Annotated in this window: 158 protein-coding genes and 2 pseudogenes; 74 read left to right on the top strand and 86 right to left on the bottom strand. The window is 67.5% G+C overall.

The window, feature by feature from the left end; translation table 11 throughout:
* Positions 1 to 270: 270 nt before the first annotated feature.
* The 3 genes from ACFFGN_RS19820 to ACFFGN_RS19810 all read right to left on the bottom strand — a co-directional run bounded on the left by ACFFGN_RS19820 (position 271) and on the right by ACFFGN_RS19810 (position 2270).
* Entirely contained in the window at positions 271 to 1110 is an 840-nt protein-coding gene (locus ACFFGN_RS19820; RefSeq protein ID WP_380049677.1) for a YndJ family protein, read from the bottom strand.
* Positions 1111 to 1186: 76 nt separating this feature from the next.
* Positions 1187 to 1666, bottom strand: a complete 480-nt coding sequence (locus tag ACFFGN_RS19815; RefSeq protein ID WP_380049675.1) for a LysE family translocator — start codon at positions 1664 to 1666, stop codon at positions 1187 to 1189.
* 79 nt (positions 1667 to 1745) lie between these two features.
* A complete protein-coding gene (locus ACFFGN_RS19810; protein WP_380049673.1) occupies positions 1746 to 2270 on the bottom strand; it encodes a DapH/DapD/GlmU-related protein in 525 nt (174 codons plus the stop codon).
* Positions 2271 to 2517: 247 nt separating this feature from the next.
* On the opposite strand from ACFFGN_RS19810, the gene ACFFGN_RS19805 reads away from it, so the two are divergent.
* Positions 2518 to 3321 carry a GNAT family N-acetyltransferase gene (locus ACFFGN_RS19805; RefSeq protein ID WP_380049671.1) on the top strand — a complete coding sequence of 268 codons (804 nt, stop codon included), beginning with the start codon at positions 2518 to 2520 and terminating at the stop codon, positions 3319 to 3321.
* 2 nt (positions 3322 to 3323) lie between these two features.
* Positions 3324 to 3545 carry a translation initiation factor IF-1 gene (infA, locus tag ACFFGN_RS19800; RefSeq protein WP_380049669.1) on the top strand — a complete coding sequence of 74 codons (222 nt, stop codon included), beginning with the start codon at positions 3324 to 3326 and terminating at the stop codon, positions 3543 to 3545.
* Here the strand turns inward: infA and ACFFGN_RS19795 are convergent.
* Positions 3533 to 4441 carry a LysR family transcriptional regulator gene (locus ACFFGN_RS19795; protein WP_380049667.1) on the bottom strand — a complete coding sequence of 303 codons (909 nt, stop codon included), beginning with the start codon at positions 4439 to 4441 and terminating at the stop codon, positions 3533 to 3535. The two genes, infA and ACFFGN_RS19795, sit on opposite strands and share 13 nt — an antisense overlap.
* Positions 4442 to 4530: 89 nt before the next feature.
* Between ACFFGN_RS19795 and ACFFGN_RS19790 the strand changes: the two genes are divergently transcribed.
* Complete coding sequence (locus ACFFGN_RS19790) at positions 4531 to 5445, top strand: DMT family transporter (protein ID WP_380049665.1); 915 nt, start codon at positions 4531 to 4533, stop codon at positions 5443 to 5445.
* On the opposite strand, the gene ACFFGN_RS19785 is transcribed toward ACFFGN_RS19790, so the two are convergent.
* The 3 genes from ACFFGN_RS19785 to ACFFGN_RS19775 form a co-directional block, all read right to left on the bottom strand.
* A complete protein-coding gene (locus tag ACFFGN_RS19785; protein ID WP_380049663.1) occupies positions 5442 to 5768 on the bottom strand; it encodes a hypothetical protein in 327 nt (108 codons plus the stop codon). The genes ACFFGN_RS19790 and ACFFGN_RS19785 overlap by 4 nt on opposite strands.
* Before the next feature lie 104 nt (positions 5769 to 5872).
* Positions 5873 to 6238 (bottom strand): Cif family virulence factor, encoded by a 366-nt coding sequence (locus ACFFGN_RS19780; protein WP_380049661.1) that lies wholly within the window; start codon positions 6236 to 6238, stop codon positions 5873 to 5875.
* Positions 6239 to 6327: 89 nt separating this feature from the next.
* Positions 6328 to 7035 carry an SDR family NAD(P)-dependent oxidoreductase gene (locus ACFFGN_RS19775; RefSeq protein ID WP_380049659.1) on the bottom strand — a complete coding sequence of 236 codons (708 nt, stop codon included), beginning with the start codon at positions 7033 to 7035 and terminating at the stop codon, positions 6328 to 6330.
* Positions 7036 to 7161: 126 nt separating this feature from the next.
* Here ACFFGN_RS19775 and ACFFGN_RS19770 point away from each other — a divergent pair, with 126 nt between their 5' ends.
* Positions 7162 to 8073 carry a LysR family transcriptional regulator gene (locus tag ACFFGN_RS19770; protein WP_380049657.1) on the top strand — a complete coding sequence of 304 codons (912 nt, stop codon included), beginning with the start codon at positions 7162 to 7164 and terminating at the stop codon, positions 8071 to 8073.
* Positions 8074 to 8286: 213 nt separating this feature from the next.
* On the opposite strand, the gene ACFFGN_RS19765 is transcribed toward ACFFGN_RS19770, so the two are convergent.
* A complete protein-coding gene (locus ACFFGN_RS19765) occupies positions 8287 to 8868 on the bottom strand; it encodes an O-methyltransferase (protein WP_380049655.1) in 582 nt (193 codons plus the stop codon).
* A gap of 133 nt (positions 8869 to 9001) precedes the next feature.
* On the opposite strand from ACFFGN_RS19765, the gene ACFFGN_RS19760 reads away from it, so the two are divergent.
* A complete protein-coding gene (locus ACFFGN_RS19760; protein WP_380049653.1) occupies positions 9002 to 9448 on the top strand; it encodes a GNAT family N-acetyltransferase in 447 nt (148 codons plus the stop codon).
* A 70-nt stretch (positions 9449 to 9518) separates the two neighbouring features.
* Here ACFFGN_RS19760 and ACFFGN_RS19755 read toward each other — a convergent pair whose 3' ends face one another.
* The 4 genes from ACFFGN_RS19755 to ACFFGN_RS19740 all read right to left on the bottom strand — a co-directional run bounded on the left by ACFFGN_RS19755 (position 9519) and on the right by ACFFGN_RS19740 (position 12578).
* On the bottom strand, positions 9519 to 10694 hold the full coding sequence (locus tag ACFFGN_RS19755) for a hypothetical protein (protein WP_380049651.1): 1176 nt from the start codon (positions 10692 to 10694) through the stop codon (positions 9519 to 9521).
* Positions 10691 to 11194, bottom strand: coding sequence for a SigE family RNA polymerase sigma factor (locus tag ACFFGN_RS19750; RefSeq protein WP_380049649.1), 504 nt, complete (start codon positions 11192 to 11194; stop codon positions 10691 to 10693). Before ACFFGN_RS19750 ends, ACFFGN_RS19755 begins: the two co-directional genes overlap by 4 nt.
* Positions 11195 to 11325: 131 nt before the next feature.
* Positions 11326 to 11946 (bottom strand): P-loop nucleotide/nucleoside kinase family protein, encoded by a 621-nt coding sequence (locus tag ACFFGN_RS19745; protein WP_380049647.1) that lies wholly within the window; start codon positions 11944 to 11946, stop codon positions 11326 to 11328.
* 26 nt (positions 11947 to 11972) lie between these two features.
* Complete coding sequence (locus ACFFGN_RS19740) at positions 11973 to 12578, bottom strand: helix-turn-helix domain-containing protein (RefSeq protein WP_380049645.1); 606 nt, start codon at positions 12576 to 12578, stop codon at positions 11973 to 11975.
* A 61-nt stretch (positions 12579 to 12639) separates the two neighbouring features.
* Between ACFFGN_RS19740 and ACFFGN_RS19735 the strand changes: the two genes are divergently transcribed.
* The gene (locus ACFFGN_RS19735; protein ID WP_380049643.1) at positions 12640 to 12936 is read left to right on the top strand and encodes a putative antibiotic biosynthesis monooxygenase; all 297 of its coding nucleotides are present in this window, start codon (positions 12640 to 12642) and stop codon (positions 12934 to 12936) included.
* A 259-nt stretch (positions 12937 to 13195) separates the two neighbouring features.
* Here ACFFGN_RS19735 and ACFFGN_RS19730 read toward each other — a convergent pair whose 3' ends face one another.
* Together ACFFGN_RS19730 and ACFFGN_RS19725 are read right to left on the bottom strand one after the other, a co-directional pair.
* Positions 13196 to 13546: a VOC family protein gene (locus ACFFGN_RS19730; RefSeq protein ID WP_380049641.1), complete on the bottom strand. Its 351-nt coding sequence runs from the start codon at positions 13544 to 13546 to the stop codon at positions 13196 to 13198.
* A gap of 254 nt (positions 13547 to 13800) precedes the next feature.
* Positions 13801 to 14295, bottom strand: a complete 495-nt coding sequence (locus tag ACFFGN_RS19725; protein ID WP_380049639.1) for an SRPBCC family protein — start codon at positions 14293 to 14295, stop codon at positions 13801 to 13803.
* A gap of 167 nt (positions 14296 to 14462) precedes the next feature.
* On the opposite strand from ACFFGN_RS19725, the gene ACFFGN_RS19720 reads away from it, so the two are divergent.
* Both ACFFGN_RS19720 and ACFFGN_RS19715 read left to right on the top strand, forming a co-directional pair.
* Positions 14463 to 15155 (top strand): SDR family NAD(P)-dependent oxidoreductase, encoded by a 693-nt coding sequence (locus tag ACFFGN_RS19720; RefSeq protein WP_380049637.1) that lies wholly within the window; start codon positions 14463 to 14465, stop codon positions 15153 to 15155.
* 26 nt (positions 15156 to 15181) lie between these two features.
* Positions 15182 to 15805, top strand: coding sequence for a methyltransferase (locus ACFFGN_RS19715; RefSeq protein WP_380049635.1), 624 nt, complete (start codon positions 15182 to 15184; stop codon positions 15803 to 15805).
* A 58-nt stretch (positions 15806 to 15863) separates the two neighbouring features.
* Here the strand turns inward: ACFFGN_RS19715 and ACFFGN_RS19710 are convergent, their stop codons facing one another.
* A complete protein-coding gene (locus ACFFGN_RS19710; RefSeq protein ID WP_380049633.1) occupies positions 15864 to 17015 on the bottom strand; it encodes a GTP-binding protein in 1152 nt (383 codons plus the stop codon).
* A 283-nt stretch (positions 17016 to 17298) separates the two neighbouring features.
* On the opposite strand from ACFFGN_RS19710, the gene ACFFGN_RS19705 reads away from it, so the two are divergent.
* Complete coding sequence (locus tag ACFFGN_RS19705) at positions 17299 to 20283, top strand: AfsR/SARP family transcriptional regulator (protein WP_380049631.1); 2985 nt, start codon at positions 17299 to 17301, stop codon at positions 20281 to 20283.
* A 19-nt stretch (positions 20284 to 20302) separates the two neighbouring features.
* Here the strand turns inward: ACFFGN_RS19705 and ACFFGN_RS19700 are convergent, their stop codons facing one another.
* From ACFFGN_RS19700 to ACFFGN_RS19690, 3 genes are all read right to left on the bottom strand, one after another.
* A complete protein-coding gene (locus tag ACFFGN_RS19700; RefSeq protein ID WP_380049629.1) occupies positions 20303 to 26113 on the bottom strand; it encodes an RHS repeat domain-containing protein in 5811 nt (1936 codons plus the stop codon).
* Between the two features lie 2 nt (positions 26114 to 26115).
* Positions 26116 to 30120, bottom strand: coding sequence for a LamG-like jellyroll fold domain-containing protein (locus ACFFGN_RS19695; protein WP_380049627.1), 4005 nt, complete (start codon positions 30118 to 30120; stop codon positions 26116 to 26118).
* Between the two features lie 233 nt (positions 30121 to 30353).
* On the bottom strand, positions 30354 to 30731 hold the full coding sequence (locus tag ACFFGN_RS19690; RefSeq protein ID WP_380049625.1) for a DUF4267 domain-containing protein: 378 nt from the start codon (positions 30729 to 30731) through the stop codon (positions 30354 to 30356).
* A 112-nt stretch (positions 30732 to 30843) separates the two neighbouring features.
* On the opposite strand from ACFFGN_RS19690, the gene ACFFGN_RS19685 reads away from it, so the two are divergent.
* Positions 30844 to 31425 (top strand): TetR/AcrR family transcriptional regulator, encoded by a 582-nt coding sequence (locus ACFFGN_RS19685; protein ID WP_380049623.1) that lies wholly within the window; start codon positions 30844 to 30846, stop codon positions 31423 to 31425.
* 1648 nt (positions 31426 to 33073) lie between these two features.
* Here the strand turns inward: ACFFGN_RS19685 and ACFFGN_RS19680 are convergent.
* From ACFFGN_RS19680 to ACFFGN_RS19615, 14 genes are all read right to left on the bottom strand, one after another.
* Positions 33074 to 34270 carry an SGNH/GDSL hydrolase family protein gene (locus tag ACFFGN_RS19680; protein ID WP_380049621.1) on the bottom strand — a complete coding sequence of 399 codons (1197 nt, stop codon included), beginning with the start codon at positions 34268 to 34270 and terminating at the stop codon, positions 33074 to 33076.
* A gap of 54 nt (positions 34271 to 34324) precedes the next feature.
* On the bottom strand, positions 34325 to 35956 hold the full coding sequence (locus tag ACFFGN_RS19675; protein ID WP_380049619.1) for a carbohydrate-binding protein: 1632 nt from the start codon (positions 35954 to 35956) through the stop codon (positions 34325 to 34327).
* Positions 35953 to 37413 carry a GDSL-type esterase/lipase family protein gene (locus ACFFGN_RS19670; RefSeq protein WP_380049617.1) on the bottom strand — a complete coding sequence of 487 codons (1461 nt, stop codon included), beginning with the start codon at positions 37411 to 37413 and terminating at the stop codon, positions 35953 to 35955. The genes ACFFGN_RS19675 and ACFFGN_RS19670 overlap by 4 nt, the downstream gene beginning before the upstream one ends.
* A gap of 52 nt (positions 37414 to 37465) precedes the next feature.
* A complete protein-coding gene (locus ACFFGN_RS19665) occupies positions 37466 to 39364 on the bottom strand; it encodes a glycosyl hydrolase 53 family protein (RefSeq protein WP_380049615.1) in 1899 nt (632 codons plus the stop codon).
* A 40-nt stretch (positions 39365 to 39404) separates the two neighbouring features.
* Positions 39405 to 40919, bottom strand: a complete 1515-nt coding sequence (locus ACFFGN_RS19660) for an RICIN domain-containing protein (RefSeq protein ID WP_380049613.1) — start codon at positions 40917 to 40919, stop codon at positions 39405 to 39407.
* Positions 40920 to 41002: 83 nt separating this feature from the next.
* Positions 41003 to 42301, bottom strand: a complete 1299-nt coding sequence (locus ACFFGN_RS19655) for an RICIN domain-containing protein (protein WP_380049611.1) — start codon at positions 42299 to 42301, stop codon at positions 41003 to 41005.
* Positions 42302 to 42371: 70 nt separating this feature from the next.
* Positions 42372 to 43967: a glycosyl hydrolase 53 family protein gene (locus tag ACFFGN_RS19650; protein ID WP_380049609.1), complete on the bottom strand. Its 1596-nt coding sequence runs from the start codon at positions 43965 to 43967 to the stop codon at positions 42372 to 42374.
* 12 nt (positions 43968 to 43979) lie between these two features.
* Positions 43980 to 44831, bottom strand: a complete 852-nt coding sequence (locus ACFFGN_RS19645) for a carbohydrate ABC transporter permease (protein WP_380049607.1) — start codon at positions 44829 to 44831, stop codon at positions 43980 to 43982.
* On the bottom strand, positions 44818 to 45741 hold the full coding sequence (locus tag ACFFGN_RS19640; protein ID WP_380049605.1) for a carbohydrate ABC transporter permease: 924 nt from the start codon (positions 45739 to 45741) through the stop codon (positions 44818 to 44820). Before ACFFGN_RS19640 ends, ACFFGN_RS19645 begins: the two co-directional genes overlap by 14 nt.
* A complete protein-coding gene (locus ACFFGN_RS19635) occupies positions 45741 to 47090 on the bottom strand; it encodes an ABC transporter substrate-binding protein (protein WP_380049603.1) in 1350 nt (449 codons plus the stop codon). Before ACFFGN_RS19635 ends, ACFFGN_RS19640 begins: the two co-directional genes overlap by 1 nt.
* A 324-nt stretch (positions 47091 to 47414) precedes the next feature.
* The gene (locus ACFFGN_RS19630) at positions 47415 to 49289 is read right to left on the bottom strand and encodes a rhamnogalacturonan lyase (RefSeq protein ID WP_380049601.1); all 1875 of its coding nucleotides are present in this window, start codon (positions 49287 to 49289) and stop codon (positions 47415 to 47417) included.
* A gap of 83 nt (positions 49290 to 49372) precedes the next feature.
* The gene (locus ACFFGN_RS19625; RefSeq protein ID WP_380049599.1) at positions 49373 to 50422 is read right to left on the bottom strand and encodes a rhamnogalacturonan acetylesterase; all 1050 of its coding nucleotides are present in this window, start codon (positions 50420 to 50422) and stop codon (positions 49373 to 49375) included.
* A gap of 343 nt (positions 50423 to 50765) precedes the next feature.
* The gene (locus ACFFGN_RS19620) at positions 50766 to 52088 is read right to left on the bottom strand and encodes an NsdA family TPR-like regulatory protein (protein ID WP_380049597.1); all 1323 of its coding nucleotides are present in this window, start codon (positions 52086 to 52088) and stop codon (positions 50766 to 50768) included.
* A 137-nt stretch (positions 52089 to 52225) separates the two neighbouring features.
* Positions 52226 to 53272 carry a LacI family DNA-binding transcriptional regulator gene (locus ACFFGN_RS19615; RefSeq protein WP_380049595.1) on the bottom strand — a complete coding sequence of 349 codons (1047 nt, stop codon included), beginning with the start codon at positions 53270 to 53272 and terminating at the stop codon, positions 52226 to 52228.
* 561 nt (positions 53273 to 53833) lie between these two features.
* On the opposite strand from ACFFGN_RS19615, the gene ACFFGN_RS19610 reads away from it, so the two are divergent.
* The 3 genes from ACFFGN_RS19610 to ACFFGN_RS19600 all read left to right on the top strand — a co-directional run bounded on the left by ACFFGN_RS19610 (position 53834) and on the right by ACFFGN_RS19600 (position 57815).
* Positions 53834 to 55042, top strand: a complete 1209-nt coding sequence (locus tag ACFFGN_RS19610; RefSeq protein ID WP_380049593.1) for a glycoside hydrolase family 5 protein — start codon at positions 53834 to 53836, stop codon at positions 55040 to 55042.
* A gap of 252 nt (positions 55043 to 55294) precedes the next feature.
* Positions 55295 to 55597 carry a hypothetical protein gene (locus ACFFGN_RS19605; RefSeq protein WP_380049591.1) on the top strand — a complete coding sequence of 101 codons (303 nt, stop codon included), beginning with the start codon at positions 55295 to 55297 and terminating at the stop codon, positions 55595 to 55597.
* Between the two features lie 733 nt (positions 55598 to 56330).
* A complete protein-coding gene (locus tag ACFFGN_RS19600; protein WP_380049589.1) occupies positions 56331 to 57815 on the top strand; it encodes an FAD-binding oxidoreductase in 1485 nt (494 codons plus the stop codon).
* Positions 57816 to 57929: 114 nt separating this feature from the next.
* Here ACFFGN_RS19600 and ACFFGN_RS19595 read toward each other — a convergent pair whose 3' ends face one another.
* The 4 genes from ACFFGN_RS19595 to ACFFGN_RS19580 all read right to left on the bottom strand — a co-directional run bounded on the left by ACFFGN_RS19595 (position 57930) and on the right by ACFFGN_RS19580 (position 61709).
* Positions 57930 to 58796 (bottom strand): glycoside hydrolase family 16 protein, encoded by an 867-nt coding sequence (locus tag ACFFGN_RS19595; protein ID WP_380049587.1) that lies wholly within the window; start codon positions 58794 to 58796, stop codon positions 57930 to 57932.
* Between the two features lie 141 nt (positions 58797 to 58937).
* The gene (locus ACFFGN_RS19590) at positions 58938 to 60170 is read right to left on the bottom strand and encodes an MFS transporter (RefSeq protein ID WP_380049585.1); all 1233 of its coding nucleotides are present in this window, start codon (positions 60168 to 60170) and stop codon (positions 58938 to 58940) included.
* Complete coding sequence (locus ACFFGN_RS19585; protein WP_380049583.1) at positions 60170 to 60694, bottom strand: ArsR/SmtB family transcription factor; 525 nt, start codon at positions 60692 to 60694, stop codon at positions 60170 to 60172. The genes ACFFGN_RS19590 and ACFFGN_RS19585 overlap by 1 nt, the downstream gene beginning before the upstream one ends.
* A gap of 166 nt (positions 60695 to 60860) precedes the next feature.
* On the bottom strand, positions 60861 to 61709 hold the full coding sequence (locus ACFFGN_RS19580; RefSeq protein WP_380049581.1) for a polysaccharide deacetylase family protein: 849 nt from the start codon (positions 61707 to 61709) through the stop codon (positions 60861 to 60863).
* Between the two features lie 57 nt (positions 61710 to 61766).
* Between ACFFGN_RS19580 and ACFFGN_RS19575 the strand changes: the two genes are divergently transcribed.
* Positions 61767 to 62153 (top strand): MerR family transcriptional regulator, encoded by a 387-nt coding sequence (locus ACFFGN_RS19575; protein WP_380049579.1) that lies wholly within the window; start codon positions 61767 to 61769, stop codon positions 62151 to 62153.
* Here the strand turns inward: ACFFGN_RS19575 and ACFFGN_RS19570 are convergent.
* Together ACFFGN_RS19570 and ACFFGN_RS19565 are read right to left on the bottom strand one after the other, a co-directional pair.
* Positions 62142 to 62774, bottom strand: a complete 633-nt coding sequence (locus tag ACFFGN_RS19570; protein WP_380049577.1) for a DUF2461 family protein — start codon at positions 62772 to 62774, stop codon at positions 62142 to 62144. The genes ACFFGN_RS19575 and ACFFGN_RS19570 overlap by 12 nt on opposite strands.
* Before the next feature lie 315 nt (positions 62775 to 63089).
* Positions 63090 to 63521, bottom strand: a complete 432-nt coding sequence (locus tag ACFFGN_RS19565) for a VOC family protein (protein ID WP_380049575.1) — start codon at positions 63519 to 63521, stop codon at positions 63090 to 63092.
* A 204-nt stretch (positions 63522 to 63725) separates the two neighbouring features.
* On the opposite strand from ACFFGN_RS19565, the gene ACFFGN_RS19560 reads away from it, so the two are divergent.
* Positions 63726 to 64325: a hypothetical protein gene (locus tag ACFFGN_RS19560; protein ID WP_380049573.1), complete on the top strand. Its 600-nt coding sequence runs from the start codon at positions 63726 to 63728 to the stop codon at positions 64323 to 64325.
* An 89-nt stretch (positions 64326 to 64414) separates the two neighbouring features.
* Here the strand turns inward: ACFFGN_RS19560 and ACFFGN_RS19555 are convergent, their stop codons facing one another.
* Both ACFFGN_RS19555 and ACFFGN_RS19550 read right to left on the bottom strand, forming a co-directional pair.
* Positions 64415 to 66487: a cellulase family glycosylhydrolase gene (locus ACFFGN_RS19555; protein WP_380049571.1), complete on the bottom strand. Its 2073-nt coding sequence runs from the start codon at positions 66485 to 66487 to the stop codon at positions 64415 to 64417.
* Positions 66488 to 66520: 33 nt separating this feature from the next.
* Positions 66521 to 67813, bottom strand: a complete 1293-nt coding sequence (locus tag ACFFGN_RS19550; protein WP_380049569.1) for a glycoside hydrolase family 6 protein — start codon at positions 67811 to 67813, stop codon at positions 66521 to 66523.
* Positions 67814 to 68190: 377 nt separating this feature from the next.
* On the opposite strand from ACFFGN_RS19550, the gene ACFFGN_RS19545 reads away from it, so the two are divergent.
* Positions 68191 to 71121, top strand: a complete 2931-nt coding sequence (locus tag ACFFGN_RS19545; protein WP_380049567.1) for a glycoside hydrolase family 48 protein — start codon at positions 68191 to 68193, stop codon at positions 71119 to 71121.
* Positions 71122 to 71405: 284 nt separating this feature from the next.
* Positions 71406 to 71546 (top strand): annotated as a pseudogene (locus tag ACFFGN_RS19540) (DNA-binding response regulator); the annotation flags it as partial.
* On the opposite strand, the gene ACFFGN_RS19535 reads toward ACFFGN_RS19540, so the two are convergent.
* Positions 71543 to 73942: a polysaccharide lyase 8 family protein gene (locus ACFFGN_RS19535; protein WP_380049565.1), complete on the bottom strand. Its 2400-nt coding sequence runs from the start codon at positions 73940 to 73942 to the stop codon at positions 71543 to 71545. The pseudogene ACFFGN_RS19540 and the gene ACFFGN_RS19535 overlap by 4 nt on opposite strands.
* 216 nt (positions 73943 to 74158) lie before the next feature.
* Between ACFFGN_RS19535 and ACFFGN_RS19530 the strand changes: the two genes are divergently transcribed.
* The 3 genes from ACFFGN_RS19530 to ACFFGN_RS19520 all read left to right on the top strand — a co-directional run bounded on the left by ACFFGN_RS19530 (position 74159) and on the right by ACFFGN_RS19520 (position 78047).
* Positions 74159 to 75496 carry a hypothetical protein gene (locus ACFFGN_RS19530; protein WP_380049563.1) on the top strand — a complete coding sequence of 446 codons (1338 nt, stop codon included), beginning with the start codon at positions 74159 to 74161 and terminating at the stop codon, positions 75494 to 75496.
* A 72-nt stretch (positions 75497 to 75568) separates the two neighbouring features.
* Positions 75569 to 76198: a histidine phosphatase family protein gene (locus tag ACFFGN_RS19525; RefSeq protein ID WP_380049561.1), complete on the top strand. Its 630-nt coding sequence runs from the start codon at positions 75569 to 75571 to the stop codon at positions 76196 to 76198.
* Positions 76199 to 76457: 259 nt separating this feature from the next.
* Positions 76458 to 78047, top strand: coding sequence for a discoidin domain-containing protein (locus ACFFGN_RS19520; protein WP_380049560.1), 1590 nt, complete (start codon positions 76458 to 76460; stop codon positions 78045 to 78047).
* A gap of 66 nt (positions 78048 to 78113) precedes the next feature.
* Here ACFFGN_RS19520 and ACFFGN_RS19515 read toward each other — a convergent pair whose 3' ends face one another.
* The 3 genes from ACFFGN_RS19515 to ACFFGN_RS19505 form a co-directional block, all read right to left on the bottom strand.
* Complete coding sequence (locus ACFFGN_RS19515) at positions 78114 to 78446, bottom strand: hypothetical protein (protein ID WP_380049558.1); 333 nt, start codon at positions 78444 to 78446, stop codon at positions 78114 to 78116.
* A 450-nt stretch (positions 78447 to 78896) separates the two neighbouring features.
* Complete coding sequence (locus ACFFGN_RS19510; RefSeq protein ID WP_380049556.1) at positions 78897 to 80750, bottom strand: ABC transporter ATP-binding protein; 1854 nt, start codon at positions 80748 to 80750, stop codon at positions 78897 to 78899.
* Positions 80743 to 82344: an ABC transporter ATP-binding protein gene (locus ACFFGN_RS19505; protein WP_380049555.1), complete on the bottom strand. Its 1602-nt coding sequence runs from the start codon at positions 82342 to 82344 to the stop codon at positions 80743 to 80745. Before ACFFGN_RS19505 ends, ACFFGN_RS19510 begins: the two co-directional genes overlap by 8 nt.
* 1341 nt (positions 82345 to 83685) lie before the next feature.
* On the opposite strand from ACFFGN_RS19505, the gene ACFFGN_RS19500 reads away from it, so the two are divergent.
* Positions 83686 to 84405 carry an SGNH/GDSL hydrolase family protein gene (locus tag ACFFGN_RS19500; protein ID WP_380049554.1) on the top strand — a complete coding sequence of 240 codons (720 nt, stop codon included), beginning with the start codon at positions 83686 to 83688 and terminating at the stop codon, positions 84403 to 84405.
* A gap of 70 nt (positions 84406 to 84475) precedes the next feature.
* Here ACFFGN_RS19500 and ACFFGN_RS19495 read toward each other — a convergent pair whose 3' ends face one another.
* The 3 genes from ACFFGN_RS19495 to ACFFGN_RS19485 all read right to left on the bottom strand — a co-directional run bounded on the left by ACFFGN_RS19495 (position 84476) and on the right by ACFFGN_RS19485 (position 86521).
* On the bottom strand, positions 84476 to 85345 hold the full coding sequence (locus ACFFGN_RS19495) for a GNAT family N-acetyltransferase (protein WP_380049552.1): 870 nt from the start codon (positions 85343 to 85345) through the stop codon (positions 84476 to 84478).
* 82 nt (positions 85346 to 85427) lie between these two features.
* Positions 85428 to 86063 (bottom strand): transcriptional regulator, encoded by a 636-nt coding sequence (locus ACFFGN_RS19490; protein WP_380049550.1) that lies wholly within the window; start codon positions 86061 to 86063, stop codon positions 85428 to 85430.
* Positions 86063 to 86521, bottom strand: a complete 459-nt coding sequence (locus ACFFGN_RS19485) for an SANT/Myb-like DNA-binding domain-containing protein (RefSeq protein WP_380049548.1) — start codon at positions 86519 to 86521, stop codon at positions 86063 to 86065. The genes ACFFGN_RS19490 and ACFFGN_RS19485 overlap by 1 nt, the downstream gene beginning before the upstream one ends.
* Between ACFFGN_RS19485 and ACFFGN_RS19480 the strand changes: the two genes are divergently transcribed.
* The 4 genes from ACFFGN_RS19480 to ACFFGN_RS19465 all read left to right on the top strand — a co-directional run bounded on the left by ACFFGN_RS19480 (position 86520) and on the right by ACFFGN_RS19465 (position 90118).
* Positions 86520 to 87956 carry a PEP/pyruvate-binding domain-containing protein gene (locus ACFFGN_RS19480; RefSeq protein ID WP_380049546.1) on the top strand — a complete coding sequence of 479 codons (1437 nt, stop codon included), beginning with the start codon at positions 86520 to 86522 and terminating at the stop codon, positions 87954 to 87956. The genes ACFFGN_RS19485 and ACFFGN_RS19480 overlap by 2 nt on opposite strands.
* Positions 87957 to 87977: 21 nt before the next feature.
* The gene (locus ACFFGN_RS19475) at positions 87978 to 88583 is read left to right on the top strand and encodes a histidine phosphatase family protein (protein WP_380049544.1); all 606 of its coding nucleotides are present in this window, start codon (positions 87978 to 87980) and stop codon (positions 88581 to 88583) included.
* A 234-nt stretch (positions 88584 to 88817) separates the two neighbouring features.
* A complete protein-coding gene (locus ACFFGN_RS19470; RefSeq protein ID WP_380049542.1) occupies positions 88818 to 89237 on the top strand; it encodes a PRC-barrel domain-containing protein in 420 nt (139 codons plus the stop codon).
* Between the two features lie 467 nt (positions 89238 to 89704).
* On the top strand, positions 89705 to 90118 hold the full coding sequence (locus ACFFGN_RS19465) for an SRPBCC family protein (RefSeq protein ID WP_380049540.1): 414 nt from the start codon (positions 89705 to 89707) through the stop codon (positions 90116 to 90118).
* 12 nt (positions 90119 to 90130) lie between these two features.
* Here ACFFGN_RS19465 and ACFFGN_RS19460 read toward each other — a convergent pair whose 3' ends face one another.
* From ACFFGN_RS19460 to ACFFGN_RS19450, 3 genes are all read right to left on the bottom strand, one after another.
* Entirely contained in the window at positions 90131 to 92194 is a 2064-nt protein-coding gene (locus ACFFGN_RS19460) for a hypothetical protein (RefSeq protein WP_380049538.1), read from the bottom strand.
* 3 nt (positions 92195 to 92197) lie between these two features.
* On the bottom strand, positions 92198 to 92419 hold the full coding sequence (locus ACFFGN_RS19455; protein ID WP_380049536.1) for a hypothetical protein: 222 nt from the start codon (positions 92417 to 92419) through the stop codon (positions 92198 to 92200).
* 104 nt (positions 92420 to 92523) lie between these two features.
* Positions 92524 to 92727 (bottom strand): hypothetical protein, encoded by a 204-nt coding sequence (locus ACFFGN_RS19450; protein ID WP_380049534.1) that lies wholly within the window; start codon positions 92725 to 92727, stop codon positions 92524 to 92526.
* Between ACFFGN_RS19450 and ACFFGN_RS19445 the strand changes: the two genes are divergently transcribed.
* The 3 genes from ACFFGN_RS19445 to ACFFGN_RS19435 all read left to right on the top strand — a co-directional run bounded on the left by ACFFGN_RS19445 (position 92726) and on the right by ACFFGN_RS19435 (position 95233).
* Positions 92726 to 93319 carry a hypothetical protein gene (locus ACFFGN_RS19445; protein ID WP_380049532.1) on the top strand — a complete coding sequence of 198 codons (594 nt, stop codon included), beginning with the start codon at positions 92726 to 92728 and terminating at the stop codon, positions 93317 to 93319. The two genes, ACFFGN_RS19450 and ACFFGN_RS19445, sit on opposite strands and share 2 nt — an antisense overlap.
* A gap of 179 nt (positions 93320 to 93498) precedes the next feature.
* Positions 93499 to 94692 carry a cation:proton antiporter gene (locus ACFFGN_RS19440; RefSeq protein ID WP_380049530.1) on the top strand — a complete coding sequence of 398 codons (1194 nt, stop codon included), beginning with the start codon at positions 93499 to 93501 and terminating at the stop codon, positions 94690 to 94692.
* 256 nt (positions 94693 to 94948) lie between these two features.
* Positions 94949 to 95233, top strand: coding sequence for a hypothetical protein (locus ACFFGN_RS19435; protein WP_380049528.1), 285 nt, complete (start codon positions 94949 to 94951; stop codon positions 95231 to 95233).
* Positions 95234 to 95312: 79 nt separating this feature from the next.
* Here the strand turns inward: ACFFGN_RS19435 and ACFFGN_RS19430 are convergent, their stop codons facing one another.
* Entirely contained in the window at positions 95313 to 95570 is a 258-nt protein-coding gene (locus ACFFGN_RS19430) for a hypothetical protein (protein ID WP_380049526.1), read from the bottom strand.
* A 37-nt stretch (positions 95571 to 95607) separates the two neighbouring features.
* A complete protein-coding gene (locus ACFFGN_RS19425; protein ID WP_380049524.1) occupies positions 95608 to 98841 on the bottom strand; it encodes a BTAD domain-containing putative transcriptional regulator in 3234 nt (1077 codons plus the stop codon).
* A 388-nt stretch (positions 98842 to 99229) separates the two neighbouring features.
* On the opposite strand from ACFFGN_RS19425, the gene ACFFGN_RS19420 reads away from it, so the two are divergent.
* A complete protein-coding gene (locus ACFFGN_RS19420) occupies positions 99230 to 100117 on the top strand; it encodes a hypothetical protein (protein WP_380049522.1) in 888 nt (295 codons plus the stop codon).
* A gap of 236 nt (positions 100118 to 100353) precedes the next feature.
* On the opposite strand, the gene rph is transcribed toward ACFFGN_RS19420, so the two are convergent.
* Positions 100354 to 103047 (bottom strand): rifamycin-inactivating phosphotransferase, encoded by a 2694-nt coding sequence (rph, locus tag ACFFGN_RS19415; protein WP_380049520.1) that lies wholly within the window; start codon positions 103045 to 103047, stop codon positions 100354 to 100356.
* A gap of 352 nt (positions 103048 to 103399) precedes the next feature.
* On the opposite strand from rph, the gene ACFFGN_RS19410 reads away from it, so the two are divergent.
* From ACFFGN_RS19410 to ACFFGN_RS19390, 5 genes are all read left to right on the top strand, one after another.
* On the top strand, positions 103400 to 103798 hold the full coding sequence (locus ACFFGN_RS19410) for an ArsR/SmtB family transcription factor (protein WP_380049518.1): 399 nt from the start codon (positions 103400 to 103402) through the stop codon (positions 103796 to 103798).
* Entirely contained in the window at positions 103795 to 104271 is a 477-nt protein-coding gene (locus ACFFGN_RS19405; RefSeq protein ID WP_380049516.1) for an SRPBCC domain-containing protein, read from the top strand. The genes ACFFGN_RS19410 and ACFFGN_RS19405 overlap by 4 nt, the downstream gene beginning before the upstream one ends.
* On the top strand, positions 104268 to 104900 hold the full coding sequence (locus tag ACFFGN_RS19400) for a dihydrofolate reductase family protein (RefSeq protein ID WP_380049514.1): 633 nt from the start codon (positions 104268 to 104270) through the stop codon (positions 104898 to 104900). The genes ACFFGN_RS19405 and ACFFGN_RS19400 overlap by 4 nt, the downstream gene beginning before the upstream one ends.
* A 135-nt stretch (positions 104901 to 105035) precedes the next feature.
* On the top strand, positions 105036 to 105518 hold the full coding sequence (locus ACFFGN_RS19395; RefSeq protein ID WP_380049512.1) for a GNAT family N-acetyltransferase: 483 nt from the start codon (positions 105036 to 105038) through the stop codon (positions 105516 to 105518).
* A gap of 181 nt (positions 105519 to 105699) precedes the next feature.
* Complete coding sequence (locus ACFFGN_RS19390) at positions 105700 to 107382, top strand: cellulase family glycosylhydrolase (RefSeq protein ID WP_380049510.1); 1683 nt, start codon at positions 105700 to 105702, stop codon at positions 107380 to 107382.
* A 230-nt stretch (positions 107383 to 107612) separates the two neighbouring features.
* On the opposite strand, the gene ACFFGN_RS19385 is transcribed toward ACFFGN_RS19390, so the two are convergent.
* Both ACFFGN_RS19385 and ACFFGN_RS19380 read right to left on the bottom strand, forming a co-directional pair.
* Positions 107613 to 108146, bottom strand: a complete 534-nt coding sequence (locus ACFFGN_RS19385) for an EF-hand domain-containing protein (protein ID WP_380049508.1) — start codon at positions 108144 to 108146, stop codon at positions 107613 to 107615.
* A 233-nt stretch (positions 108147 to 108379) separates the two neighbouring features.
* Positions 108380 to 109723 carry a UDP-N-acetylmuramoyl-tripeptide--D-alanyl-D-alanine ligase gene (locus ACFFGN_RS19380; RefSeq protein ID WP_380049506.1) on the bottom strand — a complete coding sequence of 448 codons (1344 nt, stop codon included), beginning with the start codon at positions 109721 to 109723 and terminating at the stop codon, positions 108380 to 108382.
* 345 nt (positions 109724 to 110068) lie between these two features.
* Between ACFFGN_RS19380 and ACFFGN_RS19375 the strand changes: the two genes are divergently transcribed.
* From ACFFGN_RS19375 to ACFFGN_RS19360, 4 genes are all read left to right on the top strand, one after another.
* Complete coding sequence (locus ACFFGN_RS19375) at positions 110069 to 111031, top strand: D-isomer specific 2-hydroxyacid dehydrogenase family protein (protein ID WP_380049679.1); 963 nt, start codon at positions 110069 to 110071, stop codon at positions 111029 to 111031.
* Complete coding sequence (vanA, locus tag ACFFGN_RS19370; protein WP_380049504.1) at positions 111028 to 112059, top strand: D-alanine--(R)-lactate ligase; 1032 nt, start codon at positions 111028 to 111030, stop codon at positions 112057 to 112059. The genes ACFFGN_RS19375 and vanA overlap by 4 nt, the downstream gene beginning before the upstream one ends.
* Positions 112056 to 112664 (top strand): D-Ala-D-Ala dipeptidase VanX, encoded by a 609-nt coding sequence (gene vanX / locus ACFFGN_RS19365; protein WP_380049502.1) that lies wholly within the window; start codon positions 112056 to 112058, stop codon positions 112662 to 112664. Before vanA ends, vanX begins: the two co-directional genes overlap by 4 nt.
* Before the next feature lie 105 nt (positions 112665 to 112769).
* Entirely contained in the window at positions 112770 to 113369 is a 600-nt protein-coding gene (locus ACFFGN_RS19360) for a dihydrofolate reductase family protein (protein WP_380049500.1), read from the top strand.
* A gap of 20 nt (positions 113370 to 113389) precedes the next feature.
* On the opposite strand, the gene ACFFGN_RS19355 is transcribed toward ACFFGN_RS19360, so the two are convergent.
* Both ACFFGN_RS19355 and vanR-Sc read right to left on the bottom strand, forming a co-directional pair.
* The gene (locus tag ACFFGN_RS19355; protein ID WP_380049498.1) at positions 113390 to 114502 is read right to left on the bottom strand and encodes a sensor histidine kinase; all 1113 of its coding nucleotides are present in this window, start codon (positions 114500 to 114502) and stop codon (positions 113390 to 113392) included.
* Positions 114495 to 115178 (bottom strand): VanSc-type vancomycin resistance response regulator transcription factor VanR, encoded by a 684-nt coding sequence (gene vanR-Sc / locus ACFFGN_RS19350; RefSeq protein ID WP_380049496.1) that lies wholly within the window; start codon positions 115176 to 115178, stop codon positions 114495 to 114497. Before vanR-Sc ends, ACFFGN_RS19355 begins: the two co-directional genes overlap by 8 nt.
* Before the next feature lie 86 nt (positions 115179 to 115264).
* Between vanR-Sc and ACFFGN_RS19345 the strand changes: the two genes are divergently transcribed.
* The 3 genes from ACFFGN_RS19345 (at position 115265) to ACFFGN_RS19335 (ending at position 118908) form a co-directional block, all read left to right on the top strand.
* A complete protein-coding gene (locus tag ACFFGN_RS19345) occupies positions 115265 to 115891 on the top strand; it encodes a M15 family metallopeptidase (RefSeq protein WP_380049494.1) in 627 nt (208 codons plus the stop codon).
* A 141-nt stretch (positions 115892 to 116032) separates the two neighbouring features.
* Positions 116033 to 117508, top strand: coding sequence for a glycoside hydrolase (locus ACFFGN_RS19340; RefSeq protein WP_380049492.1), 1476 nt, complete (start codon positions 116033 to 116035; stop codon positions 117506 to 117508).
* The gene (locus tag ACFFGN_RS19335; RefSeq protein ID WP_380049490.1) at positions 117505 to 118908 is read left to right on the top strand and encodes a BNR repeat-containing protein; all 1404 of its coding nucleotides are present in this window, start codon (positions 117505 to 117507) and stop codon (positions 118906 to 118908) included. Before ACFFGN_RS19340 ends, ACFFGN_RS19335 begins: the two co-directional genes overlap by 4 nt.
* Positions 118909 to 118929: 21 nt before the next feature.
* On the opposite strand, the gene ACFFGN_RS19330 is transcribed toward ACFFGN_RS19335, so the two are convergent.
* The gene (locus ACFFGN_RS19330; protein WP_380049488.1) at positions 118930 to 119514 is read right to left on the bottom strand and encodes a hypothetical protein; all 585 of its coding nucleotides are present in this window, start codon (positions 119512 to 119514) and stop codon (positions 118930 to 118932) included.
* A 29-nt stretch (positions 119515 to 119543) separates the two neighbouring features.
* On the opposite strand from ACFFGN_RS19330, the gene ACFFGN_RS19325 reads away from it, so the two are divergent.
* Both ACFFGN_RS19325 and ACFFGN_RS19320 read left to right on the top strand, forming a co-directional pair.
* Positions 119544 to 119684: a hypothetical protein gene (locus tag ACFFGN_RS19325; RefSeq protein ID WP_380049486.1), complete on the top strand. Its 141-nt coding sequence runs from the start codon at positions 119544 to 119546 to the stop codon at positions 119682 to 119684.
* The gene (locus tag ACFFGN_RS19320; protein ID WP_380049484.1) at positions 119681 to 120496 is read left to right on the top strand and encodes an LLM class flavin-dependent oxidoreductase; all 816 of its coding nucleotides are present in this window, start codon (positions 119681 to 119683) and stop codon (positions 120494 to 120496) included. Before ACFFGN_RS19325 ends, ACFFGN_RS19320 begins: the two co-directional genes overlap by 4 nt.
* Here ACFFGN_RS19320 and ACFFGN_RS19315 read toward each other — a convergent pair.
* Entirely contained in the window at positions 120493 to 121500 is a 1008-nt protein-coding gene (locus ACFFGN_RS19315) for a LacI family DNA-binding transcriptional regulator (RefSeq protein WP_380049482.1), read from the bottom strand. The genes ACFFGN_RS19320 and ACFFGN_RS19315 overlap by 4 nt on opposite strands.
* A 166-nt stretch (positions 121501 to 121666) precedes the next feature.
* Between ACFFGN_RS19315 and ACFFGN_RS19310 the strand changes: the two genes are divergently transcribed.
* From ACFFGN_RS19310 to ACFFGN_RS19300, 3 genes are read left to right on the top strand one after another with little or no spacing between them, the layout of a single operon-like run.
* Entirely contained in the window at positions 121667 to 122968 is a 1302-nt protein-coding gene (locus ACFFGN_RS19310; protein WP_380049480.1) for an ABC transporter substrate-binding protein, read from the top strand.
* Between the two features lie 44 nt (positions 122969 to 123012).
* Positions 123013 to 124146 (top strand): Gfo/Idh/MocA family protein, encoded by a 1134-nt coding sequence (locus ACFFGN_RS19305; protein ID WP_380049478.1) that lies wholly within the window; start codon positions 123013 to 123015, stop codon positions 124144 to 124146.
* On the top strand, positions 124143 to 125051 hold the full coding sequence (locus ACFFGN_RS19300; RefSeq protein WP_380049476.1) for a DUF6807 domain-containing protein: 909 nt from the start codon (positions 124143 to 124145) through the stop codon (positions 125049 to 125051). Before ACFFGN_RS19305 ends, ACFFGN_RS19300 begins: the two co-directional genes overlap by 4 nt.
* A gap of 28 nt (positions 125052 to 125079) precedes the next feature.
* Here ACFFGN_RS19300 and ligA read toward each other — a convergent pair whose 3' ends face one another.
* Complete coding sequence (gene ligA / locus ACFFGN_RS19295; RefSeq protein WP_380049474.1) at positions 125080 to 127074, bottom strand: NAD-dependent DNA ligase LigA; 1995 nt, start codon at positions 127072 to 127074, stop codon at positions 125080 to 125082.
* A 231-nt stretch (positions 127075 to 127305) separates the two neighbouring features.
* Here ligA and ACFFGN_RS19290 point away from each other — a divergent pair, with 231 nt between their 5' ends.
* The gene (locus ACFFGN_RS19290; protein ID WP_380049472.1) at positions 127306 to 129390 is read left to right on the top strand and encodes a peptidoglycan DD-metalloendopeptidase family protein; all 2085 of its coding nucleotides are present in this window, start codon (positions 127306 to 127308) and stop codon (positions 129388 to 129390) included.
* 480 nt (positions 129391 to 129870) lie between these two features.
* Here the strand turns inward: ACFFGN_RS19290 and ACFFGN_RS19285 are convergent, their stop codons facing one another.
* From ACFFGN_RS19285 to ACFFGN_RS19260, 6 genes are read right to left on the bottom strand one after another with little or no spacing between them, the layout of a single operon-like run.
* Positions 129871 to 130704, bottom strand: a complete 834-nt coding sequence (locus tag ACFFGN_RS19285) for a bifunctional allantoicase/(S)-ureidoglycine aminohydrolase (RefSeq protein ID WP_380049470.1) — start codon at positions 130702 to 130704, stop codon at positions 129871 to 129873.
* Positions 130701 to 132044 (bottom strand): allantoinase AllB, encoded by a 1344-nt coding sequence (gene allB / locus ACFFGN_RS19280; RefSeq protein ID WP_380049468.1) that lies wholly within the window; start codon positions 132042 to 132044, stop codon positions 130701 to 130703. The genes ACFFGN_RS19285 and allB overlap by 4 nt, the downstream gene beginning before the upstream one ends.
* A 22-nt stretch (positions 132045 to 132066) precedes the next feature.
* On the bottom strand, positions 132067 to 133200 hold the full coding sequence (locus tag ACFFGN_RS19275) for a glycerate kinase (RefSeq protein WP_380049466.1): 1134 nt from the start codon (positions 133198 to 133200) through the stop codon (positions 132067 to 132069).
* Between the two features lie 4 nt (positions 133201 to 133204).
* Entirely contained in the window at positions 133205 to 134980 is a 1776-nt protein-coding gene (gcl, locus tag ACFFGN_RS19270) for a glyoxylate carboligase (protein WP_380049464.1), read from the bottom strand.
* Positions 134980 to 135864, bottom strand: a complete 885-nt coding sequence (locus tag ACFFGN_RS19265; protein WP_380049462.1) for a 2-hydroxy-3-oxopropionate reductase — start codon at positions 135862 to 135864, stop codon at positions 134980 to 134982. The genes gcl and ACFFGN_RS19265 overlap by 1 nt, the downstream gene beginning before the upstream one ends.
* A gap of 20 nt (positions 135865 to 135884) precedes the next feature.
* Positions 135885 to 136709 (bottom strand): hydroxypyruvate isomerase family protein, encoded by an 825-nt coding sequence (locus ACFFGN_RS19260; protein WP_380049460.1) that lies wholly within the window; start codon positions 136707 to 136709, stop codon positions 135885 to 135887.
* A 132-nt stretch (positions 136710 to 136841) separates the two neighbouring features.
* On the opposite strand from ACFFGN_RS19260, the gene ACFFGN_RS19255 reads away from it, so the two are divergent.
* From ACFFGN_RS19255 to ACFFGN_RS19210, 10 genes are all read left to right on the top strand, one after another.
* On the top strand, positions 136842 to 138401 hold the full coding sequence (locus ACFFGN_RS19255; RefSeq protein ID WP_380049458.1) for a PucR family transcriptional regulator: 1560 nt from the start codon (positions 136842 to 136844) through the stop codon (positions 138399 to 138401).
* A gap of 141 nt (positions 138402 to 138542) precedes the next feature.
* Entirely contained in the window at positions 138543 to 140471 is a 1929-nt protein-coding gene (uraD, locus tag ACFFGN_RS19250; RefSeq protein WP_380049456.1) for a 2-oxo-4-hydroxy-4-carboxy-5-ureidoimidazoline decarboxylase, read from the top strand.
* Entirely contained in the window at positions 140468 to 141901 is a 1434-nt protein-coding gene (locus ACFFGN_RS19245; RefSeq protein WP_380049454.1) for a xanthine dehydrogenase small subunit, read from the top strand. The genes uraD (ACFFGN_RS19250) and ACFFGN_RS19245 overlap by 4 nt, the downstream gene beginning before the upstream one ends.
* On the top strand, positions 141898 to 144288 hold the full coding sequence (gene xdhB, locus ACFFGN_RS19240) for a xanthine dehydrogenase molybdopterin binding subunit (protein WP_380049452.1): 2391 nt from the start codon (positions 141898 to 141900) through the stop codon (positions 144286 to 144288). Before ACFFGN_RS19245 ends, xdhB begins: the two co-directional genes overlap by 4 nt.
* 17 nt (positions 144289 to 144305) lie before the next feature.
* On the top strand, positions 144306 to 145133 hold the full coding sequence (gene xdhC, locus ACFFGN_RS19235; RefSeq protein ID WP_380049450.1) for a xanthine dehydrogenase accessory protein XdhC: 828 nt from the start codon (positions 144306 to 144308) through the stop codon (positions 145131 to 145133).
* Positions 145130 to 146434, top strand: a complete 1305-nt coding sequence (gene guaD / locus ACFFGN_RS19230) for a guanine deaminase (protein ID WP_380049448.1) — start codon at positions 145130 to 145132, stop codon at positions 146432 to 146434. Before xdhC ends, guaD begins: the two co-directional genes overlap by 4 nt.
* Positions 146431 to 146943, top strand: a complete 513-nt coding sequence (gene uraD / locus ACFFGN_RS19225) for a 2-oxo-4-hydroxy-4-carboxy-5-ureidoimidazoline decarboxylase (RefSeq protein WP_380049446.1) — start codon at positions 146431 to 146433, stop codon at positions 146941 to 146943. Before guaD ends, uraD (ACFFGN_RS19225) begins: the two co-directional genes overlap by 4 nt.
* A complete protein-coding gene (gene uraH, locus ACFFGN_RS19220; protein ID WP_380049444.1) occupies positions 146940 to 147260 on the top strand; it encodes a hydroxyisourate hydrolase in 321 nt (106 codons plus the stop codon). Before uraD (ACFFGN_RS19225) ends, uraH begins: the two co-directional genes overlap by 4 nt.
* Before the next feature lie 4 nt (positions 147261 to 147264).
* Positions 147265 to 148170 carry a factor-independent urate hydroxylase gene (pucL, locus tag ACFFGN_RS19215; protein ID WP_380049442.1) on the top strand — a complete coding sequence of 302 codons (906 nt, stop codon included), beginning with the start codon at positions 147265 to 147267 and terminating at the stop codon, positions 148168 to 148170.
* 11 nt (positions 148171 to 148181) lie between these two features.
* The gene (locus ACFFGN_RS19210) at positions 148182 to 149531 is read left to right on the top strand and encodes an 8-oxoguanine deaminase (protein WP_380049440.1); all 1350 of its coding nucleotides are present in this window, start codon (positions 148182 to 148184) and stop codon (positions 149529 to 149531) included.
* A 116-nt stretch (positions 149532 to 149647) separates the two neighbouring features.
* On the opposite strand, the gene ACFFGN_RS19205 is transcribed toward ACFFGN_RS19210, so the two are convergent.
* Complete coding sequence (locus ACFFGN_RS19205; protein WP_380049438.1) at positions 149648 to 150910, bottom strand: DUF6986 family protein; 1263 nt, start codon at positions 150908 to 150910, stop codon at positions 149648 to 149650.
* 111 nt (positions 150911 to 151021) lie between these two features.
* Here ACFFGN_RS19205 and ACFFGN_RS19200 point away from each other — a divergent pair, with 111 nt between their 5' ends.
* Positions 151022 to 151786 (top strand): IclR family transcriptional regulator, encoded by a 765-nt coding sequence (locus tag ACFFGN_RS19200; protein WP_380049436.1) that lies wholly within the window; start codon positions 151022 to 151024, stop codon positions 151784 to 151786.
* Between the two features lie 149 nt (positions 151787 to 151935).
* On the opposite strand, the gene ACFFGN_RS19195 is transcribed toward ACFFGN_RS19200, so the two are convergent.
* Both ACFFGN_RS19195 and ACFFGN_RS19190 read right to left on the bottom strand, forming a co-directional pair.
* Entirely contained in the window at positions 151936 to 153195 is a 1260-nt protein-coding gene (locus tag ACFFGN_RS19195; RefSeq protein ID WP_380049434.1) for an RNA polymerase sigma factor, read from the bottom strand.
* Positions 153192 to 153515: a YciI family protein gene (locus ACFFGN_RS19190; RefSeq protein ID WP_380049432.1), complete on the bottom strand. Its 324-nt coding sequence runs from the start codon at positions 153513 to 153515 to the stop codon at positions 153192 to 153194. The genes ACFFGN_RS19195 and ACFFGN_RS19190 overlap by 4 nt, the downstream gene beginning before the upstream one ends.
* A gap of 554 nt (positions 153516 to 154069) precedes the next feature.
* Here ACFFGN_RS19190 and ACFFGN_RS19185 point away from each other — a divergent pair.
* Positions 154070 to 155287 (top strand): hypothetical protein, encoded by a 1218-nt coding sequence (locus tag ACFFGN_RS19185; RefSeq protein WP_380049430.1) that lies wholly within the window; start codon positions 154070 to 154072, stop codon positions 155285 to 155287.
* A gap of 58 nt (positions 155288 to 155345) precedes the next feature.
* Here the strand turns inward: ACFFGN_RS19185 and ACFFGN_RS19180 are convergent, their stop codons facing one another.
* A complete protein-coding gene (locus ACFFGN_RS19180) occupies positions 155346 to 156710 on the bottom strand; it encodes a serine/threonine-protein kinase (protein WP_380049428.1) in 1365 nt (454 codons plus the stop codon).
* A 21-nt stretch (positions 156711 to 156731) separates the two neighbouring features.
* Between ACFFGN_RS19180 and ACFFGN_RS19175 the strand changes: the two genes are divergently transcribed.
* The 7 genes from ACFFGN_RS19175 (at position 156732) to ACFFGN_RS19145 (ending at position 162371) form a co-directional block, all read left to right on the top strand.
* On the top strand, positions 156732 to 157304 hold the full coding sequence (locus tag ACFFGN_RS19175) for an RNA polymerase sigma factor (protein ID WP_380049426.1): 573 nt from the start codon (positions 156732 to 156734) through the stop codon (positions 157302 to 157304).
* A 34-nt stretch (positions 157305 to 157338) separates the two neighbouring features.
* Positions 157339 to 157671, top strand: coding sequence for a PadR family transcriptional regulator (locus tag ACFFGN_RS19170; RefSeq protein WP_380049424.1), 333 nt, complete (start codon positions 157339 to 157341; stop codon positions 157669 to 157671).
* Positions 157672 to 157689: 18 nt separating this feature from the next.
* Positions 157690 to 158577, top strand: a complete 888-nt coding sequence (locus ACFFGN_RS19165) for a hypothetical protein (protein WP_380049422.1) — start codon at positions 157690 to 157692, stop codon at positions 158575 to 158577.
* A 241-nt stretch (positions 158578 to 158818) separates the two neighbouring features.
* Positions 158819 to 159226: a hypothetical protein gene (locus ACFFGN_RS19160; protein ID WP_380049420.1), complete on the top strand. Its 408-nt coding sequence runs from the start codon at positions 158819 to 158821 to the stop codon at positions 159224 to 159226.
* A 91-nt stretch (positions 159227 to 159317) separates the two neighbouring features.
* Entirely contained in the window at positions 159318 to 160178 is an 861-nt protein-coding gene (locus ACFFGN_RS19155; RefSeq protein WP_380049418.1) for a DUF4184 family protein, read from the top strand.
* Between the two features lie 153 nt (positions 160179 to 160331).
* Positions 160332 to 161768 carry an alkaline phosphatase PhoX gene (locus ACFFGN_RS19150; RefSeq protein ID WP_380049416.1) on the top strand — a complete coding sequence of 479 codons (1437 nt, stop codon included), beginning with the start codon at positions 160332 to 160334 and terminating at the stop codon, positions 161766 to 161768.
* A 171-nt stretch (positions 161769 to 161939) separates the two neighbouring features.
* A complete protein-coding gene (locus tag ACFFGN_RS19145) occupies positions 161940 to 162371 on the top strand; it encodes a S26 family signal peptidase (RefSeq protein WP_380049414.1) in 432 nt (143 codons plus the stop codon).
* Here the strand turns inward: ACFFGN_RS19145 and ACFFGN_RS19140 are convergent.
* The 4 genes from ACFFGN_RS19140 to ACFFGN_RS19125 are packed head-to-tail and all read right to left on the bottom strand — an operon-like array spanning position 162288 to position 165587.
* Complete coding sequence (locus ACFFGN_RS19140) at positions 162288 to 164255, bottom strand: ABC transporter ATP-binding protein (RefSeq protein WP_380049412.1); 1968 nt, start codon at positions 164253 to 164255, stop codon at positions 162288 to 162290. The genes ACFFGN_RS19145 and ACFFGN_RS19140 overlap by 84 nt on opposite strands.
* Positions 164256 to 164257: 2 nt before the next feature.
* A complete protein-coding gene (locus tag ACFFGN_RS19135) occupies positions 164258 to 164809 on the bottom strand; it encodes a TlpA family protein disulfide reductase (protein WP_380049410.1) in 552 nt (183 codons plus the stop codon).
* Positions 164810 to 164836: 27 nt separating this feature from the next.
* Positions 164837 to 165349, bottom strand: a complete 513-nt coding sequence (locus ACFFGN_RS19130; protein WP_380049408.1) for a MauE/DoxX family redox-associated membrane protein — start codon at positions 165347 to 165349, stop codon at positions 164837 to 164839.
* Positions 165350 to 165377: 28 nt separating this feature from the next.
* Positions 165378 to 165587, bottom strand: coding sequence for a hypothetical protein (locus ACFFGN_RS19125; protein ID WP_380049406.1), 210 nt, complete (start codon positions 165585 to 165587; stop codon positions 165378 to 165380).
* 246 nt (positions 165588 to 165833) lie between these two features.
* Here ACFFGN_RS19125 and ACFFGN_RS19120 point away from each other — a divergent pair, with 246 nt between their 5' ends.
* The 3 genes from ACFFGN_RS19120 to ACFFGN_RS19110 all read left to right on the top strand — a co-directional run bounded on the left by ACFFGN_RS19120 (position 165834) and on the right by ACFFGN_RS19110 (position 168234).
* Positions 165834 to 166289, top strand: coding sequence for a hypothetical protein (locus tag ACFFGN_RS19120; protein WP_380049404.1), 456 nt, complete (start codon positions 165834 to 165836; stop codon positions 166287 to 166289).
* Between the two features lie 94 nt (positions 166290 to 166383).
* Complete coding sequence (locus ACFFGN_RS19115; protein WP_380049402.1) at positions 166384 to 167289, top strand: class I SAM-dependent methyltransferase; 906 nt, start codon at positions 166384 to 166386, stop codon at positions 167287 to 167289.
* A 123-nt stretch (positions 167290 to 167412) separates the two neighbouring features.
* The gene (locus ACFFGN_RS19110) at positions 167413 to 168234 is read left to right on the top strand and encodes an SRPBCC family protein (protein ID WP_380049400.1); all 822 of its coding nucleotides are present in this window, start codon (positions 167413 to 167415) and stop codon (positions 168232 to 168234) included.
* 3 nt (positions 168235 to 168237) lie between these two features.
* Here ACFFGN_RS19110 and ACFFGN_RS19105 read toward each other — a convergent pair whose 3' ends face one another.
* From ACFFGN_RS19105 to ACFFGN_RS19080, 6 genes are all read right to left on the bottom strand, one after another.
* Positions 168238 to 169341 (bottom strand): lipid II:glycine glycyltransferase FemX, encoded by a 1104-nt coding sequence (locus ACFFGN_RS19105; RefSeq protein WP_380049398.1) that lies wholly within the window; start codon positions 169339 to 169341, stop codon positions 168238 to 168240.
* Between the two features lie 837 nt (positions 169342 to 170178).
* Complete coding sequence (locus tag ACFFGN_RS19100; RefSeq protein WP_380049396.1) at positions 170179 to 170520, bottom strand: SDR family NAD(P)-dependent oxidoreductase; 342 nt, start codon at positions 170518 to 170520, stop codon at positions 170179 to 170181.
* Positions 170521 to 170549: 29 nt separating this feature from the next.
* Complete coding sequence (locus ACFFGN_RS19095) at positions 170550 to 171347, bottom strand: MerR family transcriptional regulator (RefSeq protein WP_380049394.1); 798 nt, start codon at positions 171345 to 171347, stop codon at positions 170550 to 170552.
* Between the two features lie 15 nt (positions 171348 to 171362).
* Positions 171363 to 172124, bottom strand: coding sequence for an ABC transporter permease (locus ACFFGN_RS19090; protein ID WP_380049392.1), 762 nt, complete (start codon positions 172122 to 172124; stop codon positions 171363 to 171365).
* A 9-nt stretch (positions 172125 to 172133) separates the two neighbouring features.
* Complete coding sequence (locus ACFFGN_RS19085; RefSeq protein ID WP_380049390.1) at positions 172134 to 172925, bottom strand: ABC transporter ATP-binding protein; 792 nt, start codon at positions 172923 to 172925, stop codon at positions 172134 to 172136.
* Positions 172926 to 173103: 178 nt separating this feature from the next.
* The gene (locus ACFFGN_RS19080) at positions 173104 to 174447 is read right to left on the bottom strand and encodes an FAD-dependent oxidoreductase (RefSeq protein ID WP_380049388.1); all 1344 of its coding nucleotides are present in this window, start codon (positions 174445 to 174447) and stop codon (positions 173104 to 173106) included.
* Between the two features lie 139 nt (positions 174448 to 174586).
* Between ACFFGN_RS19080 and ACFFGN_RS19075 the strand changes: the two genes are divergently transcribed.
* Positions 174587 to 175318, top strand: coding sequence for a lipoate--protein ligase family protein (locus ACFFGN_RS19075; protein ID WP_380049386.1), 732 nt, complete (start codon positions 174587 to 174589; stop codon positions 175316 to 175318).
* A gap of 103 nt (positions 175319 to 175421) precedes the next feature.
* On the opposite strand, the gene ACFFGN_RS19070 is transcribed toward ACFFGN_RS19075, so the two are convergent.
* The 6 genes from ACFFGN_RS19070 to ACFFGN_RS19045 all read right to left on the bottom strand — a co-directional run bounded on the left by ACFFGN_RS19070 (position 175422) and on the right by ACFFGN_RS19045 (position 178091).
* Positions 175422 to 175595 (bottom strand): CsbD family protein, encoded by a 174-nt coding sequence (locus ACFFGN_RS19070; RefSeq protein WP_380049384.1) that lies wholly within the window; start codon positions 175593 to 175595, stop codon positions 175422 to 175424.
* A gap of 92 nt (positions 175596 to 175687) precedes the next feature.
* A complete protein-coding gene (locus ACFFGN_RS19065) occupies positions 175688 to 176263 on the bottom strand; it encodes a hypothetical protein (RefSeq protein ID WP_380049382.1) in 576 nt (191 codons plus the stop codon).
* A gap of 1 nt (position 176264) precedes the next feature.
* Positions 176265 to 176795 (bottom strand): DUF6286 domain-containing protein, encoded by a 531-nt coding sequence (locus ACFFGN_RS19060; protein WP_380049380.1) that lies wholly within the window; start codon positions 176793 to 176795, stop codon positions 176265 to 176267.
* Complete coding sequence (locus tag ACFFGN_RS19055) at positions 176792 to 177253, bottom strand: Asp23/Gls24 family envelope stress response protein (RefSeq protein WP_380049378.1); 462 nt, start codon at positions 177251 to 177253, stop codon at positions 176792 to 176794. Before ACFFGN_RS19055 ends, ACFFGN_RS19060 begins: the two co-directional genes overlap by 4 nt.
* Positions 177246 to 177428: a hypothetical protein gene (locus ACFFGN_RS19050; RefSeq protein WP_380049376.1), complete on the bottom strand. Its 183-nt coding sequence runs from the start codon at positions 177426 to 177428 to the stop codon at positions 177246 to 177248. The genes ACFFGN_RS19055 and ACFFGN_RS19050 overlap by 8 nt, the downstream gene beginning before the upstream one ends.
* A gap of 99 nt (positions 177429 to 177527) precedes the next feature.
* Positions 177528 to 178091 (bottom strand): Asp23/Gls24 family envelope stress response protein, encoded by a 564-nt coding sequence (locus ACFFGN_RS19045; protein WP_380049374.1) that lies wholly within the window; start codon positions 178089 to 178091, stop codon positions 177528 to 177530.
* Between the two features lie 293 nt (positions 178092 to 178384).
* Between ACFFGN_RS19045 and ACFFGN_RS19040 the strand changes: the two genes are divergently transcribed.
* The 4 genes and pseudogenes from ACFFGN_RS19040 to ACFFGN_RS19025 form a co-directional block, all read left to right on the top strand.
* On the top strand, positions 178385 to 179041 hold the full coding sequence (locus ACFFGN_RS19040) for an RNA polymerase sigma factor (protein WP_380049372.1): 657 nt from the start codon (positions 178385 to 178387) through the stop codon (positions 179039 to 179041).
* Positions 179032 to 179604: a hypothetical protein gene (locus ACFFGN_RS19035; RefSeq protein WP_380049371.1), complete on the top strand. Its 573-nt coding sequence runs from the start codon at positions 179032 to 179034 to the stop codon at positions 179602 to 179604. Before ACFFGN_RS19040 ends, ACFFGN_RS19035 begins: the two co-directional genes overlap by 10 nt.
* Positions 179601 to 180005, top strand: a complete 405-nt coding sequence (locus tag ACFFGN_RS19030; protein WP_380049369.1) for a hypothetical protein — start codon at positions 179601 to 179603, stop codon at positions 180003 to 180005. Before ACFFGN_RS19035 ends, ACFFGN_RS19030 begins: the two co-directional genes overlap by 4 nt.
* A gap of 236 nt (positions 180006 to 180241) precedes the next feature.
* A pseudogene (locus ACFFGN_RS19025) lies at positions 180242 to 180434 on the top strand (fasciclin domain-containing protein); the annotation flags it as partial.

Below are 180434 nucleotides of genomic sequence, written 5' to 3'. Positions count from 1 at the left end.
CCCGTCTCGCCGAGGCCGGTTAACACCTAACGAAGCCTCCGGACTCGCCGGGGCGGCTCATGATGCGTAGCGCGGAGGAGTTCGGGCCGCTGTCACCGGTGCTGCTCATGCTCAAGCGCTGGGGCCACGAGCACGTCCGAAAGACCGAAGACCCGGTCCAGTTCGATCACCTGTGGGCACGAATTCGTCGCCGAGGTGCACTGCACGTCCTGCGGAGACCCCCTCAGCCCAGGCCAACTGACGCCCAGGCCGTAGCGAAGCGTTCAGGCCTCAGGCTGCGACGGGGTCCGCCTTGTTGGCATCGTGAGCGAGGTCGAGGCGGCGGAAGGCGAGTAGGCCGCATAGGGCGAAGCCGAGGGCGTTCGCGATGCCGTGGGTGGCGGCCATCCACTCGATCGGCAGGTACGGCGTATCCACCACGTGCCCGAGGGCCCACGAAAGCGCGAGCACCATCGTGGCCGCGAGCACGCCACCGGACGTCGCGAGCAGCACCCGGGTCAATCGATCGGCGCCCGCGCGCAGCCGCAGCAAGCACCAACCGACGAGCCACATGCCGGCGGTGAGGATGGCCGCGCCCACGAGTTCGAGCCAATCGCCAACAAAAAACCCCAGCAGAACAACAAAAGTGCCGACGGGCACCGAGTACGACGCGAGGTCCGCGGCCTTACCCGGAACGGCGCCGGCCACCAGGAACGCGACCAGCGCCGCGGCGAATCCCGCGAAGTGGAAATGCGCCACGGTCAACGACAACACCGACAACTTGAACCCGAACAAGGGGTACGACGCACGCTCGGCGACCAGCGCTAGGGCCGCGATCGCCGGGGTCCCGAAGGCCGTCGCGATCGCCACGGCCTTACCGGTCCGCCCCTCCCCCAGCACCCGCCACGCGGCGAACAGGCCAACGATCGCGAGTACCCCGGTGCCGGCGAAGTAGATCGACGCCAGGGTGATCGAAACCGGCCCGCGCGGAAGCCAAAGGGACAGCACGCCCGGCACGGCCGCCACCCACCACCACCTGCGGAGCGTCGTACCGCTGGAAACGAGGCGCAGCCCCAGCGGTAGAACGACCAGCATGCCCAGACTGACGACGGCGTGAACGATGACGATCACCTGCGCCACCTCCTGCCGATCACGCTAGTCCGGCAACTCGTCCGACACGACGAGCCACCTCACACCGTGGCCGACATCACCCGCGCGACTCCCTACCGGATGACGGCGGCAGGGTCTTACTGGATGTCGGCGGCGAGGCGGGCGGCCAGGCCGGCGAAAATCGCGGCGCAGCGGCGGTCGAGGCGGCGGCCAAGTTGGTCAGCGTCGCCATCAGGTAGGTCTTGCGCAACGACCGCTTCGGCAACTCGATCGTCAGGTCCGGACCGGGCTGACGGCTGGACCGCCAGGTCATCACCGCGAGGTAGAGCAGGAATGCCACACCCGCGATCCGTACTCCGGTCAGCACCTCCGGCGCCGCCTGGATCATCGCGGCGAGCCCAAGCGCGGCCGCAAGCGTGTGCACCGCCAGGCCAGTGGACATGCCTGCGGCCGCGACCACTCCGGCACGGCCGCCGCCCACCATCGCGTTCGCGACGATGAACGGCATGTCGGGACCAGGAACCACGGCGATCAAGAACGCGGCCAGCACGTACGCGACCAGGATCGAAGCATCCATCTCGTCATTCTTGCCCGGCCGTTCCCAATCCTCAGGGTGATTTCCATTCTGTGGGCAACCCCTGAGCTGCCGGCGCGCGCTAGTCGAGGGGGCGGATTACGCGGGCTGGGGAGCCGCCGACCAGCGTTGCGGGTGGTACGTCGCGGGTGACTACGGCGCCCGCGGCGACTACGGCGTCATCGCCAACCGTTACGCCCTGCAGGATGATCGCCGAGGCGCCGATCCAGACGTTGCGCCCGATCCGGATCGGTGCGGCGGTGATACCCGAGCGGCGTTCCGCCGGGGAGACCGGATGGCCGGAGCTGATCAGGCTCACGCTCGGTCCGAGCATCACGTCGTCGCCGATCTCGATCCCACCGAAGTCGTTGAATCGGCAGCCCTGGTTGGCGAAAAAGTTGCGGCCGACCCGGAGGTTGGTGCCGTAGTCCGAGTACACGGGCGGAATCAGCCGGAAGGTCTCGTCGACCGGTTGCCCGCACAACTCGCTCCACGCCGCCCGGATCGCGGGCTGGTCGTCGTACGGCAGGGTGTTGAGCTGCTCGGTCAGCCGGATCGCGCGGGCGACGCGCTCTTTGAAGTCCGGCGGCACGGTCGTCGTCGTCATGTCGGCAGCCAATCAACGAACCGATCGGTCCCGCAAAGCGACCAGCCAGACCTGGCCGTAAATGGGTTGCCCGCCGCCACGACGCGGTTGATATCGTGCGCAGGTCCGTGACACCACGCCTTGGAGGTGAGACCCCCATGAACGCAGTAGCGCAGTGGGTGCTCCCTGTCTCGTGGTCACGGGCGGGCGGCTGACGTAGGTGTCGCCGGGAGCGCCACCACGTAGGCACTCCCGAAAGGCAACACCTATGAACTCTTCGCCTCACGCCGCGGGCCTTGGCGCCCCAGCGGTGACGATCTCGCGCGTCGCGGACAACCAGTGGCACGCAATCGAGAACGACCTGGTGGTCGGCCGCGGCCATGCGTCGCGCCGGCTGGACGGACGGACCTTCCTCAGCATCGATACCTGGCGCGGCGCGGTGTTCGACCTGCTCGCCGACACGATGGTGGCCGACCAGCAGGAACCGCAGTACACCGTGACCGACGAGACTGACCGTGACTTGCTGGTCAGTTGGGAACGAGTCGGGTTCGCGACCTGGCGCCGCGAGTGGGAAGTCGTCGTACCGACCGAGCCGCAGGCTGCTTTGTCAGCTCCGCCGCCAGGGGTGACGATCGCGACCGGCGACGAGCTCGCCGAGGTCGCGCTGCACGAGCTGGACCAGGCGATTCGCGCCGAGGTCGGGGCCACTGCCGGATGGCAGACGATGCCCGCCGAGGTACTGCCCTGGCAGGGTGGGACAAGGCCGCCGCTGGAGCCTTCGAAGTACACGGTCGCCGTACGAGATGGGCAGTACGTCGGTCTGGTGCGGCTGGCGACGATGACCCGGCGTCCGCGGATCGGGCTGGTCGCGGTCCTGGCCGGTCAGCGACGGCGCGGTATCGCCCGGGCGCTGCTGAGTCAGGCGCTCAGTGGATTGCACCGCGCGGGTATCGAGACGGCCTCGGCTGAGGTGGATGAGACCAACCTGGCCGCGATGGCGTTGTTCGAAGGCCTCGGTGCTCGACGTACGGGCGCCAACCTGGAACTGGTACGCCGTCAGGGCAAGGCATAACGATGGCCAGGACAACCGGCATCGAGGTCGAGGGCATCGTCGTCGAGTGCCTTCGCAACGCCCAGTTCCGGGTCGAACTCGCCAACGGGCACAGGGTTCTTGCCCACATCAGCGGGAAGATCCGGAAGAACTACATCAAGATCCTGCCCGAGGATCGGGTGCTGGTGGAGCTGAGTCCGTACGACCTCACCCGGGGGCGGATCACCTTCCGCTACCGCAACTGATCGGCACCGCCGCGAGGGAGTTGCGTCGACTCCTTCGCGGCGGCCTTCAGGGCGTCGAGCAGGGCGCGGGCGGCGGGTTGGGTGAGGGTGGATTCGCGCACGGCGGCGTGAATCGCGCGAACTGGTTCGGGGTGGCGGACCGGGCGGATCTCGACGCCCGGATGGCGGGCCTGCAGGGCGAGGCGGGGAATGAGGCTGATGCCGAGACCCGCGGCCACGAGCCCCTGCGCGGTCGCGTGATCCTCGCTCTTGGCCACGAAGTCCGGGCTGAACCCGGCCGCCGCGCACGCGTCCAGAATCGGTTGCAGGCAAGGGCCTGGCGGCTCACTGCCGATCCACGCCTCGGGCGCGAGCTCCGCCATCTCGATCACGTTCTTGGCGGCGAGCGGATGCCCACTCGGCAGTACGGCGTGGTAGCTGTCGTCGACCAGGTGAACCACGCGGATACCTGGACTCGCGGCACCGGTGCCGACCATGATGGTCAGGTCCGAGTCATCCGCCTGCATGCTGCGCAGCGGGTCCTCGAGATCGGTCAGCGTGAGGTCGAACGCGACTCCGTCGTATTCGCGGCGCAGTTCGGCGAGCGCGGGCGCCAGCAGGGTCGGCCCGACCGAGGCGAAGTACCGGATCGAGAGCCGGCCGGTACGTCCGGCCCGGAGGTCGGCCAACGCCCGCTCGGCCTCCGCGACGTTCTGGCTGAGAATGCTCGCGTGTTCGGTGAGTAGCCTGCCGGCGGCGGTCGGTTGCACGCCGCGCCCGACCCGTTCGAGCAGCGCGATACCGGCCTCGCGTTCGAGCGCCGCGATCTGCTGGCTGATCGCGGACGGCGTGTAGCCGAGGTGGGTCGCGGCCGCTGTTACCGATCCGCTCGTCACGACTGCTCGCAGAATCTGCATTCGTCGCACATCTAGCATGTAGAACAGCTTAATCCAGATTCAAAACCTTTCGCTTGTCCTTCCAAGTTGGGTCGGGCAACGTTCTTCGGGTGGATATCAGGGCAGCGGGACGGGTCGCCATTCTGGCCCTGCTATGGGGATCGACGTACCTGTGGATCGAGCTGGCGCTGGAGGCCTTGTCACCTGCGCAGGTGACCTTCAGCCGCTGCGCGATCGGCGCCGTCGCCTTGCTGGCGGTGGCTCGTGCCCTTCCGAAGGGCCGGGAGGTCTGGCGCCAGATCGTTGTGGCCGCCTTCTTCTGCAACGCGTTGCCGTACGCGCTGTTCAGCATCGGCCAGCAGACCATCGACTCCGGCCTGGCCGGCGTGCTCAACGCGACCACTCCCCTGTGGTCGCTGGTGATCGGCCTGCTGATCGGCACCGAACGCGGGATTCGCCCGGTCCGCGTGACCGGCCTGCTGCTCGGATTCGCCGGGACCGCGCTCATCCTCCAGCCCTGGCAACAAGGCGGCACGGCCGTGGGCTGGGGCGCTCTGGCGATCCTCGGGGCCGCGCTGAGCTACGCGATCTCGTTCGCCTACATGGGCCGCAAACTGGCCGGCCGGGGCATCCCGACGATCTCCCTCTCGGCCGCACAGCTCGTGGTGGCGACTGGTTTCACCGGGTTGGCGCTGCCGTTCGGCGGATTCACGCCGGTGCACCTGGATCCGTTGTCCCTCACCGCGATCGTCGTACTCGGGGTGGTCGCCACCGCCACCACCTTCCACCTGACCTACCGGATCATCGCGGCCGAAGGCGCCACCAACGCCGCGACGGTCGGCTACCTCCTGCCCGTGGTCTCGGTCGCGCTCGGCAGCGTCGTACTCGGCGAGCAACTCGGCTCGCGCGTCGTGGCCGGCATGCTCGTCGTTCTCCTCGGCGTAGCCCTCACCCGCCACGCAAAACCCACCCCATCGGCGCCCCACAACAACGAGCCCACTACACCGCTACCGCACGCCCGCTAGAACTCAACCCGGCGCTGATCGGTCTCGCTGTAGCGAATCAGGGCGTGCGCGGGCCTGAAAGGCAGTCCCCGCAACGTCGACTCAATACCGTCGAAAAGTCGGTCGGCATCGTCGGAGTAGCAGTACAGAACCGCTTCCCCTTCGCCGAGCTCATCCCCGTCGAACTCCCCGAGTCCGCCGCTCCGGATCAAGGTCTCGACGCGAGCTTGCAAGCCGCTGAACGCGTCTCGCTCTACCTCGGTGCCGAAGCGGTCCCCACTAAGCCGGTACCGAACGATAACCGCCTGCTGCGGCATCGCCTTCTTGCGCTTGAACCAGCCCATCACCACTCCGATCGTCCATCACACCGACTGCCGAATCCTCGCACGCGCGAAGCCCAGCCGGCAGCCGGCACCTTCTGGCCGGAGGTGCCATCGCGCCGTCGCTGTCAGGCGGGGAGTTTGGAGACTTGGTAGTGCGCGATTTGCCAGTCGGAGGTGTTGTTGCGGCGGGCAAGGATGGTGAGGAAGACCTCGACGGTCGGGCGGTCGATGAACGAGAAGGCGACCTTGAAGTAGCCGAGCACGAGGTTGTCCGCGAGCTCACGGGATTCGAGCAGGTCGTAGTCGGCCTTCATGCCGAGCGGCTGGGAGGCATAGTACGGCGCTACGCCCGCCGGGCCGATGCTGTACGGGCGCAGGCCCTGGAAGATCGCGTCCTGAGTGAATACTGCGGCGACCGCCTTCGGCTCGTGGGCGTCGACGCCCGCCTTCCAGCGGTCCAGGACCGCCGTGAGAATGCTGCTGGGGTTCATGGTTCAAGCTCCTTCGGAGGAACCCGGCCCGGAGATGGGCCGAGAGGATCGCGTGGCGGGCAGTTGGTACCGCCCGCCACTGGCGCGAACTAGTGACCGGCGCTCTGCCCGCCGTCGACGTGCAGGACCTCACCGGTGACGAACGGCGCGTCCTCGAGGTAGGTGACCGCCCCGACGACATCCGAGACGTCGCCGATGTGGCCGACCGGGTGCAGGCCTGCCAGCGCGGCGTGCGTCTCCTCGGCATGCATCGGCGTACGGATGATGCCGAGGGCAACGGTGTTGACGCGGATGCCGCGGGCGGCGTACTCGATCGCGAGAGACCTCGTGACCGCGTTCAGGCCGCCCTTGGTCAGCGAGGCGAGGGCCGACGGCACGTTGGTGTTGGCGTGATCGACGAGGCTGGTGGACACGTTGACGATGTGGCCGCCGTCGCCGCCGAGCATCGCCTTGATCGCGGCCTGGGTGGCCTCGAAGAAGCCGCGCAGGTTCACCCCGGTGACCAGGTCGAACTCGGCCTCGGTGTACTCGGTGAACGGCTTGGCCACGAAGACCCCGGCGTTGTTGATCAAGGTGTCGATCCGGCCGAAGGCCTGCAGCCCCTGCTCGATGATCCGGTTGCCGACGCCGGGCGAGGCGATGTCACCCGGTACGGCGAGCACGAACGGGTCGTCGGACGGCCCGATGGATCTCGAGTTCGCCACCACGGCGTACCCGAGCTTGCGGTAGGCGGTCACCAGCCCGGCGCCAATGCCCTGGGATGCTCCGGTGACGACTGCGACTTTCTGGGTGGTCATGGTTTTGCCCCTTCGGCTGATCAGTGGAGAGCGAGCGTTCTCCGTTGCTCCGATGGTGGCTCGCCGCCAGGCGGCACTCCAGGACTTGTTGTCTCCCTGCTGAGAGGCAGGGCCTACGATCAGCAGATGGAACTGCGGCAGCTCCGGTACTTCGTCGCGGTGGCCGAGGAGCTCAACTTCGGCCGTGCCGCCGCCAGCTTGCACATCGCCGGCCCCTCGCTGTCACAGCAGATCAAGGCGCTGGAACGCGATCTCGGCGTTCGCCTGTTCGACCGCGATCGTCGCTCGGTCACGTTGACCCCGTCCGGCGACGCGCTGGTCGCGCCGGCTCGCGACCTGCTGAAGCAAGCCGACGAACTGCGTCGCTCGGCAGCCGGCCTCTCGAAGGCCGAGCCGGTCCGCCTCGGATACGTCAGCTGGCATCCACCGGACCTGCTCACCCGCGTTTCCGGCATCGCGCAGCTGCGGATCGATGCCTGGGTGATGCCGTCCCACACCCAGGCCGCGCGAGTGGCCGACGGCAGCGTCGACCTGGCGATCGCCTGGATCAAGACCTCTGCTCTCGCCGAACAAGGCCTGGAGGCACGCTTCATCGGCGCCGACCGCCTGTACGCCGTATCCCCCGGCCCCGACGACTCACCGGTCCAGCCGAAGGATGTTGTCGTACTCGTCGACTCCGACATCGCGACCTGGTCCTCGTGGAACGACTATGCCGAGGAGTGGGCCCGCGCGACCGGAGCGCGCTTGGAGTACGTCGACGACGGCGGCTTGACCGGCCCCGCCTTCCACGAGCACATCCGGCGCCTCCGACGCCCGGTGCTCAACAACCCGAAACGCACGACCACACCGACTCCCCCGGACCTGACCGAACGCCCGGTGGTGGATCCGGCGCCGTACTGGACGTGGTCGCTCATCTCCCGTCGCGACGACCCTCGCGCGGCGATCCAGTCCACCATGCACGCCTTGACCGACGACGTGCCACCACTGTGCGCGGATCTCTCAACCTGCTGGCTGCCGGCCGACGACCCCTACCGCTAGCCCACGCCCTTGACCGTCGACGCCGCTGTTGGCGGCCTCGGGGCAGCGATGTCTTGCCGGTCTGGCAGCGTCTCGTCCGCCGACCGATGGACGCGCCGGCTTCGGGTCGTTCGGACGGAGTTGGCATGTTGGGTGGGCGGCGGTTGACGGGCTGGACTGGGCCCGGGTCACCGCCGCGTTCCCTGGACAAGAGCCAGCGAGCTCTACCCACGTCTAGCGGCTGGTGCGAACCGCCATCACTAGGCCGCTCGCCCAGGTGAGGCGGACGCAGCGGAAGTCGTCGCGTTGTTCCAGGTGGGCGAGAAGGCGTTGCACCGAGGCCTCGTGCGCCTCCGGCCAGCCGGGCTGAGGGGTGAGGTCGTCGATCAGGTAGGTCCCGCCGGGCGCCACGAGTTCGAGGGCCCGATCCAGGTGGGTGAACTTGCCCGGCCAGGCGTCCGCGAAGACGAGATCGAACGGTGCCCCGTCGTACTGCTCCAGCCACGCAGCACCGTCCCCGCTGACGAACGTCACTCGTGGATCAGCGCCCAACTGCTCTTGAGCGATGGCTTGCACGGACGTATCGAGTTCGACCGTGGTCAGGCTGGAGGTGAGGTCCATGCCGCTGAGCAGCCAGGCGGCGCCTTCGCCTACGCCGGTGCCGAGTTCGAGGATCCGCCCTGCGGGTTTGGCCGCAGCGAGTGCGGCCAGCAGGCTGCCGGTGCGATCCTCGCTGGACATGGTGAAGCCTGCCTCGCGCGCCTTCGCCCGTAGCGCCGACAAGATGACCGGGAAGCGACTCGGGGTATCGTCCATCCAGTCGATCATGCGCGAGTTTCCCCTTACTGGCAACGTCAATTCCCATCCTCGCAGCAACTGGCACGCTGCCGGATGCGCGCGCTGGACATCCCGAATGCACCTGTGGCAACCGCTGCTACGGTTTCGCCCTGTGTCCTTCGCACCCTGCCGCTGGGCGGGTGCCGCCGATGCGTTCTGGTCCGCTCGCCTCGCCGCCCCGGCCGGTACCGCCACCGTTCTCGCCGAGTACGGCGACCAGCTGGCCGGATTCGTACACGTCGTACTCGATCACGAACCGAAGTGGGGCAGCCTCGTCGACAACCTGCATGTCCACCACAGCCCGCAGCGGAGCGGAATCGGCACTCGACTCCTTGCCCGCGCGGCGGAGGCCGTCACCGATCACGCGACAAGCAAGGCGATGTACCTGTGGGTGCTGCGGCAGAACCTCGCGGCACAGCGGTTCTACCTTGCATCCGGAGCAACCTGCAGGGATACGGCAACGGCTCCGCCGCCGGGCGGCGATCCGGCCCGGCTCAACGGCTCGCCCGAATGCCTGCGCATGACCTGGCGGGACGCCTCGCAAGTGGGCGACCACTGACGCCCACGCGAACTGCCCCCTCCAGGCCATGCTCCCTAAGCCTTGCTCGTGGTCGGCCGGCGGGCGGCGGTCAGGGTGTGCCGAGTCCGATGGTGTACTTGCCCGATTGGCGGTGCACAACCCTGCACTTGCCGGAGCGCACATCACAGCGGTTGATGACCTGCGGCGCATTGAAGGCGTAGCTGGTCACGGCGTTGACCAGCAGGTGGTTCGAGTCCTCGTAGACGTTGTTGATCGGGTCCGGCGCCCCGCTCAGCCCGGTCAGCTTGATCTGCTTGCCGTTGTCGACGTGCAAAGCGAACCTTCTGTCCGGGTTGGCGATGAATTCGCCATTGGGTGAGGGGAAGGGATAGATCGCGGGTTTGCTGCTGGCACAGGACTCGCGCACGACCTCGAATGTCCCGGACGCTGTGAGGCTAACCACCTTTTGGCATCCTTGCCCGTTGCCAGCCACGTTCACGACCAACCTGTCACTATCGGCAGCGACCTTGAGACTGCTGAAGCCGCTCATCTCGACAACGCGTTCCTTGGAGCCGGGCTGCCAGACGCGCGGCTGCGGATTGTTGTTGCCCCGGTTGTACTCGGAATACCAGACACCGTCGCGATTCCAGCCATAGACGTGGATCTGGTCGAACGGCGCTGTCAGCGCGTCCAACTGCCGGCCGGTCGCGAGATCGATGCTGACGATGCGACTCTTTTTGCCGATGATCTGCCCGACAGCAACCTTGGAGCGGTCCGGTGACAGTGCCACCCAGTCCGCGTAGGTGGTCAGCAGGGCGAACCGCCCAGCCCGGTCCAGAATGCCAAGCTCTGAGGGTTTGCCCATGTTCGTCAGCTTGAGCAGCCACCCGTTCGCAACCCGGCCGATCAGCCGGGCGTCCTGTGTCCGCGGCAAGGTCACCCGAGTCTTTCCGTCGTACACCGCCGCGAACGGCTCGCTGATGTCCGGCGTACTGAGCAGGTACGGAACCCGGAGCGCGGACGGCTTGGCGATGGTCGACACTTTGCCGGCACCGGCCTTCCACACCAGGGTAGAGGTCATGGCCGGCTCGGGAGCCGATCGCCGGTCGTCGAAGTGCAGCGCGAGCGGTACTACAAGGGCGACCACCGCGGCCGCCGCGACCAGCACCGGCCAGTGCCGCCGCCGGTGAGCGAACTGCTGAATCGGCGCGGGCGTGTCGTCCGCCACGGTAAGAGCCTTCGCCTCGAGGTAGTCGCGCAGCCTCGCTTCGGTGTCGTTGCTCATCGCAGGTCCTTCAGCTTCTGGCCCAGGAGGGCGATCCCGCGGGAGGCTGTCGACCTCGCGGTGGACTCGCTGATCCCGAGGGTCCGGGCGATTTCGGAGTGAGGTAGATCGAGGTAGTACCGCAGCACCAGCACTTCCCGGACACGTGTCGGCAACGCGCTCACCGCGCGATGAACCTCCTGGCGGTCCTCACGCATCACGGCCGCGTGTTCCGCCGAGGCGTCTGGCGGCATCACCGGAGGTATGTAACCGCGAGCCACCCGTCGCCGCCGCAGTACGGATCGGCTGCGGTTGAGCACGGTCGACCGCAGGTACGCCAACGCGCTGCCGCGATCGTCCAGCCGGTCCCACCTGCGGTACAACTGCGCGAAGGCCTCCTGAACCACGTCCTCCGCCGACTGCCGATCGTCAACCAGCAACACCGCGAGCCGGAGCAGGCTGATCCAGTGCTCGGCGTACATCCGCGCGATCGCCGCATCAACCGACGCCTCACCACTCACCGACGGCCTGGAGCTCCCAGACATACCGGTGGGATCCCGCCCATCGGGCGACATCGCCTGCTCCTCCCGGCCCCGGCCGACCATAGATTCAGTCACACCCCTTGAGACGCCCCACCTCCCCAAACGCTGCATCACTTCCCAAACTTCTCCGCCAGGGCCTTGGCCACCTCATCAACCGCCACGAAATCCCCGGAATTGGCAACGACCAGGTGGTCCGTCGCCGGTCTGAATGCCAGGTCGAGCGAACCAATCCACGTGTTCCACCCCGCGAGCTTCGCCTCGTCGCGTGCCGCGCCGCGCTCGACTATGTGCGATCGCAGAGTATCGGCGTCGCAGTCGATCCAGGCAAAGTGCGCCGTACCGCCAAGCGCTCCGATCCTTGCCCGCGCCGACTCGCACCAAGAAGGGCTGGCGAACTCCGCGACGAAGGGTGCCGTGACGATGCACGACGTACCGCAGCGCAGATTCTCCGCCATGCCCGCCATCAGTGCCTCGTACTCCGCCGGACGAATAAGGGTCCGGTAGGCCTCGCTCTCGCGATCAGTAGCCGACAACCCCAGGGCGGCGAGAGCGGCTTCGACTACTGGGCGGGTGGTTGTGTCCTTGTCGAGCATCGGCCAACCGGTACGACGGGCCAGCGCGCGGCCTAATGTTGTCTTTCCGCAGCCCGCATATCCGCCTATCAGCAGTACGACGGGGCGAGTCGCGTGCGGCGCGGGTGGTTCGGCGACTGGTGGACGGATTGGTGCCACGGGCAACCTCCAAGGACCGAACTCGATTAGGTAGGGGCGTCGGGGTCGGCGTGGGTTCGGGATTTCATGCGTTCGCCTGGGCGGGCGAAGATGCTGAGGATTTCGGCGGGTTCGGGGCCGGGGGTGCCGAACCAGTGGGGTACGTGGGTGTCGAACTCGGCGACTTCGCCGGCGGCGAGGGTCCAGTCCCGCTCGCCGACGATGAGGCGCAAGCGGCCGGACAGGACGTAGATCCACTCGTGGCCGTCGTGGGCACGTGGTTCGGGGGTGGACTTGCCCGCCGGTACGACGATCTTCCACACCTGCATGCCTTCGGGCTGGCGGGTGAGCGGGATGACCGTACGACCCTTCACGTTGCCTGGCTTGAGCAGCAGGCGCGGGTCCCCTGTTTCGGGTGCTCCGACGAGATCGTCGAGCGGAATCCGGTAGGCCTGCGACAGCGCGAGCAGAAGTTCCAGGGTGGGACGCCGTTGGCCGGTTTCGAGCCGTGAGATCGTGCTCTTCGAGATGCCGGTCTCGGCTGCCAGCTCCGTCAGGGTGATCCGGCGCTGGGTGCGGAAGCGCTTCAGCCGCGGACCGACCTGCTCGAGTACGGCGGCGATGACCGCGGGTTTGTCGTCCACGAGGCTCATCCCACCGTGGATTCCCAGAAACGGCAACATTCGTTGGCCGAAGGTCTGTCCGGCCTCAGCCTTGGGACATGACCACGTCGAACTCCGCCACGCAGCCCAGATCCGCCATCGCAGGACGCCGAGCAAGCACCAGCTCGCGATCATGATCTGGCTGGCCGTCTTTCCGACTCTCACCGTGCTCAATCTCGTGCTGGCCAACTGGCTGGACAACCTTGCGCCCGTGCTTCGCATGTTTGTGCTCGCCACCATCGCGGTGCCGATCGTGATCTACGGCTTGATGCCACAACTGCACCGGCTCCGCGCGCGCCTCCTGACCCGGTCCGCGCGAAGTGACCACCCGGGGCAACGCGCGACGTGACCACTCGGGCACCCGGACGTGACCACTCGGGCACCGCGCAGAGTGGCGGTCACGCCGACGGCACTGCCGCACTGCCCCGGCCGGTCCCGCTGCCGCTCGATACAGCTCTCACCTGAGCCCCGCGACTTTCGCCCGACATCACAGGGCTTTCGACGCGAACGATCGGCGCCGCCTGCCTTTTTTCGCCTGGTCTTTCGAAGACGTGGGCGAATCCGGAGCAGGCGGCCTGATCACAGCTTGCCAACCGGCGGCGGGTCGTTCAGGAGTGCTTGAGCTGGATGATCTGCAGGTAGTTGCCGTCCGGGTCGGCGAACGTACCGAATCGGCCGGCCTCACGATCCGCGACCGGGAACAGCCAGTTCACCCCGGCCGAGCGCAACTGCGCCTCCACGGCGTCGAAATCGTCGACATGGAAATTGAGGATCGTCCGGCCCGGCTCGCTGTTCTTCGCGTCCACGTCGTCGCGCCCGTCGATCACCAGCAGAAAGCCACCGAAGTCGATCGCGCCATCACCTTCGTGATCCGGCGCGAGCGCCTGGCGGTACCACTCGCGCAGCTCGTCGGGCTGCTGGGTGCCGATGAGAATGCTGCCAGGCTTGATCGTCGTCATGAGAATTCCTTCGCTTTCGTTCACTGAATTGAATGGGGATTGCGCCGCAAAAACGGACCGAGGCGGCAACTTGAGCGGAGTAAGCCGCAGCTAGTGTCCTGAGTCGGAAGTTCGTGCTTCAGCTCCGGTGTCCAGGTGCGTGCATCGCAAGGCGGAGAAGCGGTCGCGATGCTCTAGCATCGTGGCCGTTTCTCCAACGCCGCGAGGTGCGTGCCTGGGCGCCGGAGATGTGCACGAACTTCCGACTCAGGACACTAGGCGACCGATTCCATCCGCGCGCCGATCACCTCGACGTCATCGGCGATCTCATTGGGCAGACCCGTACCGGTGGTGATGAGTTTGCGCAGACTGTGCCCGACGTAGAACGTCCATGATTTGTGGCAAATGTCGTAACACTCGAACTCCGGAAGAAGCCCGACATGGGTGAACCGCAGTTCGGTCCGGCCGCCGCTGGTGGTGGTGGAGATTTCGAACCGGACCTCGGTACCAGCCCATTCGTCCTGGCCCGTCTCGAAGGAGAACGTGTTCTCGAGGACCCGCCAGACCACCAGCCGCTCCGGAACGACCTCGCTGACCCGAATCCGGCTGTGATGAACCACCGGTACGTCGTACTCGAACTCGTCCCCCACCATCGCCGTACCCCCGGTGATGTTCTTCGACCACCAGCCACGAACATCGACCACGGCAGCGAACACCTCCCGCGCCGACTGGTCGAACTCCTGAACGATGCTGGCGCCCTGCTCGATCATGCTCCACCTCTCCACTCGAAGTCGCCCGGCAATCCGACCGCGCAACCATTGGTTGCACGCCAACGTACCCGCCAGCCTCGCTTCGCGCAACCATCGGTTGCGTCACTGGCGGCTACTGTGACCCGGCCGCCGGGATACTCCTGGCAAGGGACAAAGGAGGCAGCGGGATGACGAAGGTCGCCGTGGTCACGGGCGCCGCCGGAGGTATCGGCGCCGCGATCGTGGGAAGCCTGCAACGTGACGGCTGGCGCGTCGCAGGCCTGGATCTGCGGCCATCGCCGGCCGATCTCGATCTGGTCGTCGACCTGGCTGACGCCGACGCACTCCGACGGGCGCTCGACACCGTCGCCGCCGAACTGGGATCCCCGACAGGCTTGGTCAATGGCGCCGGGCTCTACCAGGCGGTGGACCTCCTGCAGACGACGCCCGAGTACGTCGACGCGGTTCTCGCCGTCAACGTCGCAGCGCCGATCTACCTGTGCCGCGGCCTCATCAAGCGCTGCCTGGACGCCGATCAGCCCGCGTCGATCGTGAACATCGCCTCGATCGTCGGTCACACCGGCAGCGACGATCCCGCGTACGGCGCGTCCAAGGGCGCTCTGTTCAGCCTGACCAAGGGCCTCGCGAAAGCCTACGGCGCAGCGGGAATCCGGGTGAACGCGGTCGCTCCCGGCGTGATCGAGCCAACGCCGATGGCGGCGACCATCCCCGAGCACAGGCGCAGGCGCCACCTCGACGCCATCCCGGAGCAGCGATTCGGACGTCCGGAGGAAGTGGCCGAGGCCGTCGCGTACTTGATGTCTTCTCGGTCGGCCTACATCAACGGCGCGATCCTCGACGTCAACGGCGGCCTGCACTGACCGAACGAGTCGGTACGGTTTGCGGCATGGACTGGTCGAACTGGCATGAGAAGTACGACGTACCTGGGTCGCCGTTGGCGCGAAGGTTACGGGCCGTTCAGGCGCAGGTCCGGGACGCCCTGAACCGAAGCCCGGCCGGTCCACTGCACGTCGTGAGCCTCTGCGCCGGTCAGGGTCGCGACCTGCTGCAGGTACTGACCGACCACCCGCGCGGCAGCGACGTACGCGCGAGGCTGGTCGAGTTGGACCCGCGGAACACCGCCTACGCGGAAGAGTTTGCCCAGAGCAACGGGTTGGACCAGGTGGAGGTCTTGACCGCCGACGCGTCGCTGGCGGATCACTATCGCAACCTCGTACCGGCGGATCTTGTGCTGGTCTGCGGGGTGTTCGGCAACATCTCCGACGAGGACATCGAGCGCACGATCGACGCCTGCCGCCAACTGTGCAAGTCAGGCGGCACCGTCATCTGGACGCGGCACCGCGGCGAGCCCGACCTCGTGCCACTGATCTGCGAGTGGTTCGAGAACCGCGGCTTCGAGCGGCACTGGCTATCGGAACCAGACGCGGGCTACGGCGTCGGCGTACACCGCTTCACCTCCGAACCGCAGCCCTTCGAACCAGGCACCCGCCTGTTCACCTTCACTCGCTAAGCGGTGTCGCAGCAACTCAGCGGACTCGATAGCGGGCGGCCAACGGACTGCCGGGGATCTACCGCACGCCAGCTGGTTGGTACGCGTGGTGGTGATCGTGGTCGAGCTCGTCCAGTTCCCAGCTCGGCAGTGGATCATCGAACGACGCCCAGCCGGACGGCCCGAGGGCGAGCTCGTCATCGGTGAGCAGGGCCGGCTCCAAGCGGCGACGCGGCTCATCCCGATCGAGGTCGACGCCGATGAATACGAGTTCCTGGTGAGGTGTCTCGTCCTCCGCGGTCAACCGCTGACCGGGTTCGATGGTGAGGTTCGGCCCTGCTTGTGACCACACGGCCAGTACGTCGGAGCGGCTCGCGATCCAGCAGAACCCCTTGCTGCGCAGCACTCCCTGCCAATCCTCCAAGGCCTCCAGCAGGCGCGCCGGATGGAAGGGACGCTCGGCCCGGAAGGTGACCGACCGGATGCCGTACTCCTCGGTCTCGGGCGTGTGCCCACCTTCCAGTTCGGCAATCCACCCGGGCGCCTGCGCGGCCATTACCGGGTTGTAGCGACGGGTGTCGAGCACCTCGCCCACCGAGACTTCGCCGTACCGCGCGTGCACAAGGCGGGCCGTCGGGTTGAACCGGCGCAGCACGCTTTCGAGTCGGCCAAGCTCCTCGGACGACACCAGGTCTGTTTTGCTGATCACGATGACGTCCGCGAACTCCACCTGATCGACCAGTAGATCCGAGATGCTGCGTTCGTCCTCCGGCACCGGCGCCAACTCGCGCTCGATCAGCCGGTCCCCCGTCGCCAGCTCGCGGAGAAACCCGCTCGCATCGACCACGGTCACCATCGTGTCCAGCCGGGCGGAATCCGACAGGCTGGTGCCGTCCTCGAACTCCCACTCGAACGTCGCCGCGACCGGCATGGGCTCGGAGATGCCGGTCGACTCGATCAGGATGGAGTCGAACCTGCCATCGGCGGCCAGCTCCGCAACGCTCGCCAGCAGGTCCTCGCGCAAGGTGCAGCAGATGCAGCCGTTGGTCAGCTCAACCAGCCGCTCCTCGGTCCGATCGAGCCGGCCCTGACCGGCGACCAGGGCGGCGTCGATGTTCACCTCGCTCATGTCGTTCACGATCACGGCGACGCGTCGGCCTTCGCGGTTGGCGAGCACGTGATTCAGCAGGGTGGTCTTGCCCGCACCCAGGAATCCAGACAGCACCGTCACCGGAACCGGCTCCCCCCGCTCACCGCTCACAGCCGGAAACGCAGGCAAACCTGGCTCACGCGACATCGGTACCGCTCCTCTACAAAATTCGGACATGACAATCGTTTCCAATAATAAGGGATGCATAGCTTCCTGATAGGCAGTGGGTGGCGGGCCGGTGGGCGGCGGGTGGGCGGCGGGTGGGCGGCGTTGGCAGGTGGGCGGCGTTGGGTTGGTGGCCGGGATCGGGCAGTGGTGAGATCGGCAGCGACGGTGGGACCGGCCAGCTGTTACCGTCCGCGGCATGCCGTCTTCCCCCGCCCGGATCCGGCTGCTCGGCCCCGTCGCGATCACCGGCGACGCTGACCCCGTCCGGATCGCCGCGCCCAAGCTCGCCTGCGTGCTCGCCATCCTGGCGGTGCGCCCCGGCACACCCGTCGCGCGCACCGACCTGATCGATCGCGTGTGGGACGGCGATCCGCCGGACGCCGTGCTGAGCGTGCTCTACTCGTACGTCGCGCGCCTGCGGACCGCCCTGAAACCGGTGCCCGGCGCGGCGATTCGGCGCGCCGGTTCGCACGGGTACGTACTGGACGTCGAGCCGGAGATCGTGGACCTGCACGCCATCCGCGCCCTTCGCGGCGAGGCGGAGACGCTGAACACCTCGGGACGTACGCACGAAGCCCTCGAAGTGTGGCGCCGCGCGTGCGAACTGGCCGGCGGTGAGGCTCTTGCGGGAATCGGCGGGCGATGGGCCGACGAGACCCGAGCCGCTCTCGCCGCCGAACGCGTCGAGTTGCTGACCGGCCGCTACACCGCCGAACTGGACGCCGGCAACCACGCCGCGGTTCTCGGCGACCTGGCGGCGCTCAACGACGCCGAACCACTGGCCGAGCCGGTCGCGGAACTACTGATGCTCGCGTACTACCGCTGCGGACGCCCCGCGGACGCGCTTGCCCGTTTCGAGACGATCCGGGTGCGACTGCGCGACGAACTTGGCGCCGACCCGTCCAAGCGGCTGCGCGACCTGCACCTGCAGATCCTCGACCAGGACCCGGCGCTGGAACCGTCGAACGCATCGACCGCCGCGCCGATCCAGCTGCCCTCGGACACCAGCGGATTCACCGGCCGCGCCGCGGAGCTGAAGGCCCTGGACCAGCTCGCCGATCCGGTGTCCGCCGTACCACTCGCCGTCGTCGTCGGGCCGGGCGGCGCCGGCAAGACCGCGTTGGCCGTGCACTGGGGGCATACCAGTGCGGAACGGTTCCCGGGCGGTGTGCTGTACGTGAACCTGCGCGGCTACGACAAGGACGACATGGTGGCACCGCGCGAAGCACTCGGGCGACTGCTACTGGCCCTTGGGCGATCGGGCAAGTCGGTACCGGAGGACGTCGAAGCTGCCGCTGAGCTGTTCCGGACCGCCACGGCCGATCGTGGCGTGCTGGTGATCCTGGACAACGCGCGCAACGCCGAACAGGTACGGCCGCTGCTACCCGGGCCGGGCTGCTTCACGATCGTGACGAGCCGCGATCGACTGACCGGACTCGTCGCGCTGAACGACGCGCGGCCCGTACAAATCGGCATGCTCGAACCGGAGGACGCCGTCGAGTTGCTGGGCCGGATCCTGGGTGCTGAGCGAGTGGCGGCCGAAGCGGCCGCTGCGGAGAGACTCGCGGATCTGTGTGGGCACCTACCGCTCGCCTTACGCATCGCGGCCGCGCACGCTGCCGGTGATCCGAACGGCCGGGTCGCGGACCACGTCGAGGAGCTGGAGCGGCGGGACCGGCTGGAGGTATTGGCCGTCGACGGGGATTCCGCGGCGGCCGTGACCTCGAACCTGGAGTTCTCCTACCGGGTGCTCGATGAGGACGCGCGGAGATTGTTCTGCCAACTGGGCACCCTGCCTGGTGAGGACTTCGCGGAGGACATGCTCGCGGCGGTATCGGGGCTGTCCGAGAGCGAGGCGATCCGGGCGGTGCGCAGGCTCGTCGCGGCGCATCTTGTCGAGCAGTACCGCAGCCGCCGGTACCGGATGCACGACCTAGTACGGCTGTACGCGGCGCGTCAGGCCAAGTCGGCGCTGAGCGATACCGAGCGTGCGGAGATCATCGACAAGTTCATCTCGTGGCACTACGAGCAGCACCCCGCGGACTCGACGCCGGAGGAGACCAACCTCTTCATCGCCTGCGAGACGCTCCGCTCGCATCCGGCGATGTGGCAACTGGTCCGCCGCTTGATGACGGCCATTAATGGCGGCCGGTTTCTCGCTCGGGTCGCCGACGCGATCGAGGCCGGGCGGCGGGTTGCCGAAGAGCACGAGGACGCGCGCGGCGTCTTCCATATGGTGAACATGCAGGGCGCTTGGCTACGAGCGCGAGGCGACATCGCCGAGGGGATCGAAGTCGGCCGGCACAGTCTCGAACTCGCCGCGGACCTTGGTGACTTCGAGATGCTGCTCGCCAAGGGAAATCAAGGACTTCGTTTCATGGAGGCCACCGATTACGCGGCAGCCGCCGAGATGCTCACCGATGCCGTCGAGCTCGCGGCGCGGGCCGGCAAATCGTTCAACCAGGCCAACTTCGCGTCTTCGCTCGCAATGATGCTCATCCGGCTGGGCCGTGCCGCGGAGGCCGCCGCCCACCTCGACGCAGCTGAAGCGGCAGCCGCCGAGAGCCCTATCTACCGGTTCCAGCTCAAAATCAGGCGTGCCGACATGCTGACCGCCCTCGGCCGGATTCCAGCGGCCTCGGCCATCTTGACGGAAGTGTTCGCCCACGCCGCCGCCGAAGACCCACCGTTCCGGAGCACGTGGTGCCTTTCGCTCGGCGTCGCGCTCATCGACGCCGGCCGCCCCGACCAGGCGTGTGAGGCGCTCCGCGGTCTCATCGATGCCGTGCGCGCCCAGCCCGATACAGTCCATGGATCGCCGCCCCTGTGCTACTACGCCGAGGCGCTGAACCTGCTCGGGGACCATCGCGGCGCCATCGAGCACATCGCCGAAGCGGACCGCCGCTGGCACCCGAGGCCGCCCTACGCGACACCCATGATGGACCTCGTACTCGCCCAGGCCCACAACGGGTTGGGCGAGTACGAGATCGCGGCCCGGCGTGCCCTCGATGCGGCGAACGCGTACGCGGCGATGCCCTGGCCGGCGCGCCACGAGCTGGCGCTGCTCACCTTGGCCGACGCCCACGCGGGCCTCGGTGACACCGAGGCGGCGCGTGCGCGGCAAGCCGAAGCAGACCAGATCGCGGCTCCGATCAACCGGCTGCACCGGGGACGGGACTGAACGTCCCGCCCCCGCACAGTCAGTCCTTCCAGCCCAGCACTTCTAGGGCATCGTCGAGCGTCACCGCCTCGTTGTCCTCACGGAAGACCGACACACACACGATGACGTCGGGCACACAGGTACCGACTCCAGCACCGGAGTTCGCACCCACCGACCAATCACCGGCATCCGACCTGGATCCGCTCACGCCAACGGAAACGAACTCCCCAAGACCGACGTCGATGCTCGCACCCCAACCACCTCCTGCGATGCTGCCGGCGTCATTGGCCGAGGTGACGTAGGGGCCAACATTGAAACTGCCGCCAACAGAGTTGGAGCCGCCCACCTGCTGCCCTCTGGAGACGACGAGCCCGTCGTCCCTGGTGTAGGTGACACAGGCACTGTTCGACTCCGACAAGAAGACGGCTCCGACCAAGGCCGAACACCAGCCGACACCGCCGGGCGCTTGGTCCTTCTGAGACTCGACGCACTGCTCGTACGCGGCGGTCATGAACAGTCCGCACATCATCTGGGCGTTGGTCTCCGCCACGGAATCGGAGTAGTCCCACAGCCAGTCGTCCCACTTGCGTTCGCGCGGCATACCGTTTTTTCCACCGGGATTCCGGCCGCCAACTCGTCCTTGGTCACGGTCGTTGCGATCGTACGGGTCCGGAATGGGGACCGGCAGCCTCGGCGGCTGCGCTTCGTTGCGGGGACCCCTCCGCCCCGCCGCGTCCCGGCCAATACCCGCCGCCGCCGAGTTGCCCGGCCGCTTCGGACCCTTGGTGTGATGGGAGCTCTTCGATGCCTTCTTCGGCCTCTTGATCGGTGTCGGCGGCTTCGGCGGCCGCGGCGCCTTCCGCACACTCCTCAGTCCGCTCGGGTCCGACATCGTCACCGGTGAGTTGTTCGCGTACGCGTAGCCATTGATCTGCTGGGGATCCATGAGGTCCATCAGCGGATCCGCCGACATGAACCGACCGGTGACCGCGTCGTACTCGCGAGCGCCGACCGTGGTCAGCTCGACCTCGTCGTTCTGGATACCGCCAACGAATCCGCGGTTGTCCGGCCAGCTCGGCGGGGCCGCGCCCCGGACGTTGCCGAACGGATCGCGCCGCCGGACCGTCGCCGTCAGCGTGTCTCCGTTGACGATCCACTGGTTCGTGCCGTGGTGGTCGCCCGCGAGCCACTGGATGTCGCCGCGGCCGTTGCGTACGCCGACGACGGTCTCGCCGTGCTTGTAGTAACGCGTCGCTTCGACGGCTCCCGTCGCCTTCGTATAGGTCAGTTCGTAGCCCGCGACCCAGGCCTTCAGATCGCCGTTCGTGTCGACCCGCAGCAGGCGCCGGCCGTCGGCGTTGTCGATGAACTTCGCCGTGCCCTCGTTCGACTTGATCGTCTCCAGCCGGCCCGTGGGGTTCCAGTTCAGTACGTCCACCTGGCCACCACGATCAATGCCAGTGGTGAAACCGGCCTTGTCGTAGCTGAACGCGGTCGCGGCACCGCCGGTCGAGGTGACACCGGTCAGCTCGTGCGGACCGGCCTCGGCCGCCTGGCTGTACGCGTAGGTCTTCTGTACCGAACCGGTCGGCGTCCACTTGGTCTCGGCCTTCCGGTTGCCCACTGCGTCGTACTCGTACGACGACCCGTACGCGCCCGGCCCGCCGACGGTACGGGTCGACGGCTCGGCAGCACAGGCCGCCGACGCACCCGCCTGCGCCCACGCATCCGTGAGCCGCTGCAGGTAGTCGTACTGGAAACACTGCGTTTCCGGAGCGAGCTGGTCCGAGGTGTGCACGGGGTTGTCCACGATGGACCGCACGTTGCCCGAGTTGTCGTACCGGTACGACAACGCCGCGATTCCGTAGTTGTTCCCGTCAAAGCCCCCGGCGGTGTCCTTGTCGAAGTAGAACTCCGAGAGCCTGCGAGTGCCCTCCTCGTAGATCCACGTCTGCCACGTCTGTCCCGAGGTCCCACCGACATCAGCGGGATCACCGAGCCTGCGCTGCAGCAATTGCCCGTACGGCGAGTAGACCGCTTCGTCCACGTAAACCTTGCCGAAGCCGAAGTCGTCCCCCCACGCCGTGACGCGTCCGGGCCGGCCCAACGAGTCGTACGACTGGGTCAAGACCTCCTCGTTGAGACCACCCACGCCCTTCGCGCCGTACGTGCGCAGCGAACCGTCCTCGTTGTACGTGAACGCCTCCCAGTACGAGCCGGCCAGCGGTCCCGCGGCCTGCGGCAAGTGCGTGTACACCTGCTTCGGCCGGCCTTCGGGCGTGTACTTGCGCGTCTCCGTCGTCCACGCCTGCCCGTCGACCCACCGGGTCGCCGTGAACGGCATCCCGATCCCGAACTCCGCCTGGTCGTAGGCGCGATCGATCAGGGTGGTCGCTGCGGAGAGCACCTTCGTGGGCCGGCCCAGTACGTCGTACTTGTAGGTCAGGGTCTCGTTGTTGGCGTTGGTGGTCGCCGTGATCTGCCCGGCCGGGTTGTACGCCGTCCTCGACGTCCCGGTGTCCGGGTCGTGCAGGGCGGTACGACGGCCACGCAGGTCGTACTCGTAGGTCCACTTGTTGAGCGCGGGGTCGGTGACCTGACGCAGTTGACCGTTGCCGGCATACGAGTACTTCGTGGAGTCGAAGGCCCCCGTCGCACCCCGGTCGCGGTACTGCCGGAGCTCTACCGTGCGGCCCAGCGCGTCCGCCAAGGTGGACTTGCTCGTGCCACCCTCGGGCGGGATGACGGTGGTCTTCCAGTTCGTGGCGTCGCCGCCGAAGCGGTACGACGTACGCCACTTCTCCTGGTCCTTGACGACGAACACCTCGTCGGTGACCCGGCCGGCGCCGTCGTAGACGAACTCGGTCCGGGCCAGGTCGTTCGACCTGCTGATCCGCACGAGACTGCCGTTCGGACCGGACGCGTTGTTGAACACCGGGCCCGAGCTGTACCGCGCCCGCCCGTACGAGTCGTAGACGGTCTGCGTGATCAGGCGGCCGCCGTTGGTCTGGGCCTGGGTCTGGCGTTCCCGCATCAGGCCGTCGTACAACGCGATGCTGGTGAGGTACGAGCCGTCGTGCATCATCCGCTCGGTCTTCACCGTCGTCGGAGCGTGCTGCGAGACGGCATAGCTGAACTTCTGGCTGGCACTCTCCGTCGCCGGATCCCGGCCGGGCAGCCAGACCGCGCTCCGCCGGCCGAACGGATCATAGGCGGCGACCGTACGGCGAGCGTTCGGATCCACCGTCTCGGTGGTGGTTCCCCAGGCGGGCGCCAACTTGGCCGTGGTGGCGTGCCCCAGCGCGTTGGTGGTAACGGTCGATGTGACCGGGCCACCGCCCGCGGGCGTATATGCGGTTGTCGTCTTGTTGCCGAGGGCATCTGTCGCGACGAGCTGACGGCCGAGAGCGTCGAACGTGGACGTTCCGATCGTCTTGTACACCGCGCCGCCGTTCCAGCTCTCCAGCGCGTCGGACCGGGTCATCAGCCCTCTGGTCGGCGCGGCGGTGAGCGAGGTGCTGCCGTCGTAGAACGCCCGCACCGACCCGACCACATCGGCCGGCCGATTCACCGTGGCTGCCGTACAGCCGACTGATACCGACTCCACCGAGGACACGGATTCCAGCAGCCACGCCGTGGTGTTGTCCACGTAGGTGGTCCGCACGCAGCGCTCGTCACCGCTCTTGCTGACGTCACCTTGGTAGTCCACCCGCACCTCACGCCCGCGGTCATCGTGAACGGTCTCGGTCCGGGTCGTGCGCCAGACCGAAGGCGCCAGCGACGTGCGTACGTCGGTCCGGCGCTCCCCGGTCAGCCATGCCTCGATCGAGCCGCCCTCGTAACTGCGCTTCGCGGTCCGCGACGTCCAGTACCAGGTCGTCTCCGCGCCGATCAGCGTGGTGTCGTCGAACGACGCCGACTCCCACTCGGAGCCCGCGAGCGCGCGATGATCCGGCGCGGTGTTGCCGGCCGCGTCGGTCAGCGTGACCGAGCGCTTCGCGCCGTTGGGCAGCCTGTCGCCGTCCAGGCCCCGGTAGTACCGGGCCCGCGATCGCTCCTGCGATCCGCGGTCCGCCGGGTCACCCGTCAGCGTGACGACCTGCGCGTAACCACGCCACTGGTTCCAGTCGCGGTCCTTCTTCTGCACGAACTCGGCGTCGTTCCAGGCCCACAGCGCGTTCGTGCCGCCCCCGTCGGTGGAGTACTCGTAGAACTTCCACACCGTGTCGCCGCCACCGGTCGCGTCGGACTCGGCGATCGAGCGTACGACGTACTTGTGGAAGTAGACGTCGACGGGCTCGGTCAGGCCTTCCGGCGTGTAGCGCGCGGGGAAGCAGCGCCGGTTGTTCTGATGCGCGCTGCCAGGCATGTTCCCGCGCGCACAGTCGGGCTCGGTGTAGTTGATCGTGGTGACGCCGCCGGACTCGTTCTTGATCGAGGTCAGCCGCGGCCGCCAGATCCCCGGGAACGACTCCCCCGTGTCGACCCGGTTGGGCAGGAACGTGCCACCGAACTCCACGGCGGGCGTGGAAGCCGTACCGCCGACGTGACCGGTGTGCTTGATCGACGCCAGCCACAGCACGACCTGTTCCTTGTCCCCGTAGTCCTTGAATGCGTGCTTCAGGGTCCAGGAGTCGACGGCTGCGTATCCGTTGCTGGAGGCAACATAGGTGGTGACGCCGGTCAGCCGCTTCGCGGAGAAGAAGGCCGGTGTGTACCGCTCACACTTGGTTCCGGCCTTGCAGGTCAGATTCCACGGGGTGTCCGGCCATTTCGCCTTCTTCGGGTCACCGCTGGTCTCGCGGCAGTCCGACAGGCAGCGATCGGACATCGTGAACTCGACCTTGGCCGTCTTCACCGTGCTCTCGTTCGAGCGCAGACCGTACTCGATGGTCTTGAGCCAGCCGTCCCGGATGTACGTCGCCTGGGTGTCCGAATCGACGGCCGGCGCGTACCGGCCCGTCGCCGTCTCATAGGTGTAGCGGGCCAGGTTGCCGTGCACGTCGACGGACTTGTCCAGCACCCACCGGTAGGCCTGGTCGCAACGAGACCCCTTGAAGTCACCGGATTTGTGGCAGGTCTCGCCGGAGTGGTTGCCGAACACCGGCATCGTCCAGCGGGACGCGGCGACGGAACCGAAGTAGTGCCTGGTCCCGTCCGTGGTCGTGATCGTCCACTGTTCGGTGGTCGCGCCGCTTGCCGTGGCCCGCGAACCGGCGTGCTGGATGCGCCAGTCCAGGTCGTCCGCGGCCTTCCACTGACCGGTGGTGTCGTCGAGTACCAGCGAGGTACTGACACCGTCGAGGGTGACCGTCATCGAAGGCGAATCGCCTTCCCAGCAACGATCGCCGGTCGGGTTGCTGCCTTGGTTCCCACCCTTGTCGTCGGAGCAGGCCACGTAGGTCCGCTCGATGAAGCTCGGCGCGTAGGACCAGCCGTCGCCCACGATGGACGCCTGGTTGTTCGACCCCGACGTCCGTCCGTCATGTTCGGCGGACGAGTAGGACAGGCCGAGCGACGGCACCGGGCCGACGGCGGGTGGCACTCGCATGTCGTAGGAGTAGGAGAACGCGCCGGACGAACCGCCCTGTGACCAGGACCCGGCCGCGGCCAGGTCCGTGGCCGACCAGTTGCCGTCATCGGCGGTACCGGCCGCGTCGGCGGCCTCGCCGGACCAGTCGGCGGCGGCGTCCCGGAAGGCGGAGTCCGCGCCCGCGACGCCTTCGACCGGCGTGGACGAGTACGCCTGCGGATTGCGCTCGAAACCGGCGTGCGCCGAAGACGAGAGCACTAACAGGGACAGCACCAGCGAGGTGGCGACGGCCCCGGCTTTGAGCTTGAGATTTCGCATTGTCAGGCCACCATCTCGTTCGTGCCGTACATGTTCTTGATGGCTCGGGGCGACACCGCGTTGTGCCAGACCACGACGTCGTCCACCCGTCCCTTCAGGTGGTGGAAGGGTGCACCGGTAGTCGTGTCGCCGGCACCGATCACGAGCGGCCCCGCGGCTTTCCACGGGACATCCGGGCCGATGCTGGTTCCGGCGAGCTCGCCGTTGACGTACAGCCGCATCATCTTGGTTCGCAGGTCGAAGCTGCCGACAACGAAGTACCAGGTGCCCACGGTGGGAGCCGGGCCTCCGCTGGCCCAACGGCCCGGAGCATCGGCGGTGTCCTGCGAACCCATGCCGAACTCGAACCGCTGGTAGGTGGTGCTGAACCGCAGCCGGAGACCGGTCGCGTTCGCACCTGCTGCCGACACGATGGTCTGGTGCGTGTCCAGCGCATCGAGTCGCACCCAGCCGCCGACGGTGAACGACTCGTCGGTGGCAACGACCGGCGTGGCTGTCGCCGCATAGTTCGTGCCGTCCAGCTCGAGCGCGCTGTCCGGGTTGTCCCAGAAGCCGTCGTTGAAACGGGGCGCGCCGGCGAAGGTGAGATCACGGCCCTTTCCGGACTCGTCGACCCCGGTCTCCTCCAGCCCCCACCAGGACGCCAGCTCGGCGGGCGGAGAGATCTTCAGCGAAGTCACGGGCTTGATGCCGCGCCAGACCTCCACATCGTGGATCAGGCCCTTGAAGAAGTCGTGCCGGCCTTGGCCCTTGTCGCTGCAGCCGATCGTCAGCGGGCCGTCGGCGCGACCGGGAACTCCCCGTGCCAAGACCGCACCCTTGCGGCCATCGACGCTGACGATCCACCTGCCGGCGCCCTCGTACTGCACCTCCACGTACTGCCAGCCGGCCTTGGGCGGGATGTATGTTCCCGCGCTCATCGGGGTCATGGACACGGTGCCGAAGTGGGACAGTGCGCCCACCTCCCAGTGGCCGTCGGCCGTGATCCTCATCAGGAAGCCGTCGCCCGCGGCGTCGGCCTGGGAGAACAGCACCTGGCGTCCGCCCTTCACCTGGACGGGCTTCACCCAGGCACCGATACCGAACGGCTCGTCCGCCGGCACGATCGGCGTACTCGTGGTGGCGCAGGTCTGACCGTCGAGCACGAGGGAGCCGTCGGGACGGCCGAACGGGTCGAAGCCCTGTTCGGCCGAGGCCGGCAAGGTCAGGTCGCGGCCGAAGCTGCTGGCGTCCGTGCCGTCGCCACGCAGGTCCCAGTGGGCGATCTCGCCGTGCGGAAGCACCGCGCCGTACTTGATCTCGGTGGCGGTCAGCAGGCCCTGCCAAACCCCGACCTGCTCCACCGCGCCTCTGAAGGTGTGCGCGGCCCCGCCGGACGCGGTCGGAAGGCAGCCGAGACTGAAGAAGCTGGTCGCGTTCCACGGTGTGAAGCTCACCGCGAGCTCCCCGGCCAGAACGCCGTTGAGGTAGATGCGCGACAGTCCGGCGTCGGGGTCGTAGGTCGCGACGATACGCAGCCACTTGCCCAGCGCGACCGGGTTCGGGACGCTGATGCTCTTCCAGCCGTACGTGTCGCCGGGGGCGTCCACCAGCGAGAAGGACCAGGTGTTGTTCGCCCCGTTGTGCTGGATCTGGTACATCGAGTGGCTCAGGTTCCCCTGCGCCAGAACCTTCGAGTAACCAGTGCCGTTCGTGGCGTCCATGCGGACCGACAGTGCGACCGAGAACGCCGCGTCGGTCCGGATCGCCGTGGGCGCCTTGAGGCAGTCGTTGCCGTCGAACTCGACCGCGACGTTGGCCGGGTCGCCCGGGTCGGCGACGAAGGCGGGATCGCTGGTGAGCACGCTCAGGTTCTTGCCGTGATCGGTGTCGTCGGTCAAGTCGCCACCGAGCCGCCATGCGCCCATCGGCGTCTTCGGAATGTTGCGGCCCGCGAAGAACGTGAACACCTTCTGCTTCGACTTGTTGCCCGCGTTGTCGACCGCCCGGACGTAGAGCACCTGGCGCCCCGCGGTGACGGCCGGCCGCTTGATCGTCGTCGTACCGGTCGAGGCGATCGACTGGTCGAACGTGTCCGTGGTCCACGAGTACTCGAAGCGGTTCAGGCCTGAGCGGGAACCGTTGACCAGCGGATCACTCGCCGAAACCGTCACGCTCACGGTCGTTCCTTCGGTGACGGCCCCCGTCGGTCCGGTCACCTCCGGCACGGTGGGCGTGGTGGCGTCCACCCGGAAGTAGCAGTAGTTCGTGTAGCCCGAGTTCACCGCTTCGCTCTGGCGCGAGTCACTGCGCGCCTGCCACTTGTACGGTCCGTCGGGCAGCGCCGTCGTGCTCTTTCTCGATTGCGTCGACGCGGCGACCGGATTCGGCGTGCGGTAGTAGAAGAAGTTGCTCTCCGAAGCCACCTTGCGCACCCGGAACCGCCAGAACACCGACTCCGACTCCGACGTGCGCACGCGGGCGGAGAAGGTCGGGTAGCGCTCGTTGATCCACGGCGAACCGGATTCGGTCGGGTCGCAGCCCGCGCCGTCGACCTTCAGCCGGTCCGGGTGCGGCGGATAGATGTAGTACGTCACGTGCAGCTTCACCGTCGACGTCTTGATCCGGCGCCATGCGTCCCTCGAGTCCTCGTTGGACGACCGCAGGCCGAAAGTGATCGAGGCGTCCTTGTGGGAAGCCGCCGACTGCACCCGCTTCTTGATGTTGGCGCCGTCGAACTTCACCCACTCGTCCGACTTGCCGGAACACCCGGTGGTGTTCGACGAGGGCACGGACTTCGACTGCAGCGGAGCGCCGTACCACCAGTTGATGCCGTTCCAGGAAGTCCCGTTCGAGATCTCGCCGGTGCGCCACAGTTGCAGCCCCTGGTCCCCGCAACCGCCCGTGTGGGTCTGGAGCATGTTGACGCTCGCCGAGTCGATGTACTTGCCCTTGAGCTTGCCGATGTCGAGCTTGATCGCCGACCGCCACAGGCCACAGCCGTCCCCGCAGGTGCTCCACGTGTCGCGGCCGACGCGCATACCGCCGGAACGCGGCCAGCTGGTGTCACCGGTCCAGCCCTTGGTCGGACGGCCCTGGAACACGTTCGCCCACGCCTTGCGCGTCGACGTGAACGGCGGATCGATGTAGAGCGGGAACTTCAGATTCGGATCGGCCAGCATGGTCGCGTCCGGAATCATGGTGAGACCCGTCGCGGTCCGCCGTACGTCGACTTCGGCCATTCGCCCAGCGGTCGCCGTACGCTTGGCGGTGGCGGTGCCGGCGGTCGACGAATCCCACATGATGCCCTGGCCCGCCTCGAACACGACGTCACCGTCGGCGTTCAGCACCTCGATGCGACCGGACTCGGCGTCTTCGGAGACGGTCAGCCCGACCGTTGTGATGCCGACACGAATCGTGGCCAGCTCCGGGTTGTTCGCCGCGTCCTGCGTTTTCACGACGAGCACCCAGGAGAAACCGACCGCCTCGGCCTGTACGGCCAGATCCACGTCCGGCAGCACGTTCGGGAACGTCGCCACCGAGCCGCTGATCACCGGCTTGGGCAACGGGCCCTTCGGCCAGGTCAGCGAAAGTACGCCGCCGTCCGGGTCGGTCGCGGTCACAAACGGAGCGGTACCACCGGCACCGGTCTCCACCCGGATCACCGTCGCGGCCGTCTGGGCGGAACCATCCGGCCGGGCGACCAGGGCCGGATCGATATCGACCCAGGCGCCGTCGGCGTTCTGGACCCAGTACGGCTCGACGGCGATCTGGGTGTCGAGCATGCCCGCGGGCGTCGCGAACGCCTGCCGGTCGATGCCGCGTAAAGACAGCACTTCCACGTTGACGCCACACGCGAGCGCGAGCTTGTACGCCTCGAACTCGTCCGCGGCGGACGGGTCGCCGGTGAAAGTGGGGCACGCGGGCAGCGGCAGTTCGCCGTCCGGCGGCTCATCCGCCTGCGCGGCGACGGTGCCGGCGGCCAGGAGAGCCAGTGCCGTGAGCACAGTGGTGATCAAACGAGTCAACGAAAGCCATCGCGCAGGGCGTTGCGGCGGCCGATCGAGCATAGGAGCCTCACAGGTGGGCAAGCGGTGAATACGCACCGAAGCTGCGCCGTGGCGGACACCACGGCGGCCTAACGGTAGGTATCGGGCTCGCCGCACTTCTTGAGCGAAACTTGAGTGGCCGATGAAGGCCACCGCTGCATCCGCGTTGCGCTCCCCTGTCCTGGGCGCTCTACGTCAAAACCGGCGATCGGCTAGCCGACAAGGAGAAGCAGGCTGATCAGCAGCATTACCGCGGCGGTGGCGCCGTGGACGCCGTACGCGATCGCCTTGGGGCCCTTGCTGCGCAGCACGATCAGCGCGTCGCCCAGCGGAATGCCGGTCGCGACCAGCATGAACCAGCCCAGCAGGTGCGGAGCCGCGCCGGCCAGCAGTACGAAGATAAAGAGCCCTGAGGCGATGTCGCGCACGGCTTTGACGGACAGCCAGGCCTGGAAGTTCGGGTCTTCGGTCCGCGTGCCCGGAATACCGAAACCGGCTGCGGCCTGCGGGACCCACAACGCGCGCGCCCCGATGACGATGATGCCTACGCCGATCAGTCCGGCGAGCACGTTGGCGACGTTGATGAGCATGTTGCTTCCCCTCTTGGGCGAAAGCGCCGGGCGGAAATGCTAGCGGCGCTAGAACTGGTAGCAACGATAGCCATAGCTACGACAGAATGTCTAGCGCTGCTAGAATGTGGTCATGTCCGCTCTCTCCGAACGCCGCGAACGCGAACGTGCCGACCGCCGTCAGCTGATCATCAACGCCGCGCGCGAGCTCGCGGAGACCGAAGGCTGGGAGGCGGTGACTACACGACGCCTGGCCGAACGTGTCGAGTACAGCCAGCCCGTGCTGTACAGCCACTTCAACGGCAAAGACGCCATCGTCAGCGCCGTCGCCCTCGACAGCTTCGTCGAACTGGCCGACCATCTGCGGACTGCGCGGGAGACCGCTCGCAAACGTGGGCAGGCCTTGCGAGCGGTGTGCCGCGCCTATCTGAAGTTCGCGGCCGAGCGGCCGGCGCAGTACCAGGCGATGTTCATCCTGCCCACCGATCTCAAGTTCGCGAGCGCCGAAACGCCCGCGCCGCTGCGGGCCTGCTTCGACGAGTTCGTCAACTGCTTCCCCCCGGAGAACGACCGACGCGAGCTGTTCGCCGAAGTCACCTGGAGCACCCTGCACGGCATGGCCGTACTAGCCGACAGCGGCCGAATCCCCGCCACCCACCAAGAAGAACGCCTCGACTTCCTAGTAACCCAAATAGCCGCCTCCCCCACCCCTTAACAGTGATGAGGCGAGTCCATCGCCCCCACTTCCCCGAGCCTCCCCACCCACGCCCCTGCCCGTCCATCCACCCGCCCGCGTATCCGGCCGTTCGCCTACCCGGCACAGGCCGCTGACTCGGCGCCTCGTTGCCTTGCACCCAGCCTTGGTGAGCCAACAGGCCGGATGCGCGGGTCGCCGCGCCTGGCCGCCGCGCCTGGCCGCCGCGCTTGGCCGCCGCGCTTGGCCGCCGCGCTTGGCCGGACGCCGCAAATCGGCGCAGCACGCCCCATCCCGACCGGCCCCACCCGTCCACGCGAGTAGCCACGAGCACACGCGACCACTCACGCGCACCGCCATCGACGACCTACCGCACGCAAACACGCGTGAACGGGCCACCGCACGTGCACGGGCCACCGCACGCGAACCGGCGTCAACGGACCCCCGCACGCGGACGCGCATGAACGGGCTACCGCGCGTGGACGAGCTACCGCGTGTGGACGGGCGAGGACTTGGTGCGCGAGTACGCACGGCCCTGACGTACCGGCTGGCCGATCACGCCTGACTACCCTCCCGGTTGTCGCCGGTTGGCCTCCATAGGACCATCCCCGCTAAGTCGACGACCCCCTCGCCCTCGCCCCGCCGCCCGACCGCGCCGCCCTTCCGCCCCTCCGTTCCGCCCCACCACCCCTCCGCGCCGCCGTCCGTTCCGCCCCTCCGCGCCGCCGTCCGTTCCGCCCCTCCGCGCCTTCTGTCCGGCCCACATGCCGGCACGCCGCCCGTCGTCCCGTCGCAGGTCGCCGACTTGCCGCGGATCACCTCCTTCGCTTTTCACTTGGGCCCATCTTTAGGAGTCTGCTGGACATTTTTCCGGCCAAACTCTGTCCAGCAGACACCTGAAGATGGGCTACGCATGCCGGAAGATGGGAGCTGGCCACCACGCTTGGCTGCCGCCGTCGCAGGTTCACTCTCCAAGTCGCGAGATGCGGTCCTGCCTTGGGGGAACAGCCTCCTACCAGGGCAAGCGCGAACTCAGCACGGGAAGCGGGAGCTAGCAGGGGAAGTAGTGGCCTGGCAGGTTTAACCCTTGCCAGGAAGCCGTTTGGGGTGCCCGGCTCCCGCAAGGTGTCCCCAGTACGGCAGATCCGGCACGCCAGGTGTCCAGTGCGGCGGCTGCGGCGCCCGACGACCCGGGTCAGCGGGTCCGGCGCGCGATGTCCCAGGTCAGTGGGTCCGGCGCGCGACGTCCCAGGTCAGTGGGTCCGGTACGCGGGACGTCCCGGTGGGGCGGCTTCGGGGCGCCAGGGCCAGCGCGGCGATGGGCGGGCGTCAGGTGTGACGGCCGGGCGGGTTGGTGCCATGGGTGGGATGTGGGTGGCCGGATGAGGGCTGGCGTTGGTTCGGTCCGCTTGGACCGTCGCCGGGGTCCTCGCATCATCGGTTACCTGGCGTACGGCGTCTGGCGGGATCTGGTCCGTACGGCGCCGGGCGGGGGTCTTGTCCGTACGGCGCGGGGTGGGCCATTGGAGTCGGAAACTCCCTGCCGGGCGACGTCCGGGGTGCGCTGGCGGCGGGCCTGGACGCCGCACTCCTGGATCGCCACGATGCCCATGTCAACGAAGACGTGAAGCGTGTCCAGTCCCTCGACGAACTGACCTTCGGTCCGTGGTCAGGGTTGCAGCAGTGCGGCGATGAGGGTGGGTAGGTAGAAGGCGGAGATGCCGGCGAGGTTGGGGTGGGTGCCGGTGCCGCCCGTGCCGGGATAGCCGTTGACGAGGCCGTCGAAGGTGAAGGCGGCTCGATGGCTGTCGATCCGGGTGTCGAGGGACGTACCGTTGAAGATGTCCGCGACCTTCACGCCCCACTTGCCGCAGATCCGCAGAGTGGCTTCGCGGATCGCCAGCTGGGTTTCCCAGTCGCGCGAGCCAAGCTTGTGTACGGCGACGTAGATGATCCGGGTGTTCGGCCACTTGGCACGCATCGCGGAGAGCGTGGTTTCGAGTGATCCGGCGTAGGTGGAGTTGTCGAAGGCGGCGGGATCGAAGCCGCGAGCCACCGTGCCGAGCTCGTACCGCTTGGTGAAGAGGTGCTCGGCGTCGTTCGTGCCGCCGTTGAACACCACCTGGTCCGGCGCGATCGCGGCCGCACTGCGTACCTGGGTGACGATCTGGCCGCCCGTGGTGCCGGCCGGGCCGACCGTCGCGCCGTTTCGCGCGTACTTGGTCAGGGTCAGGAGTTCGCGTTCAGCCGCGAGGTTCACAAAACCGCGCTGGTACGAATGGCCCTGGACGATGCTGTCACCGAAGGCGTAGACGGTCTTGTTCTTCAGCCGTCCGTTCACCGGGTTGACCGGTTTGGTGAGGCGGAAGTTGTCGATGGACTGCACGCCGGTGCCGAAGTAGTTGCAGGTGACAAGCTTCGCGAGGTTCTTGCCCGCGATACTCGCCGTACCGGACGCGATGACGGTCATGGCGGTTTCCCTGCTGGCGATCAGGTACTGCACCCGCCGCAAGGTGAAGTCGAGATGCAGGTTCACCGTGTACCACTTGGCACGATCGAACCCGACCTCGGTCCAGACCGGGTGGAGCGACTCCGGCGCGCAGGTCGACTCGGACGCCGGACCGGTCACGCCGTACCGGAAGTGGGTGCCCGTTCCGGCCAGGGCGAAAACGAGATTGCCACGGTCGTCGCGCAGCTCGATGCCCGCCTGGTGGCCGCTGATGGCGACGCCGGTTCTCCAGTCGAAGGTCAGGTCGAGCGTCTTCGCCTGTTCGACACCGTCCGCGAATCCTTTGATTGAGGTGGTGTAGTTGCCCATCCCCCTCGTGACGTTCCGGACGCCGCTACTCACCTCGGCCACACGCATGCGAACTCCTTTTGATCAGGGCCCCGGCGCGGGACACGCCGGGGCCCTGCGCTTCTACTTCAGGTACGCGGAAAGCGGGATTCGCTGGTCGCGCACCGCCTTGCTGACCACACCGGCGATCTGCCGGGCGCCGGACACATCGAAGTGCGTGTGGTCGTTGCAGAAGAACGCGCCGACCGGACCGGATCCCCAGTCACCGTTGAACGGGCAGAACCTGAGCGTGTTGTAGAGCGTGTAGCTCAGCCGGTGCAGGTCGATCACGGGCACCTGGCTGGTGCCGGCGGCCTGGGTGGTCTCGGTGAGGAACCCGCGGTTGCCCACCGCCGTACTGCCCGAACAGCGCAGCGCGGCAACCGGCGTCAGGAAGACCGGATGAGCGCCGCGTGCCTTGGCCGCGCTGGCCATCATGCCGAGCAGTTCCCGGTACCGCGCCGACCCCACGTGCCGCGGGCAGGTGCTGGAACCGTCGTTGATGCCGAACTGGATGAACAGGTAGTCGCCGGGCTTCATGCCGTTGGCCGAGTCGAGCATCGCTCGCCAGCGGTCGGAGTAGCCGCCCGGACCGATGATGCACTCACCGGCGGAGTTCTTGTTGCTCGTGACGTTCGGGTCGTAGAGCCAGGTCTGAATGCTTCTTCCACCAACAGCGCTGTTCTTCACGGTCACGTTGCCGTTGAAGTACTGCGCGAACTGGTGGCCCCAACCGACCGGGCAACTCGCTCCCCCCGAGGGGTTCGCCATGGTGGAGTCGCCGGCCAGCCAGATCGTGATGCGGGGTTGCGTCGGCGGAGTGGTGGGCGGAGTCGTCGGTGGATCACATGGCGTCGGGTTGGGTTCCAGCACCATGTCCAGGTAGTCGATGTTCGGCAGGCCGCTGGCGGTGGTCGGGTTGAACCGCACGGTGTTACTACCGGCGTTCAGCGGCACCGCCACGGTCTTGCTGGACCACGTCGACCAGGCCCCGGTGCTCTCGAACGTTGCCGACTGCACCTTTAGGCCGTTCACCACAACATCGGCCGGCCGTGCCGTCGTACCGTTGGCGAACCGGACCGACAGCGTGACCGAACCCGCCCCCGTTGCGTTCACGACGAACTGGGCCGCCGCGCCGATCGCGTTGTCGCCGTTGCAGAAGCCGGTGCCGGAGAAGCCCGCGTAGTTCGAGTCGATCGTGCCGTCGCAGGTCGCCGGTGACGCCTCGGCTTCCGACCGGGACAACGCCGCCGCGTCGAACTCGGCGTAGTCCAGGTTGGGTAGGCCGTCGGCCGCGACCGGGCTGAACCGCACGGTGCTCGTGCCGGAGTTCAACGACAGGGTCACCGTCGTCGTCTTCCAGGTGGTCCAACCACCGGTGGTCTCGAATGCCGCCGTCGAAACCTTTGCACCGTTGACAAGAACGTCGGCGGCGCGCGTTGCCGCGGTACCGTTCGCGAATCGGATCGCGAGCTTCACCGTTCCGGCCGTCGAGCTGTCAACGGCGAACTGTGCGGCCGCGCCAACGGCGTTCCTGCCGTCGCAATACCCGCTGCCGGAGTAGCCGGTATGTGCGGACGCGATCACGCCGTCACACGTGGCCGGAGCCAGCTCGGCCTCGTACCGGGTCGGAGCCGCCGTCGCGACGATCGCGGTGAACACGGTCGCCGCGACGGCCAGAATCGCGGCGGATACCGCGGCCGGACGGAGATTCATCGGTCCGACCCGTGCTCGTTCGCCCAGTCGGACGCCACCTTCGCGGCCGCCGGGAGATACGGGCTGACGATCGGGGCCAGCCGCTGGGCGATCTTGCGGTGACCGGCGTCGCTGGGATGCACGCTGTCGACCATGTCGGTGGACGTGTTGATCCAGCCCGTGGTCTCAACAAAGCGGACCTTGGTGTCTCCGGCGGAGGTACGAGCGGCGACGGCGTTGCGCGTCTCCGTTACGTACCGGTTCCGGAAGGTCTGCAGTGCGAAGATCTGCGCACCGGGATACGCGCGGCGAACCCGCTCGAGCATGACGATGTAACCCTGCTGGAACTGCGGCCCGGTCACGCTGTGGCCGACGTCGTTGGTGCCGAGGTTGATCACCACCGCGTTCGCCTGATACGTCGAGAAGTTCCAGTCGTCCGTGGTCGATCGCGACGTCGAACGGCGGAAGAAGTCCATCATTCCGACGCAGTTCTGGCTGACCAGGCACGCGCCGCCTTCTGCCACCTGGGTATGGCCGGCTCCGAGCGCCTCGCCGGTGAGCCACCCGTACGCGCTGAACGGCCGGTCGGCATTCGGCTGGCCGACCGTGATCGAGTCACCGATGAACTCGACGATGTTCCGCGCCCTCGTGACCGGCGCCGTCTGCGTTCCGCTGGGCAGGATCAGGCCGCCGAAGACCGGGTCGCCGTTGTACGAGCCGGCCCGCTCGCGATAGCCGATCCGGACGGTGTGCGAGGTGTTCGACAGTCCGGTCGCGAGCGTGACGTTGCCGGAGACGTTCCGGCGCCACCGCAGGGCTCCCCCGTCGATCGAGTAGAACAAGTCGATCGCGTTGCGCTGCCGTACGCCGATGGAGGTCCCGGTGAAGCGCGCGTCGACGTAACCGCCGGCCCAGCCCATGGAGTAGTACGACGTATTCGACCGGTTCCATCGGCCGTAGTACTGCAGGTTCGGGTCGCTCGGCAGGCCCGTGCCGGTGGTTCCGCTACCGCCCACCTCGAAGTCGAGGTAGTCGATGTTGGGTAGGCCGTCGGCCGTGGTCGGGCTGAGCCGGATCGTGTTGCTGCCCGCGTTGACCGAAACCGTCAGGACCTTCGTCGTCCAGGTCGACCAGGCACCGGTCCCGGCGAACGACGTCGTGGTTGCCCTCGCACCATTCACGAGCACGTCCGCGGACCGGGCGGCCGTCGTACCGCTGGCGTATCGCACACCCACTGTCGCCGTACCCGCAGCGGCGGCGTTGACGGTGAACTGTGCCGCCGCGCCGACCGCGTTGCTGCCGTTGCAGAAGCCGGTCCCGGAATAGCCCGAGTGGTTGGTATCGATCGTGCCGCTACAGGTTGCCGGCGCGGTCTCGGCCTCGTACCGAACTGGGGCGGCCAGCGCGGTCGAGGTCGGCATCAGGCCGACCAGCCCGGCGAGGGCGGTCGATACTAGGAGGGCGGATCTGAGTTTCATCGTCGGTCTCCGTGGTGTGCTTGGGGGCGGTTTGCACTTCCTGCGGGGCGAGCTACTTGCGATCGACCACGTCGATAACGGCCTTCACCGGTCCCCTACTGGTCGTCCCGGTGATGGTGACCTGGCCGGGGGCGTCGGTCGCTCCAGGTGGTAATGCCTGCCACGTGACCGGGACCGGGGCGATCCGTTTGGTCGCGGTGGTCAGCACTTGGATGGTGCTCGGCAGCACCGGCGCCGTGCGCACAACAGTGGCGGCGTAGACGGTGTCTTGCAGGATGTGCTTGGCCCGGCTGAGGTTGTACACGTCGATCGACGCGTGTGGTTCCCAGGTGTTCGGCAGGTTGGGCACGGCCCGGAACATCGTCTGCCAGCCGGCCGGTTCCCACGTCAGTACGCCGGTCCCCTGGTTGTCGACCACGTCGTTCGCCGCCTGGAAGACCCGCTGGATGGCGTCGGCCTGTCCCTGGATCGTGCGCGGGAACGGCGAGTTCGGCATCGGCGCGCCGTTGCCACCGGACGCCGGGTAGGACGTTTCAGCGACGTCGAGCTCGTAGCCGGGATACGTGGTGGCCATCGTGTGCAGGTTGACGTCCAGTGCTTCCGGCGTGCCATGCCACTCCGGGTAGTACGAGATCGCCAGCACGTCGGGGTTCTGCCCCTTGGCCTTGACCCGGGTGAGGAACTGGTGCCAGAACTCCATCGTCTTGGCCAGCCGGCCGGTACCGACGATGACGTGGATCTCGACCTTGGATCGTGGCGACGCGTCGCGCACCGCCTTGATACCGGCCGCGGCCAGCGTGGTGAACCGGTCCCACGCCTCGTTGTACAACCGCTGCTCGACCGGATCCGTCGAGCCCCAGTACTTCCACAGCAGGCCGCCACCGGGCTTGGACTGATAGACCGACGCCTGGTTGACGAAGTACGGCGGGGCCGTCGTACCGATCATGGCGGCCTCGCTGCCGTACATGAAGCCGTTGATGATCTCGTTGCCGACAGCAACCTTCGCCGGGACGGTGCCCTGCGCGGCCAGTTTGCGCAGGTAGTCGGCGGTGAAGCTGTACACCGAGCGGGTCAACTGGTCGAACTCGAGCTCGGCCCAGGCCCGCGGCTTCGGCTGCTTGCTCGGGTCCGCCCAGGAGTCGGAGTAGTGGAAGTCGATCCCGAGGCCCATGCCCCGTTCCTTGATCCACCGGGCAGACTGCAGCGAACGCTCCGGCCCTTGACGCGGAATGGCCGTCGGCTCCCCCGTGCTCTCGCTGCGCGGCTCGTTCCAGATCCGCAGCCGGGAGTGCTGCGTACCGCGGTCCTTCATCACGTCCAGCAGGTGTGGCCCGGCGCCACGGTCTGCCTCCAGCGGGTTCACCCAGTACTCGCGGGTCTGGTAGTCGTCCACCCAGGACAGGTCGGCGCCGAGTACGAGATCGTCGCGCAGGTAGTTCAGCACCTCGAGCTCGCTCACCCCGGCGCGGCCAGGCGATCCGGCGATAGTGAGCCGTACGAAGCGCGTGCCCGGGCGGGTGAACAGGTGTACGGCGCCACGCGCGCGAACGCTGTTCTGCGACTGGTCGGCGATCTTGGACCACCGGCGCCCGTTCGACGATGCCTCGACGACGTACCGAGTGACCGCGACCGGTTCGGCGAAGACCACCCGCACCTTGCGCAGGTTGTCGTACGCGCCGCCGAGGTCGACGGTCAGGCGCTGCGGGCCGCTCTTGGTCGCCAGCCAGGACGTCGAGGGATTGCCGTCGATGGCGAGCCGGGCGGTGGACGAGCCGCTGGTGGCCGTGGCCGAGGCCCAGAACTTGGTGGCGATGTTGCTTTCGATCGGCTTGATGTCCGCGGTGCCGAAGATGGCGTGGGCCGGCGTAGGCGCTGTCTGGGTCAGCGCGGCCGCCACGGTCGCGAGCGCGGTCAGACCCGCGGCGAGGCGCCGCCTATGGCTCGTGCTCATGTTTCCTCCTGAGACGAATGGCTCGGAAAGACCGCGTGGCTCAGCCCCATCGCTGCAGCAGACGGTCGTACTCGGCTTGGGTGACGGGCAGCACGGTTCCGTGCCGCGGCCGGCCGGGCATGGTGTAGCTGGACACCGGCGACCATTGCCGGGCGTTCAGGTCGGTGGTGGTGAACGGCACGTAACCGCGGCCGCCGTACTCGTCGATGAACATGTACCAGCGCTCGGCCGTGTTCGACTTGAAGACCAGCGGGCCCTCGCCCTGCCGGACCGAGTTGTTGCCGATGCACTCGGCAACAAACGCGTAGTTGCGGTTGAGAATGGTCGTCGACTTCTCGCCGAGAATGAACTTGCCGCACGCCGACTGCGACGAACTGCGCTCGTCCTTCGTGAAGCGGTAGTAGGTCCCGTTGTGCTTGATGAGCGTCGAGTCGATCGTGGAATAGCCCTTGTCGACCCAGACCTGCGGAGCGCTGAAAGTGCGGAAGTCCGAGGTTGTCGCGTACATCATCCGGTTGTAGGTGGTACCGGTGTGGTTCGGGTCGCTGGCGGCGTACAGCTTGGAGGCCCAGAACACGACGTACTGGCCGAGGCTCTCGTCGTAGTACGCCTCGGGTGCCCAGGTGTTGCCGGCTGTGTCCGGCGAGACGCGGGCCAGGCGCGGCGCGCTCCAGGTCACCAGGTCGGTCGATTCCCAGACCACGATCGACTTGCTGCCGGTGCGCTGGACCTGATCCCAGTTGCCGTTGCCGTACATCCGCAGGTCGGTGGCGATCTGGTAGAACTTGTCGCCGCGCGGTGAGCGGATGATGAACGGATCCCGTACGCCGCGCGCGCCCACCGATGAGGTCAGCACGGGCCGTCCGCCGTTGAGCTGGCGCCAGCGGGTCGGGTCGTTGCCCTGGCTGAGCGCGAAGTACACCTGCTCACCCGCGGAGGTGTTCTCACCGGTGAAGTGGGAGAACAGATACCCGGCATACGTCGGGACCGGTGCCGCGTCGACCCGGACCAGTAGCCACTGCTGGTTGACCGAGCCGGTGTCGGTGTACTGCGCGATCCGCGCGCCGTCGGCGGTGGACCGCTCCCAGACGTCGGCGGCCTTACCGCTGTTGCGATTCACCAGCTTGACGTATCCGCTGTCGGTGTCGGCAACCCGGAACTGCTGGCTGACGCGGCCGTTGTCGGTCCACTGAACCACGTCCGCGCCATTGGCCGTCGAGGCCGAGGCGATGTCCAGCACCTTGCCACTGTGGCGGGCGCGGATCTTGTGATACCCGTCGCCCGCGTCGACGAACTGGAACTGCTGGCTGGCCTGCGCGGCGCGGGTCCGCTGCTGGGCGACGGCGCCATCGGCGGTCGACTGGCCGGCTATCTCGATCGCTTTGCCGCTGTGCCGCGATACGAGCTGGTAGAACGCCGTCGGGTCGATCACGGCGGCGCTGGCCGACGGCCCGGTGACCAGCGCGAGGGCGCTCGCGATCAGCGCACCGACGAGGACCAAGGCGGTACGGCGGAAACGCCGCGAAGAGGTCGAATCGAAGCAGGACTGTGTCATCGGAACCGTCCAGGTAGGAACGAAAGAGGACGCCGGGGCACCGCTCGCCTGGTGACCAAGCGGTGCCCCGACGCGTATGGGGGTCAGACGCGACGGCGGGCGAAGCGCTGGTTGGGGTTGCCGTTGTAGGCGTACAGGGCGATGCGGGCGCCATCGGCGGTCGAACGCTCCCAGACGTCCATGGCCAGACCGGACGCGCGGTTCACGATGCTCACCACGTCACTGCCGTGACTGACCAAGCGCCACTGCTGGTTGGCGGCGGTGCTGCCGGCCTGCTGGACGACGTCCGAGCCGCTCGCGGCACCGGCGGACTGGAGGAACAAGCCGCTGTGCCGGGCCTTGATCCGGAAGTGGCCGTCACCGGCGTCGACGAACTCGAACTGCTGGTTCGCACCGCTGGTGGTGCTCCGCTGGACAAGCCGTGCACCGGCAGCCGTGGAGGACCCGTCGACGTCAGCCGACTTGTTGCTGTGCTGGGCTATCAGGCTGTACGCGCCCGGACCGGGCTGCGTGTCACCCAGGCGGGCTTCCCACCTGGTGTTGGATCCGGCCGCGTCGGCAGGCAGGCGATCCCGTGCCGCGGTGTCGCCGTACATGGTCCAGCGGGCCCAGTCGACCACCGTGCGCGGGAAGCGCTGGTCGCTCCAGAAGCTGGTGTGGCTGCCGCCCACGAAGGTGAGGAACGCCTTCGGCCAGGTGATCTCGGTGTACGCCTGCCGGGCCGAGCTGTACGACGTGGTGCTGTCCCGGTCGCCGTGCACGAACAGGACCTTGGCGTTGACCGAGCTGGACGGGTTGCCCATGTCCACGCAGGACTGCGGGTTGGCCGAGATGACCCGGCTGTCCGGCCACGAGGTCAGCAGGCCGTGCGTGACCATACCGCCGAGGGAGTGGCCCGAGATGCCGACGCCGATACCGGTGTTGATGTGTCCGGCCAGCGGCCCGCTCGAGTTCAGCGCGAGCGTGTTGGTGAGGATCTGCGAGACGTCCTTGGAGGTGTTGCCGTTGTTGACGTCACCGAAGCTGTGGTTGAAGTGCGGGGCGGGTACGACGAACCCGGCCGAGGCCAATGCCCGGATGATGAACAGCGAACCCTGCGGGCTGCTACCGAAACCGTGGGTGAAGTTGTAGATCGGGAAGACCCCGGCGGCGACCGGGGCGTCCGTCACCGGGTTACCGCCGGCGGTACCGGTGGCCGGGTAGTACACGTAGGTGGTGCAGGGCCGGCCGTTGCGGGTCCAGTTGTAACGGCGCACGCCGACCGCGAACGGCGTCGTCGGCGACGAGTCCAGCGACCCGAAGGACGCGAACGCCTGCTGCGCGCCGAGCAGGCTCAGACCCGTTCCGGCCGCGCTCAACTTGAGGAAGGTACGTCGTTCCATGGACATAGGTGACTCCTTGGATGCAGAGATGGGGCGGGGCATTTCACAGGGGCTCAGTGGGTGCGGGGCGTCAGGGCAGCCAGCGGATGTTGGGATTGATCCGGCCGGTGCGGTCGAAGACGGCCTGGTTCTCCCAGCCGTTGCCGGAGTTGTTGATGTCGGCCGGGTCCCAGCCGTTACCGGGTACTGCGTGCCAGCTGGGCTCCCAGTAGAAGACGCCACTCGCGCCGGCGTTGCGGGAGGTGTTCTGCACGGCGGCGAAGTTCGACTGCTGGCCGGCAGGCGTGGCCGAGTAGCCGGCGCAAGGCTGCGACGAGGTGATGATGTTGCCGGTCTGGTCGTAGTTGGCCGTGGTGAACGGATAGGCGGTCTCGGCGAGAATGACCGGCTTGCCGTACCGCGTCTTCATGTCGGAGACGACACTGGCCATGCCGGACAGGCTGCCGTGCCAGTAGCAGTAGTAGGACAGCGCGGTCACGTCCCACTGGACGCCCTGGGACCGGATGCCGTCGTAGAACCAGCGGGCGCCGCTCTCGACTCGCGCGGTGTGAATGACCACCTGCGTGCCAGGGTTGCACGCCTTGGTGGCGTTGTAGCCGGCCTTGAGCAGCAGACCGAGGTTGGTGAAGTTGCTGTTGTTCACCGCGCCCTCGGGCCAGAGCATGCCGGTGTTGATCTCGTTGCCGATCTGCACGCTGTCCGGCGTGGTGCCCTGCGCCTTGAGGCTGTTGCACACGTCGTAGGTGTAGTTGTAGACGTCGGTCTGCAGCTGGCCGATTCCGTGATTGGCCCACGCGGCGGGCTTGTACTGCTTGCCCGGATCCGCCCAGGTGTCGGAGTAATGGAAGTCGACCATCAGCTTCAGGCCCTTGGCCTTGACCGTGCGCGCGTATTCGAGCACCTTCGCCTTGTTGTTGGTGCCGCTGCGCGGGTTGTTCCAGATCCGCAGCCGGATGTAGTTGACGCCGGCGGCCTTGAGAATGTCCAGCGCGTCGCCCTGGGTGCCGTTGGCGTAGTAGTACTTCGCGCCGAGCTCGTTGGCACGTTGCAGGGTCGAGACGTCCGCGCCGCGCATGATCGTGTCGCTGCCCGGGTCGCCGGTCGTGACCTCGAGATAGTCGATGTTGCCGAGGCCGGCGGCGGTCGTCGCGGCCAGCCGTACGGTGTTGGACCCGGCGTTCAGCTGTACGGTCAGGCTCTTGGTCGCCCAGGTGGACCAGCTGCTGGTGGCCGCGAAGGCCGACGCGGCCTGTACCACCGAACCGTTGACACTCACGTCCGCCGGACGGTTGGTGCCGCTGCCGTTGGCGTACCGGAAGGCCAGGGTCGCCGTACCCGCGGCGGTTGCGTTCACCGTGAAGGTGACCGCGCTGCCGACGGCGTTGGAGGAATCGCAGAACCCGGAGCCGGAGAAGCCGGAGTGGTTCGAGGCGACGGCGCCGCCGCAGACGGCAGGTGCCGACTCCGCCTCGTACCGGCTCGTTGCGGCAACCGCGTTCGTCGCGTCGACGGCATCGGCGATGTTGGCGGCGTTGGCGGCGCGCGGGTACGCCGAGACGCCGGCGTCTCGGCCGGTGAGGCTGGACGCCGCTCCGGCGGGAGCGGTCAGCAGGGCGGTCGAGAGGGCGGTGGCCGTCAAGACGGCCGCGACTTTCCCATGCTTCATAGCAACCTCCACTTATCCTTTGATTCCGGACGCGACGACGCTCCGGATGAAGTACCGCTGGGCGAACAGGAAGATCAGCAGGACCGGAATGGTGTAGAGCGCGGCCCCGGCGGCCTGCACCGTCGGGATCGCGTTGCCACGCGGATCGCGGTACCAGGAGGTGATCGCGACCGACAGCGTGGTGTGATCCACGTCCAGCAACAGCGCGGGAGCGATGAAGTCGCCCCAGGTCCAGGTGAACGACAGCAGGAACGACGTGATCAGCGCGGGCCACGACAACGGCAGGAAGATCCGGCCGAAGATCCGGGCCCACCCGCAGCCGTCCATGATGGCCGCATCCTCCAGCTCCCGCGGGATCGCCGCGAAGAACTGCCGGAACAGGAACACCAGGTACGGCGAGGCCCCGAGCCCCCACAGGACCCACGGCCAGTACGTGTTGACCAAACCGATCCGGGCGAACAACACGTACGTCGGCAACAGCGTCAAGATCTGCGGCAACATCATGGTCGACAGCACCACCAGGAACAGCGCGTGTTTTCCCCGTCCACGCAGCCGGGCGAACCCGAAGCCGACGAGCGCGCTGGTCGCGGTGACAAGCAGGGCGTACATGGTGGACAGGAATAGCGAGTTGGCCGTGTACGCCGCGAAGTTGATATCGGTCAGAGCACGACTGAAGTTGTCCCACTGTGCGTGTTCCGGCAGGATCCGGGCCGGTATCGACGCCCACTCCTCGCGAGACTTCAGCGCGGCGAGCAGCAGCCAGCCGATCGGCCCGGCGAACAGCATCGCCAGCACCAGCAGCAGGACGTAAAGCCCGGCGGTGCTCGGCTGGAACCGGCTGCGAACTCGTCTAGTGCCGGCCATCGTTGTCCACCTCGTAGTAGACCCAAAGGCGGCTCGATCGCTGCACCAGCAGGGTGATCGCCAGAATCACGATGAAGAACACCCACAACATCGCCGAGCCGTAGCCGAACCGGTTCGACTGGAAGAACTCCTCGTACACCTGAACCATGTACAAGTGCGTGCCACGCGGCACCTGGCCCACGCCCGCGATGCTGTTCGTTTCAGCGAGCAGCAAGGGCTGCACGATGATCTGGAACGAGGCGATCACGCCGGTGACCACCTGGAAGAACAACACCGGCGAGATCATCGGCACGGTGACATGCCGGAAGACCCGCCACCGGCTGGCGCCATCCACGACCGCGGCTTCCTCGAGCTCCGCCGGCACGCCTTGCAGCGCGGCAAGCATGATCACCATGCCACCGCCCAGTCCCCACAGGGACACCACCACAAGCGCGTAGAACGCCATCGGGTCGACCAGCCAGGTGATGGAGTCGATGCCTGCCACCGCGAGTACGCCGTTCAGCAGACCGGCGTCGCGGTTGAACACCAGCTTCCACATGATCGCCATCGCCACCACCGGCACCACCGACGGCAGGAAGAAGAGCGTGCGCCACAGCCCAACCGCCTTCAGCCGGCGGTTCAGCAGCACGGCTAGGCCGAGCGCGCCGGCCACGCTGAGCGGTACCACGATCGCGGTGAAACCCAGCGTGCGCAGCAGCGCCGCCCAGGCGTCCGAGTCGTGGAACAGCTCGACGTAGTTGCGCATCCCGACCCAGCGCCAGCGCGGCGAGCTGCCGTCGAAGTTGGTCAGGCTCATCCCGAACGCATAAGCGAGCGGGACCGCGGTCAGCAGCAGGAACCCGGCCACCCAGGGCGAGACGAAGAAGTAGAAGGTGCGGTTGGAGTATCGCGACCAGCTGCGTGCCGCCATCAGCCGATCTGCTCTTTGCCCTTTATGAGCTCCTGATTGAGCTCATCGGTGATCGCGCGGCAACTGTCCTCCACCGTCGCCTGACCCTTGATCGCGCGCTGGATGTGCTTGTCGACCGTGCTGTTGCACTTGTCCGCGGTGATGTACGGCGAATCCGGCAGGGGTGCCGCGTACTTCAGCTCGTTCTGGGCCACCTGGAAGGCCTGCTTCTGGTACGGAAGTTCCTGCGGCAGCTTCGGCATCAACGACTTCAGGGCGGGCATACCCCAGCCGCTCATGGCCCGTTCCTCGGCGGGCGGACCGGCCATGAAGAACTCCATCAACTTCCAGGCCTCGTCCTTGTGCTTGGCCTTCTCCGGGATGTAGGCACCGACTCCGGCGTACGTCGGACTGACCCGCTGGTCCCCCATCACCGGCGCGGGCGCCATCGCGATGCTGCCCTGCAGGGCCTTCTCCGTGACGAAGTTCCCGCCGTACCAGTAGCCGTCCTGGGTGATGGCCATCCGCTTCGCGAGGAACGTGGACAGGTCGGCGCCGTCGGGCAGCGGGTCCAGCGAGGTGGGCCCGACGCCGGCGCGGCCGAAGTCGACGTACCAGCCGATCGCGCGCCGGGCCGCCGGCGTGGTCAGGTCGACCTTGGCGAGGTCGTCGCTGTACACCTTCTCGCCCTGCTGCAGGATCATCGTCATGATCGGCGCCCAGAGACTCCAGGCCCACTCCAGGCCGAGACCGTAGACCTTGGCCTTGCCGCCGCTGCGCACGGTCAGTTTCTTGCCGATGGCAAGCAGTTCGTCGTAGCCGACCGGCTCGGTCGCGCTCAGGTGCGGCACCTTGGCCTGATCGAACAGCGCCGTGTTGTACCAGAGGGTGGCGTCCTGGCTCCAGTCCTTGACGATGCCGTAGTAGGGGCCCTGGCCGATCTTGCTGCCGTCCCAGCGGAAGCTGTCGTTCACGCCGAGCAGGTCGTCGGCGCGCAGCACCTGGCTCTTCTCCAGGTACGGCGTCAGGTCCGCCGCCAGCCCGCGGGCGTTGGTGTTCGCGCTGCCGACGGCGCTGGCCCGGACCAGGTCGGGCGGGTTGCCCGAGGCAAGCATCGCGTTCAGCCGGGTGGCATCGGCTTGAATGAACTCGATCCGGATGCCGGGATTGGCCTGCTCGAAGGCCGCGATGTGGTCCTTGGTCAGCTCGTTGTTGTTGTACATCACGGTCAGCTTCACGATTCCGCCGGCCCCACCGCCCTGCGAGGTGCCGGAGGTGCCCGCGTTGCAGCCGGTCAGCCCGGTAGCGACGCCACCCGCAGCCAGTGCGGATCCGGCCAGAAACCGGCGTCGCGAAATCCGAGCATTCATCCCGACCTCCAGGGGCGGGCCGGCGGAATTCGCCGGCCGAAAGTTTGTTGGGAACGTTCACAGTTTTGAGCTGCGTCAACTAGGTGTCAATAGCTCGGATTTCGTTATTTTGTTGCCGAAATCCGGCTCTACTGACCGTGTGCGCGTTCCCAGAACGTAGCGCGACAACACTGAATTCGCACTTGACGGATGTTGACAACACGCGGCCATTTCCGCTGCCGGCAAGGCGTCTGGTTGGTGGGCGGCCGTGATCGAGGACCGGCTCGATCACGGCCGCCCGCTCCGGCTTGCCCGGGCGTGGAACCCCCGGGCAGACCGGAGGGCTCAGCCGATGGCGAAGCTGGGATGTGGCGGCTGGTTGTAGCCGGTGTTCTGCCAGGCGACCGCGAGCCGGTACTGGCGGTCCTGCATGAGCGACGGCCGGGTGATGCTGGTGCTGTCGGTGGTCGAATAGATCCGCAGCGCGCGGTTGTCCGACGTACGCCAGATCACCTCTTCACGCCAGTCACCGAGGATGTCGGCCGACAGCGCGGGCGTCGATTTGGTGCCGTTGTTCGACACAACGCCCGAACCGGTGAGCAGACGGGTGTCGCCGCCGGTGCCGTACTTGCTGATCTGTGTGCCGTTGAGCAGTTCGCGTTGGGCGTCGCCGTCCCACCAGATCACGAAGTTGATCGAACCGGGCTTGCGAGCCGCGACCTGGCTGCCGTTGGTGGCGCTGCGCAGGCCTCCGACCGACGCGGACCAGGCTTCGGCGCCACGGTTGCCGGCCCAGATGTCAGCGGCCACTCCCCGGCCGTTGTCACAGCCGCACGACGGCGCACTCCAGATGATCTGCCCGGTCCGGGCATCACCCATCCAGTGCGTCGGCTCGTTGGTCCACTCCGACGGCTTGAAGACCTCCAGGCCGGGCCGGGTCGGGATGAAGTCGCTGACGTGGTACGCGTCGCCGTGGTGGGTGTTGTTCTGCCACAGTCCGCGTCCGTTGTCGTCGATCGCCATCGATCCGTACATCACCTCGTCGCGACCGTCGGCGTCGACGTCGGCGATGGACAGGTTGTGGTTGCCCTTACCGGCCCACTGGCTGCCTGCGGTGTTGGAGTCGAAGACCCAGCGCTGGGTGAGCGCCCCGTTGCGGTAGTCCCACGCCGCGATGACCGAGCGGGTGTAGTAGCCGCGCGCCATCACGATGCTCGGCCGGGTGCCGTCCAGGTAGGCGGTTGCGGCGAGGAACCGGTCGACGCGGTTGCCGTAGTTGTCACCCCAGGAAGCGACATTGCCTCGCGGCGGCTGGTAGTTCGCCGTCGCCAGTACGGCGCCGTCGGTGCCGCGGAACACCGAGAGGAACTCGGGCCCGGTGAGGATGTAGCCGCTGGAGTTGCGGTGGTTTGCGCTCGCGTTACCGATCACCTGGCCGGTTCCGGACCGGGTACCGTCCGCGGTCTTCACCGCCAGCTCGGCGCGACCGTCACCGTCGTAGTCGAACACCTGGAACTGCGTGTAATGCGCGCCGGCCCGGATGTTGCGGCCGAGGTCGATCCGCCACAAACGCGTGCCGTTCAGCTTGTACGCGTCCAGGTAGACGTTCCCGGTGTAACCCGCCTGAGCGTTGTCCTTGGCGTTCGTGGGATCCCACTTCACGACGATCTCGTACTGACCGTCGCCGTCGAGATCGCCCACGCTCGTGTCGTTCGCGACGTAGGTGTACTGCTCGCCAGACGGCGTGGTGCCGCCCGACGGGATCTGAATCGGCACGTCCCGGCTACTGGCCAGAATGCCGTTCTCCCCAGGAACGGCATTCATGCTCAGCGAATCTTCCGCGGCGAACTCGGACTGCCGCTCGACGCCATCGGCTACGACCCGTACGGCGTACTTGGCGCCGGCGGGTGCACCCTTGTCCACGAAGCTGGTGGGACCGCTGAGCGGCTTGGCGTTCACCTTGACGCCGTTGCGGTAGACGTTGAACGCGACCCCGGCCGGGTCGTCGGCAAGGCTTCGCCAGCTCACCCGATTACCGCCCGGCGTGTGCACGCTGATCACACCGCGGTTCAACGAGTCCATCTGGGGTTTCGACGACTGTGGCGCGGCCGTGTCGGGGGCGGTATCGATCGCTCCGGCCGTCGCGGTGGGAAACAGCGCGAAGGCCGTCAGACCGACGGCTGCGACGACCAATCGATGTCTGTTGATCAATCTCTGCATGGGATTCTCCAAGTTGCAGGTCTCATGGCCGCGCCGCCGATGCTGGCACCGGTGACGCCGGCAGTACTGGAGGCGCGAGGCGATCAGCGCAGGAAGGGCACCAGCGGCAGGTTGTGCTCGCGCACGCCCTGCAGCACCAGGCGCGCCATCTCAGTGCCGCCGTACGGCGAGAAGTGCGTGTTGTCGCCGTGCTCCCGGGTGAGGTAGAGCGACTGGGACGCCGACGGGCCCATCGACTCCACCAGCGCCTTGCTCTTGGCCGTCAGGTCGATCACCGGCACGTTCGCGCTCCGGCCGAGGGACCTCATCACCGCAGGCAGGTCGACGCCGACACCGTTGACGTGCAAGGCGGTCCGGGTCAGCGTGCTGCCGCTGAACTGCCGCCGCACCGGAGGCGTGACAAGCACCGGCCGGCCGCCGCGCTCGCGTACCCCGTTGATCAACCGGCTGAGGTTGTCCCGGAACGCGCTCGAGCTGGTGCTCTTGTCGTTGTGGCCGAACTGGATCAGCACCAGATCTCCGCTCTTGACGAGCGGCTTCATCGTCGGGAACAGCGACCTGTTGTTCAGGAAGCTGCCCGAGCTTTCACCGGAGTCGCCGTAGTTCGCGATCACCGCACCGCCGCGCACGCTGGCGGGCATCATCTGTCCCCAGCCTGTCCAGGGCGCCAGCATCTGATCGCAAACGGTCGAGTCACCGGCCAGGTAGACCACCAACGGCGAACTCGCCGGCGTCACCGTCAGTGAGCGGGCCGCCGGCGCACTACCGCCGAGCGTGATGCTGAGGCCCGCGGTGCCGGTGCCGCCCTGGCCCGTGGGCTGTCCTTCGGGCACGCGGACGTTGACCGTCGCGCTGGTGCTGACGAACTGGCCCGCGGCGGTCGAGACCGGGGTGAGGATCTGCCGGCGAGCTTCCACCGTCATCGAGGTGTTGGCGGACCGGGTGGCGCTGCCCAGGTCGACCGTCACCTGGTAGTTGCCCGCGGGCACGTTGAAGTGGCACTTGATCGGCGCCGTACCCGAACACTGCGGGGGCAAAGCCTGAACCTGTGCCGTGGACGCGGTGACGGCCGGAACCGGTGCCAACGCGGTCATCAGGGCGGTGAGAGCCAGCGTGGACTTGAGCTTCATCATGGGGCGGTACCTCTCCCTAGCTGTGGACGAGGGGGCACAGCACTGCCGTTACCAGGGGCGGCGGCCAGTCGCCAGGAGCGGTGGGTTGGGGGCGATGATTCTGTCGGACTGTGAACGTACCCACACTCACTGTCAACGCGCTGTTCCCCGAGATGAAAGCGCATGTTCGAGCGGCTGGCAAGGGTTTACCGCCCCATTCTGTGAACGTGCACAGGCGGTCCGGGCAGCAGGTGGTTACGCGTGAACAAGCGTGTTGAGGCGGAATCAGCCCGCCTCCACACGCTCTACAACCTTGAACTTGTCAACATCTGTCAAACCGCCGCTGGCCAATACCGGACGGGTCTCAGAGGTCCGTGAGCAGGTCTCTGCCGCGGGATCCGAGCCGGATTCGCAGGCGGTCCAGTTCATGGCCGATCAGGGTGCTTCCGGATGCCTGCGCCGCGGCGAGCACCGGCCGGGCCACCTCGACCGCCGCGTCAAGCGCGCCACCGCAGGCCTGAGTATCGGCCAGCCGGATCGTCAGCAGCAGCCGGCTGACTGGCATCCGGTCCGGTACGGTCGCAAGCGCCGACTCCGCGAACATCGCGGCGCGACCGGCGATCGCACGGTCTCCGGTCGTTTCGGTCAAGTCCCGCAAGGCGCCGGAGAAGTGGGAAGCCATGTACGTCGCGCCTTCGGCGTCGAAGAACCAGGGCGCTTCGACGCGATCCTGCTCGCCGAGCCGTTCCGCGATGCGTTGCGCCTGCCCCGTCAGCCGCGCGACCTCACGCCGGTCACCGAGCAACGCCTGACCGCGCGCCTCCGCAAGCCCAGCCTGTACGGCGATCCAGCGGCGACTCGGATCCAGGGCTCCTGCGGCGCGGGCGTACTCCATCGCCGTCGCGCCATCGCCTTCCAGCAAGGCGAGGCTGCTCATGCTGCTGAGCGCCCCGCACGCCGTGGGGGAATCGCGAGCCGCTGTGGCCCACTCCACGCTCCGGTGCAGCCAGATCATTCCGATGCCGTGCTGGCCTCGCTTGATCCGCTGCCAGGCGGCGAGATCGGCGTACTGAGCGGCGAGTCGAAGCAGCGCCTTGGTCATCGATTCAGATGCCCTCGGCATCAAATCCATCAGGGCCGCGAGCGTTTGCTCCACCGGCGCGCAGAGCTCAGCGACCCGGCCTTCGACATCGGCTTCGATGTGCGCGACCAGCATCGCGGCGAGGCCGTGCACCGTGCGGGCCCCGACGGTCCGCGCCGAGCCATCGATCAAGCCCTCAAGGCCGTTCGCGGGCGTGAAGACCATGCAACCGTCCATGCCATGCAGCGGGCAGGTCACGCCGTACGACGGAAGGCGGATACGCCTGGGCTCCACCTGCGCCGGAGGGACCTCGAGAGGCGGCACGGGGAACGGCACACCATCCGCCGTATGGCCGTCACCGTGCTTTTGCCGTTGCGCCCGGGCGCCTTCCGCCAACGCGATCAGCGAGCCACCCGCGCCGAGCAGCTCATCAGCGCCGCCCGCGAAGGCCATTCGCGGTACGCGCGCGCCACTTTCCAGCTTGGACACGTAAGTGTGGTTGTACCCGAGCCGGGCGGCCAGGCGAACTTGCGTCAGCCCTGCCTGTTCCCGCAGCCGGCGAAGCTCGCGCCCGAACTGGCCGTCATCCGCATCAGCCTCACTCATACCCCGTTATAGCCCGGGAAAGTGGGTCCTGTCAGCCCGCACGGACCGCCTTTACCGGTGTCGGCCGTCACGTGGTGGGAACGTGCCCAGCCCGGCTCATCAGAGCACGGTACATCGCTCATCCGGGCAGAGCCAGGTCAGGTCGATGCCCGGACGACCAGCTCCGTCGGCAAGATCACGGTGGCCGATCCTTCGCCTTCGATCTGGGCCAGCAGCTGACGCACCATGGTTTCGCTGATCCGGTCCCACGGCTGGCGAATCGTGGTGAGCTGCGGATCCAACGCGGTCGCGACCGGCGAATCGTCGAAGCCGCCCACGGCGATGTCCGCCGGAATCCGCAGGCCCGCGCGCTCGATCGCGCTCATCGCACCGTCGGCCATCAGGTCCGATGCGACGAAGACGGCGTCGAGATCCGGCACCTGGGTGAGCAGTTGCCGCATGCACGCCTCGCCGCTCGCCCGGCTGTAGTCGCCGATCGCCACCATGCGCTTGGCGAACCGCACGCCATGCTCGGCGAGCATCTCGCGATAGCCCAGCAATCGCTCCAAACCACCGGGGGTGTCCTGCGGACCGGCGATCGTCGCGATGCGCTTCCGGCCGGACTCGAACAGGTAGCGCACCATGGTCCGCGCACCCTCGCGGTCGTCGGCGGCCACGTACGACACGGCGCCATGGCGGCCGAGCGGCTTGCCACAGCAGACGAACGGTACGGCCGCGCGCTGAAGGTGCTCGATCAGCGGATTGCCGCGATGCGAGGAGAACAGCAGCACGCCGTCCACGTGATGCGCGGACAGGTACGGGCTGATGCGACGGCGCTCCGCCTCCGTACCCGCGGTGATCAGGACCAGCGGGATGTCGTGATCGGCCAGGGCCGCGGTGCAGCTGCGCAGCAGGGTGGTGAAGTTGGGGTCCTCGAAGAACACGTCCTGCGTCTCCGACAACACGAACGCGATCGAGCCGGCCCGCTGGGTGACCAGGCTGCGGGCGGCCCGGTTGACCACGTAGTCCAGCTTGCGGATCGCGGCGTTGACCGCCTCCTGCGCGGCCGGGCTGACGTTGCGCCCGCCCTGCAGAACGCGTGAGACGGTACCGCGCGAAACCCCCGCGTGCGCGGCGACGTCATGAATGGTCGGCGGGCGCTTGGATCGAGCTCGCCCGCTCTTGTCTGGCGCAATGTTCGTCATCGATCCCCATCTGCCGCAATCGTATCGACGACTTTACCGCGCTGCGTGCCTCCGCCGCCTGTCGTTGCGGGGGTGAATCCGAATCGGCTGTGAACTCGCTGTGCACGTTCACAGCTGCGGATGGAAATTCAGCGATCCCGGAGCGGCGGCGGGACGCGGTCGCCGCGGAGTGAGCGGGCCTGTGATCAAGAGCATGTTGCTGCTTCTTGCGGAGTCGTTGCGCCCCGCAACGACCGCGGGAAGGTGAGGCGATGCCCGCTTGCCCTTACCTGCTTGCAAAAATTTGCCGCCGCCAGGGGCTTGTGCTGCCCCGGCCTGATGCTGTTCCATCAGCACAACCGCTCCACTCCCGTTGTTCCATTTTGCGCGAACCACGCCGATCCGGGTTCTCGTCGAAGCAGGCGGGAGACACACCGCCCACCTCAACCACGCCGCCCCCTCCTGCCGCATCGCGTCCGGTCCCAGCGGCCGACCATTTATCGAAGCGCTTCGACAGTTCACCTCACCGAGGTGGGCGGTCAGCGTTAGTCCCAGCCCCCTGAGACAAGAAGAGGCCCGTCCATGAGTCGAAGAACAAACAGGTTCAAGTCCATCCTCCTTGCCGCCGCGCTGACGGTGGCCATCTCCGTGCCTGGCCTGACGAGCACCAAGGCAGCGGCCGAGGTCAGCGCGCAGTCGAACGCCGCGCAGATCGTGGCCAACATGGGCGCCGGCTGGAACCTCGGCAATCAACTGGAAGCCACCGTCAACGGCTATCCCAACGAGACGGCGTGGGGAAACCCGACTGTCACCCAGGCGCTGATCGACAAGGTGCGGGCGTCGGGCTTCAAGACGATCCGGATCCCGGTCTCCTACCTGGGCGCTATTGGCTCGGGCCCGAACTACGCGATCAACTCCGCCTGGCTGAACCGGATCCAGCAGGTCGTGAACTACGCCTACAACCGCGGCATGCACGTCATCATCAACATGCACGGTGACGGCTACAAGACCATTCCCGGCGCCTGGCTGATCTGTGACGCCGCGAACCAGACGGCGATCAAGGCCAAGTACCAGAAGGTCTGGCAGCAGATCGCGTGGCGGTTCCAGAACTACGACCAGCGCCTGATTCTCGAGTCGATGAACGAGAACTTCGACGGGCAGTACGGCCGCCCGACCCAGCCGTGCTACTCGAACATCAACGCCTACAACCAGATCTTCGTGGACACCGTCCGCCGATCCGGTGGCTACAACAGCTCCAGGTGGCTGCTCGTACCGGGCTGGAACACCAACATCGACTACACCGCCGGAAACTACGGCTTCGTGGTGCCGACCGACCAGTACCGCTCCTCCAGCATTCCCAGCAACGAGCGGCGGATCATGATCTCCGTTCACTACTACGCGCCGTGGGACTTCGCCGGCGAGGAGAACAGCACCATCACCCAGTGGGGCCGCGCGGCGACCAACTGGTCCAGAAGGTCGACCTGGGGCCAGGAGGACTATGTGAACTCCCAACTGAAGCTGATGTACGACAGGTTCGTCGTACGCGGTTATCCGGTGGTCGTCGGCGAGTACGGCTCGATCGACAAGACCTTCGCCGACTCGTCGAACAACCGCTACCGCGCGGACTTCGCCTACGAGATCACCGCCACCGCCAAGCGGTACGGCGCCGCCACCATCTACTGGGACAACGGCGTCAACGGCCGCTTCGGCTTCGGCCTCTTCAACCGAAGCAACAACACCGTGACCCAGCAAGAGATCATCAACGACATCCGCAACGGCGCCGGCTGGTAACCCCCAACCGCCCGGGGCCGGCCACCGCCCACCGGCCCCGGGCATCCTGGCCCTCGGTAGTCCCGGTAGTCCCGGTAGTCCCGGTAGTCCCGGGGTGCCGGGGTGCCGGGAGTCCGGCGTGCCCGGGAGTCCGGTCCCCGCTTGCGGGGTTCCGGGGGCATCGGGGCGGTACTGGTATCGCTGCGAATAGAGTGCCGGCTGGACGCGAAAGTGGCGTATCGACGATCGCACTTCCGAGGAGATGCCGGCGCTATGACAGCAATCAACTGGCCCACTGGCAGCCAGGGCCAGACGTTCGCGCGCGCCTACCTTGCCGCGTTCCCCTTGATGGTGGCCGGCATTGCCTGGGTCTTGATCGGTCAGGCCACCGGAAACACGGACGGTCCCGCCTACCTGATCGCTGTTGTCGTCTTTCTTATCTCTCAGGCGATCCTTGTGGCGCTGGCCATGGCCCTGAGGAGCCGGAGTTCTTCCGGCAATTACGCCCAGAACTGGCAACGACTGAGCCTCGGTCTCGAGCTGCGCGCCGCGCTCGCCGTCCTCCGCACGACTTAGGTAGCGCGTCACCGCCCCGATGCGGCGATCTCACCGTCGACACCGACAGCCCACTGCGGCAACAGCCAGACCGCTACCGCCGACCCACCTGACGGGTACGACCGCCTGAGCGTCAGCGGCCACGCGTCGCATTTCGGGTCCGACCGTCGGAAGGTAAGTAACCACGCGCGCCGTATTTCGGGTCCGACCGTCGGAAGGTAAGTGACCACGCGCGCCCGTGTTTCGGGTCCGGCCGTCGGCAAGGTTGGGCCGCCAGGGGTCACGGGCGCCGCACTTTGCGTCCGACCGTCGGAAGGTTAGTAACCACGCGCGCCGTATTTCGGGTCCGACCGTCGGAAAGGGTGGGTGGGGCGAGGGGTGGGGGTGTGATTTGTGTCTCATTAGAGTTTTGCCATGTTTTAGTCGGCGTTGGCACTTGTGTTCGATTACCGGGAATGCCATCGATGTATGGATCGACGCCTGCTGGTGAATCGCACAGTGGCGCCGTACCGGAATTTGTGGGGATTCCGAGGAAAGTTGGGAAATCGATGTCCCAGCCTGGCCGTGGCGGCCTCCGGGCGGTGGAAATGGGTAGGCCGATAAGCGCGTCCGGGCTTTTGGGAAGGACCTGAGGAAAGGGTGTCTGGCTGGCGGACAGCGGTATCGCAATCACGTGATCACAGCAAGTAGCCTCCCGGGAATTCGTCGCATCGCCCCCGCCTAGACCCGCGACGACTTACCCATGGAGATCATCGTGACTTCATCCGCCCTCAGTAGAAGAAGGTTCCTCAGCGCCGCCGCCGGTCTGGCCGGAATCGCGGTCGCCGGTGGAGCTACGGCTCCGCTCGCCGCGACCGCCCGCAAGCTTGCCGCCGATATCGACTTCAACGGTTTGAAGGCCGCCATGAGCGGCCGCCTGCTCCGCCCCGGTGACAGCGGGTACGACGAGGCCGCCCGCACCTGGAACCTGGCGTTGTCCACGCGCCGGCCCCAGGCGATCGCCCAGGTGGCCAACCAGGCCGACGTTGTCGCGTGCGTGCAGAAGGCCGCGGGCCGTGGTCTTCCCTTTGCCGCGCGGTCAGGCGGACACAGCTACGCCGGCTATTCCACCCCCGACAACGGTGTGGTCGTGGACGTCTCCGCGCTCAAACAGGTCACCGTTCGTTCGGACAACACGGCCGTGATCGGCGCCGGCGCCCAGCTGATCGACGTGTACGCCGGTTTGGCCGCGCACAACCGGGCGCTGCCGGGTGGTACGTGTTCCACCGTCGGCATCGCCGGACTCACCCTCGGCGGCGGTATCGGCAAACTGACTCGCCCGTTCGGATTGACCTGCGACCTGCTCAAGAGCGCGACGATCGTGACGGCCGATGGCGCGGTGCACACCGTCGACGCGCAGCGGGACGCCGATCTGTACTGGGCGTTGCGAGGTGGCGGCGGTGGGCATGCCGGCATCGTCACCGAGTTCGTTTTCGCCACGGTTCCAGCGCCGAGCCCGATGACGTTCGACATCGTCTTTTCGTCCAGTTCGACCACCAACGTGCTGTCCGCCTGGTCCTCCTGGCAGGCGTCTGCACCAGACGGGCTCACTACGACCCTGTCGGTCGGAGCCGGTTCATCGCCGAGCAACGCGATCGAAGGCACCTGGCTCGGTTCCAGCACCGAACTCACCAACCTGCTCAACTCGCTGGTCTCCGCCGTCGGGTCGTCACCGACCACCCGGACAACGCGGCGACGCACGTACCTCGACACCATGCAGTACTACGCGGGTTGCGCCGACAAGCCCGTCTCCGCCTGCTACCTCCAGCCGGGCGGCCAGATCCCGCGGGAGACCTTCCGTGCGGGCTCGCGCATGCTGGCCGGAACGCTGTCCAGGTCCCAGGCCGGCCAGATCGTCTCCACCATGCGTAACCAGCGCGACATGGTTCTGATGTTCGACGCTCTCGGTGGCAAGGTGAAAACCCTCAGCGTGTCCGACACGGTGTTCCCGCACCGCTCGGCAGTGGCCTCGGTGCAGATCTACACCTGGAACGGCGGTAACAGCTCAGGAGTCACCGCCGTACAGAACGCACTCACTCCGATCGCGGGCAGCGGCTCGTATGTCAACTACATCCTCCCCGAGCAGACCAACTGGGGCACCTCGTTCTGGGGCGGCAACCACTCCCGCCTGAAGAGCGTGGTTCGCGCCTACGATCCGAACAACGTCTTCGACTTCCCGCAGTCCGTGCTGCGTTCCTGACCCCACGACCATCGCGGCCCAGCTCAGCGAGCCGCTGAGCTGGGCCGCGGATCGGTACAAGGTGCCTACCGTCGGCCATCGCAACCGACAACGATCCGTTCTACGGGGTGGAGGTCACCAGTTGCGGGTGCGGCCGAACCAGACGTTGCGGGCGCGGAAGTAGGTATCGCCGGACGGGCCGGGTTGCTGGTCCCAGCCGGGTCCGCCTGGTTCGATACCGGAGGCCCAGGATCCCATCTGCAGGTTGATGATGAGGCGTTGTGGTACGCCGACCCAGCCGACGCCACGATGGGTGGCCTTCCAGACGTCGTCGAAGTAGTAGTCGACCAATACGTCGTTGGTGGCGCCGTCCCGCTCGATCCAGATGCGGTACTTGTGCCAGGCGTCCGGGTTGTGCCCGCTGATCAGCGTACGTTCGACGTCGGGGTCGGTGCCGGGATCGGACCCGTCGCGGTTCCAGGTGTTGAACAGGTTCACCGAGTCGCCGACGTACTCCAGGATGTCGCTCTCCGGCGGCCAGCTGTCGCCGGTCCCCGTGGTCCAGAAGGCCGGCCAGATCCCCGTACCTGTCTGGGTCCGGAACTCGCCCTCGATGCTGTACTCCGGGAACTGGTCGTTGACCGTGATCAGTTCCTTGGCGTGTACGGCGCCGGAGCGGTACCACAGCGGCGCCTTCGGCTCGTGCGGGCTCGTACCGGCTGGCGCCGCCAGGCGGGTGGCTTTCAGCGTCAGGATCCCGCCCGACAGGGAGATCTGGCTGCTGGCCATCTTCGCCGCGCCGTTGTGGGTATCACCCCACGGATACAAGTAGTTCCACTCGGCCTCGAACGCCGCGCGGCTGCTGAACGAGGTCTTCTCGATGACGTTCTCCCAGGTGGCTGCCGAGCCCACCCGCTGGGCGTGAGCCGGGCGGCCGACGATCGGAACCAGGGCAGCCGCGCCGAACAATCCCAGCGCGGCACGACGACTGATGTTCTCCATGCGAAAAGGAAAGGCCATCCAACGCCGCCGTACAGTCCTTCTGCATGTTCCTGCCATCCACCTTCGCGCCCCAACACCCTGCGGCACAGAACACGAAGCCCGAGTGTCGTCGCACGGTGAACCCCGTCGGCGGTGCGGCGGTCAGGTGGTGACCGCCGTACGGGCTCGGGGTAGGTCGCGCACAGAGCGGGCCACCAGCGGGATGAGGGAGATGACGACGAACGCCGCGCCGCCGACCACCATGACCGGCTGGATACCGAACGCCAATCCCAGCGGACCGAACGCCAGTTGTCCCACCGGAATCGCGACGAACGAGCCGAGCATGTCGTACGAGTAGGCCCGCGACAGCATCTCGTCCGGCACGTGCTCCTGCATGGCGAGGTCCCAGCCCAGATTGAAGACCTGGCTGCCGATACCGGCCAGGAACGACGCCACCATTCCCGCGATGAGCAGCGGCTCCAGTCCGAGCGCCAGCATCGGAAGACCCTGGAGCGCGATGGCGATCATGCCCCAGCGGAGCGGGCGGTGGAACGAGATCCGGATCAGAACGAGCGAGCACACCAGGAACCCCACCGCCTGTGCCGAGCGGATCAGACCCCAGCCGGCCTCGCCGAGATCCGTCTGGGTGGCGAGCACTGGGCCGAGCGTGTTGAACGCGCCGCTGGTGATGGCGTTGAGCAGGGAGAAGGACGCGACCACCACCCAAAGCCAGGTCGTCTTCCGGAAGTAGGTCCACCCTTCGCGCAGATCGGCCACGACACCTTTGCTTCGGTGGCCCTCGGCCGGGCGCGGGATACGCACGCGGGTGAGAAGCAGTGTCGCCAGCAGGTACGTCGCGCCGTCCACGGCCAAGGCCCATCCAGGTCCGACAACGACCACGAGTACGCCGCTCAGCGCCGGTCCCAATACCATCAGGGCGTTCTCGGGGACGGCTATCACCAAGTTCGCCGCCTTCAGCTGGTCACGCGGGACCAACTGAGGCAGCACTCCCGCCAGCGCCGGCATCCGCGCCGCGGTAGCCGTACCGTTGAGCGCGGCGAGCGCCGCCAAGTGCCAGATCTCGGCGGTACCGGTGATCACCAGGCCGGCAATCGCCAACTGGCTAAGGCCAGAAGCGACGTTGGTTGCCTGGATCACCAATGTCCGGCCGAACCGGTCGGCCAGCACGCCACCGGCCAGCAAGAACACCACCATCGGAATGCTGTGCGCAGCCAGAACCGTTCCGAGCGCGGTCGCCGAGTCACTGACCTCGAGTACGGCGAACACGAGCGCCACGCCGGCCATCGTGGTGCCGGCCCGGTCGACGAGTCGCGCCAGCCAGTAGTACCGGAAGTTCGTCTCGCGCAGCGGAGTCAGGGCGGAAGCGTCGGTCATTACCGCGCCTTCCGCGTCATCTCGAAGATCCACGACGTGGCGCTGACGTGCACCGTTCCCGGCGAACGTGGCGGCCGGTTGTGATCGTGCATCAGCACCGACGCCTCCATCAGTAGTTCGCGCACGCGGTCGGCGACTTCGGGCGGCACCCAGCCGTCGAGGTCGCTGAGCTGGCTGGGGGTGTTGCGTTTGCGCTGCCGAACCCGCCGCTCGAGCTCCTGCGCAAGCGCCCGCACCTCGGCGACCCGGCTTTCGGTGGTCACCAGGCGACGGTCCTTGCCACGGTCCTCGTGGGGATAGCGGTACCGCTTGGCGACGCCGCCGCGGATCCGCTCCTCCCCCGCCTCCACGATCGAACCCGATTCGAGCAACAGCCGCAGATGGTACGACGCGTTCGCGTGGGTCAGGTCGAGTTCGCGGGCCACCTCCGCGGCGCTCATCGCCGTACCGGTGAGCAGGGACAGAATGCGCAACCGGATCGGATGAGCCACCGCCCGGAGCTCCCGGATGTCGTCATCGGTCATCGCGTGCCCTCACTCCCCAACAAGTCTTGGGCAGCCATGATGCGCTTCGACGCTCCCGACTGTCAAACATCTCTTGGGCAGTACGGCTGGGCGGTACGGCTGGGCGGTACGGCTGGGCGACGCGGCGCCTTGCCATCGGGCGGCGCCGCGCGGTCCGGTCCGACTGCTAGAGCGTTGAGCGGTAGTGGGTGGCGATTTCGTCGCTGGTGGCGAGCCAGACGTCGGGTTGCGAGGTGATGTACTCGAGCGCCAGGTCCAGGTACTTCGCCCGGAACGGCTGGCCGATGACGAAGGGGTGCAGTGCCAGGGCCACCACCCGGCCGCCGTGTTCGGCGTCGGCCCGCAGTACGTCGTACTGGTCCTTGACCATCTGCAGGAAGTCCGGCCCGGTCAGGCCGCGCAGGAACAAGCCGAGGTCGTTGAGCTCGACGGTGTACGGCACGCTGAGCATTCCGGGCACGTTGAGCTGGTACGGCTGGTCGTCGTTCGTCCAGTCGAGCACGTATCCGAGCCCGAGCTCCGCCAGCAACGCGGGCGTGTTCGGCGTCTCGGTCAGTGCGGGACCCATCCATCCCTGCGGGCGTTGCCCGGTGGCGGCCTCGATCGTGTCGACGATCTCGGCGAGGACTCGTCGTTCCTCGGCCGGCTCCAGACCGGTGTGCAGGATGGAGTTCGTACTGCCGTGGGCGAGCCAGGCCCAGTCGCGTTCGACGCCGGCTTTGATGATCTGCGGGTTCTTCTCGGTGACCAGCGAGTTGAGCAACGTGCTGGCGCGAACGCCGTACTTGTCCAGGATGTCGATCATGCGCCAGATCCCGACCCGCGCCCCGTAATCGCGCCAACCGGCGTTGAGCGGATCCGGCGACAGGTCGAGCGGCCAGATACTCGTGGAAGGCCGATCCGGCAGGAAGGTCTCGACGTTCAGGCCGACGTAGAACGCGACCCGCTTGCCGTCCGGCCAGGTCAACCGCGGACGGTCGACGATCGGGCTGTAATCGAAGAGTTCTGCTGTCATGCCGCCACGGTAAGATCTGACATCAGTGTCAGATTCAAGTGCCGAGGAGGCTCAGCGATGCGAATCGGCGAACTGGCCCGGCGCACGGGCGTCAGTGAGCGCTCTCTGCGGTACTACGAAGCGCAAGGCCTACTCGCCTCGGACCGAACGCCGGGCGGCCATCGCGAGTACCCGGAGCGCGCCGTCGATCGGGTCATCCTGATCCAGGAACTTCTCGCGGCCGGCCTGCACAGCAAGAAGATCGCACGACTCCTACCCTGCATGCGCGACCCGGACGGCGCTCCGAACGAGCGTGCCACCCCGGCGCTGTTGCGGGAGCTGACCGCCGAGCGAGACCGGATCGACCAGTTGATGGCTGATCTCGCCACGTCCCGTGCCGTACTCGATGAGGTCATCTCGACCGCCGCGCAGGAGTTCGCGGCTCAACCGGCGTCAGGGTCGTGACACGTTTTCGACCAGCCACCGCGCGAGCGGACGCAGCTGGCTGAACGCGTCGATCACCCGGTCAGCCGCGGCGGGCGTGTGGATCCAGTCGTCGCAACCGAGGTGCCGCCTCGCGACGACCGACCGGAGCCTGAGCAGTTGCGCTCGCGGGTGATCGGGCGGGTATCCCCGCAGCGGCCGTTTGAGCAGGTCGCCCGAGATGTCGAACTCTTCTCGCTCGAGCTTCCGGACGATGCGGGCCAAGCGCTCGCCTGTCGCGAGATCCGCCACGGCAGCGCGGTACCGCTCGATCTGATCCGACGGCGCGTACCACCAAGCCACGCCGACCTCCAGCCCGTCCAGGTCGAACCGCACGGTCAGCTCCACGTTCCGGCCTAGGCGAACGATGGCGCTCTGCCGCTGCCACGCCTCCAGCAGCACCTCACCGTAGCGCCAGACCGCAAAGTCCTCGTAGGCCGAGTCCGCGTCCGCCACCACATTCAGCAGATCCACCATCGGCTGGCGAACCAGCTCCTCCCGATCCCGCCGGCATCTCCGCCGCACCTCCGCCGAGGGCTCCCCCTCAAGCTCCAGCAACACCCCAAACGCGCCCACCGGCCACCCCGCAAATCCCCCAGTCACCCAAACACCCTAGTGTCCTGAGTCGGAAGTTCGTGCTTCAGCTCCGGTGTCCAGGTGCGTGCATCGCAAGGCGGAGAAGCGGTCGCGATGCTCTAGCATCGTGGCCGTTTCTCCAACGCCGCGAGGTGCGTGCCTGGGCGCCGGAGATGTGCACGAACTTCCGACTCAGGACACTAGCGACCATCCGGCAGCGCGATCGGGCCGTCCTTGCCGGCGATTGTTGGGGAATGCAGCTTTGAGGGCTGGGTGGTATCTGACTGAGTACAGTCCTAGGCCTCGGCGGAAGTAGAGCACCGGTCCGCTGGGTCCGAGTGGTCACGGCGTGACTGAGGTTGGGGTGACGAATTGCTCGGCGTAGGGGCCGGTGGGCTCGATTTCGGTGATGATGTCGATGAGGATTCCGTTGGGGTCGGCGATGATGAAGTGGCGTTGGCCGAATTCCTCGCTGCGGATTTCGAGCTCGGGTTTGAGGCCTTCTTTTGTGACGAGGCGGTCCCACTCGGCGTCGACATCGTCGACTTCGAAGTTCAGGAGAATTCCCCGGGCCGGTTGGCGGAACTTCGCCGGGACGGTCGGGTGGGTGTATTCGACGAGGGCGAGTTCATACGGGCGAGGGCCCGCCAGGCGGAGGCTGATGTACCAGTCGGCTTCGAAGGTGAGCTCGAATCCGAGCAGCCGGGTGTAGAAGTCTCGCGACTCGGTGATGCGGTCGGTGCAGATCACCGGGTAGAAGCTGCTGAGTGTCACGATCGGTCCTTTTCAGTTCGAGCGAGGTGGTTCGCCGACCAACTGGTCGCGCATGCCGTGACTATGCCGGGCGCCACCGACACCCGTCGATGACGTGCGAGGTAGTGGGAATCCTCACCTGGCGACGCATTCTCACGGCAGGGCGGGGCTGCCGGGAGGTGGTGGTTTTCGCTGAATGGTGGTGTCCCGGCTAGGGTCTTCCGGGTGTCCACTTTCGATGTTGCCGCACCAGACCACGAACTGCCGGATACAGAGGAACGCGCTTGGCGTGACGTGGCCGATGTCGGTGTCGCCGCCGCCCGGGTCGAGTGGGCCGGCGCCGCGCGGGAGATGCTGATCGAGACCGCCAAGAAGTACCAGGGACTCGTGCAGCACAAGGACATCGCCACCGGTGTGCAGGAGATCACCGGCATCCGCACCAAGCAGCCGACCAGGCACTGGATCGGTGGAGTGCTCGCCGAGGTGTCCGCGGAGAGCCTGCGCCGCGGTGAGCCGATGCTGTCAGCGCTGTGCGTCAACCGCGACGAGAGCATCTTCGACGGCTATGCCGAGATCGTCGGCGCCGCGACCGGGACCACTCCCCCGGACCCCGACGTACACGCCTCCCACGAGCGCCTCGCCAGCTACCGCCACTTCGAGGCGACCGGCCTACCCGCGAGTGGTGGCAGCGCGATGCTGCCGCCGAAGCTTGGTGCCGCCCGCGCGCGTGCCCGCAAGGCCGCGATCGCCGACCGCCCGATCAACAAGTGCCCCCTGTGCAACCTGCAGACTCCCGCCAACGGAATCTGCGACACCTGCGAGTGAGCCCCGCCGGGCCGCTTCCCCGGTGACAACGCCCAGCCGGCCGAACGGCACCGGTCCACCGATGGCTCGGTGGACCGGTGCCGCCATGGTCAGGCCGTCGTGCCGGTGACGGTGGTGCCGGACTTCGTGATGTAGTACGTCAGCTTGGTTCCACTCCAGTAGTGGAACGTGAGCGTCACCCTCCCGCCGTCCCTGACCTCGGCAAAGAACTCCGGGGTCAAAGTGGTCACCCCGCTGACGTAATTCGGTGCGAACGCCCGGTCGAATTCCTTGTACGACGTCCAGTTGTGCGGTCCTGCGTTTGTGCCGTCGTCGTACTTGGCCTCCATCGTGGCGAGCAAATCACCGCGGAAAGCGGTCGGAATTGCGAAGGAACTCGTTGTTCCGGTCGCATTGCTCAGCACCGGAGCGTCGTAGGTGATGATGTTGATCCGCCACGGTACGCCGGCCGAGAAGCGGGCCGACAGCACCGCGTTCGTGCCGTAGTCCCGCGCCCCGCTCAACCTCGTCAGCGCCGACGCCGTCAGCGTGAGCTGATCCCCCTGCACGGTGTAGTCGGTACCACGCACCAGCTCAGTGGTTCCGTGGCGCAGGCCGACGAACGACGTGCCGTTGAGGTTCAACGTGATGGTCTTCGCGGTGATCGCACTCGATCGGGCGTTGAACACCTGGTCGGTGGACGCCGTACCCGAGCGAGTGGTCCAGCTCGACTTGATCTGCGCGAAGAGTTCGGGATCGCTCCACTGGAACGACGTACGACCGAGGTGCTGGCCGTTGTCCCACAGCATCGTGGTGATCTTCTTCGCCCGGGCGTAGTGGCCGAGGAACTCGAAGAACTTGAGCTTCTCCCCTTGCTGGATGGTTCCGGTGTGCCGGTCGAAGCCGAGCAGTCCGTACTCGCCGAGAATGACCGGGATACCGCGCGCCACGAAGGTGTTGTAGACCCGGTCGAACGAGTCGGTCAGATCCTTCTGCGCGACCGCGTCGAAATGGGTGCCTCCGGCAACGTTCACGCTGAACGGCCAGTAACCGTAGAAGTGCACGGTCGCGATCAGGTTCTTGTCGTTGTAGCCGGCGATCGACGTGGCCAATGCGTCGAGCAACGCCTGGTCCGACGACGTGTGCAGGGTCGGCAACACCAGCAAACGCGTGGCGTTGTTACCACCCGACTGGCGCACGATGTCGCGGAATGACGTGTTCAGCTCGTGGAGCAACTGCACGTCCTGCGCCTGACCCGAGCTGCCGGTGAACTGCGGCTCGTTCACGCTCTCGAACGTCAGCTTGGGCCCGAACGACTTGAAGGCTTCCGCCAACTGCGTCCAGATCGCGTTGTAGCGACTGAGTACGCCGGTACGGTCGGCCGGCATATCCCGAATCCACTGCCACGAATCGTGATGCAGGTTGATCATCACGTAGAGACCACGCGCCATGGCCCAGCCGACCACCTCCTTGACGCGGTTCAGGTAAGCCGCCTCGATCGTGTGGTTCGGCGCGGGTCCGACGTGGGCGCTCCACGTGACGGGGATGCGGATGCTCTTGAAGCCCTGCGCTTTCACGTTGTCCAGCAGCGTTTCGGTGATTCGCGGGTTGCCCCACGACGTCTCGTCGCTGCCGGTCGAGTCGAGCGTGTTGCCGAGGTTCCAGCCCGGCTGCATCGCCGCGACGGCGGCCATCGCATCGCTGCCCGTGCCGCCACCTCCGCCACACACGACACCGTTCAGCTCGAACTCGGACGGTTTCGGGTTGGAGCCGGTCCAAGTCCCGTTGAAGCCGAACGACACCGTGCCGTTTGTCGCGACCTTCGAGTTGTAACCGACGTCCTTGGCAGTGGCTCGGCCGTCGGTTGTGGTGATCGTCGCGTTCCACGCCTGGGTGGACTGCTGGCCGGACGCCCACGCCCACTTCAATTGCCAACCGTCGACCGGCGCGCCGAGGTTGGTCACGGTGACGCTCGCGGTGAAGCCACCAGGCCATTCACCGCCCACCGTGTACGCCACACTGCATCCGCTGTCCGCCGCGGCGGCACCGTTCGTCGCTCCCGAACCGAGGGCGGCGGCGTCATCGGTTGCTAGTGGACCGAGGCCCGCGGCCAGCGTCGCGACGGCTGCCACCAGTACGCCGACGCGCCGCCAGAACCTTCGCGTTCTGCCTTGTTCGATCATCAATTCCTCGCAATCTCAGCTTCCGGCAGGCCTTCAGGTGCAGGGCACGCCGTTCAGGGTCGGGGCGGAGAACGGCGGAGTGCCGCCGCCGAAGTTCGCGCTGTAGCCGATCGTCGCGGTGCCACCCGTGGCGAGCCGCCCGTTCCACGAGGCGTTCACCACCCGCACGGTGTCCCCGGTGTCGGTCCACGTGGCGTTCCAGCCCTGCGTGACGGTCACACCCGGCGCGGCGAAGGTGAGCGTCCACCCGTCCACGGGCGCACCTTGGTTCTCGATGACGATTTCGCCGGTGTAGCCGGAGGACCAGGCGTTGACGACCCGGTGCGTCACCTTGCAGGTACCAGACGGCGGCGGCGTGGTGGTCGTCGGCGGAGGCGTCCAGTTGGCAGCCGCCGCCAGGTCGTACGCCCGCTGCGGTACGAATGCCCCTGCGCTGGCGATGCATCCGTCGGCCTCACCTGGCGGCTTGACCCACAGGAACGCGGCGATCTGCGCGTCCCCGGTCTGGTCCGTGCTCGGCGTACCAACGGCCCGGCCGGCCGGGTCGCACCACTCGCTGCCCAACGGCCCGTTGCCGTTGCGGCTGGTGTCGATCACCGCACGCAGGCGCGAGTCTCCGAGTTCATTCAGCACGGCCTTGGCGAAGGCGATCTCATTGGCGGTCGCCCGGTAGTTCGACACGTTGGTGGCGATACCGTCGGCGCTGTTGAAGATGTCCGCGCCTCGCAAGCGCGACGCGGCCTCGGATGGCGACAGCCACGCGGAGTGGCCGATGTCGAAGTACACCTTGGTCTGCGCCGAACCGGACTTGAGCTTCTTGCCCGCATAGGCCATCGAAGCCTTGGTCTGGTTCTGCTGGTCTACAGACTGGCAGCTCGTCATGATCGGTAGTACGTCCGGCTCGAGCACGATCGCCGCCGGGCGACCCGCCACGCCCGCGGCCACCTGGTCGACCCAGGCCCGGTACGCCTCGTGCGATGGAGCTCCACCGCTGCTGGCGCCACCGCAGTCGCGGTTGGGGATGTTGTAGACGACCAGGATCGGCACCTTGCCGGCGGCCGCGGCGGCTCCGACGTACGCGTCGACCTGCGCCCGGACCGTACTGGTGTTGGTCGTGGTGAACCACTTGCCCTGCGGCGTGGCCACGATGCGGTCGCGGATCAGCGGCGTCCGGGAGTCGCTCGGGTTGGCCGCCACCCACTTCGCCGCGCTGGTGTTCGGATCCACATAGAACGGCGAACTGACGGCTTGCGCGGTTCGCCCGGCGGCTAGTACCGCGGCACTCGCGACCAGCGCGACCGCCAGCACAGCGGCGGACGGCCTCACAACGGATGGCGACAAAAGGCGGGATTTCAGGGCGGACGGTTTTACGGCGAATGGCAGCTGTCTTGATGGCATGAGGGTTCCTCGCAGCGTCGGGGCGGACGTGGCTATTGGGAGCGCTCCCACATTGCGTTGGACTGTAACCGGCGACATACCTGCCGTAAAGAGCCCATCGCAAACTTCCCGGCCCCGGAAAAGCCCGGCGCGACAGGCCGACAGACCTTCCGGACCTGAAACGTTTAAGGCCCTTCTCACGGGCGCGGCGAAGCCCCTACGCTGCCGATCTGGGAGCGCTCCCATGCGGTACGGCACCCCTGCGGCCACCGTGATGCTGCGGTCTTTCACCGGGTCAGCAGCTGGCCCCTGACGGAGGAGAACGGATGAGACAACGGACAAGAGCGGGACGGCTGCGCGCCAGACCGCTCGCCTTGGCAATAGCGGCGCTGACCGCGGCGGGCATCATGCCGCTGGTCGCGCCGGCGGCCCATGCCGCGGTGGCCTGCTCGGTCAACTACACCGTCGTGAACGAATGGTCCGGCGGCTTCGTCGCGGACGTGACGATCAAGAACGAAGGCGACCCGATCAACGGCTGGTCCCTGGCCTGGACCTTCCCGAACGGCCAGCAGGTGACGAACCTGTGGAACGGCACCCACACCCAGTCCGGTGCCAAGGTCACCGTCGCACCGCTGGACTGGAACCGGAACATCGCCACCGGCGGCACCGCCACCGTCGGGTTCCAGGGCACGAGAACGGCCACGAACGGCAAGCCGACCGACTTCACGGTCAACGGTGTCTCGTGCACCGGCGGCAACAAAGCCCCGACGGTGGCGCTGACCGCACCGACCACGGGTCAGTCGTTCCAGAGCGGGCAGGCGATCCCGTTGGCGGCAACCGCCTCCGACAGCGACGGCACGGTTTCGAAGGTCGAGTTCGTGGCCGACGGCGTCGTGGTCGCCACCGACACTACGGTGCCCTACCAGGGCTCGTGGTCCGGCGCGTCCGTCGGTGACCACGCCGTCGTCGCCCGCGCTACGGACAACGGCGGCTTGGTGAGTACGACGCCACTCGTACCGATCAAGGTGCTCGCCGGAGCGACGATCGTGGCCTCACCGGCAGCGGTCAGCGTCAAACAGGGCAGCACGGCGCGGTTCGGCGTGACGCTGGCGAGCCAGCCGTCGGCCTCGGTGACCGTAGCGGTGGCCCGCACCTCGGGTAGCACGGACCTCACCGCGACTCCGACCTCCCTGACGTTCACCACGGCGAACTGGAACACGCCGCAGAACGTGACGGTCACGTCGGCGGCCAACGGCGGCGACCTGGTGACTGCCGTCTTCTCCGCCACCGCCACCGGCTATGCCGCGGCCTCGGTAACCGCCAAGGAGATCTCGGCGACGACACCTCCTTTCCAGGAGGCGTTCCTCACGCAGTACAACAAGATCAAGGACCCGGCCAGCGGCTACTTCCGTAAGTTCGGCGACCTGCTGGTGCCGTACCACGCGGTCGAGACGTTGATGGTCGAGGCGCCGGACCACGGGCACCAGACCACGTCCGAGGCGTTCAGCTACTACCTGTGGCTGGAGGCGAGCTACGGCAAGATCAGCGGCGACTGGGCTCCGTTCAAGGCGGCGTGGGCTTCGATGGAGAAGTTCATCATCCCGGCGAAGGCCGATCAGCCGACCAACGACAAGTACAACCCGGCCAAGCCCGCCACGTACGCGCCGGAACACAACCGGATGGACAAGTACCCGTCGGTGCTGGACACGTCGGTCTCGGTGGGCCAGGACCCACTCGCCGCTGAGCTCAAGTCGGCGTACGGGACTGACGACGTCTACGGCATGCACTGGCTGCTGGACGTCGACAACACGCTGGGCTTCGGCCGGTGTGGCGACGGCACCACGGCACCGTCGTACATCAACACCTACCAGCGCGGTTCGTCGGAGTCGGTGTGGGAGACCATCCCGCAGCCGTCCTGCGACACCTTCAAGCACGGCGGTCCCAACGGCTATCTCGACCTGTTCACCAAGGACAGCTCGTACGCCAAACAGTGGAAGTACACCAACGCGCCGGACGCGGATGCCCGTGCAGTACAGGTGGCGATGTTCGCCGAGCAGTGGGCGACCGCGCAGGGCAAGCAGGCTCTGATCGCGCCGGAGCTGGACAAGGCCGCGAAGATGGGCGACTACCTGCGGTACGCGATGTTCGACAAGTACTTCAAGAAGATCGGCAACTGTGTTGGGGCCGCGGCCTGCCCCGCCGCCACCGGCAAGGACAGCTCGCACTACCTGATGTCCTGGTACTACGCCTGGGGTGGCGCGACGGATACCTCGGCCGGCTGGGCGTGGCGCATCGGTACCGGGGCCTCGCACCAGGGTTACCAGAACCCGCTGGCGGCGTACGCGCTTGCGAAGGTTCCCTCGTTGAAGCCGAAGTCGGCCACGGGCCAGCAGGACTGGGCCAAGAGCATGGACCGGCAGCTGGAACTGCTGCAGTGGCTGCAGTCGGCCGACGGTGGAATCGCCGGCGGTGTGACGAACAGCTGGGAAGGCAACTACGGCACGCCTCCCGCGGGTACGCCGACGTTCTACGGCATGTTCTACGACGCGCATCCGGTCTGGCGCGACCCGCCGTCGAACCGGTGGTTCGGCTTCCAGGTATGGCAGATGGAGCGCACGGCCGCGCTTTACCGGATGACCGGTGACCCGCGGGCCAAGAAGATCCTGGACAAGTGGGTTCCGTGGGCCATCGCGAACACCACCGTCGGCACGGGCGGAAACTTCCAGATCCCGTCGGATCTGCAGTGGACCGGTGCACCTGACACGTGGAACCCGGGCACGCCCGGCGCGAACGCGGGCCTGCGGGTCAGCGTGCTCAACCACAGCCAGGATGTCGGCATCGCGGCGGCCCTCGCCAAGACGCTGCTGAACTACGCGTCCAAGTCGGGTACCACCCCGGCCAAGACCACCGGCGAGGGCCTGCTCACGGCGTTGCTGTCGCACCAGGACGCCAAGGGCATCGCCATCCCGGAGACGCGTGGCGACTACAGCCGCTTCGACGACAAGTACGACGCGGCGAGCGGCGAAGGCACGTACGTCCCGCCGGGCTGGACCGGCAAGATGCCCAACGGCGACCCGATCGGCCAGGACTCCACGTTCCTGTCGATCCGGTCCTTCTACAAGAACGACCCGGACTGGCCGAAGGTGCAAGCGCACCTGGACGGCGGCCCGGCGCCAACCTTCACCTATCACCGGTTCTGGGCGCAGGCCGAGATCGCCACGGCGTTCTCCCTGCACACCGAGCTCTTCGGCTCATAGCCCAACGGACCACCTGATCGCGCGCCCCCGGACCACCTGCCCGGGGGCGCGCTTCCAGGCGTCTAGCGGCCGCCTGGAACGTGGTCAGCCGGCGCCCGAATGGCGGTCACCCGATCATTTGAACGGCGGTCAGCGGGCGCCGGCTGCCAGGCTTCGGTGCCCTTGCCGAGCATCACCGCCTCGAGTAATGCGGTCCGGCCGGACGTCGTACTGACGGACCTCAACCTCGGTCGCGGTCCGGGTGGCGTCGAGGTCACCGTGCGACTGCGCGCGCTGCCGGAACCGCCTCGGGTTACCTGCTCAAGGACGCTCCGCCGGAGGACTTGTTCCGCGCAATCCGCGGAACCGCCCGCGGCGAGATTGTCCTGGCCCCGGCCGTCGCCCGCGTTATCGAGCAGCACCTCATCCGGCCGCCGTCGCGTTAGGATCGCGTGAAACTCGCCGTGTGAGTGGCGCCGCGGGTTCCACCAACGGCCACATCGAGCACCAGGCGCCTGCCGGTTGCGACCACGGTGACGGCCGGGTCGGTGGCGATGGTGGTGCGCGCTGGTACGTCGATCGTCACCCGGACCGTCTGCTGCGTGCGACTCGGATCCGACACCGCGACGTGCAACATGCCGGGATCCAGGCCTACCACCACCGAGGCCGGCCCGGTCGTCGTGATTCCACCAGCCGCTGCCACCGTCCAGAAATTCGCGAGCGTGAGCCGGTCTCGCGCTGCCCGGATCGCCTGGACCGTGGCCGAGTTCGCCAGGATCTCGAAGCCGGAGTCCGCCGCGAGTTCCGCGGTCCGCTCAATCGTTGCTCCCGGCAACAGCACGTAGGCGTAGCCGGCCGCGGTCGGGTTGCTGCCGTGGTCGAGCCAAAGCGACAGGTAGCGCCGGCTGTGCGGGGTGGTGGAACCGCCGGTGTCGTTGCCGGTGTTGATCTCGCGCCAAGAACCCGTTCGTTCCTCCCGCCGCGCGTGCAGGTCGCCGCCGTTCGGGAAGAGGTATCCCCCGGTGCCTTCGAGGTGGGCCCACGTCGCGCCGCCGGCCTCCGCCGTCCAGCCGTGATCCATGGGCTGAGCCGCACCGTCGATCACGAGGGCGTCCGTGCCGTCGGCATGCAGATTGCGGTTCTCGACGATCGTGGCGACCGGATGACCGTCGGTGCCGATGATTCCGGCGCCCAGGGCGACAACCGCGTCGGACACGCAGAACCAGGACTTTCGGGCCTGCACGCTCTTGTCGTGGTTGATCAGATGCATGCCGACCGCACCGGCGACACCACGGTACGACGCTCCGCCCACCCAGTCCGCGTAGGCCGCGATCGTGCCCGTGCCGCTCGTACCGGCGTGTGGCGCGCGCTGCCGGGTGCTGACCGTCGTACCGGGCAGCTTCATCGCGTCAACCGTCGGCCAGAAGGCGTCGTTGAACTGCCCGTGGTCGTCGTTGTAGAGGTACGTCATGCCGTCGCCGACGTACCAGCCGCGCAGGTTTTCGCCGTTGCCCCACTCGTAGCGCGCCATCCGCCGCGACGACATCGCGATCGCGAAGGTCCAGCCGGGACGGCGATGCACCACCCGGTCCTGGTTGTGGAACTGGTCGTGCCGCAGCGCTTCGGGCAGCGGCCTGACCGCGGGATCCGCCAGCACCGCCTTGGCCCGGGCGATCTCCGGGATCGACGCCTCCGCGAGGTAGTCGTTCAGCCGGTCGCTGCTGATCCAGTCCTTGGCCAGCCGGCGGAACCGCGACGCGTACGGCTCCTCGACACCACCGGCGAGCAGCAGCACGCTCGAGGTCGTGCCGTGACCGTGCCGGTGATCGCCGGCGCGCTCGCGGGAGATCGCCCGGCCGGAGACGCAGTCCATCATCAACCCGTTCGACATGAACGGCGCGAAGCTCGCCTCGACCGCGTCCAGGATCACCACCCGGTTCGGATCGGTGATCTCCCACGACGAGCCACCCAGCAGATAGAAGAGGTTCGCCACTCCGCTCAGCGCGACGTTGCCGTAGGTGCCGACATAAGCGAGATTCCCGTGCTGGATGAACGAGCCGTCGCGGTAGAACCCGTCGCCGGACTCGACGTACTTGAAAACGCTGTTGCGACCGGCCTCGGCCACATCGCTCAACGCGTCCCGCGCCGCGACCACCTTGGCAGCCGTACGGCCGAGGATGCCGCGCAGCGCGACGATGACCGCCTTGTCCACGCGGTTGGCTCCGGTCTCCCGGAGGTTCGGCGAGTTGGTACGGCGGTTGGGGTCCGGGACGAACCGGTCGACGGCCTTGAGATACGTCGAGACCCGGGTCGCGTCCAGGACGTCGTACGCGAAGACGCAGGTCTCGGTCAGAGCCCGCGGTGCGCCGATCTCCCAGAACCACCAGTTGCCGGTCTCCGGCTTGGTCTCGTTGTAGGCCTTCGCGTGGAGGAAGTCCAGCGCGCTGACGATCAGCTCCCCGACGGCCTGGTCGTCGGTGACGGCCGTGCCCCGGGTCGCCCGGGCCAGCGCCATCGTCCGAAGCCGGGTGTAGCTGATCGAGAAGTTCCCCGAGGCCGAACTCAACGGAAGATCTGGCCACAGGGCGGTCCGGTCGGCCGAGGTGAGCATGGTGTCGCGGAAGTTGACCGCGTCCGTGCTGAGCCGCGCGAGGCCAGTCGCATAAACCGGGTCCGCCGGGTCGATCGCGCCACCGGTACTGAGGGCCAGCCAGCGCAACCGGAGCGCATCGAATTCGTCGGCCGCCAGAGCGCCCGGTAAGTGCCTGAGGTCAGTGGCGGCGACGGCCGCCGTGGCGAGTCCGAGTTGCAGCAGAGTACGACGACGCAGGCGGGACGGCACGGTGGACTCCTCAGGGGTTGGTGGTCCGTCCGCATACTCTCAGCGATGCGCGGAAGTGACGTCAAGAGGTTGTTAGTGAGCAGTTGCGGGCGCTATACCGCTCTCTGCAGGAAGCTGCAAGGGCTGCGGGAAAGCGCGTGCCGGTGACCGCCGCGCCGATACCGTGCGAGGCACAACGCTCTGCCCCGCCGCGCGATTGCTTGAGGAGCACTTCAGATGACTTGGCGTACCGGCACGGCGGCGATTGCCGCTCTCGCCCTGATTCCGGCCGGCACCACCGCCGCCCAGGCCTTACACCTCCATCGCGCAGCGGCTTCCGTTACCACCGAGGCAGTCTTGACGGGGACGCACGCGGTCGCCGTACAGCCTGGGCGGATCTCGTACAGCAAAGGTGGCCCCAACAGCGAAGGCTGGACCCGGTTCGAGGTGTTCACGCGGACGACGTCCATCACGGCCGGCAAGTTGGTGCTCGGCCCGGAGCAGAAGCTGCTGAGCGACACGCAGTACGCCGCGTTGTCCGGCTCAGCGGGCTGGTTGCAGTACGGCGGCAACCAGCTGCGCGATTCGGCCGGCGTGATCACCGAACTGCCCGGGCTGGGTTCAGCGCCGCCGCAAGCCTCGGGCAATCGCATCATGCTGCGCGGCCGGCAGTTCGTGGGCTCTCCGCCCACCAACTGGTCATGGCCCACCCGCATCGATCTGCAAACCATGACCTACACCGGCCGGCCCGAGGTCGCCGCCTTGTTCGGCAACCACATGATCCACGCGGCGGGCAATAACAACGAAGCGATAGTGGTAGCGGACGTGGTCCGCAACGTCAGAGCCGTGCACTATTCGGGCACCACGCGGATCGTCGCCGTCGCGATCTCCGGCAAGTGGCTGGCTTGGGTGACGGGCTGCCCGAGCACGGAACCGTGCGCGCAGACCCTGACGATCCGCGACACCGCCGCGAAGACGCAACGCACGATCGCCACCAAGGGCACCACCTCGCTGAAGCTGTCGGGCGGATACCTCGCCTTCGACGCGAAGCCCGGCACGCAGCGAGAACTCCGGACGATCAAACACGGCACCAGCACGCAGCTTGCGGCCGGCACGCTGCCCGCGAGTCCGAATGTGGGTCGGCCGGTCGACGCGCGCGATGTCACGCCAGACCAGTTCGATCTCGACGACGAGACCCTGGTGTGGACCGACAAGGACCTGGCTTTCAAGGCCGTTCAGCTGGCGCCGTTCATTAATGCTCCGGTCTACCTCGGCGCGGCGTTCGCGCCCTCGTCGATGACAACGAGCTGGACGCTGAAACTGCCCGTCTCGAAGGCGTTGCCCACCTGCCAGGTGACGATCTACCGCGGTACGGCGAAGGTACGGGTCTTCAACTGCGCCAACACCGACGGCATGGTCATCGAGACCTGGAACGGTAAAACCAGCACGGGCGCCACGCTCCCGAAGGGCACCTACACCTACCGGGTGACGGGCCAGGATGCCGACAAGTACAACCTGCGCAATTACGACGGCACTCTCACTGCGGTTGGCGGATCCATCACCAAGACGGCCTGACCCGTTGTGGCCTGCAGGATTGGAGTTTCTGCAAGATTTGGAGTTCTGCAGGATTGAGTTGAAGGAGGGGTCATGCGGCACATCTATCTGGTCACTCATCCCGAGGCTCAACACCACGTCGACGGACTGGTCGGCGGCTGGTACGACTCCGAACTGACCACCCACGGCCACCTGCAGGCCGAACGTATCGCCGATGTCCTGGCCTCGCGGATCGGTCCTGCGCCGGTCGAGGTCTACTCATCCGATCTGCGCCGAGCCAGCCAGGCGGCGGAGCGTATCGCCCGGCGGTTCTCAGTCGAGGTGCAGCCGGATGCACGGCTGCGCGAGAGGTGCCACGGTGAGGCCGACGGACGACCCCAGGCGTGGCTCGCCGAACACCGCATCGCCCTTCCGGAGTACGGCGACCGGCTCGGCCATCACGACGGCCCAGCCGGGGCGGAAACCCGGTTGCAACTGGTCCAACGCTTGTATCCGGCGCTCGACGACATCCTCCGCCGGCCGGTCACGAACCAGGTGGTGGTGTCGCACGGTTCAGCCTCGAGCTACCTGATCCTCGCCTGGCTCGGCATGCCCATGACCTCAACCGACCGCGCCTTCTTCCCCTTGTCCCCCGGCAGCATCACCACCCTGCGCCGCAACACCACCCACCACAGCCACCAAGTGCTGTCCCTCAACGAAATTGAACACCTTCAAGACCTGTGAACACACCCACGCCCGCACCGCCCCACCTAGCGGCGTGGCCCGCCATCTCTCTCGACTGACACGACTGTTTCGGTATGAGGTCACTCCGCCGTTGCGACGACGGGCTGTCCTGAGGCGGAGGACGGTCCGGCAGAAGTGGTTCTGCCGGACGTTATGCATGGGCACTGCCGGGCGACTGCGCTGGACTTCGCGGAACTGTTAACCACTTTTCCTAATTCGGGTCGCTGGTATCGCGTCCCCGTGCCCGCAGGAGTGCGCCATGTTCCCGCTCAGAAGACTCAAAGTGCCGATGGTGTCGATCGTCGTACTGACGATCGCGACCACCGTCGGCCTGCAATCCAGCTCAGGAGCCACCACGGCCGACGTGTTGTTGTCCCGCAACGCGATCGTCGCGACGTCCAGTATCGAAGGCGCGTCCTACGTTGGTGAATATGCGGTCGACGGCAGTACGACGACCCGCTGGGCCAGCGCCGAAGGCGTCGACCCGCAGTGGATCCGGATCGACCTCGGCCAGCCCTCGGCCGTCAGCCGGCTGAAGCTCAACTGGGAAGTGGCCTACGCCAAGTCGTACCGGATCGAGACCTCCGACGACGGCGTGAACTTCCGGACGGTCAAAACCATCACCAGCGGCGACGGCGGCATCGACGACCACACCGGCCTCGCCGCGAACGGCCGGTATGTGCGCGTCGTCGGCACCCAGCGTGGAACGACGTACGGCTACTCGCTGTGGGAGCTGGAGGTCTACGGTGTCAGCGGCTCCACCGGTGACACCCAGGCCCCGACCGTGCCGACCAACCTGGCGGCCGGCGCCATCACAGGCAGCAGCATCGCGTTGAGCTGGACCGCCTCGACCGACAACGTGGGCGTCAGCGGGTACGACGTCTTCCGCAACGGCGTCTTCGTGGCGTCCGTGCCGGAGAACACCTACAACGACACGGGTCTCACCCCGCAGACGGCGTATACCTACACGGTGCGGGCCTTGGACCCGAACAACAACAAGTCGGCTCAAAGCGCGCCGATCACGGCCACAACTGCAGCCGGTGCCACCGGGCAGTTCGTGATCGCGGCCGCCGGTGACATCGCGGACCGCTGCACCGCATCCAGCAGCACGTGCGTCCATCCTAAGACCGCCAACGTGGTCGACTTCATCAAGCCGGTCAACGTCATCACGATGGGCGACAACCAGTACAGCAACGCGCACTACTCCGACTTCACGAGCTACTTCGACAAGTCGTGGGGCCGGTTCAAGAGCATCATGAAGCCGTCCGTCGGTAACCACGAGACGTACTCCTCGCCGGCGTACGACGGGTACCACCGGTACTTCGGCGCGATCGCGCGTCCGGACGGTAAGCGGTACTACAGCTGGGAGCGCGGCAACTGGCACTTCATCGCGCTGGACTCGACCGAGCTGACCAGCACCACACAGCACGCGTGGCTCCGGAATGACCTGCTGAACAACACGAAGAAGTGCGTCGCGGCGTACTACCATCACCCGCGCTTCAGCTCCGGCGACCACGGCGACAACTCGGGCGCGGCCACGATCTGGGGAATCCTCGTGGACAACAAGGTCGATCTCGTACTGAACGGCCACGACCACCACTACGAGCGCTTCGTACCGCAGGACAAGGCCGGCAAGCCGAACCCGGCCGGGCCGCTGCAGATCATCGGCGGCAACGGCGGCACGAACAGCCTGCGCGACGTACATGCCGAGCACGAGGCGACCGCGAAGACCATCACCAAGACGCACGGCGTACGGAAGCTGACGATGACCGACAACACCTTCACCAGCCAGCTGATCGGCCTCAACAACGAGGTCCTCGACAGCTCCCCCACCACCACCTGCCACTAACCGCCCGACAGCTTGCCGGCGCCTGGCTGGCGGACCGCCAGCCAGGCGCCTAGGGGTCTTTGGTGCTCAGAAGTGCCAATCTCGCAGGAGATAGCCGAGCGCCAGACCGAAGCCGTACATGGCCACGATCGAGCCGTACGCATACCCAACAACAAACGCCGCGACGGCACCGGCAGTACCTCGCCCCGGCCGTCCAAACCGCCACCACAACGCACCGAGCCCACCAACCACCATGCCCACCATCGCGAAACTGGGCGACACCAACGGATAGGCCAGTTGCTCCGGATCCCGCCGAGCGGCGTCCCACAACCACGGCCCCGCCACCACAGCATTCGCCACCAACAGCATCCCCACCACGCCGTCCAGGCCCATCACCCAAAGCCCCTGCCGCTCAGCCATACCCACCACCCTGCCGAACGCCCCACCCCAACCCCACCGAACTACTACTTATCCGCCCTGAGTACTTCTGCTCAGGTCGCCCACCCACCCGCCGGCCCGACGACCGGTGCTCCGCGGCTAGTGTCCTGAGTCGGAAGTTCGTGCTTCAGCTCCGGTGTCCAGGTGCGTGCATCGCAAGGCGGAGAAGCGGTCGCGATGCTCTAGCATCGGGGCCGTTTCTCCAACGCCGCGAGGTGCGTGCCTGGGCGCCGGAGATGTGCACGAACTTCCGACTCAGGACACTAGCGATCAGACAGCGCTCGCCCAGAGCGTCAGGCCGTGGACCAGCATTGGGCCCATGGTGGGGTCCGCTGGCAGCGCCGTCGCGAACTAGCCCGGCAACGGCCAGGATCGCGGATACGACGGCCGCTGCAATGCCGCCCTGCGGAGCGTCATTCGCGAACGCTAGGGTTACTGGTTGTTGGGTGGGAGGTCTGTGTGCCACCTGCGCCAGAGTTGGCCGTAGACGCCTCCGGCGGTGACTAGTTCGTGGTGAGTGCCTAGTTCGACGAGCTCGCCTGCTTCCATGACGGCGATTCGGTCGGCGTCGTGCGCGGTTTGCAGGCGGTGGGCGATCGCGATGACCGTGCGGCCGCGGAGTACGGCGGCGAGGGATTGCTCCGTTTGGCGGGCGGTTTTGGGATCGAGCAGCGCGGTGGCTTCGTCCAGGATCAGCGTGTGCGGATCGGCGAGTACGACCCGCGCCAACGAGAGTTGCTGCGCCCTGGCGCCATCGAGATTGGTGTCGCTGCCGATCTCTGTGTCCAGTCCGTCCGGCAGGTCGTCCAGCCACGAGGCCCCAACAGCCCTCAACGCGTCGACCAGTTCTTCGTCCGACGCGTCTGGCCTGGCGATCAGGAGGTTGTCCCGCACGGTGTCGTGGAAGACGTGATGGTCTTGAGTGATCAGTACGACGTGTTCGCGCAGCTGGTCCGGCGGCAGGTCCGCGACCGCCGTACCGGCAATGGTCACCGAACCCGTGTGCGGGCGGTCCAGGCCGGCCAACAAGCGTGCCAGGGTTGACTTTCCTGCGCCGGAAGTGCCGACGATGGCCAACCGCTCGCCGGGTTGCACCAGCAGATCGATGCCCCTCAGCACGTCCCGTACGCCCGTGTAGCTGTAGTGAGCGCCGTCCACGCGAATCCGGTCGCCATGCCCTTCACTGCCAACGCTCTCGACGGCTGCAGGTGTCTCCGCGACTGCAGCCGTCTCCGCGACTGCAGTGGTCGCGGCGGTTGCAGTGGTCTCGGCGGTTGGAGCGGTCCGCGGAGCGTCAGTCGCCGGGATGTCCGCAATGCCCTCGACCCGGGCGTAGGACGCTACGGCCCCTTGTAGCTGCTCAATCCACAACATCAACGTATTGAGCGGCCCGACGAGCTGCCGCAGGTACAACGTCGCCGTCACCACAACCCCGAGACTGACCGAACCGTTGGCGTAAAGCGCCCCACCCACCAGCAGGACTCCCACCGCCGGCAGCGCCAGCGAGACCTCCGACCACGGAAACAGCACCGTACGCAGCCACAGCGCCCCGAGTCGGGCGGACCGGGCTTCAGCGATGGCAGCCTCGGTAACCTCCGTCCTCCGCTCTTCCAACCCGAGCACCTCAATCGTGCGGGCGCCTTTGGCAGTGCTGGCAACGACGTCGGCCAGGTCCGCCTGGGATGCCGCAGCCGCCAGGTACACCGGCCGCGCGCGCCGCAGGTACCAGCGCACCGCCGCTCCGCCACCGATCAAGCAGAGCAAACCGCAGAGGCCGAGCCGCGGGTCCAAGACCAGTACCGCGACGATGAGGAACAACGCATGGACCGTGGCCACCAGAACTTCCGGCAGCGCGTATCGCAAGACCATCGCGACCAGCGACGCGTCTGTGCTTCCGCGAGTGATCAGATCACCGGCCGGAAGCTGGTCCGCGACTCTCGGCGGCAGCGCCAAAGTCCGCTGCAAGAACCGCTCGCGCACACGTGCCGCGGTACGTTCGCCGAATCGGTACCCGATCTTGAGCGCCCACCACGACAGCACTGTCTGTACGACGGTGAACAGCAGAGCACCGAAGGCAAGCCGGTCCACCGTGCTGAGTACGTCGCCCGACCCGGCGCGGATCGTGTCGATGATCCGCCCGACCAGCCACGGGCCGATCAACCCCGCCGCGGCGGCAAGCCCGTTGACGAGGACGAGCCCAACCACGGCACCACGATCCGCACGCAGGTCGCCCATCGCCGCCGCACGGATCTCCGCCCCGCCCCCGACGGGCAGCTGCCTACTCATCAGCCACTCCGCTGTCGCCGTTGCCGTCCTGGGCCCGGGACACCAGGTCGCGGTAGTACGAGTCGCTGCGCAGCAGTTCGGCGTGTGTGCCGACTGACGCGGCCTTGCCGTCGACCAACACGATGACCTCGTCGGCACGGTCCAGCACCAGCGGCGATGCCGTCGTGATGACCGTTGTCTTATCGCACCGGGCTTCGCGCAGCCGGTCGATCATGGCCGCCTCGGTATTCGCGTCGACCGCTGAGGTCGGGTCGATCGCGAGCAGCACGTCAGGCGCGCAATAGACCACGCGAGCGAGCCGGATCCGCTGCCGTTGTCCGCCTGACAGGTCGCTCCCGCCCGCCGCGATCGCTGCGTCCAGACCACCCGGCAATGCCTCCACGACGTCCTCCGCCACGGCGACTCGAAGGGCCGCCTGAATCCGGTCGTCATCAGCCCCGAGTCGTCCCGCGACGACCTCCCGGACGGTGCCGGCGAACACCTCGGCATCGTTGTCGGCGACAACCAACCGGCGCCTGAACTCGTCACCATCGACATCGCTGATCGGCACGTCCGCCCACGTCACCTCGGCGCCGCCATCGGGGCTCACCTGTCCGAGCCGCTCAACTACCGCGACTGCTTCAGCCGGCCTCGCGGCTACCAACGCCGTCAGCAGGCCGGGACGAACGGTAATTCCTGAGCCGGGATCGACCAGCGGACCACAGCCAGCCGGGATCGGCGCGGGGTCGCGGTGATCGGGCCGATCGATCGGCAGGTTGAGCAGGTTGATGATTCGTTGCCCGGCCACCCGGGCGCGAGCGATGTCACCGCCACCCTCGATGAAGAACGACACGGGAACCACCAGCACGGCCACATACCCGTAGACGGCAACAAGCTCGCCGGTGGTGATATCGCCGGTGGCGGCCATTCGCGCCGACAACCACACCACCGCGGCCAGGAACAGCCCAGGCAAACCGCCCGACAACGCTCCGAGCCAACTCGACGGACCGGCAACCCGGTAGCCGCGGTCCACCAGTCCTTGCGACTGCCGTTCGTACCGCTCGGCGACAAACGCCTTTCCACCAAGGCCGTTGAGTACGCGAAGCCCGGCCAGTACGTCGACCAGGCGCGTCGTCAACCGGCCTTGCAATGCGCGGTACTCGCCCCCCGTACGCTCAATGCGCTGCAGGACCGGCCCGACCGCGATAGCCAACAGCGGTACGCCGGCCAGCACCACCGCGGCCAGCAACGGTGAAATGGTGAACAACACGACTGCGATGACGACGTAAGCCACTACGGCGCCCACACCGGGACCCGTGACGGTCAACGCCTGCGCGACGATCTGCACATCGGCGATGCCCACCGTGACCACCTCGCCGGCATTCACGCGCCGGGTCAGCGAGGCTCCCAGACGAGACGTGTGCCAGACCGTGGCCCGGACCGAGCGGAACGACGCGTCCATCCGGATCTTGGTCATCGTGCGATGCCGGCCGATGCCCACAAGCGCCACCAGCACACTGACGGCGAGCAGGATCAACGCCCACATGATCAGAGCGGCCGAATCGCCTTCGATGAGACCTTCGTCAATCGCACGCGACAACACCCACGGGGGCACAGCAAGACCAACCGTCCAGCACGTACCCAACGTCGCACCCAGCGCGACACGTCGAGCCTGCGATCGGGTCAACCAGAAGAGGAACCGAAACGGCCCGGCCGAATCACGAGCCGTCGGCGGCGCCCACGTCTCGCTGGTCTTGTCCAACCACTCACGAACGGACACCACCGGTCACATCCGCCGGCATACGGCGTGGCTGGCCATGGTGCGAAATCCTCCAGCAGTCCGCTTGTGATCGCCTTCACAAAACCCTATCCCACCCCGATCCACCCCCGTCGAGCAGCTCCACACCTGGCGCCGCAACGCAACAACGCTCCAGCGAACCGCGTTCCCTCCCGGCCGCCGTCCCGACCCAGCCGAAGCAAGAACGCCGAACCGCCACATCAACAGCCCTCACTCACACTCGCGGTGCACCCCGCGCCCACCGACCCGAACAACAACGCAACACCGCCGCGGTCGCCGACTCAAGCCAAGACGCCGTACGACCCGTCCGCAGACTTGAACGAGGACGTCAAACACCGCCGCGGTCGGAACCTCAAGCCGGGACGCCGTATGAAAGGTGCCCGCGGACTTGAGCGCGGACGCCGGCGTGGGCGCGGACCTCGAACCAGGACGCCTTACGGCCGTTAGGACACGTTGGCGGGCGGCTGGAGTCGGGGTGATCGCCGGCGACGGGCGGCATCGAGCGCCTCGATGGGGAGCGGGCGGGGCACCGTCGTGGGTTAGGGCTCGTTGACGATTCGAACGGAGCCATCGGGCTGCGGCTCCACGCGAACGCCCTCCATCTGGCGGGCTATCCCCTGGGCAGCGAGCCACGCGGCGGGATGCGGCCGCGAGACCTCCACCGGCGCCGGTTCGGGTGTCGCTCGGCGACGAGTGGGCTGTCGTTTTCCTGGCATGACCGTGAGATTACGCTGCACCGGCACAACGGCGGCAGGGTGGCGGGCACAGTCGTCTTTCAGACGCGTGACAACCAGCCTCGCTCTTCCTTCCGCGTCGCTGCGATTGCACGTTCGGACCGCTAGCTGATGACACGGGCCGTCCGGCGGAGCGAGCACGAACGCTTGCCGTTGCGCCGTGGTGCGGCGGCGCGGTGGCGCGGTGGCGCGGTGGCGCGGTGGCGCGGTGGCGCGGTGGCGCGGTGGCGCGGTGGCGCGGTGGCGCGGTGGCGCGGTGGCGCGGTGGCGCGGTGGCGCGGTGGCGCGGACTAGGTCAGATCCGGGCGTTGCAGCAACGTGCAATTGTTGCCTTCACCACCTCAGTTCGGTACCGCGCGGCCTTACGCTCAAGGCGACCTGTGCACCGGGCGCTAGGTGATCCGGTGCTCAACGAGAGGCGATCATGAACAAAGGCAGCATCCGGATGGCGCTCACCGGCGCCCTCACTCTTGCCCTCGCTACCGGCTTGATGGGCCCGGCCGGCGCTCGCAATACGGCGATCGATTTCGGCAGCGGGTCGATCGGCGACTGGACTTCGCAGGCGAACGGCACGATCGGCGACGTGACCGTATCCGACGGCGATCCTGTCGCGGATGTGTTCATCGTCGGAGACTCCCTCACCACTTTGGGCCGATCCGACATCATCGCAGCGGTCAACGCGGAAGGTCGGTCGGCCGCGGTCAACTACTGGTCCGGTCGTCCGACGGCCCCGGCCGTCAACTGGGTTCTCTCGCTGACCACGAAGCCGAAGATTCTGGTCATGGCCACTGGCACGAACGACATCTTCGACCCGTCGGTGATGTCCGCGCAGATCACCCGGCTCTTGGCGGGACTTCCGTCAACCACGAAGGTGCTCTGGGTCGACACCCACGCGTCTCGCTGGGCGAGGCCCGCAGACGTTCAGGTCGCGGATCAGCGCAACTCCGGCTGGGTCAACGTACAAATCCACGACAAGATGGGCCCGGCTCAGGTCATCCCCTGGAGCATGTGGCTGCAGTACCGCGGCCCGGCCTACATCACCCACTATCTGTCCGACGGCGTTCACCCGAAGGCAGGAACCGGAACGGCGTTCTGGGCCGAGGTCATCATGAAGTCGCTCCGCCCGCTTCTCGCTCAGCTGTGACCGCGACCGCCCGACAGCGTTGCCCCTGGTCGCCGGCTGGCGTACGCGTCGGGCGGCCGCGCGCGCCAGATCAGCTAGGCACGTAGAGCTTGGAACGAGCACCGGGTTTGAAGCCGATGGATTGATAGAGCGCCCGCGCCTTCGGATAGGCGTCATCACCTCGCGGGCAAACCGTCGCGGAGGTGGCGCCTGCGTCGCGTAAGGCGTGCAGGGCGGCGAGATTGACCGCCTGGGCCAATCCCCGGCGACGGTACTGCGGCGCACAACCGACTGGTTCCACGAGGCCAACCTGGTTCACATCGTCGTACCAGATCAGCGCGCTGGCCGCGAAGTCTCCGTTCGGCGCTTCGACCACCCAGTCGAGTTCGCGCTGGTAGGGCCAGGCCGACATCACCGCGGCAAAGTCCTCGTCGGTGACCTTCGACGGGCCCCAATCCGACCAGGCGGCGCGATGCCCCTCGGCGCGCCTTTCCACCTCGGCCGGCTCCACATGGCGAAGCACGAACCCCTCGGGCACTACCGGCGTACGCAGCTCATCGAGCGAGATGCGGTGGTGCGTGAAGTACGGCGCTGACTCGTCCGGGCGGAATCCGGCCGCCTCCAACGCGGAGCTGAGATGCGTCTCGTCTTCAAGGATGCTGCAGGCGCCGTCTTGGGCGAGGGCCTGGAACCAGGCGATCACCTCGGCTGCGACGTCCGGCTGGGCCGGATCGACGACGAGCGAAAGGTGGTCGGGGAGCTCCGCCCATCCCCAAGCGACTACCTGACCGCCGTCCTCCCAGAACGCCGTACGCCAACCCGTTCCACGCCGCGCGGCATTCACGCTTCGCTCCCAGGCCACGTCGCCGATGTGCAAGCGCGACCGCGGATTCCATGTCCGCTGGATCAGCTCCTGCATCAACCGGAAATCACCGGCGCCCTCGTACTCTCGTCGCCGCATCGTAACCTCCGGTCGGTGGATCGGGCACTCAGCATCGCGTCTATCTCTGTATCACCTCCAGCGGATAACGCCACCCTCATGCTCACGGCTCTTCGCCGCGGTTGAGGCCGAGCGTGGCGATGAGGTCCTCGTGGAGTTCGAACCAGACTCGGTGACACGAATCCACGTCGGTACGGTCGACCCAGCCGCCTTCACCCGCTCTGGCACGATCCAGGGCCTTGCTGAAGCGTGAGTCGTATCCACCGAAGCGAGCCAGTACGTCGCCAAGGTGGCCGGCAAGCGGGGCGAGCGCGGCATCGATCGCGGCGAGTTCGCGGAGTACGTCGGCGTCCCAGGCGGAGTCGCTGTGATCGTTCGTGGCGAGCCGATCACCCGGCACGGGGCGGAGTTGCCAATGGGTGCAGGCCTGCTGGAGACGCGCGTTCAGTGGGAGGAAGTCGCGGTAAACCTCGCGAACCCGCTCCCCGCCGTCGGTGGAGGCGAGCTCGGCAATGAGCCGGCGTTCGTTCTCCGCGCGACCTGCCTCGGTCAGTGACCAGCCGCCGATCCCGGCGAAGGCAGCATGAGTCACCCAGCCGCACGCCTCCGCGTCGCCCAAGATCTCTGCCGTCTCGGCAAGGTCCAGCCCGAAGCGACGAGCCACTGCGGCGGTGTCGGCGAACCCGCTAATCCGCACGGCATGCAGAGTGAGTAGCTCTGGTGGCGAGTCCCGAGACATCAGGGCGTCCTCCTGGCGGTGAGCCGGTTGTAGTGCTGCTGACAAGCCTGCGGCGAGTTGAAGCCCATCGCCTCCGCGATCTGCGCCCAGGTCAGACCGGCATTGCGGGCACTGAACAGCAGACCGGATTCGAGCGCTTCGACCTCGGCGCGCGCGGCGGGCAACAGCTCGAGCGCGCTCACCACGCCTTCGGCGCCCAGCTCGTCCGATCGCCAGAGCGCGAAGTGGACCAGATCCACCGCTGACGGCGGAACTGGCGCTGGGCGCCACGGTCGAGCCTCGAGCTCGTCCGCTCCGAGCTTGAGGAGCTGCTTCGTCGCCTTTTGCTCGCGCTGCGCCTGGGCGCGATCGTCAACCGCGCCTATCAGAACCTTCGCGTCATCGTGCTTGCGTGCCATGCACCGATCATGCAGAATCAACACATTGTTGTCAACATTTTGTTGATTGGACTCCGGCATGATCATCCCTCTCAGCGCGGCGGACACCAGTACCAGCGGCGCCAAGGCAGGCGCCCTCGGCTCCTTACTGCGCGCCGGTCTGCCAGTCCCAGACGGCTTCGTCATCCCCTTCACCGTTCATCAAGCGGCCACCCGCGACGCCACCGCCGAGCCCACGCTCGACGGTTTCGCCGGGACCGAACGAGCGATCGCAGTCAGGCCGGAGCGTGCCGAGTCGGCGACCTCGGATGCGTTGCGGCCCACTGGACTGCTGGACTTGCTCGCCGAGGGGTTGGACAAGCTCGGCGATGTGCCGGTCGCGGTGCGGTCGTCGGCGGATGGCGAGGACACCGCCGAAGCGTCGAGGGCTGGTCAGTACGAAAGCGTTCTCGCGGTGCGCGGGGTAGCCGAGGTCGCCAAAGCGGTGCAGACCTGCTGGGAATCACTCGACTCCTCACGAGCAATTGCCTACCGCAACGATCCCGCACCATCTGTTGCCTCTCGCAACAACCCGCCGTTCCTCGTTGCCAACCGCGATGAGTCAGGGCGACCCCCTACCTATAGCAAAGATTCCAGCGCGGACCCTCCCGATGAGCCGGGGCAGCCTGGATCGTCGAACATACCGGGCAACGACCCGGCAATGGCCGTGCTCGTCCAGCGCCTGGTGGATGCCGAGGTCTCCGGGGTGATGTTCACCTCCGCAGAAGGCACCACCGCGCTCGAAGCGTCATGGGGCCTCGGTCCTAGCGTCGTCGGTGGCACCGTCACCCCTGACTCCTACCGCGTCGACGCCGACGGTTCGATCACCCGCACCATCGCAGAAAAACGCACCCGCCTCGACCGCCCAGGCGCCCACGCCCGCGAGGGCTACGGCTACGGCTACAGCGCCGGCGAACGCCTTGTCGGTGGGCTCGTGGCTGGCCAGGTGGCGGCCGATGACCGGGATCGGGCAACGCTGGGCGATGCGGTCGTCGTACGGCTCGCCGGACTCGGGCAGGAGGCCGCGGCGCTACTTGGCGGGCCGCTGGACATCGAGTGGGCGATCGACAACGACCAGATCTGGATACTCCAGGCTCGGCCGATCACCGCTGCTCCCCCACCGGCACCAGCCGTCGCGCCAGTGGCATCGCGAACGCTATTGGCCGGGACGCCGGCCAGTCACGGAATTGCGACCGGAACTGCCCGGATAGTTCGGGGACCGGCCGACTTCGCGCAGGTCCGGCCGGGCGACATCCTCGTGTGTCCATATACCGATCCGGCGTGGACTCCCCTGCTCCGTATCGCCGCGGGGGTGGTCACCGATACCGGAGGAGCGCTTTGCCATGCCGCGATCGTTGCCCGCGAACTGCGCCTCCCAGCCGTCGTCGCCATCGCGGACGCCACCACCACCATCCGCGACAGCACCCTCGTCACGATCGACGGCTCCACCGGCACCGTCACCATCACCGCCACCTGACGCGCGAAAGGACCCCCTCATATGCCAATCCGGCACCTCTACATCGCCCGGCACGGTGATGCCGACCCGTTCGGCGAACTCACCGAGACCGGGCGGCAGCAAGTGGCTTTCCTGGGCGAACGCCTCGCACGGGCTCGTATCGACGCCGTCTGGCACTCGCCACTCGCGCGCGCGGCCGCCAGCGCATACGAACTCGCCCGGCACCTACCGGCGCACACGCCAGTGGGTGAAGCCGCCGAACTCATCGACCACATCCCCTACGTCCCTGCCGCAGCCGAGACGCCGGCGTCGTGGATACCGTTCTTCGACGGGTACGACGCGGCTGAGGCCGAGGCCGGTCGTAAGACCGCTGACAGCCTGATCGCCCGGTTCGCGACCACTCCCGATCCCGCGCAGGACGGCGACACCCACGAAATCCTCATCACGCACTCGTACCCGATCGCCTGGTTGCTGTGTCATGCCCTCGATGCCCCGCCGGCACGATGGCTTGGCCTCGACAGCGCCAACACCGCGCTCACCGTCATCGAGTACCGCCCCGGTCTGCCGCCCGGCATCGTCATGTTCAACGACCTGAGCCACCTGCCCGCCGAACTGCGCTGGACCGGCTTCTCGTCCGCCCGCCCCTGACGTCGATACCGCCTGCACCGGCCAAACCGCCGCGTGGATTGAAGGGAGGTGGTGCCACCAGATCGACCCCGGTGTTGCGCTGTTCCAGCGGCAACGGCTCGTCCCTGTCACCGGCGGACACGCTTCGCGCTTGACGATCTCATGACGACCGAGCTTCGAACGGCGTTGGGCAGTGTGAGCCCGGTAGATCGGGTTACCGGGGTGGAGAGGGCATTCGCCGATTGGAGAACAGCCATGAACGAGCAACAGCAACCCACGCTGGAACGGCTCGAGGACACCGACCTGACGCTGGCCGATCTTGCGGACGACATCCGTGGTCGAACGGTCGTGGACAGCAGCGGCGAGGAAATCGGCAAGGTCGACAGCCTCTTCATCGACCGGGACGAACGACGCGTGCGCCTGCTCCAGATCAGCTCCGGTGGCATTCTGGGCATCGGGGACAGCAAAAAGCTCATCCCGGTCGACGCCGTGACAGCGGTGGACGACGACAAGGTGCACATCGACCAGCACCACGAGCACGTGGCCAAAGGCCCGGTCTACGATCCGGATCTCGCGCGCGAGGAACCGCAGGACTTCGTCGACGTCTACAGCTATTACGGCGCCACGCCATTCTGGACACCGGGCTATATGTATCCGCGATACCACCGTCATTGACGCCTGAGCACGTCCACCGCTCGCAGTACTAACGAGCGGTAGGCCAACACGTGCGAACGACATGACAAGCCGCATGCCAAGCCCGCCTCGGCAAGGGGCGAGCCCGGCGGATGTGGACGAGGCGTTCGCCGGGGCCGGCCGCGCGGGTGTTGGCCAGGCGCGCGCCGGCGCGGGCCGCCCAGGTGTCGACGAGGCGCGCGCCAGGGCGGGCCGCGTAGGTGTTTGCGAGGCGTACGCCGGGGCGGGCCGCGTAGGTGTGGATGAGGCGGACGGCGTAGGGAGTTAGGCAGGTGCGGACGCGCCGCCCCTGGGACGAGGCCGGTGGATGTGGTCGAGGCGTGGGCCGGGGTGGACCGCGCGGGGTGTTGGCGAGGCGTGCGCCGGGGGCTTAGCGCGGTACGAAGGGCCCGCCGTGGGGTGTCCGAATTGTTCAAGACGGGGGTGGGTGTGCTGGTTAGTGTGGCGGTATGAGTACTTCGCGGCATGTCAGCGTGTTTATCGGACGGTCGGCCAAGGATGTCTACGCCTATGCGGCGGATCCGGCCAAGTTGCCTGAGTGGGCCGCTGGGTTGAGTGGCTCGATCGAGCAGGTTGACGGGGTATGGATCGCCGAATCGCCGATGGGCAAGGTGGTCGTCAAGTTTGCCGAGAGTAACGAGTACGGCGTGCTCGACCACGAGGTGACTTTGCCCTCGGGCGAGGTTGTCTACAACCCGATGCGCGTTATTCCCGACGGTACGGGTTGCGAGGTGGTCTTCACGATCCGCCGGCGTTCGGACATGACCGACGACGACCTCACCCGCGATGCGGACGCCGTACAGGCCGATCTGCTGGTCCTCAAGAACCTGCTCGAAGGTGAGGATCGCCCCAGCACTCCGTAGCGAGGTCCTGGCCTAGCGGCCTCGGTCGGCGCCGCGGTCGGTATCACGTGCCGCCGCGGTCGTCCGGTGGCGCAGGTCCTGCTCGACGGCCGCACCTGAGACGGGCCCATCCGAGGCAGTCCCGTCTACGGCGGCTCCTCCCGAGATGCGTTGGACTGAGGCGGGCGTGGGATTGAGGCCTGCTCGTATTGCGACCGCCAATTCCGCGCTCTCCCGCGTCCCTTGCCGCGTCGGGTCGCCAGTCAGGCCGGATTGAGGTACCTCACCTTGCGCGCTCGACCTCTCCCTGCCGCGCCCAGCGAGCCCAGCGGACCCAGCGGACCCAGCGGACCCGTCGAGCCCAGCGGGCCCGGCGGACCCGTCGAGCCCGGCGGACCCGGCGAATCTGTCGACCCCTGCAGACCTGTCGCCGCCCGCGGACCTGTCGAGTCCAGCGGACCTGTCGAGCTCGGCGGCGATGTGCGGCCCGCGATCGGCGCCGGGCTGCGATCGCTCGAACTCGTTTGTTGCCTTGACCAACATGGTGAGTCCTTTGACCAGCTTCAGATCCGGCGTCGGGTTGGCGACCAAGTGCCGCAGCGCCTCGCGGGCGTCGGACCGCATCTCCTCCCGGGTCGCAGGGCTGACAAGATGCAGCCAGGCTTGCAGTGGAGGTGTCTCCACCGAGAGGTTGAGCGGCGTGTCCTGCCAAGGCTCCGAACTACCCGCGGCCATCACGATGCTCGTCATGCATTCGGGCAGGCTGTGTTCGCCGCTGACCACCATGTCCGCGACCGCGAAGGCCATCACGTCCGAGGCCTCCTCCTGGGAAAGCCGTCCTTCGTGCAACAGCATCGTCGCCGCCGTCATGTAGCACGCCGAACTACTCGATCGCCCGCCGACGAACCGGTCCGGCATCGCGTTCGCGAGGTTGTAGTACCAGCGGGTGTTGTTGACGTCGACCGTACTCGGAACCGGCAGATTGCCGTTGTACGGTCCGGGTTCCGGGTGCGCGGCCTCGGTGAACATGGCGTCGCCGCCGAGCCTGCGATACGGATGTACGTTCACGTCCCAGCCGGCCTCCTTGAAGTTGAGGCGCGTCCGGGCCGGGCCCAGCGTCTGGCCGTATCCACGCTCGGGGGCTTCGGGATGGCTGTAGAGGTTCCGGATCCGCTCGAACAACGCGTCGTCGACCGGCAGGCTCTTTCCACGGTTGCGGTTTTCGGGAGCACCAGCGCCGGGCAGGTGCATGCCGAGGCCCTCGTTCACCCGCGTACGGCCCTGGTGATAGGCGAAGGTCTCGAGCGACGCCGTCCAAGTTCCGCCCGCGAGCTGGTCGCTCGTTCCGGTGGCGGTGTCGTGGATCGTCATCGCACCGGTCGACTGGTTCTTGTGAAGCTCGATCGTCGACCCAACGGCGAACCCGCGATTGCCAACCGGGCCTTCGAGTACAGTCCCGCGGATCGCCACGTTGCCGTCGCCGCCATCGGCCACAGCGGCCACCTTCAGCCGTAGCTCGTCGGCGTCCGCGGTCACCCGGATCACGTCGTTGACCCAACCGCCCGTCGCGTACGCCGATGTGCCGGCGTCGAACGTACCGACATGACGGGAGATCGCACCGTCGGGCAGCATCGCGTACATCGTGTCGCGCTGATAGGTGATTCCCAGCAACTGCTGGGGATCGTCGGGCGGCGGGTGCTCCCGGGCGGCGCCGATCGCGTCAAGCTCAGCCCGGTTCGTACCGCTGACCGTGTAGCCGTCCGATTGCAGGAACCAAACCGGCTGGTTGCGTTCGACGCCGGGTGTTACCTCGCCCATCTGGTGCTGGAAGTGTTCCCACGAGTCCAGCTTCGGCGGGTTGCCAGCGCTGCGGCTGGCCAGCTCGGCACGCCAGTTGCGCTTCTTCGCCTGCAGATAGCTCGCCAAGGTGGTGATTTCGGCTTCTTCGTCGGTACGCGCATGCAGGCTGTACGCGAGCTCCGGCGCGTCACTACGTTCGAGCGCCGCGAGTCGCTCGGCGGCCGTGCCATGCTGATTGAGGATCCCCGCGATAGCCGCGTCCTCGGGACCCGTCTCGTTGTTGCGGTGGGCGGGCAACGATCACGCCTCGTCGATCGCCCGACGGATCTCCCGCTCCACGAAGTCCCAGGCGTAGTTGGCCGCGATCTGGTCGGTGTAGAACTCGGCCAGCGCCTCTTCGGTCAACTTGCGCACCAGTGGTTCGCCGCCAAGCCCGGTGAGATCCGCTCGCCGCGCTCTCAGCTTGGCAACCGCGCCGGCCCGGATCGCGTCGTACCGCTCCTGCTCATTCGCGTACCGCATCCTCGAAATGGTAGACGCCGAGAGGTCCCTCAGCGCTAAACGGACGACCTCTTTCGCGGTGTATGGTTCGTCCAGGTGTGCCGGGAAGACTGGTCGGCGTGGTCCTACCATGCCCTGATCCCGGAGATACTCATGCCGAAGTCCACCTTGTTGCCGCTGCTGTCCGCCGCCGTACTCACCATCTCGCTGACCGCTTGCGCTGGGGAATCGGGCTCCAGCTCGCCATCCCCGTCGGCGAGTGCGAGCACTCCCGCGCCGACGCCATCCGCCACACCTACCCCCACGCCCAGCCCGACCGTGACCAGCATGCCGCCCGCCGTGGTCCAGCGCACCACGGCAGAGCTCACCAAGGCGCTGCTCGCGCTGGCGGACATGCCGTCGGGTTTCTCGATCGAGCCTGACGACAACAGTGAAGACGACGTCACGTTGTCGTCGAAGGACCCGCGATGCGCCGCCCTCGTCCGCTACGCCAACGCAGACATGCCGCCCGGCTCCAAGGCCTCCGCCAATCGGTCCTTCTCCGGTGGCGAGCAAGGACCGTTCATCGACGAATCGCTCGATGCGATGGGCTCAGCGAAGGCGGTGGCCGTGTTGCAGCGGTCGTTCCAGTCGGCGATCAAGGCCTGCACCAAGTTGACGATCACTGTGCCGGGCGAAGGCCGGGCGCCGATCGTGGTCCGGGAGGTATCCGCACCGAAGGTGGGTACGAACCCGGTTGCCGTTCGGTTCACCGCCGGCGGAGCGCTTGAGGGCTTTGAGGTCACAATGGTGACGACGGGCGTCAAGGATGTGGTCGTGAGCTTGTCGATGGTTGCCGGACTACCGGAAGACATCGACGGAGCGCTCGAGGCCGCGGTTGGCAAAGCAGAAGAGACGTTGACGACGAAGACCGCCGGCTGACCCTGGTACGCAGCAGTGCCTGACTGCCATCGGTAGAGTGCCTTCGCTCGCAAGCAAGGCGGCCAGGTTCTGAACCTGGCCGCCTGCGCGCGAGTGCTGCTGCCTGAGCCATTCCCACTACCGGGCCGAAAGTTCCCGGACTGATAGTTCCCGGGCTGAAAGAGGAAACAGTCGTCTTGTTGCTGTGCTTTGCGGTGGTGCTGTTGCTCGCCGTTCTGGTGTCGAGCCTGGCGCATCGCACCATCTTGTCGACGGCGGTCTTGTTTCTCGCCGCGGGAATCGCGCTCGGGCCGCAGACCAGCGGTGTGCTCGAGCTGAGTGCCGACTCACCGGTCGTTGCCACGCTCGCCGAACTGGCCTTGTTCGCCGTTTTGTTCACCGACGGCATGCGCGTGGGCTGGACAGACCTTCGCTCGGCCTGGCGGCTGCCCGGTCGCGCCCTCGGCTGGGGCTTGCCGCTCACGCTGGGTATCACGGCCGTCGTGGCTCACTACCTGGTCGGACTGGACTGGCCCCAGGCGCTGCTCATCGGCGCCATCCTGGCGCCGACCGATCCGGTCTTCGCTTCCGCGCTGGTGGGCAACCAGCGCGTACCGGCCAGGCTGCGTCATCTGCTGAACGTCGAGTCCGGTGTCAACGACGGCCTCGCACTACCGTTCGTGATGGTGTTCCTCGCGGTAGCCGCGGGCGCCGAAGACCTGCACCTCGGCGAACTCGGACTCGAGCTGGCCATGGGCGTTGTCATCGGTGTAGCTGTTCCGTGGCTCGCCATCCGGCTGGAACGGCTCAAGATCTTCTCTGCCTCGACCCAGTACGAACCACTCAACGCCGTCGCGATCGGCGTACTGGTGCTTGCCCTCGGCAAGACCTTGCACGGCAACCTGTTCCTCGCAGCCTTCGCGGCCGGTGTCACGGTCGCCACCTTCGGCCCGCGGCAGCGCGCGGCGTTCGAGCACTTCGGTGAGCTCATCTCCGAGACGCTGAAGCTGGCAGCACTGCTGGTGTTCGGCGCGTTGATCTCCGTGGAGTTCCTCGGCGAGATCAGCTGGCAAGGATGGCTCTTTGCAGTGTTCGCGCTGGTGCTCGCGCGCCCGACCGCACTCGCCTTGTCGTTCATAGGTTCTGGCTTGGGCCGCCGAGAACAGTTCGCCGCCATGTGGTTCGGGCCAAAGGGGTTCGCGTCGGTCGTCTACGGACTGCTGGTACTGGAAGCCGGTATCCCGGGAGCCGACGAGGTGTTCCATCTGGTCGCGCTCACTATCGTGTTGTCGATCGTGGCGCATTCGTCCACCGACATCGTGGTCGCCCGGTCGTTCACCGAGGTGGACCTGGTACCGGACAAGAAACCGGCTGAAGCCGCCGACTGCCACTAGTGTCCTGAGTCGGAAGTTCGTGCTTCAGCTCCGGTGTCCAGGTGCGTGCATCGCAAGGCGGAGAAGCGGTCGCGATGCTCTAGCATCGTGGCCGTTTCTCCAACGCCGCGAGGTGCGTGCCTGGGCGCCGGAGATGTGCACGAACATCCGACTCAGGACACTAGGCCATCACCGGGCTCGGGCAGATCCCAGCCGGGCCGTCGAGAACGGCCCGGCTCCACCCGAAAGGCAGCAGCGCATCAGCGATAGTGGTCACGTGGATGACGGCCGTGAACCGCCGCCGGCCTCTTGGTGGGCCCGCTGGCGAACGCGTCGCTCCACCCGCCGGATGCGCTGGATCTGGGGCACCGCCCTCATGGCCGGATTCGGCCTGTGGGCATGGCAGGTCGGCGAATGGAACGACGCCGACTGGATCAACGACGAGCCTCGATCGGGCTACCTCGCTCTAGCGGCCATCACCTATTGGCCGGTCGCGGTCGTGCTCTGGATGGCGGCCTACCCCAGCGATCCCCGCCGGCTGCCCTGGAATGACGGCGAGTAGCCCCGAACCGCGCGTCTCGTCCGGAAGCACCCGCCGCCATTTCCAGCCGGTGAGTCGTACGACGAATCGGCCGCCCGCCTCAGCCCGGTCGGTTTGTTACCGGTTCGAATCTGATGGCGTCGGCTTCCTCGTCCGCTACATAAAGAACGTCAGGCTCGAGTTCGATGCCGGCGAGATAAGGAACGATCGCCTTCGCCTTGATGAGCTCGCTTTCCTTCGGCCCGGAAACACCATGCTGACGCGCAAGGTGTTTTGCTGACGAAACTGAGGAAGTGAAGACCAGGAACAGGTAGTTGTGCTGCTGAATTCTGAGGCGCCAGCAATGGACTTTGTTCACATTCGACTCCTTCAGCCGATCGAGGTTTTGCCGGGCGTCAGGAGAGGGTGTTGGTGGCTTGCAGGGCGGTGGTGGCGTGTTGTGCCAGGAGGTGGAAGCCGCAGGTGGTGGCGATCGCGTGCGCTTGAGTGGCGCCGTCGGCGGCGGCGGTGGGGTTGCCGGTGGCGAGGTGGGCGGTGGCGAGGCCGACTAGCGCACGGGCTTCGACGAACGGGTACGCGTCGTGGGCGATGGCCAGGCTGTCTTCGAACCACCGGGCCGCCGCGCCCGCGTCGCCGATCGCCAGGTACGCATAGGCCACCGTGGCCGCGGTTTGGGCCGTCGCTTTGCGATCGCGAATCGTGGTCGCCAGTTCGTGCGCGCGCCGACCGACCTCCAGAGCCATCGCGGTATCCCCGCGCTGGCGGTGCAACCGGCTCCACTCGTCCAGCGTCGACAACTCGCCGCGAAGGTTCGAGCTCTCCCGATACGCCGCGAGCACCTCCGTCAACAGATCAGCCGCCTGCGACTCGGCGCCCAACTGGCGAATGGCGCTCGCCAGGTTGCCGCGGTTGGCCAGGGCCGACGTTTCCCGGCCGGTGGCCTCGTTGATCTCCAGCGCGGCGTTGAGCAGATCGGCGGCTTCGCGCAACCGGCCCTGGCACAACCGCATCACGCCGAGCCCGTTGTACGCGATCGAGCGTGCGTGGCTCAACCGGTCGTCCTCGGTCAGGTCGAGCGCGCGCTGGAGCCACCGGTCCGCCTCGTCGAGCTTGCCTTGTTCGAGGTAGTGCCATCCGATGTGGTGCGACAGGTACGCCACGGCCGTGTCCCAGCCGATAGCGGCGGCGAGTTGTTCTCCTGCCAGGCACTCGGACAGTGACTCCTCGTCCCGGCCGACCGACCAGAGCGCCTGGGCATGGTTGATCAGCATCGCCGTCCGTGCGAGGTCATCCCCGGCCTTGGTGGCGGCTTCCAGCCCGATCTCCGCCGTCTCCAGCCAGCCGTCGACGTGCCGGCGGATCAGGAAGTACCCGCGCAGCTGATCCGTGATTCGCCAAGCCAGGGCCGATTCAGCTGCCCCGGCCGTGTCGTTGACGACGGCAACCAACGCCGGCAGCTCGACATCCAGCCACGCCATCGCCGCGGCCTTGTCGGCGAAAAAGGCCTCCCGCTGAGGATGGCCGTCCAACCGCGGCAGCTGGGGGTACGTCCATTCCATCGCGGCCGTCGCCGCCTCGGCGTACCAGTCGTACAGGCGGGACCGCGCGGTGTCCTTCTCAGGATCGTCGCTCAGCAGCCCGCGTGCGTACAGGCCGAGCAGATCGTGGAAGCGGTAGCGGTCGGGCGCGTACTGCATGAGCATGTTCGCCTCGAGCAGGTCTTCCAGCAGCCGATCGGCCTCGGTTGTCGGCACCGCCAGCAAAACGCCGGTCGCGTCGGCGCCGAAATCGTCCGCGGAATGTACGCCGCACAGCCGGAACGCGCGTTGTGCGGGAGCACTGAGATCGGCGTAGCTGAGCTGGAAGCTGTTGAGCACACTCGATTCACCCGTTGACAGTTCAGTCAGCCGGTGGTTCTCGTCGTGCAGCCTGCGGGTCAGATCATCGATCGTCCAGGCCTGCCGGGTGGCCAGCCGGGCACTCGCGATACGCAGCGCCAGCGGCAGGCGCGCACACGCCTCGGCGAGTTCACTCGCGGCGCCGGGATCCGCGTCGACCCGCTGCGATCCCGCAGTCGCGGCGATGAGCGCGATCGACTCGGCCGGATCGAGTGGTTCGAGGTCGACAACGCTCGCTCCGGCCAGCCCGTGCATCCGGCGTCGGCTGGTCACGATGACGTCGCTACCACCCGCGCCGGGCAGCAGCGGGCGGAGCTGGTCGGCACTGTGGGCGTTGTCCAGCAGGATCAGCATCCGCCGACCGGCCAGCTCGCTGCGCAACAACGCGGCCGCCTCGGCTTCGTCGAACCCGATCTGCCTGCTCGGTACGCCGAGGGCCCGCAGGAACCGGCCGAGCACCTGCATCGGCTCCGGCACCGTCGCGTTGGTGCCGCGCAGGTCGGCGTACAACTGGCCGTCGGGATACCGCGCGCGCAATCGATGCGCGGCGGCCAGCGCAAGCGCGGTTTTGCCCACTCCGGCAATGCCGTGAACCAGAACGATCTGAGACGAGGCCGGTACGTCGCCTGGACCCGTCCCGGCCAGCGCGGATTCGATGCTCGCGAGTTCCGCGGTTCGGCCGACAAAATCCGGCGGGGCGGCGGGCGCCTGCTGGATCGCGGTCCGCCCCGTGGCCAGCCGGTCCTGTTGCCGGAGTACGGCGAGTTGGACCTCCCGCAACGACTCCCCCGGGCTGATCCCGAGCTGATCGGCGAGAGCGTCGCGGATCCGGTCGTACGCCGCGAGCGCCTCCGCCTGCCGGCCGCTCGCGGCGAGCGTCAGGATCAGCTCGACGTGCAGCGGTTCGTCCAGCTCGTGCTGATGCGCAAGCTCCCGCAGGGGTTTCAGCGCCTCCTCCGGCTTACCGAGATCGCGCGCCAGCGTCGCGAAGGCCCGCACGGCGGCGACGTACTCGGCGATTGTCGCGGTGTAGAGCGGGCTGGACGCGACTCGCTCGGCGTCGATCTCACCCCGCCACAACGCGACGGCCCGGGCGAGGCGGGTCAGAGCCACTTCCGGTGCGTCGTACGCCGCCGTCGTGGTGAGCTCGCGGAACGCGAGCAGGTCGAGGTGGTCGGTGCCGACCGCGAGCCGGTATCCGTTCTGGCCGCCGACGACCACGCTGCCGTCGCTCACGCCGGAGTCGAGCAGCCGGCGCAATCGGGCGACGTGCGTGTGCAGCAGGCTCACCGCTTGCGGGGCATCACCGGGGCCCCACAACAGGTCGATCAGTTCGTCCTGGCTGACCACGCTGCCCGCGGCCAGAGCGAGGCGCGCGAGCAGGGTGCGCTGCAGGTCGGAGCCGAAAGCAACTTGTACGTCGCCGTGCCAGACCTCGATCGGGCCGAGTACCCGGATCCGCAGCGGGCCGCCACTGGCCGAGCCCGGTTTCGTCCGGGACGCGCGTTGAGCCTCAGCCGCGGCACGCAAGGACGCGGTATCCGCCTCAGCCAGTCCAAGAGCACTGGCGATGGCCTGAACCGAGCCCTTCTTCGGGCTTCTGGTCCGGCCCTGCTCGAGATCGCGGATCGCGCCCGGGCTCACACCGGCCAGATCGGCCAGCTCCCGCTGGGTCATGCCGATCCGCCGCCGATGCGCGCGGAGCAGGCCGCCAAAACTCGTCTCCGTCATGCGCACCCGCGGGCCTGCGGTTGTCGAGGCACGCGGCGATCTTACCGCCGGGAAACTTGCGGCCACTCATGGGTACGGGCGAAGTACGGACAGCGCGCTGCCAGCGGCGGCTCCTACCCTCGGAGCCAGGCCGCCCGTCGGAAGGACCCACCATGCGCCCCAGACGCGTGAAACGCGGTATCGCGACGCTGGTCATGGCCGTTGTCACCGCACTGTCCGGCGGCGGGTATCGGCTCTCAGGCCAACACGGCCTGGTGGTCTGACAAGCTGGTCGCCGTGTACCGGCTCCTCGGGGCATCAACCGACTGATCGCTGCCCCCTGGTGGCCCCGGTCTCGCGGCCAGGGCCACCTACCTGCCGTTCAACCAGAGAGGAACTCCCCCGCTTTATGCGCCAAAAGTCCGTCCTGTCCGCCGCTTCCGCCTTCGCCCTCGCCGCGACCGGAATCGTGTTCATCAGCTCGCCGTCCGAAGCCGCCGTCGGCGACGTCCCGGCCGGCTGTTCGGTCTACACCGCCGCCTACCGCTCCGACGGCCAGCGCGTCTCGTACGGCTACTCCGCGTCGAAGACCAGCGTGACGGCGTACACCGGCGACAAGCTGGCCTGGGTGCCGACCGCACACCAGCAGCTCGGCGCCTCGGGCGACCCCGACACGTTCAACAGCACCGAACTCGCCACGCATCCGACCGACGGCTACCTCTACCTGCAGCAGCGCTCGGGCACGCGGACCAACGGCGTCTGGAAGATGACCAAGAACACCGCCACCCGGGTCAAGGCGGGCTTCGGCGGGACCACGATCCTGGCGTCGGGATACCCGTACCTGTACCGCGTCGCGGGCACCTCGCTCTACCGCCACACCGTCACCTACCCGAACGGCGTGCTGACGATCTCCGCGCCGGTGAAGCTGCCCGGGACGGCGTGGAACACGGTCAAGACGCTGGTGTTCGAGCGCACCGAGGGCACCGGCACCGCTGCGGTCGACGTACTGATCGGCACCAAGTCCAACGGTGAGCTGAAGGAGTGGCGGATCAAGCAGGCCACCCCGACAAGCGCGTACGCCTCGACGGTCCTGCGGTCGACCGGCTGGGGCGCCTTCACCAGCCTCAGCACCGGCTACTGCCAGAGCCACCCGAACGGCCGCCCGCTGCTTGCGATCACCGCGACCGGTTCCGCATCAGTACATTTCGACGCCAACAAAGCTGACAAGAGCGGCGTCGACATCAAGGGCGGCTCGCTCGGCGCCCTTGGCTGGACGGCACGCGCTTACGGCCAGTAGTACCGGGCCATAGCTGGCGAAAGGGGCGCGAATCACGGGTCGCGCCCCTTTCGCCAGTCCGGGACTAGTGTCCTGAGTCGGAAGTTCGTGCACATCTCCGGCGCCCAGGCACGCACCTCGCGGCGTTGGAGAAACGGCCACGATGCTAGAGCATCGCGACCGCTTCTCCGCCTTGCGATGCACGCACCTGGACACCGGAGCTGAAGCACGAACTTCCGACTCAGGACACTAGTTGATCAGGGCAAGATCTCGATATAGCCGTCGGTTCCGTGTAAGCGGATCCGCTGTCCGTCCTGGATCAGCCGGGTGGCGTCCGCGACACCGACGACGGCCGGCAAGCCGTACTCCCGCGCGATCACCGCGCCGTGGGTCATCAGGCCACCCACCTCAGTGACCAGGCCCGCGATGCCGACGAACAGCGGCGACCAGCCGGGATCCGTGTAGGCCGTGACCAGGATGTCGCCCGCTTCGAGGTCAGCCTTCGCCAGGTCGAGGATCACGCGCGCCCGGCCCTCGATGGTCCCGGCCGAGACCGGCAGACCGACCAGGGCACCATCCGGAACGTCGTCACGCCGGTACGCGCCGGAGATCGCCTCCCCCTCCGAGGTGAGTACGCGCGGTGGCGTGAGCGCCTGGTACGAACGGAAGGCCTCTCTGCGCCGCTGGATGAGCTGATGGTCCACCTGGTTCGTGCGTGCGACCTGGTGGAATTCCTCGAAGGTGAGGTAGAAGATGTCCTCCTTCTCCGGGAGTACGCCGGCCCGCACGAGGCGCTCGGCCTCTTGCATCAGGGCCTGTTTGTAAACGAAATAGCGGCTGATGATGTTGTACTTCGGGTACTCCCGGTAGCCGATGAACGTCCGGACCTGGTCGATCATGCGCTTGGTCTGATCGGCCTTCTGCTTACCATCCGGGAGGGCTCGGAGGCGCTGCAGTACGTCGCGTTCCTTCTCCCCGGCCTGCTGCCGGCCCTGCTCGAACCGTTGCTGAGCAGCGCCCGGGCCGAAGAGCTTGATGTTGTCGAGAATCAGCGGTACGAGGGTGCTGGGTTGTTCGCTCCAGCGCGGCCGGGTGATGTCGATCTCGCCCGCGCAGCGCATCCCGTACTGGTCAAGGTAGGTCTCAATGGCGTCGCGGGATTCGTTGCCACCGGCAAGCTTTGGTAGTTCGTCCAGGAAGTCGTCGTTCTCGACGTTCTCCAGGAACGCGACCACGTCCGGGTACGGGCGGATCACGTCGGCGACGTCGAGCAGCGCCAGCCCCATCTCGGAGGTGATGTTGTTCGGGGCGGACAGGGTGAGCGTGTCGGCCGTGTTCTTCTCCCCCAGCCACTCCTGCAGGTGGACGTTGAGCCACCAGGTGGCGTCCATGCCCGCCATGATCGCCTGCATGTTGAGGGGATCGCCTAGGACTCGCTTGTGTTCCTGGATCGCCTCGTTGAGGAACTCGAACAGCGCGGGTCCGCTCCGCGTCGCGATATCGCGTCGCAGGGTGGCAACGGCTGTCTCACTGCGCTCGACCAACTCGGGCACGATGGCCGGATCGGGCCCGGCGGGTGGGTCGGTCTCGGTCTTGGCGGCCGGCTCGGTGGGCGCGGTGTTGGCGGCCGCGTCGGTGCTGGTGTTGCTTTGCGCGTCGGCCGGTGGCGGGATGAAGTCGCCGCGGTCGAGCACGATCTCCAGCGCGTCCCGGAACAGTGGATCGCCTCGACCGACGACCTCCAGCAGGCCGGCGCGGCTCGCGGACGAGGCCAACGACTTGGTCACGTCGACGAACAACCTGCCACCCGCGTCGTGCATCGGCACCATGGCCGTCAGCTGCCAAATCGACAGACCCAGCGGCTTCATGGCGTCGGTCATCATCTGCTGATGCCCGACGGAGAGATAGACGTGGTTCTCCTCATCGCCGATCTCGGGAATGGGGAACAGCGTGGTGATCGGTCTGCTCTGAACGATCTGGAATTCGCCATCGGCCAGGCACCACTCGATGTCCTGCGGGCGGCCGAAGTGCGCCTCGATCCGCCGCCCGAGTTCCACCAGCCGTACGACCTGCGCGTCCGTCAGCGCGGGCTGCTCCTGCTCCCCCGGGTCGATCGCCACCTCCTGCGTCCCGCCTGCCGGTAGGGCCTGGATGGCGAGTCGTTTCGCCGCGACCGTCTTCGCGATGACCTGGCCGTCGCGCACCTTGAAGACGTCCGGGTTCACCAGGCCGGAGACCAAGGCCTCGCCGAGTCCGAAACCGGCGTCAACGGCGGAGACCTTCCGGTTGCCCGTGATCGGGTCGGCCGTGAACAGGATGCCGGCCGCCTGCGGGAACACCATTTGCTGCACGACCACGGCCATCTGGACCATCTGCTGGTCGAAGCCGTTCCGCAGGCGGTACGTCACGGCCCGCTCCGTGAACAGAGACGCCCAGCACCGGCTGACGTGCCGGAGGATCGCCGCCGGGCCCTGGATGTTCAGGTACGTGTCCTGCTGGCCCGCGAACGAAGCCGTCGGCAGGTCCTCGGCCGTCGCGCTCGACCGTACGGCGCAGGCAGTTTGCTCACCAAGCCGTACGACCGCCTGGGTGATCGCGGCGATGAGCTCAGCGGGCATCGGGATTCGCTCGATCAAATGGCGGATCTCGGCGCTCAGGCGACTGATTCCATCCCGGTCGTCCGGGTTCACCCGCGACAGTTCGTCGAGTCGATCGGCTACTTCGGGCGCTTCGTCCAGCACGCGGCGGAAGGCGTCAGTCGTCACGCAGAAGCCGGCTGGTACGCGAATTCCCTCGATCCGGGAAAGCTCGCCCAAGTGCGCACCTTTGCCCCCGGCAACTGTGACGGTCGTGTCGTTTACCTCTTGAAGATCCAGCACATAGTGACTCGTCATCGCGATCCCTCCGAGGTAGTCCTGCTCCAGCGCATCGCGCTGGTCGATCCTTGCCACCACACACTCACGTAGTGCGCCCCATTTCCACAGGTAGTCATCTCGGCCGACGATTCTGCGCCACCACCCGGCCCTTGCCGCAAGCCCCCCACTGCGCTATAACTTAGAAGCGGCAAGGAGACCTTCTCCTTGCCTTTCGTTTTTCCCCCTTCAGCGGTCTCACTGCTCACCGGCGGTCGAGCCTCTCGACGACGTGTGGGCTGTTGCCATATGCATCGATCTCCCCCCGCGCCCGGTGGTCCCCCTCGCCGTACGTCCATTCGGCCGGCCACCGTGCATCGCCTGCCAGCAGTCACCGGCTTCAACAGTTAGCCCTTGCGCTAAGTATTGGGGCCAGGTAATACTTAGCCGCATGGCACAGTATTCGGCGGAGATCGATGGCGTGTTCGTGGCGCTGGCTGATCCCACCCGGCGTGAGGTGATCCGGCGGCTGGGCCGCGGCCCGACGAGTGTGGGTGAGCTGGCCGGGGAGTTCCCGATGACCCTGCCCTCATTCATGAAGCACGTTCGCACGCTTGAGGCGAACGGCCTGATTCGCACGATGAAGGCCGGCCGGGTCCGTACCTGCGTGCTCAACCGCGACCGCCTCGCGCTGCTCGACGACTGGCTCGCGGAACAACGCCGGATCTGGACAGACCGCACCGACCGACTCGAACACCTCGTCACCGACCCGGCCGCCGATCCCCCGCTCGCCACCGATCCGGCCGCCGGTCTCCCGCTTGCAACCGATCCCCTGGAGGAACAGCGATGAACCCCGATCTCGACCTAGCCCTGCAGCGGGTCATCCGCGCGCCGCGCGACGTGGTCTGGCAGGCCTGGACCGAGCCAGCACGATTCGCGAAATGGTGGGTGCCGGCGCCGACCGTCTGCCGGGTCGAACGTCTGGAGGCCCGGCCCGGTGGCGCGATCGTGACGTCGATGAGCGAGAACGGAACGGAGTTCGTCCCCCAGCTCGACGCCATCTTCCTCGTCGTCGACCAACTCGAACGCCTGGTCTACACCAACGCGATCGACAGCGCGTGGCGCCCGGCAAGTCCCGAACCGTTTCTGATGACCGCCGAGATCACCTTGTCCGACCACCCGGACGGTACGGACTACCGGGTCGTCGTACGGCATGGTGATCCGGCCACCCGGGCCCGCCACGAGGAGCTCGGCTTCGCGGACGGATGGGGCACGGTCGCGAAGCAGCTCGCCGTACTGGCGGAGAGCGAGGCCGGGCGGTGAAGCTCGTACTCACGCAGTTCGTCACGCTCGACGGGGTCAGCCAAGGCCCCGGCTCGTCGACCGAGGACACCTCTGGTGGTTTCACCCAGGGTGGTTGGCTCGTGCCGCACATCGACGAGGTGTTCGTCCAGCGGACTTCCGAGTGGCTGGACCGCGCCGACGGATTGTTGCTTGGTCGCCGTACGTACGAGGCCTTCGCCCGGGACTGGCCGCAGATCACCGACCCGAGCGACCCATTCGCCGTACGGATGAACTCCCTGCCGAAGTACGTCGTGACCACCACGCTCGCCGAGGGGACCTGGAATCCGACGACCGTACTTCGCGGTGACCCGGTCAGGACCGTCGCGGACCTCAAGAACCAACCCGGGCGAGAGCTTCAGATCCACGGGAGCGCGCGGCTTGGCGGTTTCCTGCTGTCGGCGGGTCTCGTTGACGAGGTCCGGCTCGTGATCGCCCCGGCCTTCATCGGCTCCGGCCGCCGGTTGTTCGAGCAGGGTGGTTCCGGCGGACTCCGCCTGACCGGGCACGAGATCACCCCGAGCGGCCTGGCCATACTCGAGTACGACGTCATCGGCGCGGCTCCCTTGGCCCAATACGAAGGCATCTCCGCTTCCGACTCAGGACACTAGCAGTGCGGAAGGCGGTTAGGCTTTTGGCTATGGAGTGCTACGCGGCGGAGCGCACGCGGGTTTGAGGGCAGTTTCGATGCAGCCGGCCAGTACGTCGGCTGCTTCTTCCTACCCTCAATCGAAAGGCACTCTCTGATGGACCTTCGGGCATACCAGCCGCGCGACCTCGAGCAACTCATCGAGCTGACGATCGACACCTTTGGCCCGTTCTACGAGCAGTCGTTTCGTGACGTCGTGGGCGAGGCGGTCTTCAACAACACCCACGGCAGTTGGCGTGCGGACTACCGGGAACAAGTCGCGAGCCTCTACGCGCCGGATCTGGGCCGGTATGTCGTTGTCGCGGAGGACGACGGCGTTGTCGTCGGATATGTCGCCTGGAATCTGAATCCGGTGGCGCGGCGGGGCGAGATCGACATCCTGGCGGTCGCCTCGAGCCATCGCAGGCACGGGCTTGGCAAGATCCTGTGCGGACACGCGTTCGCGGACCTGAAAGACCGTGGCGTTGAGGTCGTCGAGATCGGCACCGGCGGGGACGGTTTTCATGCGCCCGCACGGGCCTTGTACGAGAGCCTGGGCTGCACGGCCTTCCCGGCGGTCAGGTACTACAAGGAGATCTGACCCCTTTCGGCCGAGTTTGCATCTTGTCGGCGCTGAACCGGTCCAGTATTGTCCCGATCACCGCGCTGAACCGGTCCAGTTTTACATTTCCGTACGCCACCATTCCGCCCGCTTGGTGCGCGCGCCGACATACCCCTGAATGAGCCGCCGCCCCCGAGCAATACGCTGTACTGGAGGACGCATGTCCAGACGATTCAGTCTTGCCACCTTGTTCGCGCTGCTTTTATCGGTGCTCCTCGCCATTCCCGCCACCCAGGCCACCCAAGCCCGGCCGGCCAGTCCGCTCGCCCCGACCGCACTCGCTGCACCCGTCGCGCCGGCGCCGGCGGCGGCCACGCGGGTGATGCCGCTGGGTGACTCGATCACCGGGTCACCCGGCTGCTGGCGGGCACTACTGTCACGCCACCTGCGCGAAACCGGCTACACCAACGTCGACTTCGTGGGCTCCCGCCCACCCCAGGGGTGCGGCTTCGACCACGACGGTGAGAACGAGGGCCACGGCGGCATCCTGGCCACCGGCATCGTCGCGAACAACCTGCTGCCCGGCTGGTTGTCGGCCAGCCGCCCGGACGTCGTACTCATGCACCTCGGCACCAACGACGTCTGGAGCAACATCTCCACCAGCTCGATCCTGAGCACCTATTCCACGATGCTCCGCCAGATGCGCGCCGGCAATCCCGGGATCAAGCTCATCGTCGCCCAGATCCTCCCGATGAACCCGTCCGGTTGCGCCGAGTGCTATCAGCGCGTGGTGAACCTGAACAACGCCATTCCCGGTTGGGCCCGCGCGAACTCCACCCAGGCCTCGCCGATCACCGTGGTCGACCAGTGGAGCGGTTTCAGCACCGCCACCGACACGTACGACGGCGTACATCCCAACGACGCCGGCATCCGCAAGATGGAAAGGCGCTGGTACCCCGCCCTGGTGGCAGCGCTGGCCCCGGCCTCGCCCACCGCGGTCGGTCTGCGCGTCAGCGGCACCCGGGTGGTCGAGGCCAACGGCGCCACCTTCGTGATGCGCGGCGTGAACCACCCGCACGTCTGGTACCCGAGTCAGACCAGCTCTTTCGCGAACATCAAGTCCTTCGGCGCGAACACGGTCCGGGTCGTACTCGGCAGCGGCAAACGCTGGGGCCCGACCTCGTCGGCCGACGTCACCAACATCATCTCGCTGTGCAAGCGCTCGCGACTGATCTGCGTCCTGGAGGTGCATGACACCACGGGGTACGGCGAGGAGGGCGCGGCCGCAACGCTGGACCAGGCGGCGAGCTACTGGATCAGTGTCGCCGGCGCCCTCCGGGGCCAGGAGAACTATGTTGTCATCAACCTCGGCAACGAGCCGTTCGGCAACAACCAGCAGGTGAGCTCGACCTGGGCCGGCGCCACGAGCAACGCCATCAGGCGGCTACGTGGCGCCGGACTCCAGCACCTGCTGATGGCCGACGCGCCGATGTGGGGCCAGGACTGGCAGAACATCATGCGCGACAACGCGGCCTCGGTGCTCAACGCCGACCCGCAGCGCAACACCGTTTTCTCCATTCACATGTACGGCGTCTACAACACCGCCGCCAAGGTCAACGCGTACTTCGACGCGTTCCGCAACGCCGGTTTGCCCTTGGTGGTCGGCGAATTCGGCAACATGCACTCCGACGGCGACCCGGACGAGAACACGATCATGGCCCAGGCTCAGGCGCGCGGTATCGGCTATCTCGGCTGGTCGTGGAGCGGCAACGGTGGCGGTGTCGAGTACCTCGACATGGTCAGGTCGTTCAACCCGGGCAGCCTCACCCCGTGGGGCCAGCGCTTCCTGAACGGCCCCAACGGCGTCCGTCAGACCTCACGGCAAGCCACCATCTACGGGTGACGCTGAGATAGGCAAGGGTGCTCCACACCGGAAACGAGGTGTGGAGCACTCTTGCCGGCCGGGCTCCTAGTGTCCTGAGTCGGAAGTTCGTGCACATCTCCGGCGCCCAGGCACGCACCTCGCGGCGTTGGAGAAACGGCCACGATGCTAGAGCATCGCGACCGCTTCTCCGCCTTGCGATGCACGCACCTGGACACCGGAGCTGAAGCACGAACTTCCGACTCAGGACACTAGTACCGCCCGAACATCCACTGCGACGGCGACCGTGTGTCGTCACCACGCCAGAAGTCCGACCACAGCTCGCGGAACTCCTTGCGGGACAGATGCCCGTCGCCGTTGACGTCGAGCATGGGGAACACCCTTTCAAGGCCGTCGGTGGATCCCTTCCAGGCGTACACCACCTGCTCGTGTTCGGCCGGCGCGATCCGGTCGTCGCCGTCCTGGTCGATCGCGTCGAACATCACGTCGGCCGTCTCGTACACGGCGTCTTCGATCGCCGGCAGCTGGTCGACGACGTTCATCAGCTCATCGAGCGACACCTTGTCGTCATGGTCGGCGTCGGACAGCGCCGTGAGCGCCGACCACCAGCCCATCATGGTCGCCCGCATCCGCTCGTAGTCGGCGGTGCCCGGCTGCCAGCCGCGGATGTCCACCCAGCGCTCGGTCAACGCCTCGAAATCGGATCTGTCCAGAAAGCCGTTGTTGTCGGCATCCATCGCCTCGAACACCCCGGCAACTTTGCGCCGCTGAAATTCACTGGCCACTCGCTTCGCCTCCACCGGTGACAGGAGCCGCGCGCAACCGTCTTGCGGACAAGCCGATAGACCGCGCGATCTCCACGGATAGCCCGGAGCAGAACGCTCCAAGGCGCGATGACTGCGCCATCGACGGCCGGCCCCAGCTCCCCGTCCTACGGCGTGCGAATTCAGTATGTGTCGATCGTTGCCCTTTGTCACCAGTTGACTTCACGGCGTCCCCGAACTTCCGACTCAGGACACTAGGTGAGCGCGGCGGCCACCTCGTCGAGGCGCGACTCGCGGGAGGCCTTGACGAGTACGACGTCGCCCGCGGTGAGGTGGCGGCGCAACCAATCCACGGCCGCGGCGTTGTCCGCCAGTATCACCGCGCGCTCCCCCGCACCAGCGGCGATAGCCCGAGCCGCCTCACCAACCGACACCACCACATCCACCCGGGACGCGGCGTACTCCCCCACCTCCCGGTGCTCGGCCTCGCTCTCGTCACCGAGCTCGAGCATCTCCCCGAGTACGGCGATGCGGCGCCCGGCCTCCATCGTCGCCAGCGCGTCGATCGCGGCGCGGGCCGAGTCCGGGTTGGCGTTGAACGAGTCGTTCACCAGCGTCGCGCCGGCCGCGAGATCGCGCAGCTCCATCCGCCACTTCGACACCGAGGCACCGGCCAACGCCTCCGCGGCCACATCGAGCGGTACGCCGGCCACCAGGCCTGCCGCGGCGGCAGCCGACGCGTTGAGCGCCTGGTGAGCGCCCACGAGCGACAGTGCGACAAAGGCCGAGGCGTCGGCGGTCCGTAGCGTGAACGACGGCCGCCCGAGCCGATCCAGCTTCAGGTCGAGCACCCGTACGTCGGCATGCTCGGCCAGGCCGAACGTCAGGATCGGGCCGTCGGTCAGTGCACACATGGCGACCACACGCGGATCGTCCGCGTTGAGCACGGCCGTACCGCCAGGAACGAGCCCTTGCACCAGCTCACCCTTGCCCTTCGCAATGGCCGCGCGCGATCCGAACCCGCCGAGGTGGGACTGACCAACGTTCAGCACCACCCCGATGTCGGGCGGGACCAGGCGGGTCAGTTCGGCGATGTCACCGACGTGGCGAGCGCCCATCTCCAGCACGAGGAACCGCGTGGTCGCGTCGGACCGCAGCATCGTGAGCGGTACGCCGAGCTCGTTGTTGAGCGAGCCGATCGTGGCGACCGTCGGCGCGACGCTCGAAAGAACCGCCCCGAGCAGATCCTTGGTACCCGTCTTGCCCTGCGAACCGGTCACGCCAACGGTGGTGAGCCCATCCCGCAGCCGCGCCACAACATTCGCAGCAAGCGCCTGCAGCGCTGCCTGGACGTCCCCGACCACGACGGTGGGTATCCGCGTAGGCCGTGATCCCAGTACGGCGACCGCCCCAGCGCGGTGGGCCTGTACGGCGTACAGGTGGCCGTCGACGCGTTCGCCGGCGAAGGCCGCGAACAGGCCGCCTGGTTCCGCCTCGCGGCCGTCGAGCACCGCCGGGGCTGTCACCGTCACGGCGCCATCGCCCTCGACCGAACCACCAACGATCGCGGCGATCTCGGTGAGGCTGAGCGGGATCATGCCCGACCGCCACGAACTAGTCGGGCTGGTGCGTTGGCGCGCTCCCGTCGGCGCCGTACTCCGACATGCAGAGCGCGGACCACAAAAGCGGCAGCGAGAGCAAGCAGGCAAACGGTATAAATCACCCGATAAGTCAACAAGACTTCGTGTTACCGCCGGATATGCGAATAACGATATGCCGACGATATGCTACCCAGTGGTAAGATGTTGTCCGCGTATCAGAAATCGCATACTCGCCGGCAACGTCGTGCCGGTTTCACTCAAGGCATGCCTTTCAGTGAAACAGCACGAATAGCGGGCGACCAGACGGAGTCGCTGGCGCCGTGGTCCTCGGCCGCGCCCAGAATGGGATTGACGATTTACGGCTGCGAGCCGGACGAGGCCGTTCTGTTCCGGGACCTAGCCCCTCGCTTCGGGGTGACTCCAATGATCACAGCCGCGCCGGTGTCCCCGGCCAACATCGAGCTGGCCGATGGCAATCGCTGTATCAGCGTCGGCCACAAGAGCGAGATCAGCAACGCCACGTTGCGGGCGCTCAGCCAGGCCGGTGTCGCCTACATCTCCACCAGGAGCATCGGCTTCAACCATCTCGACGTGCGGTACGCGGAACAGGTCGGGATCACCGTTGGCAATGTCGCGTATTCGCCCGACAGCGTGGCCGACTACACCTTGATGCTGATGCTCATGGCGGTTCGGGACGCGAAAACCACGCTCAGGCGTGCCGATGTTCATGACTACCGGCTGAATGAGCTCCGCGGACGCGAATTGCGCGACCTGACCATCGGCGTGATCGGCACTGGGCGTATCGGCGCGGCCGTGCTGGAAAGGCTGAAAGGTTTCGGCGGCAAGATTCTGGCCTACGACGACCATCCGAGCACGCCGGCCGACTACGTACCGCTCTATCAGTTGCTGCCGCAAAGCGACATCGTGACACTGCACACCCCGCTCACCAGCGATACCCACCATCTCCTGGATCGTCAGCGCATCGCCCAACTGAAGCAGGGCGCGATTGTCATCAATACCGGCCGCGGCGCCCTTGTCGATACCGAGGCGCTGTTGCGCGGCCTCGAAAGCGGCCGGTTGGGCGGCGCCGCGCTGGACGTTCTCGAAGGCGAAGAAGGCATCTTCTACGCCGACTGCAGAAACAAGCCGATCGAGAGCAAAGCGCTGATGCGGCTGCAGCAACTGCCGAACGTGCTGGTGACTCCGCACACCGCGTACTACACGGACCGCGCCCTGAGCGACACCGTGCAGAACTCCATTCTCAATTGCCTGGAATTCGCCGGCAGAAAGCAGCAGTGGATATGAAGATCGGAATCTTGTTCGGCGGCTCTTCCGAAGAGCACCCCATCTCGCTCAAATCCGCGCGCCAGGTCGCGCTGAATCTCGACCCCAAGAAGTACGAGCCGTACTACATCGGCATCACCAAGGACGGCGCGTGGAAACTCTGCGACGGACCATGGGAAGACTGGGAAGACGGCAACTGCCGTCCGGCCGTACTGTCCCCGGACCGGAGCACGCCCGGCCTGCTCGTACTGGAGCAAGGGCGATACGAAACGATCCGCCTCGACCTGGTACTGCCGGTGCTGCACGGCAAACTCGGCGAGGACGGCGCGATCCAGGGCCTGCTGGAGTTGTCCGGCCTCCCGTACGTTGGCTGTGATGTTCAGAGTTCCGCTTTGTGCATGGACAAGTCACTGGCCTACGTCGTCGCGCGCAGTGCGGGAATCGCCACGCCGGCGTTCTGGACCGCCGTAGCGAAGGAGGACATCGATCCGGACCAGCTCAGCTATCCCGTCTTCGTGAAACCGGCGCGTTCGGGTTCGTCGTTCGGCGTCAGCAAGGTCTCCGGGAAAGCGGAACTGCTGGATGCGGTGGAGGTGGCGAGGCAGTTCGACTCCAAGGTGCTGGTCGAGGAAGCCGTGATCGGCAGCGAGGTCGGTTGTGCCATCTTGGGCAACGACGGCGACCTGATCGCGGGTGAGGTCGATCGCATCGCGCTGTCGCACGGCTTCTTCAGGATCCACCAGGAGGCTACGCCGGAGAGCGGCTCGGACAACTCGACGCCGATCGTGCCCGCGGACATCCCGGCGGAGTCGCGCCTGCTCGTTCAGAAAACGGCGAAGGCCATCTACCGTGCCCTCGGGTGTAGCGGGTTGGCCCGGGTCGACATGTTCCTCACCGACGACGGCACGGTCGTACTCAACGAGGTCAACACCTTGCCCGGCCTGACGTCGTACAGCCGGTATCCGCGGATGATGGCGGCCGCGGCAATGCCGTTCCCGGAGATGATCGACCGGCTGGTTGCTTTGGCGTTGACGAGGAGCCGGCGATGAAGGCCGGCTTCGTGTACGTCGACGAGCTTGCCGCGGGATTGCGCTGGGACGCGAAGTACGCCACCTGGGACAACTTCACCGGCAAGCCCGTGGACGGCTACTTCGCCAACCGGATCGTCGGTACGAAGGCCTTGGGCGCCGCCCTGGAACGAGCCCGGGAGAAGGCTGAGCCTGTCGGCTTCGGCCTACTGCTCTGGGACGGGTATCGCCCGCAGCGTGCCGTCGATTGCTTCCTGCGCTGGTCCGAGCAGCCGGAGGACGGACGCACGAAACCCCGGCACTATCCGAATATCGACAAGGCCGAGATGTTCCGCCGGGGCTACGTGTCCACCAAGTCGGGTCATACCCGCGGCAGTGCCGTCGACCTGACGCTCTACCACCTGGATACCGGCGAACTGGCCGCGATGGGTGGCGACCACGACCTGATGGACTCGATCTCCCACCACGGCGCGGCCGGAATCACTCCACTCGAAGCGCGGAACCGCCGCTACCTCTGTTCGATCATGGAGGCGAGCGGATTCACCCGGTACAACAGCGAGTGGTGGCACTACTCCCTGACGGAAGAGCCCTACCCGAACACCTACTTCGACTTCCCCATCGCCTAGCCCCGCCAAGTCTCGTGAACAGGATGTGTCGGATCGCGCCGGCCCTGTTCGTAGTACGAGTAAAGGCCGCACTCCCGAGGGCGGCACGAGGACAAGGAGAGCGCCATGAGCACCACCTTTACCGTTGACTTCTTCTGCACTGTGGACGGGTACGGCATGGCCACAGGTTGGCCCGGCTACTGGGGCAAGGAAGGCCCGGAGGTCCGCGAGGACCGGGTGCGCACGTTCGCTCAGAACCAGGTGCTCGTTTTCGGCGCGACGACTTTCCGGCAGTTCCGGCAGTTCGTGGCCGAGTACGACGAGCCGTACTACGACAGCCTGAACGAGCTGCCGAAGGTGGTCTTCTCCAGCACGCTGGAGGAACCGCTCGGGTGGCAGAACTCGACCGTGCTGAACGAGGATGCGGTGGCGGCGATTGAGCGTCTGAAACGCACCACGGACGTACCGATGCGGTCCCACGGCAGCATCTCGCTGAACCGCGCTCTGCTCGCTGCGGGTCTCGTCGACCGTCTCGAGATCCTCATGTTCCCCGCCGTTTCGGGTCGCGCCGGCCAAGCGGCCCTGCTGCACGGCGGGGCCGAGCTCGACCTGGAACTGGTCGAGTCCACCGTGCTCGACGGGCGGACGCAGAAGCTCGTCTACATCCCCCACCTGCACGGAGAAGTCCCACCGGGTGCCGGTCCGCGGCGCCGAACCGCCTCCTAGCCATTACGAGGCTGGGCGCGCTATGGATGGTCCGGGGCCGCGGGGAGTTTGACGGTTACGCGAAGGCCGCCGTCGGGGCGGGGGGTGAGGGTGAGGCTTCCGTCGTGGGCTCGGGTGATGCTTTTGACGATGGCAAGACCGAGGCCAACGCCGGCATGGTCGGTACGAATGCGCCCGGTGCCGCGCTGGAACGGCTCGACCAAGGTCGAGACCAGTTGCGAGCTGAGCTTTTCACCGGTGTTCTCGACGGTGAGCACCGCACTGTCCGGACCGGCCGAGGTAGTGACCCACACGTTGCCCTGGTACGGCAGGTTGTGCACGATCGCGTTGTGCACGAGGTTCGTGGCGACCTGCTGCAGCAACGCGAACGACCCGAGCGTGGCAGCCGGATCGCCGGAGGTCTCGATGGTGACACCGCTCTTCTCGGCGAGCGGAAGAAGCGTTTCGGTGGCCTCTTCCGCGATCAGCGACAGGTCGACGTGGGATCGGGTGAAGGACCGTTGGTCGGCGCGGCTGAGCAGCAGCATCGCCTCGGTGAGATCGATCGCCCGGGTGTTAACGAAGTGCAGCCGTTCGACCAGTTCGCCGTTGTCGCGCTGTGGATCCTTGCGGGCGACATCGAGCAGCGTCTGCGTGATCGCCAAGGGCGTGCGCAGTTCGTGGGAGGCGTTGGCCGCGAAGCGCCGTTGTTCGGCAACGTGCGCCTCGAGTTGTGCGAGCATGGTGTCGAAGGCGTCGGCGAGTTCGCGGAACTCGTCGTTGCGTCCTTCCAGCTCGATCCGGTGGGACAGCGATCCGTTCCCGGCCATGCGGGTGGCATGAGTGATACGAGCCAGCGGCGCGAGCATGGCACCCGCGAGCAGCCAGCCGGCGCCGAGACCGAACACCAGCAGGAGGAACAGCATCACGAGCACCTTCGGCACAAAGGCGATCAGCAGGTCAGAGCGATCCGGTACGCCCAGCCCCGGCATGCCCGGGCGGCCGTCCTGCCTTGGGTCGCGAATCGCCCAGGGGATGTATCGCAACAGGAACAGCCAGACGACCGCGAGCAGCATGACGCCGGTCAGCATGATGCAGCCCGCGTAGCTGAGCGTCAGTTTGAGGCGAACGCTCTTCCCCGGCTCCCTAGCCACGTTCGGTCTGCCCGGAATCCGTGTCGATGCGGTAGCCGACGCCGGCCACGGTGGCGATGATGCCGGGCTCACCGAGGCGCTTGCGTAGTGCCGAGACGGTGATGCGCACGGCGTTCGTGAAGGGGTCCGCGTTCTCGTCCCAGGCCCGCTCGAGCAGTTCCTCGGCGCTGACCACTCCACCTTCGGCAGCGACAAGCACCTCCAGTACGGCGAACTGCTTCCGGGTGAGGGCGACGTACCGCCCGTCGCGGTACACCTCACGGCGGAACGGGTCCACCCGCAGGCCCGCCATCTCACGCACGGGTGGCCGGTTGTGCGCGCGCCTGCGATCGAGCGCCCGCAGCCGGAGCACCAGCTCCTTGAGCTCGAACGGCTTGGTGAGGTAGTCGTCGGCGCCGAGTTCGAACCCGGAGGCCTTGTCGTCGAGCCGGTCGGCGGCGGTCAGCATCAGAATCGGCATACCGCTGCCGGAGGCAACGATGCTCTTGGCGATCTCGTCACCGGACGGGCCCGGAATGTCCCGGTCCAGCACGGCGATGTCGTAGGCGTTGACGCTCAGCAGGTCCAGCGCGGTATCACCGTCACCGGCGATATCGGCCGCGATCGCCTCCAGCCGTAGGCCGTCGCGGATCGCTTCTGCCATGTAGGGCTCATCCTCGACGACCAGTACACGCATACTCCGATGCTACGAGGCGGCACATATCGCCGGCGTATCGAAAACGCCAAACGTCGTGACAACATCGGATTGCCTTCACTGACAGCATGAGTCAACTGTCAACCAGACCTGAACCCCGCAGAACGATTCGACCCTACGCCGTCGTTCTGATCGTTGTCACCGCCGCGATCATCGGAATTCTGGCCAGCCGGTCGGTGCTGTCGTCGGCGCCCTCGATCGCCGACGTCGTTCACGGTGACAACGGGCACAAGAGCGACGCGACCACCGCGAACGGCGGCGCGCTGCCCGACCGCGCCAAGGTGTTCGACGACCGGTATCCCGGTGTGGCGAACCTCGATCCCAAGCTCCGCAAGGCCTTGCGGAAAGCGGCGAAGGATGCGGCCGACGACGGCGTCGAGTTCTACGTCAACAGCGGATGGCGTTCACCGGCGTACCAAGAGCGGCTTCTTCGCGAAGCGGTCTCGAAGTACGGCTCGCAGGAAGAGGCCTCCCGCTGGGTGGCCACGCCGGACAAGTCGTCGCACGTTTCCGGGCACGCGGTCGATATCGGCCACGCCGACGCCAAGGCCTGGTTGTCCGAACATGGCGCGAGATATGGACTGTGCCAGATCTACCGCAACGAACCCTGGCACTACGAACTACGGCCGCGGGCGGTCGAAAACGGCTGCCCGCGTATGTACGCCGATCCCACCCGTGATCCCAGGATGCGGTGACCAGCCGTCGTTCGGCTGCGATCGAGCTTGAACGTTCCTGAACGTTCCGTTGACCACATCCGTTACCCGCTGCGATGGTCTCCACACTTCACCAGGGGGACTCACCTCCTGCCCGCGTCCTCTATCCGCCAGGAGATCGCCATGGGCTCACCAGCAAAAATCAACCGTCGAACTCTGCTCGCCGCGGCCGGCGTCACGGCCGCCAGCGGAGTCCTCAGCACCGGAGCGGCCCGAGCCGACGCTACCGTGCGTGTTGATCCCGCCGCCGACCAGGGCGGGTGGGAAGGGTGGGGTACTTCGCTGGCCTGGTGGGCCAACGTCTTCGGCGACCGGGACGACTTCGCCGACCTGTTCTTCACCACGAAAACGGTCACCTACAACGGCGCCGCGCTGCCCGGCCTTGGCCTGAACATCGCCCGCTACAACCTCGGCGCGTGCAGCTGGAACGCGGTCGGTACCGCGCGGATGGTTGCCTCACCCAACATTCCGCGGTTCAAGCAGATCGAGGGCTTCTGGCAGGACTGGCGCAACGAGGACCCGGCGTCCTCGGCCTGGAACTGGAACGCCGACGCCAAACAGCGCGCGATGCTGGTCAAGGCCACTCAGCGTGGCGCGATCAGTGAGCTGTTCGCCAACTCGCCGATGTGGTGGATGTGCTCCAATCACAATCCGTCCGGCTCCGCCGGCGGCGGCCCCAACCTGCAGTCGTGGAACCACCGCCAGCATGCGCTGCACCTGGCCGTCACCGCCCGACGCGCCCGCGATCAGTGGGGCGTGACCTTCAAAACGGCGACCGCCTTCAACGAGCCGTCGTCGAACTGGTGGCGAGCCGACGGTAAGCAGGAAGGCTGCAACATCCCCGCCACGACCCAGCGCAGCGTCATCGGCCACCTGCGGACCGAACTCGACCGGCAAGGCCTCACCGGCATCGCGATCTCCGCCTCCGACGAGACCAACTACGATCTCGCCCGCACCACCTGGAACAGCTTCGACGCGGCCACCAAGAACCGGGTCCGCCAGGTCAACGTGCACGGCTATCAGGGCCTGAGCGGTCGCCGCGACCTGCTGGGCAACGACGTACGGGCCGCGGGCAAGGTCTTGTGGAACTCCGAGCACGGCGACAACAACGGGACCGGCATGATGACCGCCCGGTGCCTGCTGGCCGACTTCCGCTGGCTCAAGCCGAACGCGTGGGCCTACTGGCAGGTGATGGACCCGACGGCAGGCTGGGGCGCGATCCGGTACGACGGCAGCACCGGCCGGGCCGGCGTGGTCGAGACGAAGCTGTACGTGCTGGCGCAGTTCACCCGGCACATCCGGCCCGGTATGCGGATCATCAACTCCGGTGTGGACTACGCCGTGGCGGCCCACGATCCCGCGGCGCGCCGGCTGGTGATCGTTGCCGCGAACAACGGTGCGGCGCAGACGTTGACCTTCGACTTGTCGGCGTTCGGTCTGGTGCCGAACGGTACGGCGACTCGCTGGTCCACGCTGACGTCCGGCGCCGGCGACCGTTACACCCAACGCCAGGACCTCATCGTGACCGGCAAACTCGTCCGTGTACCGTTCGCCGCAGGCGCGGTCCAGACGATTCAGATCGACGGAGTGGCCCGATGAGGGCGGCCTTGTCGGCGCTGTCGGCGTTGGCGCTGCTGGCCTCGTCGATGCTTCAGCCCACGGTCGCGCAGGCGGGCCCCGGCGTCACCGTACTGTCGGACACCGTGCTGGACTCGTCCGCCTTGTACTTCGTGTCGTACGACGGACTCGTCAACAACAACGCGTTCCAGGACGCCCTGGTCACTTACAACGGTTATCAGTACGCGGCGTGGTACACCTCCACCCGCAACGCCGTGATCGCGCGGCGCGTGCTGGGCAGCAGCACCTGGGAGAAGGCCGTACTGCCGCACCGGCTGAGCATCAACGACTCGCACAACGTGATCTCGCTCGGCATCTCCCCGCGCGACGGCACGCTGCACGTCGGGATGGACACCCACAACACGAGGATCTACTACACCAAGTCGGTAGCGGGACTTGCCACCCAGCCCGGTTCGCACCGCTGGTCCGCGTCGGTGTTCGGCGCGGTGCAAAGGAGTCTCGGCGGTGTCGACCTCGGCAACATGACCTACCCGCAGTTCGTAGTGACGCCCGAGGGCGCGCTGCAGTTCAGCTACCGCACGGGCGGGTCCGGCAACGGAGTGAACGAACTGGCCGAGTACACCAACGGTAGTTGGCGCAAGCTCGGCGTTTGGTCCTCCGCGACCGGGAACTACACCGGGCCGAACGGTGTTGTGTCCTCGACGCGGAACATGTACCTGCACGGTCTTACCTACGACGGGCGCGGACGCCTGCACGCCGCGTTCACCTGGCGGGAGGGCAACAGCCGGGTCTCCTGCAGCTCCGGCGGCCTGACCAACCACGACACCGGCTACGTCTACAGCGACGACCGGGGCCGGACCTGGCGCAATAGCGCCGGCTCCGTCGTGGGCACCACCGGCGGCACCCGCGTTTCGATCAACTCTCCTGGCCTGATCGCGGATCGGCTCGCTCCGAACCACGGCCTGATGAACCAGGAAGGGCAAGCGGCGGACTCCACCGGCGCACCGCACGTGGTGATCAGCTACGTGCCCGGTCGGTTCACGCAGTGCGTCACCAACTATGCGCAGCAACGCACGCAGAACGGCCGCACGTTCCACGTCGTACGCAACTCGAACGGAACCTGGACCAAGCGCGAGGTCCCCGTTCCGCCGGGAAGCACGCAGCGTACGAAGCTTGTCTTCGATCGCAACGACAACGCCTATCTGGTGATGCCGCGAGGCCGGATCGTGTCGGCGAGCAAGGCCACCGGCTGGACCGACTGGACCCTGGTGTTCGACCGGCCGTCGATGAACGCGTTCGGCGAGGTGAACGTCGACGCATCGCGGATGGCCGTGGACGGCGTCCTCTCGTTCCAGTACCAGCAACGCTCGTCCGGCACCACGCCCTCACCGATCCGGGTGATGGACGTCCGCCTGGGCTAGTGTCCTGAGTCGGACACCAACCTAATGTCGCCGCGGCGGCGAAGGGCCCCACCAGGACCAACGGTGCCCTCGCCGCCGCGCGGCTATGACCACGTGAATCAGACATCCAAGGACCACGGAGAAGCCGATCAAAGCCATGCTTTTGCCGATCCAGATCGGCTCGTCAGCTGTGGCGAAGGACCGGGCGTCGACCGTGGCGATCAATTCGCTGGGCGCACTCGGGTCGTACAACACCGCCAGCGGCGCGGCGTAGCGACTGCCGGCCGCCGGAGTCCGGCGTCCCGGCTCGGCGCCCTCTGGTTCGGCCAGGCTGAAGGCCAATTCGGCTTGCCTGGATTGTCCGTCCGAAGTCGGGATGGTCACCCTGACAGCGTCGACGTATTTGCCACCCTTGCCGTCGGAGACCTTCAGCACGACCTCCGTCGCCGTGGCGGGAACGCCGGCCGCCAGCATCTTCTGTGCGAAGTTGCGCTGATCCGCCGTGTCCAGTGCGATCACGACACCGATGAGGGCGACGAGCAGGGCAACCGCTCCTAGCCGCAGTACGCCGATGTGCACGTGCCGATGGTCCCACGGACGAGTGGGCCGCCGCGGGAGGCTTTCCACGATTGGGTTGCGTCCCTAGCCTGATAGCCATGACCACCGAGCTGAGCAACGGCGACCGAGTTTCCCGAATCAACGGAGTCGATCTCCGCGTCGAATCCTGCGGCGATCCGAACGATCCGGCCGCGCTGCCGGTTCTGCTGATCGCTCACACCTCGGGCAAGCAGGGATGAGCGGGCTTCGCTCGGCGCTGTGGTTGCCGCTGTTCGACGAACTTGCCGATGCCGCGATTGTCGCGCGGCTGGCCGCCGAGGCGGAGGAGGCCGGTTGGCACGCGGTCTTCGTGTGGGACCACGTGCACTGGCGAGAGCCGGTACGGCAGGTGGCCGACCCGTGGATCACGCTGACCGCGATCGCCACCGCGACCGAGCGGCTGCGATTCGGACCGATGGTGACTCCGCTCCCCCGCCGCCGACCGGCCAAAGTCGCCCGCGAGACCGCCACGCTGGACCGCCTCAGCGAGGGGCGTCTCACCCTGGGAGTCGGTATCGGCAGCGACCGATTCGGCCAGGAGTTCTCCAGCACCGGCGAACAACTCGACGATCGGCTGCGCGGCCAGATGCTCGACGAATCCCTGGAGATCCTCAACGCCGCCTGGTCCGGTGAACCAGTACGCCACCGGGGCGAGCACTACATCGTCGACGGGATGCCGTTCCTCCCCCGGCCGGTTCAGGAACCAGGCGTACCGGTGTGGGTGGCGGGATTCCCCGGCAAGGTCAAACCCCTGCGCCGGGCTGCTCGGTGTGACGGGTTCTTCCCCGTCAATCTCGAACACCCGGACCAACTGGCCGAAGCCGTTGCGACCATCGCCGGACTCCGCCAGGACCCGGCAGCGCCGTACGACATCGCCATCCCGCTTCCGGCCGGCACGGATCCAGCGCCTTACGCGAAGGCGGGTGCGACCTGGTGGCTGGCCGAGTTCTCGCCCGGGACGTCTTTGGACGAGGTACGAGGGGTGCTGCGCGAAGGGCCGATCCAGGGCTAGCGCGCAGCAGGAGGAGGCGGGGCGATGGATTCGCGGACGACGACCTGGTTGAGCGGTCCCGGGGACGGGGGTGGCGCAGGTTCACCGCGGACGGCGGCGATCAGGTGGAGGATGGCGTCCCGGCCCTGGGCCTCGCGGTCGACGACCACCGTGGACAGCGATGGCGTCGCGAAGCGGCCGACCTCGTCATCGTCCCAGCCGAACACGCTGAGGTCGTCTGGAACGCGCCAGCCGCGCGAGAACGCGCCACGGATGGCGCCCATCGCGAGTACGTCGTTCGCCGCGACCACCGCGGTCACACCGCAATCGGCGGGTAGACCGGTGATCACGTCGTACGCCGATTGCGCGGACCAGTCCGTCTCGGTGACGCCGTACGACCGGAGGCCGAGGCGCGCGATCGTTTCCAGGTAGACGACCTTGCGGTTGCGGGCCGAGGTGAACGACTGCGGACCGGCGAGGTGGAAGAACGTGCGATGGCCTAGCCCGGCGAGGTGGTCGATGATCTCGCTCACCGCCGAGCCGTCGGCCAGTTCGCCGAGCCCGTGCATCTGTTCGTCGTACGTGCCGCTGATCAGCACGGGAATGCGCCCACCGGCCGGTACGTCGACCGGCGCCAGCGACAGGATGCCGTCGACCTGACCCGAATCGGCCAGGTCGGTGATCCGGCGCACGCGTTGCTCGGCGCCACCTTCGGCGCTGACGATGTCCAGCTGGTAGCCGGCCTCGTGCGCGGTGGCGGACGCGGCGAGCACGAGCCGGTGCGGGAAGTAGAGCGTCGAGGGCAACACGATGGCGAGCCGGTTCGTCCGCCTGGTCCGCATCGACCGCGCCACCAGGTTCGGCCGGTAGTCGAGCGCCTTGACCGCGGAGTCGATCCGCAGCCGGGTCGCCGGCTTCATCCCGCCGTCGTCGCGCAGGTAGCGCGAGACGGTCTGGTGGGAGACCCCGGCCAACTGCGCCACCTGATGGATGGTCGCCCGCCGCGGCGGATCCACCTGGGCCACAACCGCCTCCTCCACAGCACCGTGATCGTGCCCGAATCGTACGTCGGAAAGTGCCGGTCCACTCGCTGTTGACACGAAAGTGATCGATCACTAATTTGAGCCGAACCACTCGGGAAAGCGCATACCCTGTACGGCGACCACGCCGTCGGCACGAAGGGATCCAGCCATGAACCGACCACCCTCGATCGGGCGTCTCGCGGCAGTCGGAGTGGCGGCGCTCGCCCTCGTCCTGCCGCTGGCCGCCTGCGGTTCGAACGACCCCGCGGACGAAGCCGGCGGCCAGGTCACGCTGCGCTTCACCTGGTGGGGTTCGGATGTCCGGCACCAGCTCACGCAGAAGGTGATCGCCGCCTTCGAAGCCGAGAACCCGAACATCAAGGTCAAGGGCGAGTTCGGCGAGTGGAGTGGCTACTGGGACAAGCTCGCCACCCAGACCGCGGCCAACGACTCCCCCGACATCATTCAGATGGACGAGAAGTACATCGCCGAGTACGGCGGACGCGGCGCGCTGCTCGACCTGGGCAAGCAGGAGGTCGATACCGCCGACTACGACGCCAAGCTCCTGGCCGCCGGCAAGGTGGAGGACAAACTGGTGGGTCTGCCCGTCGGCGCGGCCGTCTTCTCGTTTGTCGCGAACCCGGTGTTGTTCAAGAAGTACGGCGAACCGCTGCCGAACGACGCGACCTGGAGCTGGGACGACTTCACGGCGACGGCGAAGCGGCTCGCGGACAAAGGCCGCAAGGACGGTGTCGTCGGCACGCAGCTGGCCTCGGGTGATACCGAGGCGCATCTGTGGGCGCGGCAGCACGGTGACCAGTTGTTCAACGACAAGGGCGAGATCGTCGTCAAGCCGGAGACCCTCGCCTCTTGGTGGCAGCTCAACTCGGACCTGACGAAGGCCGGTGTCACCCCGTCGCCGTCGGCGCAGGAGGAAGCGACAACGCTGGGGATCGAGCAGAGCGCGCTGGCGACGAACAAGATGGCCATCGGCATGATGTTCAACACCCAGCTGACGGCGTACGAAAAGGTCAGCAAGAGCGGCCTCAAACTGCTGCGCGCGCCCGGGCAGGCGCAGAGCAACTACGCGGGTTCCTACCTCAAGCCGTCGATGTACTGGTCGGTGTCGTCACGCAGCAAGCACCCCGCGGAGGCCGCGAAGTTCCTTGATTTCCTGGCGAATTCGCCGAAGGCCGCGGACCTGCTGCTGACCGAGCGCGGCGTACCGGCCAACACGAAGTTGCGTGCGGCAATCACCAGCAAGCTCACCACGACCGACCAGCAGGCCCTGCAGTTCCTCAACACCGTGGCCGAGCGCGCGGCCCCGCCCCCTCCGGTCACGCCCGTCGGCGGCAGCGCGATCACGGACATCCTCACCCGGAAGGGCGCCGACGTGCTGTTCGGCCGAGCCACACCGGAGGCGGCCGCCGAGGGCGCGATCCGGGAGATGAAGTCCTCCGTCTCGAAGTAGGCCAACCGCTCCAGAGATCTCCCGCTCCAGAGAAGAGAGCTTGTATGCACTCCACAACCTCCGCCGACCCGTCCACGGCGAGCACCCCGGTGGCGCCGTACGGCGTCGCGATCGTCGGCACCGGCGGGATCGCGAACGCGCACGCCAACGCGTTGTCGGCCTTCCCGGACCAGGTCCGGCTGGTGGCCGGGATCGACCTCGCCCCGGACCGGGCCAAGGCCTTCGCGGAACGCTGGCCGGTGAGCCGGACCGCCTCCTCGCTACAAGAGGCTCTCGCCGAGGGTGACGTGGACACGGTGGTCATCTGTACGCCGCCCGCCAGCCACGGGCCGCTCGCCATCGAGGCGCTCGAGGCCGGTGTCAACGTGGTGATCGAGAAGCCACCCACGTTGTCACTGCGGCAGCTGCACGAGTTGGCCGAGGCCGAAGAACGTTCGACGGGCACGGTGAGCTGCATCTTCCAGCACCGGTTCGGCCCGGGCGCGGAGCAGTTGCGAAGGCTGCACGCGAATGGATCGCTCGGCCGTCCGTTGGTGGGTGTGTGCAACACGTTGTGGTTCCGTGACCAGCCGTACTTCGACGTACCGTGGCGCGGCAAGTGGGACGTCGAAGGCGGCGGCCCGACGATGGGCCACGGCATCCACCAGTTCGATCTGCTGCTCGACCTGTGGGGACCGTGGACCGAAGTGACGGCGTACGCCGGAAAGCTCGCGCGGCGGACCGCCACGGAAGACGTGTCGTGCGCGATCGTGCGATTCGAGTCTGGCGCGGTCGCGACGATCACGAACTCGCTGATCTCGCCGCGAGAGGCGTCCTACCTGCGGCTCGACTATGAGCTGGCGACGGTCGAACTCGACCACCTCTACGGCTACACCGGTGCCGACTGGCGGTTTACCCCGGCGCCTGGCGCGGACGACTTGACGTGGACGGCGGCCGATGGCGAACGGAGCAGTCATCAGTCGCAGTACGAGGTCTGGCTGCGAGCGCGCGCCGAGGGAACGCCGCCGCCGGTCGGTCTCACCGATGCACTCGTGACGATGGAACTGGTTGCCGCGATCTACCAATCCGCGATCACCAAGCAATCGGTCGCGCGTACGGAGATCCAGCAGGGCGGTGTGTTCGAGGAACGCATGGACGGCTTCGCGGAACCCTGGAACGAAGGGAAGACCAGCGCATGAGCGACCTCAGCTATCGCGACGACGAAACGGCCAGCGTGTCGGTTTCGAGCGCGGACACCGAGCTGTTCACGTACGTCTATCAATCCACCGCCAACCAGTACGAATCACCGCGGCCGTTCATCCACCCGCTACGGACTCTCGGCGGCCGGCTCATCAGCATCTACCGGCCGCACGATCATCTGTGGCACGTCGGGATCGCCTGGTCGTTGCCGCACTTCGGTGCCGACAACTTCTGGGGCGGTCCCAGCTTCCGGGCCGATCGTGGTTACGTATCGCTCGACAACAACGGCGCGACCCGGCATCGCCGTACCAACGAGATTGACGTGACGGACGGCGTGTTCGGGTACGCCCACGACCTCGACTGGTATCGCAGCGACGGCACCCACGTGGTCACGGAGGCCCGCCGTCTCACCGCACGGGTCGAGCCCGGAAGCGACGCCTGGATCCTGACGTTCGAGACCTCGATGACAAACGTCAGCGGCTCGGACATTCAGATCGGTTCGCCCACCACCGAAGGTCGTCCCGACGCGGGGTACGGCGGCCTGTTCTGGCGCGGGCCGCGCTCGTTCACCGGCGGTACGGTGCTCGGGCCGGACGGTGCGACCGGCGAAACGCTGCGCGGGCGGCACGCGCCGTGGATGGCCTTCACCGGCAAGCACGACGAACTCGAAGGCTCGTCCTCGATCGTGATGGTGGACGCGCCGAGCAACGCACAGCACCCGCCGCAGTGGTTCGCCCGCTCCGAGCCGTTCGGCTGCCTCGGCCCGGCGCCGTTCTTCAGCGAGGAAGTCCGGTTCGGCAGCGGCGAGGTGATGACCAACCGGTACGCCGTGGTGGTCGCGGACGGCAAGGTCGACCACCACCGCGCGGCCGCCCTCGCCGATCTCGGCGGTTCCGTCCTCTGAACGGCGGGCGCGGGGCGCCCGCCTTCGGTCAGAGGGTGATGCCGGCGGCAAAGAGCTGGGACCAGATCTCGCCCTGGTCCACGACCTCGACCTCCAGCTTCTCGGCTTTGGTGAGCTTCGAGGCGCCCACGTCAGCACCGGTGATCAGGTAGTCCGTGCTCGCGGACACCGACGAGGCGATCGTCGCGCCGGCCTTCTCGCACAAGCGCTGGAAGGCCGGCCGCGGCACCTTCTCGCCAGAACGTGGATCGCTGATGGCCCCGGTGACCACCACGGTCTTCCCGGCGAGCGGTGCACCCGCGGCGACAACCGGTGGCAGGTCCTCCTCGCGGACGTCGAGTGAGACGCCGGCCTCGCGCAGGCGTTGGAGCTCAGGCTGAAGGCGATTCAGGTGCTCGACGAGGGACGCCGCCACCTTCGGCCCGATGTCGTCCACGGCGACAAGGCCCTCCTCCCCCGCCGCGACGACCTCCTCCAGGGAGCCGAACCCCGCACGGCAGAGCCGGGCCGCGGTACCTTCCGATGCCATCGGGATGGCCAGACCGATCAAGGCGCGGCGCAGACCGACCTGGCGGCTGGCGTCGATCGACTCGATCATCCGCGCGGCCGAGACCTCGCCAATGCGGTCGAACTCCAGCAGCCGCTCTTTGGTCAGGTGGTAGAAGTCCGACGGGTGTTCGAGAATGCCTGCCTCGGCCAGCCGCTCGATCCACACGCCACCGATCGCGTCGATGTCGGCCGCGGCCCGTGAGGCCCAGTGGATCAACCGGCGCACGGTCTGCGCCGGGCAGGACACGTTCGTGCAGAACAGCTCGCGGCTGTTGCCCTGCTCGGTCAACGGCTGCTCACACGACGGGCAGTTGGTGGGCGGCACGATGTCCCGCTCCGCGCCGGTTCGCCGGGAGGCGTCGAGCACGCCGGCGACAAACGGAATCACGTCACCGGCCCGGCGCACGAGAACCGTGTCGCCGATCTTGATACCGCGGGCCCGGATCACCTCCTGGTTGGCCAAGGTGGCGCGCGTGACCGTCGTACCACCGACGAACACCGGCTCGAGCCAGGCGACCGGAGCGATCTTGCCGGTCTTGCCGACATCCCAGACGACGTCGGCCAGCACGGTGGTCTTCTCCTCGGCGGCGAACTTGTACGCCAGAGCGCCGCGCGGTGAGCTCGACCGAGTCCCCGCGGCCGCGAAGGCGCCACGGTCGGCCAGGCGTAGTACGGCGCCGTCGAGGTCGTAGTCCAGCTCGTTGCGCTGCTGCTCGATCGTGCTGATCACGGCCTGTGCCGCGGCCGCGTCATCGCAGTGCCGCATCTCGGCCACGGCAAACCCGAGCGTGCGCAGCGCCCGGTCCAGGTCGGAGTCGGTGCTGTCGGGATCGGTGTGCAGGTCGAACGCCAGGAACTGCAGGCGCCGCTCGGACACCGTGGCCGGATCCTTCGCCCGCAACGTACCAGCGGCCGCGTTGCGCGGGTTGATCAACGGTTTGTCCGGGTGGTTGGTGTTGTAGGCCGCGAACGTGGACCGCAGCATGACCGCCTCACCGCGAACCTCGACCCGCCCCGGCGCGTCGATCTTGGCCGGTACGCCGTCGGCGAGCGCCCGAACCAGCGGGGTCACATCGTCACCGGTCGTGCCGTCACCGCGGGTGATCGCCCGGGCCAGTTGACCGTTCTCGTACACCAGGGCGAGCGACAAACCGTCCAGCTTCGGCATCACCACCACGGATCGGCCGGGGAAGCGGTTGAAGAAGGCCTCGACCTGTTCCGGGCGGGTCGCCTTCTCCAGCGACAGCATCGGCCGGGAATGCCGGACCGGGGCATGCAGCACCGCGGGCGCGCCGACCTGATCCAGCGGGTTCGGATCCGGCGCCAGCTCCGGATTCGCCTCGATCAACGCCCGCAGTTCGTCCTCGATCGCGTCATACTCCGCGTCGGCCACCGCGGGCGCACCGCGGTAGTAGGCGTCGCGCAGCAGCACGATCTGGTCGGCAAGTTCCTGAATGCGTTCCCCATCGTTCACGACGAGAACGCTACCCGCCCGCACCGACAAAACGCCGCTCCCAACACAACCGGAGGTCCCGCCGCCCGGCCGGACCAGGCGTCGGGGCCGTGGCACCCCCACACCCCCAGGCCGGGGATTGAGGGGGTGACCCTCATGCCCTCAGGGCGCGGCTCCAGCAGAGTCGTTTCAAGCGCTTCCACCACTTCCGAAAAGCCCTTGATCCACTGTTCTTGAATGGAGCTGTCTGAGATGAAACGAACCACCGCCAGACTCACCGCCGCGGCCTTCATCGCGGCCGCCGTACTCGGTCAGCCGTACCTTTCGTCGGCCAACGCGATCGCGGGTCCGTCCTGCGACTTCAACGACGACGGTCGTTCCGATCTGGCGGTGGGAGCGCCGGGCGAAAGCGTCGGCAATCTCGACAGCGCGGGCTCGGTCAACGTGCTGTACGGCTCGGCCTCGGGCGTCTCCGCGACGAACAACGTGCTGATCAACCAGGACAACCCCGGCATCGCCGGAGTGGCGGAGCGCGGGGACGCCTTCGGCCATGCCAGCGCCTGCGGTGACTTCAACAACGACGGGTTCGGCGACCTCGCGGTCGGCGTACCGCACGAAAGCGTTGAACTCGCCACCGGTGACGTGTACGACGCCGGCGCGGTCAACATCTTCTACGGTTCGTCGATCGGCCTCGCCACCACCGGCAACCAGGTCTTCACCCAATCCACCGCGGGCATGCCGGACGTGGCCGAGCGGACCGACGAGTTCGGCACCGCGCTCGCCGCGGGCGACTTCGACAACGACGGCCGCGACGACCTGGCCATCGGCGCACCCAGGGAGAACGTCGACGGCGCCAACCAGGCCGGCAACGTGATCGTGCTGCGCGGTGGACGCGCCGGTCTGTCGACCACCGGAAGCCAGAACTGGCACCAGGGCTCCCCCGGCATCATCGGCGACCTGGAGGCCGGCGACAACTTCGGCAGCGCGCTCACCACCGGCGACTTCAACGGTGACGGCCGGGCCGACCTGGTTGTCGGTTCGCCCGGTGAGGCGATCTCCGACCAGGGCGACGCCGGCACCGTGAACATCATCTTCGGCTCAGCCACTGGCCTCGCTGCCGCCGGCAACCAGATCCTGAACCAGGCCACCCCCGGCGTACCTGGCATCTGGGAGCAGAACGATCTGTACGGCCAGTCGGTCGCCGCGGGCGACTTCAACAACGACGGGCGCGACGACCTCGCCGTCGGCGTACCGGGTGAGAACGACGGCGATACCCGCGACGCCGGCGCGGTCAACGTCACCTACGGCACGGTCAACGGCCTGCAGGCCAACTGGAGCCAGATCTTCACCCGGGCCGGCATGCTGGACGGCGGTGCGGCGTCCTCCGGCGACCAGCTCGGCACCGCGGTTGCCGCGGGCAACTTCAACGGCCAGGCGGGCGACGACCTCGCGATCGGTGCCCCCGGCATCGTTGTCGACGGCAAGGTCGCGGCCGGCCGGTTGACCGTGCTGTACGGCAGCCCGAACGGGCTCAACCCGAACGTGAACCAGCGGATCAGCCAGGGCGTGAACAACGTGGAGGGCGCCACCGAAGCGGGCGACTACCTCGGGTACGCGCTGGCCACCGGTGACTTCGACGGCAACGGCCGCGCCGATCTCGCCGCCGGTGCGCCCGGTGAAGAGGTCAACACCCGAACGAGTGGCGGCGCGGTCAACGTGCTGTACGGCACCTCGGGCTTTCTCTCCACCACGAACGACCAGGTCTGGACCCAGGACAGTCCCGGCATCTACGGTGTCGCGCAGGCCCACGACCGGTTCGGTGGACCGTCGATGTCCAGCGGCGAATACCGGATCGGCTACAAGACCGGTACCAAGGTGAAGGTCACGAACGACGCGCTCGCGCACAGCCCGCTCGGACGGCTCGACATGTCGGGCGTCGAGGCCGGCCCGGACTACGAGATCGCGGCCGCCCGGGGTGGCGTGATCCGGTACATCGTGGACACCAACGCCGAGCCGACCAGTGACAACAACTACGTCTGGCTCGAGCACCCGGACGGTGAGTGGAGCAAGTACAGCCACGTGCAGACCGGTTCCGTGACCAGCCGTGGCCACAAGGTCGGGGACTTCGTCGCCGCGGGCACCGTGCTCGGCTTGGAAGGCGACGTCGGCCAGGCGGACGGCGACCACCTGCACTTCGAGGTCTCCGTGCCCTACAACCCGGCGAGCCCGATCACCTCCGGTGGCTTCATGTCCGGCTTCAACCGCAACCCGGTCATCTGCGGCGTACCCGGCAACGCGGTCTTCCGCGGCCAGACCTACACCGTCACCGGCTGCTGATCCACCCGTCGCGCTCCTCATCGCCGGCCTACTCGTCCAGTAGCCATCGAGTCGATCCGTACCGCGCGAGTCTGGTCCCAGTTCGGATCCACCGATGAGACGGCCGGTTGAGCCGGCGTGAGGATGGCTGGCCACGGGCGAGGTGGGTTACCACCCGGGAATCCGGGGTGGTAACCCACCGGCGCGATGGCTGGCCACGCGCACGACGCCGCGCCAAAGCCACTACCGCCCGGCCTCAACCACCGCATTCCGAGTCCGACCGTGGGAAAGAATCCACCCGCACCACCCACCAACGGCGCCACCCACCAACGGACCCGGCCGACCGGCAGCACGACGGCACAACGGCACAACGGCAAGATGGCGCGACGGCGCGATGGCGCGACGGCAAATCTGGACTGATCTGACAATCCGAAGGCTCAGGGGACGGTGATCACCGATGTCGGGCAGACGCGACCACTCGTGAACAGCAAGAGGCGAGGCTCAGCCGAATCGGCGGGACAGTTTGGCGTGACGGTTGACGTCTTTGTAGATCAGGTAGCGGAAGCGGCTGGGTCCGCCGGCGTAGCAGGCCTGGGGGCAGAAGGCGCGGAGCCAGAGGAAGTCGCCCTCCTGGACCTCGACCCAGTCCTTGTTGAGCAGGTAGACCGCCTTGCCTTCGAGCACGTAGATCCCGTGCTCCATCACGTGAGTCTCCGGGAACGGGATCACGCCGCCCGGTTCGAAGGTGACGATGTTGACGTGCATGTCATGGCGTACGTCGAGCGGATCCGCGAACCGCTGGGTCTTCCACCGGCCTTCGGTGCCCGGCATCTCGAAGCCTTCCACCTCGGCCTCGTTGGTCACGAAGGCCTCGGGCGCGTCGATGCCCTCCACCGGCTCGTAGGCCTTGCGAATGAAGTGGAAGGTGGCCGCCTGGTCGCTGGTATTGCGCAGCGTCCAGACGGTTGCCGGGGGCAAGAAGGCGTAGCCACCCGGTGCGAGCTCGTGCTTCTCACCGTCGATCGTGAGTACGAGGTTGCCTTCGACAACAAAGAGCACGGCCTCGGCGCCGGGTTCGGTCTCCGGCTTGTCGCTGCCGCCGCCCGGTCCGACCTCGACGATGTACTGCGAGAACGTTTCGGCGAATCCCGACAGCGGCCGGGCGATCACCCACAGCCGGGTGTTGTCCCAGAACGGCAGCAGGCTGGTCACGATGTCCCGCATGGTGCCGCGCGGCAGCACGGCGTACGCCTCGGTGAAGACGGCCCGATCGGTGGTCAGCTCGGTCTGCGCGGGCAGTCCACCCTTGGGGGCGTAGTAGCGCGGCTGGTTCATCGTTGGTCTCCTCGGATCAGTAACCGGCCGCGAGGGCCGGCGGAAATGTCGATGGGCTTGCCGCGTAGCCAGGTACTGCGAACCACGCCGGCGAGCGTTCGTCCGGCGTACGGCGTGAGGGCGTTCTTGTGGTGGAGGGTGTTCGCGTCCACGACGAAGGTCTCGTCGGGCGCGAGGACGCTGAAGTCCGCGTCGTACCCGAGCTCGAGCCTTCCCTTGTGCGGCAGCGACGCTTGGGCCGCGGGAGCCTCGCACATCCAGCGGGCGACGTCGGCCAGGCCGAAACCACGCTTTCGGGCCTGCGTCCAAACCGCCGGCAGGCCGAGCTGGAGCGAAGCGATGCCACCCCAGGCCAAGCCGAAGTCGCCCGACAACAGGTGTTTGAGTTCGATCGTCGAGGGCGAGTGATCCGACACGACCAGGTCGATCGTCCCGTCCCGCAGGCCTTGCCAGAGCAGGTCCCGGTTCCCGGCCTCGCGGATTGGCGGACAGCATTTGTACTGCGTGGCGCCGTCGGGAATCTCCTCGGCGCTGAAGGTGAGGTAATGCGGACAGGTCTCCGCGGTAATTCGCACGCCGTCGCGACGGGCCGTCGCGATCACCGGCAGAACGTCGGCGCTGGACACGTGCAGGATATGGACCCGACAGCCGGTGCGACGCGCGAGGTCGATCACCAGCGCCACAGCGGCGTGCTCGGCTTCGCGCGGCCGGGATCCCAAGAAGCTCAGATAGCTCCGGCCGTGCACTGGCGGTGCGTTCTCGATGCAGTGGGCGTCCTCGGCATGCACGATCAGTAGTCCGTCGAACGAGCTGATCTCCCGCATCGCCAGTTCGAGCTGTGCCGGGTCAAGCGGCGGGAACTCGTCGGCGCCGGAGTGCAGCAGGAAGCACTTGAAGCCGAAAACGCCCGCGTCGTGCAGCGGCCGCAACTGGCCGACGTTGCCGGGAATCGCCCCACCCCAGAACCCGACCTCGACGTACGCCTGCGGCTCGGCCGTCTCGCGCTTCAGCTTGAGCGCTGGTACGTCGCACGTCGGGGGAATGCTGTTGAGCGGCATATCGATGATCGTGGTGACTCCCCCGGCCGCGGCCGCCCGGGTCGCGCTGGTGAAACCCTCCCAGTCGGTTCGGCCCGGATCGTTGACGTGCACGTGGGAATCCACGACGCCGGGCATCAGCACCTCGTCGTCGGCCAGGTCGATCTGGTCCGCGGCGGCCAACGGCGAATCGTAGGGCACGATCGCAGCGATCCGGCCGCCTTTGATGCCGAGGGCAAGCGGTATCTCGCCCGCGGGACCGATAGCCCGGCGGGACCGGATGACCAGATCCAGCGAGGTCATGCGACGCCCCTCTCGGTTGTGCTCATCGTAGATCTCCCCCGAGCTGATCGGCGGCGATTCGCTCACCGAGCCGCCGCAGCAACGGAACCGGGTCCGCGATACACCGCCGTACGTCGGGCTCCAGGCTGGTCAGCGCGTACGCCGCGGCGATACCGGCCTGGCTCAGTTGGGCGACTCCGAGGCGGTTCGTACCGCAGACGGCGACCACCGGAACTCCCGCCGCCCGGGCGGCCGCGGCCACACCTGCGACCGCCTTACCGTGCAAGGTCTGTTCGTCGAGCGAGCCTTCGCCCGTAACGACAAGATCCGCGCCCGCGAGTCGTTCGTGGAAGCCGACCAGATCGAGTACGAGTTCGATGCCCGGCCGCAGTTCCGCGCCCAGCAACGCCATCGCCGCGAACCCCACTCCCCCGGCAGCACCGGCACCGGGCGCCTCGCGCTGGTCGTCGCCAACCACCCGGGCGACGAGATCCGCCCAATGGGCAAGAGCGGCGTCGAGCACGTCGACCTGAACCGGGTCAGCCCCCTTCTGAGCGCCGTACGTCGCTGCAGCCCCGGCTAGTCCGGTGAGCGGGTTGTCCACGTCGCAGGCGACAACGATCGACACCTCATCCAGGAGTTCCGCGAGGGCGGTCAGGTCGAGCGATACCGCCGAAGTCAAGAAGGCACCACCCTCGGCGACGTCCGTACCGGCCGCAGAGGTCAGCCGGGCCCCGAGTGCACGGACCAGGCCGGCGCCTCCGTCGGTACAGGCGCTGCCGCCGATACCGAGGATCACCCGAGTACAGCCGCTGTCGATTGCCGCGGCCACGACCTCGCCTGTACCGCGGGAGGTCGCGGTCATCGGCGCAGGCTTACCGCCGGGCAGGCGGCTCAGTCCGGACACATCTGCCAGCTCGACGACAGCGGTGTGACCGCGCCGGGCGTAGCCGCTGTGGACCAGCTCACCGGTTGGACCAGTGGCTGTCACGGCAACCAGCTCGAACCCGGCCGCCACCGCGGCGGCGAGAGTTCCCTCGCCGCCGTCGGCCACTGGTACGGATTCGACCGCTATCTCGGAGCGACCTCGCCGTACGCCGGCACTGACCGCCGCGGCGACCTCTTCGCCGCTGAGCGTGCCCTTGAACTTGTCGGAGGCCACAATCACCTTCGCCATGCCGTCAGCCGAGCGGCGCAAGCGCGGTCGGAGCTTCCTCGGGTCGCTCGGCCAGTTCCTCGAACTCGACCACGGCGTCGATCTCGGTGCCCATCGACACGTTTGTCACCCGCTCCAGGATCACCTCGACCACGACGGGCACCTGGAACTCGGCCATCAACTTCTTCGCCTTTTCCAGCGCGGGCAGGATCTCGTCGGGCTGGAACACCCGTAGCGCCTTGCAACCGAGGCCTTCGGCAACCTTCAGGTGGTCGACGCCGTACCCGTTCACTTCGGGGCTGTTGATGTTCTCGAACGAGAGCTGGACGCAGTAGTCCATTTCCAGTCCGCGCTGCGCTTGGCGGATCAGGCCCAGGTAGGAGTTGTTCACGACCACGTGGAGGTAGGGAATGTTGAACTGCGCGCCGACCGCCAACTCCTCGATCAGGAACTGGAAGTCGTAGTCGCCGGACAACGCGACCACCGTGGAGTCCGGATCGGCCGTGGCGACACCGAGCGCGGCGGGTAGCGTCCAGCCGAGTGGACCCGCCTGGCCGGCGTTGATCCAGTGCCGTGGCCGGTAGACGTGCAGCAGCTGCGCCGCCTGGATCTGCGACAACCCGATCGTGCTGACGTAGCGGGTGTCCGGTCCGAAGGCGCGGTTCATCTCCTCGTAGACGCGTTGCGGCTTGATCGGCACCGCGTCGAAGTGCGTCTTGCGCTGCAGGGTCGTCTTGCGCTGACGGCAGTCGTCGGCCCAGGCTGATCGGTCCGCCAGCTTGCCCTCGGCCGCCCATTGCTTCGCCACCTCGACGAAGACCTCGAGCGCGGCTCTGGCGTCGGAGACGATGCTGTAGTCCGGCGCGAGCACCCGGCCGATCTGGGTCGGCTCGATGTCGACGTGCACGATCTTGCGTCCCTGGGTGTACGTCGCGATGGAGCCGGTGTGCCGATTGGCCCAGCGGTTGCCGATCCCGAGCACGAAATCCGAAGCCAGCAGGGTGGCGTTGCCGTAGCGGTGCGAAGTCTGCAAGCCGACCATGCCAGCGGTCAGCCGGTGATCGTCCGGAATGGAGCCCCAGCCCATCAGAGTCGGCACGACCGGCACTCCGACCAGTTCGGCGAACTCAACCAGCAGATCCGCGGCATCGGCATTGACCACGCCACCACCCGCGACGATCAGCGGGCGCTCCGCGTCGTTGAGCAGCGCCAGCACCTTCTCCGCCTGGGCGTGGGTCGCCGCCGGACGTGCTACCGGCAGCGGCTCGTACGTCTCGATGTCGAAGTCGATTTCGGCCAGCTGGACGTCCACCGGAAGGTCGACGAGCACCGGACCCGGGCGGCCTTCGCGCATCAGCTGGAAGGCCTTCTGGAACGTGCCCGGGACCTGGGCCGCTTCCATCACCGTGACGGCCCACTTGGTCACGGGCTGCGCGATCGAGGCGATATCGACCGCTTGGAAGTCCTCCTTCTGCAACTTCGCCACCGGCGCCTGGCCGGTGATGCACAGGATCGGGATCGAGTCGGCCGAAGCCGAGTACAACCCGGTGATCATGTCGGTACCAGCCGGGCCCGACGTACCGATGCAGACGCCGATGTTGCCCGCCTTGGCACGGGTATAGCCCTCGGCCATGTGCGAGGCGGCCTCGACGTGGCGAGCCAGTACGTGCTTGATCCCGCCGTGCCGGCGAATCGCGCTGTAGAAGGGATTGATCGCGGCGCCGGGTAGACCGAAGGCTTGGGTGGCGCCCTCCTTCGCCAGGATCAGGACTGCCGCATCCACCGCTCGCATACGTGCCATCAGCTCAGGGCCTTTCCGGAAAGACGCTCCACGCCACGCAGCAGCGCGGAGTGGTCCAGGCCGCCGTCGCCGTTCGCACGGGCCGAGGCGACCAGTTGAGCCACCAGCACTCCGAGCGGTACGACGACGCCGGCCTCGCGGGCGGCCGCGGTGACGATGCCCATGTCCTTGTGATGCAGGTCGATCCGGAAGCCCGGCTCGAACGAACGCGAGAGCATGTTCGCCTGCTTCTGGTTCAGCACCGCCGAACCGGCCAGTCCGCCACCGAGCACCTCGAGCGCGGCCAAGGTGTCGACGTCGTACGCCTCCAGGAAGACCAGGGCCTCCGACAACGCCTGGATGTTGGCCGCCACGATGAGCTGGTTCGCTGCTTTGACCGTCTGGCCCGAACCGCTCGCGCCAACGTGCACAACGGTCTTGCCGACGGCGTCGAACAGCGGCTTGGCGACCTCGAAGTCGCCTGTCTCGCCGCCGACCATGATCGACAGCGCCGCGTTCTGCGCACCGGCCTCGCCACCGGACACCGGCGCGTCGAGAATCCGGAAGCCGTGCCCCCGGGCCTGTCGCGCGAGTTCAACCGTGACGTCGGGCCGGATGCTGGAGAAGTCGATGATCAGGGTGTCGGTCTGGGCGTTCTGGAACACCCCGCCCGGTCCGGCCAGCACCAGCTCGACATCAGGTGAGTCCGGCACCATCACGCAGACCACGTCCGCGCCCTTGACCGCGTCGGCGATCGAGGTCGCCACCCGGCCTCCTGCCTCGGCCAGCGGCTTGGCCCGGTCGGGGTCCAGGTTGTAACCGGCCACCTGGTGTCCGGCGTTCGCGAGATGCACGGCCATCGGGCTGCCCATGATGCCAAGGCCGATAAATGCGATACTCGTCATGTCTGAATCTCCAATACTGATCAGCCGGCATGGCCGCGTTGTTCGCGCGGCAGCCAGCCGAAGCTGTCGAGGGTGCTGGTGGACGGCTTGTACTCCAGGCCGATCCAGCCGGAATAGCCCCGCGCCGCGAGCGCGGCCAGCTGGGCTTGCAGCGGAAGTGACCCGGTACCGGGTTCGTTGCGCCCGGGCGCGTCGGCGAGCTGGACGTGGGCGATCCGGTCGGCGTGCACCGCGATCACCTGGTCGACGTCGTCACCGTTGACCGCGAGGTGGTAGAGATCGGCCAGCAGCCCAACGTTCCGTACGTCGCACGCCGCCTGGACCCGATCGATCACGGACAGCGCGTCAGCGGCGGTACGGAGCGGATAGCGCTCGGCGCCACTCACCGGCTCCAGCAGAACGGTCGCGCCGATCCGGGCCGCGGCCGTGGCGGCCAGGCTGAGGTTCTCGACCGCGAGCTCGTCTTGTTCGCTCGCGGAGTGGCCGCCCTCCCGGTTGCCGTAAAGGGCGTTGAAGGCGCGGCAACCGAGCCGTTCACCGATGCCCACCGTGACGTCGATGTTGGCGCGGAACTCGCTGGATCGCTTCGGCCACGACACCAGCCCTCGATCGCCGCCAGGCATGTCTCCGGCGAAGAAGTTGAGGCCGGTGAGCCGTACGCCGGCCGTGCTGATGGCGCTGACGAAAGCGTCGAGCTCGGCGTCGGCGGGAACCGCCTCGGCGAACGGCCACCAGAACTCGACGGCCTCGAACCCCGCGTCCTTGGCGGCGGCCGGTCGTTCCAGTAGGGGCAACTCGGTGAACAGGATCGAGCAGTTCACGGTGTAGCGGAGCTCGGCATTCATCGCACCTCCTGTATTCCGTATCGTGGAAACTCTTTTCTGTTCTGCGAAAGGACGATAAGTTGCCCTGAGCTAGGGCGTCAAGCGCGCAAGCGTTGTACGTTCCTCCAAGGAGCTGTTGAAAGGAGGTGCGTCGTGCTGCTGTGCGAATTGGTCGACGCGCCAGCGCTGGGACTCCGGCTGCTGCATTCCGCCCAAGGTGCGTACGACCGCCCGATCGGCCGGCTTGTCACCACCGATCTGCTGGAACCGGGCAACTACCTCAACGGCGGCGAACTGGTCCTCACCGGGCTGGTCTGGCGCCGCAGCGCCGCCGACAGTGAGACCTTTGTGGCCTCGGTGGCCCGCCGGGGCGCCACCACGATCCTGGCGGGCAAGGCCTTGCTCGGCGCGATCCCGGACGACCTGCTGCAGGCGTGCCGTCGCCACCAGGTCACCCTGGTGGAGGTGCCCACGGAGGTCGCCTTCGCGGACGTCACCGAGTACGTCGCGGCCGCGGGTTCCGCCGACACGGGCGCACGCTTGTCGGCGAGTCTGGTCCGCCAGCGTCAGTTGCTTTCGGCAATCGCCTCCGGCCGCAGCCTGGACGAACTCGCCGCCGGTATCGCGAGCGACATCGGGCACGACTGCCGGGTGATCACGTCCACCGGCCGGCACGTCGTGCCAGGGCCGAAGGAGCTGGACGGCCCGACTCTCGACGTGCTCACCCGGCGCTTCCTCACCGCCGAACGCACGCCCGCCGTGGCCCACGCGGGCGAGTCGTCGTACAGCGTCTTCCCGGTCGGATCGGGCCTGGGCAACCGGCTGACCGCCTGGCTGCTGGTGGTCGACGGTGATCACAGTTCGTGGCCGCGCGACCACGTTGAGGCGGTGCAGGAATTGTGCGCAATCGCTGCCCTGGATCGCGTTCGGCGCGATGAGGGCCGCCTGGCGTTACGGCCTTTGGTGGCGGACGCCCTGGGCTTGCTGGAGTCTGGCGGGCCGCTCGCCGAGGTCACAACCCGGCTGCGGCAAGCGGGCGCGCAATCGGATCGGCCGATGGTTGTCGCCGTCGCCGAACTGATACCGGCGCACCCTGGTCAGGCGGCTTCGGAGGACCGGCCGACCGAGGTGGCCGTCAGCGTGTTCGAGGATGTCGCGCTGACCGTCGGTCCCGCGATCGTGGCGCCGGGCCGGGACGGGCTGCTGGTCGGATTGTTGCCGTCATCCCCCGATCTGCCCGGGATGCTGCGGCGATCTTTCGGCCGGCTCTCGCCTGGTCTGGCCCGAGCACGGCTCGCGATCGGCGTCAGCGGTGAGACGACTGTCGACGCGTTGGCGGGTGCGCTGGAAGAGGCCCGGTTCGCCCACCGAGCCGCCCGAGCCGGTACGACGCCGGTGTCCGTGGTGACGTCTGACGAGGTGGCCTCGCACGTACTGCTGCTCGCCACCGTGCCCGACGACGTACGGCGGACCTATGCCCAGCGGGTGCTCGGACCGGTGCTGGACCACGATCGCCGGACCAAGGCCGAACTGATCGCCACGCTGCAGGAATTCCTCGCCTGCTCGGGTTCGTGGTCACGCACGGCCGAGTCGCTGCACCTGCACGTCAACACCGTTCGCTATCGCATCGAACGCGTAGAGCAACTGACCGGACGCGATCTGTCGACGCTGGAGAACCGGGTCGACGTGTTCCTGGCCCTGAAGTCGCTCTGATCCACCGAATTTGGATGATCCTCCAGTCCTGGCCCCGATCCGGCGGCCGAACTTCGGAGGTTCATCGATAGCCGTCGACATCGGCCGAAGCCCAAGCTGTCGTGCAGGTCAGATCCGCCGCGACCCCTTGGAAGGTGCCCGATGAAGGCAGTCCCGCGACCCAACCGCCGCGCCGGCCGTCACCCCGTCGACGAAGTGCTGTCCCCCGGGCGGCTCGCCGTTTACGGCACCCAGCACGTCCTGGCGTTCTACGCCGGCGCGGTGATCGTACCGATCCTGTTGGCGAACTCGATCGGGCTCAGCACCGAGCAACTTGTGCACCTGATCAACGCCGACCTGTTCACCTGCGGTATCGCCTCGATCATCCAGTCGGTCGGATTCTGGAAGGTCGGTGTCCGGCTGCCGCTGCTGCAGGGCGTGACGTTCACGGCGGTCTCCCCGATGATCGCGATCGGCCTGGCCGCGGGTGGTGGCACCGACGGCCTGCTGGTGATCTACGGCGCCGTACTGGTGGCCGGCCTGTTCACCTTCCTGATCGCGCCGTTCTTCAGCCGGTTGATCCGGTTCTTCCCGCCCGTGGTCACCGGCTCAGTCATCACCATCATCGGCTTGGCGCTCCTGCCGGTCGCAGCTGGTGACGCCACCGGCGGCGCGGGTCCGACATCCGACCCGACCAGCGGCAAGAACCTGGCGTACGCGCTCGGAACCCTCGCGTTGATCGTGCTGATCCAGCGGGTCTTCAAAGGCTTCATGGCCACGGTCGCCGTCCTGGTCGGCCTGGTTGCGGGAACGCTCGTCGCCTGGGCCTTCGGGGACGCCCACTTCGACGCGGTGTCGGACTCGGGCTGGGTCGGCGTCACCACACCGTTCCACTTCGGCTGGCCGCAGTTCTCGATCGCGGCGATCATCTCGATGGTCGTGGTCATGCTGATCACCGCGGTCGAGACCACCGGTGACGTGTTGGCAACCGGTGAGATCGTCGAGAAGCGGATCACCCGCGACGACATCGCCCGGGCCCTGCGCGCCGACGGCCTGGCGACCACGATCGGCGGTGTCTTCAACTCCTTCCCCTACACGTGTTTCGCCGAAAACGTCGGTCTGGTCCGGCTCACCCGGGTCAAGAGCCGCTGGGTGGTCGCGGCGGCCGGCGTCATCATGATCCTGCTTGGCCTGGTCCCGAAGGCGGGCGCGATCGTCGCGGGCATTCCGCACCCGGTCCTGGGTGGCGCCGCCCTCGCGATGTTCGCCACCGTGGCCGTGGTCGGCTTCCAAACACTGGCGAAGGTGGACTTCCACGACCACCGCAACGTGGTCATCGTCGCCACCAGCGTCGGCCTGGCCATGTACGTGACCGCGCAGCCTCAGGTCGCCCAGGCCGTGCCCGGCTGGGCCGAGATCATCTTCGGCAGCGGTATCACGCTGGGCAGCCTGACCGCGATCGGGCTCAACATCCTGTTCCACCACGTCGGCAAGGACTTCGGTCCCGCCGTGGCCGGTCAGCCCGGCAGCAGCACGGTCCGCCTCGACCAGGTCAACAAGATGAGCCGCGACGAGTTCGTCGAGACCTTCACCGGCCTGTTCCAGGGACCGCGCTGGATGGTCGAACGCGCCTGGGAACTGCGGCCGTTCACCGACACCCACGCGCTGCGCCGCTCGTTCCAGGAGGCGCTCTTCTCCGGCTCGCACGAGGAACAGCGTCAGCTGATCGAGGCCTATCCGCAGCTCGGTTCGCAGTTCGTCGCCGACGGCCTCAGCGGCGAGGCCTCACTGCGGGACCAGTCCGCCCGCGGTCTCACCTTCCTGGCCGAGCCCGACCGCGACGAGCTGACCGCGATCACCGAGGCGTACCGCGAACGGTTCGGCTTCCCGCTGGTCATCTCGGTGCGGGACGCGGAGTCGTTCGACCGGATCGTCGAGCAGGGCCGGGAACGGCTCGGCAACTGCGAGAACCAGGAGCACGCCGCCGCCTTGCTGGAGATCGCGAAGATCGCCGGCTACCGGTTCGACGACTTCCTCCAGGACGCGAATCCCATTCACAGTGCAAGGACCCGCTGGAGCAGCAACCGATGAGTACGACGATCAAGGTCAACGGTGCCGACCTCGCCATCGACGGCGTGCCGGTGCACACCACCGCGCTGGACTGGTTGCGCGACCGGGGATTGACCGGGGCGAAGGAAGGCTGCGCCGAAGGTGAGTGCGGCGCCTGCTCGATCCTCGTCGCCCGGCCCGGTATCGACAGCCCGACCGAGTGGACCGCGGTGAACGCATGTCTGCTGCCGGTCGCGTCCCTCGACGGCCAGGAGGTTGTCACCGCCGAAGGCCTCGGGTCCAGCAACGCCCTGCACCCGGTGCAGCAGGAACTGGCCGTGCGAGGCGGCTCGCAGTGTGGCTTCTGCACTCCCGGGTTCGTGTGCAGCATGGCCGCGGAGTACTACCGTCCCACCCGTGGAGCCGGAGCCTGCGACCACGAGCACGGACCCAACGGGTTCGACCTGCACGCGCTGAGTGGAAACCTCTGCCGGTGTACCGGCTACCGCCCGATCCAGGACGCGGCGTACGCGCTGCGCGATCCGGAGGCGGACGACGCGCTCGCGGCCCGCCGTACGGCGCCTCCTCCTCCGCCCGCGACTACCAGGCTCGCCGGCGCCGGGGCGGAGTTCCTCAGGCCGGCGGCGCTGGACGACGTACTGGAGGTTCTCGCCGACCGCCCGGAGGCGCGGATCGTGGCCGGGTCGACGGATGCCGGGGTCGAGGTCAACCTGCGCGGCGTACGGGCGCCGTTGGTGGTGGCCGTGGATCGGCTGGCCGAGCTGCGGGAGTTCTCGTTCGGGCCTGACGAGGTACGGATCGGTGCCGCGTTGACGTTGAGCGAGATCGAGCGGTTGCTGGCCGGGCGGGTACCGCTGCTGGCGCAGATGTTTCCGCAGTTCGCCTCGCGTCTGATCCGCAACGGCGCAACGATCGGCGGCAACCTCGGTACGGCGTCACCCATCGGCGATACTCCGCCCGCCTTGCTCGCGCTGGACGCCTCCGTCGTTCTGGTGTCCCGTCGTGGCGAGCGAGTGGTCGCGCTCGCGGACTACTTCACCGGTTACCGGCAGACCTTGAAGGCGCCGGACGAGCTGATCCGGTCCGTACTGGTCCCGTTGCCGCTCGCACCGCTGACCGCCTTCCACAAGATCGCGAAGCGCCGCTTCGACGACATCTCGAGCGTCGCGGTCGGCTACGGGATCGACGTCGTGGACGGGTACGTGCGCCAGGCCCGCATCGGCCTGGGCGGAGTGGCGGCCACCCCGCTTCGCGCCCGGGCGACCGAGGAGGCCCTGACGGGCAAGCCCTGGACCGAGTGCACTGTCCGGGAGGCTGCCGCGGTGATGGCGGCCGAAGGCACTCCGATGGACGACCACCGGGCCAGTGCCTCGTATCGCTCGGCGATGCTCGGCCAGTCGCTGCTCCGCTTTTTTGCCCAGCACCTCGAGATCGAGGAGGTCAGCGCATGAGCTCGCTGTCCGAACGCCCTCAGCAAGCCGTTGTCGGCCTGCCGCTACCGCACGAAGGTGCCGCGCTGCACGTCACCGGCGAGGCCCTCTACACCGACGACCTGGTCGGCCGGACCCGCGACGTACTGCACGCCTGGCCGGTCCAGTCCCCGCACGCCCACGCCCGGATCACTGCGCTTCGCGTCGACCCGGCGTACGACGTACCGGGCGTGGTCCGGGTCCTGACGGGTGCGGACGTGCCCGGCGTGAACGACGCGGGCGTCAAGCACGACGAGCCGCTGTTTCCTGCCGAGGCGATGTTCCACGGGCACGCCATCTGCTGGGTGCTCGGCGAAACCCTGGAGGCGGCGCGGCTCGGCGCGGCCGCCGTCAAGGCCGACTACGAACCGCTTCCGTCGCTGGTGGGCGTGCGTGAAGCGATTGCCGCAGGCAACTACCAGGGCACCGGACGGCACCTCGAACACGGTGACGTCGACGCGGCGCTGTCCGGGGCGGCGCACGTGTTCCACGGTGAGTTCGAGTTCGCCGGCCAGGAGCACTTCTATCTGGAGACACACGTCGCGTTGGCCCAGGTCGACGAGGCCGGGCAGATCTTCGTACAGAGCAGCACGCAGCATCCGTCGGAGACGCAGGAGATCGTCGCGCACGTGCTCGGGGTGGCCAGCCACGCGGTGACCGTGCAATGCCTTCGCATGGGTGGCGCCTTTGGTGGCAAGGAGATGCAGCCGCACGGTTTCGCGGCCATCGCGGCTCTCGGTGCGACGCTGACCGGGCGTCCGGTCCGGCTGCGGCTCAACCGCACGCAGGACCTCACGATGTCCGGCAAGCGCCACGGATTCCACAGCCAGTGGCGCGCGGGCTTCGACAACGACGGGCATCTGGTCGCGCTCGAAGCCACGCTGACGGCCGATGGCGGCTGGAGCCTCGACCTGTCGGAGCCGGTCCTGGCCCGCGCGATGTGCCATATCGACAACGCGTACTGGATTCCGAATCTGCGCGTCGACGGCCGGATCGCGAAGACCAACAAGACCTCGCAGACCGCCTTCCGTGGCTTCGGTGGACCGCAGGGCATGCTCGTCGTGGAGGACCTGCTGGGCCGGTGCGCACCACTGCTCGGGTACGACGCGATGGAGCTGCGCCGGCGCAATCTCTACCAGCCGCACCACGCAACGCCGTACGGCCAGCCGGTTCGTCATGCCGATCGGTTGGAGACCTGCTGGAGCGAGGTACGGCGGACCGGGGAGATCGAGCGCCGCCAGGCGGCGATCGAGCGGTTCAACGCGAGCCACCCGCACGCCAAGCGGGCGGTTGCGATGACGCCGGTGAAGTTCGGGATCTCCTTCAACCTCACCGCCTTCAACCAGGCCGGCGCGCTGGTCCACGTCTACAAGGACGGCTCGGTGCTGATCAATCACGGCGGCACCGAGATGGGCCAGGGTCTGCACACGAAGATGCTGCAGGTCGCGGCGACCACGCTCGGCGTACCGCTGGAACGCGTCCGGCTCGCGCCCACCCGTACCGACAAGGTGCCGAACACCTCCGCCACCGCGGCCAGCTCCGGCGCGGACCTCAACGGCGCGGCGATCAAGAACGCGTGCGAGCAGATCCGGGCCCGGCTCGCGCCTGTCGCCGCAGGCCCGCTCGGAATCAGCCCGCACGACGTGCGCTTCGTCAACGGCCGCGTCACCGGGTTGTACGCCGGGGACGATCGCCTGAGCTGGGAAGACGTCGTTCATACCGCGTACCACCAGCGGGTTCAGTTGTGGGCGGCCGGCTTCTACCGCACCGAGGGCCTGCACTGGGACGCGGCCGCGATGCGCGGCGAGCCGTTCAAGTACTTCGCGTACGGCGTCGCGGCCGCCGAGGTGGAGGTCGACGGATTCACCGGCGCCTACCAGCTGCGCCGGGTCGACATCGTGCAGGACGTCGGCGACAGCCTCAGCCCGTTGATCGACGTCGGCCAGATCGAAGGCGGATTCGTGCAAGGCGCGGGCTGGCTGACGTTGGAGGACCTGCGCTGGGACGAAAGCGACGGACCGAACCGCGGCCGGCTCGCCACCCAGGCCGCCAGCACGTACAAGTTGCCAAGCTTCTCGGAGATGCCGGAGGTGTTCAACGTCCGGCTGCTGGAGAAGGCACATGAGGACGGCGCGGTCTACGGCTCGAAGGCGGTCGGCGAGCCACCGCTGATGCTCGCCTTCTCCGTGCGCGAGGCCTTGCGCCAGGCCGCGGCCGCCTTCGGTCCCGCCGGCACGAGCGTGGACCTGCCGTCGCCGGCGACTCCCGAGGCCGTCTATTGGGCCCTGGAGCAGGCGCGATCCGCCGGGCAGCTCAACGAGCTCGACCTGCACGGGCTGCGTTCCCCGGCCAGGCTGAGTGGAGTGTGAGGGCCGAGATGGAATGGATGCGAGCGGTTCAGGGTCTGCGCGAGCGACGCGCTCCCGGCGTACTGGTCACGGTCTTGTCGGTGCGCGGGCATGCCCCGCGTGAGGCCGGCGCCAAGATGGTGGTCGGGGCGGAACGCACGTGGGCGACCGTCGGCGGCGGCAATCTGGAGGCGGTCGCGATCGACCGTTCCCGGGCCTTGCTCGCGAGCGGCGGAACGGACCCGGAGGTGCTGGAGTTCGCGCTGTCGGACAAAGCGCCGTACCAGCAGGCCGTGCAGTGCTGCGGTGGTGAGGTCAAGCTGCTGCTCGAACCCCTGCCGGTGGTTCCGTCGGTCGCGATCTTCGGGATCGGGCACGTCGGTCTCGAACTCAGCCGCATCCTGGCGCGGCATGACCTGGAGCTGCACCTGGTCGACTCGCGGCCGGATCAGCTCGCCCCGGAACGGCTGTCCGTGCTCGACGACGCCATCGCGAACGTGCACGTGCACCACGTCCCGGTACTGCCCGAACTGGTGGTCGCCGAACTACCGCCGGGCACGCACGCGCTGATCATGACCCACGACCACGCGGAGGACGCCGCACTCTGCGACGCCGCCTTGCGCAGCGGACAGCTGGCCACGATCGGCCTGATCGGGTCCAGCGCGAAGTGGTCCCGGTTCCGCCGCAAGCTCGCAGAGGACGGCAACCCGCCCGACGCGATCGCCAAGATCACCACTCCCATCGGTCTGCCGGGACTGCCCGGCAAGGAGCCGGCCACCATCGCCGTCAGCGTGGCGGCCTGGCTGCTCCACCTATTCGTTGCCGAGCGCAACTCCGCGCCGGCTCACCGTGAGGCAACCGCATGACGCTGTTCCGAGGCACGTTCCTCGACACCCCGCAGAACCCGTTCACCGGTGGCACCCTGCGCGTCGACACCGACGCCGCCCTGCTGGTCGAGAACGGCCTGATCACCGCCCGCGGCCCGTACGCCGAACTGCGCCGGGCCCATCCGGCCGAGCAGGTTGTCGACCTGACGGGCGGGCTGGTCCTGCCCGGATTCGTGGACACCCACGTGCACTTCCCGCAGATCCGCGCGGTCGGCGGCATGGGCATGCCATTGCTGGAATGGCTCGACCGGTACGCGCTACCCGAGGAAGCCCGGATGGCCGACGACGCCTACGCCGCCGGGGTGGCCGGCGAATTCGTTCGAGGCCTCGCGGCGGCAGGAACCACCAGCGCGCTGGTGTTCGGCGCTCACTTCGCGTCTGCCGTGGACACGCTGTTCACCGCCGCCTCGCAGGTTGGCCTTCGCGTCACGAGTGGGCTGGTCGTGAGTGACCGGCTGTTGCGCCCGGATCTGCTCACCACCCCGGCACGCGCCTACACCGAGTCGCTCGCGCTGGCATCGCGCTGGCATGGCGTCGGCCGCAACCGGTACGCCGTCACTCCCCGCTTCTCACTCTCCTGCACGGACGACCTACTCGCCGCGTGCCAGACCGCGCTGGACGAGATACCGGGCGCGCTGTTCACCTCGCACCTCAACGAAAACGAGGCCGAGATCGCCACCGTGACCGAACTCTTCGACGGCAGCGACTACGTCAGCACGTACGACCGGCACGGCCTGGTGAACCACCGGAGTGTCTTCGCCCACAATGTCCACCCGACCGACGTCGAGTTGAAGGTGCTCGCCGGCAGCGGCGCGACCGTGGCCCATTGCCCGACCAGCAACGCCGTACTGGGCAGCGGGTTGTTCCCACTCGGGCGGCATCTCGACCACGGCGTCCGCGTCGCGCTCGGCTCGGACGTGGGTGCCGGCACTGGGTTCTCGCTACTGAAGGAAGGCCTGCAGGCGTACTTCTGCCAGCAGTTGCTCGGGGATCGCGGACACCCGCTCACCGCGGCGCATCTGTTGCACCTGGCAACAACGGCCGGTGCCGAGGCGCTTGGTCTCAGCGCGGACGTCGGCGACTTGAGCGTTGGCAAGCGCTTCGACGCCCAGCTGCTGCGTCCGGCCGAGGGCTCGCCGCTGGCCGTCGGAATAACTCACGCCGCCGACGCGGAGGACGTGCTCGCCCGGGTCTTCACGCTCGGCACCCCAGCCGACGTACGGGCGGTCTGGATCGACGGCGAGCTGTTGCAGGTAGGCGACTGGAGGTCCGACCGGTGAACCTGGAGGAATTCAACAACGCTTCCGCCGAACGATTGCGTCCGATGGTGGCCGCCTGCTGCGACGTACCGCGCTGGGTGGCGGGCCTGCTCGACGCCCGGCCGTACGACGACGCCCGGGCGCTCGTCGCGGCCGCCGACCAGGGTGTACGGGACCTCGACGACGCCGAGGTCGATCTGGCGCTGGCGGCTCATCCGCGCATCGGCGATCGCCCGGACGGGGACAGTACGGAGGCCTCGTGGTCCCGCGGGGAACAGGCCGGTGTCGGCGATGACGCCGAGGTTCGTACGGCGCTGGCGGCGGGGAATCGCTCGTACGAGCAACGGTTCGGCCGGGTCTTCCTGATTTGTGCGACTGGGCTCTCGGCCGAGCAGATCCTCACCCGGCTGCGCGAGCGGCTCGCGAATGACGAGACCACCGAGGCGGGCGTCGTACGGGACGAGTTGCGCAAGATCGCCGTACTCCGTCTCGCCAAAGTCGTCGACGTCGGCCAGGAGGTGCCGGCATGAGCACGATCTCGACGCACGTCCTGGACACCGGCTTGGGGCGGCCCGCTTCCGGTGTTCCCGTCCGGTTGTCCCGAGAAGGCTTGGAAATTGGGGCGGGCACCACGAACGAGGACGGGCGGGCCACCGATCTCACGTCCGGCGAGCTCCAGCCCGGCACGTACCAGCTCTGGTTCGATGTCGCCGCCTACGCGGCCTCGTCCGGCCAGGACATCTTCTTTCCCGAGGTCACCGTGACCTTCACGATCACCGGCGAGCAGCACTACCACGTCCCGCTGCTGCTCAGTCCGTTCGCGTTTTCCACTTATCGAGGGAGCTGATCCGATGGCGATCCACCTGGGAGCCAACCAGTACGGCAAGGCCGAAAGCCGGGTCGTGCGCATCTACCGCGACACGCCCCGGCACCAGATCCGCGACCTCAACGTGTCGTCCGCCCTGCGCGGGCGCTTCGAGGACGCGCACGTCACCGGCGACCAGCGCGACGTACTGCCCACCGACACCCAGAAGAACACCGCGTTCGCCTTCGCCAAGGAGAAGGGCGTCGGCGCGATCGAGGACTTCGCGCTCACCCTCGGCGGTCACTTCCTCGACGCCGCCCCCGCGGCCGACGGCGCCCGGATCGAGATCGAGGAGTATCCGTGGCAGCGGATCACCGTCGACGACACCGGTCACGACCACTCGTTCGTCCGGTCCGGCAGCGGTATCCGGACGACCGTGGTCAACGTGCAAGGCCGCGGCGACGACCGTAAGGCGTACGTCGTGTCCGGGATCAGCGATCTGGTGGTGCTCAAGTCCACTGGCTCCGAGTTCCACGGGTTCCTGAAGGACCGGTACACCACGCTGCCGGAGACCAACGACCGGATCCTCGCGACCTCGCTGGTGGCCCGCTGGCGCTATGACCACACCGAGGTCGACTGGGACAAGTCGTACGACGGGATCAAGGCGCTGCTGTTGTCGGAGTTCGCCCGGATCCACAGCTTCGCGTTGCAGCAGACCTTGTACGGCATGGGTGCCGCCGTACTCGAGCAGCATCCCGAGGTCGCGGAGATCAAGTTCTCGGCGCCGAACAAGCACCACTTCCTGGTGGACCTCAGCCCCTTCGAGATCGACAACCCGGGCGAGGTGTTCATCGCCGCGGACCGTCCGTACGGCCTGATCGAGGCCACCGTGGTCCGGGACGACGCGAGCGATGCTGGCAGCGCCTGGCACGCCGTACCCGGTTTCTGTTGACCGGTGCATCGATGACCACGGCAACGATCGTCATCGACGGCGCGCAGGTGGTCACGCTCGACCCGGCGCGGCGCGAGTTCACCGGCCATGTTGTTGTCGAGGACAACCGGATTGTTGCCCTCGGCCCCGGACCGGCTCCGTCGTACGACCGGGCTCGGGTGGTTGACGGCCGGGGGTGCCTGATCACTCCCGGCTTCGTGAACACCCACCAGCATCTGTATCAGTGGGTGACTCGGGGGCTGGCGGCCGATGCCACCTTGTTCGGCTGGCTGACCCAGCTGTACCCGATGTGGTCCCGAATCGACGAGCAGTCCGTGCACGTGGCGGCCCTGGGCGCGTTGGCTCAGCTCGCGCGCACGGGATGCACCACCGCGGCAGATCATCACTACCTGTTTCCGCACCCGAGCGGGGATCTGCTCGAAGCGGAGATTCGCGCCGCCGCCGAGGTGGGACTGCGGTTCCACCCGGCGCGCGGTTCGATGGACCTCAGCGAGAAGGACGGTGGACTGCCGCCCGACTCGGTGGTGCAGGACCGCGACGAGATCCTGCTCGCGACCGAGGCGGCGATCGACCGCTGGCACGATCCCGCGCCGGATTCGATGCTGCGGATCGTGGTCGCGCCCTGTTCGCCGTTCAGCGTGACCGGCGAACTCATGCGGGAGGCTGCCGAACTGGCCCGGCGCAAGGGCGTCCGGTTGCACACGCATCTGGCCGAGACCACCGACGAAGGCGACTGGTGCCACGAGCGATTCGGCTGCACGCCATCGCAGTACGCCGAGGAGCTCGGCTGGACCGGACCGGACGTGTGGTTCGCGCACGGCATCCACTTCGACGACGCGGAGATCAAGCGGCTCGGTCAAACCGGCACGGGGATTGCGCACTGCCCGAGTTCGAACGCGCGGCTCGGGGCGGGGATCGCGCGGGCGGCCGATTTACGGTTGGCGGGTTGCCCGGTCGGCCTCGGCGTGGATGGTGCCGCGAGCAACGAAGCCGGCAGTCTGCTGGAGGAAGTACGCCACGCTTTGCTGTTCGCCCGGGCCCGTGGCGGGCCGCAGGCACTGGGGGTTCGCGCGGCGTTGGAGATGGCGACTCTGGATGGCGCGCGCATTCTCGGTCGCGAGAACGAGATCGGCTCGATCGAGGTGGGCAAGCTGGCCGATCTCGCCGTCTGGCGGCTCGACACGCTTGCGCACGCGGGTATCACCGATCCGGTGGCTGCGCTCGTTCTCGGCTCTCCCCCGCCGCTGGAGCTGCTGCTGGTCAACGGCCGGCCTGTGGTCGAGCATGACGCGGTTGTCACTCTTGACGAGTCCACCGTGGCTGCCGAGGTAGCGCGAACCCAACGCGCGCTGCTTCGCTGATCCCTTTGCAACGAGTGGACGCGTTTTGCCGCTGCGAGGCTGCCTGCACCTGACAGGTAGCGGACGAGCGGCAGAACGCGTCCACTCGTCGCAAAGAGAACCCGGGGCGGTCTGGTCTAGGAGCGGATCGATCGTCGGGCGAGGGTGGCGAGGCCGGTGGGGTCCACGCCGATCAGGCTGTCGATCTCGGCCTGGTCGACAGCGCCGCATTCGACCGCCCGCAGGAGGAAGCCGGCGAGCGCGGCGGCCGTCGCGGGTTCATCAAGATAGCCCGAGTCACCGTTGCCGACGTACGCGCGCAACCGGGCAGCAGCCGGCTTAAGCCCTTCCCGATAGAACAAGTAGGTGGCGGCGAACCGGCTCGGCAACTGGCCCGGATGCATGTCCCACCCCTGGTAGATGCCGCGCTCCAGCGAACGCCGTACCAAGCGCGAGTGCAGCCGCCAGGCAGCCCGCACCGCCTCACGATCACCGACCGGGAGGACGTTGGTCGAGCCGTCGGAGACGAAGACGCCCGTGCCCGCCGCGGCCAGTTGCATCACGTCCTTGGCGTGATCCGCGACCGGATGCTCCATGCTCTGGTACGCCGCGGCGACACCGAGCGAGGCCGAGTAGTCGTACGTACCGTAGTGCAGACCAGTGACCCGGCCCGCGCCCGCGCTGATCATCGGTACGACCAAGGCCGTACCGTCCGGGCCGAGGATCGCTTGCGGCGTTTCGACCTGGATCTCGAACTTCAGCGAGCCCGCCGGCAGGCCCTGAGACCGCTCGACCGCGGCCAGCACGACCACCATCGCCTCGACCTGCTCCACCGACGTGACCTTCGCGAGCGTGACGACAAACCCCTCCGTCAACGCCCCGGCGCCGGCCAACTCGCCAACGAACAGGTCAAGGGTCCGTACGCCGCGACGGCGGCTCGGCGCTTCGAGGGACTTGATCCGCAGACCGTGGTACGGCGGCGCGGAGGCGGTTCTGACGGATTCGGCCAGTGCACGCGCGGCAGCGATCGCCGCGGCGTCTTCCTGCTCGTCGGGTCTGGTTCCGTAGCCGTCCTCGAAGTCGATGCGCAGGTCCTCGATCGGCTCCCGCACGAGCTTGGCCTGCACCCGCTCGTACACCTCGACAGTCAGCTCGGGCGGCAACTCCAGCGCCTCGGCCAACTCCGCCGCCGATCCGCCATGGCTGGCCAGAATGTCCCTCGCCTCAGCGGCCCAACTCGCAACCGTGCCCGCGTCGTACCGGTCGGCAGGCACGTAGACGGTGTGAACTGGTTGCCGTGCGCCACGATCGCCTGGGTAACGCGCGGCCAGTTCGGCGTCGGCCCCGGCCAGGCGCCGGTCCAACTCGTCGGCCAGTGCGCGGAGATCGCTGATTTCCATAATGCGGATATTAGTATCTACAATGCGGATGTCGCAAGATCCGTCACCCTTCCGTGATATGGCGCTAAACTTCCGTCATTCGGAAGCGGGCGAGCGACGAGGGACGGCGAAGTGGCGGAAGAAAACGGCGTCAAGGCCCGCTCGGGCAGCGTGCAGTCGATCGAGCGGGCGTTCGGCCTGCTCGAGATGATGGCCGACGCGGGCGGCATGATGGGCCTCTCCCAGCTCGCCACCGCCTCCGGCCTGCCGCTGCCGACGATCCACCGGCTCGTCCGCACGCTGGTCGACCTTGGCTACGTGCGCCAGGAACCGTCGAGGCAGTACGTGCTCGGCCCCAAGCTGATCCGGCTCGGCGAGACCTCCTCGCACATGCTGAGCGTCTGGGCCCGCCCCCATCTGGCGCGACTGGTCGACGAACTGGGCGAATCGGCCAACATGGCGATGCTCGACGGCGACCAGATCGTGTACCTCGCGCAGGTCCAGTCGCGGCACTCGATGCGCATGTTCACCGAGGTGGGTCGCCGGGTGCTGCCGCACTGCACCGCCGTCGGCAAGGCGATTCTCGCGCAGCTACGCGAAGCCGAAGTGCGCGATCTGCTGCAGCGCACCGGAATGCCGAAGCACACCGAAACCACCATCACCGATCCCGACGAGTTCACCGCGCAGCTGCGCAAGGCCCAGACCCGGGGCTACGCCACGGACGAAGGCGAGCAGGAACTAGGCGTTCGCTGTATCGCGGTAGCAGTACCCGACGTCGCATCCCGGCTCGCCATGTCCATCTCCGGCCCGGCCGGCCGCATGTCCGAAGACCTAGTCACCCGCGCCGTCCCCCTCCTAACCCAAGCCGCCCAAGCCCTCTCCACCGACCTCCGCTAGCCCGCTCTCTCACCGACGGCCGGCATGGGAGCGGCCCGGCGCGTGGGTATCGCCGCTGGGGTGACTGTGAGCGTGCGCGGCTATGGGCCGGGGATGCCGAGCCGACGTGGGAGGCGTATTTCGGGGCGATTCGTGACACGGCGTCGCGATCAGCCCTGGGCCGGGTGGTCGTGGGATGGCGTGGCTAGTTGGTCGCGGCGGCGGGTTAGGTAGGCGGTTTCGGCGGTGTTGCCTGCCAGTTCGATGGCCTTGTTGTACGCCGTACGGGCTTCCTGGCTGCGGCCCATCCGTCGCAGCAGGTCGGCGCGGGTCGCGTGGTACGCGTGGTATCCGGCCAACCGTTCCGCCAGCCGGTCTACGGCCGCCAGGGCCACCTCCGGGCCGTCCAGCTCGGCGACCGCGATCGCCTGGTTGAGCGCGACGATCGGCGAAGGGTCGAGCTGGACCAACTGGTTGTACAGGGCAACGACCTGTGACCAGTCGGTGTCGCGTACATCGCGGGCATAGGTGTGTACGGCGCTGATCGCGGCGAGGACCTGGTATCGCCCGGGCGGCACCCCGGCGGCGAGGCGCTCGCGCACCAGCCGATGGCCCTCGGCGATCAGCGTGGCGTCCCACGCGCCACGGTCTTGCTGGTCAAGTGGCACCAGTTCGCCGGTGGCGGAGACCCGCGCCGTACGACGCGCCTCGGTCAGCAGCATCAACGCCAGCAGGCCGGCCACCTCGCCGTCATCCGGTAGCAAGGCCCGGATCAACCGAGTGAGCCGGATCGCTTCGGCGGTGAGGTCCTGCCGTACCGGGTCGGTGTCCGGGCCCGTCGCCAGGTAGCCCTCGTTGAACACGAGGAACAGGACGGCCAGTACGCCGGTGACGCGGGCCGGGAGATCCTCCGCGGACGGCACCCGGTACGGAATGCGGGCCGCCTTGATCTTGGCCTTCGCACGGGTGATCCGCTGGCCCATGGCCGTTTCCTGCACCAGGAAGGCACGGGCGATCTCGGCCACGGTCAAACCGCCGAGCATGCGCAGGGTCAACGCCACCCGGGTCTCCATCGCGAGCGCGGGATGGCAGCAGGTGAAAAGCAGGCGGAGCCGGTCGTCGTCGATGGCGCCGAGCGGCTCGGGCGGATCGTCGTACATCAGCTGAGCCTCCTTCTGCTTGTCACCGCGCTTGCTCTCACGCCGAATCCGGTCGATGGCCTTGCGGTTGGCGGTGGTGATCAGCCAGGCGCCGGGATTGGGCGGTACGCCGCTGTCCGGCCAGCGCGAAACCGCCGTCGCGAACGCCTCGGCCGCCGCCTCCTCCGCGATGTCGAGGTCGCCGAAACGCCGGGTCAAGGTGGCGACCACCCGCGCCCATTCCTGGTGGTGGGCCTGGGTGATCGCCGCGCGGACGTCGTACTCGCTCACAGGACCGGCCGCAGCTCGACTCTCCGGTTGCAGTGCTTCGATCCCTCGGCGGCGAGCTTCAACGCGACGTCGAGATCGGGCGCTTCCAGGATCCACAAGCCGGCCATGTATTCCTTCGACTCCAGGAACGGGCCGTCGGTGAACAACGGCTCGCGGCCCCGGTTGTCGATCACCGTGGCCGTACTCGGCGCGGCAAGTCCGGCGGCGAAGACCCAGTGGCCCTCGGCAACAAGCCGGTCGTTGAACGCGTTGACAGCCGTCATCTCGTCCGGGGTGGCCGAGCCGGTCTTGTCGTCGATCACGGATACCAGGTACTGCATCGGCCCATCTCCTGTACGTCGGGACGCCCCTCGCGGACGCTCACTCACCCCTACAACGAACCCCACCCCCATAATCCGACACCCCGATCCGAACTCCTCCCAAACTCGCCCACCACGAGCCCTCGACGCGCCCCGCGCCGCGCCCCGCGCCGGGGCCACGACGGGCGGCGACGGGCCGCGACGGGCCCCGCGACGGGCCGCGACGGGCCCCGCCGGGTATCCCGGCGCCCACCAGCGCGCTCCTTATTCCGAGGGTCGACCGTCGGAATGGGGGGTGGACTCGTCAGATCTGGCACGTCCACCCCCTGTTCCGACGGTCGACCCTCGGAATTGGCCCTGCGCCTATGCGAACCGGCCAGCGGCGCACGCCGGGTAAAGGCCCACGGCAACCCGGCAGCGGAAACCCCGGCAACGCGGCAGCGGGCGGTTGGCGGTACCGGTTGGGGTTGGCGGCCAAGGCACGGAAGAAACTTTGGGAAGTCGTGAACCGAACGTGGGGGTGGGCCATCAAAGCCCTCCAGTAGGACAAACTGGGATCCACTTTGGAGGGCACTATGAACCGCAGTATCAAGCTGGCCGGTCTGGTTACCAGTGTTTCGCTGGCTGCCGTGGTGGCGGGAGCGCTGGTCGCCGCGCAGCAGAGGCCGGATCTCGCGTCGGCGTCCGGGGAAGCCAAGCCGATCGACAGCGTGACCGCGCCGGCGAGCCCGACCCCGTCCACGAAGCCGTCGGCGCCGCCAGGAACGCCCAACCCGACTGCAACTCCGACGAAGCCGCCGACCAGCAGCACCAGCACCCCCGTGGTTCCGGCCAAGCTGACACTGGACCTGGGCAAGCTGCAGCAGGGCGCGGCGCCCAAGTCGCCGTACGTCGCGGGTCGCACCGTGCACAGCGGCGGCAGCAAGTTCACCCTGCCGGCCTCCGACGGCACAGTGCAGAACGTGGTACGCGCCGGTTCGAACACGACCTTGGTGCAGCACAACCCGAAGGACGACGGTCGAACCGTACTCACCGTCTGGAAGGGCGCCACGCGTGGCAAGACCGTGTCCGACGTGTCCTCCGTACTGTCGTCGGCCGATCGCTCGACCAGCGCCTACACCGTTCAGCCGACCACTGCGGACGGCAAGGAGTTGTCCAATTTCACCGTGACCTGGCGTCACAACTCCTCCGGCGAGGAGATGTCGCTGCAACGCACTGGCGAGAACTCACCGATCGTGCATGCGGTCATCGGCAGCGAGGTGTACTTCAGCGCCCTGTCGAAGAGCTACAAGCAAACCCTGTACGTGTGGACCGCCGGTGCCGACAAGCCGCGCGCGATCAACTCGGTGCCGACCCCGTCCGCGGTGTCGTCGGACGGGCGGATCGCGGCGTCGATCGCCTCCCAGGTGGACGACGGCAGCTGCAGCAACCTGGTCGATCTCAAGTCGGGCGGCAAGCGCTGGGGCACCTGCGAGTACGCGTTGGACGAATTGCCGAGCGACGGCGACCTCGTGCTCGCTGGACCGGCGTACCGCGACGGCTACGGTGACGGCTTCTTCGCCGCGCTGGACGTCAAGAACGGCAAGCTGGTACGCCAGTGGTCCGGCGCCTCGAACGTCACGATCATGTCCACCGTGATGGAGGACGCCGACCACATCCTGGTGCGGGCCGAGCAGGGCAACCAGACGGCCATCGTGCGCTGCGCGCCGAAGACCGGTACCTGCGAGCTGGCCGCGCCGCTGCGGAACGGCGCCGGCCACGAGAACAACAGCCCGTACGAACTGGGCCACTGACCACCTGGCTCAGGACACTAGCAAGGTGCGGTTCCTCCGCGGAGGGGCCGCACCTTCGTCAGTTCTGCGGCTGGTACTTCACCGAGTTGAGTACCTTCTCGGCCCGCTCGGCGTCCTCGGCCCGCACCTGAATCCGGACCAGCGCGTCCTGGACCTTCACCACCCGTTCGTACGTCGTCATACCACCCGGGCAGTCGACGTACTTGGCCGTCACGACTCCATCGCCACTGGACGACTCGTCCAGCGCACAATCCGGCGGCTTGGGCAGGCTGGCAGCAGTGGGAAGATCGCCCGATGGCAGTACTCCCGCGAAGACGCCGGCAACCTTCGAGCCGGGCTGATGCCACGTCGCGTTGTCCTCGCTGACCAGGAGCGCGGGGAGACTGGTCGAGCCCTGCGGTCGCCAGCCGTCGCCGGCCCGGTCGTCGGCCCAGGCGCGCGGAAGTTCGACCGTCAGCCGGTGCTGCTGGTCATCCACGCGCACCCATTGCCGGCCAACGCCGAGCTGCCAGCCCAGGTAACCACCAACACCACCCAGCACCGCCATCGCAACCGTCGCGGCGACCCACGGCCACACGCTGGGCTTCGCCTTCGCGGCGGGAGCGACAGGTTTCACCGCGGCCTTTTTCAACGCCTCGGCGAACGAACGCACGTCGGGCCAGCGCTGTTCGCGGTCCTGCTCCAGCGCACGCAGGATGACCGCGTCCACCCCGGCCGGGATGTCGTCGCGAACCGCGTTCAGCGGCTCCGGCGGACCGTCAACGGCCAGTACGGCGGCCAGCGTGGTCGCGCCGTGCGGTGGCTGACCGGCCAGCGCGGCGTACGCGACCGCGGCCAGCGCATACAGATCGGCTCGCGGATCGAGTACGTCGCCACGCACCTGCTCGGGTGCCACGTACGCCGGCGTACCGCCCGGCATCGTCACCCGCGAGACCGCGTCCAGCGACTTGCCCAGGCCGAGATCGCCGAGCATCGCCCGTTCGCCGGTCGGCGTACTGCGGAACAACACGTTCTCCGGCTTCACATCCCGGTGCAACACGCCACGATCGTGCAACTCCTGCAGACCGGCGCTGACGTGCTGAATCACCTCCACCGTCTCGGCCAGCGAGAGTGGGCCCGCCTTGATCCGCTCGGCCAGCGTGCCGCGGTCGGCGTACGTGAGCACGAGGAACGGCCGGTCGTCCGCGGTGCTGCCGATGTCGTGCACCCCGACGACGTACGGCGATTCGACCTTGCGCAGGAACCGCCCTTCCTCGACGAAGCGGCGGCGGACATCGTGATCGTCGACCCAGTGCTCGGCCAGCACCTTCACCGCCACCTCGGCGTCCAGCTCCTCGTCCCGGACCAGCCAGACAGCGGCGAAACCACCACTGCCGAGCTTCCGGACCACGGCATAGCGGCCAAAGTGAGAGGGCTGAACCATGGCGTCATTATCCTCATGCTCATGTCACTTGACGCGGACGCGCTCGACGAACTGGCCCGGCGCGCTGCGACCGACCCCGCCGTACTGGACGAGTTGATCCGGCAGGTGCAGCCGCAGGTGATGCGGATCTGCCAGCGCATCCTGCCGCACCGCGCCGACGCCGAGGACGCCTGCCAGGACGCGCTGCTGTCGGTTGCGACAAAAGTTGCCACGTTCTCCGGCCGGAGCCGGTTCAGTACCTGGGTCCACGTGGTCGCGTCGAACGCCGCCCGCGAGACCTACCGGCGGCTCAAGCGCCGCGCGGTCGAAAACACCTCCGCCGTAGCGCAGGACGACCGTCCCGCCAAGTACGACCGTCCCGATCCGCGCACGACCAGCGTCGTCGCGGGCACCCGGCTGGACCTGCTCGACGCCCTGGAACGCCTCGACAGCCATCACCCGGAGACCGTCACCGCGCTGGTGCTGCGCGACGTCTACGAACTCAGCTACGACGAGATCGCCACCCAGCTCGACGTCCCGGTCGGCACCGTCAAATCCCGCATCAACCGGGCCCGCGAGTCGCTGAAGCCCCTGCTGCTCCCCCGCCAGGACTGAGCGCATGGTTCGTACGGCGGAATAGTCTGTTCGCATGACTGATCGAGGCATGCAGGAACTGGCGTTGCTGCTGCTGACCGCGCTCGCGAACTCACCTCGGCACGGCTACGCGATCGCCCAAGAGGTGAAGGCGATCACCGACGGCCGGGTGGCGCCGCGTACCGGAGCGCTGTACGGCGCGCTCGACCGGCTGCTGGCGGAAGGCCTCATCCAGGTCGAACGCGAAGAGGTGGTCGGCGGCCGCGCCAGGCGCATCTTCGCCCTCGCCCCCGCCGGGCGGGAACGCCTCGAAGCCGAGGCCGAGCGCATGGCCGCCACCGCCCGCGAAGTACGCCGCCGCCTGGCCGACGGAATCGCCCCAGCGTGAGCCCCTCATGAGCGCCTCATGAGCGCGGACGTGAGCGATCGGCTGCTTCGGCTTTATCCGGCGACCTATCGGGCCGCGTACGGCGACGAGATCGCGGAGGTCCATCGCCTCCTGACCGATGGCCTGCCACGCCTGGCCCGATTCCGCGCGGATGCCGATCTCCTGGCCCACGCACTCCGGGTCCGGCTACGCCTCGACTCGGCCTCATCCGCAGGACGGCTCTTTGCGATCGCGGCGCCGTTCGCCCTGGCGGTCGCCGCGGCGAACAGCGGCATGCATCTGATGCGGTGGTACGCCGCGGCCGCCATCTCGCCCGGATCAACGTGGAGCCAGCTCGCCACCACCGACGCCGCATGGGCCTTCCACGGACTGCTCCTGGCCTTGGTGATCGTGGGCGCCATCGCTGCTCTGACCGGCCGATGGGTGCTCGGCGCCGGTTTGGCCGTTTTCGGGTTGGCCGGTACCACCGCGCAGTTGGCCATCGCCTCGCCCGTCCATGGCGAAGGTCCGACCGAGCCCATCGCGGCGATCCTGACCGTCATCGTGATCCTCGCCTGTCCCCCGGATCTCCGTGGCGACAAACGGCTGGCCGCGGCAGCCGGCGCGACGGCGGCGGTGACGTGGTTTCCCGTCGCGCTGATTCAGACGCGCGGCTTCATCGTGAGTACGGACTACGGCGCCTGGCCTCTGCTGGTTCTGGCCTTCGCCGGTGCCGCCGTCGCGATCCAGGCGCGATCGTCCGGCCTGCGCGAAATGGGCGCGATGGCGCTGGCGGCTCCGCTCTTCCTCGCTCACGCCTTCACGAGCGGCTGGCTCGACCTGCATCCCGTTCTCGGCGTCGCCCTGCTTCTCCTACTGCCGCTGCTGGCCGCCTTCACTGCCGTGTTGCGAACTCTGCGCCGCTGAAGAGATTCTGGCGAGCCTGTAAGAATCCCGCCGCCGGCGTCATAGGAAGGTGTGATGCAAGCGGAGGAAACACCTCAGGATGCGTTCTGCCGTCTTTACGCGGAGACGTGGAGCGCGGCCACGGCCGCCGTACGACTCCATCGCGCTCGTCGGCGGTTCGCCGCGCAGTACTCCGTTCAGGGTCACGACCCGACTTCCGACGCTGCTGTCCGGATTGGACCGCGAAAGGCTGTGAACACCGATGAAGCTGTCTGACTCCTCAATGATCGACCTGATCCGCTCGGTAGACCCGGAACCGGGAGACGAGCCGACGCCTGCTGACGACGTACTGCGCGAGCGCGCTCGGCGGCTGACCTTGACCACTGGTTCGCAGGAGCCGGCCCAACGCGCCGCGCTGCTGGACGAGTTCGCAACTCGAGACGACATTCGCTACGTCGGAACCACCAGGGATCGGGCCAACCGACCGGCCTATGCATTCGCCTACGACACCGATCGCGGCGGCCTGCCCAACCGGCGCGTGCTCTTGATCGGTGCCAATGGCCACTTGTTGTCCGCCGAGGAAATCCTCACGCGGGACGCAGGCAAGCTCAACGTCACGATTCCTTCCACCATCTCCTTCGGCCTCTACCTCTCCACGCGGTATCGCTAGCGCGTGCTATAGTCCGTTGGGCGGACTACTCTCCGCGACGTACTATCGCGGCCGGCGCCTTGCCGGACCGCCTGAGCAGAGATGGTCGCTAATGCCGTTCACCCTGGCTCACCCCGCCGTGGTTCTGCCGCTGTTCCGCAGGCCGTTCGTTCCGGCGGCACTGGTCGCGGGTGCGATGGCGCCGGATGCGCCGTACTTCCTCGCCGCCCTCGGCATCTCGGCCACCAGTAGCGAGGACTGGTACGAGCCGTTCGTCAACGCCACGGTGACCCATTCACCCCTGGGCCTGCTGCTCGGCCTCCCGGCCACCGTGGCGCTGGTCCTCCTCTACTGGGCGCTTCGCCAACCGCTCGCGGCGCTACTCCAGGCAGCAACTCCCCCATTGGACGTGCGCAACAAAGTCCAGTACGGCGGATGGCTGCTGGTCTCAGGCGTTATCGGCATCGCCACCCACCTCGGGTGGGACTACCTGACGCACGGCGACTACCTCCCCTCCGGCGCGCGCGAAGCGTCGATCATCGGAGGCCTGAGCGGACCAAGGCTTCTGCAGTACGGAAGCACCGCCATCGGCCTCGTCGCCATCGGCTGGCACCTCTGGCGACACCGCCAGAGGTCACGCGCTTCCACTGGGCTCAAGCCTGCTTGGCGTTGGGGTATCGCGGCTCTGCTCATCGCGGTTCCGCTGCTGGGCGGTCTCGCGGCTGTCCCGCAGGACTACAACACGTTTCAGACCGTGACAAACGTCGACTACGACCATCCGATTGTCGTTGACGAAGGCAACGGAGTCACCAGCACCAGCTATCCGACGACCACCGCCGACGCGCCCTGGGGTGTTGTTGCAGAGGGCGTGCTGACCGGATTCGCCAAGCGGGCAGGCGCGGCGTTCCTGGTGGCACTGCTGCTGTACGCCACCGCCTGGCACCTCGTCGCCGCACGTCGCCGGATCCGCTGACGCCGGTTTCGCTCCACTGAGTTGTTCAGCTGCTGTTCGCCGTCCCGCCGTCCACTGCGTGCAGGATCGTCGAGCGGTGACGGCGGTGGCAGCTGGGGAGTCCGATCGCGCAGTACCGCTGACTCGGATATCCACCCCTGAAGGAGCACTGCCATGTCGCTCGATCGTCGTTCCGTACTCCGCGGAGCCGCCGCCGGTGCCACCGGTGTCGGGTTCGCCGCCGTGGGAAGCGTGCCCACGCTCGCCGAGGCCACGCCTGCCCGGCGGCACACGCCGTACCCCGTGAACCGGCCGTTCCCGCCGCTGGTGGACGACCCCAAGGGCGTGCTGGCTCTGCCGCCCGGTTTCAAGTACACGGTGGTCACCAAGGCGGGCGAGACCAAGCTGAAGACCGGCCAGCCGACTCCGGGGGCCCACGACGGCAACGCGGTCTTCAACGACGGCCGGAACTACCTGCTGATCCAGAACCACGAAATCGGCGGCAATACGGCGCTGGGCGTGCCGCCGATCGAGGGCACGGTGTACGACGCGGGTGTCGGCTCGGCGGGTGGCTGCACCGTCATCTCCATCGACCGCGACGGCCGTAACCGCGGTGAGTGGGTCGGCATCTCGGGCACCCTCACGAACTGCGCCGGCGGCCACACCCCGTGGGGCACCTGGTTGACGTGCGAGGAGACCGAGGGCAGGGCCAACGGCACCACCCGGCTGAAGGACCACGGCTACGTGTTCGAGGTTTGGGCCGATGGCGAGACCGCCCACCCGGTACCGCTCAAGGCCCTCGGCCGCTACGCGCACGAGGCGCTCGCGATCGACAAGAGCCGCACTCACATCTACCTGTCCGAGGACGCGTCCGGCCCCAACGGCCTGTTCTACCGCTGGACTGCTCCGGCCGGATACCGGCTCGGCCCGCGGAGCTGGAAGGACCTGGCAAAGGTCGACTTCGGTACGTTCGAGGCGATGGCGATTCTCGGTGATGACGGCCAGCCGATTCCCGACGTCGCCTACCTGACGTCGGCGCAGTTGCTCAGGCCGTTCCGGGTGGCGTGGGTGCCCGTTCCCGATCGGGACGCGGTCTCCGTTTCCTGCCGCAAGCAACTTGCCGACGGCACGGTCACGCGCGGCAAGAAGTTCGAGGGCGTGTTCGGTACGGATGAGGGTGTGTACGTCGTCAACTCGTACGCCAAATCCGGCACCACGGACCTACCGGCCGACGCGATCCCGCACGACGGCATGGTCTGGTTCTACAGCTACAAGGCCAAGACCATTCAACTGGTCACCTACTTCCCCGAGAACGCCGCCGCCGACAAGGGCACCGGCGCGAAGTACTTCGACTACAACTTCGACGGGCCGGACAACGTCACCGTCACCCCCTGGGGTTCCCTCGTCCTCGCTGAGGACGGCAACGCCAGCAGCCACATCCTCAGCTCCACCCCGGGCGGTCCGACGTACGCGATCGCGCGCAACATGCTCAACGACTCCGAGTTCTGCGGCCCGGCCTTCTCCGCCGATGGGCGCGTGCTCTTCGTCAACATCCAGTCCCCCGGGCTGACCTTCGCCATCACCGGCCCTTGGCGCGACTACCTCGCCTGATCCTGCCCGGCCGCCGGCGAGCAACCCCTCGCCGGCGGCCGAAGGGCCTTCTGGCCGAACCCGTGCCGCCGTTTGCAACTTCGATGTCACCAGCGCCATCACCGCCATGACCCTTTGGTCGTAGGTCAGGCTAGAGTCCGTTGCTCCAGCGCCGTGACGAAGGAGAGCGCCTTGGCGTCGAACAGCCGACTGACATCCGTCGTTCGTGCTGTCCTGCTGGGTACGGCGACGGCGGCGGTCGTGCTGCGCCTGACGCGGATGGCCTTCCTGTTCGTCAATGTTGTTGGTACGAGCATGGAGCCCACCTTCGTACCCGGTGACCGGGTGATCGCGATCCGGCGGCGCCTGGCCCGGCCGTTGCGAGTGGGCGATGTGGTGGTGCTGCGTGGTCCTCAGCCCGGCGGCCACCTGATCAAGCGCGTTGCCGCGACCAGCGGGATGGACGTTCCCGGACAGCCGGGGCAGACCGTTCCGGCTGGTTCGTTGTGGGTGCTCGGGGATGGCCGGAAGAGCTTCGACTCACGCCAGTTCGGAGCGATCGGTGACGACGAGGCGGTCGGCCTGGTGGTCCGGCGATTGTGGAGTGACCCCCGCGGCGGCTGACACATCGGCGTACCCGGTGCTCTGCAGGCGGAACAGCTCCGCGTACAGGCCGTCGCCCGCCATCAGTGCGGCGTGACTGCCCTGCTCGACGACCTCGCCTTGATCAACGACCACGATCAGATCCGCGTCCCGTACGGCGTTCAGCCGGTGCGAAACCAGCAGCCGGGTCCGCCCGCCGGTGACCTCGGACACCACGCGATGCAGCTCGTACTCGGCCCGTGCGTCCAGACCGGAGCTCGGCTCGTCGAGTAGCAGCAGGTCGCGGTCGGCGCGCATCAGCATCCTGGCAATCGCCAGTCGTTGCCACTGCCCACCGGACAAGTAGCTGCCGCCCGGACTCCGCCCGTCTTCCGCCTCCAACCCGTCCTCTAAGAGACCGTCAGCGAGATCATCGGACCGCTCGTCGGCTTGCTCGTCGGCGAACAGCCGCGTCAGCGGGGTGTCGAAACCTCGCGGCAGCGCATCCAGGGTGCCGCTCAGGCCGACCCGATCAGCCGCCTGGCGGATCCGGCCCAGGTCGTCCAGGGCCGGCAGGTCGCCGAGACCGATGTTGGCCTTCGCGCTGAGGTCATAGCTGACGAAGTCCTGGAAGACCGAGCCGATCCGGTCCCGCAACGACGCCGGATCCAGGTCCCGCAGGTCTTCGCCGTCCCAGCGAATCTCGCCGCGCTCCGGGTCGTACAACCGGCACAGCAGCTTCACCAGCGTGCTCTTACCCGCGCCGTTCGGGCCAACCACCGCGACCGAAGCGCCGACGGGGATGTGCAGATTGACGCCACGCAGGATCCACGGCAGGTCCTCGCGATAGCGGAACCACACGTCGCGAAGCTCTACGCCTGTACGCAAGGCAGGAGCCGGTCGGCCAGGGCCAGCACGTAGATCCGGCTCAAGCGCCAGCAACTCGTCGAACCGCCCCAGCGTCAGGGCCAGCTCTTCGAACCGGGCCACCAGTACGGCGAGCTCCGCCGTACCAGCGGTCACCGCGGCGAGAGCCGCCAGGAACAGCACGACATCGCCCGCACCGAGCTGGTTCGCGGCCACGGACCGCGCGACCCAGACCAGGGCGACGGCCACGGGTACGAGCGAGACGAGGTCAAGCCCCATGCGCGCTACCGCGACCCGCCGGTCCATCCGCCGCTGGCCGCGCTGGGTTGTCGCCAGCTCGGCCATCATCAGATCGCGGAAGTAGCGACCGAGCCCGAAGAGCCGGATCTCCTTGGCCGCGGCCGCCTGGGTCTGGAGCATCGCGTAGAACAACTGCTTGCGCTCGGCCGGACTCAGCTCGGTCTGCAAGGCGAACCGGGCCCTGCTGAGCCGCAGTTCGACAACCAGCTGGGGTACGGCGGCGAGCAACGCCAGCACGGTGATGAACGGGTCCATGATCCACAAGGCGACCAGGAACCCCACCAGAGTGATGGTCCGCTGCACCGTCCCGGTCAGGGTCCGGAGAACCTGCGTGGGCGCGTACTCCCCCGCCTCCAACGCGAGCCGGAGCTTGTCGTGAAAGGCGGGCTGCTCGAAGTAGCTCAGCCCAGCGAAACCGTTGACCTTCGTGAACAGCTTCTCCTTGGTGGCCGCGGCTACCCGACGACTCAGTTCGGCCTCGGCCAAACTCAGCAACGTCGGCGCCAACTGGGACGCCGCCGTCGCCGCGAGCAGGCCGATCGCGATCCCGGCCAAGTGCCCGAAACCTGCCGAGCCCGTGATCGCGTCGATAAGCGCCTTGGTCAGCCAGCCGATCGCCACCGGAACGGCGCCCAGTACGACGGCACCCGTCAGCACGATCGTGGCGCGGGCCGGGTCGATCCCGAAGACCAGCCGGGTGGCCGCAGCGGACCGTACGACGAGCAGCGCGGCCCGGCGTACGTACTTGGTCAGAATCACGGTCAAGAGCGAGCCGGCACCGGAACCGCGACGTCGCGCAGATCCGCACCCACCTTGGCGACCCGGCCGTCGGCGCCGACGAGCACGTAGTTCGGGTAGACGGACACGCCAAGGGCCTCGTGGATCGGGCCGTGGCCCGGGTGCTCGATGATGACGCGCGCGTGAGCACTGAACTCGCCGGCCAGGGTGTCCCCGTCGCCTTGGTCGTCCGCGATCACAACCCAGCCTTGCTCACCGCGTGCCTGGCGCTCGGCCAGCAGCTTGATCAACTGCGGTCGCGCGGCCTCGCAACCGCCACAACCCGGCGCCGCGAACGCGATCAGGGTCGGGGCGTTGCCCAGGTCGGCCGCGGTCAGCGGCCCGTCGACGGCCTCGGTGGCGAACTCCGGTACGACGGCACCCGCGGTGATCCGCGGCAACGGCGACGGCCCCTCGAAATCGCGCAGCAGTTCGTCGTGGCGGCGCAGCTTACGAATCACCGCCACCGTCAACAGCAGGTTCAGCCCGATAAGCAGGCCCAGCAGGACGAGAGCGGCCACGAGAACTGGCGACATGGAAATCTCCTCAGCGTTACACAGGGATCAGGAGGCGAACAACGCGATCAGGTGGTCGATGGAAATCGCAATCGCGGCCAGTACCAGGGCGATCGCGGCGACAAGCATCATCACCGCCGGCTGGGACCAGGCCGCGCCCGAACCACCAAGCACAACGGCAGCCAGGCCGGAAGCGGCCAGCAGGGTCAAGAGCAGGTTCCGGATCGCGTGCGGCCAGCCCAGGCTGGTCTTCACCCGTCCAAAACATGCACAGGGCAACGGCGCCGGAGCTTTGGCCGATCGCACCGCGACCGCGGCAAAAGCACCGAACAGCACAACCGCCAGGGCCAGCCCGAACCCCAGGGTGATCGGTAAGAGGCTGGCGATCGCGGCCAGCGACTCTGCCCCGATCACGATCCAGGCAACCGGCTTGGCGGCCTTGGCCGGCACGAGCGTGCGGACCGCGGTGACGAAGGGGCCGGGTTCCCGGATCTTCGCCACCGCGGCAGTGCCCAGCACGACCGCGACCAGCAGCCCGACGCCAGTCGAGAAAATAGTCATTCCGCCGTCCGCGGGGTGGCCGGGCCGATCAGCACAAGTGCTGGGTGAGCTGGCAACCGCTGCGAATCGTGCGACGCTCGCAGCGGTCGTAGTAGCAGGAGCTGCACTTGACATAGCGGCCGGAGCTGTTGCAGTAGCCACAGGCGCCCAGTGGCTGCTCACAAGGTGCAGCCGCGGCTTCCGTGGTACCCAGCGCCTTGCTCAACATCCAATCGCCCATACGGGTGAGAACGGACATGAATCCTCCTTGAGGACTGTCGGGAGCGCGACCGATGACCGGCCGCTCGGCAAATTTCGGCCGAGGATAGCGAGCCAGCGGTCAGAAAGTAACGTTTCGCCGGAAACGGCCGTGGCCTATTCATGCCAACGGCACGAACGGGTCCGGCATCGATTCAGCTTCGACGGGTGTGTCCCGCTGGGCCGAGTGGCTCCGACGTAGTGGGTGTCAGGGCAATCGGCCCTGGCACCAGCAAAGGAGATCGAGATGACCGAGACCACCCAGACGTCGCAGGCGCACGAGCAGACGTCGCAGAGCCCTGAGCCGAGTGAGCAGATGCGGGCGTTGGACCGGCTCGTTGGGACTTGGCAGGTCGAGGGCGGCGCGGTCGGCATCACCCGGTACGAGTGGATGGCCGGGCGCCACTTCCTGCTGCAGCACGTCGAGCTGGAGAACAGCACCGGGCTCGAGATGATCGGTCACGAGCACCCGATCTTCGGAGAGCGCAGCGAGCACGTCAAGTCGCGGTACTACGGCAACGGCGGCGAAACCTTCGACTACACCTACGAACTGGAAGGCGATGTGCTGACGATTTGGGGTGGCGAAAAGGGTTCACCGGCGTTCTACCGGGGAACGTTCAGCGCGGACGGCAACGTCCTCACGGGTTCGTGGACCTATCCCGGCGGTGGCGGCTACGACTCGGTCTCCACCCGGGTGGCCTGACGCGTCAATCGGCCTGACGCGTCTGGCCGCGCGCGCTTGGCCCGGCGCGGTTAATCGATGGCGTTCCGGCGCGGGTGCTCGGTAGCTTCAGGCCATGATCTACGAGCACCCGCTGGCCTACCTGCTCGGCGTCGAGGGCGCGGCCTTGATGCGGGCGTTCACCGGACAGTTCGACCGCGAGTTCACCGAAGCGCGGATCGCGGAGATCAGACGGCTGCTCGACGATGAGGCACTGGCCAACGCCGGCGTGAACGTGGCCCAGGTGGACCCGCCCGAGGGGTACCGCATCTGGTCGCAGACTTACGACGGCCCCAACAGCCTGTTCGACATCGACGAGGTCATCCTGGGCGAGATCCTCGACGAGTTGCCCGTCGGAGTCGCCCTGGACGCGGCCTGCGGCACCGGGCGAATCTCAGCCCTGCTCGCCGATCGCGGCCACCAGGTACGCGGCGTGGACAGCTCGCCAGACATGCTGGAACGCGCCCGAATCCGCGTACCACAAGGCGAATTCCAGCTTGGCGAGTTGCAAGCCCTGCCGGTGCCGGACGAAGCCGTCGACCTGGTGGCCTGTTCGCTCGCGCTCACCCATACGAGTGCCCTGCAGCCGGCGATAGCCGAATTCGCCCGCGTCCTGCGACCCGGCGGCCACCTGGTGATTTCGGACATGCATCCCGAAGGCGTGGCCCGCGGTTTCGTTCCGAACGTACGCCGAGCCGACGGCCGACCCGGACGAATCGCGAGCTACCGCCACCCGATCGGTTCCTACCTCCGCGCCGCCTTATCGGCGGGCCTGGAACTACGCCGCTGCGAGGAACCGCGCTTTCCCCCATCGGAGAACCAACCGCCGCAGGAAATCCCGTCCACCGCGACCGCGATCGATGTCTGGGACGTCTGGCCGTGGCGCCTCACCGCGCTGATCCCCGAAGCCGCCGAAGCCGCACACGGCGACGTACCGACCATGGTCATCTGGCAATTCCAGCTCCCACCCACCAACGCCTGACCGGTTTGATCGGGTATTGGGACGGCAACGGCAAGCGGCGGCAATGCTGGGCGCAACGGACGGCACGAGGCCGCCACGTCGGCCAATACGAGCAGCCAGGGCGCGGCCGTCATCTTCGGCTGCATGTGGAAGGCGGACTACGGCATTCACCTGTTCCGGACCAAGACCTCCACGACGGCTGACTACTTCGTTGCCCGCGGCACCTACATGACCTCGCTCGACTGCAACGGCACCAAGCACGGCTGGGCCGCCCTGTCCTGCATCACCTTCGTCAGGCGCGTCATCGGCCCCGACAACAACCACGTCGGTGGAGCTCCACAAGGTGGCACCGTACTGAAACGCCATCACCGAACGGCCGGTCGCCTCGATCGTGGCCAGGGCGCGAAGGTGGTAACGCGAATCCTACCGACGGGGTTGGTACTGGCTAATCACGCTCGCAGAGCTGACGATCGAGGCGTGCCTCTCATCGACAGCGACGACCAGACCGTGCCGATCACCGTGCAGGGCCGGAGCCGGCTGACCCCGGCCGAGGCATTCGAGCGGATCGTGCCGGTCGATCTGCCGAGCGTCTTTCACGCCATCTGGCCGTTTCCGGGTGTTGCGCGGGTCGAGAATCAGACGGAGCCGTGGGACCACGTCGGACCGAGTCGAACGCCCGTCTTCGACGACGGGTCCCGCGCCACGGAAACGCTGACGGAGTACGTCGACGGGCGCAGCTTCGCGTACGAGTTGACGCAGTTCACCAACGTGCTGGGGCGATTGGTGTACGGCGTGCGCGGCGAGTGGACGTTCACACCGGATGGCAACGGCACGCTGATCCGCTGGTGTTACGAGTTCAAGCCCAGGCACGGCCGCGCCTGGATCCTCGCCGGCCCGTTCAAGCCGCTCTGGTCCCGGTACATGCGGAGCGCTTTGAAGGCGATCCTGGCACAAGTTGCGGGCTGACGGTCAGCGGTACTTCTGCATTGCGTGGTGGAGGGTTTTGTTGACCACGCCGGAGAGGGTGAGCTCCCACTCCCCCAGGGTTTCCACGACTTCCCCGCGGGTGCCGAGCTTCCACCGCAGCAGGCCGAACTCCCGGCGGCTTGGATCGAGGCAGTCCGAGACACCACGCATGTCGTAGTACTCGGCGCCAAGCTTGTGCGCGTCTTGCAGCATTCGCCACTGCAACGCATGACTAGGCCGTACGTCGCGACGGTGGTTCGCCGAAGCGCCCGTCTGGTACCAAACGCGTCGACCGACGACGTTCATCGTGTGAGCGGCAAGCACCTCCCCACCATGGCTGGCCAGGTAAAGCCGCATCCGCCCGGGCTCCTCGGCGTTCAGCGCGCGGTACTGCCGTTCGTAGTAGGCCAGCGAACGCCCGAGGTTGAAGCCGTTCCGTTGCTCGGTGGTCTTGAGCAACTCGTAGAACGTGGGCAGATCCGACGCATCGCCGATCCGCGTCTCGACGCCGGAACGCTCGGCTTTCTTGAGGTTTCGCCGCCACTCGCTGCTCAGACTGGCCTTCAGTTCATCCAGTCCGCGGCCTTGCAGTGGAACCTGGAAGACGAACCGCGGCTGCGCGTCACCGCGTGATCCGTCCTCTCCCATTCGCCGCCAGCCAAGCGATCTGAGCCTGTCGCCCACCGACGATCCGATCGGCTCGACCAGATCGGGCAGCACATCGCCGATCCGCAACGCCGGTCCAGCCGCGGCCTTCAAGGTGTCCGCGTGCCAGCGACGTAACGGCGGCGGTGGGCCAATTCGAACGGCGAACGCGCCTGCCGCCAGCAAGTGGTCCACCAGCGGGTCGAGCCAGCGATCGAGGTTCGGGTCCCGCCAATCGATGTCGGGCCCTTCCGGCAAATAGGCGAAGCACCGCCGGATTCCAGGCACGCGGCGGTAGAGCACCAGCGCCGTACCCAGCACTTGCCCGGCCGCATCGCGCCAGGCGAGCAGCTCGGATCCCCAATCCGGCTTGACCATCGCCCACGAAGGCGCCTGCAGATAACTCCGGTCGCCCTGCAGCACCGACGCGCGCCGGTAGTTCTCAGGATCGACAGGGCCCACCCGCAGCTGGACTCGTCGGACAGAACACGGCGTCGTGACCGGCACGGCGGCACCTCCGAGTTAGCTGATGTTCATTGCCCTTGCCTTTAAAGACGCCGTTACCTGGCCAACGGTTCGTGCGCCTCTACCCTTTATGAGTCTCGAGGCGCCCGAAATGTCTCAGATGACTTGCAGCGAGCGTGGGCCCGGCGCGGTTCGCCTGGCTCGACGGCCCTTCACCAGCACCGCTGGCCACGCGCAAGGTGGGTTACCACCTGGGATTCCGAGGTGGTAACCCACCGGCCCGATGGCCAGCCACGCGCACGACACCCGCGACCGAGGTACGAACGGCGTACTTCGGGTGTCCCGGCCGGCCCGCTACCGCGGTTTGGCACGACTGCCGGGGTTTGGCACGACTGCCCGGTTTTGGGCCGCCCACTGCCGAGTTGTTTGACGGCTACCCGGTTGCAGCCAGGTACTCGTACAAAAACTCGGCAGCCGACCCAAAAGCCGGTACCGGCCAACGTCAACCACCGTATTCCGCGTCCGACCGTCGGAAAAGATCCACCCGCACCACCCACCAACGGCGCCACCCACCAACGAACCCGGCCCCCTACCCGACCGGCACGACCGATACGACCGCACGACGGCACGACGGCACGGCGGCACGGCGGCACGGCGGCACGGCGGCACGGCGGCACGGCATGCAGAACATCCGGGACCCGGGCAGACCTCACCCGTCCCCCTGATAGCTGCCGCCTTTGGTCGGTTCGGGCCGCGTCAAGGGCGCGCAGCGTCACCGAAGGTGATTCCCAAAACCCTTGACGCGGCCCGAACCGACCTGACAATTCGAAAGACTCAGGGGGACGGGTGCCACCCGGTATCCACCGGCCTCGGTGGATGGATCAGGGCCAGAAGCACGGCCTTGGTACAAACGCCCGCGCGAACGGAGGCACCCGAAACCGCCGGCGCACGCCCGAAACCGCCGGCGCGCGCCCGAAACCGCCGGCGCGCGCCCGAAACCGCCGGCGACCGCATCTCCGCCCTCCGCCCGTGGCCCCGAACCTCCTCGGCCGTCTGCTCGGCACCTTCCGCGCTGCTGTGCCACGTCACGCCGACGTCGAAACCGTCCTGGGCCAAGGCAACCGCCGTCGCCCGGCCGATCCCGCTCTCGGCCCCGGTCACTATCGCTGTAGGCATGGCCCGCCGGTACCCCGCGACCAATCGCGCTAACTGTCCGCGATGGCCTGGTTGCCCTCGCCACCACGGACCGGCACTCGCTCGACGCGGGTCCAGCCCTTCCATCCGCGCTCGGCCAGGAGTGCCGTCAGCCGTTCGGCACCGGGTGACGACTCGAGCATGGTCGAGTCGAGCAGGTCGACGAACTGGTCATTGAACCCTTCGGCGTTCATCTCACCGGCCTCCACCGCGCGAGTCATCAGGCGCTCCAGGATGTCGGCCATCTCGATCAGCCGAGGGTCATCGGCCTGCCAGTCGAGCGCGCCGCGCAGCAGGCTGTACAGCTTCACCATGTCGGGGTCTTCCAGGCTCTGGTGCTTCATGGCGATCACGTGGTCGATCAGGTGCGGCACCTGTGCGGCGACCAGGATCCAGGCGTCGCGCTCCAGTTCGATGTACCACTCCTCGACGCCGAGATCACGTAACCGGTCGAGGTAGCCGATCACACTTTGCGGAAGCGCCAGCTGTTCCCCGGCGGCCAGCTTGGCGAGGCGTTTGCGGGTGTCCTGGAGCCGACGGATCTCGGCGCGCAGGTCCTTGTCGATCTGCTGGATGCCATCGGCGAACTCGTCCGAGTCCGCCTCGAGCAGCTCCTGCACCCGCGCCAGCGGTACGCCGGCATCCGCCAGCGTGTGGATCTGAATCAGCCGCACGACCGCGGCGGCCTTGTAGACCCGGTACCCCGAGTGGTCGCGCTCCGGCTCCGGCAGCAGCCCGATCTGGTGGTAGTGGCGCACCGCCCGCACCGTGACCCCCGCGTGCGCCGCCAACTGGCTGATGGTGAGCATGGGTCCCAGACTGCCTCAGGCGATCTTCCGGCGATAGACCGCCATCGCGCCGGCGTACGCCACGACGAGGATGCCGACACACCAGCCCAGCGCGAGCCAAACATCGTCCCCGACCGGCTGCTCGGTGAACAGGGCCCGAACGGTGTTGACGATCGACGTCACCGGCTGGTTCTCGGCGAACCAGCGCACCGGCCCGGGCATGGTCTCGGTGGGCACGAACGCCGAACTCAGGAACGGCAGGAACAGCAGCGGGTACGAGAAGGCGCTCGCGCCCTCCATGGTGTTCGCCGACAGCCCGGGAATGACCGCGAGCCAGGTCAGCGCCAACGTGAACAGCAGCAGGATCGCCGCCACCCCGAGCCACGCCGCGACGCTCGCCCCGGAACGGAAGCCCAGCAGCAACGCGACGCCCACCACGATCACGAGCGAGATCATGTTGGCCACGAGCGAGGTCAGCACGTGGGCCCACAGCACACCCGATCGCGCGATCGGCATGGACTGGAACCGCTCGAAGATCCCGCTCTTCAGGTCCATGAACAGCCGGAACGCGGTGTACGCGATACCCGACGCGACCGTGATCAGCAGGATTCCGGGCAGCATGTAGTTGACGTACTCGACCGAACCGGTATCGATCGCGCCTCCGAAAACGAACACGAACATCAGCATCATCGCGACCGGCATCAGCGCGGTGGTGATGATGGTGTCGACGCTGCGGGTGACGTGGCGCAGGCTCCGGCAGGTGAGTACGGCGGTGTCGCCGAAGAAGTGCGTAGCCATGGTTGTTCCCTACTCCTTGCTCGACGAGGTGGCGCGCTCGGGACCGGCATTGCCGACGACCGCGAAGAAGACGTCTTCCAGCGAAGGCTGCTTCTCGACGTACTCGACCTTCGCAGGTGGCAGCAGTTGCTTCAGCTCCGCGAGAGTGCCGTTCACGATGATCCGGCCCTGGTGCAGGATCGCGATCCGGTCCGCGAGCTGCTCGGCCTCCGCCAGGTACTGCGTGGTGAGCAGCACCGTCGTACCGCGTCCGGCGAGCCCGCGCACGGTGTCCCACACCTCGACCCGCGCCTCGGGATCGAGCCCAGTGGTCGGCTCGTCGAGAAAGATCACCGGCGGATCGCCGATCAGGCTCATCGCGATGTCCAGCCGGCGCCGCATGCCACCTGAGTACGTCGACACCCGGCGCGCACCGGCCTCGGTCAGCGAGAACCGGCTCAACAGGTCATCCGCGATCGCGCCCGGGCTCTCGAGGTGGCGCAGCTTCGCCACCAGCAGGAGGTTCTCCCGCCCGGTGAGGATCTCGTCGACGGCGGCGAACTGGCCGGTCAGACTGAAGGACTTGCGTACGTCCGGCGCCTGGGTGGTCACGTCGAAACCGTTCACGCCGGCCGTTCCGGCGTCGGCCTTCAGGAGGGTGGCCAGGGTCCGCACGAGCGTGGTCTTGCCGGCACCATTCGAACCGAGCAGGGCGAAGATGCTGCCCCGCGCCACGTCGAAGTCCACGCCACGCAAGACCTTGAGATCGCCGTACGACTTCTCGAGTCCTTGCACGCGAATCGCCACCGCGGCGTCCGTCATGAGTGGGTACTCCTGTTCAACATCGTCATTCCTTGCCTCTCAGGTCAGGCCGCTCCCGTGGTCTGCCGGGAGGTGCTGTCACCAGAGTGGAGGGTTGACGCTGCGTCAGGGTCAAGCCGGCCCGCCGACGTACCCGAGAGCCGGGTACGTCGGCGGGCTGTTTGCCTAGGGCAACCGTCTACTGACGGCGGGCGGCCTCGATCATCTCTTCGCGCGGAACGACCTTGATCCGCTCGCGGCCGTGCGGCTGGCCGAGGGCGAGCTCGTAGGCGTCCAGGCGGGACCAGCCGTCGGCGTCGATGACGGTGGCGCCGCGGTCGGCGAGGTGGTTCAGGATCGCGTCCGGATCGGTTTCCTCCGGTCGCGGCAGGCCGGCGATGTCGTCGAGCAGGCTGGCGATCGTCTCGGCCGCGTCGGACTTCGTATGACCGATCAGGCCGATCGGGCCGCGCTTGACCCAGCCCGTCACGTACAGCCCGGGCAACGGAATGTCGTCCATACCGAGCACGCGGCCGCGGTCGTTTGTCATCACGCCGGCCTGGTGATCGAACGGAAGGCCCGGCAGATGCGACGAGAGGTACCCGACCGCACGGTAGACCGCTTGCACGGGCGTATCGACGTACTCCCCGGTCCCCCGCGCCGTGCCGTCCCCCTGCAGTTCGGTGCGCTCGGTGCGCAGGCCCTCGACCTTGTCCGTACCGAGCACCTCGATCGGCGCGTGGCACAGATGGATGTGGATCCGGTGCTCCGCGCCCGTGGGCTCGGCCTCGAGGTACTTCAGTAACGTGTCGACCACCAGCCGGGTGCCCTTGCTCGCGTTGATCGCGCGCTGGCTGGCCTCGTCGATGTCGAAGCCTTCGGGGTGCACGATCACGTCCACCGCGGGCGAGTGCGACAGCTCGCGCAGCTCCATCGGAGTGAACTTGATCTGCGCCGGACCACGCCGGGCGAACACGTGTACGTCGGTGGCCTGGTTGGCCTTCAGACCGCGGTACACGTTGTCGGCGATCTCCGTAGTCAGCTGCTCATCGGCCGGTTTGGCCAGCATCCGGGCGACGTCGAGCGCCACGTTGCCGGCGCCGATGACCGCGACCTGCCGAGCGTCGAGCGGCCAGTCACGCGGTACGTCGGGATGGCCGGCGTACCAGCTGACGAAGTCGGCGGCACCGTGGCTGCCGGGCAGCTCGATGCCGGGGATGTCCAGGTCCCGGTCGGCCATCGCGCCGGTCGCGAAGATGACCGCGTCGTAGTGCCGGCGCAGATCGTCGAGCTTCAGGTCCGAGCCGTACTCGACGTTGCCGAGGAACCGGATCCGCTCCCGGCCGACCACTCGGTGCAGCGCCTTGATGATCTCCTTGATCCGCGGATGGTCCGGCGCCACGCCGTAGCGCACCAGCCCGAACGGCGCGGGCAGCCGCTCGATCAGATCGACGTGAGCCCGTTCGTGTTCTTTGGTCAGAATGTCCGCCGCGTAGATCCCGGCAGGCCCAGCGCCGACAACGGCGACTCGGAGGTCCCTCACGATCTCCCCAACTTTAGGTAAGGCTTGCCTAAGTGAGCGTACGCGACGGCCGCCGCTCCCCCAAACCGTGAGAGCCAGTTCACACCTTGCCGGCGCCCCTTGGCTGAGCGGTTCCGCCGAGCGGTGGCACGATGGCGGCGTGCAGCTGTTTTCGGGGCCGGTCGGCGATCCGGCGATGGAGTTGGCGATCGCGAACGCGCTGGTACGACGCGCGTCCGCCGGGGATTTCACGGAGGCGCTGCGGGTTTACCGTCCGGCTCAGCCCATGCTGGTGTTCGGCCGTCGCGATACCAGGCATGCCGGTTTCGAGGCCGCCGTACGGGCCGGGCGCGAGGCGGGTTTCGAGCCGGTCGTTCGGGCGGTCGGCGGGCGGCCGGTCGCGTATACGAGCGAGGCCCTGGTCATCGACCACGTCCGGAACGATCCGCGGGCGGCTGAGGAGCAGGAGCGCCGGTTCAAGTCGTTCGGCCAGGTGATCGCCGACGAACTGCACCTCCTCGGCATCGACGCGCGGGTCGGCGAGGTGCCTGGCGAGTACTGCCCGGGAGCGCAGAGCATCAACGCACGTGGGGTGGTCAAGCTGGTCGGCACCGGCCAGCGAGTGGTTCGCGACGCCTGGCTGTTCAGCTCGTTGACGGTGATCGGTGATGATGCGCGGGTCCGGTCGGTGCTGACGGAGGTGTACGGCCATTTGGAGCTGCCGTTCGACCCGGAAACCGTCGGGTCGTTGTCCACCGAACGCCCGGCGCTGACCGCGACGGCCGTCCAGCAGCACTTCCAGAACGCCTTCGCCGGCGGGATCAGTCCGACGCCGTTGGACCAGGCGACGCTGGACCTGGCCGCGTCGTACGCCGACGACCACCGGGTCTGACTCTCGCACCTCGTTGCCTCAGGCTACTGTTGCCACAGGCCTCTGTTGGCGCAGACAACTGTTGCCCGGAACATCGTGACGTCCAGGCAACAGTTGCTATGGGCTACTTCTTGAAGGCGTCCTTGATGTTCTCGCCTGCGTTCTTGAGGTCGGCCTTCGTCTGGTCCGTCTTGCCTTCGGCTTGCAGGTCCTTGTCGTCCGTCAGGTTGCCGACGGCCTCCTTGGCCTTGCCCGCAAGCTCTTCGGCGGCGTTCCTGGCCTTGTCCGCGATACCCATCCGACTCATCTCCTGTTGGTTTGCCGGTCCGTTGACCGGGCCGGTGCTGGTGGCGGCCCCAGGGCGGGCCCGCTTCTCCACGGCGCGCGGGCTCACAGCACTCGCCTCACCGTGGACGTCTTGTCGGCGCGTGCGACCCGCAGGTCGACGCGATGGTGCAGTTCGTCGCGGCCGATGACCCGGTGCAGTTCCGCGCTGGTCTGTTCGGCCGCCGTCCGTACGACATCCAGGTCGGCGCTCGGCTCGAGCGTCATCGTCAGCTCCGCGACCAACTGGCCACGATCCCTTACGACGCGCCCCGATCCGTCGCGAACGCCATCGGTTCGCGCCAGCGCCTGCGCGGCGGCCGTGGCCGCCGCATTGACGTCCGCGGTGAGCCGCCCCGAGTCGTCGCTACCCGGCAACTGAAGCTGGCCCACGCTGCGCTTCGGCACATGCCGCATGAGCCAGGTCAGGCCCAGACCGACCAGCAACAGGCCCCCGAGACCCGTTGCCCACGGCCACCAGTCGTACGTCGGCAGATCGGTCAGACCGTTGATCTCCAGCCGATCCGTTGCGTTGGGAATCAGGTCGTAACGCCATCCCAGCGCGGCGCCGCCCGCAGCAAGTAGCACGAGAGCGATCACGAAGGCGGCAAGCCTGTCGAACGCGAGAAGTCCGCGGCGCATCTCAGTTCCCCTCAACAGTTACCCGGGTCCGAACGCGCGGAACCGGTGTGACCAGGTGCAATCGCTGCGGGATAGCCGTGGCCAACTCGTCGCGAACCCGGTTCACGTCGCCCGTCACCGTCGCATTGACCCGAAGCGCACGCCGCTTGGCCTTGGTCTCCGCGCCGAGTACCGAGTCGATCCGCCGCGCGCTGTCGGTCGCGAGGCGCCCGGCATCCCGGCTACGGATCCACACCCCATCGTCCCCGACGGCGAGATGCGTGGCCCTGCGCGGCTTCAACGACGCGACCAGGATCAACAACCCCAGCAGTACGGCGATACCGCCCGCCGGAATCATCCAGTCCACCGGCTTGAGCACTTCCGCCTTACCGAAAAGCCATTCCAGCCACGGTGTACCCGAAATGGTGCCAGTGGCAACGAGTGCGTCACGGATGCCAATGGCACCGATCGCGGTGACCGAAAGCGCAGCCAGTACGCCGACGGTGGCGGCCGCCGGTGCGGCCACCGGCTTCTTCGCTGGTGTGCTGCTCATACGACCCTCCTTGGCCTGGGGATCTCGCGACTGGTCGAATCCGGCACTTCCACAGCGGAGATCTGCACGCTGACTGCGTCTATGCCCAGCCCGGTCAAGTCGGCGACAGTTCGCGTGACCCGGCTCCGGGCATCGGCGGCGACCTCGGCGAGCGGATGGCCCCAGGCGATCGCGATCTCCAGGTCCAGCCGGAGGTGTTTCCCCGCGAGCTGAACCCTTGCCTTCGGCAGGCCGTGCCCGAAGGTTGCGCCTTGCCGGAGCACCGTCGGCGACTCCAGCACGCAGGTCTCGGCGATTCGCTCGACCGCCCGGGCGCTGATATCCAGCCGGCCGCGGGTGCCGGGGTCGGCTGGTAGGGCTCGCTCGGCCGGCGTGGCGTCGTACGGCCTGGCTGCCGTCGCGGCCGAACCCTGGGTGGGTGTCTCTGCCCGCGGCGCTCCGAGCGCGACGTCAGCCACGGCCACGGCGCGCCATCAGGTCGTCCAGACCCTTGGCGCCGTCGGTGAGAAAGCGGCCCGCCGCGAGTCCGGCGGCGCCCAGCACGATCGCAAGCAGGAATCCGGCGAACCCGCCCGCCGCGGCGGCGATGGCGAGCAACAGACCGGCGAACAAGCCGATGGTCGAGGTGTTCACGAGCTTCTCCTTGGCTTGGCCCGGGCTCGTTCGGCCCGGTGCGATGCAGCGGTGATTTGCAAAGAGCGCCCGGCGACCAGGCCGGGTGGATGAAACCGGTTACTGGACGCGGGGCTCGGCGCCGGCGGTGTCGTCCTCGGCGTCGTCCTCGCCTTCGAGATGGATGTCGCTGACGGCGATGTTGACCTCGGTGACCTCGAGACCGGTCATACGCTCGACGGACTCGATCACGTTGCGCCGAATCGCCGCCGCGAGGTCCGGAATCGCCGCGCCGTACTCGGCGATGATCTGCAGGTCGATCGCCGCCTGCTTCTCACCGACCTCGACCGAGACGCCCTGGGACAGGTTCGTCTTGGAGCCGGGAATGCGCTCGCGCAACATGCCGACCGTGCGGGCCGCCGTACCACCGAGGTCGTAGACGCCGGTGATCTCCCGGGTGGCGATACCGGCGATCTTCGACACCACCGTGTCGGCGATGCTGGTCTTGCCCTGTCCGGTCTCCAGTCCGTCGTTGCTGGTAGCAACCACGCCACCCGGGCTCTTGCCCGCGGCAACCGTGCTGCCGCGTGACTCCTTGCTGGTGGCAACTACGCGATCCGCGCTGTCATTGCCAGTGGCAACGACGCCGTTCGCGGGGCTCTTGGTGCTGGTGTTGTCGGCCATCGATCTTCCTCCCGAGTAGTGGTGCGGCGATTCCTACCTTGGCCGATGTCCATCACGGTCAGGCGACGTCTTGTCGGCATGTCCGTGACGACGCGGCATCGGCTCCGGCTGCGCACCGAGGTGGTTCGTCGCAGTGAGGACGCCGGATGGCTGCGCGATGTCATGGCAACAAATCTGTGATCAGCATCACCGTGGCGATCACGGTCGCGACCGTGACATCTGCGACGCTGACGTCGTCTGTACCTCAAGGCGCCCGGGCCCGGGTGCCTGCGCGGACTCGAAGGAGGACACCGGTGGCGGCCGCTGACACGACACCTTCTGGCACCTCGCCGCAGCCCTCTCCGTCCGCCGGCAATCCACCGACGGGCAACTCGAGGGTCGCCGCTTCGCCGGTGGGTGGGCTGGTCGAGCTGGATGAGGCCACCTTGGTCGCCCGGGCCCGCGACCGCGACCCTGCGGCGTTCGAGATGCTGGTTCGTCGCTACCAGCGGCGCATCTACGCGTTGTGCCTGCGGATGCTGAACGGCGCCAGCGGCGAGGCGGAGGATGTCGCGCAGGACGTGTTCCTCACCGCCTGGCGGCGGCTGCCGGAGATCCAGCACGACGCGGCCTTCGGCAGTTGGCTGTACCGGACGGCGACAAACCAGTGCCTCTCCGCCCTGCGAACGCGCAAACCCGTCGTCGAACTCGACGACGTGACCACCCCGGTGGAAACGGGCGCCCAAGGCGACCCGGCCCGCACGGTCAACAACAGCCAAGCCATGAAGGCCTTGACGCTGGCGCTGGCCCAGCTCCCGCCGCCGCAACGTGCCTGCTGGTTGTTGCGAGAGGTCCACGGCCGCTCGTACCAGGAGATCGCCGAGCTTGAGGGAACGACCGCGACGGCGGTCCGCGGACGAATAGCCAGAGCACGAGCAGAACTAGCGGAGGTGATGAAGCCATGGAGATGAACCCCACCCAGGAGGCTCTCCACCCGCTGCCCTGCGGCCGGACCGTCGAAGACGTCTGGGAGGACCTCGAGGCTGACCGCGTCACCGCTCACGCCCTGGAGTGTCCGCACTGCGCGACCGCGCGGGCCAGCCTCGACCAACTCACCGAGGCCACCCGTGCGCTGATCGACGATCCAGCCGAGCCGCCGTCCGGTTTCCTCGACAAGATCATGACCGCGGTTCGGGCCGACCTTGTGCTCGGCCGTACGGTGCCACTCCCCCATTCGGTCGGCCGGGTCGACATCTCGACGTACGCGCTCGCCTCGGTGCTGCGCTATGCCGTGGACGGGGTCGACGGGATCCGCGCGCACCAGTGCCGGATCGAGGACGCACCGGACCACCCCCACGCCGTACGGGTCTGGATGTCGGTATCGCTGCGCTTCGGGTCCGGCCAGGTCATCGCCTTGGAGGAAGCCCGTCGCCGGGTTGCTGCCGCCCTGCCTGAGCGGATCGGGCTTGAGCTGGCGAGCCTCGACTTCGAAGTGATGGACGTCTGGACCGATGGCCCCAGGGATTCGCGATGAACTCGGCGCGTGGTCTGGTGCCACCCGGTCTGCTCATGGAGGTTGAGGCCGCCGACGCCGCCGCGCGGGCCGCTCGCGCGGTGCCGGGCGTCGTACGACTCCAGCCAGGCGTGTGGGGTTTGTTGCGCCAGTTCGCCGTACGGGCGTGGGAACAAACCACTGGCAAGGTTCTGCCCGATATCGCCGGGGTGGACGCTCGGCTGGTGGAGGACGGCACCCGCTTGCGGGTTGAGCTGCGGATCGTGGTGAGCATCCACTCTCAGGCGGCCGCCGTCGGTGCGGCGGTGCACGAGGCGGTCACGGTCGCAGCGATCGAGGCGGCGGGCAAACCGGTCGAGGTGACGGTGCACATCGTTGAGATCGACCTCGAGCCGCAACAGGCTCGCCCGCTCGACGGCTGAAGCTTGTTTTGAGCGGTAAGCGTGCCTAAAGCGGTGGACCTGATTTGAGCGCTGAGCCTGTTTCAGGCGGCTGGCGAGAAAGTTCTTGGATTTCACCTATCCGGTGGCGGAACGGCTTCGAAGCAGAGATGTCGGCCGTGAAGAAGCGGACGGCATCGACCGGGCGGGCGGCGTGAACATCGACGCCATCGCTGGTCGATGAGTTCAAACCCCCACCGTCGAAAAGGAAATCTCTGATGACCAAGAACGTCACCCGCGTCGGCCTGGCCACCGCTGCTCTCGCCCTTGTCCTGGCGACATCTGCCTGCGGCGGCGACAACGACAGCCCGGCCGCCGACGCGGCCCCCTCCTCGGCGCCGTCGTCCGCTCCCTCGTCCGCCCCGTCCTCGGAGCCGACCATGGCCGACCCGATGTCGGACCTGGTCGGGC

Origin of the sequence: Kribbella deserti, from assembly GCF_042434725.1 — a bacterium.
In the GTDB taxonomy this organism is placed as follows: Bacteria; Actinomycetota; Actinomycetes; order Propionibacteriales; family Kribbellaceae; genus Kribbella; species Kribbella deserti.
This window is presented reverse-complemented; position numbering and strand designations above follow the sequence as displayed.

Excerpts from the sequence above, each read along its gene's own strand:
- ACFFGN_RS19090 (WP_380049392.1), bottom strand. The coding sequence starts at position 172,124 with ATGGCTACGCACTTCTTCGGCGACACCGCCGTACTCACCTGCCGGAGC.
- ACFFGN_RS19520 (WP_380049560.1), top strand. The coding sequence starts at position 76,458 with ATGTTCCCGCTCAGAAGACTCAAAGTGCCGATGGTGTCGATCGTCGTA.
- gcl (WP_380049464.1), bottom strand. The coding sequence starts at position 134,980 with ATGGCACGTATGCGAGCGGTGGATGCGGCAGTCCTGATCCTGGCGAAG.
- ACFFGN_RS19815 (WP_380049675.1), bottom strand. The coding sequence starts at position 1,666 with ATGGATGCTTCGATCCTGGTCGCGTACGTGCTGGCCGCGTTCTTGATC.
- ACFFGN_RS19515 (WP_380049558.1), bottom strand. The coding sequence starts at position 78,446 with ATGGCTGAGCGGCAGGGGCTTTGGGTGATGGGCCTGGACGGCGTGGTG.
- ACFFGN_RS19045 (WP_380049374.1), bottom strand. The coding sequence starts at position 178,091 with ATGGCCGACAACACCAGCACCAAGAGCCCCGCGAACGGCGTCGTTGCC.
- ACFFGN_RS19035 (WP_380049371.1), top strand. The coding sequence starts at position 179,032 with ATGGAGATGAACCCCACCCAGGAGGCTCTCCACCCGCTGCCCTGCGGC.
- ACFFGN_RS19130 (WP_380049408.1), bottom strand. The coding sequence starts at position 165,349 with ATGACTATTTTCTCGACTGGCGTCGGGCTGCTGGTCGCGGTCGTGCTG.
- ACFFGN_RS19610 (WP_380049593.1), top strand. The coding sequence starts at position 53,834 with ATGAGTCGAAGAACAAACAGGTTCAAGTCCATCCTCCTTGCCGCCGCG.
- ACFFGN_RS19490 (WP_380049550.1), bottom strand. The coding sequence starts at position 86,063 with ATGTCTCGGGACTCGCCACCAGAGCTACTCACTCTGCATGCCGTGCGG.
- ACFFGN_RS19765 (WP_380049655.1), bottom strand. The coding sequence starts at position 8,868 with ATGGACGATACCCCGAGTCGCTTCCCGGTCATCTTGTCGGCGCTACGG.
- ACFFGN_RS19680 (WP_380049621.1), bottom strand. The coding sequence starts at position 34,270 with ATGCGTGTGGCCGAGGTGAGTAGCGGCGTCCGGAACGTCACGAGGGGG.
- ACFFGN_RS19170 (WP_380049424.1), top strand. The coding sequence starts at position 157,339 with ATGACTGATCGAGGCATGCAGGAACTGGCGTTGCTGCTGCTGACCGCG.
- ACFFGN_RS19325 (WP_380049486.1), top strand. The coding sequence starts at position 119,544 with ATGACCACCGAGCTGAGCAACGGCGACCGAGTTTCCCGAATCAACGGA.
- ACFFGN_RS19580 (WP_380049581.1), bottom strand. The coding sequence starts at position 61,709 with ATGACAGCAGAACTCTTCGATTACAGCCCGATCGTCGACCGTCCGCGG.
- ACFFGN_RS19185 (WP_380049430.1), top strand. The coding sequence starts at position 154,070 with ATGAACCGCAGTATCAAGCTGGCCGGTCTGGTTACCAGTGTTTCGCTG.
- vanA (WP_380049504.1), top strand. The coding sequence starts at position 111,028 with ATGAAGATCGGAATCTTGTTCGGCGGCTCTTCCGAAGAGCACCCCATC.
- infA (WP_380049669.1), top strand. The coding sequence starts at position 3,324 with ATGGCCAGGACAACCGGCATCGAGGTCGAGGGCATCGTCGTCGAGTGC.
- ACFFGN_RS19485 (WP_380049548.1), bottom strand. The coding sequence starts at position 86,521 with ATGCCGGAGTCCAATCAACAAAATGTTGACAACAATGTGTTGATTCTG.
- ACFFGN_RS19590 (WP_380049585.1), bottom strand. The coding sequence starts at position 60,170 with ATGACCGACGCTTCCGCCCTGACTCCGCTGCGCGAGACGAACTTCCGG.
- ACFFGN_RS19615 (WP_380049595.1), bottom strand. The coding sequence starts at position 53,272 with ATGACGAACATTGCGCCAGACAAGAGCGGGCGAGCTCGATCCAAGCGC.
- ACFFGN_RS19465 (WP_380049540.1), top strand. The coding sequence starts at position 89,705 with ATGAGTACTTCGCGGCATGTCAGCGTGTTTATCGGACGGTCGGCCAAG.
- ACFFGN_RS19530 (WP_380049563.1), top strand. The coding sequence starts at position 74,159 with ATGACTTGGCGTACCGGCACGGCGGCGATTGCCGCTCTCGCCCTGATT.
- ACFFGN_RS19070 (WP_380049384.1), bottom strand. The coding sequence starts at position 175,595 with ATGGGTATCGCGGACAAGGCCAGGAACGCCGCCGAAGAGCTTGCGGGC.
- ACFFGN_RS19275 (WP_380049466.1), bottom strand. The coding sequence starts at position 133,200 with ATGGCGAAGGTGATTGTGGCCTCCGACAAGTTCAAGGGCACGCTCAGC.
- ACFFGN_RS19115 (WP_380049402.1), top strand. The coding sequence starts at position 166,384 with ATGATCTACGAGCACCCGCTGGCCTACCTGCTCGGCGTCGAGGGCGCG.
- ACFFGN_RS19810 (WP_380049673.1), bottom strand. The coding sequence starts at position 2,270 with ATGACGACGACGACCGTGCCGCCGGACTTCAAAGAGCGCGTCGCCCGC.
- ACFFGN_RS19420 (WP_380049522.1), top strand. The coding sequence starts at position 99,230 with ATGCGCCAAAAGTCCGTCCTGTCCGCCGCTTCCGCCTTCGCCCTCGCC.
- ACFFGN_RS19480 (WP_380049546.1), top strand. The coding sequence starts at position 86,520 with ATGATCATCCCTCTCAGCGCGGCGGACACCAGTACCAGCGGCGCCAAG.
- ACFFGN_RS19190 (WP_380049432.1), bottom strand. The coding sequence starts at position 153,515 with ATGCAGTACCTGGTATCCGTGATCGACGACAAGACCGGCTCGGCCACC.
- ACFFGN_RS19320 (WP_380049484.1), top strand. The coding sequence starts at position 119,681 with ATGAGCGGGCTTCGCTCGGCGCTGTGGTTGCCGCTGTTCGACGAACTT.
- ACFFGN_RS19730 (WP_380049641.1), bottom strand. The coding sequence starts at position 13,546 with ATGACGACGATCAAGCCTGGCAGCATTCTCATCGGCACCCAGCAGCCC.
- ACFFGN_RS19500 (WP_380049554.1), top strand. The coding sequence starts at position 83,686 with ATGAACAAAGGCAGCATCCGGATGGCGCTCACCGGCGCCCTCACTCTT.
- ACFFGN_RS19715 (WP_380049635.1), top strand. The coding sequence starts at position 15,182 with ATGGACTGGTCGAACTGGCATGAGAAGTACGACGTACCTGGGTCGCCG.
- ACFFGN_RS19635 (WP_380049603.1), bottom strand. The coding sequence starts at position 47,090 with ATGAATGCTCGGATTTCGCGACGCCGGTTTCTGGCCGGATCCGCACTG.
- xdhB (WP_380049452.1), top strand. The coding sequence starts at position 141,898 with ATGAGCTCGCTGTCCGAACGCCCTCAGCAAGCCGTTGTCGGCCTGCCG.
- ACFFGN_RS19700 (WP_380049629.1), bottom strand. The coding sequence starts at position 26,113 with ATGCGAAATCTCAAGCTCAAAGCCGGGGCCGTCGCCACCTCGCTGGTG.
- uraD (WP_380049456.1), top strand. The coding sequence starts at position 138,543 with ATGAAGGCAGTCCCGCGACCCAACCGCCGCGCCGGCCGTCACCCCGTC.
- ACFFGN_RS19205 (WP_380049438.1), bottom strand. The coding sequence starts at position 150,910 with ATGGAAATCAGCGATCTCCGCGCACTGGCCGACGAGTTGGACCGGCGC.
- ACFFGN_RS19645 (WP_380049607.1), bottom strand. The coding sequence starts at position 44,831 with ATGGCCGGCACTAGACGAGTTCGCAGCCGGTTCCAGCCGAGCACCGCC.
- ACFFGN_RS19670 (WP_380049617.1), bottom strand. The coding sequence starts at position 37,413 with ATGAAACTCAGATCCGCCCTCCTAGTATCGACCGCCCTCGCCGGGCTG.
- ACFFGN_RS19335 (WP_380049490.1), top strand. The coding sequence starts at position 117,505 with ATGAGGGCGGCCTTGTCGGCGCTGTCGGCGTTGGCGCTGCTGGCCTCG.
- uraH (WP_380049444.1), top strand. The coding sequence starts at position 146,940 with ATGAGCACGATCTCGACGCACGTCCTGGACACCGGCTTGGGGCGGCCC.
- ACFFGN_RS19575 (WP_380049579.1), top strand. The coding sequence starts at position 61,767 with ATGCGAATCGGCGAACTGGCCCGGCGCACGGGCGTCAGTGAGCGCTCT.
- ACFFGN_RS19655 (WP_380049611.1), bottom strand. The coding sequence starts at position 42,301 with ATGGAACGACGTACCTTCCTCAAGTTGAGCGCGGCCGGAACGGGTCTG.
- ACFFGN_RS19345 (WP_380049494.1), top strand. The coding sequence starts at position 115,265 with ATGAGTCAACTGTCAACCAGACCTGAACCCCGCAGAACGATTCGACCC.
- ACFFGN_RS19155 (WP_380049418.1), top strand. The coding sequence starts at position 159,318 with ATGCCGTTCACCCTGGCTCACCCCGCCGTGGTTCTGCCGCTGTTCCGC.
- ACFFGN_RS19595 (WP_380049587.1), bottom strand. The coding sequence starts at position 58,796 with ATGGAGAACATCAGTCGTCGTGCCGCGCTGGGATTGTTCGGCGCGGCT.
- ACFFGN_RS19290 (WP_380049472.1), top strand. The coding sequence starts at position 127,306 with ATGAAACGAACCACCGCCAGACTCACCGCCGCGGCCTTCATCGCGGCC.
- ACFFGN_RS19300 (WP_380049476.1), top strand. The coding sequence starts at position 124,143 with ATGAGCGACCTCAGCTATCGCGACGACGAAACGGCCAGCGTGTCGGTT.
- ACFFGN_RS19650 (WP_380049609.1), bottom strand. The coding sequence starts at position 43,967 with ATGAAGCATGGGAAAGTCGCGGCCGTCTTGACGGCCACCGCCCTCTCG.
- ACFFGN_RS19150 (WP_380049416.1), top strand. The coding sequence starts at position 160,332 with ATGTCGCTCGATCGTCGTTCCGTACTCCGCGGAGCCGCCGCCGGTGCC.
- ACFFGN_RS19660 (WP_380049613.1), bottom strand. The coding sequence starts at position 40,919 with ATGACACAGTCCTGCTTCGATTCGACCTCTTCGCGGCGTTTCCGCCGT.
- ACFFGN_RS19510 (WP_380049556.1), bottom strand. The coding sequence starts at position 80,750 with ATGAGTAGGCAGCTGCCCGTCGGGGGCGGGGCGGAGATCCGTGCGGCG.
- ACFFGN_RS19245 (WP_380049454.1), top strand. The coding sequence starts at position 140,468 with ATGAGTACGACGATCAAGGTCAACGGTGCCGACCTCGCCATCGACGGC.
- ACFFGN_RS19450 (WP_380049534.1), bottom strand. The coding sequence starts at position 92,727 with ATGCTGGTCACGGTCGGGCTGGGCGTGGGGGTAGGTGTGGCGGATGGC.
- ACFFGN_RS19110 (WP_380049400.1), top strand. The coding sequence starts at position 167,413 with ATGTGGAAGGCGGACTACGGCATTCACCTGTTCCGGACCAAGACCTCC.
- ACFFGN_RS19770 (WP_380049657.1), top strand. The coding sequence starts at position 7,162 with ATGGAACTGCGGCAGCTCCGGTACTTCGTCGCGGTGGCCGAGGAGCTC.
- ACFFGN_RS19445 (WP_380049532.1), top strand. The coding sequence starts at position 92,726 with ATGCCGCCCGCCGTGGTCCAGCGCACCACGGCAGAGCTCACCAAGGCG.
- ACFFGN_RS19640 (WP_380049605.1), bottom strand. The coding sequence starts at position 45,741 with ATGGCGGCACGCAGCTGGTCGCGATACTCCAACCGCACCTTCTACTTC.
- ACFFGN_RS19340 (WP_380049492.1), top strand. The coding sequence starts at position 116,033 with ATGGGCTCACCAGCAAAAATCAACCGTCGAACTCTGCTCGCCGCGGCC.
- ACFFGN_RS19495 (WP_380049552.1), bottom strand. The coding sequence starts at position 85,345 with ATGCGGCGACGAGAGTACGAGGGCGCCGGTGATTTCCGGTTGATGCAG.
- ACFFGN_RS19725 (WP_380049639.1), bottom strand. The coding sequence starts at position 14,295 with ATGATCGAGCAGGGCGCCAGCATCGTTCAGGAGTTCGACCAGTCGGCG.
- ACFFGN_RS19470 (WP_380049542.1), top strand. The coding sequence starts at position 88,818 with ATGAACGAGCAACAGCAACCCACGCTGGAACGGCTCGAGGACACCGAC.
- guaD (WP_380049448.1), top strand. The coding sequence starts at position 145,130 with ATGACGCTGTTCCGAGGCACGTTCCTCGACACCCCGCAGAACCCGTTC.
- ACFFGN_RS19210 (WP_380049440.1), top strand. The coding sequence starts at position 148,182 with ATGACCACGGCAACGATCGTCATCGACGGCGCGCAGGTGGTCACGCTC.
- ACFFGN_RS19625 (WP_380049599.1), bottom strand. The coding sequence starts at position 50,422 with ATGATGAAGCTCAAGTCCACGCTGGCTCTCACCGCCCTGATGACCGCG.
- ACFFGN_RS19100 (WP_380049396.1), bottom strand. The coding sequence starts at position 170,520 with ATGCCTACAGCGATAGTGACCGGGGCCGAGAGCGGGATCGGCCGGGCG.
- vanR-Sc (WP_380049496.1), bottom strand. The coding sequence starts at position 115,178 with ATGCGTGTACTGGTCGTCGAGGATGAGCCCTACATGGCAGAAGCGATC.
- ACFFGN_RS19425 (WP_380049524.1), bottom strand. The coding sequence starts at position 98,841 with ATGACGGAGACGAGTTTTGGCGGCCTGCTCCGCGCGCATCGGCGGCGG.
- ACFFGN_RS19705 (WP_380049631.1), top strand. The coding sequence starts at position 17,299 with ATGCCGTCTTCCCCCGCCCGGATCCGGCTGCTCGGCCCCGTCGCGATC.
- ACFFGN_RS19405 (WP_380049516.1), top strand. The coding sequence starts at position 103,795 with ATGAACCCCGATCTCGACCTAGCCCTGCAGCGGGTCATCCGCGCGCCG.
- ACFFGN_RS19685 (WP_380049623.1), top strand. The coding sequence starts at position 30,844 with ATGTCCGCTCTCTCCGAACGCCGCGAACGCGAACGTGCCGACCGCCGT.
- ACFFGN_RS19305 (WP_380049478.1), top strand. The coding sequence starts at position 123,013 with ATGCACTCCACAACCTCCGCCGACCCGTCCACGGCGAGCACCCCGGTG.
- ACFFGN_RS19780 (WP_380049661.1), bottom strand. The coding sequence starts at position 6,238 with ATGAACCCCAGCAGCATTCTCACGGCGGTCCTGGACCGCTGGAAGGCG.
- ACFFGN_RS19805 (WP_380049671.1), top strand. The coding sequence starts at position 2,518 with ATGAACTCTTCGCCTCACGCCGCGGGCCTTGGCGCCCCAGCGGTGACG.
- ACFFGN_RS19605 (WP_380049591.1), top strand. The coding sequence starts at position 55,295 with ATGACAGCAATCAACTGGCCCACTGGCAGCCAGGGCCAGACGTTCGCG.
- ACFFGN_RS19690 (WP_380049625.1), bottom strand. The coding sequence starts at position 30,731 with ATGCTCATCAACGTCGCCAACGTGCTCGCCGGACTGATCGGCGTAGGC.
- ACFFGN_RS19755 (WP_380049651.1), bottom strand. The coding sequence starts at position 10,694 with ATGAGCAACGACACCGAAGCGAGGCTGCGCGACTACCTCGAGGCGAAG.
- allB (WP_380049468.1), bottom strand. The coding sequence starts at position 132,044 with ATGACCTCGCTGGATCTGGTCATCCGGTCCCGCCGGGCTATCGGTCCC.
- pucL (WP_380049442.1), top strand. The coding sequence starts at position 147,265 with ATGGCGATCCACCTGGGAGCCAACCAGTACGGCAAGGCCGAAAGCCGG.
- vanX (WP_380049502.1), top strand. The coding sequence starts at position 112,056 with ATGAAGGCCGGCTTCGTGTACGTCGACGAGCTTGCCGCGGGATTGCGC.
- ACFFGN_RS19160 (WP_380049420.1), top strand. The coding sequence starts at position 158,819 with ATGAAGCTGTCTGACTCCTCAATGATCGACCTGATCCGCTCGGTAGAC.
- ACFFGN_RS19360 (WP_380049500.1), top strand. The coding sequence starts at position 112,770 with ATGAGCACCACCTTTACCGTTGACTTCTTCTGCACTGTGGACGGGTAC.
- ACFFGN_RS19395 (WP_380049512.1), top strand. The coding sequence starts at position 105,036 with ATGGACCTTCGGGCATACCAGCCGCGCGACCTCGAGCAACTCATCGAG.
- ACFFGN_RS19165 (WP_380049422.1), top strand. The coding sequence starts at position 157,690 with ATGAGCGCGGACGTGAGCGATCGGCTGCTTCGGCTTTATCCGGCGACC.
- ACFFGN_RS19380 (WP_380049506.1), bottom strand. The coding sequence starts at position 109,723 with ATGATCCCGCTCAGCCTCACCGAGATCGCCGCGATCGTTGGTGGTTCG.
- ACFFGN_RS19095 (WP_380049394.1), bottom strand. The coding sequence starts at position 171,347 with ATGCTCACCATCAGCCAGTTGGCGGCGCACGCGGGGGTCACGGTGCGG.
- ACFFGN_RS19785 (WP_380049663.1), bottom strand. The coding sequence starts at position 5,768 with ATGGGCTGGTTCAAGCGCAAGAAGGCGATGCCGCAGCAGGCGGTTATC.
- ACFFGN_RS19135 (WP_380049410.1), bottom strand. The coding sequence starts at position 164,809 with ATGTCGCCAGTTCTCGTGGCCGCTCTCGTCCTGCTGGGCCTGCTTATC.
- ACFFGN_RS19265 (WP_380049462.1), bottom strand. The coding sequence starts at position 135,864 with ATGACGAGTATCGCATTTATCGGCCTTGGCATCATGGGCAGCCCGATG.
- ACFFGN_RS19175 (WP_380049426.1), top strand. The coding sequence starts at position 156,732 with ATGTCACTTGACGCGGACGCGCTCGACGAACTGGCCCGGCGCGCTGCG.
- ACFFGN_RS19555 (WP_380049571.1), bottom strand. The coding sequence starts at position 66,487 with ATGATCGAACAAGGCAGAACGCGAAGGTTCTGGCGGCGCGTCGGCGTA.
- ACFFGN_RS19525 (WP_380049561.1), top strand. The coding sequence starts at position 75,569 with ATGCGGCACATCTATCTGGTCACTCATCCCGAGGCTCAACACCACGTC.
- ACFFGN_RS19630 (WP_380049601.1), bottom strand. The coding sequence starts at position 49,289 with ATGCAGAGATTGATCAACAGACATCGATTGGTCGTCGCAGCCGTCGGT.
- ACFFGN_RS19260 (WP_380049460.1), bottom strand. The coding sequence starts at position 136,709 with ATGAATGCCGAGCTCCGCTACACCGTGAACTGCTCGATCCTGTTCACC.
- ACFFGN_RS19475 (WP_380049544.1), top strand. The coding sequence starts at position 87,978 with ATGCCAATCCGGCACCTCTACATCGCCCGGCACGGTGATGCCGACCCG.
- ACFFGN_RS19410 (WP_380049518.1), top strand. The coding sequence starts at position 103,400 with ATGGCACAGTATTCGGCGGAGATCGATGGCGTGTTCGTGGCGCTGGCT.
- ACFFGN_RS19310 (WP_380049480.1), top strand. The coding sequence starts at position 121,667 with ATGAACCGACCACCCTCGATCGGGCGTCTCGCGGCAGTCGGAGTGGCG.
- ACFFGN_RS19740 (WP_380049645.1), bottom strand. The coding sequence starts at position 12,578 with ATGAGCCTCGTGGACGACAAACCCGCGGTCATCGCCGCCGTACTCGAG.
- ACFFGN_RS19085 (WP_380049390.1), bottom strand. The coding sequence starts at position 172,925 with ATGACGGACGCCGCGGTGGCGATTCGCGTGCAAGGACTCGAGAAGTCG.
- ACFFGN_RS19665 (WP_380049615.1), bottom strand. The coding sequence starts at position 39,364 with ATGAGCACGAGCCATAGGCGGCGCCTCGCCGCGGGTCTGACCGCGCTC.
- ACFFGN_RS19030 (WP_380049369.1), top strand. The coding sequence starts at position 179,601 with ATGAACTCGGCGCGTGGTCTGGTGCCACCCGGTCTGCTCATGGAGGTT.
- ACFFGN_RS19390 (WP_380049510.1), top strand. The coding sequence starts at position 105,700 with ATGTCCAGACGATTCAGTCTTGCCACCTTGTTCGCGCTGCTTTTATCG.
- ACFFGN_RS19720 (WP_380049637.1), top strand. The coding sequence starts at position 14,463 with ATGACGAAGGTCGCCGTGGTCACGGGCGCCGCCGGAGGTATCGGCGCC.
- ACFFGN_RS19060 (WP_380049380.1), bottom strand. The coding sequence starts at position 176,795 with ATGAGCAGCACACCAGCGAAGAAGCCGGTGGCCGCACCGGCGGCCGCC.
- ACFFGN_RS19775 (WP_380049659.1), bottom strand. The coding sequence starts at position 7,035 with ATGACCACCCAGAAAGTCGCAGTCGTCACCGGAGCATCCCAGGGCATT.
- ACFFGN_RS19675 (WP_380049619.1), bottom strand. The coding sequence starts at position 35,956 with ATGAATCTCCGTCCGGCCGCGGTATCCGCCGCGATTCTGGCCGTCGCG.
- ACFFGN_RS19180 (WP_380049428.1), bottom strand. The coding sequence starts at position 156,710 with ATGGTTCAGCCCTCTCACTTTGGCCGCTATGCCGTGGTCCGGAAGCTC.
- ACFFGN_RS19375 (WP_380049679.1), top strand. The coding sequence starts at position 110,069 with ATGGGATTGACGATTTACGGCTGCGAGCCGGACGAGGCCGTTCTGTTC.
- ACFFGN_RS19065 (WP_380049382.1), bottom strand. The coding sequence starts at position 176,263 with ATGCGCCGCGGACTTCTCGCGTTCGACAGGCTTGCCGCCTTCGTGATC.
- ACFFGN_RS19455 (WP_380049536.1), bottom strand. The coding sequence starts at position 92,419 with ATGCGGTACGCGAATGAGCAGGAGCGGTACGACGCGATCCGGGCCGGC.
- ACFFGN_RS19120 (WP_380049404.1), top strand. The coding sequence starts at position 165,834 with ATGACCGAGACCACCCAGACGTCGCAGGCGCACGAGCAGACGTCGCAG.
- ACFFGN_RS19620 (WP_380049597.1), bottom strand. The coding sequence starts at position 52,088 with ATGAGTGAGGCTGATGCGGATGACGGCCAGTTCGGGCGCGAGCTTCGC.
- ACFFGN_RS19545 (WP_380049567.1), top strand. The coding sequence starts at position 68,191 with ATGAGACAACGGACAAGAGCGGGACGGCTGCGCGCCAGACCGCTCGCC.
- ACFFGN_RS19795 (WP_380049667.1), bottom strand. The coding sequence starts at position 4,441 with ATGCAGATTCTGCGAGCAGTCGTGACGAGCGGATCGGTAACAGCGGCC.
- ACFFGN_RS19125 (WP_380049406.1), bottom strand. The coding sequence starts at position 165,587 with ATGTCCGTTCTCACCCGTATGGGCGATTGGATGTTGAGCAAGGCGCTG.
- ACFFGN_RS19285 (WP_380049470.1), bottom strand. The coding sequence starts at position 130,704 with ATGAACCAGCCGCGCTACTACGCCCCCAAGGGTGGACTGCCCGCGCAG.
- ACFFGN_RS19585 (WP_380049583.1), bottom strand. The coding sequence starts at position 60,694 with ATGACCGATGACGACATCCGGGAGCTCCGGGCGGTGGCTCATCCGATC.
- xdhC (WP_380049450.1), top strand. The coding sequence starts at position 144,306 with ATGCGAGCGGTTCAGGGTCTGCGCGAGCGACGCGCTCCCGGCGTACTG.